The sequence below is a fragment of the Gilliamella sp. B3817 genome (assembly GCF_026536705.1).
Taxonomy (GTDB): Bacteria; Pseudomonadota; Gammaproteobacteria; order Enterobacterales; family Orbaceae; genus Gilliamella; species Gilliamella apicola_I.
Genome location: NZ_JAFNNV010000001.1, coordinates 346,029 through 576,714, shown reverse-complemented (window position 1 = coordinate 576,714; position 230,686 = coordinate 346,029). Strand labels below are relative to the sequence as shown.

Annotated in this window: 196 protein-coding genes, 1 tRNA gene, 1 other RNA gene, 1 pseudogene and 1 CRISPR repeat array (2 of these 200 only partly in view); of the genes and pseudogenes, 130 read left to right on the top strand and 69 right to left on the bottom strand. The window is 35.2% G+C overall.

Annotation, left to right across the window (positions count from 1 at the left end; all coding sequences use genetic code 11):
• The 9 genes from J3U36_RS02530 to J3U36_RS02490 all read left to right on the top strand — a co-directional run.
• Positions 1–1,945 carry the 3' portion of a VirB3 family type IV secretion system protein gene (locus tag J3U36_RS02530; protein WP_267378335.1) on the top strand. The gene continues 872 nt to the left of window position 1, outside the view, so 1,945 of the gene's 2,817 nt are visible here — the last part of the coding sequence; its start codon lies off the left edge, out of view; its stop codon occupies positions 1,943–1,945.
• Between the two features lie 14 nt (positions 1,946–1,959).
• Positions 1,960–2,712, top strand: coding sequence for a type IV secretion system protein (locus J3U36_RS02525; protein ID WP_267378332.1), 753 nt, complete (start codon positions 1,960–1,962; stop codon positions 2,710–2,712).
• A gap of 147 nt (positions 2,713–2,859) precedes the next feature.
• Entirely contained in the window at positions 2,860–3,729 is an 870-nt protein-coding gene (locus J3U36_RS02520; protein ID WP_267378329.1) for a type IV secretion system protein, read from the top strand.
• Positions 3,730–3,878: 149 nt separating this feature from the next.
• Complete coding sequence (locus J3U36_RS02515; protein ID WP_267378327.1) at positions 3,879–4,577, top strand: virB8 family protein; 699 nt, start codon at positions 3,879–3,881, stop codon at positions 4,575–4,577.
• 5 nt (positions 4,578–4,582) lie between these two features.
• Positions 4,583–5,455 (top strand): P-type conjugative transfer protein VirB9, encoded by an 873-nt coding sequence (gene virB9 / locus J3U36_RS02510; RefSeq protein ID WP_267378325.1) that lies wholly within the window; start codon positions 4,583–4,585, stop codon positions 5,453–5,455.
• Positions 5,456–5,464: 9 nt separating this feature from the next.
• Entirely contained in the window at positions 5,465–6,565 is a 1,101-nt protein-coding gene (locus tag J3U36_RS02505; protein WP_267378323.1) for a TrbI/VirB10 family protein, read from the top strand.
• Positions 6,562–7,575: a P-type DNA transfer ATPase VirB11 gene (gene virB11 / locus J3U36_RS02500; RefSeq protein WP_081299148.1), complete on the top strand. Its 1,014-nt coding sequence runs from the start codon at positions 6,562–6,564 to the stop codon at positions 7,573–7,575. The genes J3U36_RS02505 and virB11 overlap by 4 nt, the downstream gene beginning before the upstream one ends.
• Positions 7,556–7,993 carry a hypothetical protein gene (locus J3U36_RS02495; protein WP_267378320.1) on the top strand — a complete coding sequence of 146 codons (438 nt, stop codon included), beginning with the start codon at positions 7,556–7,558 and terminating at the stop codon, positions 7,991–7,993. Before virB11 ends, J3U36_RS02495 begins: the two co-directional genes overlap by 20 nt.
• Positions 7,994–8,199: 206 nt before the next feature.
• A complete protein-coding gene (locus tag J3U36_RS02490; protein ID WP_267378318.1) occupies positions 8,200–9,162 on the top strand; it encodes a TrbM/KikA/MpfK family conjugal transfer protein in 963 nt (320 codons plus the stop codon).
• 186 nt (positions 9,163–9,348) lie between these two features.
• Here the strand turns inward: J3U36_RS02490 and J3U36_RS02485 are convergent, their stop codons facing one another.
• The 10 genes from J3U36_RS02485 to cas3 all read right to left on the bottom strand — a co-directional run bounded on the left by J3U36_RS02485 (position 9,349) and on the right by cas3 (position 24,336).
• Positions 9,349–10,602, bottom strand: a complete 1,254-nt coding sequence (locus tag J3U36_RS02485; protein ID WP_267385832.1) for a hypothetical protein — start codon at positions 10,600–10,602, stop codon at positions 9,349–9,351.
• Between the two features lie 3 nt (positions 10,603–10,605).
• Positions 10,606–10,869 (bottom strand): PAAR domain-containing protein, encoded by a 264-nt coding sequence (locus J3U36_RS02480; protein ID WP_267378314.1) that lies wholly within the window; start codon positions 10,867–10,869, stop codon positions 10,606–10,608.
• Between the two features lie 59 nt (positions 10,870–10,928).
• A complete protein-coding gene (locus tag J3U36_RS02475; RefSeq protein WP_267378311.1) occupies positions 10,929–11,843 on the bottom strand; it encodes a hypothetical protein in 915 nt (304 codons plus the stop codon).
• An 86-nt stretch (positions 11,844–11,929) separates the two neighbouring features.
• Entirely contained in the window at positions 11,930–12,874 is a 945-nt protein-coding gene (locus J3U36_RS02470) for a hypothetical protein (RefSeq protein WP_267378309.1), read from the bottom strand.
• Positions 12,875–12,993: 119 nt separating this feature from the next.
• Positions 12,994–14,760, bottom strand: a complete 1,767-nt coding sequence (locus J3U36_RS02465) for a hypothetical protein (RefSeq protein WP_267378307.1) — start codon at positions 14,758–14,760, stop codon at positions 12,994–12,996.
• Positions 14,761–14,863: 103 nt separating this feature from the next.
• On the bottom strand, positions 14,864–15,793 hold the full coding sequence (locus tag J3U36_RS02460) for a hypothetical protein (protein ID WP_267378304.1): 930 nt from the start codon (positions 15,791–15,793) through the stop codon (positions 14,864–14,866).
• A gap of 45 nt (positions 15,794–15,838) precedes the next feature.
• Positions 15,839–17,629: a hypothetical protein gene (locus J3U36_RS02455; protein ID WP_267381803.1), complete on the bottom strand. Its 1,791-nt coding sequence runs from the start codon at positions 17,627–17,629 to the stop codon at positions 15,839–15,841.
• A 121-nt stretch (positions 17,630–17,750) separates the two neighbouring features.
• Positions 17,751–18,728 (bottom strand): hypothetical protein, encoded by a 978-nt coding sequence (locus J3U36_RS02450; protein ID WP_267378298.1) that lies wholly within the window; start codon positions 18,726–18,728, stop codon positions 17,751–17,753.
• A gap of 28 nt (positions 18,729–18,756) precedes the next feature.
• Positions 18,757–21,318, bottom strand: coding sequence for a type VI secretion system Vgr family protein (locus tag J3U36_RS02445; protein ID WP_267385830.1), 2,562 nt, complete (start codon positions 21,316–21,318; stop codon positions 18,757–18,759).
• Positions 21,319–21,642: 324 nt separating this feature from the next.
• Entirely contained in the window at positions 21,643–24,336 is a 2,694-nt protein-coding gene (gene cas3, locus J3U36_RS02440; protein WP_267380360.1) for a CRISPR-associated helicase Cas3', read from the bottom strand.
• A 545-nt stretch (positions 24,337–24,881) separates the two neighbouring features.
• Between cas3 and J3U36_RS02435 the strand changes: the two genes are divergently transcribed.
• The 5 genes from J3U36_RS02435 to J3U36_RS02415 all read left to right on the top strand — a co-directional run bounded on the left by J3U36_RS02435 (position 24,882) and on the right by J3U36_RS02415 (position 31,428).
• Positions 24,882–26,666, top strand: a complete 1,785-nt coding sequence (locus J3U36_RS02435) for an extracellular solute-binding protein (protein WP_416379849.1) — start codon at positions 24,882–24,884, stop codon at positions 26,664–26,666.
• Position 26,667: 1 nt separating this feature from the next.
• Positions 26,668–27,756, top strand: a complete 1,089-nt coding sequence (locus tag J3U36_RS02430; RefSeq protein WP_267380364.1) for a microcin C ABC transporter permease YejB — start codon at positions 26,668–26,670, stop codon at positions 27,754–27,756.
• Positions 27,756–28,787 (top strand): ABC transporter permease, encoded by a 1,032-nt coding sequence (locus J3U36_RS02425; RefSeq protein ID WP_267380365.1) that lies wholly within the window; start codon positions 27,756–27,758, stop codon positions 28,785–28,787. Before J3U36_RS02430 ends, J3U36_RS02425 begins: the two co-directional genes overlap by 1 nt.
• Positions 28,784–30,502 carry a microcin C ABC transporter ATP-binding protein YejF gene (gene yejF / locus J3U36_RS02420; RefSeq protein ID WP_267380366.1) on the top strand — a complete coding sequence of 573 codons (1,719 nt, stop codon included), beginning with the start codon at positions 28,784–28,786 and terminating at the stop codon, positions 30,500–30,502. Before J3U36_RS02425 ends, yejF begins: the two co-directional genes overlap by 4 nt.
• Positions 30,503–30,567: 65 nt before the next feature.
• Positions 30,568–31,428: a hypothetical protein gene (locus J3U36_RS02415; RefSeq protein WP_267380367.1), complete on the top strand. Its 861-nt coding sequence runs from the start codon at positions 30,568–30,570 to the stop codon at positions 31,426–31,428.
• 52 nt (positions 31,429–31,480) lie between these two features.
• Here the strand turns inward: J3U36_RS02415 and frdD are convergent, their stop codons facing one another.
• Positions 31,481–31,837 (bottom strand): fumarate reductase subunit FrdD, encoded by a 357-nt coding sequence (gene frdD, locus J3U36_RS02410; protein WP_267380369.1) that lies wholly within the window; start codon positions 31,835–31,837, stop codon positions 31,481–31,483.
• A gap of 14 nt (positions 31,838–31,851) precedes the next feature.
• The gene (locus tag J3U36_RS02405) at positions 31,852–32,289 is read right to left on the bottom strand and encodes a hypothetical protein (protein ID WP_267380371.1); all 438 of its coding nucleotides are present in this window, start codon (positions 32,287–32,289) and stop codon (positions 31,852–31,854) included.
• 456 nt (positions 32,290–32,745) lie between these two features.
• Between J3U36_RS02405 and casA the strand changes: the two genes are divergently transcribed.
• The 14 genes from casA (at position 32,746) to yciH (ending at position 46,449) form a co-directional block, all read left to right on the top strand.
• Positions 32,746–34,296 carry a type I-E CRISPR-associated protein Cse1/CasA gene (gene casA / locus J3U36_RS02400; protein ID WP_267380373.1) on the top strand — a complete coding sequence of 517 codons (1,551 nt, stop codon included), beginning with the start codon at positions 32,746–32,748 and terminating at the stop codon, positions 34,294–34,296.
• Between the two features lie 25 nt (positions 34,297–34,321).
• Complete coding sequence (gene casB, locus J3U36_RS02395; RefSeq protein WP_267380375.1) at positions 34,322–34,942, top strand: type I-E CRISPR-associated protein Cse2/CasB; 621 nt, start codon at positions 34,322–34,324, stop codon at positions 34,940–34,942.
• A 5-nt stretch (positions 34,943–34,947) separates the two neighbouring features.
• On the top strand, positions 34,948–36,012 hold the full coding sequence (gene cas7e, locus J3U36_RS02390; RefSeq protein ID WP_267380377.1) for a type I-E CRISPR-associated protein Cas7/Cse4/CasC: 1,065 nt from the start codon (positions 34,948–34,950) through the stop codon (positions 36,010–36,012).
• 12 nt (positions 36,013–36,024) lie between these two features.
• Positions 36,025–36,768, top strand: a complete 744-nt coding sequence (gene cas5e / locus J3U36_RS02385; RefSeq protein WP_267351530.1) for a type I-E CRISPR-associated protein Cas5/CasD — start codon at positions 36,025–36,027, stop codon at positions 36,766–36,768.
• Positions 36,769–37,440 (top strand): type I-E CRISPR-associated protein Cas6/Cse3/CasE, encoded by a 672-nt coding sequence (gene cas6e / locus J3U36_RS02380; RefSeq protein WP_267380379.1) that lies wholly within the window; start codon positions 36,769–36,771, stop codon positions 37,438–37,440.
• A 10-nt stretch (positions 37,441–37,450) separates the two neighbouring features.
• On the top strand, positions 37,451–38,368 hold the full coding sequence (gene cas1e / locus J3U36_RS02375; RefSeq protein ID WP_267380381.1) for a type I-E CRISPR-associated endonuclease Cas1e: 918 nt from the start codon (positions 37,451–37,453) through the stop codon (positions 38,366–38,368).
• Between the two features lie 2 nt (positions 38,369–38,370).
• The gene (gene cas2e / locus J3U36_RS02370; RefSeq protein WP_220216475.1) at positions 38,371–38,664 is read left to right on the top strand and encodes a type I-E CRISPR-associated endoribonuclease Cas2e; all 294 of its coding nucleotides are present in this window, start codon (positions 38,371–38,373) and stop codon (positions 38,662–38,664) included.
• An 84-nt stretch (positions 38,665–38,748) separates the two neighbouring features.
• Positions 38,749–39,695: direct repeats of the CRISPR family, unit length 29 nt; unit sequence GTGTTCCCTGTACACACAGGGATAAACCG.
• A 158-nt stretch (positions 39,696–39,853) separates the two neighbouring features.
• Positions 39,854–40,498, top strand: coding sequence for a dTMP kinase (tmk, locus tag J3U36_RS02365; protein WP_267380383.1), 645 nt, complete (start codon positions 39,854–39,856; stop codon positions 40,496–40,498).
• Positions 40,495–41,481: a DNA polymerase III subunit delta' C-terminal domain-containing protein gene (locus J3U36_RS02360; RefSeq protein ID WP_267380384.1), complete on the top strand. Its 987-nt coding sequence runs from the start codon at positions 40,495–40,497 to the stop codon at positions 41,479–41,481. Before tmk ends, J3U36_RS02360 begins: the two co-directional genes overlap by 4 nt.
• A 63-nt stretch (positions 41,482–41,544) precedes the next feature.
• Positions 41,545–42,945, top strand: coding sequence for an MBOAT family O-acyltransferase (locus J3U36_RS02355; RefSeq protein ID WP_267380386.1), 1,401 nt, complete (start codon positions 41,545–41,547; stop codon positions 42,943–42,945).
• Between the two features lie 59 nt (positions 42,946–43,004).
• Entirely contained in the window at positions 43,005–44,228 is a 1,224-nt protein-coding gene (locus tag J3U36_RS02350) for a DUF459 domain-containing protein (RefSeq protein WP_267380388.1), read from the top strand.
• The gene (locus J3U36_RS02345; RefSeq protein ID WP_267380389.1) at positions 44,212–45,390 is read left to right on the top strand and encodes a GDSL-type esterase/lipase family protein; all 1,179 of its coding nucleotides are present in this window, start codon (positions 44,212–44,214) and stop codon (positions 45,388–45,390) included. Before J3U36_RS02350 ends, J3U36_RS02345 begins: the two co-directional genes overlap by 17 nt.
• Before the next feature lie 26 nt (positions 45,391–45,416).
• On the top strand, positions 45,417–46,121 hold the full coding sequence (gene pyrF / locus J3U36_RS02340) for an orotidine-5'-phosphate decarboxylase (protein ID WP_267380391.1): 705 nt from the start codon (positions 45,417–45,419) through the stop codon (positions 46,119–46,121).
• Between the two features lie 4 nt (positions 46,122–46,125).
• Positions 46,126–46,449, top strand: coding sequence for a stress response translation initiation inhibitor YciH (yciH, locus tag J3U36_RS02335; RefSeq protein ID WP_411589959.1), 324 nt, complete (start codon positions 46,126–46,128; stop codon positions 46,447–46,449).
• 54 nt (positions 46,450–46,503) lie between these two features.
• Here yciH and tmaR read toward each other — a convergent pair whose 3' ends face one another.
• From tmaR to aspS, 5 genes are all read right to left on the bottom strand, one after another.
• The gene (gene tmaR, locus J3U36_RS02330; protein WP_065558977.1) at positions 46,504–46,824 is read right to left on the bottom strand and encodes a PTS system regulator TmaR; all 321 of its coding nucleotides are present in this window, start codon (positions 46,822–46,824) and stop codon (positions 46,504–46,506) included.
• A gap of 272 nt (positions 46,825–47,096) precedes the next feature.
• Positions 47,097–48,563, bottom strand: a complete 1,467-nt coding sequence (gene ubiD / locus J3U36_RS02325; RefSeq protein ID WP_267380392.1) for a 4-hydroxy-3-polyprenylbenzoate decarboxylase — start codon at positions 48,561–48,563, stop codon at positions 47,097–47,099.
• Positions 48,564–48,652: 89 nt separating this feature from the next.
• Positions 48,653–49,069: a hypothetical protein gene (locus J3U36_RS02320; RefSeq protein ID WP_267352416.1), complete on the bottom strand. Its 417-nt coding sequence runs from the start codon at positions 49,067–49,069 to the stop codon at positions 48,653–48,655.
• 10 nt (positions 49,070–49,079) lie between these two features.
• Positions 49,080–49,532 (bottom strand): dihydroneopterin triphosphate diphosphatase, encoded by a 453-nt coding sequence (gene nudB / locus J3U36_RS02315; protein WP_267380394.1) that lies wholly within the window; start codon positions 49,530–49,532, stop codon positions 49,080–49,082.
• 10 nt (positions 49,533–49,542) lie between these two features.
• Entirely contained in the window at positions 49,543–51,300 is a 1,758-nt protein-coding gene (gene aspS, locus J3U36_RS02310; RefSeq protein ID WP_267352414.1) for an aspartate--tRNA ligase, read from the bottom strand.
• Positions 51,301–51,572: 272 nt separating this feature from the next.
• On the opposite strand from aspS, the gene J3U36_RS02305 reads away from it, so the two are divergent.
• The 18 genes from J3U36_RS02305 (at position 51,573) to J3U36_RS02220 (ending at position 72,373) form a co-directional block, all read left to right on the top strand.
• Positions 51,573–52,364: a DUF3100 domain-containing protein gene (locus J3U36_RS02305; RefSeq protein WP_267361320.1), complete on the top strand. Its 792-nt coding sequence runs from the start codon at positions 51,573–51,575 to the stop codon at positions 52,362–52,364.
• Positions 52,361–52,810: a hypothetical protein gene (locus J3U36_RS02300; RefSeq protein ID WP_267380396.1), complete on the top strand. Its 450-nt coding sequence runs from the start codon at positions 52,361–52,363 to the stop codon at positions 52,808–52,810. Before J3U36_RS02305 ends, J3U36_RS02300 begins: the two co-directional genes overlap by 4 nt.
• A gap of 20 nt (positions 52,811–52,830) precedes the next feature.
• Positions 52,831–54,150 (top strand): amidohydrolase, encoded by a 1,320-nt coding sequence (locus tag J3U36_RS02295; RefSeq protein ID WP_267380398.1) that lies wholly within the window; start codon positions 52,831–52,833, stop codon positions 54,148–54,150.
• A 79-nt stretch (positions 54,151–54,229) separates the two neighbouring features.
• On the top strand, positions 54,230–54,991 hold the full coding sequence (locus J3U36_RS02290; protein ID WP_267380400.1) for a molybdopterin-synthase adenylyltransferase MoeB: 762 nt from the start codon (positions 54,230–54,232) through the stop codon (positions 54,989–54,991).
• 8 nt (positions 54,992–54,999) lie between these two features.
• The gene (gene dusC, locus J3U36_RS02285; protein WP_267380402.1) at positions 55,000–55,962 is read left to right on the top strand and encodes a tRNA dihydrouridine(16) synthase DusC; all 963 of its coding nucleotides are present in this window, start codon (positions 55,000–55,002) and stop codon (positions 55,960–55,962) included.
• Between the two features lie 357 nt (positions 55,963–56,319).
• Positions 56,320–56,952 (top strand): cAMP-activated global transcriptional regulator CRP, encoded by a 633-nt coding sequence (crp, locus tag J3U36_RS02280; protein WP_267352408.1) that lies wholly within the window; start codon positions 56,320–56,322, stop codon positions 56,950–56,952.
• Positions 56,953–57,008: 56 nt separating this feature from the next.
• Positions 57,009–57,740 (top strand): isoprenyl transferase, encoded by a 732-nt coding sequence (locus J3U36_RS02275; protein ID WP_267352407.1) that lies wholly within the window; start codon positions 57,009–57,011, stop codon positions 57,738–57,740.
• A complete protein-coding gene (locus J3U36_RS02270; protein ID WP_267380404.1) occupies positions 57,734–58,576 on the top strand; it encodes a phosphatidate cytidylyltransferase in 843 nt (280 codons plus the stop codon). Before J3U36_RS02275 ends, J3U36_RS02270 begins: the two co-directional genes overlap by 7 nt.
• A 15-nt stretch (positions 58,577–58,591) precedes the next feature.
• Positions 58,592–59,911 (top strand): RIP metalloprotease RseP, encoded by a 1,320-nt coding sequence (gene rseP / locus J3U36_RS02265; RefSeq protein ID WP_267380406.1) that lies wholly within the window; start codon positions 58,592–58,594, stop codon positions 59,909–59,911.
• Positions 59,912–59,936: 25 nt separating this feature from the next.
• Positions 59,937–62,360, top strand: coding sequence for an outer membrane protein assembly factor BamA (bamA, locus tag J3U36_RS02260; protein WP_267380407.1), 2,424 nt, complete (start codon positions 59,937–59,939; stop codon positions 62,358–62,360).
• Between the two features lie 41 nt (positions 62,361–62,401).
• On the top strand, positions 62,402–62,890 hold the full coding sequence (locus J3U36_RS02255; protein WP_267352403.1) for an OmpH family outer membrane protein: 489 nt from the start codon (positions 62,402–62,404) through the stop codon (positions 62,888–62,890).
• On the top strand, positions 62,890–63,918 hold the full coding sequence (gene lpxD / locus J3U36_RS02250) for a UDP-3-O-(3-hydroxymyristoyl)glucosamine N-acyltransferase (RefSeq protein WP_267380408.1): 1,029 nt from the start codon (positions 62,890–62,892) through the stop codon (positions 63,916–63,918). Before J3U36_RS02255 ends, lpxD begins: the two co-directional genes overlap by 1 nt.
• A 109-nt stretch (positions 63,919–64,027) precedes the next feature.
• Positions 64,028–65,329: a trigger factor gene (gene tig, locus J3U36_RS02245; protein WP_267380410.1), complete on the top strand. Its 1,302-nt coding sequence runs from the start codon at positions 64,028–64,030 to the stop codon at positions 65,327–65,329.
• Between the two features lie 89 nt (positions 65,330–65,418).
• Entirely contained in the window at positions 65,419–66,021 is a 603-nt protein-coding gene (clpP, locus tag J3U36_RS02240; protein WP_065558960.1) for an ATP-dependent Clp endopeptidase proteolytic subunit ClpP, read from the top strand.
• 24 nt (positions 66,022–66,045) lie between these two features.
• Complete coding sequence (clpX, locus tag J3U36_RS02235) at positions 66,046–67,311, top strand: ATP-dependent protease ATP-binding subunit ClpX (protein ID WP_267361334.1); 1,266 nt, start codon at positions 66,046–66,048, stop codon at positions 67,309–67,311.
• Positions 67,312–67,507: 196 nt separating this feature from the next.
• Complete coding sequence (gene lon, locus J3U36_RS02230) at positions 67,508–69,943, top strand: endopeptidase La (protein WP_267352399.1); 2,436 nt, start codon at positions 67,508–67,510, stop codon at positions 69,941–69,943.
• Between the two features lie 127 nt (positions 69,944–70,070).
• Positions 70,071–71,915, top strand: coding sequence for a SurA N-terminal domain-containing protein (locus tag J3U36_RS02225; RefSeq protein ID WP_267380412.1), 1,845 nt, complete (start codon positions 70,071–70,073; stop codon positions 71,913–71,915).
• Between the two features lie 152 nt (positions 71,916–72,067).
• Positions 72,068–72,373: a ComEA family DNA-binding protein gene (locus J3U36_RS02220; protein WP_267352397.1), complete on the top strand. Its 306-nt coding sequence runs from the start codon at positions 72,068–72,070 to the stop codon at positions 72,371–72,373.
• 42 nt (positions 72,374–72,415) lie between these two features.
• Here J3U36_RS02220 and priA read toward each other — a convergent pair whose 3' ends face one another.
• Positions 72,416–74,584, bottom strand: a complete 2,169-nt coding sequence (priA, locus tag J3U36_RS02215) for a primosomal protein N' (protein WP_267380414.1) — start codon at positions 74,582–74,584, stop codon at positions 72,416–72,418.
• Positions 74,585–74,773: 189 nt separating this feature from the next.
• Here priA and moaC point away from each other — a divergent pair, with 189 nt between their 5' ends.
• The 5 genes from moaC (at position 74,774) to J3U36_RS02190 (ending at position 78,712) form a co-directional block, all read left to right on the top strand.
• A complete protein-coding gene (gene moaC, locus J3U36_RS02210) occupies positions 74,774–75,256 on the top strand; it encodes a cyclic pyranopterin monophosphate synthase MoaC (RefSeq protein WP_267380416.1) in 483 nt (160 codons plus the stop codon).
• 12 nt (positions 75,257–75,268) lie between these two features.
• Complete coding sequence (gene moaD, locus J3U36_RS02205) at positions 75,269–75,514, top strand: molybdopterin synthase sulfur carrier subunit (protein ID WP_220216512.1); 246 nt, start codon at positions 75,269–75,271, stop codon at positions 75,512–75,514.
• 1 nt (position 75,515) lies between these two features.
• Positions 75,516–75,959: a molybdopterin synthase catalytic subunit MoaE gene (gene moaE, locus J3U36_RS02200; RefSeq protein ID WP_267361348.1), complete on the top strand. Its 444-nt coding sequence runs from the start codon at positions 75,516–75,518 to the stop codon at positions 75,957–75,959.
• A gap of 59 nt (positions 75,960–76,018) precedes the next feature.
• Complete coding sequence (locus J3U36_RS02195) at positions 76,019–76,717, top strand: Bax inhibitor-1/YccA family protein (RefSeq protein ID WP_267352392.1); 699 nt, start codon at positions 76,019–76,021, stop codon at positions 76,715–76,717.
• A gap of 162 nt (positions 76,718–76,879) precedes the next feature.
• Positions 76,880–78,712: a sulfatase-like hydrolase/transferase gene (locus J3U36_RS02190; RefSeq protein WP_267380420.1), complete on the top strand. Its 1,833-nt coding sequence runs from the start codon at positions 76,880–76,882 to the stop codon at positions 78,710–78,712.
• A gap of 37 nt (positions 78,713–78,749) precedes the next feature.
• Here the strand turns inward: J3U36_RS02190 and sppA are convergent, their stop codons facing one another.
• The 6 genes from sppA to pcnB form a co-directional block, all read right to left on the bottom strand.
• Entirely contained in the window at positions 78,750–80,597 is a 1,848-nt protein-coding gene (gene sppA / locus J3U36_RS02185; protein WP_267352390.1) for a signal peptide peptidase SppA, read from the bottom strand.
• Positions 80,598–80,611: 14 nt separating this feature from the next.
• Positions 80,612–81,445 carry a bis(5'-nucleosyl)-tetraphosphatase (symmetrical) ApaH gene (gene apaH / locus J3U36_RS02180; RefSeq protein WP_267380423.1) on the bottom strand — a complete coding sequence of 278 codons (834 nt, stop codon included), beginning with the start codon at positions 81,443–81,445 and terminating at the stop codon, positions 80,612–80,614.
• A 4-nt stretch (positions 81,446–81,449) separates the two neighbouring features.
• Complete coding sequence (gene rsmA / locus J3U36_RS02175) at positions 81,450–82,247, bottom strand: 16S rRNA (adenine(1518)-N(6)/adenine(1519)-N(6))-dimethyltransferase RsmA (protein WP_267361358.1); 798 nt, start codon at positions 82,245–82,247, stop codon at positions 81,450–81,452.
• Complete coding sequence (gene surA, locus J3U36_RS02170) at positions 82,240–83,553, bottom strand: peptidylprolyl isomerase SurA (protein ID WP_267380425.1); 1,314 nt, start codon at positions 83,551–83,553, stop codon at positions 82,240–82,242. The genes rsmA and surA overlap by 8 nt, the downstream gene beginning before the upstream one ends.
• A gap of 74 nt (positions 83,554–83,627) precedes the next feature.
• On the bottom strand, positions 83,628–85,985 hold the full coding sequence (gene lptD / locus J3U36_RS02165) for an LPS assembly protein LptD (protein ID WP_267380427.1): 2,358 nt from the start codon (positions 85,983–85,985) through the stop codon (positions 83,628–83,630).
• 74 nt (positions 85,986–86,059) lie between these two features.
• A complete protein-coding gene (pcnB, locus tag J3U36_RS02160; protein ID WP_416379850.1) occupies positions 86,060–87,394 on the bottom strand; it encodes a polynucleotide adenylyltransferase PcnB in 1,335 nt (444 codons plus the stop codon).
• Between the two features lie 462 nt (positions 87,395–87,856).
• Here pcnB and oxyR point away from each other — a divergent pair, with 462 nt between their 5' ends.
• Entirely contained in the window at positions 87,857–88,783 is a 927-nt protein-coding gene (gene oxyR, locus J3U36_RS02155) for a DNA-binding transcriptional regulator OxyR (protein ID WP_267361364.1), read from the top strand.
• 45 nt (positions 88,784–88,828) lie between these two features.
• Positions 88,829–89,473: an HTH-type transcriptional repressor FabR gene (gene fabR, locus J3U36_RS02150; RefSeq protein WP_267352383.1), complete on the top strand. Its 645-nt coding sequence runs from the start codon at positions 88,829–88,831 to the stop codon at positions 89,471–89,473.
• Between the two features lie 92 nt (positions 89,474–89,565).
• Here the strand turns inward: fabR and pntB are convergent, their stop codons facing one another.
• Together pntB and pntA are read right to left on the bottom strand one after the other, a co-directional pair.
• A complete protein-coding gene (pntB, locus tag J3U36_RS02145) occupies positions 89,566–90,966 on the bottom strand; it encodes a Re/Si-specific NAD(P)(+) transhydrogenase subunit beta (RefSeq protein WP_267380431.1) in 1,401 nt (466 codons plus the stop codon).
• 15 nt (positions 90,967–90,981) lie between these two features.
• Positions 90,982–92,514 (bottom strand): Re/Si-specific NAD(P)(+) transhydrogenase subunit alpha, encoded by a 1,533-nt coding sequence (pntA, locus tag J3U36_RS02140; protein ID WP_267380433.1) that lies wholly within the window; start codon positions 92,512–92,514, stop codon positions 90,982–90,984.
• A 575-nt stretch (positions 92,515–93,089) separates the two neighbouring features.
• On the opposite strand from pntA, the gene J3U36_RS02135 reads away from it, so the two are divergent.
• On the top strand, positions 93,090–94,478 hold the full coding sequence (locus J3U36_RS02135) for an MFS transporter (RefSeq protein ID WP_267380434.1): 1,389 nt from the start codon (positions 93,090–93,092) through the stop codon (positions 94,476–94,478).
• A gap of 47 nt (positions 94,479–94,525) precedes the next feature.
• On the opposite strand, the gene J3U36_RS02130 is transcribed toward J3U36_RS02135, so the two are convergent.
• A complete protein-coding gene (locus tag J3U36_RS02130; protein ID WP_267380436.1) occupies positions 94,526–95,251 on the bottom strand; it encodes a DUF4198 domain-containing protein in 726 nt (241 codons plus the stop codon).
• 379 nt (positions 95,252–95,630) lie between these two features.
• Here J3U36_RS02130 and mukF point away from each other — a divergent pair, with 379 nt between their 5' ends.
• The 3 genes from mukF to mukB are packed head-to-tail and all read left to right on the top strand — an operon-like array spanning position 95,631 to position 102,149.
• Complete coding sequence (gene mukF, locus J3U36_RS02125; protein ID WP_267380438.1) at positions 95,631–96,953, top strand: chromosome partition protein MukF; 1,323 nt, start codon at positions 95,631–95,633, stop codon at positions 96,951–96,953.
• A gap of 43 nt (positions 96,954–96,996) precedes the next feature.
• Positions 96,997–97,728, top strand: a complete 732-nt coding sequence (mukE, locus tag J3U36_RS02120; RefSeq protein ID WP_363317426.1) for a chromosome partition protein MukE — start codon at positions 96,997–96,999, stop codon at positions 97,726–97,728.
• Between the two features lie 2 nt (positions 97,729–97,730).
• Positions 97,731–102,149, top strand: coding sequence for a chromosome partition protein MukB (mukB, locus tag J3U36_RS02115; protein WP_267380440.1), 4,419 nt, complete (start codon positions 97,731–97,733; stop codon positions 102,147–102,149).
• A gap of 288 nt (positions 102,150–102,437) precedes the next feature.
• Here mukB and J3U36_RS02110 read toward each other — a convergent pair whose 3' ends face one another.
• Both J3U36_RS02110 and J3U36_RS02105 read right to left on the bottom strand, forming a co-directional pair.
• A complete protein-coding gene (locus J3U36_RS02110) occupies positions 102,438–103,088 on the bottom strand; it encodes a LemA family protein (RefSeq protein ID WP_267352375.1) in 651 nt (216 codons plus the stop codon).
• 400 nt (positions 103,089–103,488) lie between these two features.
• Entirely contained in the window at positions 103,489–103,977 is a 489-nt protein-coding gene (locus J3U36_RS02105) for a hypothetical protein (protein WP_267380442.1), read from the bottom strand.
• 1,073 nt (positions 103,978–105,050) lie between these two features.
• Between J3U36_RS02105 and J3U36_RS02100 the strand changes: the two genes are divergently transcribed.
• The 5 genes from J3U36_RS02100 to J3U36_RS02080 are packed head-to-tail and all read left to right on the top strand — an operon-like array spanning position 105,051 to position 114,543.
• Positions 105,051–107,486, top strand: a complete 2,436-nt coding sequence (locus J3U36_RS02100; protein WP_267380443.1) for a type VI secretion system Vgr family protein — start codon at positions 105,051–105,053, stop codon at positions 107,484–107,486.
• Positions 107,476–108,408: a hypothetical protein gene (locus tag J3U36_RS02095; protein WP_267380444.1), complete on the top strand. Its 933-nt coding sequence runs from the start codon at positions 107,476–107,478 to the stop codon at positions 108,406–108,408. Before J3U36_RS02100 ends, J3U36_RS02095 begins: the two co-directional genes overlap by 11 nt.
• Before the next feature lie 28 nt (positions 108,409–108,436).
• A complete protein-coding gene (locus J3U36_RS02090; protein WP_267380446.1) occupies positions 108,437–112,396 on the top strand; it encodes a toxin VasX in 3,960 nt (1,319 codons plus the stop codon).
• Positions 112,397–112,413: 17 nt separating this feature from the next.
• Positions 112,414–113,235 carry a DUF6708 domain-containing protein gene (locus J3U36_RS02085; RefSeq protein WP_267380447.1) on the top strand — a complete coding sequence of 274 codons (822 nt, stop codon included), beginning with the start codon at positions 112,414–112,416 and terminating at the stop codon, positions 113,233–113,235.
• A gap of 57 nt (positions 113,236–113,292) precedes the next feature.
• Positions 113,293–114,543 carry a hypothetical protein gene (locus J3U36_RS02080; protein ID WP_267385829.1) on the top strand — a complete coding sequence of 417 codons (1,251 nt, stop codon included), beginning with the start codon at positions 113,293–113,295 and terminating at the stop codon, positions 114,541–114,543.
• A gap of 139 nt (positions 114,544–114,682) precedes the next feature.
• Here the strand turns inward: J3U36_RS02080 and J3U36_RS02075 are convergent, their stop codons facing one another.
• The 6 genes from J3U36_RS02075 to secG all read right to left on the bottom strand — a co-directional run bounded on the left by J3U36_RS02075 (position 114,683) and on the right by secG (position 120,020).
• A complete protein-coding gene (locus J3U36_RS02075; protein ID WP_267380896.1) occupies positions 114,683–116,104 on the bottom strand; it encodes a DNA primase family protein in 1,422 nt (473 codons plus the stop codon).
• 169 nt (positions 116,105–116,273) lie between these two features.
• Positions 116,274–116,450: a helix-turn-helix transcriptional regulator gene (locus J3U36_RS02070; protein WP_267380895.1), complete on the bottom strand. Its 177-nt coding sequence runs from the start codon at positions 116,448–116,450 to the stop codon at positions 116,274–116,276.
• Positions 116,451–116,666: 216 nt separating this feature from the next.
• Positions 116,667–117,524: a hypothetical protein gene (locus J3U36_RS02065; RefSeq protein ID WP_267380894.1), complete on the bottom strand. Its 858-nt coding sequence runs from the start codon at positions 117,522–117,524 to the stop codon at positions 116,667–116,669.
• 617 nt (positions 117,525–118,141) lie between these two features.
• The gene (locus J3U36_RS02060; protein ID WP_267380893.1) at positions 118,142–119,392 is read right to left on the bottom strand and encodes an integrase domain-containing protein; all 1,251 of its coding nucleotides are present in this window, start codon (positions 119,390–119,392) and stop codon (positions 118,142–118,144) included.
• A 187-nt stretch (positions 119,393–119,579) separates the two neighbouring features.
• Positions 119,580–119,665 (bottom strand) — tRNA-Leu (locus J3U36_RS02055).
• Positions 119,666–119,672: 7 nt separating this feature from the next.
• Entirely contained in the window at positions 119,673–120,020 is a 348-nt protein-coding gene (gene secG, locus J3U36_RS02050; protein ID WP_267380892.1) for a preprotein translocase subunit SecG, read from the bottom strand.
• Positions 120,021–120,199: 179 nt separating this feature from the next.
• On the opposite strand from secG, the gene thiI reads away from it, so the two are divergent.
• The 4 genes from thiI to trmL all read left to right on the top strand — a co-directional run bounded on the left by thiI (position 120,200) and on the right by trmL (position 124,417).
• On the top strand, positions 120,200–121,648 hold the full coding sequence (gene thiI / locus J3U36_RS02045) for a tRNA uracil 4-sulfurtransferase ThiI (RefSeq protein WP_267380891.1): 1,449 nt from the start codon (positions 120,200–120,202) through the stop codon (positions 121,646–121,648).
• 140 nt (positions 121,649–121,788) lie between these two features.
• Entirely contained in the window at positions 121,789–122,508 is a 720-nt protein-coding gene (locus J3U36_RS02040) for a response regulator (protein ID WP_065558927.1), read from the top strand.
• A 28-nt stretch (positions 122,509–122,536) separates the two neighbouring features.
• Positions 122,537–123,919: an envelope stress sensor histidine kinase CpxA gene (cpxA, locus tag J3U36_RS02035; protein ID WP_416379858.1), complete on the top strand. Its 1,383-nt coding sequence runs from the start codon at positions 122,537–122,539 to the stop codon at positions 123,917–123,919.
• A gap of 12 nt (positions 123,920–123,931) precedes the next feature.
• A complete protein-coding gene (gene trmL / locus J3U36_RS02030) occupies positions 123,932–124,417 on the top strand; it encodes a tRNA (uridine(34)/cytosine(34)/5-carboxymethylaminomethyluridine(34)-2'-O)-methyltransferase TrmL (protein WP_267352371.1) in 486 nt (161 codons plus the stop codon).
• Between the two features lie 158 nt (positions 124,418–124,575).
• Here the strand turns inward: trmL and efp are convergent, their stop codons facing one another.
• Positions 124,576–125,142, bottom strand: a complete 567-nt coding sequence (gene efp / locus J3U36_RS02025; RefSeq protein ID WP_034882790.1) for an elongation factor P — start codon at positions 125,140–125,142, stop codon at positions 124,576–124,578.
• Between the two features lie 32 nt (positions 125,143–125,174).
• On the opposite strand from efp, the gene epmB reads away from it, so the two are divergent.
• From epmB to nudC, 6 genes are all read left to right on the top strand, one after another.
• On the top strand, positions 125,175–126,200 hold the full coding sequence (gene epmB / locus J3U36_RS02020; RefSeq protein WP_267380890.1) for an EF-P beta-lysylation protein EpmB: 1,026 nt from the start codon (positions 125,175–125,177) through the stop codon (positions 126,198–126,200).
• Positions 126,201–126,400: 200 nt separating this feature from the next.
• Positions 126,401–126,541, top strand: coding sequence for a 50S ribosomal protein L34 (gene rpmH / locus J3U36_RS02015; protein WP_039105005.1), 141 nt, complete (start codon positions 126,401–126,403; stop codon positions 126,539–126,541).
• A gap of 11 nt (positions 126,542–126,552) precedes the next feature.
• On the top strand, positions 126,553–126,909 hold the full coding sequence (rnpA, locus tag J3U36_RS02010) for a ribonuclease P protein component (protein WP_267352369.1): 357 nt from the start codon (positions 126,553–126,555) through the stop codon (positions 126,907–126,909).
• 32 nt (positions 126,910–126,941) lie between these two features.
• Positions 126,942–127,199, top strand: coding sequence for a membrane protein insertion efficiency factor YidD (gene yidD / locus J3U36_RS02005; protein ID WP_267380904.1), 258 nt, complete (start codon positions 126,942–126,944; stop codon positions 127,197–127,199).
• Positions 127,199–128,827 (top strand): membrane protein insertase YidC, encoded by a 1,629-nt coding sequence (gene yidC, locus J3U36_RS02000; protein WP_267380889.1) that lies wholly within the window; start codon positions 127,199–127,201, stop codon positions 128,825–128,827. The genes yidD and yidC overlap by 1 nt, the downstream gene beginning before the upstream one ends.
• 63 nt (positions 128,828–128,890) lie before the next feature.
• The gene (gene nudC / locus J3U36_RS01995) at positions 128,891–129,697 is read left to right on the top strand and encodes an NAD(+) diphosphatase (RefSeq protein ID WP_267380888.1); all 807 of its coding nucleotides are present in this window, start codon (positions 128,891–128,893) and stop codon (positions 129,695–129,697) included.
• A 74-nt stretch (positions 129,698–129,771) separates the two neighbouring features.
• On the opposite strand, the gene J3U36_RS01990 is transcribed toward nudC, so the two are convergent.
• A complete protein-coding gene (locus J3U36_RS01990; protein WP_267361394.1) occupies positions 129,772–130,542 on the bottom strand; it encodes a hypothetical protein in 771 nt (256 codons plus the stop codon).
• Between the two features lie 312 nt (positions 130,543–130,854).
• The gene (gene hemB, locus J3U36_RS01985) at positions 130,855–131,865 is read right to left on the bottom strand and encodes a porphobilinogen synthase (RefSeq protein ID WP_267380887.1); all 1,011 of its coding nucleotides are present in this window, start codon (positions 131,863–131,865) and stop codon (positions 130,855–130,857) included.
• 188 nt (positions 131,866–132,053) lie between these two features.
• Here hemB and rpsU point away from each other — a divergent pair, with 188 nt between their 5' ends.
• From rpsU to ribD, 13 genes are all read left to right on the top strand, one after another.
• A complete protein-coding gene (gene rpsU / locus J3U36_RS01980; RefSeq protein WP_034882800.1) occupies positions 132,054–132,269 on the top strand; it encodes a 30S ribosomal protein S21 in 216 nt (71 codons plus the stop codon).
• Between the two features lie 144 nt (positions 132,270–132,413).
• Complete coding sequence (dnaG, locus tag J3U36_RS01975) at positions 132,414–134,195, top strand: DNA primase (protein WP_267361398.1); 1,782 nt, start codon at positions 132,414–132,416, stop codon at positions 134,193–134,195.
• Between the two features lie 84 nt (positions 134,196–134,279).
• Positions 134,280–136,121 (top strand): RNA polymerase sigma factor RpoD, encoded by a 1,842-nt coding sequence (gene rpoD, locus J3U36_RS01970; protein ID WP_267352364.1) that lies wholly within the window; start codon positions 134,280–134,282, stop codon positions 136,119–136,121.
• 66 nt (positions 136,122–136,187) lie between these two features.
• The gene (locus tag J3U36_RS01965) at positions 136,188–137,159 is read left to right on the top strand and encodes a bile acid:sodium symporter family protein (RefSeq protein WP_267380886.1); all 972 of its coding nucleotides are present in this window, start codon (positions 136,188–136,190) and stop codon (positions 137,157–137,159) included.
• Between the two features lie 68 nt (positions 137,160–137,227).
• Entirely contained in the window at positions 137,228–138,742 is a 1,515-nt protein-coding gene (gene pitA / locus J3U36_RS01960; RefSeq protein ID WP_267380885.1) for an inorganic phosphate transporter PitA, read from the top strand.
• A gap of 66 nt (positions 138,743–138,808) precedes the next feature.
• Entirely contained in the window at positions 138,809–139,285 is a 477-nt protein-coding gene (gene uspA / locus J3U36_RS01955; protein ID WP_065558916.1) for a universal stress protein UspA, read from the top strand.
• A gap of 167 nt (positions 139,286–139,452) precedes the next feature.
• Positions 139,453–140,202 (top strand): SDR family oxidoreductase, encoded by a 750-nt coding sequence (locus tag J3U36_RS01950; RefSeq protein WP_267380884.1) that lies wholly within the window; start codon positions 139,453–139,455, stop codon positions 140,200–140,202.
• A gap of 124 nt (positions 140,203–140,326) precedes the next feature.
• Positions 140,327–140,656 carry a hypothetical protein gene (locus J3U36_RS01945; protein ID WP_065558914.1) on the top strand — a complete coding sequence of 110 codons (330 nt, stop codon included), beginning with the start codon at positions 140,327–140,329 and terminating at the stop codon, positions 140,654–140,656.
• Positions 140,657–141,016: 360 nt separating this feature from the next.
• Entirely contained in the window at positions 141,017–143,473 is a 2,457-nt protein-coding gene (thrA, locus tag J3U36_RS01940; protein WP_267380883.1) for a bifunctional aspartate kinase/homoserine dehydrogenase I, read from the top strand.
• On the top strand, positions 143,474–144,412 hold the full coding sequence (gene thrB / locus J3U36_RS01935) for a homoserine kinase (protein WP_267380882.1): 939 nt from the start codon (positions 143,474–143,476) through the stop codon (positions 144,410–144,412). It abuts the gene before it with no gap.
• Positions 144,413–144,533: 121 nt separating this feature from the next.
• On the top strand, positions 144,534–145,823 hold the full coding sequence (thrC, locus tag J3U36_RS01930; protein ID WP_267380881.1) for a threonine synthase: 1,290 nt from the start codon (positions 144,534–144,536) through the stop codon (positions 145,821–145,823).
• Between the two features lie 158 nt (positions 145,824–145,981).
• Positions 145,982–146,434 (top strand): transcriptional regulator NrdR, encoded by a 453-nt coding sequence (gene nrdR / locus J3U36_RS01925; RefSeq protein ID WP_065558910.1) that lies wholly within the window; start codon positions 145,982–145,984, stop codon positions 146,432–146,434.
• A gap of 8 nt (positions 146,435–146,442) precedes the next feature.
• Entirely contained in the window at positions 146,443–147,558 is a 1,116-nt protein-coding gene (ribD, locus tag J3U36_RS01920; protein WP_267380880.1) for a bifunctional diaminohydroxyphosphoribosylaminopyrimidine deaminase/5-amino-6-(5-phosphoribosylamino)uracil reductase RibD, read from the top strand.
• A gap of 174 nt (positions 147,559–147,732) precedes the next feature.
• Here the strand turns inward: ribD and J3U36_RS01915 are convergent, their stop codons facing one another.
• The 4 genes from J3U36_RS01915 to J3U36_RS01900 form a co-directional block, all read right to left on the bottom strand.
• On the bottom strand, positions 147,733–148,167 hold the full coding sequence (locus J3U36_RS01915) for a PTS sugar transporter subunit IIA (protein ID WP_267361416.1): 435 nt from the start codon (positions 148,165–148,167) through the stop codon (positions 147,733–147,735).
• Positions 148,168–148,230: 63 nt separating this feature from the next.
• Positions 148,231–149,643 (bottom strand): PTS fructose transporter subunit IIC, encoded by a 1,413-nt coding sequence (locus J3U36_RS01910; protein WP_267380879.1) that lies wholly within the window; start codon positions 149,641–149,643, stop codon positions 148,231–148,233.
• A gap of 10 nt (positions 149,644–149,653) precedes the next feature.
• Positions 149,654–150,574 (bottom strand): 1-phosphofructokinase family hexose kinase, encoded by a 921-nt coding sequence (locus J3U36_RS01905; RefSeq protein WP_267352354.1) that lies wholly within the window; start codon positions 150,572–150,574, stop codon positions 149,654–149,656.
• 12 nt (positions 150,575–150,586) lie between these two features.
• The gene (locus J3U36_RS01900; RefSeq protein WP_267380878.1) at positions 150,587–151,441 is read right to left on the bottom strand and encodes a tagatose bisphosphate family class II aldolase; all 855 of its coding nucleotides are present in this window, start codon (positions 151,439–151,441) and stop codon (positions 150,587–150,589) included.
• A 332-nt stretch (positions 151,442–151,773) separates the two neighbouring features.
• Here J3U36_RS01900 and J3U36_RS01895 point away from each other — a divergent pair, with 332 nt between their 5' ends.
• Together J3U36_RS01895 and J3U36_RS01890 are read left to right on the top strand one after the other, a co-directional pair.
• Complete coding sequence (locus J3U36_RS01895) at positions 151,774–152,589, top strand: DeoR/GlpR family DNA-binding transcription regulator (protein ID WP_267380902.1); 816 nt, start codon at positions 151,774–151,776, stop codon at positions 152,587–152,589.
• Position 152,590: 1 nt separating this feature from the next.
• A complete protein-coding gene (locus J3U36_RS01890; protein ID WP_267380877.1) occupies positions 152,591–153,559 on the top strand; it encodes a sugar kinase in 969 nt (322 codons plus the stop codon).
• Positions 153,560–153,791: 232 nt separating this feature from the next.
• Here the strand turns inward: J3U36_RS01890 and hemW are convergent, their stop codons facing one another.
• Entirely contained in the window at positions 153,792–154,925 is a 1,134-nt protein-coding gene (gene hemW, locus J3U36_RS01885; RefSeq protein WP_267380876.1) for a radical SAM family heme chaperone HemW, read from the bottom strand.
• Positions 154,926–155,111: 186 nt separating this feature from the next.
• Here hemW and J3U36_RS01880 point away from each other — a divergent pair, with 186 nt between their 5' ends.
• From J3U36_RS01880 to yfbR, 21 genes are all read left to right on the top strand, one after another.
• Entirely contained in the window at positions 155,112–155,984 is an 873-nt protein-coding gene (locus J3U36_RS01880) for a D-hexose-6-phosphate mutarotase (RefSeq protein WP_267380875.1), read from the top strand.
• Between the two features lie 176 nt (positions 155,985–156,160).
• Positions 156,161–156,445 carry a 50S ribosomal protein L25 gene (rplY, locus tag J3U36_RS01875; protein ID WP_065558900.1) on the top strand — a complete coding sequence of 95 codons (285 nt, stop codon included), beginning with the start codon at positions 156,161–156,163 and terminating at the stop codon, positions 156,443–156,445.
• A gap of 191 nt (positions 156,446–156,636) precedes the next feature.
• The gene (gene zwf / locus J3U36_RS01870) at positions 156,637–158,097 is read left to right on the top strand and encodes a glucose-6-phosphate dehydrogenase (protein WP_267352349.1); all 1,461 of its coding nucleotides are present in this window, start codon (positions 156,637–156,639) and stop codon (positions 158,095–158,097) included.
• Positions 158,098–158,109: 12 nt separating this feature from the next.
• On the top strand, positions 158,110–158,808 hold the full coding sequence (gene pgl / locus J3U36_RS01865) for a 6-phosphogluconolactonase (protein ID WP_267380874.1): 699 nt from the start codon (positions 158,110–158,112) through the stop codon (positions 158,806–158,808).
• A 478-nt stretch (positions 158,809–159,286) separates the two neighbouring features.
• A complete protein-coding gene (gene mraZ, locus J3U36_RS01860) occupies positions 159,287–159,733 on the top strand; it encodes a division/cell wall cluster transcriptional repressor MraZ (RefSeq protein WP_065558897.1) in 447 nt (148 codons plus the stop codon).
• Positions 159,734–159,748: 15 nt separating this feature from the next.
• On the top strand, positions 159,749–160,687 hold the full coding sequence (gene rsmH / locus J3U36_RS01855; RefSeq protein ID WP_267361431.1) for a 16S rRNA (cytosine(1402)-N(4))-methyltransferase RsmH: 939 nt from the start codon (positions 159,749–159,751) through the stop codon (positions 160,685–160,687).
• The gene (gene ftsL / locus J3U36_RS01850) at positions 160,677–161,060 is read left to right on the top strand and encodes a cell division protein FtsL (RefSeq protein WP_267352346.1); all 384 of its coding nucleotides are present in this window, start codon (positions 160,677–160,679) and stop codon (positions 161,058–161,060) included. Before rsmH ends, ftsL begins: the two co-directional genes overlap by 11 nt.
• Entirely contained in the window at positions 161,060–162,814 is a 1,755-nt protein-coding gene (gene ftsI, locus J3U36_RS01845; RefSeq protein WP_267380873.1) for a peptidoglycan glycosyltransferase FtsI, read from the top strand. Before ftsL ends, ftsI begins: the two co-directional genes overlap by 1 nt.
• Positions 162,815–162,826: 12 nt before the next feature.
• Positions 162,827–164,374 carry a UDP-N-acetylmuramoyl-L-alanyl-D-glutamate--2,6-diaminopimelate ligase gene (gene murE / locus J3U36_RS01840; protein ID WP_267380872.1) on the top strand — a complete coding sequence of 516 codons (1,548 nt, stop codon included), beginning with the start codon at positions 162,827–162,829 and terminating at the stop codon, positions 164,372–164,374.
• Entirely contained in the window at positions 164,371–165,735 is a 1,365-nt protein-coding gene (murF, locus tag J3U36_RS01835; protein WP_267380871.1) for a UDP-N-acetylmuramoyl-tripeptide--D-alanyl-D-alanine ligase, read from the top strand. The genes murE and murF overlap by 4 nt, the downstream gene beginning before the upstream one ends.
• Positions 165,736–165,745: 10 nt before the next feature.
• Positions 165,746–166,828, top strand: coding sequence for a phospho-N-acetylmuramoyl-pentapeptide-transferase (mraY, locus tag J3U36_RS01830; RefSeq protein ID WP_267380870.1), 1,083 nt, complete (start codon positions 165,746–165,748; stop codon positions 166,826–166,828).
• 23 nt (positions 166,829–166,851) lie between these two features.
• Positions 166,852–168,186: a UDP-N-acetylmuramoyl-L-alanine--D-glutamate ligase gene (gene murD / locus J3U36_RS01825; protein ID WP_267380869.1), complete on the top strand. Its 1,335-nt coding sequence runs from the start codon at positions 166,852–166,854 to the stop codon at positions 168,184–168,186.
• Complete coding sequence (gene ftsW / locus J3U36_RS01820; protein ID WP_267352340.1) at positions 168,183–169,334, top strand: cell division protein FtsW; 1,152 nt, start codon at positions 168,183–168,185, stop codon at positions 169,332–169,334. Before murD ends, ftsW begins: the two co-directional genes overlap by 4 nt.
• Positions 169,334–170,386: an undecaprenyldiphospho-muramoylpentapeptide beta-N-acetylglucosaminyltransferase gene (murG, locus tag J3U36_RS01815; protein WP_267352339.1), complete on the top strand. Its 1,053-nt coding sequence runs from the start codon at positions 169,334–169,336 to the stop codon at positions 170,384–170,386. Before ftsW ends, murG begins: the two co-directional genes overlap by 1 nt.
• A gap of 167 nt (positions 170,387–170,553) precedes the next feature.
• On the top strand, positions 170,554–172,002 hold the full coding sequence (gene murC / locus J3U36_RS01810; RefSeq protein ID WP_411589921.1) for a UDP-N-acetylmuramate--L-alanine ligase: 1,449 nt from the start codon (positions 170,554–170,556) through the stop codon (positions 172,000–172,002).
• A complete protein-coding gene (locus tag J3U36_RS01805) occupies positions 172,002–172,910 on the top strand; it encodes a D-alanine--D-alanine ligase (RefSeq protein ID WP_267352338.1) in 909 nt (302 codons plus the stop codon). The genes murC and J3U36_RS01805 overlap by 1 nt, the downstream gene beginning before the upstream one ends.
• 13 nt (positions 172,911–172,923) lie before the next feature.
• Positions 172,924–173,757, top strand: a complete 834-nt coding sequence (locus J3U36_RS01800) for an FtsQ-type POTRA domain-containing protein (protein ID WP_065558887.1) — start codon at positions 172,924–172,926, stop codon at positions 173,755–173,757.
• Between the two features lie 21 nt (positions 173,758–173,778).
• A complete protein-coding gene (gene ftsA, locus J3U36_RS01795) occupies positions 173,779–175,032 on the top strand; it encodes a cell division protein FtsA (RefSeq protein ID WP_065558886.1) in 1,254 nt (417 codons plus the stop codon).
• A gap of 81 nt (positions 175,033–175,113) precedes the next feature.
• The gene (ftsZ, locus tag J3U36_RS01790) at positions 175,114–176,253 is read left to right on the top strand and encodes a cell division protein FtsZ (RefSeq protein ID WP_065558885.1); all 1,140 of its coding nucleotides are present in this window, start codon (positions 175,114–175,116) and stop codon (positions 176,251–176,253) included.
• A 67-nt stretch (positions 176,254–176,320) separates the two neighbouring features.
• Complete coding sequence (lpxC, locus tag J3U36_RS01785) at positions 176,321–177,235, top strand: UDP-3-O-acyl-N-acetylglucosamine deacetylase (protein ID WP_267352337.1); 915 nt, start codon at positions 176,321–176,323, stop codon at positions 177,233–177,235.
• 81 nt (positions 177,236–177,316) lie between these two features.
• Positions 177,317–177,910: a 5'-deoxynucleotidase gene (gene yfbR, locus J3U36_RS01780; RefSeq protein ID WP_267380868.1), complete on the top strand. Its 594-nt coding sequence runs from the start codon at positions 177,317–177,319 to the stop codon at positions 177,908–177,910.
• A gap of 102 nt (positions 177,911–178,012) precedes the next feature.
• On the opposite strand, the gene J3U36_RS01775 is transcribed toward yfbR, so the two are convergent.
• The 19 genes from J3U36_RS01775 to J3U36_RS01680 all read right to left on the bottom strand — a co-directional run bounded on the left by J3U36_RS01775 (position 178,013) and on the right by J3U36_RS01680 (position 198,909).
• Positions 178,013–179,632 carry an ATP-binding protein gene (locus J3U36_RS01775; protein WP_267380867.1) on the bottom strand — a complete coding sequence of 540 codons (1,620 nt, stop codon included), beginning with the start codon at positions 179,630–179,632 and terminating at the stop codon, positions 178,013–178,015.
• A gap of 215 nt (positions 179,633–179,847) precedes the next feature.
• Positions 179,848–179,979 carry a hypothetical protein gene (locus tag J3U36_RS01770; RefSeq protein WP_267380866.1) on the bottom strand — a complete coding sequence of 44 codons (132 nt, stop codon included), beginning with the start codon at positions 179,977–179,979 and terminating at the stop codon, positions 179,848–179,850.
• Between the two features lie 242 nt (positions 179,980–180,221).
• Positions 180,222–182,666: an autotransporter outer membrane beta-barrel domain-containing protein gene (locus J3U36_RS01765; protein WP_267380865.1), complete on the bottom strand. Its 2,445-nt coding sequence runs from the start codon at positions 182,664–182,666 to the stop codon at positions 180,222–180,224.
• 103 nt (positions 182,667–182,769) lie between these two features.
• Positions 182,770–183,654: a triphosphoribosyl-dephospho-CoA synthase CitG gene (gene citG, locus J3U36_RS01760; RefSeq protein ID WP_267380864.1), complete on the bottom strand. Its 885-nt coding sequence runs from the start codon at positions 183,652–183,654 to the stop codon at positions 182,770–182,772.
• Positions 183,655–183,779: 125 nt separating this feature from the next.
• Positions 183,780–186,743: a DNA translocase FtsK 4TM domain-containing protein gene (locus J3U36_RS11375; RefSeq protein WP_416379857.1), complete on the bottom strand. Its 2,964-nt coding sequence runs from the start codon at positions 186,741–186,743 to the stop codon at positions 183,780–183,782.
• Positions 186,744–186,845: 102 nt separating this feature from the next.
• On the bottom strand, positions 186,846–187,367 hold the full coding sequence (locus J3U36_RS01745) for a gamma carbonic anhydrase family protein (RefSeq protein ID WP_267380863.1): 522 nt from the start codon (positions 187,365–187,367) through the stop codon (positions 186,846–186,848).
• Positions 187,364–188,611, bottom strand: coding sequence for a Bcr/CflA family multidrug efflux MFS transporter (locus tag J3U36_RS01740; RefSeq protein WP_267380862.1), 1,248 nt, complete (start codon positions 188,609–188,611; stop codon positions 187,364–187,366). The genes J3U36_RS01745 and J3U36_RS01740 overlap by 4 nt, the downstream gene beginning before the upstream one ends.
• Before the next feature lie 123 nt (positions 188,612–188,734).
• Positions 188,735–189,427, bottom strand: coding sequence for a 16S rRNA pseudouridine(516) synthase RsuA (rsuA, locus tag J3U36_RS01735; RefSeq protein WP_267380861.1), 693 nt, complete (start codon positions 189,425–189,427; stop codon positions 188,735–188,737).
• A gap of 14 nt (positions 189,428–189,441) precedes the next feature.
• A complete protein-coding gene (locus J3U36_RS01730; protein ID WP_267380860.1) occupies positions 189,442–190,179 on the bottom strand; it encodes a class I SAM-dependent methyltransferase in 738 nt (245 codons plus the stop codon).
• Positions 190,166–192,193 (bottom strand): oligopeptidase A, encoded by a 2,028-nt coding sequence (gene prlC, locus J3U36_RS01725; RefSeq protein WP_267380859.1) that lies wholly within the window; start codon positions 192,191–192,193, stop codon positions 190,166–190,168. Before prlC ends, J3U36_RS01730 begins: the two co-directional genes overlap by 14 nt.
• An 89-nt stretch (positions 192,194–192,282) precedes the next feature.
• Entirely contained in the window at positions 192,283–192,540 is a 258-nt protein-coding gene (locus J3U36_RS01720; protein ID WP_220216609.1) for a BolA family protein, read from the bottom strand.
• 86 nt (positions 192,541–192,626) lie between these two features.
• Entirely contained in the window at positions 192,627–192,899 is a 273-nt protein-coding gene (locus J3U36_RS01715; protein ID WP_065558874.1) for an STAS domain-containing protein, read from the bottom strand.
• A 6-nt stretch (positions 192,900–192,905) separates the two neighbouring features.
• Positions 192,906–193,550, bottom strand: a complete 645-nt coding sequence (gene mlaC, locus J3U36_RS01710) for a phospholipid-binding protein MlaC (protein WP_065558873.1) — start codon at positions 193,548–193,550, stop codon at positions 192,906–192,908.
• Between the two features lie 12 nt (positions 193,551–193,562).
• Positions 193,563–194,147, bottom strand: a complete 585-nt coding sequence (gene mlaD, locus J3U36_RS01705; protein ID WP_267352325.1) for an outer membrane lipid asymmetry maintenance protein MlaD — start codon at positions 194,145–194,147, stop codon at positions 193,563–193,565.
• A gap of 11 nt (positions 194,148–194,158) precedes the next feature.
• Positions 194,159–194,938, bottom strand: coding sequence for a lipid asymmetry maintenance ABC transporter permease subunit MlaE (gene mlaE / locus J3U36_RS01700; RefSeq protein ID WP_065558871.1), 780 nt, complete (start codon positions 194,936–194,938; stop codon positions 194,159–194,161).
• A 3-nt stretch (positions 194,939–194,941) separates the two neighbouring features.
• Positions 194,942–195,754, bottom strand: a complete 813-nt coding sequence (gene mlaF / locus J3U36_RS01695; protein ID WP_267352324.1) for a phospholipid ABC transporter ATP-binding protein MlaF — start codon at positions 195,752–195,754, stop codon at positions 194,942–194,944.
• 262 nt (positions 195,755–196,016) lie between these two features.
• On the bottom strand, positions 196,017–196,715 hold the full coding sequence (locus J3U36_RS01690) for a methionine ABC transporter permease (RefSeq protein WP_267380858.1): 699 nt from the start codon (positions 196,713–196,715) through the stop codon (positions 196,017–196,019).
• Positions 196,716–197,759, bottom strand: coding sequence for a methionine ABC transporter ATP-binding protein (locus J3U36_RS01685; protein ID WP_267380857.1), 1,044 nt, complete (start codon positions 197,757–197,759; stop codon positions 196,716–196,718).
• Between the two features lie 13 nt (positions 197,760–197,772).
• Positions 197,773–198,909, bottom strand: coding sequence for an amidohydrolase (locus tag J3U36_RS01680; protein ID WP_267380856.1), 1,137 nt, complete (start codon positions 198,907–198,909; stop codon positions 197,773–197,775).
• 182 nt (positions 198,910–199,091) lie between these two features.
• On the opposite strand from J3U36_RS01680, the gene J3U36_RS01675 reads away from it, so the two are divergent.
• Complete coding sequence (locus J3U36_RS01675; RefSeq protein WP_267380855.1) at positions 199,092–199,940, top strand: MetQ/NlpA family ABC transporter substrate-binding protein; 849 nt, start codon at positions 199,092–199,094, stop codon at positions 199,938–199,940.
• Positions 199,941–199,973: 33 nt separating this feature from the next.
• Here J3U36_RS01675 and J3U36_RS01670 read toward each other — a convergent pair whose 3' ends face one another.
• Both J3U36_RS01670 and pepN read right to left on the bottom strand, forming a co-directional pair.
• The gene (locus J3U36_RS01670) at positions 199,974–200,306 is read right to left on the bottom strand and encodes a rhodanese-like domain-containing protein (RefSeq protein ID WP_267380854.1); all 333 of its coding nucleotides are present in this window, start codon (positions 200,304–200,306) and stop codon (positions 199,974–199,976) included.
• 134 nt (positions 200,307–200,440) lie between these two features.
• On the bottom strand, positions 200,441–203,077 hold the full coding sequence (gene pepN, locus J3U36_RS01665; protein WP_267380853.1) for an aminopeptidase N: 2,637 nt from the start codon (positions 203,075–203,077) through the stop codon (positions 200,441–200,443).
• 251 nt (positions 203,078–203,328) lie between these two features.
• On the opposite strand from pepN, the gene pncB reads away from it, so the two are divergent.
• From pncB to J3U36_RS01640, 5 genes are all read left to right on the top strand, one after another.
• Positions 203,329–204,522: a nicotinate phosphoribosyltransferase gene (gene pncB, locus J3U36_RS01660; protein ID WP_267380852.1), complete on the top strand. Its 1,194-nt coding sequence runs from the start codon at positions 203,329–203,331 to the stop codon at positions 204,520–204,522.
• Positions 204,523–204,685: 163 nt separating this feature from the next.
• Positions 204,686–206,089 carry an asparagine--tRNA ligase gene (asnS, locus tag J3U36_RS01655; protein WP_065558865.1) on the top strand — a complete coding sequence of 468 codons (1,404 nt, stop codon included), beginning with the start codon at positions 204,686–204,688 and terminating at the stop codon, positions 206,087–206,089.
• Positions 206,090–206,376: 287 nt separating this feature from the next.
• Positions 206,377–207,516 carry a porin gene (locus tag J3U36_RS01650; RefSeq protein WP_065558864.1) on the top strand — a complete coding sequence of 380 codons (1,140 nt, stop codon included), beginning with the start codon at positions 206,377–206,379 and terminating at the stop codon, positions 207,514–207,516.
• A gap of 293 nt (positions 207,517–207,809) precedes the next feature.
• Positions 207,810–208,952: a porin gene (locus tag J3U36_RS01645; protein WP_267352315.1), complete on the top strand. Its 1,143-nt coding sequence runs from the start codon at positions 207,810–207,812 to the stop codon at positions 208,950–208,952.
• A 134-nt stretch (positions 208,953–209,086) separates the two neighbouring features.
• Positions 209,087–209,545, top strand: a complete 459-nt coding sequence (locus tag J3U36_RS01640) for a methylglyoxal synthase (RefSeq protein ID WP_267352314.1) — start codon at positions 209,087–209,089, stop codon at positions 209,543–209,545.
• Between the two features lie 428 nt (positions 209,546–209,973).
• On the opposite strand, the gene J3U36_RS01635 is transcribed toward J3U36_RS01640, so the two are convergent.
• Positions 209,974–210,753: a class II glutamine amidotransferase gene (locus J3U36_RS01635; RefSeq protein ID WP_267380851.1), complete on the bottom strand. Its 780-nt coding sequence runs from the start codon at positions 210,751–210,753 to the stop codon at positions 209,974–209,976.
• Positions 210,754–211,332 carry a D-sedoheptulose 7-phosphate isomerase gene (lpcA, locus tag J3U36_RS01630; RefSeq protein WP_267352312.1) on the bottom strand — a complete coding sequence of 193 codons (579 nt, stop codon included), beginning with the start codon at positions 211,330–211,332 and terminating at the stop codon, positions 210,754–210,756.
• Positions 211,333–211,716: 384 nt separating this feature from the next.
• Between lpcA and ribE the strand changes: the two genes are divergently transcribed.
• The 10 genes and pseudogenes from ribE to gorA all read left to right on the top strand — a co-directional run bounded on the left by ribE (position 211,717) and on the right by gorA (position 220,339).
• Positions 211,717–212,187 (top strand): 6,7-dimethyl-8-ribityllumazine synthase, encoded by a 471-nt coding sequence (gene ribE / locus J3U36_RS01625; protein WP_411589901.1) that lies wholly within the window; start codon positions 211,717–211,719, stop codon positions 212,185–212,187.
• Between the two features lie 4 nt (positions 212,188–212,191).
• A complete protein-coding gene (gene nusB, locus J3U36_RS01620; protein ID WP_065558858.1) occupies positions 212,192–212,611 on the top strand; it encodes a transcription antitermination factor NusB in 420 nt (139 codons plus the stop codon).
• A 21-nt stretch (positions 212,612–212,632) separates the two neighbouring features.
• A complete protein-coding gene (locus J3U36_RS01615) occupies positions 212,633–213,691 on the top strand; it encodes a TrmH family RNA methyltransferase (RefSeq protein ID WP_267380850.1) in 1,059 nt (352 codons plus the stop codon).
• Between the two features lie 161 nt (positions 213,692–213,852).
• Positions 213,853–214,788, top strand: coding sequence for a multifunctional transcriptional regulator/nicotinamide-nucleotide adenylyltransferase/ribosylnicotinamide kinase NadR (nadR, locus tag J3U36_RS01610; protein ID WP_267352310.1), 936 nt, complete (start codon positions 213,853–213,855; stop codon positions 214,786–214,788).
• Between the two features lie 61 nt (positions 214,789–214,849).
• Positions 214,850–215,626 carry a bifunctional demethylmenaquinone methyltransferase/2-methoxy-6-polyprenyl-1,4-benzoquinol methylase UbiE gene (gene ubiE, locus J3U36_RS01605; RefSeq protein WP_267380849.1) on the top strand — a complete coding sequence of 259 codons (777 nt, stop codon included), beginning with the start codon at positions 214,850–214,852 and terminating at the stop codon, positions 215,624–215,626.
• Positions 215,627–215,639: 13 nt separating this feature from the next.
• Entirely contained in the window at positions 215,640–217,181 is a 1,542-nt protein-coding gene (gene ubiB / locus J3U36_RS01600; protein ID WP_267380848.1) for a ubiquinone biosynthesis regulatory protein kinase UbiB, read from the top strand.
• A gap of 69 nt (positions 217,182–217,250) precedes the next feature.
• On the top strand, positions 217,251–217,472 hold the full coding sequence (tatA, locus tag J3U36_RS01595) for a twin-arginine translocase TatA/TatE family subunit (protein WP_267352308.1): 222 nt from the start codon (positions 217,251–217,253) through the stop codon (positions 217,470–217,472).
• A gap of 3 nt (positions 217,473–217,475) precedes the next feature.
• Positions 217,476–217,811: pseudogene (gene tatB, locus J3U36_RS01590) on the top strand (Sec-independent protein translocase protein TatB); the annotation flags it as partial.
• On the top strand, positions 217,811–218,557 hold the full coding sequence (tatC, locus tag J3U36_RS01585) for a twin-arginine translocase subunit TatC (protein WP_267352306.1): 747 nt from the start codon (positions 217,811–217,813) through the stop codon (positions 218,555–218,557). The pseudogene tatB and the gene tatC, both read left to right, overlap by 1 nt.
• Positions 218,558–218,986: 429 nt before the next feature.
• Positions 218,987–220,339, top strand: a complete 1,353-nt coding sequence (gene gorA, locus J3U36_RS01580) for a glutathione-disulfide reductase (protein ID WP_267380847.1) — start codon at positions 218,987–218,989, stop codon at positions 220,337–220,339.
• Positions 220,340–220,407: 68 nt separating this feature from the next.
• On the opposite strand, the gene J3U36_RS01575 is transcribed toward gorA, so the two are convergent.
• Positions 220,408–221,760: an MFS transporter gene (locus J3U36_RS01575; RefSeq protein WP_267380846.1), complete on the bottom strand. Its 1,353-nt coding sequence runs from the start codon at positions 221,758–221,760 to the stop codon at positions 220,408–220,410.
• Between the two features lie 237 nt (positions 221,761–221,997).
• Here J3U36_RS01575 and J3U36_RS01570 point away from each other — a divergent pair, with 237 nt between their 5' ends.
• The 3 genes from J3U36_RS01570 to mnmE all read left to right on the top strand — a co-directional run bounded on the left by J3U36_RS01570 (position 221,998) and on the right by mnmE (position 224,644).
• Complete coding sequence (locus J3U36_RS01570) at positions 221,998–222,558, top strand: DNA-3-methyladenine glycosylase I (RefSeq protein WP_416379860.1); 561 nt, start codon at positions 221,998–222,000, stop codon at positions 222,556–222,558.
• 12 nt (positions 222,559–222,570) lie between these two features.
• The gene (locus J3U36_RS01565) at positions 222,571–223,158 is read left to right on the top strand and encodes a YdcF family protein (protein WP_267380845.1); all 588 of its coding nucleotides are present in this window, start codon (positions 222,571–222,573) and stop codon (positions 223,156–223,158) included.
• Between the two features lie 124 nt (positions 223,159–223,282).
• Positions 223,283–224,644: a tRNA uridine-5-carboxymethylaminomethyl(34) synthesis GTPase MnmE gene (gene mnmE, locus J3U36_RS01560; protein WP_267380844.1), complete on the top strand. Its 1,362-nt coding sequence runs from the start codon at positions 223,283–223,285 to the stop codon at positions 224,642–224,644.
• Between the two features lie 2,266 nt (positions 224,645–226,910).
• On the opposite strand, the gene J3U36_RS01555 is transcribed toward mnmE, so the two are convergent.
• On the bottom strand, positions 226,911–227,180 hold the full coding sequence (locus J3U36_RS01555) for a hypothetical protein (RefSeq protein ID WP_267380843.1): 270 nt from the start codon (positions 227,178–227,180) through the stop codon (positions 226,911–226,913).
• A 225-nt stretch (positions 227,181–227,405) separates the two neighbouring features.
• On the opposite strand from J3U36_RS01555, the gene J3U36_RS01550 reads away from it, so the two are divergent.
• Positions 227,406–227,651 (top strand): hypothetical protein, encoded by a 246-nt coding sequence (locus J3U36_RS01550; protein ID WP_267380842.1) that lies wholly within the window; start codon positions 227,406–227,408, stop codon positions 227,649–227,651.
• 695 nt (positions 227,652–228,346) lie between these two features.
• Here the strand turns inward: J3U36_RS01550 and ssrA are convergent.
• Positions 228,347–228,711, bottom strand: a transfer-messenger RNA (tmRNA) gene (ssrA, locus tag J3U36_RS01545).
• Positions 228,712–229,364: 653 nt separating this feature from the next.
• Between ssrA and J3U36_RS01540 the strand changes: the two genes are divergently transcribed.
• Positions 229,365–230,258, top strand: a complete 894-nt coding sequence (locus tag J3U36_RS01540) for a DMT family transporter (RefSeq protein WP_267349843.1) — start codon at positions 229,365–229,367, stop codon at positions 230,256–230,258.
• Positions 230,259–230,433: 175 nt separating this feature from the next.
• Positions 230,434–230,686: the 5' end (the start) of an HD domain-containing protein gene (locus J3U36_RS01535; protein WP_267380841.1), read on the top strand. Its footprint extends 425 nt past the window's final position; only the first 253 of its 678 coding nucleotides appear in the window; it begins with the start codon at positions 230,434–230,436; the stop codon falls past the right edge of the window.

Here is a 230,686-nt window from a genome sequence, read left to right as displayed (position 1 = left end):
ATATAGCAAAAATGACTATGTTTATTCAGAATTGATTGAATTATATAACTTAATATTAAGTGGTATTGATCGACCGATAATAATCGAACCGACAAGGTTATCCAACCTATTAGCCACGTCTGATTATTATTTTGGTGAACAGACAGTTATCGCAAAGTCAAATAATCAAACTAAATATATAAAATGCGTTGAAATAAAAACTTATTCTAACGAAACCAATCAAGGTATCTTTGATTTTCTTCTCGCTTTACCGATAGATATTTGTATAACGCAATCCTTTTCTATTTTATCAGCCAAAAAAGGAGTGGATTTAATAAAAAGGAAGAAAAATCAATTTGAATCATCAAACGATGATGGTGTTTCACAAGTATTGACCCTTGATTTATTTATTGATGATTTAGCAAGTGGCAATATTTCAATTGGAGAATACCATTTCAATGTATTTATCCGTGCCAATACGTTTGAGCAAGTCCAAAACCAATCAAAAGAAATTATACAATCTTTAAATAATAAAGGGTTTATTGCACAAGATAGCACAATATCATTAAAACCTAATTTCTTTGCGCAGTTGCCTTCAAATTTTAAATATCGAACACGCGTTGTTGAAATCACCAGTAAAAATTTTGCAGGAACAACGGGATTACACAATTTTTTAGCTGGTAAACGAATCGGCAATTGTTGGGGAGACGCGCTAACGGTATTACAAACTAGAAGCGGACAACCCTATTATTTCAATATTCATGAAGAAAACGCATTTACTAATGATTTGGGTAAAGATCTAGTCGGTAATTTCATGATCATTGGTGGAACAGGTGCCGGTAAAACGGTTCTTGCATCCTGGATATTGGAACAAAGTTTAAAATTTAATAGTCCAACATCGTTTAAAACCAATGTATTAGAACAAACCAAAAAATTTAGATTTATCTATTTTGATAAAGATAGGGCTGTTCAAATGCATATGTTAGCCTTAGGTGGAAAATACATTAGTCTCAGAAAAGGTTTCAATACCAATCTAAATCCTTTTGCGCTTGAAAGCACGCAAGAAAACATTAATTTTTTAGTTTCATTTATTAAACTACTTTGCTCATTAGACGGTGGTCCTGTATCTGTATTACAAGATAAAGAGATATATAGAGCCGTTAATCAAGTCATGTCCCGAGAAAGAAGCAAAAGAAGTTTTGGTATTTCTTTATTACTTCAAACATTGGACATAGAGCAGGCAGAGGATAAACGAGAAAAATCGATTCATGAAAGACTACAAAAATGGAGCCGAAATGGTTTTTTAGGTTGGGTATTTGATAATGAAATAGATGATCTTGATATCGAAAAATACAATACTTTTGGCATTGATGGCACAGAGTTTTTAGATGATAAGGAAATCTTGGATCCGTTAATGTTTTACATTCTCCACAAAATAAAATTGTTATTAAATGGTCAACGGATTGGTGTTTTTATCGACGAAATACAAAAATATGCAGAATGTCCTACGGTTGACAACATGATCGACGATCTGTTTAGGGTTATCCGTAAACTACAAGGATTTATTGGTGGGGCAACACAAGATCTGACTTCGATTGAACATACCAAAACATACAAAGTACTATTAACACAGACAGAAACTAAAATAGTTATGCCAGAAAAAGTATATCGGGAAGATTATTTTATTGAACGTCTAAAATTTACTGAAAAAGAGTTTCAATTGCTAAAGACTTTGAAAAAAGCAGATAGAGAATTTTTAGTGAAAAAAACCAGTGTCGATACCGGAAAACCTGAAAGTATCGTTTGTCGATTAAATTTAGGTTGCCTAGGTGAGAATTTACGTATATTGAGCATTGGTTCATCAGAACGAGCAGTCGCCGATAAACTAATAGCAGAAACAGATGACGCTCAAATCTGGATTAAAAAATTAGGTCAATTATTACAAGCTGAAAATATGAATCAATAAAGGGAGAGGAAACAATGAAAAAAACAAAATTATTAATGTTAAGTTTATGCTTTATATCTTATAACGCATTATCTGGAGGTGTTCCTGTATTTGATGGCGCAGCCAGTATAAGAGCACTCAATGAGTGGCAAGAAAAACTACAACAATGGCAATCAACAAACAGCTTCCATAATAGTAATCTTACTTTAGGTCAGGCTCAACTAGGTACTTTAAGCGGTGTGAAAGATCAAGTTAAAAATTTCAATGTCAAAACATTGGTCAAGGATATTAGTTCAATTGATAAAATTATGCCTAACTATGACTCAATAGTTAGTGGAAAATTTTCAAAAGAATCTAATGCATTAGCTTCAAAACTGGACCTTAATGGTCGATGTGTAAATAACCATAAAGAATTGGTTAATCTTTGTAAATCAGAGAATTTGAACTTAGCGGCTAACTATATTGCGATGGAAAAAGTCAATGAACAAATAAATGTCATTTCGGAAAAAATAGGAAAACTAGCTGATGAAGTATCACAATCTGATACTGTTAAAAACAGTACAGATATCAATAATGAAATCACAGTATTTAACAATCAATTAGAATTATTAGATCGAAAATTAGAACTTACACAAAAACAATTCCAATCCAATCAAATGTTAATCGATAAACAAAAGGAAAAAATTAGAAAAGAACTCAATTTACGTCCGAGTACTGAAGCATTTCAACGTTTGGAAAATGAGCTGAAAAGAAAAAATAAAAATATCGTTAGTTTTGATGGTTTTTAAAAACTCTAAATAAAGTTAGATTAGGTATTCTTTATCATTTTGCTATTTATTATTGTTAACAATATAGATATCAATGTTATTTTAAAAAATTTAAAGAATGCCTGATTGTTGTTGAAAAAAGTCGAATAAGACGGGAGATATCTTCAGATGGCTGGAGTATTTAGTTCGCTACAAACACTAGTTGATACAACGCTTGAGCAAGTTAAAGCCCCTAATATAACCGAATTACTTGATGCAATTAGTGAAATATTTGGATCAATTATGCTGTTATGGGTTACGTTTAAGTGTATTGATATTGCTATAGGGAACAAGGCCTTTGTAATAGCAGAGAGCTATCAGAAAATATTAATAGTATCTATTGTGACAACCATTGCTTTTGACGCATCAGGTTGGATAAAAACTATTTTAGATATTGTAGACGAAGTTAAAAAGATTTTGATAATAAATGGAGGTGCAATAGCACAGCTAGATGGACTGACAGATCAGTATAATAAGACAATTTCCCCAATTATAGATGATACAAGCATCTTTGTACAACCATTTATATTAGTACTATTTTGGGCTGGCTTTTTTATTATGGCTGGTAGCTGTCTTTTTATGTTATTGACAGCACAAATTATTTTAGCTTTAGCATTGCTCTTTACACCGCTAGCAATTTTATCGTTATCGTTTCAAAGTACGAAAAAAGTATTTGAAGGATGGTTATCTTCTGTAGTAGGTTCAATGGTCAGTATGATGTTAGCAGGGATGATGATGTCGATAATGTCATCATTTGTAAAAACAATATCCGACACTGAAACTTTTAAAAGTTTGTCCGCTTCAATAGCCTCAGGCGCATGTGTACTCTTTGCTATTTTCTTTTATTACATTATGTCAGATGTAAAAAGATTAGCCGAATCAATCACAGGATTTACATGTGGCTCTCTCATGGATGCATCTAATACCTTCAATATGGCAAATGCTCAAAAAGCAGTACAAGCATTAAAAAAATTAAAAGATAAGGTAAGCAAAAAATGAAAAAAATGATAATTTCTCTATTTTTATTAACGTTAGTAGTTGGCTGTGTTAAAAGAAAAAATACTGTTCCTCTAGAAAATAACCAATTACAAGCGGTAAACAGTGACATTATTACTTATCAACTAATAGAAAATATAAAGGCGAAGTAAATGTCAGACAAAAAAAGTATACATGTTATAGATGAACTTACAAAAGAAAGTCTAACTTTTGAAAAAAATATTATTCAGAATCAGGAAAAATCTAAAAAATTAGCATGGATAGTAGCAAGTATTTTTATCTTATATTCGCTAGTGTTAACGGGGTCATTTGCATTTTTATTACCACTGAAGGAGACTCAACCCTATGTTATTCGAGTCGATAACAATACAGGCTATACCGATATTATTCCATCCTTAACGGATCAATCCTTTACGCCGGATGAAGCACTCGATCGATTTTGGATAGCCCATTATATTGAATTACGTGAAAAATATGTTTATGAAACTCTTCAACAAGATTATGAAAGAGTGCAATTATATGGATCAGCAAATGTTAATCGGCAGTACATCGGCTTATTTAACGCAGATAATGCACCCTACAAATTGTATGGGGATGGTTATGCTATCGAAGTAAAAATTTTGTCTATAAATTTGGGGGTAAGTGAAGGAGAGACTAACACGAAGACTGCTATTGCACGGGCAGAATTGACTAGGGTAAACCTAGCTAACAATGAAAGAGTGAGCAAAAGAATCTTTGCTACCATAGCGTATGACTATAAACCAAATTTATCACTAGCGTTAAATCATAGAACATCCAATCCGTTAGGATTTCAAATTTTATCTTACACCGTTGATACAGAAAATAGGTAATTTTAATGAAAAAGCTGATTACATTTCTAATAGTTTTAATCACGTTTAATGCATATTCCGAAACCGATCCCCCAAAATCTAATTTTGATTATCGTGTTCGAGAGCTTGACTATAATAATGATGATGTAACTAAAATCATTGCGGTAGATGGTTATACCACAACTATAAAATTTTCAGATAATGAATACATACAATATGTAACCACAGGTTTTGAAGAGGGTTGGCAACATAAAATACAAAATAATTATTTAATCATTATGCCCAAACCTATCGACAATGGGGAAGGGACTTTTTATAAACCTTCATCACCAGATTGGAATACTAATTTAATTGTGATTACCGATAGAAGGGAATACTCATTCCAATTAATGATAGATGAAAAACAAGATAATAACTCTTTTATTGTACGCTTTAATTATCCGAAGGATAGAGCCTTAGCCATAAAAAATGAAAATATAAGAAAAGCAAAAATATATCAAGAAGAGAAAAACAAACAACTTATAACAAAATCATTAGGCAAGTTAAGTACACCTGTGAACTGGAATTATTACAAATCTGTTAATAAAGGAAGTGAAAGTATTGTACCGGATTTTGTTTATGATGATGGCATACTAACCTTTTTAGGGTTTTCCAATGAAAAAGAGATCCCAAGTGTATTTTTGGTGAATAAAAATAAATCAGAAGAAATGCTCACCTACAATATGCGAGCCGATGTATTAAATAATTACCGAACGTTAGTAGTTCATAAAGTGGCAGAAAAATTAATTTTAAGAAATGGTAACAAGGTTGTCGGGATTTTTAATCAGTCTTATGGAACCTATAAACCAGAATATAAAACAACAATAAGCGATAACGTAATCAGAGTGATCAACCAGTAAGGATAGAAAATGAGTGTCAATCAAAATAATATGGAGTCAAATGAAGAAAATTTGAAATCGAATATCGCTGATGAATTGAAAAATGAGAAAAAATCAAAAGGAATATCATTTAAAACAATCTTCATGTTGATGGTTATCATCGCTATCGTGTTATTTTTGTTAGCGAGGGGAATTTTATCGCTTAAAAGATCAATACAACCTGATAGACAAAACTCCGAGCCCGAAGTTGTTACTGTTGATAATAGACCATTTAATATTACAAGAAATACTAGAAATCCTGATAATCTTTTATCCCCAAATGATCCAGAAAGTGGGATTGATTCAGAAGATTCAGACCCAAATGAAATTGAAATACCATCAAAACCCATAATTATAAAAGGGCGTTTCGGATTAGCTAAAGGTGATGATAACAATGTAAAACAACAAGAAACCCAACCAATAGTTCAACCAATACCTCAACAACAAAGTTCTGGTGATAACGAAAAAAACAAACAAAGTACCAAAATTGTTAAGGCGGAAGTATTAAAACTTAACCCTAATTTATCAATTTATAGGGGAACATTTATTAAATGCTCATTAAGAACAGCATTGATTAGCCAAATTAGTGGTGATGTTGGATGCATTATCAGTGATGATGTTTATTCGGCAAATGGTACAACCTTACTTATAGAAAAGGGTTCAATAGTTAATGGAGCCTTCAGACGAGCCAGTGTTAATCAAGGTGACGATAGAGTGTTTGTTTTATGGGAAGAAATCAGAACACCCAATAATTTAATAATAAGAATTGATTCAGGGGCGAGTGATGTATTAGGTGGTCAAGGTATTAGTGGTTGGGTTGATAATCATTTTTGGACTCGTTTTGGTAATGCTGTGTTAGTTTCTTTGATGAGTGATCTGTCAAGTGCTGCTGCATCACGATTACAAAAAGAACACACTTTTACTGATTTAAATAATACCACTCAAGGTGGAACGGATGTTGCTAAATCGATAATTGAGAAAAATGTTGATATTCCACCAACAATATATCGTAATCATGGTGATAGTGTTGGTATTTACACTAACCAAGATATTGATTTTAGTGATGTTTATAAATTAGAGTACAGAAAATGATGAATACTATTTTTTGGGAAAATACAGAAGTACTATTTGGAAAATACCTATCAGATCCGAAAATAAAAGAAATTTGTGTCAATCCTGATGGTGCATTGTGGGTTGAAACAACTGACGATGAATGGATAAAAAAAGAATCGATTGAAAACGATATAAAAAAACCAGGTTCACTTTTACAATCTTTTGCGACGACCGCGGCAAATTACAATAATACAAAATTAGGTGAAACTAACCCCTTTTTAAGTGGGACATTAATCAGTGGTGAAAGAATACAATTAGTTTATGCACCCGCATCTAAAAACTTAATTGTAGATATCCGAAAAAATCATAAAACCAATGTACCGTATCAAAAGTATGTTGAACAAGGTTTATTTAATGATATCAAAGCATTTGGTGATAAAAGTAGAGATGATGAAGAGTTAAAAGAACTTTATCTTAGCAGAAATTTCGTCGATTTTATAAAAAAAGCCGTAGCTGTAGGTAAAAACATCATTTTTTGTGGTGAAACAGGATCGGGAAAAACGACCTTTATGAAAAGCTTAATGGAGTTTATACCATTAAATGCACGGTTAATATCTATCGAAGATACAGAAGAGTTAGCCTTTTTTAATCATGGTAACTATGCCCAACTTTTCTATGATAGCCAATACAAAGAAGAAGATCCGGTAACGCCATCAAAATTACTAAAAGCATGTTTACGATTAAAACCAACCAGAATTCTACTGGCTGAAATACGAGATCAAGTCGCCTTAGATCTCATCAAAGTAATTGGTAGTGGCCACAATGGAACACTATGTTCTTATCATTCACCTACAGTTGAAATGACTTTTCAAAAAATGGTGACTAATGTAATGGAAAATCCTAAAGCCGTGGGATTAAGTGATAAAACTGTTGCTAAAATGATAGGGTTATCAATTGATGTAGTCATTCAAATGTCAGCTTTTTCTGGTTCAAGAAAAATTACAGAAGTCTATTTTAAGGATGTCGATTATGAAAAGTTATTTAATTAAAGGGTTATTAATTATATTAATAGGATACCTAACAGGTTGTTCAAATCCACCTAAACCACCTAAATTGAATAGTGACAACTATAAATCTGTATATCAAGATCAACTATTTCGATATCCGACAAGTCGACTATCACCTAATGAACAAATTATCAAAGACTTTAAAGATAAATCAGTGATTTATACTGTAGTAGGCGCGCCAATTAAAGAGTCAGACAAAATAACTGTCATTTTTTTAGCAACTCATGCCGATTCAATAAAAATAATTGGCAACAAAAAAAATATTTATCTCTATGAAAATTATTTCAGAAAAATAGGGATTAAATGCCAATTTGTAACAGAAGAAATGGTTGATAAAAATGAATTTGTCACATTTATATTTTCAGGAAAACAGGGGGATAAGATTGTAAAATCAAAATAAAATGTAAAACATATGTTATTAAAAAATAACATGGGAATAGGAAAACAATAAAATAATAAAACTAAATAAAACCAGCGAAAACATCTAAAAATAACGAATAATAAGCGTATTAAAAGATGTTATTCAATGAACAAAACAATGAAACACAAATGTATATCAAAAAACGAAATTGATAACATTCAATTACTATAAAAGCAGGTAATATTATGAAAAAAATAAACTATTTCAAGACAATTATCATATTGACTGCTTTTTTTTCATTAAACAGTTTTGCTGATGAAAAAGAAGACTTAGATAGATACCGGTTTGAATATAAAACAATTATGTCAAAAGAACATATATCACCAACAGATCAGCTCAAAGCTAGCGATCTAAAAGAGAAAATACAACTCATTGAAAAAAACAACCCATCTTTAAAAGAAGATGACAGAAGTATAATCGATAGGCTTGCCGAAACTAAAGAATCAAAAATAGTTACAAGCTCAAGTCCTGCTAACACAAACGATATAGATTATCGTGAAAACGTGGGAATATCAGATAACCTGACTCATTTTACTAATGACAAAAAAAATCGATTTAATATAAACCAAAAAGATCTTTCTAATGACCAAGCACTAGCTTGTGGTGTTATTTTATGTTTATCTTCAGTAACAAGGCCGAGTGAATGTACATCTTATCTTAAAAAATTCTTCTCAATAAAAGTAATTACCAGAGGGATTTTCAATTGGACAAAAACGCTAACAGCAAGAAAATCTTTTTTAGCAATGTGTCCGGTTGATAATGATGACCAAAATTTAAATAACCTAGTCAACGATATTATTCCAAACCAAAAAACAGATTGTACAGCTGACGAATTAAACAACTTGCAAGATAAAAAAGGGGATAGTATAAGAACCATTGCAAAATTACCAGATTACTGTGAAGCATTAGCCAACCATGCCTATTCTGATATCAAACTACCTACCTATCATTGTGATGGAACCTATTACTCAAACAAAGATTGGCGACGAGGTTACAGTGCGATAATAATTAGAGGAAAAAATCCGAAAAAAGAATATGATGCATGGAAAAGTCAAGGAAATAAAGGGCATATGGAAAAAATAAATTTTGGTTATGGTTATTTTAAACATTACCCAATTACCAAAAAATGTTGGAAAGATGAAAATTAAGCTAATTCAGAACTGATTTCTGACATGAAAATATAAACAGCAAACTATCAATTTGAACAACCAATAGTTGATAATGACTGTTAACGAAAACTAAAAAGTTAATCCTTAAAAGTAAGGATTAACTTTATTGGTTATAGCTCTACTCAATTTTTATAAATACGTGTTTCCCAAACTCGATAAAAATTTTCATAACATATTATTTTCTTTTTCAATATCTATTCTTTCAATAATAGTTGCATGAAACCTATTTTGTTTTTCTCCAATAACTAATTGTTTTTCATTAATAAATGAAGCGTGTTCAATAGCAAATGCTAAACCCACCCAATAATCACACTCACCTGGAATGCCAAATGTTGTATTGATATGATAAATGTTATCAATAGAGCAAGCCTTATCAACATATCGAGATAAAACACGCACATTAATATCAGATGTTAATTTGTTTAACCATATGGCACCAATTGGATGTTGATTACCTTCTTCAATATTAAAATCACCCCATAGTTCTGCATATTCAAGAGTATCATCGAGATTATCGCTTTCTTGTGTACGATGCAAAGCAGCAACTGTTAATTTATTTTCACGTATATATTGGATAGTACTATCAGTTTGGAAAATATTTTTTCCTAGGCAAATCATACTTGTCATCGCCTCAGAACTATATGAATGAGGAAAATCATACAAATGTAGACTTATACAACATAATATATGATCGTTATTCTTAGAATTATCTAACCAACTATCTAAAAATATGGAGCTCTCTTTTACATCAACTACGCTCCAAGAGTCAAAAAAAGAGGTTAAACCTACTTTTTTTTCCCAACTTAGTTTGATTAATTCAGAGGAGATAGGCACATCGATAAAAATTCTAATATGCTTCTGTTTTTTTTGGAACACTTTACTATTTAAAATAGAAATAACTTCTTGTAATTCATTAAATAGTTCATCTACTTTAAGACTAAAATCACTATTTTTCAGATTGTTAAATTTGAATCTTGAATGGATAATAGGATTATTATAATCACTGGATGGTAAAGCTGTTTTTGCGTCAATGGATAGCAAACCATTTATCAAGGCTTGTGCATGATCTTCATCACCGAATTCAGAATGTAATTGATTAAAAATGACATAAACCGGTTTTTGACCAAATTCAATTAATTCTTGTTTTCGATCTTCACGTAATTTATTCCAACCTTCAACATAGAACTCTTTATAGCCACGAAATAACAATGATATTAATAATAGTATTATCCAACCTATAAAAGCAAAAATAACCGCAATGATGATATGCTCAATTCCGATCCTATAATTTGGTTGATTTAAGCAAATTAAAATCACGCTAATGATTATAAATACTACTAAGGTAATGCACCAAAATAGACGAGACAACCCTTTTTTCAAAGTCAAAGGTTTAGGTAATAAATTTAAATCGATAGGCATAATTTATTCTTTTCCAAAGTTGTCAAGTGAAGAGATTAAACAGCAACCACATGCTGTTTTATGTCCATGAAAAGCGACAGGCTTACCATTTTCAATAAAAGAGCTATCTCCTTCTATAATTGGATTTACACCATGACCTTTAATCGGACAAGCTACCATATCGCCAAGTCTGGCAACCCCCTTATTCAAAATTAGAAGTGTTGAAGAAGCAGAAATAACTTTACCGCCATGACTTGTTGAGTCACCTAATCGTATAACATTTCTCATTATTTTATTTCCTTTAATTTTTTATAAATAATTCTTTAATTTCAGAAGTTAACCAAAATTTATTTTTCCGATTCTAATCTATCAACAGCTTTGTACTCTTTACTAGTATCAATCGTAAGATTTATATAGTGTTCTTCCTCAGGGAAGTCTGGAATTCCATGATATGGAACACGGCCATAGGTTACGTTAGTAATATTTCCTTGTTTATCAAGATGAACAATTTTACTATCTCCCACACTAGGAGTATAAAAAATAGCAGTTTTATCACCTTGTTCATTAAATAATGTGGTTTCAGAATAATATTTACTTCCCTTTGGATAGGTTTTTCTAATACTGATCAGTTTATTATTTTGGTCTTTTGTTATGGCTATTAAATCATTACCTTCTTCGTCATATTCCACATAACGAGATTGTAATCGTGTTTTTTTATCCATTGAATAGATAAAAAATCTTAAATAACGCATACTAGCGCTATGGGGCCAATAGTCATATTCCCATTTGCTAATGGAAAGCAAAGGTTTTTTTTCAACATCTATAATTTTGCCCATTTCTTTGGTCACTTTAATATAATTAGGTAACATAATTGCTTGTTCAATAGTAATTGGTTGTAGCTGTAACTGCGTATCTAAAATAAAAAAGTGAGAACCATTTTCAAGCTCTTTTAAAGAATTTAACTGTTGGTCATTGAGTAAAATATATTGAGGTTTTCGCCGATAGCTCCAACGTTCTTTGAATTGATAATTATCACCAACTACATTTATTTTAAGTGAAGTACTAAAAGGGGAGTTTACACGATAGGGTGCATTTTCGGCTTGCTCAAGAGAAATAGGAGCAAAATCAGGATAATTGGTAGGTATTCGGTAATGATTAAATATTATTCTGGTCGATCCATAATAAGGCACATGCGGTTTAATGCCCATTGCTCGGATTTTAAGACATTTGGCAACATCTAGTGGATTAATTAAACCAGTCATAAGTGCTCCTAGTATATAGATCAATAATGGCGCTGTTATTAAAAATAATTCAAATTTTTTTTTCATATATGCTATCTTTTTTTAGATTATGGCTTGAGTATTTCGGCTAATTTTTTTGCATTATCATTAACCTTTTTCATTTTGTTATAAACTTCATTGGCTTGCTTTCTAATATCTTCATGGTTTTTTAATTTGTATATATTTCCGTAATGATCAGAAATATATCGATATTTATTTTTGTGATCATCCGCTGAGGCTAAAAACCTCATAAAATGTAAATCTTTTAAAATATATCTATCAGCTAAATTAACTTCATATAATAAATTGAATAGAAAAGTATGACAGTTATACTCTGCATAATGCTCAAATGCATAAGACCATTTTTTTACTGCTTTATTTTTGGATTTATCATCAACATTGTTTTCTTCTTCAGAAATATGACTTATTGCAAAGTTTCTTATTTCTTCAATGACGTCATCTTCAGTTCGTGGATCATTGGCAAAAAGATAAGGGTGATTAACTTTCCCTTTATCACTGTTAGGGAGGGTATATCTTTTATTATGATGGGGATCAAATGGATATAAAGAATAAATTTTATCTTCTTCAGTAATTCTTGCCCTGCCTGCTTCATTAGGTATGTTTTTGTCTTTTTCTTGTTTATCTCTATTACTATCATCCTTTGCACGAAAATATTCACAATCACTATTTAAACAGCCATCAGTAGTAAAAGCATTAAAAAAAGTTGCGGGTTCTTGTGGATACCAACCATAACTTTCAATGAACTTTTCGCTTCCATCCATTTTGCTTAAATCATTAATTATTTCAATCCAATAGTGGCCCGGTGCTGTATCTGTATCCCATTCTATACGTCCACCCAAAACTAGAGTTGGCAGGCGACATATTCTGATTCGGGATAACTCTTTAATACCAGCCCTAACAATCTGTTTGTATGAATTATTTTCCAAATCTGCAATTGTTCTTCCTGCTACATCAACCCAACCAGCAGGTGGAATCCAATTATCATAACCCATTAATGCTCCTTATAAATACATTGCTAAACTTCATTTTTTGGCATTGTTGTGTTAGATAATAGTCAAAAATTATGACTAAAGTTTGCAATAATAAATAGTAGTTCAAATTTTATTGACACTCACTTTTCTAAAAATGAGTTGAAAATCACACCAATAAATTCATCAGAATAAACTGGTAACATATCGTAAAGTTGGGGATTATTTTTATTTTTAATATCGCTTGTTGTAAATTTGATATTGCCTTTTTCATCCAGATATTGATTTTCAACACCATCACTATAATAACCGTAATAGCGAATGATATGATTGGTTTTTATACCATCAGGGGTAAAACGTTCTATTACGCCATAAATACTATCTTTATCAACTATATTAAAAACTGCGATTTTTCTATTTTCATTATCTTTGATTGTTTGCGATACTGTATATAAACCAATATCATCATAGATCGTTTCTATGGTTATTGATGGCATAACAGGGCTTTCTAATACTTTCAATATTTGTTTAACCATTTGATTGCTATCTTTATATTCATACTGCTGTAACGTCTTTTGTATCCTCGTTTTTTGTAGTATTGAATCAATTTTTCCCATTACTTTTTCTACTCGAACGTATCTAGGCAATGCAATAGCTTGTTCAACGCCATCTAATGGGATTAATTGATCTTTATCATCAAAGCTAAAAAAATAGGAACCATTTTCTAACGATTTGAATTGTTCTAAAGGTAGTGATATCGGAACTTGTTGCCATTTTTCCATTGAAATTGTTTGATATTGATAATTATCACCTAATGTTACTTTAACTAAATCTACATACTTTTCTTTAGGATACTGAAATTCAGCTTCTGATAGGCTCATCGCAAATTGATGTGGGTAATTTTTATAACGTTCTTCCGCCCATTTTGGAAATGGAGTTGGGTGGTAATAACTACTGTTCGGTTTTATACCTAAAAATTTGGCTCGAGTGATGGCTTCTTGATCTGCTAGTGTGGTATCTTTATTAAATGCCATTTGTTGAATGAAATTACTTATATGAAAATGATGTGCTCTTTTAAAATCCATAGGGATTGATTGATAAATAGCGGGTTGAGGTAAATTCTGATCTGAGTAAATTTCTGGTTCAGAATTTGTAGTTTTTATAATATTGCCTGATTCATCTAAATATTGGCTTTCAACATTACCTTTTTTATCATAAATTATGGTATGGTTAACCTTAACCCCTTTTTCATTAAAAATATCCATTACTGAATAAACATCGTTTGTATATAAATAAGTCATAACCGCTTTATAATTTGTCACTAGGTTATGTTCTAACATTTTAATTCGTTTGCCAGTTTGATCATTTTCAATTTCGTAGCGAACAAGTGGCTTATTATTTAAATCGAGTTTTTCTCTAATTTTTCTCAGAATATTGCCATTTGGCCAGTATGAAAATATCGATTTACTTATAAAAGTCAAAGGACGTTTTTGCATTTTTACCACTTTACTTTGTTGGATAATTACCTTGAGATAACAGTCTTGTGCTAATGCTTCTTCAGCCGAGCTTAAGTGATGAAGTTGATACTTTTCGTCCAAGGTAAAAAAGTGTTCACCATCTGGATAATCATCAAACATGGCAATGGGAAATAAAATATCAATCAAATCTCTGTCTTTTTCGAGAATACTTTTATATTGATAATTATCATCCAATTCAATAATTTGAATTATATTATCAGGAGAGTTGGGGTTTATTTTTTCTGCTTCAGCCAAAGTGATAAATGGCTGTGTTGGAAAATTTTTATATTTACTATAATTATAGTCAGAGTGAATGTATGTGATATGGGGCTGAATTCCTTGTGCTTTTAATTGGCTAATGATGATATCATCGGATAAATTTTCTTTTTGCATTGTTAGTCCTAAAGTTGAATAAAATACATTTGGCAATAAAATAAAAAAATAAATTAATTTTCGGAAGATTTTTTTCATCTATAAACCCTGCCTTTTTTGATAGTTAACAATTAATACTATATTCATTATTTTCTTTAAGTTTTCCTGAGTTTTCTTTTAGTTTTTTCAGTGATACATAATAATTTGCTTCAACAACATCTAAATTATTTTTCACATTCTTAAAATATTCACGGAAATGTTTATCTTTATCTTCAGCAATAATTGGATCGGCTAGACCAACATGACCTAATAATAAAAATAGAAAAGTGTGACAGTTGACTTCATTATAGCCATCGTTATACCAACTCCATTCTTTTGAATATTCATCGTAAAATGAGTTTGCAAATTCTCTAATTTCTTTAATAATATCTTCTTTCGTTTTGTTATCATTGGGGAGTAAATAAGGGTGTGACATCATTTTTATTTCACCTTTATGAAATCGTGAACATTGATGAGGATCAAAAGCATAAATAGATAAGTTATTATTCATTGTTTTTCTTCCTGCTTCGCGTGGTGTTATATGAATAAGAAATTTAGATTCGTCTTTTTTTCGTCTTACCGTTGAATCACCATTTAAAGTTCCTGCTTCTTTAAATTCAATCAATTTGATAGGAACATAAGCGGCTGTTTTAGGGTCTTCATTAGGAGTTATTGTCACAGGAAAATCAACAGGATACCATCCATAACTTTCTCTAAAACCATTAGCCGATTTAACATTTCCTAAACTAATTATTTCTGCTTCGGTTTTATATTCTTCTCTAGCAACTTTTATATGTTTATCAATAATATCTTCATTATCATGGATAATTTCAATCCAATAATGACCAGGAAAAGCCCCTTTACTCCCAAAAAAAGCTAATGGAATTCTACATATCCGAATCCAATCAAGTTCTCTATAACCTGCTTTTACATATTTATACGAAGTACAAGGATCATTAGGGTTATAAAGGACTGTATTCCCATAAATAGACTCAGCTAAACGTTCCCAGCACATAAGTATTTTCTCGCTTTGTTGTTTGTACTTATATTTAAAAATATTTTATTTATCATTTTTTAACTCTCTTTGATAAAGCTTAAAAAGTTGATATTCCAGCTGATCTATAAAAATAGGATAGAAAGGTTTTTCATAAATTTTATCGTAGACTGAATCTTTTTCGGGATAATCATCCGTTGTTTTAATCAGTTGTCCTTTTTCGTCTAGATATTGGTTTATTATGTCAGGATTATTATTCTTATTTATTTCAATATGATTGGTTTTTATTCCATTTGAGTTAAATTCTTCAAAAATAGCATGAAAATCTGTTGGATTGATAACTGTAATTGTTCTTACCGTTATTCCTTGATTATCTTTAATCGCTTGGTATTTGGGCAAATAATTTTCCCATTTTGTCTCAATGATAAAGTTTGGTAACAGCGTGCTTTCTAGTAAATTGAATTTACTGTTTTTCAAACTATTATCTTGATATTCAAACTCATTTAATACTTTATAAATTCGTGTTTTTTTAACTATCGATATTATCTTACCCATCTCTTTTTCAACACGTATATAGTTTGGTTGCTCTACCGCTTGTTCAACGTTTTCTAATGGAATTAATTTTCCGTTATTGTCCATAACAAAAAAGTAGATGTTGTTTTCTAGTGGTTTAAACTGTTCTAATGGCAAAGTGATTGGGGTTTGTTGCCACTTTTCTTTAATCAAAGTTTTATACTGATAATTATTGCCCACTTCAAATTTGATTAAATCACTGTATTTGGCATTAGGTTGTTGATGTTCCGCTTCAATTAATGTTAACGGTTTTTGGTGGGGAAAATTTTTATAACGATTAGGCCAAAGAAGGGGATAAGTTACCTTTGCGTAATACGGTTGATTAGGAGTAATTTGTAAATACTTAGCGCGGTTTATCGCCTCGTTATCCCATTGTGTTGTATTTTTATCTACAGTATGAAGAAAAAACCTCTCTGTTAAAACTACGTCTGTTTTTTCAATATCCATTAATAAATTATTATAAGGATATTTCTCAGCTAATTCTTCTTTAAGCGGATCGAATATATCATCAGGCACCTTATTACTTTTTTCTACCAGTTTTCCTTCATGATCCAATATTTGATTTTCGATTTTATCTTCAGCATTAGTATTATCATAATAAATCACATGATTGGTTTTATTACCCTGGCTATCAAAATATTCATCAATTCTTGATACGCCATCTTTGTTTATGTAGGTATAGCGTATATTTTGTTGCGTCAACAGATTCTTTTTATTACCTGATACAATTTTTTCATTATCATCATAAAATGTTTCATCATAGTAAATGATTTGATGTTCATTATTATAATACTCCAATTTATCATACTTTAAATTTTGATTAGGCCAATATTCATAATTAAAATGGATAATCATACATGTAGGTCGTTTTTGAATACTGATCACCTTTCCATCTAATTTTTCAACACGTATATAGCCGGGCTCTTTAAACACTGCTTCAAAATTTTCTTTTTTTTGCAATTGGTTGTCTTTATCTAAAATATAAAAATGGATACCATCTTCAAGTGTCTCAAAAGGCTCTGTTGGATAGAGTATTTCTATAATATTTCTACATATGTTAATCACTTTACTATATTGATTATTTTCATTAATTGTTATTTGATAAATATCCAATAATGAATCATCGTCAGGGTCTGTTTCTAACGTTTCAGGCGATAAAAATAATTTTTTTTCTGCAGGATAACTATCATCTTTATGACGAAAACTTTTGAAATCATACTGGTAGTAAATTTTATTAGCCTCTAAAGGTTGTGGTGTTTTCATAATTGTTTTTTGATCTATCATGTTTATATCCGCATAGGTAAAATTAGGATTAATAACCCAACATAAAAAATAGAAAATAGAAATTGTAAAAAAATTTATAATGTAAATTTGCATAATCGAATTTCCCATTTTAGAACTCATTTTATTTAGCTCGTGCAAATTGTGATATGTCATGTAATTTTTCGGTCATACAATGCCTTTGATAAAATTTTTTTTCAGCCTCATTATTGTTCTGATTTTTAAATCTTTTTTTTAAATTATTTTTATACTCTTTGAAATATGGGTCTTTTTGGGCTCCAATGCAGTCTGGATCGGCTAAATTACAACTGGCAAGTAATAAAAATACAAAAGTATGACAACAGGTTTCGTTATAACCATGCCGTTTATAACTCCATTCATCTTCAAATTTGCTCGCAAAATCTCTAATTTCTTCTATGATTTGTATTTCTGTTCGTGAATCATTGGGTAACAAATAAGGATGAGTTGTAAAATCTATTTCATCTTCATGAAAACGACCATTTTGATGTGGATCAAAGGGTCTAATTGAAAGATGATTTTTTCCGTCATGTTTATTTTTTTCTTCAGGTTTTTCATCTTTTACTTGAGGATTTCCACTACCGCCTTCCCATTCTTTTTCAAAAGATAAATCATGTTTCATATCGTTTTTTTGGTGATTTCGTCTACCGGCTTCTCGGTCTTTTTCAGGGGATAAATTATGATTTTTATCTTTATCTCTCCTTAATTGACAATCACCATTCAAAAAACCTTTCCCTTTCATAGTTCCTAACTCAATCCATTGGAATAAACCATCATCAGGATACCATCCATAACTTTCACGAAATCCATTCGCTTTAGTGCATTTTTTGTTCATTGAAATAAATTTTTCTTCAGTTAATTTTTGTTCCCTTGCCTCTTTTATAAAATCATCAGTCTCATCTTCATCATCATGAATGATTTCAATCCAATAATGTCCAGGAGACCAAATGCCACCCATTGTCATGAAAATTCTACGTATTAAAATATTTTCTAATTTCCTTGTCCCAGCGATTACTGTTGTTTCTATTGTGTTATCACCACTTGAAGCTTGACAGGTCAGTGATGTTGCTCCAATGCAATTCATAAAAAACTCCTATGCTTCTTTTTAATGCTCATTTATATTTAAATGTAACGTTATCTTCTTCATATCCCGATGTCACAATTTGAGTTTTACCTTGTGCATCAGTTTTACCTTCAGCTATAACCTGATTGGCTCTATTTAAAATTTGGTACTCTCGGCTAATGATTGGTTTGTTAGTGCCTTCCTCGACTAAAACAAATTGTCTAACATAAGGAGGTTGGGGTTGCTGTTTAGGAAATGAATAGAGTGTTGGTAACATTTTTTGGGGACCAGTATAGGGATAAGATTGTGCACCATGTTTAATAATACCCGGTGCATACAATTCTATATTTCCATCGGCTATACGAATATAGGCTCCACCGCATGCAATAGTTATCTCTTTTTTCGCATTGATATTAATTTTGTCATCATTACTTGTCATGGTTAGCGTTTTATCTGCAATAATTTCAATGTTGTCATTATGAGACTGTAATTGTACTTTTGCTTCACCACTAAAAATTTTAATATCTTGTTTTGCAAAAACAGAAAATTCCCTGCCAGCACTGGTATGAATTGAATTATTTGCTGCAATATTAGTATCATGCTTACTTGTTAATAAAATATTTTGTTCAGCAAATTGATAAATACTGTCAGGTGTTACTGAGGCTATGCCTTTAGGACTTGATAACACTATACTTGGTTGAGTAAAAGCTAAATTTTCATTCATACCAGTTACTGTATAATTAACAAACTCATTTAGGGTATCCGAACCTTCAAGAATACCTGCTCGATGACTATCAGAACGTTTAGATAATCGTTTTGATACGCTCAATCCGGTTTTTAACAAAATTGAAGTTTCATCTCCATCTAAGCTTGCTTTTTTGACCCCTTGATTTCCTTCCCGCTTATAGGTTGTGATATAAACCCCTTTACCTGCTCGTATAGCCCCCCATTCATCAGTGCGTAACTCAAAGCCTTCACCACGTTTATGTTTTTCGCTATCCACTAAATGACCAATGTTGAGCTGGGTTTTACCGTACTCAGTGGCAAGCTTGATATGCTCTTGCCCACGTTTGTCATCCATGCGCAGTTTGTTGTTCGCCGGTGTACGAATTACATTGCGGTGTTTGTTGATTGTGGTGACATGGTCGGGGTGCGTGCTGTCATGCATAGCATGGGCAATATAAGGTCTGTCCGGGTTACCATTAGTAAATGCAACCGCCACTTCTGTACCGTCTATTAACGGAAAATGAAAGCCGTACGTATTACCCGAATAAGGTTTTGCCAGTCTTACCCATAAACTTTCTTCGCCTTTTTTCCAATTTTTTAAATCAAAATTGAATTTAATACGATAGCGCCCTTTTGTATCGATATAACCATAAGTATCATCATCTGGACTGGTTACCCGTGCCGGTAAAGTACCGCTAACTTGTGGCCAAGGAAGTGGCAAAGGACGATAAGGTTTTAATACATCATATGGAATGGCAGTAAAATGGGTTTCGTAAGAGTCTGTTCGATTACCATGACTTTCGGAAGCAATAATAATAATACCTTCTTTTATGTCATAAATCGGACATTCTTCAATAATAAGACGTTGACCCGGCACCAGTTGATAATCATTACATTTACCATAGATAATGAATTGTTCTGATATATAGTGTTGGTGACGTATGTGCGCATACCATTGCCCGCTTTCAACTGTTTGTTTATCACCCAATACTTTATAATGCTCTTCATAACGGTAGTCATCGCCATGGGTTGTGATATCTTTAGGCTGGCTATTGGCTGAGCCATGTAGTTGACTGTTTGCCATGCGATAGTTGTAGTCGTTAACACTAACTTGCTTAGGTTTGGTTTTACTACTGAATTGTAAGTCCCATATGCTGTGACGTTGATTATCCGTCAGTCCACTCGGCTGTTTGATTATAATACTTCCGGCATCTTCCAGTCCTTGTTCATAATCACTCATCACGATAACATCACAATGGTGCTTAGGATGCGTTTCGAAATAGAACCAAATCCCAACATCGGCAAGTAATCTTTGTATAAACGCTAGATCTGATTCTTGCCATTGGGTGATAAATTCACGAGCCGGATAAGTTTCGTTTAATTCAAAACGAAAATCAATTCCTGTAAAACCATGATTTCGTAATACTTCTTCAACCACATCAACAACGCTTGTGTTTTGATAAATTGCACTTTGGTGATGGTTGGCTAATAAGGCTATCCTTGGCACTAATGTAACGCAATAATGCGCTTCGTCTTTACTCATTGAAACAAGGCTGAACTCTGTGATAACACCGTAAATTGTTCTTGATTTATCAAGCTTATCAAGGGAACTGATTTGAGTTAACTTTAAAGGTAATTGACGAGGATGAAAAGTAAGCGATGCGGTTTGATTAAGTATCGAATCAATGGATATATGCTTATTTGGACTGGTAAAATGAATTGCATATTGCCATGGTTGATTTAATTCTTCTTTACCTTCAAGTGATAATATTGATATTGTTGTCAGTAAATCTACACCATCAATTGAAAGGGAATAATTATTTTGCGCTGAGTTTTCAATTAACGATGAAGCACTCTCGGTCAATAGCTCCTGTAAATTCATCATATTATCCTTATTTTGCATTTAAAATACTACTTTCCAACCTAACTTTATTTAAAAAAGTAAACTTGTGTTTATAAATGTAATTATATGTAAATGGTTAACTAACCTATATAAACAAAATACGTGTTATTTTTGGACAGTCAATGGTTTTTTTGTGTTTTTTTGAAGTTGATCATAGAATTGTATGAATAAATTTTTGTAAGTTTTATTTTGATTTTAGCTTGAATAAGGATTGATAAAAAAGATTTAATATACAGCAGAGATGTATAAAAATTTATTTTTTATAACTAATTATAATTTTCATTGTTAGATTGTTTTAAATTTAATTTATATAAACCCCAATTCTTTAGAATAAAAGTCTGATTTTTCATTGAGTAAGACAATTATCGCTGTTGGTCTATGTATTTGTTGTCTGAGTTTTTCTAAACTCGTTTGATCAAGTTGAGGGATCTGATTTTTGATTTTTTCCCATTTTGCACGTCTTAGCGAAATTCGACTTTGCTCCCAGGCATATTCACTATGACTACAGTAAGGAATAATTTTTTCATGTTGTTGATAAGCTAAATAGATATCAACGCTATCTTCTGATAAACGAGTCGCCACTTCGACTTCGTTATCCCATCCCATTTTTGGATCACGCTTATAACCTTCATTCAAATTTAATACGTTTTGATTGGCGATAGACGATTTACTTAAATTAGCCCCTTGAGCACCATGATAACCTTTTTGTAATCCTGCTGGTGGTTCAAGATCTTGTTCATAAACGGATTCAATTAATTGCCTTGCATCATCCGGCATTTTAATGCAACCTTGCTCGGATAGTGTCTTTTGGGTATACCATAAATGAGCCGGATTAGCGTAAACATAACTGGTATTTCGAAAGACTGGTTCGTCAAGCCAATTCGAGTTAGGTTCAGCTTGCCAATCTGGGGCAAGCACGGTTAGGGTAGGGGGATGGCGTTCATCAAACGATTGATTCTTTGCATCATATGGCTTGATATTACCCTGTTTGTCGCGAATATGGCGTTGTAAACGTCCAGCTCGTTGTATTAATAAATCTATCGGGGCAATATCGCTGATCATTTCATCAAAATCAAGATCCAAGGATTGTTCAATCACTTGTGTTGCTATAATGACTTTTCCTGCACGAATTTGATGATTCGATGTTTTTCCAGCCCATTGTAATGTTTTTTCTTCAATTTCCAAACGGTCACAATACGCAAAACGGCTATGAAAAAGTAGGATTTGTGTATGATCCAGTTGTAAATTGAGTTGAATTTGTTGATATAGACTAATTGCATCTTGTACACTGTTTTTGATCCAACAAATAATTTTACCTTGTTGCATAGCTTTGCTGATTTTGTCTATACCTGCTTCAATATGGTTAATCCATTCGATATTTACTTGGCGTTTAACTTCTTGTCGGGTTTCAATCGCTTGTTTAACTAAGCCGTTATGATTAAGCTGTGTCATAAGTGGAAAAGGTAATGACTGTTCTAATTCTAAAACTTGTTTGTTGCCAGTTAAGCCTTTATAAAAGGCATCGAGTAGTTTTTGACGCAGAAATAAAGGTAATGTTGCTGTCAAAATAATAACACTGCCACCTTGTAACGCATGGTAATGTAATAGGTTTTCGAGTAGTTTTACCATGTAACTGTCATAAGCATGAACTTCGTCTAATATCAGTAATTTATGGCGTAATCCTAATAAACGTAACGATTGATGTTTGAAAGGCATAATTGCCATTAACGCTTGATCTAACGTGCCAACCCCAACTTCAGCTAATAACGATTTTTTTCGAGTATCAACAAACCATTCATTACATTCTCCACTCACCGATTGTTCACCTTTAGGGTATTTTTGCTGGCTAATTTCATCGTGATTTAAAATTGTTTGAGTAAAATGCGGATTCATATAGCTAGACCCATGAGCCAGTACTAGCGAAGGATGGCTATCAGCTTGATATAATTGTTCGTAGACTTGAGCGGTACGCTGATAAATAGCATTAGCTGTTGCTTGAGTTGGTAAGCCAATATAGATACCCTGTGCTTTTTTAGCTGTCATAAGCCGATGTGCTAAAATCATTGACGCTTCCGTTTTTCCTGCACCAGTCACATCCTCCATAATAAAAAGCTCTGCACCATTATCAGAAAGTTGACAGGTTAACGCTTGTTGCTGTAGTGGTGTTGGTTTTTCAATGAAAGGAAACAAATTTTTAATATCACTAAAAGGGGTGATTGGCGATGCTGTTGGTAAAGTGGCAATGGCTTTTTCTGCTTTCAACATCGCATGATTGTGCCAATATTCATCAAGAGGCATGGGCTGTGAACAAAACGGAAAAAATTGTTCATTTGAACCAAGCCAATCACTGATTACAGTTAAACCCGCAATTAACCAACTTATTTGTTTTAATTTTTTATGATAATTTATATCAAAAAAATGACAAGCATGGTGTGCTAGATTGTTATCGACAATAAACAATTGATTCAGTGCGATAATATAGTCTAAAGCCGATTGTTTATCTTGTTCATTAAATGATAAATTACCATAAGCTTCTCGTTCTGGTGGTTTGCCATGATGTCCCGTCATAATAAGTAGCCATGTGTCATATAATTCATCAATATCTTCACTATGTTGTTCAAGCTTAACGTTTGGTTGGTGTTTAAGTGAATTATTCCATAACCAAAAACCAAGCGAATCATGTCTAGAATTATAGCTTTTAGATGGATCGACGCTGACAAGCTGCGGATGATTGTGTTTAAATAATGCTTGGAATCCATTCGCAAATTTACCAATATCATGCCAAGCCAAAAAATAAGCAAACCAAAGCGCTGCTTGATCGACATCTTTTGCAGAAAAACCAATTTGTTCAAATAATTGCGAAGAGTTAAATAAATTTTGTTTAACTATTTGATAACCACATGCAGCGACATCTAAATTATGGTAAGCAAGTAAGTGATAACTACTGTTGTCAGAACTTTGATGGCATTTGCCCCAATATTGATAAAATGGCTGAGTCACTAAATGTATTCCTTGATTGTTTTGCTACTGTTTTGTCCGTTTTATTATTTATGCTTATTTAACTTAATAATTTTCATTAAATTTCGAAAAATTTAGTTTGTTAATATAATACTGTTTAGTATAAAAATGAAACAAAATCTTTTATACTGAAACATAAAGTAAATGTTAAACTTTTTTGATGATTAATTAATTAGTCAGATTATAATGGTGGTTGTACTGGGTGAATTTAGTGCTAATATTTAGATTTTGCTCACTTAATTGAAGTTTGGCAAAATAGAATATTTTAACTAATGAGGGTAAATAATTTTAGTCATTATCGATGACAATAAAATTTTGCGCTAACAAATAAATTTAAAATTGATTAAAACAGGAATTAAATTAGGATGATTCGTCAAATCAAACCCAAAATAAAATCAGTACTCATTGCTTGTTGTATGAGTGGATTTGTCATTATTCCTCAATCTGTTAATGCCAATCAAACAGAAGACAAAACAACGCAACAAGCGTCACAAGCTGTTGAGCAGTCTTCGGATAGTCGTCAGCAAATGGCAGTGCGTAACGTCATTCAAACGAGCGAACAGATTTATCATAAAACTATTTTTTCGTTATTAGGCGAACCTAAATATCCTGACAATTTTGAACATTTAGAATATGTGAATCCAAATGCGCCGAAAGGTGGAATTATTAAACTAGCTGAGATTGGTTCGTTTGATAATTTCAATCGCTATGCCAGTCGTGGTGCGCCGGAAAAAAATTCAGGTGCACTATATGATACCCTTTTTACGAATACCGCAGATGATATCACCAGCTTTTATCCTTTGATAGCAACGTCGATTACTTATTCTGATAGTTATCGTTGGGCTGAAGTTTTAATTAATCCTAATGCACGTTTTCAAGATGATCAGCCAATAACTGCTGAAGATGTGGAATTCACCTTTAATAAATTTATGACTGAAGGTGTGCCTCAATATAAAGTCTATAATCAAGGCGTGACGGTTAAAGCCTTAGATACTTATCGAGTTCGTATTGAATTGCCAAAATCCGATCGTGAAAAATTACTTTCATTTGTCGGCAATATGCGCGTTATTCCAAAACATTTTTGGCAACATCATAATTTTTCAGAACCCTTAACGACCCCACCGGTTGGGAGTGGGCCTTATTTTATTAGTGATTATAAAATGGGGCAATACGTGATTTATCGCCGTAATCCTCATTATTGGGCGAAAGATTTACCCGTTAATCGAGGTTTAGATAATTTTGATGAAAAACGCATAGAATATTATATGGATAGCAGTATTGCATTAGAAGCCTTTAAGGCCGGTGAATATGATTTTCGGGGTGAGTCCCAACCTAAAAATTGGTTTACGCAATATCAAGGTCATTATTTTGACACAAACGATATCATCAAGCAGGAAAAGCCGATAAAAACTGCAACCGACACCAGATGGTTAGCCTTTAATTTACAAAAAGATCTGTTTAAAGATATTAAAGTTCGTGAAGCGATTACGTTAGCATTCGATTTTGAATGGTTAAATCGTGCTTATTACTATAACAGTTATAAAAGACCGACCAGTTTTTTTGAAAATACAATTTATGCTGCAAAAGGAACCCCTACCGAACAGGAGCTAAAATGGCTGAATATCTATAAAGATATTATCCCTGAACGTGCTTTTGGTGATGCTTATTCATTGCCTAAAAGTGATGGTCAGGGTTTTAATCGTGAAAATTTATTAAAAGCCGCCCAATTACTCAATCAAGCTGGCTGGAAAATTGAAAATGGCGTGCTTGTCAATGCAAAAACTAAGCAACCTTTTGAATTTGAACTTATTGCTTACCTTGGTGAAGATATTAAATATGCTATTCCATTTCAGCAAAGCTTAGCAAAATTAGGTATTAATATGAAAATTACGTTGTTAGATTCGGCTCAACACTTACGTCGTATGCGTGAACGTGATTATGATATGATGGCTCGTAATTATGGGGCAGTGAATTATCCAACGTCAGATCTGATGATTCTTTGGGGGAGTGAATATCTTAATTCGTCATGGAATGGTTCAGGTTTACATAATCAAGCCATTGACGGTATCATCGCCGAAATCACCAAGAATGTCGATAATCAAGAAGCATTAATCCCACTAGGACGAGCGCTTGATCGTATTCTTACTCAAGAATACCCCATGATCCCCATGTGGTATAATAGCCAAACATTTTATGCTTACTGGAATAAATTTGGGCAACCAGACATCCAACCCACTTATGCAATAGGCGTGGATAGTTGGTGGTATGATGCTGATAAAGCAGCTAATTTATCTAAGAATAAGGAACATTGATATGCTCAATTATCTAGTTCGTCGATTGGTATTCATTATTCCAACACTGTTTGTTATTTTAACGATCAATTTTTTTATTGTACAAGTAGCTCCAGGAGGCCCAGTTGATCAAGCCTTAGCGATGATAGAAAATGATGCCAATGGTGGACAAAGTTTGTTACCCGGTGGTGAAAGCACTGCATCATCTTCGCTGCATCAAAAAAATGAGTCAAATTATCGAGGTGCTCGAGGACTTGATCCCCAAGTTGTGGCTATGATTGAAAAACAATTTGGCTTTGATAAACCCCTTTTTGAACGTTACATTGATACGCTCAAAAATTATCTTTCCTTTGACTTTGGTAATAGTTTTTTTAAAAGTGAATCGGTTTTAGGATTGATTGCTAAAAGCTTGCCTGTTTCGATTTCTTTAGGGCTATGGAGTACGTTAATCGTTTATATGATTTCTATCCCTTTAGGTATTCGTAAAGCGGTTAAAGATGGTTCTGCATTCGATTTTTGGTCAAGTATGTTAATTATCATTGGTTATGCAATACCTGCTTTTTTACTGGCTGTTTTATTAATTGTATTGTTCGCCGGTGGCAGTTATTGGGATATTTTTCCGCTACGAGGATTGATTTCAAATAATTTTGACCAACTCGATTTTTGGGGAAAAGTAAAGGATTATGCTTGGCATATCTGTTTGCCAACCATTGCTATGGTGATCAGCGGTTTTGCTTCGTTGACGATGTTAACTAAAAATCTATTTTTAGATGAAATTCGAAAACAGTATGTTATTACTGCGCGTGCTAAAGGCTTAAGCGAAAGACAAATTTTATATAAGCATGTTTTTCGTAATGCGACATTATTGATTGTTTCAGGCTTTCCTGCTGCATTTGTTGGCATTTTATTTACCGGTTCGTTGTTAATAGAGATTATCTTTTCGCTTAATGGTCTAGGATTATTAGGCTACGAAGCGATTATACAACGTGACTATCCGGTAATTTTTGGTTCACTTTATATATTTACCTTAATTGGACTCATCACTAAATTGTTATGTGATTTATCTTATATGGTGATTGATCCACGTATTGACTTTGAGGCTCGTAATTAATGACCACTCACTATTCTATTAATCAACAACGTTGGCAACGATTTAAACATAATCGTCGTGGTTATTATTCGCTTTGGCTATTTTTGATTTTTTTTGTTATTAGTTTATTTTCAGATTTTATCGTTAATGACAGACCAATTTTTATCAAATACCAGAATAACTATTATTCACCTATTTTTCATTTTTATCCGGAAACTGAATTTGGTGGACAGTTTGAAACGCAAACTAACTTTTTAGATCCTCAAATACAAGAAAAAATAGAACAAAACGGTTGGATGTTATGGCCACCTTTTCGTTATACCTATAATACATTAATTTACGATACTAACAGTACCTTTCCGACGCCACCTTCTGCATTGCATTGGCTAGGGACAACAGATGCAGGTTTTGATGTTCTAGCCAATATTTTATATGGTTTTCGAATATCGATGTTTTTTGCTATTCTTTTAACACTTTTTACCACGATTATCGGCATCATCATTGGGGCTATACAGGGGTATTATGGTGGTAAAGTCGATATGATTGGGCAACGTTTCATCGAAATTTGGAGCGGATTACCTGTCCTATTTGTCATTATTCTTCTTGCAAGCATTTTACCACTTAATTTTTGGTGGTTACTAGGTATTACTGTTTTGTTCGGTTGGATGGCATTAGCTGGCATAGTAAGAACAGAATTTTTACGTACACGTAATTTTGATTATATCCGTGCAGCAAAAGCAATGGGCGTTAGAAATTATAAAATTATGTTTCGTCATATTTTACCTAATGCCATGGTGGCAACTTTAACCTATTTACCGTTTATTCTTTGTGGCTCAATTACCACATTAACATCGCTTGATTTTTTAGGCTTTGGTTTACCGATTGATTCACCATCGTTAGGCCGTTTATTACTACAAGGCAAAAATAATTTGCAAGCACCATGGCTTGGCATTAGCGCTTTTCTAATTATTGCAACGTTGCTTTCCCTTCTGATTTTTATTGGTGAAGCCGTAAGGGATGCATTCGATCCAAACAAAGGAGTGTATCAATGAGTTTACCTTTATTATCTGTACAAGATTTAAGTATTGCATTCAAAAGACAAGCTCATCTCACTTCGCAAGTGGTCAGTCATATCAGTTTTGATATTCATGAACAAGAGACACTTGCATTAGTTGGGGAATCAGGATCGGGTAAAAGTGTGACGGCACTGTCAATTCTACGCTTATTGCGTAACGAACAAGTGATTTACCCAACTGGGGACATTTTGTTTGAAGGATACTCATTACTGCATGCCAGCGAAAAATCACTTCGTAAAGTACGAGGTAATCAAATCAGTATGATCTTTCAAGAACCAATGGTATCACTTAACCCATTGCATACTGTTGAAAAGCAGCTTTATGAAGTTTTATCATTGCATCGAGGCATGCGACGTAACGAGGCCAGAAGCGAAATATTGCAATATCTCGATCGGGTTGGAATCAAAGAGCCTAAAAATAAATTGTCAGCTTATCCTCATCAATTATCAGGGGGAGAAAGGCAACGAGTTATGATTGCTATGGCAATATTAACACATCCTAAACTATTAATTGCTGACGAGCCAACTACGGCTTTAGACGTTTCTGTACAGGCGCAAATTATTCAGTTACTGAAAGAGTTAAAAACAGAACTGAATATGAGTATGCTATTTATTTCGCATAATCTAAGTATTGTAAAAAAATTAGCGGATAAAGTGGCGGTAATGCAACAAGGTCAAATCGTTGAATATAATAATAAACAACGTATCTTTTTACGTCCGCAACATCCATATACTCAAACATTATTAAACTCTGAACCAAGTGGTGAACCTATCGTTTTACCTGAAACACCGGGGATACTGCTTAGTGTTAATCATTTAAATGTTGAGGTGACAACGCAAAAACGCTTATTTAGCAGTAAAAAGAAAAAAATTGTTGATAATGTCGGTTTTGTCATTCATCAAGGTGAAACCGTGGGGCTGGTTGGTGAATCAGGCTCAGGTAAAAGCACAACGGCAATGGCGATACTTCGGTTAATAAAATCTGACGGCGATATTTTATTTGATGGTCATCATATTGATCATTTAACCGCTAAAAAATTACTCCCGTTCCGTAGTCGTATTCAAGTGGTGTTTCAAGATCCTTTTTCATCGCTAAATCCTCGTTTTAATGTTGAGCAGATTATTAGTGAAGGATTGTTAACCCATAAAAAACTAAGTAAATCTGAACGAGAACAAGCTGTGATTGATATCATGCTTGAAGTTGGTCTTGATCCAGCTATGCGTTTTCGCTATCCAACAGAGTTTTCAGGAGGGCAACGTCAGCGCATTGCTATTGCCAGAGCCTTGATTTTACGACCAGAATTACTCATCTTAGATGAGCCAACCTCATCTTTAGATCATACAATTCAGCAACAAATTATCCATTTACTTAAATCATTGCAACAAAAGTATCAACTGAGTTATCTTTTTATCAGCCATGATTTAAGCGTAATTTATACTATGTGTCATCATGTTGTTGTTATGAAAGAAGGAAAAATTGTCGAACAAGGATTGTGTGAAAAAGTCTTTTCTGAACCCGAAAATGAATATACAAAAACCTTGTTATCATTTTTCGATAAACCGATGAAGCTAAAAGCAAAAAATAAAACACTGATTTATTCAGATAAAATCAATGAGCAAGAAGAAAAAGAAAATAAAAAACTAAAAAATCAAATCAATTGGGCAGACGCGTTGTTGATGCGAAAAGAGTAATGATAAAAATTAACGCATTAACACGCATTTTACAAATTATCTAAAATTAACTTTATCAATAAATTATGCAAAAACGAAGACTACCTTTTTTTATCGCACCATTATCCATATTGTTTTCAACTAATGTCATAGCGCTGAATTGTCGTGATGATATTACTCAAAATCAAGTTGAAGCCAATAATTATATTTTCCAACTTTATGATTATCTTGATACACCTGCAAAGGGAATAAAGCAAGAAATCAGAACGACAACGACCCAAAAAATAGGTATGCAGGAGAATGAAACGAATGCAAATCATTCATTAGAATATGATCCAAACGGACTAATTACGTTAAGTCATTATGAGCTGTATTCTGCTCAAAATAAACGATTATATTCTGAACATCTCCAAAAAATAAATACTGGTTGGGAAAATATTATCGAAGATTTTGAAGATAAAACTAACAGTATTACCCAGTTTACGACTGATAAAGACGGTAAAATTATTCAGTCTCATCAAGTTAAAAAAGCGGTTGATTTTATTTTTATTCAAAATGATAGTTATCAATATGATACCAATCATTGTTTGGTTAATAAAAATGTGCACTGGCAACTTAAAGAAACGGATGAGCAGGGTAACTATACCGGTAATGATTTGAATGGTGTTTCATTATTTACGTATGAATATCAAGATCAAAAACTCGCAAAAGTAGTGACTCAATTTAGTAATGGTTTAAGCAATGAAAGTGATTTTTCTTATCAATATGAAAATAATCGCTTAACGTCAATTCAATCTACTAATTTTACAGACGGTAAGGAGTCAGCTAACTATATAACTCAATTACTCACCGTCAATGATAAAAAAGATTGGCTTTCAGCAAATAGAGTAAATAAACTTCAACCAGATAAGCAAGTGAACGTCGTTAGACAAATCACTTATTATTAATCTTGAAACCATTAGCGTTATCATCTAATAACGCTAATCGCAATTTCAATTATTATGTTCTGACAAACAAAATAAAAATAGCGTGAATCGTCCATGCCAGCGCCAAACCAAAAGTTAACAGTTTTTCACGTTTAGGATGAATATTAAACTGGTGCAAAATCGTTAAAATTTGTTGTAATGCGCACCAAATGGGTAAGCATATCATCAACAGCAAAAAGATTTTACCCGGTTCGCTACTAACTAATTTTAAAATATAGGAACGAGTTTGAGCATCGCCAAAAGGAATAATCAATCCAATGATAATCATCACAACCGGAACAAAAACAGCTGCCCACGTACCGCCTAAGGCATATAATCCTTTGATAACAGTATTATTCGAACGTTTAGTTTCTGATTCTTGAATTTTCATGATTTAAACACCACTCATCTTAATATCAATTTAATTAATAACACTGATACGGCAATTGTGATTATCCATAAACAAGCGATAAGTAACCAAGCTTGAGTTTGCTTATTATCAGTCGTTAATGATAATGCTTTAGGGACTTTTATAAACCAAATTATGCTATGTAATAGTGCCGACAAGAGTGCTACACAATTAAGTGCAACCACAACGGGTTTTTGTAAAAAGAAGATAAAGCGGTAAAACTCATCTTGTCCAACCGCATTCGTGTACATACAAACTACCCCATAAGTTAAAACAAAACTGATCCATAACATTGAAAACGGCGTTATTTTGCTAATGATCGATAATATCAAGGATACCTTGGTTTTTACCTGCCCATTATCAAGCTGATGAGAATTGTCTAGGGGAATTTGATGATTATTTAGTGGAAATTTAGTGTTATTTTTAGGATTCATAACTCTCTCAACATTAGATTTATCTACCAGCTTTTACATTTTATATCAGTTTCACAATAGCTTTTAACAAGCAATTATAGTGGCAAACCGACTTAATGTCGCTAGTTTAATATAAGTAATGTTAAAGATTTTACCGTTCTAAGGTTGCACATAATGTGCGTGATTTTAATTGTTAGAAAGCTATGTGAAAAAATTAAAATAAGCAATAATACAAGCTGTTATATGTAAATTTTTAAAAAATTTGTAGTGGATCACATTTTTATTATTTGTTTATCGTAAAAAATGTAATTTTTTGGTTAAATAAGATTTAAAATTGTTAAATAGATTGATAGCAAATATACATAATCAATTTATATTAATGAATCAAACTTGTGATGAATTAATGGTTTATTAATAAATAGATAATCGGTGTCGGATCATAACATCGATTTTATATGAAATTAAGGAGTAAAAAATTTGTCTACTTTATCTTTATTAGACGAAAAATGGATACCGGTTGTTCATTTCGATGGTCACCTTAGTAAAATTCAACCCAGCCAACTGGTTGATGAAACCATTTCAGATTTAGCTTATTTAAGACCCGATTTTCAAGGTGCGGCTTACCAGTTTTTGATTGGTTTATTACAAACCACACTATCGCCCGAAGATAATTCAGAGTGGCGAAAATATTGGAATAATGGTTTTTCATCACAGCAACTAACCGAAGCGTTTGAACAAGTCAGAACTGCTATGCAATTTGGCGCAACAAAACCTTCTTTTATGCAAGATTTTGCACCGTTAAATGGGAATAAAGTTCCTATATCGGGTTTATTGGTTGAAGCCCCGGGCGAGAATGCATTAAAACGAAATACCGATCACTTTATTAAACGAGATTTCGTCAAGGCAATATGCCCACACTGTGCTGCTATGGCGCTGTTTACGTTGCAAACTAATGCCCCATCGGGTGGTCAAGGACATCGAGTGAGTTTGCGTGGTGGAGGGCCTATCACGACTTTAATCATGCCTGAACTGAATAAACCGACTCCATTATGGAAAAAATTGTGGTTAAATGTGATCCCTTTAGATGATGAAGAAAAACCGCAGCAGTTTGATGCATCAGTCTTTCCTTGGTTAGCCGCAACAAAGACTAGTGAACCACCTAAAAATTTAAGTCTATTTCCTGATCAAGCTAATTACTGCCAAGCTTTTTGGGGAATGCCTCGGCGAATTGAGTTAGATTTTCACCAAACTGAGCAAGGGCAATGTGACATTTGTGGTGAATTCTTAACACAACTAATTACCCAATATCAAACCAAAAATTATGGCATTCAATATCAACATTGGCTACATCCACTAACACCCTATCGAATAGATAAAAAGACAGGTGAACAACTTGCGATTAAAGGGCAACCGGGCGGCTTAGTATATCGAGATTGGTTAGGTATGGTGAGTGCCAATGATGATACGCATTCAGCTAGCGTTGTTACCACCCATCTTGATCGAAACTTTAAAGATAAACAACACTATCATTTATGGTGTTTTGGTTACGATTTCGACAATATGAAAGCACGTTGTTGGTATGAACACACATTCCCAGTCTACCCCGATTTGGCGGATCCTGACAGTGATTTAAGTGAGATAATAGCACAAGCTTTAGCACTCAGTAAAGATTCATTACCGATTTTGCGTAAAGCAATGACGGCAATTAATAAGCACTCAACTTCAATTGATATTGCCTTTTGGAAAGAGACAGAATTGCCATTTTATCAGTTTGTAAAACAACTCATTACACAAAAAGATAATTCCAGTGGTCGGCAACCATTGTTAGCACAGTGGGCTAAAACATTAATACATTACATTATCCAAGTTTATGATAAAGCTGCTTTTAGCGATCCTAATCAGTCGCTAAAAGACATAAAGGATAGTAAAACGAATCAAGAAGTTTGTATTCAAATCAGTGCCAGAGAAAAGTTGCTTTCTGATTTTAATAAACTTACGTATTTTAAGAAAATAAAAAATAGCAAATAATCTTGCTTGAATAAGGGAGAAAAAGATGTCAGAAAGTCTGATAAAAAAGTCGATAATTCTTAAAGAAAACCACAAAAAAATTATTGATGATTGGTTTTCGATGTTGCAAGAAAGGCGATATGGATTTAATGGTGGTACCTACAATGGACGACAATTACGTGCAGAGCTACGCCGTGCAACGTTTCTTCAAGAAATCATTTTACAAGAAGGTTATACTATTTTAAAGGATGCTCTATTTGATAAAGATAGTACATTATTCAGTAATAAGCCGTTTCATGAACAAGCATTAGTTTATTTTACTTGGGTCGCTCCATTTGCTGATTCTAATAATGATAATGCTTCTTTTGCATCACAATTAAGTGATAAAGTTCGAGGCGGTGAACGTAATTTTTTATCTCGTTTACGATTTCAACAACTTTTAGCCAGCGAAACACCCGAAGAGTTTTGTCGTCGCTTAATTCGAGCGATAAAAATACGGGGTAAAAATGGTGTCAATCTCTTTTCATTGGCTGATGGCATCTTTTTATGGGTACAAGAATGGCATGAACGTCAACAAAATCTACCTTCCAATTCTGATCCATTTAAACGTCTTTCTGTTCGTTGGGCAATGGATTACAACTCAACTAAAAAAACATCAAAGGAATAATTAATATGAGTACATTTATTCAATTACATTTACTAACGGCTTATGCACCATCTAATTTAAATCGTGATGAAATGGGACGACCTAAAACCGCTGTAATGGGTAATAGCGATCGTCTACGGATTTCTTCTCAAAGTTTAAAAAGAGCATGGCGTACATCAGATTGTTTTTATCAATCTTTAAGTGATCATATTGGTGTGCGTTCGCGTCGATTTGCAAGAGATTGGATTTATAAACCGATGGTTGAACAAGGAGTGTCTGAAAAAATAGCCAAAGAAAGTGCCATTAAAATTGCAGGACAATTTGGTAAAGTTAAAAATGAAAAAGCACCAAAAGATCCACTGACTAATATCGATATTGAACAGTTAGTCCATATCAGTAATGATGAGCAATACGCAATTGCTTCGTTAGTTAAACAATTAATTAGCGAAAAAAGGCTTCCAACAGATGACGAAGTTAAACTATTACGCAAACAAAATAGCAGTGTTGATATAGCCCTATTTGGTCGAATGTTAGCGGATAGTCCTGCATTTAATGTGGATGCTGCCTGTCAGGTTTCTCATGCTCTAGGGGTTAGTTCAGTCACAATCGAAGATGATTTTTTCACTGCTGTTGATGATTTAAATAATAAAGAACAAGATGCTGGCTCTGCCCACTTAGGCGAACGTGGATTTGCCTCTGCACTGTTTTATACTTATATCTGTATTAGTCGTGATTTACTCCTTGATAACCTAAATGGTGATGAAGCATTGGTTGAAAAGACGCTAAAAGCATTAACTGAATCTGCTGCCAAAGTAGCACCATCAGGTATGCAAAATAGCTTTGCATCACGTGCTTATACCTCTTATTTATTGATTGAAAAAGGTACTCAGCAACCACGTTCACTTGCTGTCGCTTACTTCAATCCTATCCGCAGCCAAGATATGGTGAATGATGCTATTACAAGGTTAGAGCAACAGTTAGATAAGTTTGATCAAGTTTATGGTCAATGTGCAGATGATCGCTACAAACTCAATATTGAAAGTGGAGAAGGGACACTTGCTGCTGCATTAACGTTTGTTGCGCAAAAATAAGGAGCGGTCAAGATGATAAAACATCTTATTTTTCAGATTTATGCACCGCTTACATCGTGGGGTGAACCGGCTGTTGGCGAAGTTCGCCACAGCAATATTATTCCTTCCCGCTCGGCTGTATTAGGTTTTTTGGCGGCAGCATTAGGTATTCGGCGTAATGATGAGTGTATTGATGCTTTCAATCAGCATTATCATGTTGCAGTTCGCCCTTTTGTTGATAAGAGTCATTGGTTTAGTGATTTTCATACTGTTCAGATGCCAAAAGCGAATAAAAAAGACGTATTTTACACACGTTATGATGAAATACGTCGTAATCCTCAAGATCTTGAAACTCTACTTACCAAGCGTGAATATTACAACGATGTCTATTATCAAATTATTATTACCGAAACAAAAAGCGCCCCTTATTCTGTAGAGCAGATAAAGCAGGCATTATTAACGCCTGTCTTTCCACTTTATGTGGGCAGGAAAAACTCGCCATTGTCATTGCCATTAGCGCCGGTGATTTATGAAGGTGAGCTTAGTGATGCTTTTGTCTTCGCTGATGACCATTATCGTCAATATCACCAATGTGATTCAATCCTTAAAGATTTAATTGATAGTGATGCTAACGAATATTATTGGGATCATCCTGATCAAGAAGCGCATTTTGACGTAATTAAAATACAACTTCGACAAGATCAGCCCATTAATCGGAAGCGTTGGCAATTTATCAATCGTCAGCAATATACAGGACACTTAAAAAGGAGCGAATAGATGTATTTTTCGAAAGTCGAGCTAAAACTTGAGCGGCTTCCTTATGTGATGCAACAAAAATGGTGGTCTGCTGGTGAATATGCTATGCATCAATGGTTATGGCAACTGTTTCCTGATGAAAATAAACGTTCTTTTTTATTTCATAAAGATCAGAAGATTAAAAAACCTCTGTTTTATCTTTTATCTGAAGTTACACCGCTTGCCAATCATGAGTTATTTAAAGTTGATACAAAACCTTATGCACCACAATTAACAACAGGCATGAAGTTAAGTTTTTTATTACGTGCCAATCCTGTTGTCATGAAACAAGGAAAACGATGTGATGTGATGATGAACGCTAAGTATCAGGCTAAACAACAGGGATTATCATCGAATGAGATCAAAGCTCAGCAATATCAAGCGGCCATAGATTGGTTGATTAAGCAAAGTGAAAAGCGTGGATTTTCATTACAACAAAATGATCATTCAGCAGTCTGCTGTAATGTTATCAGTTACAACCAACATCTGCTTAATAAAAAGTCAGAACTTAAACCGATTAGTTATAGTAGTGTTGATTTTGAGGGGGTTTTAACTGTTACTGATCCTAAACTATTTTTAGCTACACTTTATCAAGGTATTGGTAAAAGCAAAGGATTTGGCTGTGGGCTATTTTTAATCAAACACTGTCAATAGGATATTTAATATGGTGTATGTTCCACTGAATCCTATTCCTTTAAAAAATAGAACATCAATGATCTTCCTACAATATGGACAAATTGATGTTTTAGATGGTGCTTTTGTATTAATAGATAAAACAGGCGTTAGAACCCACATTCCCGTTGGATCTATTGCTTGTATCATGCTTGAGCCCGGAACACGAGTATCACATGCAGCGGTTAGATTAGCCGCAACTGTGGGGACACTGTTAGTCTGGGTAGGTGAGGCTGGCGTCAGAATGTATTCGACAGGTCAGCCTGGGGGAGCCCGTTCAGACAAATTACTTTATCAAGCAAAATTAGCTTTGGATGATGAGCTTCGTCTAAAAGTTGTCAAAAAAATGTTTGAACTGCGATTTGGCGAACCGGCTCCTAGCCGACGTTCTATTGAACAATTACGAGGTGTTGAAGGTGCTCGTGTACGTGCAACTTATGCATTACTAGCCAAAAAGTATCGTGTTAAGTGGCATGGACGTAAATATGATCCCAAAGATTGGCAAAAAGGCGATACGGTCAATCAATGTATCAGTGCTGCTACTTCTTGTCTTTATGGTATTACCGAAGCAGCGGTTTTGGCAGCTGGTTATGCCCCAGCTATCGGTTTTGTGCATAGCGGAAAACCGCTCTCGTTTGTTTATGATATTGCCGATATTATAAAATTTGATACAGTGGTACCCAAAGCGTTTGAAATTGCTGCTAAAAATAGAGCTGACCCTGATCGTGAAGTGCGCATTGCTTGTCGCGATATTTTTAGAAGTCAAAAAACATTGACGACATTAATTCCACTGATTGAAGAGGTATTATCCGCTGGAGGTATTGAACCTCCACCGCCTCCTGATGATGTCCCCCCGCCTGCAATACCAGAACCTCAATCACTTGCCGATAGTGGCTTTAGGAGCCATTAATCATGAGTATGTGTGTTGTGGTGACTGAAAATGTCCCACCTAGATTAAGAGGACGCTTAGCTATTTGGTTATTAGAAATCAGAGCTGGTGTTTACATAGGTGATATTTCCAGACCGGTAAGGGAGATGATTTGGCAACAAATCATCGAGCTTGCTGAAGAAGGTAATGTTGTACTTGCTTGGGCAACCAATACTGAATCTGGATTTGACTTCCAAACTTATGGTACTAACAGAAGAGTGCCGGTAGAACTCGATGGACTCAGGTTGGTATCTTTTTTACCTATTGAAAATCAATAAGTTAAAGTTCTTTAAAAATTAAAAAAATCTGGTAGAATTTTATGGTCTCTATAAGTTTAAATAAAACAAATAGCTACGTTTAGAGTGTTCCCTGTACACACAGGGATAAACCGCGAATTAGAGGTACCTCGACTGCGAACACTAAAGTGTTCCCTGTACACACAGGGATAAACCGAATAATAACTGGGAGATGATCATGACGACTGAGTGTTCCCTGTACACACAGGGATAAACCGCCCGTCAGGGCTTTATTGGTTTTGTTCTATCTGTGTTCCCTGTACACACAGGGATAAACCGCTTCTGATTAATACGACAGAGGAGGATTTGCAGTGTTCCCTGTACACACAGGGATAAACCGGCCATTCATTTTTAAAAACTATTCAGTCAGAGGTGTTCCCTGTACACACAGGGATAAACCGTATTGCCCTTGTAGCGCGCCCGCCACAACGAAGTGTTCCCTGTACACACAGGGATAAACCGATGAACCCTGCGTGCGAGCCGTTTTTATAATAGTGTTCCCTGTACACACAGGGATAAACCGTCACTAAGTGAACTACTTGGGACTACTGTCAGCGTGTTCCCTGTACACACAGGGATAAACCGCTAGAGGTGGTTAATGGATGAGTTTCCGTGGCGTGTTCCCTGTACACACAGGGATAAACCGATTTTGTCCAATCCGGAGGCGAGAGCCGCCTAGTGTTCCCTGTACACACAGGGATAAACCGATTTAATCCGTGATTCAGTGAACAACGATCAGGTGTTCCCTGTACACACAGGGATAAACCGAGATAAACCCAAAATATGCAGCTTTAATTAATGTGTTCCCTGTACACACAGGGATAAACCGAAGTAAAATGGGAAAATGAAGTATATTTGATAGTGTTCCCTGTACACACAGGGATAAACCGTCCTCCGGACAATTATTCCTCATCCACAGCCACGTGTTCCCTGTACACACAGGGATAAACCGGATTTTTTTGTTTTTTTTTGTGTGTTGCTCATGTGTTCCCTGTACACACAGGGATAAACCGTAAACAAAATGTTCTACTCTGTCGGTCTATTAAAAAGTTTTCATATTTGATAAGTATTAACATGGTATTTACGATACGAACTAAAATAATCGGTAAAAATAGCGTACAATAGCGCAATGTTTACTTGTACATCAGCTTAATTAATTTAGGAAATAAGTATGACCGGCAAATTTATTGTCATTGAAGGACTTGAAGGTGCAGGAAAAACCACAGCAATTAATACTGTTGCGCGTATTTTAAAGCAATCTAATATTGAAGATTTACAATTTACTCGTGAGCCGGGTGGAACACCGATTGCTGAAACGTTACGTAATATTATTAAAAATGGTTTAGAACATGAGCCATTAACGGATAAAGCTGAATTATTGATGTTATATGCGGCTCGAATTCAGCTTATTGATAATGTTATAAAACCCGCTCTTAAAATAGGAAAATGGGTAATAGGTGATCGTCATGATTTATCCACGCAGGCATATCAAGGTGGGGGACGCCAACTTGATAGCGTATTGATTAAAACGTTACAAAAGCAAGTGTTAGGTGATTTTAAACCCGATTTAACTTTGTATTTGGATGTTGATCCAAAAATAGGATTAATGCGAGCAAAATCTCGTGGTCAGCTAGATAGGATTGAGCAGCAATCTATCCTATTTTTTGAACGTACTCGTCAACGCTATTTAGAGCTTGCTATGCAAGATGATACTATTGTGACTATTGATGCCAGTCAATCAATGGATGTGGTAACACAGCAAATTGAAGACGTGTTAACTGCATGGTTATCATTAATACAGGTTAATAATGCATGATCAAAAATAGATATAGTTGGCTCACGCAGCCATATCAGCAATTAGCGACAAGTATTTTACATGATCGAGCCCATCATGCTTTATTAATTAATTATATTCAAGGTAGTGGTGAAAATGAGCTAATTGAGCAATTAGCAAATCGTTTATTATGCCAAGCATCAAGCGATCTAGCCCCTTGTTTAAAATGTCATAGCTGCCAGTTATTTTTGTCTCATCATCATCCTGATTATTATCAGATAACTAACGAACAGGGTAAGCAATCGATCGGTATCGATCAGATTCGAAGTATTACCGCTAAAATTTACGAAAAATCACAGCAAGGCGGTAATAAAGTGATTTGGATTAAACATGCTGCCTTAATGACCGAAGCCGCCGCAAATGCATTATTGAAAACGTTAGAAGAGCCACCTGCAAATACTTATTTTATTTTAAGTGACGATCATAATAGTCATTTATTACCAACTATTTATAGTCGTTGTTTTTCTTATTTTTTACCGATACCTAAGCTTGAACAGTCTATGGATTGGTTGAAAAATATACAGGGTTTACATTATAGTGATAATGAACTTGCGTCAGCTTTGTTATTAAGCGAAAATGCGCCATTAACAGCAAAAACTTTGTTGGATCCTACAAAATGGCAACAACGTAAAGTATTTTGTGAAAATTTATTGAGTGTTATTCCTAATAATGATTTTTGGACGCTTGGCGTAACATTTGAGCATGACCATTTTATTGATCGCATTAGTTGGTTTTGTGCTTTATTAAGTGATGCTTTAAAAGCAAAACAAAAAGCTGGACGGTATATTATTAATCGTGATCAAGTGCCATTGGTAAGATTATTGGCAACATTAAGTTATGAAAAAATTACTGCTCTTTATGAACTATGGTTGAATGCCAGACGTCAGTTATTGTCAATAACTGGGTTGAATAAAGAATTATTGGTTTATTATGTTCTTTCTCAATCAGAGTTGATTTGCGATTAAATATTTTCATGGAAGTGTTGAGGGATATTATTTTATATGTAAATGTTTTAACGAAGGATTATAGTGAGTTATTTATCTATTGAATTTGGTCTGTTGTTTATCGTTTTTTTTGCTATATATTGGGCATTTAACTTATTACCTAAATTCCAAAATGCCTTGTTACTCGTTTCAAATTATTTAATTGTAAGCAGTTATAGTTGGCAATTTGCGTTAATTCTTGGTGTTTATACCAGTGTAACTTATCTTATTTCCATTATGATATCGGTTTCAAAAGATCATGCTAAAAGTTGGTTGATTTTTGGCTTAATAATATCGATTAGTAATTTAGCATTATTCAAATATTTTGATTTTTTTCGACAAGAACTACAAGCTTTACTTAACGTCTTTCATATTCCTATTTTATTACCATTATTTTCTGTGCTAATCCCTATTGGGATTTCCTTTTATACTTTCCATTCTGTCAGTTATTTAGTTTCAGTTAAAAGAAAAGAGATTGAAGTAGCTAAATTTTGGGATTTTGCACTTTTTTTATCTTTTTTCCCCAGTATTGTCGCAGGGCCGATCAATCGAGCTAAAGATTTTTTGCCGCAAATTTCAGTTTGCCAACCCCGCCAAATTTTAGAGCCATATCGAGCTTTTATATTAATCATGATGTCAATCATTAAAGTTTATTGTTTAGGTGGTTGGATAAATGATGCATGGGTTAACCCCATTTTTGCCAATCCATTAGAATTTAGTGTGATTGATTTATTAGTGGGTGTATATGCTTATGCAATTCAAATTTATCTCAATTTTTCAGGCTATACGGATTTGGTGACAGGTATTGCTTTATTGTTAGGGTTTCGTCTACCAATTAATTTTAACCAACCTTATTTATCTTTAAATTTAAGGCATTTTTGGGCGCGTTGGCACATAAGTTTATCTCAATGGATTCGGGATTATATTTATATTCCGCTTGGCGGTAATCGTAAGGGATTTACCCGAACACAAATCAATGTTTTGTTGGCAATGTTTTTATCGGGATTATGGCATGGTGCAGGTATCAATTTTATTATTTGGGGTATTTGCCATGGTATTGGTATTGTGGCTCTGAATATTGGTGATCGCTTTTTTGGTCGTGATGTGATTAGTCAACGCTCACCTTTTATTGCGCGTTTATTAACTTGGCATTATGTCTGTTTTACTTGGTTGTTTTTTTATTGTGAAAATTTATCCGATGCTTTGGATTATTTAATGGCATTAACGCATAATGTGATGATAAAACCACAATATTGGCAGGCTTTTTTGATTATCATGGTTGCTTATTTAGTTTATCCAATGTGTAAAAATCTTCCAAATTTGGCAACGGTACTGTTATCTAAAGTTAATAAATTATGTTTACCTGTGATAATGATATTAATTTTGTGGTGTGTCATTTATTTTGCGCCGTCAGGTATGCCCGATTTTATTTATGCCAGTTTTTAATTGTGTTTTAAAATTTTTTAAGATCAGTTTTGACAAGGAACAGTAATTTGAAGGATTTTATGAAGTTAAGTAATATGCTAACAATGCCAACTAACAAAACCTTATCCGCATTTTATATTGTTATAGTGTTAGTTGTTACAGCTATTGCTTTAATGGTTTTGTTTCATAAATCAATATTGGTTTATTGCCAGCAATCTTACCATTTTGAGTTTTTTGATATGGCATTAATGGTGGATGATGCTAATGTCACTGAGGATGATCAGACAAAATGGACTAATGAATCGTATGAATCAGAGGAGTTAGAAAACACGAATATTGAAAAGGATAATCAAAAACATCCTAATGTCGTGACTGCAAACGCAATTGCAGATAAACAGTTACAACAAAATAACCGGCAAAACAAAACAATAAAATCCAATCACACAACTGAAAATAATAAACAAAAATTACCGTTAATTAAGGGTGATAGCCTGCAAGCTACTAATAAACGTCAAACTCATTCTGATAGTCAACTAAACAGTACTCGGACTAATACAGCGTTAGGTAATACGGTAACATTGGATGAATCAAGTAACCCTAGACTTAGCAATGATACCGATTTTACTGAACTTTCACCGATTGTTTTAACTAAAAATGACAAAGTCCTTTTTGCGGGGGATTCATTAATGCAAGGGGTTGCACCATATGTTAAAAAAATGTTATTTAAACAATATAAGATAGAAAGCATTAACTTGAGTAAACAAAGTACTGGGCTTGCTTATCCAAAAGCTTTTGATTGGCCAAAAACAATTAATGATGCAATCAGTGCTGATGCCTCCATTAAATTAATCGTCATTTTTTTAGGCCCTAATGATCCGTGGGATTTTCCTGTTAAGGGATATGCTAAATATGCTAAGTTTAAATCGCAATTGTGGGAAGAACAGTACCGTTTACGTGTTGCATCAATATTAGATATCGCAAATCAACATAATGTAAAAGTACTTTGGCTTTCACCACCTTGTATGCGTAAACCAAAGTTGAATGACGGAATGAATTATTTAAGCCATTTATATGAATCCGAAGTTGAAAAAGCGCATCAACATTTTATGGAAACCAATACATTATTAGGTTGTTCTTACGATCAATTTAACAGCTATATTGAGACTAATAAGCAAAAAATTAAAGTGAGAATAGACGATGGTATTCATTTTACAATAACTGGACAAAAGCTTTTAGCTCAAGCAATTTTGAACCAAATCACATCCACTTTATCAGAGGATTCCCACATTGAATCAATGCATTAAAACTATGGTTGCTGTTTTTTTGGTGGTGTTTACTGTCAGTTTTAGTACTATGGCTGAAAGTATTCCAACGTCTAAGTCTGTGATTGTTGATTTTGGCGATCCAAATGCTAAACAATTTGTTTTACGCTTAAATTCATTAGTCAATAATCAAGACCACACCCATAAAGTTGTCAATATCACCCAATTTGGTGATTCTCATACCGCTGCAGATTTTTTTACAGGCGAATTTAGAGCGTTGATGCAAGATAAATATGGTGATGCAGGTATAGGTTGGGTTCCTCCTGTTTGGGTTAAAGGGCAAAACCATACTCGAGTTAGTTTGAAAGATTCTAATTGGGAATTGTTAAGTAGTCGAGTATTAAGTAATCTCGATTTTCCTATGGGCGGTTTTATCGCTAAACCTATTAATTCTCAAGCTTCTATTGAGTTGGCACTTAAAGCAGACGATAGAGATATATGGAAAGTTAGCCTTATTTTTAAAACTAAGAAAATAACTAAAAATCCATTAGGTATCTATAATAAAGATAAAATTACCTTTAGTTTCAAGAATAAATTTGGCGGTTGGCAAACGACAACGTTTACTTCAACGCTTCCTATTACCATTAAAAGTAAAGATAGCACTGAAATTGGTGGATTTTGGTTAACTCGAGCCAACAAGTCGGGTGTTATTGTATCTGCGATTGGTTCGAATGGGGCTAAGCAAACAATTTGGCAAAAATGGCGTCCTCAATGGTTTCAGGAATTATTATTATCCAAAAGCGATTTGGTTATTTTGGAGTATGGAACAAACGAGAGTTTCGATGAGACTTTAGATGCAGATGAATATCGGAAAAATTTAGTCTACAACATTCGTAAAATTCGAAAATTATTGCCGAATGCTGCAATTTTATTGATTTCACCTCCTGATACAATGATTAATCAAACTGAAATTCCAAAGTCTTATAATTTAGTAAAAAGGATTCAAAAACAAGTGGCTAAATCAGAAAAAACACTGTTTTGGGATTGGCAGGCCGCTATGGGGGGAAGTCATTCGGTTAAGCTTTGGTCTAAGTATGGATTGGCTCGGTCAGATTTAGTACATCAAACCTTGCAAGGCTATAAAGAAAGTGCCAAAATCTTTTATAATGATTTAAATGAATTTGTTAAAAAAAATAGCGATTAGTTATTAATAAAAGGAATAAATCTGTTATGTCTTCACCTATTATCGTTGCTGTTGATTTTGCTGATGTTAAATCAGCTTGGAATTTTATTGATCGTGTTGAGCCAAACGATTGTCGTTTGAAAATTGGCAAAGAGCTTTTTACGCATGCTGGCCCCGATTTTATTAAGCAGATTATGAATAAAGGCTTTGATGTTTTTTTGGATCTTAAATTTCATGATATTCCAAATACGGTTGCTAAAGCTATCGTAGCTGCTGCTGATTTAGGTGTTTGGATGACAAATGTTCATGCTAGTGGTGGGTCTCGGATGATGCAGGCGGCGAAAGACGCACTCTATCCATATGGTAAAGATGCGCCTCTTTTAATTGCGGTAACTGTTTTAACAAGCATGGAGTCGGTTGATCTTCAAGAAATCGGTATCCCTGTTTCGCCTTTGGAACAAGCCACTAAATTAGCTTTGTTAGCCAAAAATTGTGGGCTTGATGGCGTAGTATGCTCCGCTAAAGAAGTGCAAAGTTTTAGAACTCGCTTAGGGAGTGATTTCAAGTTAGTGACGCCAGGTATCAGACCCGCCGGTTCAAATGCTGATGATCAGCGTCGAATTATGACGCCACAACGTGCGCAAGCCGCAGGATCGGATTATCTGGTTATTGGTCGTCCGATTACGCAAGCAGAAGATCCTTCTTTAGCATTGCAAACTATTTTATCAACCCTTGATTTGAGCAAGAGTTAATTTCATGATGTCTGATAATCCACTTGTTTATTCTACCGATCAAGGTCGTATTAAATCGGTTGAAGTAAAAGAATCTCGACCAAAAGGGGATGGGGTTATTCGAATTCAACGCCAAACATCCGGACGTAAAGGCAAAGGTGTGTGCGTCATTTCAGGATTTGATTTTGATGATGCCCAACTTCAAAAAATAGCTGCGGAACTCAAAAAACGTTGTGGTTGTGGTGGAGCAGTTAAAAATGGTAGCATTGAAATTCAAGGCGATAAACGTGATTTACTCAAATCCTTGCTGGAAGAAAAAGGCTTTAAAGTAAAGTTAGCCGGTGGTTGAGTTGTGGTAATTGTCTTTACTCCCATTATTGAATGGGAGTAAATCTGCTATATGTTAGTGAGAACGATAGCTACGCATTTTGTTGCTGATTTCACGGCGTTCTTTTGAAATTTCAGCATTTTTGATAATATAATCATCAACACGATCATCATAATCACTTTTCATGTTAGCAATAATCGCTTGAAGTTCGTCATAAGTCATATCTGGTTTTATATAATCACTCAAATTTTCAAGTAATAATACTCGTTTTTGGTTATCTCGGATTTTTTTCTCATTATCGGATATTTCACGTTTTAATTTGTTTAAACGACGTGATAAACGAATATATTCTAATACATCTTGAAATGATGGTGCGGCGTTTTTTTCCTTGTCCATCTATAACCCCTTATTTCTAAAATTGGAAAAAATAAATTATGACTAATTATATACTAATAAATTTATAGATGATAATTAAATCTGTTTTGAGTGTTTATCAATTTTAAGTTATATTCAATGCAAAATCATTGATATTACAATAAGTTACTACCGTTCAATGTGAGCTTGCTTATGATTTTAACGGCTATTTATTTATTCCTATTTGTCATCAACGATAAATATCGATGCTATTGACCCAATGTAGAGTGTTTAATTGAACTTATCATGTCAGTTTACTCTAAGCCAAGTTTATCCCAAATTTCATCGATATAAGCCACAACTTTTGGATCTTTTTTGATGATTTTTCCCCATTCTCGCTGAGTTTCGCCTTGCCATTTATTGGTCGCATCTAATCCCATTTTTGAGCCTAACCCAGAAATAGGCGAAGCAAAATCTAAATAATCAATCGGCGTATTGTCAATAAATGTGGTATCACGATGAGGATCCATGCGCGTTGAAATAGCCCACATGACATCTTTCCAATCTCGGGCATTGATATCATCATCACATACAATAACAAATTTGGTATACATAAATTGGCGTAAGTAAGACCAAACGCCCATCATGACACGTTTAGCATGGCCTGGATACTGTTTTTTGATGGTCACAATTGCAATCCGGTAGGAACATCCTTCGGGTGGTAAATAAAAATCGACAATTTCAGGAAATTGTTTTTGTAAAATAGGGATAAATACCTCATTTAAAGCGAGTCCCATTACGGCTGGTTCATCGGGTGGACGACCCGTATAGGTAGAGTGATAAATCGCATCTTTTCGACGAGTTAAATGCGTTACCGTAAAAACAGCAAATTTTTCAACTTCGTTGTAGTAACCAGTATGATCACCATATGGGCCTTCAGGCGCTAATTCATTCGGATCAATATAGCCTTCTAAGATAATTTCGGCGGTAGCGGGGACATCTAAATCATTGGACAGCGATTTTACTACTTCAGTTCGACTATTGCGTAACAGACCTGCAAAGGCGTATTCTGGTAAGGTATCTGGTACGGGAGTGACTGCACTTAATATGGTTGCTGGATCTGCACCAATGGCAACGCTAACAGGAAACTTTTCATTAGGATGGGCTTGTTGCCATTCTGCAAAATCGAGCGCTCCTCCTCGATGAGATAGCCAGCGCATAATTAACTTATTTTTACCCAATAATTGTAAGCGATAAACGCCGACATTTTGCCTTTCTTTATAAGGTCCTTTCGTTATCGTTAGTCCCCAAGTTAAAAGTGGTGCTACATCATCGGGCCAACAATGCATGATTGGCAGACGAGTTAAATCAACTTCTTCATTTTTAAAAATCAATTCCTGACAAGGCGCAGACGATCGTCGCTTAACAGGCATATTTAATATTTGCTTATATTTGGGTAACACATTAAAAAATTGTTTAATGCCTTTTGGTGGTTCAGGCTCACGTAAAAAAGCTAATAATTCACCAATTTCACGTAATTGCGATGTATCTTCTAACCCCATTCCCATCGCAACACGTTTGGGTGTTCCAAATAGGTTACAAAGTACGGCCATGTCATAACCAATAGGATTTTCGAATAATAAGGCTGGGCCTTTAGAACGTAAAACACGATCTGCAATTTCGGTCATTTCCAAATAAGGATTAACAGGATAGGGAATTCGTTTTAATTCACCTTGTTCTTCAAGATAATTTAAAAAATCACGAAAATTGGTCAAGTTCATAAAAATAATTACTCCCTATTAATCTGCCTTTGTTTACACTAATTTAAGGTAGTCTAACATCCTAAATGTTAACGTTATTTTGTCATCAACTAGTCAGCGTCAAAATTTTCACTATAAATAGGCACTTGTTGATTTAGATTGCATTTCACAATTTTAGGTAATAATGTTTTAAATTGCTGTTGGTCGATATCAATAAATTTATTTTCATCTACTTGATAAAAAAGATATTGGGTCGTTTGATCTTCAAACTCAAAAGAAGCAATCCAATAGTTTCTATCATCATTGTTTTCATTAGCAAACACTTTGATGATGGTATTTTCTCGTATTTCAGGTTGATTATGTAATTTGTGTTCGATAATATTTTCAGCGATTTGCGAATCGATTTCATCGAAAATTATATAATCAGTTTTGTTGGTTTGGCATGTTTTAATGTTAATTTCAGCATAACTGTTAGGTATAAAATACAATAAGCTTGATAACACAATGGCATACTGACTTAATTTCATTTCCTACTCCTTAGTTAATCTTGTTTAATTGAATAATTTCATTAATTGCTTCTTGATTATTTGGCGATGCTGTTATTTTAGCTGCATCGCTAATTGTCAACCATTGATAGGCTAAATGTTCAGTAAGCGTTGGTGTTATTTCATTTTCGAGCGGTAAATAAAACCAATGTTCTTTATTTATTTCAACTTCAGGTGCATATCGATGCCTAAATTGTGGAAAAATCTTGAATTCAACCGTATGGTTAGTATCGATTAAATTAAGATTTTTACCCAAAATATCAATGCCTGTTTCTTCAAAAACCTCACGAATGGCAGTTTCAACCGGCAATTCGTTATCTTCCATGCTACCTGTTACTGACTGCCAAAAATTGGGATCATCTTTGCGTTGTAGCATAAGGCAACGCAAAGTTTTTTGACAGTAAATAACAACTAAAACAGATTCAGGCTTTTTGAACTTTTGCATTAAGACATCACTATTTTTTGCTAACTTCAATACCAAGCTCAGCTAATGCATTAGGATTTGCCGGGCTTGGTGCATCTGTCATTAAACAAGTTGCCGCTGTTGTTTTAGGAAATGCGATAACATCCCGGATATTATCGGTACCTGTTAATAGCATACTTAATCTATCTAAACCAAATGCAAGTCCTGCATGTGGCGGTGTACCATATTTTAGCGCATCAAGTAAAAAGCCAAATTTTTCGCGTTGATCGTGTTCATTTATACCTAAAATAGAAAACACAGCTTGTTGCATTTCACTACGGTGAATACGTACTGACCCTCCACCTACTTCATATCCATTGATAACCATGTCATAAGCGTTAGCTATCGCGTTTTCAGGATTTTGTTTAAGCTGTTCTGGCGTCAAGTCTTTTGGTGATGTAAATGGATGGTGCATCGCACTAAGACCTTCTTCCGTTTCTTCAAACATTGGGAAATCCACTACCCAAAGCACAGCCCACCTATTTTCATCAGTCAGATTTAAATCTTTACCTACTTTTAATCGTAGTGCACCTAATGCATCACTGACAACTTTATAACTATCTGCCCCAAATAATAAAATATCACCATCTTTGGCATTAGCACGATTCAACAGTGCTTCCATTTGCGTTTCATTAAAGAATTTAGCAACCGGACTTTGTACCCCTTCAAGACCTTTATTACGGTCATTGACTTTAATCCATGCCATACCTTTAGCGCCATAGACCGAAATAAATTGTGTGTAATCATCTAACTGTTTACGGGTTAACTGGGCTCCGTTTGGTACGCAAAGTAGTGCAACTCGACCTTTTGGATCATTGGCTGGGGTTGAGAATACGTTAAAATTGACATCTTTTACTAAATCGGCAACATCTATTATTTCTAACGGATTTCGTAAATCAGGTTTATCGCTACCATAACGGCGCATTGCTTCGGCAAACGTCATGATAGGGAATTGACCTAAATCCACATTTTTAACATGTAACCAAAGTTCACGGATCATTTGCTCCATAACTTCACGGACTTGTTCTGCGGTCATAAACGAAGTTTCAACATCAATTTGTGTAAATTCTGGTTGGCGATCTGCACGTAAATCTTCATCACGAAAACATTTTACAATTTGATAATAGCGGTCAAAGCCAGACATCATTAATAGTTGTTTAAATAATTGCGGTGATTGTGGCAGTGCATAAAACTCACCATTGTGAATTCGACTTGGTACAAGGTAATCACGCGCACCTTCTGGCGTTGCTTTGGTTAACATAGGGGTTTCAATATCAAGAAAACCATGCTCATTCATAAAGTTACGTACAAATGCAGTAATTTGAGCACGAGTTTTGAAGATGTTTGTCATTTCAGGACGACGTAAATCAATATAGCGATATTTTAAACGCTGTTCTTCACTGTTGTTTTGGTTAAAATCAAGTGGCAGCACATCACTGCGATTGAAAATTGTTAGCTCAGTGGCTAAGATTTCAACTTCACCCGTAGCCATGTCTTTATTTGCTTGTCCTTCTGGTCTTGCTCTTACTTTTCCTTTAATTTGAATGCAAAATTCATTACGTAGTTCACTGGCAAGTTGATAAGCTTGTTGATATTCAGGATCAAAAAACACTTGTACAATCCCTTCGCGATCACGCATATCAATAAATATCATACCGCCAAAATCTCGACGCTTATTGACCCAACCGCATAATGTGACTTCTTGATTAATATGAGATGCTGTTAAATGACCACAATAAATTGAACGCATAAAATATCCTGTTTAAATACCAATCTTATAAAAAAATATGAGGTATTATAAATCAAATAGTGTCCTTATAAAGGCATTTGTTGAGATTTATTCTTTAATTATTTTTGCGTCATTGAAATATATTGTTTGGTTATGTGTATTTAATGGTAGATGCGTGTTGACGCAAGTAATCTGGGTTATGTATATTAGCTGTGCAAAATAATAATTATTATGATAATAGCTGTCATGGATAGTTTTATTGACCGGAAATTTATGTAAAGAGGCGTGAAAGGATGGAAATTTTAAAAGACTATAGAGTGCACTTGCTTGCGCTGATAGTTGTTTTAGTATGTGAGTTTGTTGGTAGGCAGTCTATCTGGATTATCATGTTGTATCCTATGCTATTTGCCATGATTATTGGTGGTCTTATCAGTCTTCCTAAATTAAAAATCTTAAAACATAAAAATATGCTTCATGCTAGTTCAGTGATGATTGTGACGTTAATGTTACTGATTGCCAAATTAGGCGTTGCGGTAGGGCCTAAAATTGATATGATTTTGCATGATGCCAAGTTGGCTTTGATTTTCCAAGAATTAGGGCATTTTGCGGGTACTATTTTACTCGGTTTACCGTTGGCAATGATGTTAGGTATGAAGCGTGAAGCGGTCGGGGCAACCTATTCTGTTGCACGTGAACCTAATATTGCCATTGTGGCAGATAAATATGGATTGGATTCGCCCGAAGGTCGTGGTGTCATGGCAATGTATGTTTGTGGTACGCTCTATGGGGCGATTTGGATGAGTATTCTTGCTAGTGTAATGGCAAAATTAGACGTTCTTCATCCTTATGCATTAGCCATGGGGGCAGGGGTTGGTAGTGGTAGTATGATGGCGGCATCACTTGCGCCGATAAGTGACCTTTATCCGAATATGGCGAGTGACATCAAAGCTTATGCAACAACGGCTAATTTAATGTCTAGTATAGTTGGTATTTATATTTATACATTATTCTCACTACCGTTTGCTTCTTTTCTCTATAATGTTTTTGCTCGTTTCCAAAGCAGTAAAAGGAGCTCACTATCATGAAGATTTTCGAAACGGTTTTTTTATTGATTTTAGTCGCAATTATCATGGCTGCTGGCAATTCAGTCGGTTATCATGTAGATTTTATGCTGTCATTACAAGCTTTAGCTGTGCTTGTCGCAATATCGGTTGTTGGTTTTTTTATAAGCAAAGTGCCATTGTTCAATAAACTTCCTGTTATTTTGTGGGTGTCAGTTGTGGCGGCTGTGGCTTCTTCACCAATATTTCCATTTCATGAGCAAGTTGTTGCGATAACTGAACATGTCTCTTTACTTGCTGTTTGTACACCAGTGCTTGCTTACGCTGGATTAGCCATTGGTAAAGATCTTGCTTTATTCAAAAGTATCTCTTGGCGAATTATCCCCGTTTCATTAGCGGTGTTTTCCGGTACTTTCCTTTTTGCCGCTATCATTGCCCAAATTACCTTAAAGTGGGAAGGTGTGATTTAATATTAGGTAGGATTTAATGTATGACAAAAGAAGAACTAAAACGACAAGTTTGCAGTGCCATTGCTAATCGTAAAGCAGATATAAAAGCGATTGCTGAGGCAATTTGGGCTGAACCTGAACTGGGCTATAAAGAACACAAAACCGCAAAAAAAGTTGAAGAAACTTTTGAAAAACTTGGTGTACCCTATAAAAATAAATTGGCGTTAACAGGGGTCAAAGGGCGCTTAAAAGGTGGAAAAGGAAGCCATTGCAGTGTCGCAATTATTGGTGAGCTTGATGCCATTATCTGTGCTGACCATCCTGCAGCCGATGAAACCTCTGGCGCTGCCCATTGCTGTGGTCATAATGCTCAAATAGCGAATATGATGGCTGTCACCATGGGATTAATCGATTCTGGAGCGATGCAATTTTTAGCCGGTGATGTCGTTCCTTTTGCAGTACCGGCCGAAGAATACGTTGAAATTACTTATCGTAATCGTCTGATTGAAGAAGGTAAAATTAAGTATATTGGTGGTAAACCCGAACTTATTTCACGGGGTGAATTTGATGATGTGGATATGGCACTTCAAATTCATTTAACCAGTGTACCAGACGATCGCCAAGACGGATTTATTGAGATTTCAACCACAAGTAATGGATTTATCGGTAAATTAATCAAGTATAAAGGTGAAGCAGCACATGCGGCGGCGGCTCCTCATGCTGGTGTTAATGCGTTAAATGCAGCAATGATGGGGATGATGGGCGTTCATGCTATACGTGAAACGTTTCAGGAAAAAGATTATATTCGTTTTCATCCAATCATTACCCAAGGCGGTGATTTGGTAAATGTTGTACCAAGTGATGTCAGAATGGAAAGCTATGTTCGAGCGGGTAATGTTCCGGCAATGATTGATGCTAATGAACGAATTAATCAGGCATTAAAAGCTGGGGCAATGGCTGTAGGGGCAACTTGTGAAATTAAGGATTTACCGGGTTATCTCCCATTGCAAAATAATCCAACCTTAAATGCATTTTTGAAAGCAAATGCTGAAGCGTTAATTGGCGAGGAAAATGTGTCGGTTGCACCGCATATGACCGGTAGCACAGATACGGGCGATTTATCGCATATCATGCCTGTTAGTCATCCGTGGATAGGATCCGTTAGAGGTGTGTTACATGGCAAAGATTATACGGTATTTGATGAAGAGATGGCTTATATTCGTCCAGCCCAGATGATGGCATGTACCATTATCGATTTACTATATGATGATGCAAAACCAGCTCAAACATTATTATCAAACTATAAACCTCTTATGACCAAAGACGAGTATTTAAACTTCTTAGCGAGTTTTGATAAATAATGTTTATGACTTGGCACAATGCTGTGCCAAGTTTCTGCTATAATAGATTCTTTATGATTAATCACGATGATGATTCCCTATGCTAGCACTAACCGATCAAGAATTACTTCGTTATGACAGGCAAATTTCCTTACTAGGTTTTGATATCGATAAACAGCAAATGTTAAAAAATAGTGCGGTATTGATCATCGGGCTAGGCGGTTTGGGGTGCGCAGCTTCGCTTTATTTGAGCCGTGCAGGTATAGGTAAATTGACGTTAGTTGATTTTGATACTGTATCAGAATCCAATTTGAATCGTCAAATTTTATATACTAATCAAGAGATTAATCAATTTAAAGTAGATGTAGCGAAACAAACATTAATTAAAATGAATTCTGACATTAAAATCGAGACTATTAATCAGAAACTTGATGATGTTTCGTTAACTTCTCTTATAAAACAACATAATCTTGTCATTGATTGTACCGATAATTTATCCTCCAGAGAGCAGATTAACCGCTGCTGTTACCAAGTAAAAATACCGTTAGTGTCTGGTGCTGCAATTCGAATGGAAGGCATATTAACGACTTTTACGTATCAAGCAAATGAGCCTTGTTATCACTGCTTAAGTCGATTGTTTGGGCAGGATCAACTGACATGTGTTGAAGCGGGTGTAATGGCGCCTTTAGTAGGTATGTTTGGTTCCATGCAGGCATTAGAGGCAATTAAAGTTTTGACTGATTATGGTCAACCTTTGGTTGGTCGTGTACTGCTGATTGATGCAAAAAGTATGCATTTTAATCACGTATCTTTGTCGAAACAGCCAGATTGTCAGGTTTGTGGTAACAGTCATAAAATATAGGTAACACAATGAACATCGATCGTATTATTTTAGCGCCAATGGAAGGGGTACTTGATTATCATGTCCGGCAAATTTTGACTGAAATAAACGCATTGGATTACTGTGTGACCGAGTTTGTGCGCATTACTCATCATAAATTATCTAATCGAACTTTTTATCGACTTTGTCCCGAGCTGCATCATGGCGGCAAAACGGCATCCGGTACTCCAGTTCGTGTGCAGATTCTTGGACAATCACCCGAGTGGATGGCAGAAAATGCCGTTAAAGCAATTGAATTAGGCTCGCATGGGGTAGATATTAATTTTGGCTGTCCTGCTAAAACCGTCGTTGGTAGTCATGGTGGCGCATATCTATTGCAATATCCAGATCAAATCTTCAATATTGTTAAGCAAGTCAGACAAGCAATAGGAACATCCGAAATATTATCCGTTAAGATTCGTTTAGGTTGGGCAGATAAATCTTATTGTTATGAAATTGCTGACGCCATTGCACTTGCTGGTGCAAATGAGTTGGTTATTCATGGTCGAACAAAAGCGGATGGTTATCAAGCCGATAAAATTGATTGGCAAACAATTGGAAATATAAAGCAACGGGTCGATATTCCGATCATAGCCAATGGCGAGATTTTTTCTATACAACATGCGCAAGATTGTGTAAGGCAAAGCCAAACAAGCGATATTATGCTAGGACGCGGAATATTAACGATACCAAATTTAGCGAATATGCTACGTTTTAATGAAGCGCCTTTAAGCTGGCAAAACGTATTAAATATATTAATGCGTTACGCAACCACAACGATAGAAGATGTAAAACCGTTATATCACTCAGCACGCATTAAACAGTGGCTTGCTTATTTTCGGCAATACTATGCACCTGCATCAGACTTACTTAGTCAGATTAGGACACTAAAAACCCAAAAAGAGATTTCAGAACATTTAAAGCGAATCACAGATCAATCACAGCATTTTTGACGGTGAAGTTGTTCCATTGGTCATTGATATTGTTTACGATGACGTACTTGGTCATCATGTTTGTTAGAGTATAATTAGAATTAAATCAATATACTTTTTGCCTAATTGAATTCTTTATAAATATTTAATTGTTATATAAATTAGATTCACGAATTCATTTTTCATCGTTATCTTCCAGAAATTGTGTAAAAATCAAACTTAAATATTTAGTCCTGATATTATAGCTATAATAAGTGATATAACAACGATTTATCTAGAATAAAAAACGGATTATCTTAATTGTGAGTATATAATTTATTATGTAATTTTGTTATAGTGTATAAGTTGTAAATTGTAAAATAGTATAGAGAGGACTGAATGATTATCGGTAAGCAACAATCGGATACAACGTTGGAATGGTTTTTGTCTCATTGCCATATTCATAAATATCCAGCTAAAAGTACCCTGATTCACCAAGGAGAAAAAGCCGAAACTCTCTATTACATCGTTAAAGGTTCTGTTGCAGTTTTAATCAAGGATGATGAAGGCAATGAAATGATTTTGTCTTACTTAAATCAAGGTCAGTTTTTGGGCGAATTAGGACTTTTTGAAGAAGGCACAGAACGAAGTGCTTGGGTTAAAGCGAAAACAAGTTGCGAAGTGGCTGAAATATCGTACAAAAAATTTAAACAACTTGTACAAGTTAATCCTGATATTTTGATGCGATTGGCAAGCCAAATGGCAAGTCGTTTACAAGTGACTTCAGAAAAAGTCAGTAATTTAGCTTTTCTTGATGTTGCCGGTCGTATTGCACAAACTTTGTTAAATTTAGCAAAACAGCCCGATGCGATGACGCATCCGGATGGCATGCAAATCAAAATTACTCGTCAAGAAATAGGTCAGATAGTTGGTTGTTCACGAGAAACAGTAGGGCGAATTTTAAAAATGCTTGAAGATCAGCATCTCATCTCTGCACACGGTAAAACGATTGTCGTTTATGGTACACGATAATTGAAAAATATTACGAAATTTAGTCATAACATGATTGATATAACGCGAGATATTACATGACACAAGAAAGATGTATTCCAAGTCATGTGGCTATAATTATGGATGGAAATGGTCGCTGGGCAAAAAAACAAAATCAATTACGAGCATTTGGTCATCGTGCCGGTTTGAAAGCTGTGCGTAAAATTGTGAGTTATGCTGCAACCATTGGTATCAAAGTACTAACTTTATATGCGTTTAGTAGTGAAAATTGGAAACGCTCATCCAATGAAGTGTCATCTTTACTTTCGCTATTTATTTATGCATTAAACCGAGAAACAAAAAGTTTACATAAAAATAATATACGTTTGAATATCATTGGGGATATTTCGCGTTTTAATGAGCAACTTCAAACTATGATAGTTAATGCAGAGGCATTAACTAAAAATAATTCAGGACTGGTGTTAAATATTGCCGCTAACTATGGCGGACGCTGGGATATATTACAATCAGCCCGCAATATAGCAATACAAGTAAAACATGGTGAGTTGATGATAGATGATATTACTGAGGAACGTTTAGGGTTAGAAATGTCAATGGGTGATTTTCCGGATGTTGATTTAGTTATTCGTACTGGTGGTGAATACAGAATAAGTAATTTTTTATTATGGCAAATTGCTTATGCTGAACTTTATTTTACTGATACCTTATGGCCGGATTTCGATCAGGCGTTATTTGATCAAGCAATCAGTGATTTTAATACCCGGGATCGTCGTTTTGGCGGTATTCTAGTGGAGGAGCAATCATGTTAATTCACCGTATTTTAGCTGCTATTATTCTAATACCTGTTGTTATACTAACGCTTTTTTTAGCGCCATTATCACTCTTCACCTATATTATGATTTTTGTTTGTGGTCTTGCAGCGTTTGAGTGGTCGCAGTTTTTAGCAATAACCCAAAAACAGCAAAGAGTTATATTTGCTTTAGTCGTTATTATTTTATTAAGTTTACTCTGTCTATTACCCATTCCGGTTGTGGTAAAATTGAAGTTGTATTCAGGGTTATTGTTACTTTCGTTATGTTGGTGGTTGATTGCACTATTTTTAGTTCTTACCTATCCAAATACGGCTAAATATTGGCGTGGTTCTATCACTGCTAAATTAATATTTGCTTTTTTTACTCTCGTTCCTTTTTTTATCGGGATGATCGAACTTAGAATGATTAATTATAGTGCGAATACTTATACCGGCGCTTATTGTCTGTTATATGTCTTTATTTTAGTCTGGGCAACAGATACTGGCGCTTATTTTGTTGGGCGCAGTATGGGGAAACGTAAATTAGCACCAAAAGTTTCACCCGGTAAAACTTTAGAGGGATTTATTGGCGGTGTGATTGTTGCCGTTGTTATTAGTTTTATTGCCTACTTTACCGGATTTATTTCAATTAATTTGACCAGTTTTATTATGAGTTCTTTATTCGCTATTTTTGCATCAGCATTAGGTGATTTAACTGAAAGCATGTTCAAACGTGAAGCAGGCATCAAAGATAGTGGAAATTTAATCCCTGGACATGGCGGTATTTTAGATCGTATTGATAGTTTGACTGCTGCAGTGCCGATTTTTGCAGCATTATCTTTCAATTTATTTTAAATAAGGTAATTAACTTTGCTTTGGTCTCTGTTGTTATTTATTATTACCATTAGTATATTAGTTACAGTACACGAATTTGGGCATTTTTTCGTGGCAAGGCTATGTGGCGTTCGGGTTGAGTGTTTTTCCATAGGATTTGGGAAAAAAATATGGTCACATAAGTTTTCAGGTGGAACAGAATTTGTCATTGCTATGATTCCACTAGGTGGTTATGTTAGAATGCTGGACGGAAATGCGAAAAACTTATCAACCGACGAAGAAAAACAGGTTTTTGATAAAAAAAAGATATGGCAACGAGCAGCAATTATATTTGCAGGTCCATTTGCTAACTTTATTTTAGCTTTCATTCTTTATTGGATAATTTTTATGCTTGGTGTTGTTACCTATCCGGTTAAAATAGGCAGTACAATACCCGATACACCTGTTGCTGCTGTGAATATTCCTTCAGGGGCAGAGTTAAAAAAGATTAATAATATACAGATTGAAAGTTGGAATGATGTAAATTTTGCATTAATGTCTATTTTAGGACAAGATGATGTGACGATTACCTATGTGATTAATGCTGGTAATAACCATCAAAAAGAAGTTAGTCAACGTGTTGATATTCGTCATTGGCATTTTGATATTGAAAAAGAATCAGCAATAAAGACCTTTGGGTTGGTACCTAAAACATTGGAAATTTATCCAATTGTGAGTAAAATTATACCAAATTCAGCTGCCGAAAAAGCGGGTTTACAAATTGGTGATAAGATTCTAAGTTATGATGAACACCCTTATGTAGATTGGAATGATTTTTCAGCTATAATAAAGAAAGGTAATCAAATAAGATTAAAAATTGAGCGTGAAAATAAAAATCTTTACCTTGATTTAACGCCGTCAATACAGGCAAATGGTGAAGGTATTGCGGGGCTATATCCTACCTCGGAAGCAGTCATTAAGCAGTATGGATGTTTAGAAGGGTTTGGCAAAGGATTAGAACAAACAGTGTTAACTACTCAGTTAACAATTCGTTCTTTTTATCAGTTAGTAACAGGTGTTATTGGACTTAATCATTTATCAGGACCAATAACAATAGCAAAAAGCGCAGGGCAAACAGCAAGTTATGGTTTCACACCTTACTTATATTTTCTGGCATTTATTAGTATAAGTTTGGGGGTAATCAATCTTGTTCCATTACCAATGCTAGATGGTGGGCACCTAATTTTTTTATTATTTGAAAAAATAAAAGGTAAAAGCTTATCAATTAAAGCAAAAGAACGTTTTTATCGTTTCGGATTTGCTTTTTTACTGGTAATAATGGGGATTGCACTATTTAATGATGTTTTACGATTGTGATGGAATGAGGTTATAAACATTTACAATGAAAAAAATAAATAAATTACTTATAGCATCTTTGCTGTTTAGCACAACAGCAGTATATAGTTCCAATGCATTTTGTGTTGATGATTTTGTAGTAAAAGAAATCAAATTTGAAGGATTACAACGGGTAACTCAAGGGGCAGCATTGCTTGATATGCCAATCCAAGTTGGTGATTATGTTAGTGAGTCTGATTTGGGGCATATTGTTAAATCACTTTACTCGAGTGGAAACTTCGATAATATTACTATTTCTAGAGATGGTAATAGCTTAATCATTCATGTTGAAGAGCGTCCAACCATTGCGAGTATTACTTTTTCTGGTAATAAATCAATTAAAGATGATATGCTGAAAAAGAATTTAGATAGCTCAGGTATTCGGGAAGGCGACGCACTTGATAGAACCATGCTTTCTGCCATGGAAAAAGGGCTAGAAGATTTTTATTATAGCGTCGGTAAATATAATGCTCGAATTAAAGCTGTTGTCACACCATTATCTCGTAATCGCGTTGATTTAAAATTAGTTGTAGCGGAAGGTAAATCAGCGTTAATCGATCAAATCAACATTGTTGGGGCTAAGGCATTTTCGTCCGAAGAGCTAATTTCACGCTTTTCACTGCGTGATGAAGTGCCGTGGTGGAACATGCTTGGCGATCGCAAATATCAAAAACAAAAATTAGCTTCTGATTTAGATGAATTACAAAGCTTCTACTTAAATCGAGGTTATGCACGTTTTAATATTGAATCCACGCAAGTCAGTTTAACGCCAGATAAGAAAGGTATTTATGTCACTATCAATATTCATGAAGGTGAACAATATAAATTATCTGATTTTGACTTCAAAGGGGATTTTGCCGGACATAAGGATGCGATTACTAAAATAGCAAAAGAGCGTGTTTCAACGGGTGATTTGTATAATGGTAAAAAAATTACTGATATTGAAGATAATGTAAAACAGCTACTTGCAAATTTTGGTTATGCTTATCCAAAAGTCAGTATTCAACCTGAAATGGATGATTCAACGCATACCGTAAAATTAATTATGTTTGTTGATGTAGGGCCGCGTTATTATGTTCGTAATATCAACATAGAAGGTAATACCATAACAAGTGAAGGTGTTATCCGCCGTGAACTTCGTCAAATGGAAGGTTCTTGGCTGAGTAATGGACTTGTAGAATTAGGTAAAGATCGCTTAAGTCGACTAGGATTTTTTGAATCAGTAGATGTTGAAACTGAGCGTGTTCCGGGGGCCGAAGATCAAGTTGATATTACTTACAAAGTCGCGGAGCGTAACACAGGTAGCATCAAACTTGGTGTCGGTATTGGTTCTGATAGTGGTATTAGTTTTAATGCTGGTATTTCGCAAGATAACTGGTTAGGTACGGGTAATAGTGTTTCATTCGATGTAAATACGACAAATACCGATAAAACTGCATCGATATCAGTTGTAAACCCTTACTTTACTATTGATGGGGTGAGCTTAGGTGGAAGCATTTATTACAATACTTATAAAGCAGATGATGATGATGATGAATCTGTTTATTCAAGTAAGTTGTGGGGTGCATCAGCTAATTTAGGTTTCCCAATTAGTGAAAATAATTTTATCCGTTTTGGTAGCGAGTATGCTAATCGGAAATTATCCGATATGAAACCACAATATGGTATGTGGCGTTACTTCCATTCAATGGGTGAAAACACTAAAAATAAACACTCCATGACCTATGATACTAATGATTTATTATTAAATGCGAATTGGACATATAATTCATTAAATCGTGGTTATTTCCCGACAGAAGGTTTAAAAGTATCGGCTAACGCAAAAATTACGGCTCCAATATTTGATAACCGCTTCTATAAAGTGGTTGCAGATGCATCTTATTATTATCCTCTTGATAGCGATCATAATTGGGTATTCTTAACGCGTGGTCGATTAGGTTATGGAAATGGTTTTGGTGGAAAACAGCTACCATTTTATGAAAACTTTTATGCAGGTGGTTCGACCGTGCTTCGAGGATTTAAATCCAATACTGTTGGGCCTAAAGCAGTCTATTTTAATAGAGCAAACTGTAGTAATTTAAATAATACTTCAGGATGTGTAGAGTCTAAAGATGCGGTAGGTGGTAATGCATTAGCGTTTGCAAGTGCTGAATTAATTGTTCCAACGCCTTTTATTAGTGAAAAGTATTCCGATAGTATTCGAACATCATTCTTTGTTGATGCAGGTACGGTTTGGGATACCGAATGGAACTTAAAAGGTAATCATTTGCATGATTACAGTTCTCCTTCAAATATACGAGTTTCGCTAGGTGTTGCAGTACAGTGGATGTCACCACTTGGACCATTAGTATTTTCTTACGCAATACCGCTTAAGAAATATGACGGCGATTCGTCTCAACAATTCCAGTTTAACATAGGTTCAACATGGTAAAACCATGTTGTAATTAAATGAAATACACATAGGTGAAAAAAGTGAAAAAAATTATATCTATTATTAGTCTTAGTGCAGCGCTTCTTTATACAGGTATAGCTAATGCAGAAATAAAAATTGGTGTTATAGATGTGATGTCTGTATTACAACAAATGCCTCAACGGGAAGCCGTTGGTAAAGCATTAGATAAGGAATTTGAATCACAAATCAAATCGTTACAAGATCAAGAAGAAAAAGCGAAGAATGCAAGTGCTCGTTTGAAAAAAGATGGTCCAACACTATCTGCATCGGAAAAAAGCAAATTAAATAAAACAATTGCTGATTTTGAAAGTAAAGCAAAAGATTTTTCAATAAAATATCGTAAACGTGAAAATGAAGAAGCAGAAAAATTATTGAAACAAATTCAAAGTGCAGTTAAAGAGATTGTTGCTACTGAAAAATATGATCTTATTTTGAAAGCCGAAGCAGCACTTTCTGCCTCTGATGCCGTTGATATCACTGAAAAAGTATTGGAAAAGGTCAAAAAATAATGTTGGCTTGTCGTTTAGAGCAACTAGCAAACTATCTTGACGCACAATTACACGGTAATGCAGATATACTCATTACCGGTATAGCTTCAATGAAAAGCGCTGTATCTGGGCAAATCACTTTTTTGGCGGATCAAAAATTGCAAAGCAAATTAGCAGAATGTAAAGCTTCTGCTATTGTGATGACTGAAGATAGCCTTAAGTATTGGCACGGTGCTGCATTGATTGTTAAAAATCCTTATCTTGCCTATGCAAAATTAGCACAATATCTTGATACAACCCCCGAGCCTGCCAAAGATATCGCGCCTTCTGCTGTGATCGACCCTACCGCTCAATTAGGCGCTAATGTTTCGGTCGGTGCTAATGCCGTTATCGAAAGCGGTGTACATTTAGGGGATGGCTGTATTATCGGAGCGGGTTGTTTTGTAGGAAAAAATACGACTATTGGTGCCGACACTAAATTGTGGGCTAATGTAACTGTTTATCATAATTGTGTTATTGGTAAAAACTGCCTGATTCAATCTGGAACCGTTATTGGCTCTGATGGATTTGGTTATGCGAACGACAAAGGTAAATGGATTAAAATCCCTCAACTTGGACGTGTTATTATCGGTGATAATGTCGAAATTGGGGCATCAACTACGATAGATCGTGGTGCACTTGATGATACCGTGATTGGTAATGGGGTGATTATTGATAATCAATGCCAAATTGCCCATAATGATATTATAGGTGACCATACTGCCGTTGCTGGTGGTGTAATAATGGCAGGAAGTCTGACTATAGGACGTCATTGTTTAATTGGTGGCGCAAGTGTAATCAATGGACATATGGAAATTTGTGATCAAGTCACAGTGACTGGAATGGGCATGGTTATGCGCCCGATCACTAAGCCAGGCGTTTATTCATCAGGTATTCCATTGCAAGAGAATAAAATATGGCGAAAAACCGCTTCATTAGTTTTACATATTGATGAAATGAATAAACGCTTGAAATCACTTGAGAAGAAACTATTAAATAGCTCGACGTAGCCAGTTTCGGTCGGTATAATGCCAACCTATTTTATAATTTTTTTAAGCCCAAATATCATTGATGATTTATTTATGGGCTGAATATATTCAATAATTCCGAGGTATAAAGATGCAAGTTTCGGTAGAAACAACACAAGGTTTAGGTCGACGTTTGTCAATTACTATTAAAGCTGAAAATATTAAAAAAGCTATTGATAAAGAATTAGTTAATACGGCTAAAAAAGTTCGTATTGATGGTTTCCGTAAAGGAAAAGTGCCTTTAAAACTTGTTGAACAGCGTTATGGTGCTTCAATTTTACAAGAAGCATTAAGTGATTTAATGCAAAAAAGTTTTATTGATGCGATTATTCAAGAAAAATTAAATCCAGCTGGTGCTCCAACTTATACTCCTAAAGAATATAAAAATGGAGAAGATTACACATTTAACGTTGAATTCGAAGTGTGTCCTGACGTTAAAGTTAAAGATTTAGATAAAATTGAAGTTGAAAAACCTGTTGCAGAAGTTGTCGATGCAGATGTTGAAACTATGATTGAAACACTACGTAAACAACAAGGTACTTGGAAAGTAACAGAACAAGCTGCAGGCGAACAAAATCGAGTGACTTTAGATTTTGTGGGTAAAGTAGATGGAGAAGAGTTTGAAGGTGGAAAAGCTAATGATTTTGCATTAGTTTTAGGACAAGGTCGAATGATCCCAGGTTTTGAAGATGCGATTATTGGGCATAAAGCAGGTGATTCGTTTGATATTAATGTAACCTTCCCGGAAGATTATCACGCTGAAAACTTGAAAGGTAAACCAGCTGTATTTGCTGCAACATTGACAAAAGTTGAAGAGCTTGAACTTCCTGAGCTGACTGAAGATGTTATTAAACGTTTTGGTATTGCTGATGGAACAATCGAAAGTTTACGCGCTGAAGTTCGTAAAAATATGACACGTGAACTTAATGCGACAATTCGTAACAAAATCAAATCACAAGTTATCGATGGATTGGTTAAAAATAATGAAATTGACGTTCCAACTGCGTTAATCGATCGTGAAGTTGATGTATTACGTCAACAGGCTTTATCACGTTTTGGTGGCAACATGAAACAACCAATGGAACTACCAAAAGAGTTATTTGAAGCTGAAGCAAAACGACGTGTCAGTATTGGATTATTATTCAGTGAAATCATTGAAAGTAATAAACTCAAAGCTGATGAGGCTCGTGTGCAAACATTGATTGATGAAATAGCAACGGCTTATGAAGATCCTAAAGAAGTGATAGAATATTACCGCAAAGATAAAAAAGCGATGGACAATATCCGTTCTGTAGCGCTAGAAGATCAAGTTGTTGATCTGTTATTAGCTAGTGCAAAAGTAACTGATAAAAATTCTTCATTTTCTGAATTAATGAATCAGCAAATGGCTTAATTAGCAGTTTTATTCAGTTTAAAAAAATTACTTTAAAGCCCAAATAAGGATTATCTGTTTGGGCTATTTTGTTTAATTAGGAGATAAAAATGCCGTTAGAACCATTTATGAGTGTTATACCAATGGTGGTTGAGCAAAGTTCTCGTGGAGAGAGGGCTTATGATATATATTCACGTTTATTGAAAGAGCGGATTATATTTTTAACAGGTCAAGTTGAAGATAACATGGCTAATTTAATTATTGCTCAAATGCTATTTTTAGAAGCCGAAAATCCTGAAAAAGATATTCATCTCTATATCAATTCACCTGGTGGTGTAGTAACAGCAGGAATGGCAATCTATGATACGATGCAATTTATCAAACCTGATGTTAGCACTATTTGTTTAGGCCAAGCTTGTTCAATGGGGTCTTTACTTCTAACTGCCGGTACAAAAGGAAAACGTTACTGCTTGCCTAATGCTCGAGTGATGATCCATCAACCATTAGGCGGTTTTCAAGGTCAAGCTTCTGATATACAAATTCATGCTCAAGAAATTTTACAGGTTAAAAGTCGATTAAATAAAATTATGGCGATGCATACAGGTCAAGATATTAGCGTGATTGAAAGAGATACAGATCGTGATAACTTTATGTCTGCTGAAAAAGCGGTTGAATATGGTTTAGTGGATGCCATATACAGTAAACGATCTTAATAACAGACTAGGTAGGTGGTTAAAGTGAATAAAACAAATTCCGAAAAATTACTTTATTGTACTTTTTGTGGTAAGAGTCAGCATGAAGTTCGTAAACTCATTGCAGGGCCATCATCTATTTATATTTGCAACGAATGTATTGGTTTGTGTAATGATATCTTGAAAGAGGAAACTAAAAACTTTCTTTCCCATGAAGAGTTTATCAGTAAACCTTTACCAACCCCTCATGAAATTCGTGCACATCTTGATGAGTACGTTATTGGTCAAGATCGCGCCAAAAAAGTATTATCTGTAGCGGTTTACAATCATTATAAAAGGTTACGCAACTATTCTAATCCGAGAGATGTTGAATTAGGTAAAAGTAATATTTTATTAATTGGACCAACAGGTAGTGGAAAGACATTATTAGCTGAAACATTGGCTCGATATCTGGATGTTCCTTTTGCAATGACCGATGCCACAACGCTAACGGAAGCGGGTTATGTGGGCGAAGATGTTGAGAATATTATTCAAAAATTACTACAAAATTGCGATTACGACGTTGAAAAAGCGCAACGTGGTATTATTTATGTAGATGAAATTGATAAAATTTCACGAAAATCAGATAATCCATCAATCACACGGGATGTGTCGGGCGAAGGTGTTCAACAAGCATTGTTAAAAATTATTGAAGGTACGGTTGCATCCGTTCCACCTAAAGGGGGACGTAAGCATCCTCAACAAGAATTTTTACAAGTTGATACATCAAAAATCCTATTTATTTGTGGTGGCGCATTTAGTGGCTTGGATAAAGTCATTGAAAATCGTGTTTCAACTAATACAGGAATCGGTTTTGGCGCTGATGTTAAAAGTACCAAGCAAAAAGCTTCTGAATCTGAACTGTTAGCCCAAATCGAAGCTGAAGATTTAGTGAAATTTGGCTTAATTCCAGAATTTATTGGACGGTTACCTGTGATTGGTACACTATCTGAACTGGATAAAGATGCGCTAATCAGTATATTGACTGAACCTAAAAATGCATTAACTAAACAATATCAAGCATTGTTTGATTTAGATGGTGTAGATCTTGAGTTTTCTAAAGAAGCTTTAGACGCCATAGCCGTCAAAGCGATGCAACGTAAAACAGGGGCGCGTGGTTTACGCTCGATTGTTGAAAATATTTTATTAGATACGATGTATGATTTACCATCAGAAAAAAATATTAAACAAGTGATTGTTGAACAAGACACGGTTGAAAAATCTCAACCACCTAAGCTAGTGTATCGAGATAACACGAAACTTTTAGCTTAATGATAGAAATAAACTGCCATGAAAGTGGCAGTATACTGATGAAAAAATTGTATAAGTAAAACTAAACATTATGAGTGATTGAATTCGTCAAGGCTTTTAAGGAATAATATGTTTTAAACAATAATAAAATAGGCTTGAATATCTCAAAACAATCCCAATATCTACCTAATAAGTTTGTATTACCAGAGAGAACAATATGAAAACAAAACAAACTAAATCAATGATTATGCCTATTTTACCATTACGTGATGTTGTTGTGTTCCCACACATGGTGATCCCTCTCTTTGTAGGACGAAATAAATCTATACGTTGCCTTGAAAGTGCAATGGAAATGGATAAGCAAGTTTTTCTTGTTACCCAAAAAAATCCATCGCAAGATGATCCAGATATTGAAGATTTATATGAAATTGGCACGATAGCAAATATTCTACAATTACTCCAATTGCCAGATGGCACAGTGAAAGTTTTAGTCGAAGGCGTAGAGCGAGCTAAAATAGTTGATATTGTTGATCAAAATGATGATGACTTTTTAATTGCTAATATTAAACCACTTAGTGAGAAAAAACGCGCTCAAGATCTCAATGAAGCGCTTGTCCGCGTTGTATTATCTAATTTTGAAGAATATTCAAAACTCAACAAAAAAATCACACAAGAAGTGGTTGATTCAATTCGTTTAATAAAAGAACCTTCACAATTATCAGATTCTATTGCGGCAACGCTATTTTTGAAAGTGGATCAGAAACAACAAATTCTAGTCACAGCTGATTTAGAAAAACGTTTCGAATTGCTTATTGCAATGATGGAAGCTGAAATCGATTTGTTGCAAGTTGAAAAAAATATTCGTCAGCGTGTTAAACAACAAATGGAAAAAGCGCAGAAAGAATATTACTTAAATGAACAAATCAAAGCTATTCATAAAGAATTAGGTGATATTGATAATAAACCTGATGAGTTTGAAGAGTTAAAAACCAAAATCACTAAAGCAAAAATGCCAAAAGAAGCCACAGAAAAAGCTATGGCTGAACTTAATAAACTTAAGATGATGCCAGCAATGTCAGCGGAGGCGACCGTGGTACGTGGTTATATTGATTGGATGTTACAAGTTCCTTGGCATAAACGAAGTAAAGTGAAAAAAGATATTGAAGCCGCTCAAAAGATTCTAGATAAGGATCATTATGGACTTGAGAGAGTCAAAGACCGAATTTTAGAGTATTTAGCTGTGCAAGGACGAGTCAATAAAGTAAAAGGTCCTATTTTATGTTTAGTTGGACCACCAGGTGTTGGTAAAACTTCGCTTGGTCAGTCAATAGCTAAAGCAACAGGGCGAGAGTATGTCCGAATGGCTTTAGGTGGTGTACGTGATGAAGCAGAAATACGTGGACATCGACGTACTTATATCGGTTCTATGCCGGGTAAATTAATTCAACGTATGGTTAAAGTTGGGGTGAAAAATCCATTATTCTTATTAGATGAGATTGATAAAATGGCATCTGATATGCGTGGAGATCCTGCTTCTGCCTTATTAGAAGTTCTTGACCCAGAGCAAAATAATGCATTTAGTGATCACTATTTGGAAGTTGACTATGATTTATCCGATGTGATGTTTGTTGCAACGGCAAATTCAATGAATATTCCTGCTCCATTACTTGATAGAATGGAAGTGATTCGACTTTCTGGTTACACAGAAGACGAAAAATTGAATATTGCTAAACAACATCTAATTGCTAAACAGATTGAAAATAATGGCTTAAAATCAAAAGAAATTGACATTGAAGATTCTGCCATTATCGGTATTATTCGTTATTATACTCGTGAAGCAGGTGTGCGAAGTTTAGAGCGTGAAATAGCCAAAATTTGTCGCAAAGTTGTTAAACAATTAGCGCTAGATAGTAAATTGAAAAAAGTGAAAGTCACGCAAGCTAATTTAGCAGAGTTCTTAGGCGTGCAACGTTTCGATTATGGAAAAACGGATAATGAAAACCGAATAGGACAAGTTATTGGACTTGCCTGGACAGAGGTCGGTGGTGATTTGTTAACTATTGAATCTGTCAGTGTTCCAGGTAAAGGAAAACTTACCTATACTGGATCATTAGGTGATGTTATGCAAGAGTCCATTCAAACTGCATTAACAGTTGTTCGTTCTCGAGCGGAGAAATTGGGTATCAATAGTGATTTTTATGAAAAACGTGATATTCATGTGCACGTGCCAGATGGTGCGACACCAAAAGATGGTCCAAGTGCAGGCATTGCTATGTGTACTTCATTAATATCAACATTAACGGGTAATCCTGTTCGTTCTGATGTTGCAATGACAGGCGAGATCACATTGCGTGGAGAAGTGTTACCAATTGGTGGTTTGAAAGAAAAGCTTCTTGCAGCACATCGTGGTGGCATTAAAACTGTGTTAATTCCAATGGATAATGTCAAAGATCTGGAAGACATCCCAGACAATGTTAAATCTGAAGTTGAAATTATACCTGTAAAATGGATTGATGATGTTATAACCGTAGCACTTCAAAATAACCCATTTGGAATGGAACCTGTTACCAATAAAGTTACTTTAAAACAACCGACTAAAAAGGCGATTAAAAAAGTAAAAGGGAATGTTGAAGTGCCAGCTCGATTAAATTAATTATCAAAATTTCAAAAAGATCAACGCATGTTGATCTTTTTTTTGCTTAACATTCTGACAATAGCCTATTTTAGTAAATATGCTATACTTGCCAAATTAATTATTGTTTTATGGAGAATCTTTAGAAATGATGGAAACAATCCGAGCAGCTGCAAACCATGTAGCTGTTAAAATTATATTCGCTATAATTATTATAAGTTTTATTTTTACCGGCGTGTTCAGTGGCGGTAATAGTGCACGTGATGAACAAATATATATAGCGAAAGTGGATGGTGAAGGGATTAGTCGAGCGCAATTTGAGGCTCAGGCTAGTGCAGAATCATCAAGAGCGATGGGTGATAGCACTTTTATTAAACAAATTCGTCGAGATGTTCTTGCTGATCAAATTAATAACTATCTCGCTTATCAATTATCTAAAGAGCTCAACCTTAATATTAGTGACGATCGTTTAAAAGAAATGATTAGCAAGCAAAAGGAATTTTTTGAAAACGGAAAGTTTAGTAATCAAAAATATTTAAATCTTCTTGCGGCAAATAACTTTACACCAGAGGCTTATGCGGAGTCTATTAGAGCAGCTGCACAGCGACAACAGCTTATCAGTTCATTAATCTATAGTGATTTTGTTGTACCAAATGATTCTGATTTTTCACAATTACTTGATCAAACAAGAACTATTTATGCCGCGCCAATCAGTTCTTCTATTGTCAAAATGGATGATGTCAATATTACGACTGAAGATGAGCAAAAATACTATGATGAGCATAAAAATTCTTTTTTTAGAAAGGAAAGAGTTAAATTTAAATACATAGCAAATTCTAAGCAAGATTATCTAAACACTATCAGTATTGATGATAAAGACATTAAAAAAGAATTTAATGATAACCTAAAGGAATATACCTATCCTGCCAAAAAATCGTTTAGTGTGATTTTTGTAAAAGACTATAATCAAGCTGAAGATATAGTCAAAGACCTATCATCGGGAACCGAATTTTCAACAGTATTGAAGAATATTAATCAGAATGAAGATGTTTCTCCTTATGGCAAAAATGGTTCACTAGGTTGGTTTGCTGATAATGATGACTTACCACAACCTTTTAAAGAGGCAAATTTACACAATATTGGTGAAGTTTCTAAACCAATACAAGTCGAAGGTGGTTATGTCATTGTCAAACTAGATGATTTACAAAAAGCTAAATCTATGGATTATGATTATGCAAAATACCAAATTAAGACCAAGCTTCAAGAAAATAAAATTCAACAACATTTTGAAAATGCTGAAGATAAAATGAAGTCAGCGCTAGTTAACCATTCTAACGATTTCGATGCGATAGCTAAAGAGGCTGGTTTAGACGTTAAAGAAACAGATTGGACTTATTATAATGATGCAAGTTCAATTGCTCGTTATCCAGAAGTACGAGATGTCATATTTAGTAGCGACATGATTGCTGATGATAAAGTGACGGGTAAAATTTCAGAAATAATACCTGTAGGACGAGATTTAGACATGTCAGATTTTATCATTCAAGTTGTCGATTATAAACCTGAAGGAATTGCTTCATTTGAAGAGGTAAAAAACGAAATACATCAAAAACTTTATGATGATATTGTTGATAGTCGTTTTAAATCAACAGTGGATGATATTGTGAAAGAGTTAAATGAAAAAGGCACATCAAAACAAGTACAATTTTCTACCAATTATACCTTGAAAAGAGATTCTAATGAACCTGATAGGAAAGTGGTTGATATGGTGTTTAATTTAGTTCCTTCTGCAACCGATAAACGTGTCTATGGGGTTGAATACATCAATAAACATGATGCTTATATCACGGTATTAACACAAGTTAAAGATGGTGAGTGGCAAGATGTTTCATCTTATTTACTGCGTTATTATTTGCAAAATACCTATAATTCTTTAGCTACGGATATGCGTTCTAAAGCAAAAATTGAAATTATGCCAAACTCAAATTTGTGATATACATCGAAAATTTGATATAGACACTGTTAAAACTAAAAGCCACTTGTGTGGCTTTTCTCATTTTTATAACAAGTTAAATCGTTTCATTAAATTAAATGAGATAGTGCTAACGCAAATTTAATTGCGTAACTATTTTAGAGGTTAATTATATGAAACGAATTTCATTATTTGGTATTTTACTATCGTCTTTTATCTTTTCATCAATCAGTTTAGCGGAACCAACGCCAATATCACCCGTTAAGCAAGAACAAAAGCAGACCATTCAAGTTAATATTAATACTGCGTCAGCGCAAGAACTGACAAAAATATTAACAGGAATTGGATTAAGTAAAGCTCAAAAAATTGTTGAATATCGTGAAAAATTTGGACCATTTGTATCGGTTGAACAACTTAAAGAAGTCTCTGGTATCGGGCAAGCCACTCTTGATAAAAACATCGGGAAAATAGCATTGTGATATTATTTTCCACCAATTCATATTGGTGGAAAATGCCTAACCCTAATAATCTACCGGATCGACATCTATATTCCAACGTACTCGTGAACTTTCTCCCCACTTTTCAATGTTGAGGATAAGTTTATCCAATATTTCTTGTAACAATTTGCGATTAGTATGTTGTAAAAGTAATTGCGACCGATGGTAGTCTGCCTTTTTGGCTTGATTTGCTGGCATCGGGCCAAGTTGCCATAAACCTAAATCACAGTTTGCTCTTAACCAGTCATGAATTTTTTGTAAAAAAATGGGAGCATAATGATTATTACGATCTGCTGCACGGATCAATACTTGATAGCTAAAAGGGGGTAACTGTGTTAATTGACGTTCGTGTAGTGTTACGCTTGCAAATTTTTGATATCCCTCATTTAATAAAATATTAAGAAGTGGGTGATCTGGATGATAGGTTTGCAAAATAACTTCGCCAGCTTTAGTTGCCCGACCTGCCCGACCAGAAACTTGAGTATAAATTTGTGCAAATCGTTCTGTTGCTCTAAAATCACTTGAAAATAGCGCTCCGTCTACATCGATAATTCCAACTAAAGTAACATCTGGAAAATGATGGCCTTTCGCTAAAATTTGAGTGCCAACTAAGATATGAGCTCCGCCTTGTTGAATATCATGTAAATAATTATTCAATGCGCCTTTTTTACTGACTGTATCGCGATCAATGCGACTAATTTTAATATCGGGGAATAAAACTTCGAGTCTTTTTTCAAGCTGTTCAGTTCCAAATCCAATTGGCACGAGGTGAGTCGATCCACATTTAGGGCATTGTTGAGGAACAGCTCGTGGTGTATCACAATGGTGACAACTCAATTTGTGCTGTTTGTGATGATAAGTATAGGGTCTGTCACAACGAGGACATTCTGCAATCCAACCACAGTCATGGCAGATCAGTAATGGTGAAAAACCCCGTCGGTTTAAAAAGAGCATGACTTGATTATTATCAGATAAGTGTTTCTGGATTTGCTCAATTAATGGCTGTGATAATCCTGCATCGAGGGTTAAACCTCGAATATCTAAAATAGACTGTTTAGCCAGCGTTGCATTACCCGCTCTTTCAGTAAGCTGGAGCAACTGATATTTATGATAGATAGCATTTTTGAGTGTTTCAAGTGAAGGCGTTGCAGAACCCAACAAAATCGGAACATTTTCAATTTTGGCTCGGATTATTGCTAAATCTCGAGCATGATAGCGCCAACCTTCTTGTTGTTTATAAGAGCTATCATGTTCTTCATCGATAATAATGATACCTAACTCTTTAAATGGTGTAAAAAGTGAAGAGCGTGTTCCAACGACAATAGCTGTTTCGCCATTACGACTTCTTAACCATACCCCCAGTCTTTCTTTGACCGTTAATCCTGAGTGTAAAATGTCAATCGGTGCATTAAAACGTTGTTTAAATCGGGTAATGGTTTGTGGTGTAAGACTGATTTCAGGTACTAATACCAATGCTTGTTTTCCCATTGATAACACGTGAGATAAAATATTTAAATAGACTTCAGTTTTGCCTGAACCGGTCACTCCCTCTAAAAGAAACACATTAAAATTATCAATCTGTTTATTGACGCTTTGTATGGCATTTGATTGCTGTGCATTGAGCTCAATTGACGTTGTATTTGTTGTATAGCAAGTTTGCCATTCATTACTTTCTGGTAAACAACGGACTTGTTCTATTAACTGTTTTTTCTGTAATGCAAGATAGACAGCTGAATTGAAGTCGGTTTCTTGTAGCGTATTATTTTTTAAGGCTAATAATAGTTGTTTTTGTTTGGTTGCACGAGGCATTGAGTCAATATTGAACTCATTACCAAGCTCAGTTAATTGCCATCTCTTAATTTCATCTTTACTTGCTGCTCGCCCTTGTCTTAATAAAATGGGTAAAGCATGGAATAACACCTCACCTATTGGGTAATGATAATAACTTGCAGCCCAATTTAATAATTGCCATATTGAATCATTAAATACGGGTGTTTCATCAACAATTGATTTTATGGATTTCAAATGATTAATATCAACATCGGTATGTTTATCGATACTAACAATAATACCAATAGCATCACGATACCCAAAAGGAACCTTGACCCGCATACCAATTTGAGCAGGCATAGTTAATTGATAATCATAAAGCTGGTGTAATGGTACAGGTAAAGCTACATGAGCGATAAGCATGAAAAATCACATCAATGGTTAAATTAAATTCGTATTGTACGTAAAATTGAATAAACTCGCAAAAGCTACGCCATGAAATCTAATTTTGATATATAAAGAATATTTATCAAAATTGAAAAGTGGTTTCAAGTTGTAAAATTTGTTATCTTGATCTTATCGGATTTTTTATGACTATAAAAGGAATAAAATATGTCAGAGATATTTTCACATATTAATCAGCGTGGTGATGCGCACATGGTTGATGTCTCAGCAAAAAAAATAACAACGCGAGAAGCAAAAGCAGAGTCAATAATTTTAATGAATGAAAAAACATTAAATATGATCTTTCAAGGAAAACATCATAAAGGTGATGTTTTCGCAACAGCCCGAATTGCCGGGATTCAAGCTGCAAAAAAGACTTGGGAACTCATTCCTTTATGTCATCCATTATTATTAACTAAAATTGAGATCAATATTCAAGCAGATATCGATAATAGTTGTATAAGAATTGAATCTTTTTGCCGATTAAATGGGCAAACCGGCGTTGAAATGGAAGCGTTAGTTGCTGCCTCGGTTGCCGCATTAACCATTTATGATATGTGTAAAGCTGTACAGAAAGATATGGTAATAACACAAGTAAGGTTGCTATCAAAAACCGGTGGAAAATCCGATGATTTTGTTGCAGAAACATAGAAATAGAAAATCATGAATAAAATTATTTTTTTTGCTCAAACCAGAGAGTTAGTTGGAACAGATACTATTGAAGTAAATGCCGAACAATGGTCTATTTCCGAACTTATTGAACAACTAAGTCAACGAGGGGATAAGTGGGCATTGGCTTTAAAAGAAAAAACAGTATTATGTGCAGTGAATCAAACATTCGCTGATGTTAACTATATTATTCAATCAGGCGATGAAATTGCATTTTTCCCGCCCGTAACGGGAGGATAAAATGGATATAATTAAAATTGACGATGAATCGATTAATACTAATGACATTATTAGCTGGCTTTCTGAATTACCACAAGATGGTGCGGTGGTAACATTTATTGGTAAAGTTCGTTGTACAGAAAAAAAAACCATTGGACTTTATTTGGAGCATTATGCGGGAATGACAGAAAAGGTATTGAGCAATATTATTGTACAAGCTCGACAACGTTGGCAATTGAGTCGAATCGCTGTCATTCATCGAGTGGGTAATATTAAAACCAATGAAAAAATTGTATTTGTGGGCGTGAGTAGTGCACATCGTTCAGATGCATTTGCGGCAGCTGAGTTTATTATGGATATATTAAAAAATGAAGCGCCATTTTGGAAAAAAGAAAATACTATTGATGGTAATAATTGGGTTGAAGCAAAAAAATCTGATGTTGATGCATTGAAAAAATGGTATTAATTACTATTTACTATATAATAGCTATGTTATGTCAATTTATTTTTAATGAGAGGTAAGGAATGGCAGGATATACTCCTAATGGTTCAATTATTGAACAATCCGGTAGCCGTGTGCAAACATATATGAGTCATGTTTATGGTTGGATGACGGTAGGTTTGCTTTTAACGGCAATGATCGCGTGGTTTGCATCAACGAATGTGCAACTTATGCGAGTATTATATAACATAATGTGGGTTCTATTGATTGCTGAGCTTGGATTAGTATTTGTTATCTCTGGTTTAATTAACCGATTATCAGGTGCAGCGGCGACAACATTATTTATGTTATATTCAGTCTTAAATGGTTGTACTTTTTCTATTTATTTCCTTGTTTATACCTCATCTTCAATAGCAAGCGTCTTCTTTATCACTGCGGGTATGTTTGGTGCACTTGCATTTTATGGGTATACGACAAAACGTGATTTATCCGGTTTTGGGCGTTTCCTATTTATGGGATTAGTTGGTATTATTATCGCTTCGATCGTAAATATATTTTTACAAAGTGAACCATTAATGTGGGCAGTAACCTATATTGGTGTTTTTGTTTTTGCAGGGTTAACAGCGTATGACACTCAAAAATTAAAAGAATTAGGCGAAAACATATCACAAGATGACCCAAATATGTTTAGACGTTATGTTATTCTTGGAGCATTAACGCTTTATCTTGATTTTATCAACTTGTTTATTTTGTTGTTAAGAATTTTTGCTGATCGTCGATAGTTTCAAATTTATTCATATAGTAAGGGCTCTTTTGAGCCCTTATTGCTCTCGTTGTAATCCAACTTTTAAGCATCAACTTTTCTGTAAATGGAATTTTAATTATATCTTACTGTATTATCTAATTGATATATGGCTGAATATTTTTAAAAGTAATCAATTATTATGAAAAAATTATATACATTTATTTTAATCAATACCTTTATCTCATCCATAATTGCAATCAGATACTTTTTGATACCAGGAATCACGTTTTCATGGCAAAGTGGTTTTTTTTCATTTTTTGCCGTGCTAGGGCATTTTTTTTCATTATATCTTCTGATTTTTTTGATTCTCGTTTCTTTAATTTGGTTAAAAAAATGTTATTTTAATACTATTGCTGCTTTGTTGGTTAGTTTAACGCAGATAGTATTATTTTGTGATACGATTGTTTTTCAACAATATCGCTTTCATATTAATCAATCAGTTCTTTCATTAGTCTTTTCTGGACAAGTGGTAGACTTTTCAACTATTACTTATATTGTAATGTTAGCACTTGCCACTTTAGTATTTTGTATCGAATTACTTATTCTGTGTTTTTTAGATAAAAAGATGACTAAATCAAAAGATCATCGAAAGAAGACACGAATGATTGTTATAGCCACAATTATGTTATTGGGTGCTGCGTTAATTAGTCATGTAATCCATATGGTGGCTTTTTATTATGCTTATTCACCCATTATGGTAGTTAAAGAGTATCTTCCTCTTTATCGTCCCTTTACTTCAAAAAAAATCATGGGTTTTTTTGATAAAGCAGGGGAGCGTAAAGTGATTAATCAGTACACCAAATCAAGTGCAAATATCTATTATCCTAAAAATAGTTTAGTGATTGATCCTGAAAATAAAGAAAAAATGAATATTATGTTTATTGTCTTAGATTCATGGCGTTACGATACTTTCAATGAAGATAATTCACCCAATACCTATCGATTTGTTAAACAAAATAATGGTGTCATTTTTGATAATCATTATTCAACAGGTAATGCAACCCGTACTGGAATTTTCGGATTATTTTATGGTATCCCTGGTACTTATTGGGATGCATTTTTGCGTAATAGTATTCCTTCACTTTTTATTACTACTTTACAGCAACAAAATTATAATATTGGTATTTTTACCTCTGCTAAAGTTTCGTCTCCTGAATTTGACCGCACAGCATTTGTAACCATTAAAAATTTGAGAATTAGCAGTCCAAATGGTACGCCTTCATATCGTGATAAACAGATGACCAATGATTGGCTAGCTTGGTATCAAAATCGGGATACCTCTAAACCGACTTTTTCGTTTTTATTTTATGATGCTCCTCATGGTTATGATTTTCCGAATGACTTTGAAGTAAAGTATAAACCCGTAGGCGATATAAATTATATCACCTTGAATAATAATACTAACCCACTGCCAATTCTTAATCGTTATAAACAGAGTGTCTATTATGATGATTATTTGATGCAAAATATTTATGATGAACTAAAAAAATCGGGAACACTCAATAATACGTTAATAATTATTACGGGTGATCATTCTCAAGAAATCAATGATAATGGACTAGGGTTCTGGGGGCATAATGGGAATTATACCGATGCACAAACTAAGGTGCCTTTTATTATCATTGGAGCGAAAGATCTAAAAATTCTTCAGGAAAATAGTCAACGTTTGACAAGTCATGAAGATGTTGTACCTTCGTTAATGAAACATTATTTACATGTTCAAAATGACATATCTGATTATTCAACCGGGTATGATTTATTTAGTCCAATCACAGATAGAAATTGGTTGTTAATGTCAAATTACAGTTCTTATGCGGTACGAACGTTGGATAATATCTATTTTGTTAATCGAATGGGTATTAGCCATTATATGGATTCACGAAATCATGAAGTTGATCAAACGCCAAACTATCAATACATTCAAGATGCGATGAATAACATGCGATACTTTTATCAGGAAGGTAATAAATAAAATTATGCCACCAAAATTTTGGTGGCATAAGACGATGTTATTTAACATCAGCACAATTCAGACAATAAATATAGCGATTTTGTTTATCGGTAAATTTATCCCATAAAGAGACTTGTTCACGAATTTGTTTTACTTCAGGAAGTTTTTCAAATAAAACTTCCGCCGTTGATTTTGGTAACATAGCAATCATATCTGAATAAAAGGCGCTAAACCAGTTGACTTCCGGTTTTTGCCAATCAATTCGATAGTCAGTTAAATTAGCTAACGTTGCGGCGATTTCAATGGCATCATCAAAATCACCTAGTTTATCTACTAACCCATTTTTAAAGGCTTCTTCACCTAGCCAAACTTGGCCTTGACCAATTTTATCCACTGCTTCTGTGGTCATTTTACGTGATTTTGCCACCAAAGAAATGAATGTACTATAACCATTATCAATATTCATCTGTATGAGTTGATTCATCTCTTCAGGCAAGTTTTTAGCAAAGTTATTATTTGCCAATGGAGAAGTTGACACGCCATCACTATAAACCCCTATATGAGAAAGCGAGTTTTCGAAAGTTGGAATCATTCCAAAAATACCAATAGATCCAGTTATCGTATTAGGGCTAGCAACAATATAATCCGATGCCGTTGAAATCCAGTATCCTCCTGACGCAGCCATACCACCCATTGAAACCACAATAGGAATTTGATATTCATGTAATGCTTCAAGTTCGCTACGAATGGCTTCTGATGCTTCTACACCGCCACCAGGACTATTGACTCTTAACACAACAGCTTGAATGTTATTGTCGGTTAAATTTTCACGAATTGTTCTGAGTTGATCAACAATTTCTTGACTGCCGGCGATATTGCTATCATTTTCACCATCTGAAATCGTACCATTTACAAAAACTATAGAAATAAGCGGTTTAGAAACTGAATTAGTATCCTGTTTTTTATCATCTTTTAATTTGTAGTCATAAATACTGACTTCAGGTAAATCTTTACCTTTTAGAACAAATTCATAAAAATCTTGTTCAAAAAGGTAATCCGATTTTACGAAATCCACTAAACCATTTGATAACGCATACTGACTCATGCTGCCATTAGCCTCGTGCAATCTAGATAGCATGATTTCCGGACTAGGAACCAGTTGTGATGGTGCTTGTTTTCGTTGGGAAGCAATATCATTTAAATAATTATTCCACATCAATGTTAACCATCTTGTGGTATTCGCTTTTGCTTCAGCAGACATATCATTACGGATAAAAGGCTCGATAGCTGATTTGTAAGTACCAACACGGAAAACATGCGTGTTCACTTTTAAATTATCCAGTAAAGTCTTGTAGTATAGGTTATTAGCAGCAAGCCCATAGACATTAATGGCACCTTGCGGGGTAAGAGAAATTTTATCAGCATAACTTGCTAAATAATATTGGCTTTGATTAAAGTTTGTGCCTGAGGCATAAATGGGTTTATTCGCCTTTTTAAATTTAGTGAGATATTTACCTATATATTGTAGTGAACTCAAATCTGCCCCAACAAAATTATCTAATCTTAATACCATATTTTCTATATTTGGATCTGCGGCAGCTTGATCTATCTTTTGTGTTAATTCAAATAAACTGTTTTCTCGAGCAAGATTTACTCGTTTTCCATATATCTTGTTTTGTAAATGATAAATATCATCATTATAAAGTGTGCTATCAACAATAACACCTTCAAGATCTAAAACTAATGTGCCATTTTGTGGAACGTCGTCTAAACTTTGTGATTCTTTAAATAATGCAATAAAACTTGAAATGAGTAATATGGCAATCAAGAATATAATGTTAAAAAAAAGCTCTCTTAGGAAATTGATAACTTTCCATATGGATTTAATGACGGATAAAACAGACATAGTAAATGACCCTTTCATAATGATTTATCTAATTTTTTAGCTTCAATATTTCTTTTCTTAAAATACTTCTTATCTTCAAATCTTAAACAAGTTAATTTTCCACCCCAACAACATCCCGTATCAAGTGCAAAAATATTTTCCGGCGTACCTTTACCATTCAGTGCCGCCCAATGTCCAAAAACGATACTATATTCAGGCGGTATTTGGCTAGGAATTAAAAACCAGGGTTTAAGTTTGGTTGGCGCTTGCTCAGGTGGTTTTTTATAATAAAAATCAAGTCGACCATCATCATAACAAAATCGCATACGTGTTAACGCATTGGTAGCATAACGTAGACGATCAAAACCTTGTAATTCAGATGACCATTCATCCGGAAAGTTTCCATACATTTTGTCAAGAAAGAGGGGATAAGAATCACTAGATAATATTTTATTGAGATCATCAGCACATTTTTTTAATGTTTCCATATCCCACTGCGGTGAGACACCTGCATGGGTCATAATGATTTTTAACTTTTCATCAATTTGAACTAAAGGCTGTTTACGTAACCAATTCATCAATTCATCATAGTCTGGTGCATTGATCACCTCTTCAAGATTATCTTTCTTTTTAGGCGGCGTAACATTAGCATAAACTGATAACAAATGAAGATCATGATTACCTAATACCAGCCGAATTTGGCTGGTATTCGTTTTGACAAATCTTAAAACTTCTAATGATTTAGGGCCTCTTGCTACAAGATCACCTGTTAGCCATAACGTATCGGTTGAGGAAAATCCAGCTTTTTCAAGCAATCGCATAAACTCATCATAACAACCATGAATATCACCGATAAGTAAGTTTGCCATCACATCATTTCCATGCGTTGGCAAGCTGGCAATATTGCTGCACAGTTAAATTTTCAGCTCGTAGCGTTGGATCAATATCTAATTCAATGAGTTGTTCTACAGAGAACATATTGGATAAGCTATTACGAATCGTTTTACGCCTTTGATTAAAGGCTTCAGTAGTTAATCGGGAAAGTATCTTAACATCATTAACTAAGTAAGGTTTTTGCTTATAAGGGATTAATTTAACTACCGCCGAATCAACTTTAGGCGCAGGTTTAAAAGCACTCGGAGGAACTTCTAAAACGGGAATGATTTGGCAATAGTATTGTGCCATAACACTCAATCTACCATAATCTTTGCTATTCGGCGCTGCGACCAAGCGTGTAACCACCTCTTTTTGTAGCATAAAATGCATATCAGTGATGATATTTGCAAATTCAAAAAGGTGAAACATTAAAGGTGTGGAAATATTATAAGGTAAATTACCAAACACGCGTAATGGTTTACCTAATTCAGTTGCAAGTATATTAAAGTCATAATTAAGTGCATCTTGTTCGATTACGGTCAACTTGTCAGTTAATAAAGGATTTTGTTTTAGTCTTTCCGCCAAATCACGGTCAATTTCTATGACAGTAAGGTGATCGACAAGTTTACTCACGGGTATAGTTAGTGCTGCAAGACCAGGCCCAATTTCAACAAGTGCCTGATCTTTATTAGGTTGAATTGCGGCAACAATACTTTCAATAATATAATCATCATGTAAAAAGTTTTGCCCAAAACGTTTACGGGCAAAATGTCCTTGGTGAACTCGATTATTCATTATCATCTACACCTTTGATTTTGATATATGCGTCACCTTTTAACTCTTGAATCCAGATTTGAGATTCTTCAGCAAATTTACGATTAAATATAAGTCGATAAGCATGATCTTGTTTTGCTGATTCGGTTTTGTCTGCCTTTCTGGTATCTAGTAGCTGAATTAAATGCCAACCATAAGCAGATTGAACAGGCTGACTGATTTCACCTTTTTTAAGTTTAAGTAATCCATTTTTAAAGCCGGTATCATAACGTTCTGGCATACTCCAACCTAAATTACCGCCGTTATCGGCTGAACCGGGATCTTCAGAATACGCTTTCGCTGCTGCTTCAAAAGTGGTAGCACCACTCACGATTGCTTTTCGAATGTCTGTTAATTTCTGTTTAGCTATTTGGTCTGTAACAAGGACATTTGTTTTAATCAAAATATGACGAGCATCCACTTCTTGAACAGTAATTGCTTTTGGTTTTTCAGTGCGAGTATCATCAACTTTTAAAATATGTAATCCTACCCCAGAACGAATTGGTCCTATGATGCTGTCCTTAGGTGCACGAATTAAACGTTCTTCAAATATCGTTGGTAGCTCGTTGAGTTTACGCCACCCCATGTTACCGCCTTTTAAGGCAAGATCATCGTTTGAATATGAGGCAGCCAGTTTAGCAAAATTTTCGCCTTTTTTAGCTCGATTGATTACATCCCGTGCTTTTTCGGTTGCAACATCAACTTGTTGTTTAGACGCTTTCTCAGGAATAGCAATTAAAATGTGACTAATCTTTACGCTTAAATTATTCGTGAGTTGTTTGGTCAAACTTTTTGATAGATTTTCCACTTCTTTGTCAGAAATATTGATACGATGTCTAACTTCATTCATACGGGTTTGATCAATTAGCATATCGTTATGAATACGTTCACGATAAGCTGAATAACTAATTCCCATCGTTGATAACTTACTGCGTAATTGATTGACGGTCATGCCATTTTCACTTGCAATTTGAGCTATTGCTTTGGTTACTTCATCATCACTAACTGTAATTTTAGCTTTAGCTGCTTTTTGTAATATTAAGTTTTCAACAATTAAACGATCAATGATTTGTTGACGAAGTATTTTGTCATTCGGTAAATTGTTAGGATTTGTGCTTGCTTTAATGGTTTTAAGCATTTCTTGAACATCACTTTCTAAAATGACGTTATTATTTACAACAGCAGCAACCTGCTCAATAACGCGTGGCGCAGCATTTGCTGCTAAAGGATTAAGCAAACCAATACTTAAACTTAAATTTAACGCAATAATTAGTTTTAATAATTTCATATTTTTAACTCATTTTTTTGCTATAGTGTCATTGCTATAGTAATAAATTAATTGATTATGTTTTTTTGAACAATTTATTCAAACGCTGAGACATAAGGAAGTTTGCCGTAATTTAACATTTTTGCTTTTGCGTCACTTCGGCGTCCAAATCCTTGTAATTCAAAGTTTAAAGACAATTTATTTTCATATTTACTTTTATGCGTATCGATATTCCAATCAGTTAGTTTTCGTCCATATTGCACTGTCATCCCCCAACAACAGTCGCTGTAATGTAATCCAACGAACCCATCGACCATTTGTCCTTTTTTGACATCATGATAATACGATCCAACTGCTGAAACTGTTTCAGATAGTGGCCAAGTAGTCATAATACCAGTTTGAGAAATATTTTGCTTATAGTTATTATAAATCGAGTTTAAATCAACCGTATCGATGTATTTATGATTTGCATAACGGTATGATAATTGAATTAATTTATTATTCGAAGGACGATATTCAAAAATACTGTTGGCTAATGATATTGCATCAAGGCGAGTATCATATTGCACCCCACCTCTAAATACAATTTCATCTGAAATTTGCCAAAAGTTGTCTGCTGCCCAAGTTATACTACCCGTATCAGAATTTCTATCCAATTTGGTATTGTTTTCACTGGTTCTTGATTTAGTAAAATACGTGGTTTGCCCAATCGAAAAATTGAATCGTTCAACTTTATTTATATCATAGAAACGTGTTGTTATACCGGTTGAAATTTTATTAGTAGATGGAATTCGGTCTAGACCACTATAAGGTTGATCCCTAAATAATCCGATATAGTCTGATTGGAGTAAGGTCGAATCATAATTTAATATATTCGATTGTTTCTTATAAGGTATATAAATGTATTTTACACGTGGCTCTAATGTTTGGGTATAGCCTTCAATGAGGGTTGTATCTCGTTCAAAAATAATTTTACCATCAACCGATATTTTGGGTATAAATCGACTGACATTTTTATCAAGATTTTTGAAACGGTTACTATTACTTGGTAAATCTTGATTGTAATAAGTGGCCATAAAACCAGCTTCAGTTGATATCGAAGACCAAGAATTAGTTAACGTATAGTTTAATGTTGGTTCGATGTGAGTACGCCAAGTTTTAGGTTCATTTTTTCCTTTACTTACAAAATGACTGATTTGCGCATAGTTTTTAAATTTAAATGGCCCGAAATCATAATTGTAATAGGTAATATCTAACTGAGGTTGAGTTTGATAAAGATTATCTTTTAAATTAGTACGGAAAGTCTGAAAGTTTAATTGGCTTAATGTAATGTCCCAATTTTCGTCGTTATAACCCAACTGATAAAGCTGAGAAAGGTAACCCGCCGTTGATGAAACATAATCGGAATCTAAATCCGAAAGATATTGGTTATCACTGACACGTGTAGCATTAATTTTTAGTCGCCAATTGTAATTAATCAGTTCATCGTTTTTCCAATAGAATAACCAGCGTTGACGATTATCATCATAATTAATACCATTGGCTTTATTATCACGGTCTTTATTATATTGACTATCATGTTGTAGCCAATCAAAGGCAAGCGTACCAGCACCAAGTTCGTTAAGATAACGGAACTCAGTTTTTAATTGAAATCCTCTTTTTACTAGGATTCTTGGTTGAAAAGTTGCATCATAGTTAGGTGCAATATTCCAATAAATAGGTAGCGAAAAATCAACGCCATCTTTGTTATTAAAGCTAAGATTCGGCATTAATAACCCTGAACGTCGTTTATTTCCGGTAGGTAATTGTAAATAAGGTGAATATAAAACAGGTACTTTTCCCACTCGAAAAACCGCATTCCAAACTTCAAGCAATTCTTCTTTGTTGTCATGAATTACGGTTGTACCCTTGATACTCCAAGTATTGTTATCAACAGGACAAGACGTAAAACTACCATTTTTCAAGATCACATAACGATTATTCTCAAGTTTGATTTCATCGGCTTGACCACGACCAAGGCGATTTACCAAATGGTATTTACTTGATGTTATTGCAGTATCGTTATTATTAAGATTCATCGATGCATGATCGCCTTTCATTTGAATTAAATTATCTTGATAATTGATACTGCCATCGAGGGTGACGGTTTGGGTATTATTTTGTGAGTTTATTGTCACTTTATCGGCTTTTATAACCCGATTGCCTTGTTCAATTGATACATTACCCTTGTAAGTGGCTGTATTTGGATAGTTAGCTTCAAATTCGTTTGATTCAGCATTAACCGGTAATGTATTGATATTACCATTGACTAATGGTCGATCAAATCTAGGCACATTATTTAGACATTGAGCGTTATTGCTATCAGATTTTGGCAAAGCAATAGCATAACAAACATTGTTATATAAGGAAAAAACTATGGTTAATGTGATTAGTGATGGCGTTAATTTTTTCATCAATGATTAAAATTAATTATGTTTTTTATAATTAACACATTATAACGGTTATTTATAAAAGTGCGAATGAAAAATTAACGTTTTCCTTTGCGTTTAAATGTTTTATTGAGTTGTTTGACCATGATTACTCGTTTTTCAGGCGATGTAAATTGAAATTCATCCCACCATTTAGCCAGTTCAAGTAATTCGCCTTTTTCAATTGATGCTCGCATTTCAAGAAGATCATAAGCAGCACGAAACTTAGGATTTTCTAAAATTGCAAATGCTCGTTTGCCTTCTCTTTTCTTCATGCGTAGCTGTAAACGCCATATATCGCCCATAATAGAGGTTAACCGTCGAGGGATGGCAAGCACTTTACATTGTTCAGCAAGAACATCGTTGATAGCAACAGAAAAAGCGTCGTGAAATTGCAAACCACCTTCAATACAAGTTAATTGTGTTTGCTCAATAATTGGGTACCAAAAAAATGCAGCAAACAAAAATGCCGGATTAACCCTTTTATTATTAGCAATGCGATAATCGGTATTTTTAAGAACTTGCTCAATGATTTTTTCTAAAAAGCTATTTTGATTATTTGTGAACAATCGGTTAATAGCTGGAAAAAGTTGTTCAAAAAGATGATATTCTTTTAATAATTTATAAGTTGCGTAACCATTTCCCGTTTGTAAAAGTTTGAGCGACTCATCAAAAAGTCGAGCAGCTGGAATATTTTTCAATAATGGTGCTAGGTGCTTAATGGGTTTTGCTGTTTGTGCTTCAATTTCCATATCCAATTTAGCGGCAAAGCGTACCGTTCTTAACATCCTGACCGGATCTTCTCGGTAGCGTACTTGAGGATCGCCGATTAAGCGAATTAGACCTTTTTGTAAATCTGTAATACCGCCACAATAATCACGTAAGCTAAAGTCTTTTAAACTGTAATACAGTGCATTTATGGTGAAATCCCGACGGATAGCATCTTGCTCTATGGTTCCGTACACATTATCGCGTAATAACATTCCGGATTGCGAACGTCTAGACATATTGGTTTGATCCAATTGATTATCATGTTCACCACGGAAAGTTGCCACTTCAATAATTTCTTTACCAAACATAATATGGGCAAGTCTAAAACGTCTTCCAACTAAACGGCAATTACGGAAAATCTTTTGTATTTGTTCTGGTGTCGCATTGGTTGTAATATCGAAGTCTTTTGGCTTTTTGCCTAAAAGAAGATCCCGAATACACCCTCCAACTAAATAAGCCTCATACCCTTGTTTATTTAATCGATGAAGTACTTTAAGCGCATTTTCACTTATCTCTTTGCGAGAGATATTATGTTCATTACGAGGAATGGACACATAATGTGATTCAGGGTGTTTATCATGGCAAAACATTTTACGATAAAAGCGGGAAACTTGTTTAAAAATAGCGCACCTCAAAATTTGTTATAAATTGTAAACCAAATATAATGCCGAATTATAGCCTAATTGAATTTAACTTTCCACGGCTCAAACCAATAACTATTAAGTAATCATTAAACTCCTTGAATAAGTCGTCGTAAAACAGTCAATGATTTTTCTATCTGATTTTTTTAAATACAATTATCAAAAATAACATTTATTTATATAGTACAATATAGTAATATCGTTCAATCAAAACGACTTATTTAATTTCGTTTGTATCTATGTAATATCATGGAACTGATTATAATTATTTAAACTTATACTTGAATTTTTTTGAGTTAATTGTAGGGAAACAATAATTTCCAGCAACAGACACAACGTTAAAACATGATTACAAGACATTTTTACCGTTAATTTTTATACTGCAATTAAGTTCCCAAAATCACTTGAGTATATACTATTAACTGATAACTTATCGGGGGCATTATGAATATTCGTGATTTAGAATATTTTGTTTCTTTAGCTGAATTCCGGCATTTTCGTAAAGCAGCTGATGCTTGTAATGTAAGTCAACCAACCTTAAGTGGACAGATCAGAAAATTGGAAGATGAACTTGGCGTAATGTTGTTAGAACGCACTAGTCGCAAGGTTTTATTTACTCAAACTGGCATGATGCTTGTAGAACAAGCCAAAGAGATATTACGTAATATCCAAATTTTGAAAGAGATGGCAAGCCGCCAAGGTGAAGAGATGTCAGGGCCAATGCATATTGGATTAATTCCCACCATTGCACCTTATTTATTGCCTCATGTCATCACGGTTTTACATGAATCTTTCCCTCAATTAGAACTTTATTTGCACGAAGCTCAAACGGCCAATATTGTTGCACAACTTGAAAGTGGTAAACTTGATTGTGCGATTGTTGCTCAAGTTAAAGAGACAGCACAATTTATTGAATTACCTTTATTTGATGAACCAATGTTCTTAGCTGTACCTACAAATAGCGATTTAGCTAATCAAAAAACCATCAAGCTTTCAGATTTGAAAGGGCAAAAATTCCTCATGTTAGAAGACGGACACTGTCTACGTGAACACGCTATGGGTTATTGTTTCCAAGTTGGAATCGACGAAGACAAGCAATTTAAAGCAACAAGTCTTGAGACTTTACGCAGTATGATTTCAGCCGGTCGTGGAATTACTTTATTTCCTGAGTTAGCCGCGCCAAACGAGCGAACTCGTGATAATATTTGTTATATCCCTTGTACTGATCCTGTTCCTTCACGAAGTATTGAGCTGATTTATCGACCAGGTTCACCATTACGGTCTCGTTATGAAACCATTGCTAAAACAATTCGTGATCATATGCCAAAAGTATTTGCTGAAAAAGAAAAATTACTTAACGTGGCGAAATAATTATTTTAGAACGAATCAATTTATTTAAAGTTATTAAAAATAAAAATGAAAAATAGCAAATCAGGTGGCGTGCGTGCAAAACAAAAAGAAAAAACACGCCGTAGCTTAATCGATGCAGCATTTAATCAACTTAACGCAGAGCAAGGTTTTGCAAGTTTAAGTTTGCGTGAAGTTGCACGTGAAGCAGGTATTGCAGCGACCTCTTTTTACCGTCATTTTCGAGATATGGATGAGTTAGGTTTAGCAATGGTTGACGAAAGTGGTCTAACACTTCGTCAATTATTACGTCAAGCTCGAAAACGTATTGAGAAAGGAGGCAGTGTCTTACGCACCTCTGTTACAACCTTCATTGAGTTTATTGATAAAAATCCGAAAGTTTTTTTATTACTATTACGTGAAAAAGCCGGAACCTCATCAGCTTTTCGCTCCGCTATCGCTCGCGAAATACAACATTTTATTGTTGAACTGGTTGATTATCTTGATAATGCCAATAACATGCCCCATTACTATAATGAAGCTCAAGCAGAGGCAATGGTAACCATTGCATTTAATGCGGGTGCGGAAGCAATTGATTTTGATATCGTTCAACGTCAGGAACTCATCGAAGATCTGATATTTCAACTTCGTATGGTTTCACGTGGCGCCTATTATCTTTATCATAAAGAACAAATTAAACTCGAAAATCGCTAATTTAATTTTTTTATTTAATAAAACCTATAATTTGGTTATAAAAAAACTGCGGTTTAAACCGCAGTTAAATAAAATGATTTAATCAATAACCATTACAGATTCTGTAATACTTTTTCAACACTATCTTTCGCATCGCCAAATAACATATAGCTATTTTCTTTAAAAAATAGTGGGTTTTGTACGCCTGCATAACCCGTATTCATTGAACGTTTAGAAATAATCACCGTTTTCGCTTTCCAAACTTCAAGTACAGGCATGCCTGCGATAGGGCTATTTGGATCTTCTTCTGCCGCAGGGTTAACCGTATCATTTGCACCAATGACCCAAACAACATCTGTATCAGGAAAATCATCATTGATTTCGTCCATTTCTAGTACGATATCATAAGGGACTTTAGCTTCTGCTAATAATACATTCATGTGACCTGGTAAACGTCCTGCAACGGGGTGAATCCCGAATCTTACTTCAATTCCCATACCACGTAGTTTTTCTGTAATATTACTGACAGCGCCTTGTGCTTGCGCAACTGCCATACCATAACCCGGTACAATAATGACAGAACGCGCTTCTTTTAACGTTTGTGCAACTTCAGCAGGTTGCATTTCACGATATTCACCTTGTTCTTCATCAGTAGTGTTAGCTGAGCTACCGTCAGTACCAAAACCGCCTGCAATAACGCTAATGAAAGAGCGATTCATTGCTTTACACATAATATAAGAAAGAATGGCGCCTGAAGAACCGACTAATGCACCAGTAACAATTAATAAATCATTACTTAGCATAAATCCGGCAGCGGCGGCAGCCCAACCTGAATACGAGTTTAACATCGAAATAACCACAGGCATATCTGCACCACCAATAGATGCAACAAGGTGGAAGCCAAATACAAATGCAATAATGGTCATGGCAAGTAAGCAGAGCAGTGCGCCAGCGCCTGTTTTTAGCTCAATGAACGTAAACATTAAAATGATTGAAACAACTATCGCAGCTAAATTCCAATAATGTTTATTTGGAATAGATAATGGTTTTGAGCTAATGCGTCCATTAAGTTTGCCAAATGCGACAATAGAACCTGAGAATGTTACTGCACCAATAAAGACACCGACAAAAATCTCGACTAAATGAACGGTCATTTCACTACTATGGTATATCAGTATTGCACTATTTAAATCTAAAAAGCTATTTAAACCAACAAGTACTGCTGCCATCCCAACAAAGCTATGAAGTAATGCCACCAGTTCAGGCATTTGCGTCATTTCGACTTTTTTGGCTAGGTATAAACCAATAGCAGCGCCCAGAATCATGGCAATAATGATCCAATGCAATCCACCTTTAATACTTGCAACGGCAGCAATAAGTGCAATAGCCATGCCGATCATACCGTAAATATTGCCAGATTTAGCTGTCTCTTGATTTGAAAGTCCACGTAGACTAAATATAAAAAGTAATGCAGCAATCACATAGGCTGCTTGAATAATTCCATTACTGAACATTATTGATACTCCCCTCTATTTGCCACGTTGGAACATTTTTAGCATTCTTTGAGTAACAAAGAATCCACCAAAAATATTGATGCTAGCAATCAAAATAGCTACAAAGGCAATGGCAGTCGTTAAACCATTATCATCACCAATTTGCAATATGGCACCGACTAAAATAATGCCTGAAATCGCATTTGTTACAGACATAAGTGGTGTATGTAAAGAGTGGGTGACATTCCAAACAACGTAATAACCCACAACACAGGATAAGGCAAAAACAGTAAAATGCCCTAAAAAGCTTTCTGGAACTGAATTAGCAATCCAAAAATAGGCGATGATTAACAGAGCCAGAATTCCAAATTTTTTTTGTGGTGCCATTTGTTTCGGTTCGGGTTTTACAACAGGCGTTGTCGCTTTTTGTTGCGGTTGAGCCGACACTTGTATTGGTGGTGCAGGCCAAGTGATTTCTTTATCTTTAACCACTGTCACACCACGAATAACAACATCATTAAAGTTGATATCAATATTGCCGTCTTTCTCTTTAGCGAGCAGTTTTAGCAAATTAACAATATTCGTACCATAAAGCTGTGAGGCTTGTGCAGGCATACGATTAGCTAAATCAGTATAACCAACGATTTTAACGTTATTATTGGTTTCAAAAACTTTACCTGGTTTGGTTAATTCGCAGTTACCACCTGTTAGTGCCGCTAAATCTACAATCACACTACCTGGTTTCATTGACTCTACCATTTCTTTAGAAATCAACTTCGGCGCAGGTTTACCGGGGATAAGAGCGGTTGTGATGATGATATCCACATCTTTGGCTTGTTCAGCAAATAAAGCCATTTCAGCTTCAATAAAAGCTGCTGACATTTGTTTTGCATAGCCGTCGCCTGAACCGGCTTCTTCTTCAAAATCTAATTCTAAAAAATCAGCGCCCATACTATTAATTTGTTCGGCAACTTCAGGGCGAGTATCAAATGCCCGAACAATTGCACCTAAACTCACCGCTGCACCGATTGCAGCAAGACCGGCAACACCGGCACCAATGACTAAAACTTTTGCTGGTGGGACTTTACCTGCAGCGGTAACTTGACCGGTAAAAAAACGACCAAATTGATTTGCCGCTTCAATAACTGAACGATAACCAGCGATGTTAGACATTGAACTTAATGCATCAAGTGATTGTGCTCGTGAAATACGTGGCACACAATCCATTGCCATGACTGTTATATTTTTGGCAGCAAGTTTTTCCAATAACTCTTTATGCTGAGCAGGATAAATATAGCTAATGAGAGTTGATCCTTCTTTCATCAACGCGATTTCTTCATCAGTTGGTGCGTGAAATTTAAGAATTAAGTCATTTTGCCAAATATCTTGAGTATTTTGAATTGTGGCTCCAGCATCAATGAAAGCTTGGTCTTCGAAATGAGCAGCATGTCCAGCACCTTGTTCAACTGAAACTGTAAAACCAAGTTTTAACAGTTGTCCAACAGTTTGTGGTGTAGCAGCAACTCTTGCTTCATTGGCTAACCGTTCTTTAGGTATACCGATATGCATTGCGTTACGTCCTTATGTTAAGTGAGCTTGTAAATGTTTCTCGATTTTAGCATAAATTAGCGACGGTGCGAGTAGGGAATTTATTTTTTATTATCGAAATATTAATATTAAATTTAATAATAATTGGATTTTAAATCTGTGAATTAAAATTAAAATATTTACCCTGCAACCAATGTGATTAAATCTTTTTGATAGTGAACTAATTAAGGAAGAAATAGATGTGTTAGTTTACCTAAAATTGATCATTCCTTCTACTGATAGCTTTGCATTTATTAGAAAGAAAACAGGTTTAGTTGGCTTGTGATTCATCGTATAAAACTTGGAATTTATCAGAACATTCAATCAAAATAGTTCAATTAAAAAGATTTATGGAAAAATCGGTAAATAATGCTGGCGAGATAAAACGTTAACCTATCCCAATTGATATTAAATCGTTGGGATTTTTAGTGTCAGTCTTATAAACACAAAACAGTGTTGTTTTGATTTATACGTAACAATTAATAGCCCTGTAATTTGCTGTTGAGGTTATGGTAAAACCAAGTATTGTCCAATAATAAGTATTAACGAGGTAAAATATGGCCGAATTAAGCCAGAAAAAAAATAGTATGCTAACATTAATGTTTGCATTGCTTGCTGCTTGTGTAGCATTTCAACTCAATGCGAGTATGTTAAGCCCAGTATTAGTCACTATTGCTAAAGAATTAGGTTCTAACGACGCTCAAGTCGGATTATCCCAAACCGCTTTTTTTACCTCTGCTGCACTGTTTTCATTATTTTTACCCCGTTTAAGTGATATAAAAGGTCGTAAAAAAGTCTTAACGATTATGTTGTTTATTATGACATTAGGTACGGTGCTTGCAGCGGTTGCCCCGAATATCGTTGTATTATATATTGCGCGAATTATTCAAGGTGTATCAGGGCCAGTCGTTCCACTTTGTTTACTGATGCTCAGTCATGAAGTTAAAGATGTCAAAAAATATGGCATGTTAATGGGCATTGTGACCGCTGTAAATGGCGGTATTGCTGGCATAGATGCAATTGCCGGCGGTCTGCTTGCAACTTATTGCGGTTTTCGTTCGGTGTTTTGGGTCATTGCGATTGCCGCAGCGCTATCCACCTATTTTGTTCATCGTTATGCACCTGAGTCTAAACCTTCTGAAGGAACCAAAATGGATTGGTTAGGTGTGCTGTTCATTGTGCTTACCGTTGCTGCATTGTTACTAGCGCTAAATGAAGCAGGGAATTTAGCCCTTGCCAACTGGTTTAAAGTCATAGGATTAACTATTTTTGCTGGTATCTGTTTTATTCTATTTTGGAAAACAGAAAAAACCAGTAAACAACCATTAGTAACGATAGTACATTTAAAAACCAGAGCAACTTGGGCAATATTGTTAACCACACTATTAACTATGACAGGGATTTTTGCCGTCGTTAATGGGTTAGTGATGTCATTAGCGCAAAATACTGAAATCGGATTTGGTTTAGAAGCTGATTGGGCTTCACTTATTTTATTAACACCTTATGCCTTAATTGGGTGGTTGATAGGGCCATTTTCTGGACGTTTGGCGCCAAGTTTAGGTTACAATAAGGTACTTAAATTAGGTTTAATAGGATGTGTCATTAGTCAATTAATGATCATGTTCTACGGGATTGATTCACTACCGATATTAATTATTGGTGTTATTGCATTAGGTATTTTTTATGCAGGAATGGCGAATATCATTTTAAATGGTCTTGGTATAGTCTTATCGCCTAAAGAAAACTTAGGTTTTCTGCCAGGCATGAATGCAGGGGCTTTTAATTTAGGTGCAGGATTAAGTTTTGCTTTATTGCCTGCTGTACAAATGATAAGTGGTTATACCGTTAAGGGTTATTTTAATGGAATGTTATTAGGATTAATCATTACAATTTTAGCCTTAGTTTGTAGTTTCTTTATTCCTCGACCTGTCGAAGCTGAAGTATAAAATCAAGATAAAAACGGGATTTTTTAATCCCGTTTTTATTGTTTAAATTAATCTTCTTCTGGCATGAGTGTAAAAACTAATGTTGTAAAAAATTTTTCTTGAGTCGCAAGTTGGCTATCTTTTAGGGGAAAACCTATTTCGACACCTACTACGTTTAAGCCTTGATTAGGAATAGTAATGGTCGCTTGACCTTTATCATCAGTTATAACCGTTTTATCTAAATTATTAACGACATCGATAATAACAGCAGTATTTGTTAATGGCTGATTATCTTTATAGACTGTTACAAGTAAATTATCACCGCGTTTTAATTGGGTTGGATCAACTGCTGGTACTATTTGTAACGGAATATCTTCAACCCGTTTAGGTGTGTTGACGGATGATAAATAATTGACACTGTATTTAATGGCATGGGTTCCTTTACTCGCTCCTTCTACTTTATTCATCGGAAGATTAACATATTTACCCTGTGCATTTTTAGTCCAATAACCATAATCAAAACTAACCGTTACAACAGCGGTATTTTCTGTCGGTTCAACGGTCACATAATTTTGATGTTTTTTTTGATTAATCGGTAAAGAAGTCCAATTACCATTATAAGCATGAATCTTTTTTACATATTCCGTTTGATAACCATTATCTAACGGGCCTTCACCTAAAACGATTTGCTTTTGATCAACCCGATTAGCGATCCAAATACCATGAGCAGAAAGCGATTGTGATATCATACAAGTAACACTTCCTGATAAGATGAGTACAAATAATTTACGCACGATAAAAATCCTTATATTTTATGAAAATGATAATCATTATCATATCGATATAAAAAAAGTCAATGCTATTTGTGTAATTATTGATCATCAAAAAATGTTTAATATGATAATTAAATATAAAATATGTTTTGTTCGTTTTTGATCGCTTTAGTAATAAAATAATTGCATTACAATTCTTGAATATAAATAACCAAATTGTGTTTTTATTTTTTTGATATATAAAAACATATTATGAATAACAAATCTTAAACTTGCTATTTTTAACTATTACAATTTGTTATATAATCAAAAGTATTTTGTCCTTAACGCAATATATTGTCTTACTCATTTATATTTAGGGCGCATTCAACAATTGAGCATCTATTATTAAGGAACCACTATGATGGATTTTTCCCAATCAGTGCCAGAACTGGTCTCTTGGGCAAAAAAAAATGATTTTTCAATTAATTTGCCAGTTGAACGGCTTGCTTTTTTATTGGCGATAGCCGTCTTAAATAGCGAACGCTTTGATGGTGAAATGACTGAATCTGAATTAATTGATGCTTTCAGGCATGTATCACAAATTTTTGAACAGAGTGAAGATACCATTGCTGTTCGAGCAAATAATGCCATTAATGATTTAGTACGCCAGCGATTAATTACGCGTTTTGCTAGCGAAATGACTGATGGTTATTCAATTTATCGTTTGACGCCTTTGGGAATTGGCATTTCGGATTACTATATTCGTCAACGAGAATTTTCTACGTTACGTTTATCAATTCAGCTTTCTATTGTTGCTCAAGAGCTAAAACGTGCGGCTGATGCAGCACTAGAAGGTGGTGATGATCTTCACTGGCATCGTAACGTTTTTGCACCCTTGAAATACTCCGTTGCAGAGATTTTTGATAGTATTGATATTACCCAACGGGTAATGGATGAGCAACAAGCGGATGTAAAACAAAATATTTCGGCATTATTAAGCCAAGATTGGCAAGCAGCAATTAGTAGTTGTGAAGGTCTACTCACTGAAACGTCACAAACATTAAGAGAATTGCAAGATACACTCGCCGCTGCAGGCGATAAACTCCAAGCAAGTCTGCTCTTGATTCAAGATGCAACCTTGGATAATCCTGATCTCGATAAAATCAATAATGTGGTTATGGATTTACAAGGCAAACTTGATCGCATTATTGGCTGGGGACAAAAGGCGATTGATCTTTGGATTGGTTATGATCGCCATGTTCATAAATTTATCCGTACCGCTATTGATTTAGATAAAAATAGAGTCTTTTCACAGCGATTACGTAAATCAATACAAGGCTATTTCGATTTACCTTGGTCACTTATTTTTGCCAATGCTGATCGCCTACTTGATATGCGTGATGAAGAACTTGCACTACACGAAGCAGAAGTAACGGGTGAATTACCGTCAGAACTTGAATTTGAGATGATTGAAGAGATTCAAGAACACATTATTGCCCATATCGAACAAAATTTATTGGTCTTCAAACAAGAAAATAAACCACTGGATATGAGTATTGCTATTCATAGTTATCTAGCACAGTTCCCACGGGAACAACATTTTGATATTGCAAGATTATTTATCGATCAGGCTATTCGTTTAGGGATTGCCGAAAATGATTTACTCGGTATCCCAGCCGAATGGAAACCTATTAACGATTATGGAGCTAAGGTACAAGCACATGTCATCAACAGATACTAAAGATTTAGAATTAGAACAAACAGCTCATCATCTTGATGAAGTTATGGGTCGCATTGCGGCAAGTTCCCAAGCATCTATCGATAAATATATGCCCGTTAAATTAGCACAGGCAATTGCCAATCCCCTTTTTCCTGAGCTTGATAGTTTATTGCGTTCCGGACGCCATATCGGTATAGATGAACTGGATAATCATGCCTTTTTAATGGATTTTCAACTTGAACTGGAACAATTCTATCAACGTTATAACGTCGAATTAATTCGTGCACCAGAAGGCTTTTTCTACCTTCGTCCTCGTTCAACAACATTAATCCCCCGTTCGGTGTTATCTGAACTTGATATGTTAGTCGGGAAAGTCCTTTGTTATTTATATTTAAGTCCTGAACGGCTAGCGCATGAAGGTATTTTTACCTTACAAGAACTTTTTGATGAACTTGTTTCGTTAGCGGATGAAAGTAAATTACTTAAATTAGTTAATCAACGGTCGACTGGATCAGATTTGGATCGGCAAAAGCTATTTGATAAAGTCAAAACGGCACTTAATCGATTACGTCGTTTAGGCATGATATTTTTTATTGTGGGTAATGACAGTAGCCGTTTTCGTATCAACGAATCTATCTTCCGTTTTGGGGCCGATGTGCGCAGTAGTGATGATGCACAAGAAGCACAATTACGTTTAATTCGAGACGGTGAAGCAATCAAAATCGAGTCATCGCTTATCCTAGACGATGATAATAACGAAGAACAAGAAGAAGATGTTAATGAGGAGATTGAATAATTATGATTGGACACGGTAAGTTTCACTCATTAACCCTAATAAACTGGAATGGTTTTTTTGCCAGAACATTTGAATTAGATCAACTTGTCACCACGCTTTCAGGCGGGAATGGGGCAGGTAAATCCACAACCATGGCGGCATTTGTGACCGCATTAATTCCTGATTTAACATTATTACACTTTCGAAATACTACTGAAGCTGGTGCGACATCAGGATCACGTGATAAAGGTTTACATGGTAAATTAAAACCTGGCGTTTGTTATTCCATGCTTGATGTCATTAATTCACGTAATCAGCGAATTATATGCGGTGTTCGATTACAGCAAGTGGCTGGGCGTGATAAAAAAGTCGACATCAAACCTTTTCTATTACAAGGTTTACCTGTTGGCATTAGCCCAACTGAACTGGTAACCGAACGTTTAAATGATAAACAAGCAAGAATTTTATCCTTGCCTGAATTAAAAGATAAAGTCGACACAATAGAAGGCGTTATCTTTAAGCAATTTAATTCAATTACCGATTATCATTCGGTTATGTTTGACTTTGGTGTATTACCTAAGCGCTTACGTTCCTCATCCGATCGTAGTAAATATTACCGATTGATTGAAGCGTCACTATATGGTGGTATTTCAAGTGCGATTACTCGCTCACTTCGTGATTACTTACTTCCTGAAAATAGTGGTGTACGTAAAGCGTTTCAGGATATGGAAGCGGCACTTCGTGAAAACCGAATGACACTAGAAGCTATTCGGGTGACTCAATCTGACCGAGACCTATTTAAACATCTTATCACTGAATCAACCGATTACGTGGCTGCGGATTATATGCGTCATGCTAACGAGCGTCGTGTACATATTGAATCGGTGCTGGGTTTGCGTCGTGATATGTTCAAAACACAAGATTTGCTCATCAGTAACCAGTTCCGCCAAGTTGAAATGGCAAAAGAACTTAAAGAGTTTCAAGATGCACAAAGTGACTTAGAAACCGACTTACAAGCAGCCAATGATCACCTTAATTTAGCGCAAACAGCGCTACGCCAACAAGAAAAAATTGACCGTTATCAAGCCGATTTAGATGATCTCAATTTAAAACTTGAAGAGCAAAATGAAGTTGTACTTGAAGCAAATGAACAGTATCAAACTTATCGAGATCAAGTGGAACACACCGAACACGAAGTGGATGAAATCAAAACGCAATTAGCAGATTATCAACAAGCGCTTGATGTACAACAAACCCGTGCCATTCAATATCAACAAGCTTTGCAAGCACTAAAAAATGCTCAATCTTTATGTCAATTACCCAAATTAGGCATAAGCAATATCGAAAATCATTTTGAGATTTTTGAAGAAAAACAAAAAGAAATAACTGATCAAGTGCTTGAAATGGAGCAAAGACTCAGTGTTTCTGATGCGGCGATAAATCAATTTGATCGGGCATATCAATTAGTGGTGAAATTAGTTGGCGATGTTGTTCGTAGTGATGCTTGGCGTGCAGCGAAAGAAGCATTAAGACAATGGCCGTCACAATGTTATCAAGCTGAACAAGCTGAACATTTACAACTCCAACTTGATGAATTAGAACAACGCTTTTTTGAACAAAAAGAAGCCGAATCACTATTAACCCAATTCTGTAAACGTATTGGTCGCCAAATTGAATATGATCAACTTGACGAGTTAAAACAAGAACTTGAAATACAACTTGATGAAAACGCAATATTGGCCAATGAATCAAGTGAAAAACGAATCGAATTCAGACAAGAACTTGAACAAATTCAATCCAAAATAGCGGATTATCGACAAAAAGCACCAATGTGGATAAAAGCACAAGATGCCTTAATTGCCCTACAAGAGCAAACTGGACAAAGCTTTACCCACAGTCAAGCTGTCACGCAACATATGCAACAGCTACTTGAACAAGAACGTGCATTAGTTACAGAACGCGATCAGATAACGTTCAAACGAAATCAATTAGATATTCAAATTGAACAACTTAATCAACCAAGTGGGGTTGATGATGGTCGTTTATCGGCATTAGCTGAGCGATTTAATGGTGTATTACTTTCTGAAATTTACGAAGATGTCACCATTGATGATGCACCTTACTTCTCAGCGTTATATGGCCCATCACGTCAAGCAATTGTGGTGCCGGATTTGTCGCAAGTTAAAGCGCAACTTGAAAATCTGACCACCAGTGAAGAAGATTATCCAGAAGATATCTATTTTATTGAAGGTGATCCATCCTCATTTGATGATAGTGTTTTTGATTGTGAAGAGATGAATAAGGCTGTATTGGTTAAAACAGGTGAACGCCAATGGCGCTTCTCCAGTTTTCCAAAAGTTCCATTATTTGGGCGAGCAGCACGTGAAATTCATCTTGAAAAACTATCATTAGAGCGAGATGAGCTGCATGAACGTTATGCTAACCTTTCATTTGATTTACAAAAATTACAACGTATTGAGCAAAATGTTGGTCAATTTATTGGTGAATATTTATCGGTTGCCTTTGATATCGATCCCGAAGCTGAAGCGCAAAAATTAGCGACAAGACGCAATGAAATTGAACGTCAATTAACATCACAAGAATCGATTGATAAACAAAATCAACAGCAAGTTGCCAATTGTAAAGAGCAATTAGTGACAGTAAACCGATTAGTTGCTCAAATGCATTTACTGGCTGATGATGATTTAGCGGATAGAGTAGATGAATTGCGTGAACAGGTTGCTGAAGCACAAGATGCGGCGCAATACGTCAGCCGTCATCGCCATACCGTTTCTGAGCTTGAACCGTTAGTTGCTGTATTACAAAGTGATCCTGAACAAAACGAAGCATTACGTGAACAATACAACATCGTTAAAGCACAGCAACACACTATTCGCCAGCAAGTATTTGCACTAACGGAAGTAATGCAACGCCGGGCTCACTTTAGTTATGAAGATTCAGCTGGAATGTTGAATGAAAATACTGATTTAAACGAAAAATTGCGAGCTCGATTAGAAATTGTTGAAGCACAAAGAACTGAAGCACGCAGTCAAATGCAGCAATATCAAGATAAGTATAATCAATATAATCAAACGTTAGCTTCACTAAAAAGCGCCTTTGAAACTAAACGAGATATGCTTAATGAACTGCATAAAGAAATAGATCAAATTGGTGTGAAAGCGGATGCGATCACTGAAGAGCGTGCTCGAGCTCGTCGTGATGAAATTCATCAAAAACTGAATAGTAATCGTCAACATTGTACGTCGCTTGAAAAGCAGCTCATTATGTGTGAAAGCGAAATGACCCAAATGCAAAAACGACTAGCTCAAACACTGCGGGATTATAAACAGCTTAGAGAACAAGTTGTTGAAGCCAAAGCAGGGTGGTGCTTAGTATTACGTTTAGTTAAAGAAAACAGTGTTGAACGACGATTACATCGACGTGAGCTGGCTTATTTAAGTGCAGATGAACTACGTTCAATGTCGGATAAAGCGTTAGGTTCATTACGTTTAGCGGTCAATGACAACGAGCACTTACGTGATGTATTAAGACTATCCGAAGATCCAAAACGACCAGAACGCAAAATTCAATTTTATATTGCCGTTTATAAACATCTTCGCGAGCGAATTCGCCAAGATATCGTCAAAACGGATGACCCAATTGAAGCCATTGAACAAATGGAAATTGAATTATCACGTTTGACCGAAGAATTAACTTCACGTGAGCAACAGTTAGCGATCAGCTCAAAAAGTGTAGCAAATATTATCCGTAAAACTATTCAGCGTGAACAAAACCGTATTCGTATGCTTAACCAAGGTTTACAAGCGGTGGCATTTGGACAGGTGAATGGCGTACGATTAAATGTCACGATTCGTGAAGCTCACTCATCACTGTTAGCGGCATTAGCAGATGACCAGAACGAGCATCAAGATCTCTTCAGCAATAACCGCATAACCTTCTCTGAAGCGTTAGCAAAACTTTATCAACGTTTAAATCCTCATATCGATATGGGACAACGAACCGCACAAAATATTGGTGAAGAATTACTTGATTACCGCAATTATCTAGAAATGGACGTTGAAGTTAATCGGGGTGCAGATGGTTGGTTACGTGCTGAAAGTGGTGCATTATCAACCGGTGAAGCAATCGGTACCGGTATGTCAATACTATTAATGGTTATACAAAGTTGGGAAGAAGAATCCAAACGCTTACGTAATAAAGACATCTCACCATGTCGTTTATTATTCTTGGACGAAGCCGCTCGACTTGATGCCAAGTCTATTGCTACACTCTTTGAACTTTGTGAACGGTTAGAAATGCAGCTTATTATTGCTGCACCTGAAAACATTAGTCCAGAAAAAGGTACAACTTACAAACTGGTACGTAAAGTAATCAACAATCAAGAACATGTTCATGTGGTTGGATTAAAAGGCTTTGCATAACGGAATACTGGATAGATTTATACCACCTCTTTATTGATGAAAGTCGATAAAGAGGTTATTGTCTGATATTAAATTCCTCAATTAGCTTTTAATAAAAAGAATATCGAAATTGACTAGGTACGGGTTAACAATATCCAGAAGAGTGCTTTACCTTCATTTTTGAAACCTATGACTATAGAATGCTGAAAATTTAATTAATTGTGATGAAAAACAAAAAATTATTATAAATGAAGATTACCTTGTTATTCTGATAAAACAACAAGGCTGTCGGTGTAAAAATAGGATTAACTAATTTTGTTGATTGGACTGATTATCTTCTGAGTTATTATTTGTTTTTTCTTTAATTTTTTTTACCCTTCCTGAAGCTACTGAGGCCATTCTACCAATTGTGTCTCTTAATATTTTACCATCGTCGGTTTTAAACGATGCTTGTTGTTCAGTACCATTTTGATCCATTTCAAAATAGGCTGCTTCACCAAATCCTAGTTTACTAGCATAGAATAGATGAGGAACACTACCGCGAGTGGAATTATATACTTGTACTGCGGCATTATAAGCTTCTCTTCGTATCAGAACGGAGTTTTCAATTTCATCTAATTGAACCATTAATTGTTGGTAAGTTGTATTGGCTTTTAAATCAGGATATCGATTAGCTAACATTTGAACATTACCTAAGATCTGAGAAGTCTGTGATGTGCGGGTAGCTGCGTTGCTAATGCTGTCACTTTCAGTAATGGTAAAGTGTGTAAGCTTTTCGTGATTCCCATAGCTCGAAGCAATATCAGAAAGTCGTTGTGCTATATCTTGTCTCTTTTTGACCGTAGCATAAATATTAGCCTGTGTCTGCTTAACATTTTCGGCTAAACCACGTAGTTTATTATAGGCAAAGAATAACCAACCGGTGATAAAAATTAGAATAATAATAATAGTTGATAACATACATATCCTTATTAAATATCCAATAACTCTTATGTCTAACTATAAGATTGTTAAATTGATAATGCAAATTAACATAAAAATACAATTTTAACAACTAGTTGTTAATTATAAAATTTTTTAAACTGCTTAAGTTTTAAGGAAAATTTAGATATTCATATAGGATATTTCTTATTTTTGTTATCGCCATTATTATTGATTTGAAAAGATAATTTTAGAAATGCTTTTTTAGTAAATTAACGTGAGTTTTCAATACAAATTGAGTTAGAAGAATAAAATTCTAATTTGTGGTGACCGATTAAATTTCATTTTTAAAGAAAAATATAAGTTAATATAATTAAAAAGCAAATTATCGATTTGCTAATCCTTATTATATTAACTTATTTGCTGACATTATTTTGAACTAATAATTGCTCAAGTCTGATTGCCAAAGGATATACGGATCATAATCATCATCCCCATCAGGTAATGCTCCTGTTTTTGGCGCCTGTGTAAAATCGGTTTCAGCTAATTGACCATTATCGAGATACTCTATTTTCCATATCAATAAATTCTTTCTGCTTTCGGGTTTATCAAGGTTGTAACTAATATGAGAAAGTGAATTATGATAAATAATTTGTCGCCAGCAAGCATCAGAATTTTTAATACAGTATTTGATACTAATTGGCTGATATTTGTTTCCATCTTTCAATAACACGGGTATGGCTTTTTGTTCTTGGCTATCAACAAAAAATGACAAAGAAAGATTATCGGCTAAATGAGCTTTATATTCAGTATAATCGGTATTTGTTTGTGACTGAGGTTGTTTTTGGAAACTATTTTGACTTTCATCTGCATAACTATTACTACCATACAAACTACATAAGAATAATATAGGAATGAATTTTTTCATGATATATTCCATTGTTTGGTTTAGTAAATTGGATTAAGTAATATAGCCAAATGATTAAAGGCTAATAGAAAAGCTATAACAAAAAAATTAGTTATAGCGTACTTAATAGAATAGCTTAAAAAGAAAATAATATGTAGTCATTTCTTGTTAGTGTAGTGATAAAATAAGAAAAATTAACCAGTATTAACAAATATTAATCGCAATTAAAAAAAAGAGAATAATTTAAGTGATTAAGCCTTATATCAACCTATACCTTAACCTTATTCAAAAGCAAAAGAATAAAAATAATCAAACCAAATTAAACTCAAAACTAAATTGTTGCTGTCTGATAACGAATAATCTTTATCTTATAATTTAATTGTTTTGATTTGAGTAACTGTTAATAGGACAGTTATACAAGCCATCGTTATACGATTTTTAGTTTTATGAGATACGTATACCTAAATAATGTGGTTCTAAATATATCTTATGGACGCTTGAAGAATAGCAAACTAGGCTTTAAGGCTTATTTATGCTGATTTTGATGTGTTTTTAAAGGATTTTGAAGAATGTTGCTGATTATTGAATTGGTGCCGTGGGCGGGACTTGAAAATACCTTGTTAAAGTATTTTTGAAAAAGGATTTTGTTTTTTTCTTACTGGATAAATAGTCCCAAGCATAGTCCCAAAAGAAAAAGTAACCCCCAAAATTAGATATTTTTATCTTGCCAAGTTGAAAGATTAAAAAATTGATTTTGAAATTTTGACGGTGTAAAAATTTGACTGATGAGCGGTGTCCATTCGAAAAGTCGCAGACTTTTACCTTACCCCCATAAAAATAAAATTTTATAAAAAAGCGTTCATACTATTCATTACATCTAAATTATCTGCCAAATACTGAATTACAGTATGGTGACTTAATTTATATTACATATTAACTTTACATTCAAACTTTGCATAACATATCGAATATATTATAGATTTATTTATAAACATATTATTGAAAATTTTTTGAAAAAAATGTAATGTTACGTATAATTTTGTTTATTTTTTGATAATTTTTATCGATTTTTGAAAATGTGGGAGTTTTGAATAATGCAGAATAAATTAACCTCACTGATTAATCAATTTGGTGAAGGTTTACTGAATGAATTAACGGGCGAGGTAAGCCACAACCGCTACACCTTAACGGTTGATAATCTGATTTCGCCGATTTCTGTTTTACACGTACAAGGTGATGAACAGCTCAACCAGCCATGGCATTACACCATTGACTTTACCAGCCCTGATAAAACCTTATCGCCCGATGATATACTCAATCAAAAAGCGTCATTTTCCTTTAATCCTGCGGTTAAAAATGTGCTGGCAACGGCGATTCGTTCCTTAAGTGACCTGCCTGTTGAGAGTGACTTACGCAAAATATATGGCGTTATCACCCGTTTTAGTTTGTTATCGGTCAGTAAAGAGCAGGCACATTATCAGATAGTGTTATCGCCTCGTTTAGCAAGATTAGCCTTGAATCGCAATAATGCGATATACCAAAACCAAAGCGTGATTAGTGTGGTTGAAGAAGTGCTACGCAGTCATGGTTTTACCGGCATCGATTACCGTCTGGAACTAAACAACAGCTACCCTGTGCGTGAATTTATCACCCAATGGCAGGAAAGTGACTTAAGCTTTATCCAGCGTCTGCTGGCAGATATCGGTGTCTGGTTTCGATTTGAAACGCATGCTGAGCACAATTGCGATGTCATGGTGATAAGCGATTATGAACAAGGTTATGAGCAGGTCAGCGATATTGATTACCGGTTACCCAGTGGGACGCTGGATGGCGGAGCGGAAAGTATCTGGGATATTCGGATTCATAGTCGGGTGGTGGAATCATCGGTTAAAGTGCAGGATTACAACTACCGTGATGCGAAAGCAAATTTACACGGTGACGTTAGCAGCCAGCCGAAAGACGACACCACCTACGGAACGGATTACCGTTATGGCGAGCACTATAAAGGGTTGACCAGTAACGGACAAGCAGATAAAAATAACGACGAACCAAGCGACCCGAATACTATCACAGAAAGCGGACAATGGTATGCCCGAATACGGCACGAACAGGCAATCAGTGAAAAAATCGTGATTAGTGGCAAAAGCAACCGCTATCACCTGACACCGGGGCAACGTATACAGATTAAAGGCAGTCCGTTAGTTGATATTGCTGACGGGGTGATAATATTAAGTGTGGAAGGGCAAGGCAACCGCACGGATGCTTACGAGCTGCATTTTACTGCTATCCCGTATCTAGTATTAAAGCCATACCGACCAAAACCGATAGCATGGTCAAAAATCGGGGGCACCTTACCGGCACGGGTGACCAGTCCGGACAATGACACCTACGGCTATATTGATACTCAAGGTCGATATCGGGTGAAATTTAACTATGACCTGAAAACGTGGAAAGCAGGCAGTGAAAGTTTATGGGTGAGGCTGGCAAAACCGTATGCAGGGAACGCTTATGGCTTTCATTTTCCACTGATTGACGGCACAGAAGTTGCTATTGCCTTTGTGGACGGCAATCCTGACCGCCCGTATATTGCCCATGCTATGCACGACAGTGCCCACCCTGACCATGTCACGACAATAAACAAACACCGTAATGTAATTCGCACGCCCACCAATAACAAATTGCGCATGGATGACAAGCGGGGACAAGAGCATATCAAGCTGGCGACCGAATACGGCAAAACACAACTTAATCTGGGTCACTTAGTCAACCAAAAAAAAGAATTACGGGGCGAAGGGTTTGAACTTCGTACCGATGAATGGGGGGCGATTGCAGCAAATCGAGGGTTATATTTAACCAGCCAGACCGAGCCGAAAGCGCAGGGCAAACAACTGGATATGCAAGATGCGATTGCGCAACTAGAAAATGCCTTATCGATAGCCAAATCACTACAAAATGCTGCCAATCAAGCCGAAGCCCACGGCGCAGACACTGACAGCCAAGACCAGCTCAAGGCAAACTTAACCGAACTGGCGCAAAGTGGCATATTAGCTTATGCGCAAGAAGGCATAGCGTTAACCAGTCCTGAAAACATCCAGTTATCAACCGGTAACAGCGTGAGTGTCACCGCTGAAAACCAGACTGACATCACGGCATTAAAAAACATCACACTGACATCGGGCGAAGCGATAGGGTTATTTGCTCACCAATTGGGGATGAAGGTCTTTGCAAATCAAGGGGATATTGACATACAAGCCCAAAATGCCAACCTCAATATGGCAGCCAAGCAAAATATCAACATTGACAGTGTAGACGGCAAAATGACATTAACCGCCAGCAAAAAAATCACCTTAATTTGTGGTGGCTCATACATTGAAATTAGCGAAAAAGGCATTGTACTGGGTACACCGAATAATGTGTACATGAAGTGTAATGTCCTACAAAAAATGGGGGCGTCTAGCATTACAAAACGAATTAATTTGAATTCTAGCGAATTTTCAAACAAACGCTGTGGAGAAAAAAATGATTGCTGAATTAAATAAAATAGCTAGTTTCAATAAATATCGTTATTTACTGGTTGATAATATGATCTCATTAAATCCGTTTCATTCATTATCAAAAGAGCAATTTTTTGCTAATTATGGTGAAAATAAGGATTTTGGCGAAAAAAAACTTACACCAGTTTTACGCACTGATTTGGATTATGATCCAAGTATTTGCCCAACGTTGGTAATGCTCGCAGAACCGTATCAATTTTTAGAACAGGCAATAATTGATAAAATCACGACACAATCCTCTACTGAATGTTTTTGGTCAAAACGTTATATTTGTGCCTATATTGTCACTGAATTAAAACCGTCGTTACTGGCTAAAAAACTTGTTGATATTGGAAATAATATCGCTAAAACTTTGCGACGAAACTATTATTACCCATTCTTTGAACCGTTTCGGATGCAATTTTTGCATGAACTGGGCTCGAATTCAGACAACGCATGGCTAAAATCGCAACTTTTAGAAATTGAAAATTATTATTATCCGTCAATTCATAATGGTGAATTTATTGCCTATTCCAGCACTGACGTATCGATAATAGAGCACGGGTGGAGTAATAAATACTGTCAACGTTTAAAAAATCTACAGGTTATTTGCACGCTAGTCAATGCATGGGGGAATAACCGCAAAAAATTTGATGATCAAAAAAATTTACCACTGTCAAACCACGTAATTATCGACGCAACTAATTATGTTGAACAGGCGTATCAATTAGGGTTAACCGATGTTACTGATATCGTATTTTGGGGACTAAATGGGCTACGTTATCAGCAGCTATTTACTACGCATCCCCAAGTGCTCAAACAAATTCCTAAGGCACAACAGGCACCTAGTACATTTTCAAACCATATCATTAACGCAAATATTGATTTTGACAGCCAAGTCCATTCATTAACTAAATAAAAAAATAAACAATTAAAGAGTTTAAAACATGAAAAGAACACAAAACATTGCCATAGAAAATAAAAATGCAGCCAGTGGTAACTGCCCAGCGTGTGGTCGTACAGGAATACCAGTATTTTTATTGCGTCAATCGGTGATAAAAATGAAACCGCATAAAACGGTTGAGGCGGATCCCGATTATCTAGATTTGGTAAATTATGCAAAAAAATTAAATTTTAAATCACGCATGCCAGATGAAGAATTGCAGGATTACGGGTATATTTTACGAACGTTGCGAAACGGTTATATCTATGTGATGCAACAACAAGGCGCAGATATAAACAGTAGAATACTACATAGTTATGAATGTATTGACGGGGCATTGCGACTGAAAAATTATCACGAATTGATAGGTACTACACCAAGACCGATATCAAAAGCATGTAAAAACTACTGTCACACTATTCCTGCATCCTTTATTCATCTGCAAAAAGGGTGCACCCATGCATGGGTGGCTTACTCTGCGCATACATGGAACGAAGAGACCATTAATAACTATTTACAAGAACAAGATAACCACGCATTATCCCGTTTTACTAAAATTGATGTAAAAAATTTTAAAGATTCCCCTTCTCAAGCAACGGGCAATCGAGCGGTACCGTTTAAAGATATTTTTGGTTGTAGTTTTGATAAGAATGAAAATCACGAAAGTAAAGTATTGGAATTTCGATTCAATAACCTTCCCACTGATTTTGAATCAGCACATGCATTTATCGGTTTAAAAAACGAAAAATTAAAATATGCTATGCATACCAGCAATTTATATATAGCGAGAAAACCTATATCGTGTGGTGTGGTATTAGAGGATCTTTTCGGCATTGCCGAAGAGCTTAACTCTCAACGTCAGAAAAATTTATGTATGTTTGATAACGAAGCTGAATTACCGCCGGACGAAGAGATGAAACTTGATGATGATTTCGATGCCGGTTTCGATATCGACAAACAAAACCAAATTTTTGAAAGCCGTGCTCAAAACATGCTAAAAATGATTAACCCTAAATTAAAAAATCGCTTCAAATATTATCTACCCAACATGTTTAAAAAACGCACGATTTTACAGTTAATGACGCAATACCGAAATTCAATCGTCACATCATATGATCGGGAAATCGAAAAATTAAGAGAGGCGATTGAAAAATACAATAAACCAAAAAAAACTTATGATTATTACAGCACGCCTTCAATCACCACAGAACATATGCAGTTGAGTGATTTAATTATGGATAAAAAAAACGCATTAAATGATTTTGACAGTTGTATTGATCAGGGAAAAATTGATATATTTAACAACGAATTAACAGACGCCTATCAAGAACTGGTAGATTATTGCACAGAATGGTCGCAGGACTATTTTACTTATGTTCGTTGGTTATTTGGTGATAAAGAATATCAATCAAAATACAGTAAAATCACCCCGAAAAGCGTGAATATGGTACGTTTTTGGCGGTCTGAATTTGACTTTTCTAACGAAGAAAGCATACAAAGCCAGATTAAAGACATTACTCAAATACTGATTGATGCCAGCCATTTTGAAGTCAAATTAGATGAAGATAATGCGCTATGGGATGAACTCCTTAGCAATCCGAGCAGTATTTATTACATTATTACTCACCTGAATATTAACGGTATCGATTTGGAACAAAAAGACTTTATCGATATTAATACTGACACCGAAATAAGTTGGAATGATGTCATATCAAGAAGCCTTAATATTGCGCTGATCCCAAACAAGTTACAAGAAGAACAACATAAAAATGAAACTAAGGAAAAGCAAAAAATTTTAACGCAACAGCAAAAAGAACTTGAAGAAAAAATTAAAATCAATCAGCAAGAGCTAGATAAACTAGAAAAAGAAAGAAAAACCATTCCGTTGCAAGACACCGAAAAACATAAGCAGTTACAACGAAAAAAAAGGCAACATACGCAACAAATACAAAAATTAAAAGGTCAACTAAAAAACGTCAATACACAATTATCGGCACGCAATCCAACTAATAGCCCTTACAGCAAAAAACTAGTTCTTGCTCATGGTTATTTGAATGATGTGTCATTAAATAAATATTCAAGGCTGGTGAAAAATCAGAAGCTAACGTTAATTAAACCGCAATATTCCGAAATACATTTTATGTTTCGATTGGCTCAGCTCAATGTTTATCCACTCAGACTTGATGTTAAAATCAGACCAACGCATATCGAACCATTAGTTGCGCTAATCAGTCAAATGAACCGCACATATTACAGTTCAGAAGGGCTCACTTTGCAAGAACAAAAGTTCTTAAGTCAATTTGAAACCAATGACGAAAAACAACCTGCTGGTAAAAAAGCATCATTGAAAAAACTCAGATTAATGATGTTCCTGCCAGATCTGGAAATCAAAAATACCATTGAATCATTTATCAAAAACCTAGAAAATAATGTTTTAAAACCGCAAGAACTTGCCAAAGTAATAAAACCAGCGTTAAAAGGAAAGGTTAAACTTGAACAAACCAAAACTGAATTAGAAACCAAAATTGAACAACACAAAGAACAAAAACAAACCACGATTGAAGAGATAAAACAGGATAACCGAATCGAAAAAAATCGGCAGATCCTTAATCAAGAACGGGAAAAACTTGAACAAATTTTAAACCAAAATCAGCAAGAACAAGTCGATTTAGACAAAACCACGCATCAAGCCAAAATAGAAAAACATCGCACTAGTGTCAACATCGCTAAAACAGGGTTTGCCATTAATATAGCGGTGAGTGGCATTATCGGGGTACTAACGTTAAGCAATATTTGGGACAACTTAAAACAGTGGGGAACACCACAAGCAGGTGAAGGCGAATTACAGCTTCAACAACAGTTATACACCAATTTATTATCATTAGGATTAATGGGGGTTGATTTAACCAGTCAATACCGTGATGTTAAATTGAAGGTGCAACTATTAAAAGCTACCGAAGCCGGCACTAATATTACTAAAATTGAAAGCCGTCTTGCATTAAATAATATAATTATAAGAACAGTATCAGTTGCCTTTGCGACAATAACCGTCATAGATGCTATAGGCGAGTTTATAAGTGCTTTTGATATGATGGATATGGAAAATAAAAAATATTTCATTATGAGAGCTGCTGGTTCATTTGCTTTAGGAGTTGGTGCTATATTATTAGTAATTAGTAATCCTATTACTTTTATCGCAGGTATAGTGCTACTTATAATAGGAACTATAGCAGTGATGTTTAGTAAAAAATATGATAATTATACCCCTATTCAACATTGGTTAAATCGCTGCTGTTTTGGTGTTCAAGGAGAGCTACAATTTCTTGGTTATGATGCCTATCACGAAGAAGACTACAACACCCATTCGGGCTTTGGTAAGGCGGTTAATGACTATATGGTTATTGTTTATGGTATTAACACCTTTATCCGCCTTAAGCCACTTCACAATACGCCAGCGCAGACTTATCCGGCAAATTACAGTGCCAACAAAAATACCCCAAATTCAATGCAACGGCATATCTATTTTTATGTCAATATTGCTGAATTTGCCGAAAACAACTCTAACGAATCGCTATCCGCTCATATTCGCCTGCACTTGAAAGATAATATCTATACCGATTTCAAATACCATGTTAACGCACAGGGTATAAAATTAATTCAAATCAACGAAAGTGCAACACAAGACGATTATCTAAGTACCGATATGGAGGATTATAAAAATAAATATGATCAGCCCAAAAAAAACAGCTATCCAATTGCAAACTCGACTATTGGCAAGCCCAAGTCCAAGTCACAAGATTTTAGTTTGCAAAAATCACTGGAGCATGATTTTCAAGAACTAATGATTAATAAATGGATAGCCGGAACCCTCGGATATTATCGAATAAAAAAATATCAGATAATCATCCAATATAATCACCGTGAAGAAGTACCATTAATAATTATCAAAAACGGAAAAATTTAATCAATAAGGAGAACAGCATGCCATCAAAGTACCGCCCCCAACGCTTTGGTTGGATAGGGGATCTAGAGAAAGGGAAAAATTACTTAACTAGCCCTGAAGATCGGTTAATCTATGCCAATGATAACTATTGTTCATTAATTAGACAGAGGTTGTCAGATAAAATCTTTTATACATTTATTTACTTTATTTTATTCATTCTGTTGATTCCATCAATTATATTATGGGGAGCATTATTATTTATATACAATACTGATAATGAGATCGAAATAACATTATTAAGTACTATTGCTTTAATAACTTGTTGTATTGCCATATATGTAGTTATTCCAGGATTATATCAATCATTATTTTCTCGTCGAGGAAGCCCAATTATTTTTAACCGTAAAACGGGTAAAGTGTATGTGAATGAAAGTTACTTTTTTAGCTTTCGATTTTGGTATAACCCCTTAGTATTTTTACACCCCAATAAACGACGAATAAAAGAGTATGATTGGGCAGATTTACACGGGGTTGCCATTCATAACTATTCGCCTTACTCACTAGTTAGCGATATTTTAATGGTCTGCAAACCCGGCACTAACCAAACCATTGACCATATCATGTTCGATCCAGCCAGAATTGGAGTTGGTAGTCATTTAATCTGGGGTTGGGTCAATAATTATATGATATTTGATAAATTAGCCGACACCAGCCGAAGCATCTATCCAACCGACCAAGAAGACAAATTCAAACAAAAAATTATCAACGGTCAAGGTTGGTCAAAATGGATGATCGAAGCTTTTAATGCCACAACATTAGACGAGCTAGCCGACATTAAACAAAAATATCATGTTGAATAATAAAAAACTCAGCACGAAATAATAAATTTTCGTGCTAAATATATTTGGAAAAATATTATGCCTGTAAATTTAGATTTATTACCTAAACCGTTGACTATGAAAAACGGGTTGTCTCGTTTATTTTGGTGCATTACCTTAATCGTATTTATAGTCATTAGCGTGATTTTAATTTGCTTAAATCAGCCAAATTATAAAATCGGAATTGAGCATATTATCATTGCGGTTATTTTTGCGTTTATAGGCTGGATAATACTATTATTAATATCGTTGTTATTTCGTGGCTACAAGGAGTTCTATGTTGACGGTTGGAATAAATTACGTGAAGATCGAAAACAAGAATTGATTGAATTTGGTCAAAAACCGGTTTACGTCATTTTCAATCAATTACATTCTGAATTCGGTAATCAAAATCATGCACAAGCCTTGATAAGTGGTTTGCTATCCATTGAATCAAAAACAACTTTATCATCCAGTGATGATAATAATCCTATTATCCATTCAAGATTCAAATTTAACAATCTGAAAAATAATGATTTTAGTCCAAAAATAGATGAACTATTTAATGAATTACAAGAAGTTATTTCTATTTTAAATAGTAAAGTGTTCCAAAAAAAACAGAAGCATATTAGAATTTTTATCGATGTGCCTATCTCCTCTGAATTAATCAAACTAAGTTGGGAAAAAAAAGTAGGTTTAACCTCTTTTTTTGACTCTTGGAGCGTTATTGATGCAAAAGAAAGCTCCATATTCTTGGATAGTTGGTTAGATAATTCTCAGAATAACGATCATATATTATGTTGTATCAGTTTACATATGTATGATTTACCCCATTCATATAGTTCTGAGGCGATGACAAGCATGATTTGCCTAGGAAAAAATATTATCCAAACTGATAGTGCTATCCAATATATACAGGAAAATAAATTAACTGTTGTTGCTTTGCATCGTACACAAGAAAGCGATAATCTCGATTATACTCTTGAACATGCAGAACTATGGGGTGATTTTAATATTGAAGAAGGTAATCAACATCCAATTGGTGCCATATGGTTAAACAAATTAACATCTGATATTAATTTGCGTGTTTTATCTCGATATGTTGATAAGGCTTGCTCTATTGATAACATTTATCATATTAATACAACATTTGGGATTTCTGGTGAATGTGATTACTGGGTTGGTCTGGCATTTGCAATTGAATATGCTAATTATATTGATGAAAAACAGATAGTTATTGGTGAAAAACAAAATAGATTTAACGCAACTGTTATTGAATACATTAATTTCGATAGAGAATTCAAACAATGATAATAGTGTCACGATTGTTAAATATTATTTTCCACCAGTTTATCCCCATGAAAATGGGGGACTTTATTTAAAAACCGTGACTACTACATCCTATATTAAATAAAATTATTATTTTATAATATTAATTAATAATCACTAGTTAATCTACGGTAGACAACCAATCACTACTAGCTGCTGTATTAATTTTCAGATTAGTTATAATTCCAGAGGTATAACGTTTTTTTATGTATTTACTCCCGTTTTCGGTTATTGCGTAATTTAGCGATAGCCCAAACTGGGTCAGTGATAACGGGTTATTTAATCCGTTATTTCGAACATATTCTATATATGCGTGATATAAGTATTTTTGGGGATTGAATGGGGAAATACCTAAATTACCTATCGGCATTCCGTTTGGGCTCTCTAACACATCCAGATAACTACAAAAATTTACTAGATGATCAGATTCACGTTTAATCAATTTTGCCTCGTCGGATTTCTGTTGGTGGTGCAATCTGTCTCTGGCGTCTAATGGATTATTAAACTCTTTTAACAATAATCTCACTATAGACGGTAGTTCCTGTTTTATTTTGGTAACTAGGTGAGTATCTCGCTCCTTCACTGGTATCACCTCTCCAAAATGAAGTATGACCCGTCGTCGAGATATACCGCCGTTACGTTCGTTAAATCGCATTGGCTCGTTATTCACTATTAATACCACAGCGGGGATTTTACACGAATACGGATGTTTGTGTTTTGGGTCAATAGCTACCTCATCACCGCCAGTAATGGCTTTTAAACCTGCACCACTGCCAATATAGCGAGGCTGGTCTGGTAATACAATCAATGAATAACCCACGATTAGCGCTCTGTCCCTCGCTGTCTCCAGTGCGTCCATTGTGCCTACTACCGTATTGTTTTCACCTGCTAACATTGTGGCGATCTCAGAAAATACAGTTTTACCGCTACCGCCTGCCCCTGTAATTTCTATGAATAATTGCCAGTCATAGCGATTAGCTAAAATCATATATAGCGCAGCTAAAATATTAGTTTTTTTATCCTGATTATTATTAGACGCTCGTTCTAACCATTTAGTAAAATTAGGGGCATGAATTTCAAGCGTTTCGTTTTCTGTAGCTGGATAGTAATTAATATTATTATTGACTAATAACCAGTCCATAGAATTGTGAGGTCTAAAACTTTGATTTTTAAGTTCATACACTCCATTTTTAAAACAAATTAAATCAGTTTTAGGTTGTCCCATTATAGGTAATGAAAATTTGAGCGATTCAACTGCTGAGCTGATTCGTATGGGATTAAATGGCTCACCTGATTGATTGAACAAATCGACTAACGTCCGCATCAATATTTTATCGCTGATATGTTGCCAAACATTATTGTTATAATAATAAATTTTATCAGTTTTTAAATCAATTGCCAGATTGTTATCATAATACTGATTTAGTAGTTTTGCTCGTTGGCTGGGCGCCATTTGTGATATGTTCATATTTGCTAAATCTGCTAGTTTAAATTTACCGTTTGATACAATCGCCTGTTCCGATAAAATATTGTTGTCATTCATTTTTTTCTCCTAATACGTTCAATATTCCCATTTAGTTAAATTTAGTTGTGAAAATAGCTAAATTCACCAGTTTTATAAACGATTAACTAAATAGTTTTGTTTTTGAGTGGGTGGCTATGAGACAATTTAGTTTTGATTTTAGATTTCGTCATTTTATAAATTATAAGAACTAAACTTTCTCCACTTTACGAGATTCGAGCCAAGCATTAATTTCATCGGCTCGATAGCCAACTCGGCGCAATCCTATTTTTATTTTTTTTGGAAAAGTTTTATCATTTTTTTCTAATGTATAAAGGCTGGTGTTAGATTTGAAATGCAACAGTTCTAATACCTGTTTTCTGTTCATAATAATCGTCATGATATGTTTGCTCCTGTATTTAAAATGTAATAACAGAATAACACTGTATAAATAAACATGCATTACATTAAATAATAAAACATTAGCATTAAATAAAATGAAAAATTTATTAATAAATTATATTAACTTTAATAAAAAATTGTTAATTATGCCTTTTGTAATATTTGTATATAGTCGTTTTACATTTAATAAAATTTGTATTAGTTATTCAGAAAAATATTTCCATTTGTCGGGAATAATTAATTCAAAATCATTTGTTTTTGTTTCTATAGTTCTAGGCGCTAGTTTAATTTCATATAACCAATTTGAGATAGTTCTTTCATTTGGAGGGTTGCGGGATTTAAAATTATTGACAATTACAAATCTGATTTTTCTAGATAATGCAGAAACTCTACTAAATGGGAATTTTTCCCGTGTTAATAGCGCCGTTTGAATAGCAAACGATTTATAAAAATTTTGTGGTTTCCCAATTTTATTAATTTGGGGGGTGAAATTTTCTTCATTGGTAATATTTGCCCATGAAATAAATTGATTGAAATGCCCCTCGTCACTGAATAAATCGGGTAAAAAATTATTGTTTGCTGTTTGTAATAAATTAATATCCTTTGTCGAAATTAGCAATTCATCAATGTTAAACTCATAACTATTTTTATCAGTTAACGTTAAATAGCATCTAAAAATTTCATTAAAATGATCAATGTTGAACACTGGATGCATTGTGTTTAATATTGCTGTATTGCTGCCGAAAGGTGCGTAATTACTATATGTGTATTTATTTTTATTTAGCTCTAACCAATGCGTTAATCGTCCGATCCTCCAAATCCCAGACGCCTCACCGTAGTAAATCGCACAAAAAAAATGAGAACCCGCTCTATTTCTGTTAGGCATTTCAATTGTATACTGATATTGGTATGGTGGGATAGGCTTACCTAAGATATTTGTTTTAAAATGTCCTAGTAACCCGATATTTTTCTCAATCTGCTGAACGTTTTCAAATACTCCGACATAATCTTGGCATTGATCGCTAAAAATTTTTTTTTTGCCTGAAATGATAATGTACAACTCTGATTGTGAACGTAGGCGTATAACGGGATCATGCCTTCACTATTCCAAAACAGGAAGTCATCAACGGCACAATCCAATAATTTAGCTGCCCTTTCTAATGTGATAAATGGGATAGGGGGAAGTTTTGTATTCAATCTAGTGTACCTCTAATAGTGTTAAGCGTCATATAAAAATAATACAAAAATATATTTTCAATACAGTCAATAAAACGATTTTTAAATTTATATTTAATCAATTATATAAAAATAAAATTTATATTTATTGAAATTATCAATTAAATGATAGATAAAAAATCAAAACAAAAACCCTATGGGAGGGGGGGGTAAAATCTCTGGAACCTAACGCCTATAAACCACTCACCCCCATTTATTCGCAGAATCGCGAAATGAAATATTTTTTTTGGAGTTACAGGCAATCACAAATTTTTATTATTGAGCATCAGAAAGCAATTTAAAGAAGTTAAGACCAATGAATACTAATGAAGACCGAAAAATAAATATAATATATTGATATAATTTGATTTATGTATAGTATGTATAGTTTTATTGAATTATTTATAACAATAGTATCGTTGGATGTGATATATACCCCAAAATAGGGGTATAGTTTGGTTATTACATATTGATTACGCTTAAATTACGGTAGCCTGAAAGTGAAACGTTCGCTTGGCTGGACTTTTCGACAAAATTGCCCCACCAATCAAGCATAACTCGCTTTTGAGGTATGTATTCTGCTCTGTTGTAGGCTCGCCGTACTGCGTTTTTATCTAAATGCGATAATGCACTTTCAACGACATCATCATCAAAGCCCTGCTCGTTTAAAGTGGTACTAGCTAGAGATCTTAATCCATGTGCTACTAACTTATCTTTGAACCCCATGCGTTTTATTGCCGTGTTAGGGGTTTGGCTATTCATTGGTCTGTTATAAGGTGGTCTTGCTGTTGGAAAAACAAACTCGCTGTTAGGTTTGATAGATTTCATTATCTCTAGTATTTTTATTGCCTGCGGTGATAAAGGTATGTTGTGTGGTCGATCCATTTTCATTTGCTCGGCTGGAATACTCCATAATTTTTTATCAAGATCGATTTCATCCCACCTAGCCGATACGGCTTCACTTGGTCGTGTTAATGTTAATAATTGCCATTCAATTACGCACCTTGTTTGCAAATTAATATTAGCCATTGATAAAGCTTGCATGAACTGCGGTAACTCAGCAGTGGGAATGGTTGGGTGATTTTTTGCTTTCGGGCTATTAAATACGTTGGTAATTTTAGCAACGGGATTATTATCGATAATTCCCATATTGACAGCGTAATACATTATTTCATTGATACGCCCGCAAATTCTTTTTACTGTCTCGTATTTATTATTGTTATGTAATGGTTGTAACGCATTGATAGTCTTAATGGCGGTTACTTGGTTTATTGGAATATCTTTTATATAAGGGAAAACATGATTTTCTAATGAACGCCAAGCCTTTTTGAGTGTTTTTTCTTCTAAACCTTGTTCAGATTTGAATTTGAACCATTTCTCAGCCATAGTGTAAAAGGTATTATTACAAGATTCTTGCTTGCGTTGTTCTTGTTCCGCTTTGTGATGTTGTGGATCTATCCCTTGTTTAATTAATTCGCGTGCTTCATCTCGTTGTTTTCGTGCCTGCTGTAGCGAAACTTCTGGATAACTTCCGAAACTTACAGTAGTCCTATTATTCGTTATAGGACGATAATATCGGAATTGCCATATTTTTACCCCTGTTGACTTAATAAGTAAAAGTAAACCATTTCCATCATAAATAGGATAATCCTTACTTTGTGCTTTGGCATTCTTTATTTGTGTGTCCGTTATTGGGGTTACTTTTTTAGGCATACTTTTCTCTTATGGGACTATGAAATTATTTTAATATGTTTGCATAGTCCTTATTATAGTCCTAAAAATTTTGGTTGTAAATGTGTCTTACTGATACTTACGAAATAGTAAAACAGGCTTTAAGCCTTATTTATACTGGCTTGGATGTGGTTTAAAGGATTTTAAAGAATGTTACTGATTATTGATTTGGTGCCGTGGGCGGGACTTGAACCCGCATGCCCTTAGAGCACTACCCCCTCAAGATAGCGTGTCTACCAATTTCACCACCACGGCGCCGTAATTAATTTGGAATATCCGATGTCGGATTATCATTTGTTGTTTGTTGTGTTGCTTGTTCGCTTGTATTTTGTTGTGTTGTCACAGGCGTACTATCATTCACATCAATGTGACTGAATTTACTGGTACCGACCATGTTAGATAACACAATGCTTGATGCAAAGAATAGCACACCTAAAACGGTAGTTGTACGTGTTAAAAAGTTACCACTGCCTGATGAACCAAATAAGGTTGCAGATGCACCTGCCCCAAATGAAGAGCCCATTTCAGCACCTTTACCACGCTGTATTAATACTAGTACAATTATTGCCAAAGCAATAACCAAATAACCTGCTATTAAAATTCCGTACATTTTAACCTGTCACTTTTTAAGTGTTATACAACAAAAATTTATAGATGCGAAATATTAGCGAAAGTGTGACAAACAAGCAAGTATATTTTCTTATTTTCTGTATTTATCGTAATCAATTGTATGTTTCCGGGGTAAAAATCAGTATAATGTCGCCATTTTTATTATAGTATCGTTGTTTTATGAAATTTATTGTTAAGCTGTTTCCTGAAATTACCATTAAAAGTGAATCTGTTCGTTTACGTTTTATAAAAATATTGACCAGTAATATTCGTAACATTTTGAAACGTCATATCGAAGACGTTGCGGTTATTCGTCATTGGGATTTTATTGAAGTCCGTCCAAAAGTTGCCAACAGTGAAGCGCAAATTCTTGATTTATTAATCCGGATTCCCGGTATTCATCATATTTTAGCGGTCGATGAGATGCCTTATGTGGATATTCATGACATATTCGAAAAAGCATTGAATTACTATGCGCCGTTAATCGAAAACAAATCATTTTGTGTAAGGGTTAAACGTCGAGGAAAACATGATTTTACCTCGATTGATGTTGAGCGTTATGTCGGTGGGGGGCTTAATCAATATGTTGCTTCATCTAGAGTGAAATTAACTCGCCCTGACATTACCGTTAATTTAGAAATTGATAAAGATAAGTTGTTGCTTGTTAAATGTCGATATGATGGTATTGGTGGGTTTCCAACAGGCACACAAGAAGATGTGATTTCGTTAATTTCAGGCGGTTTTGATTCTGGTGTGTCAAGCTATATGCTCATTAGACGTGGCTGTCGTGTTCATTATTGCTTTTTTAATCTTGGCGGTAAGACACATGAAATTGGTGTTAAACAGATGGCGCATTATTTATGGGAGCGTTTTGGGAGTTCGCATAAAGTCCGTTTTATTGCTATCGATTTTGCCGACGTGGTAGGTGAGATTCTTGAAAAGGTAGATGACGGTCAAATGGGCGTTATTCTTAAACGAATGATGATTCGAGCTGCCTCAAAAATTGCTCAGCGCTATAAGGTCGAAGCGTTAGTGACTGGTGAGGCTTTAGGGCAAGTCTCAAGTCAAACTTTAACCAATTTACGCTTAATCGATAATGTCAGTGATACTTTAGTGTTACGTCCTCTTATTACGCATGATAAAGAAACTATTATTAATCTTGCTCGTCAGATTGGAACGGAAGATATTGCTAAAACGATGCCAGAATTTTGTGGTGTGATTTCGAAAAGTCCAACCGTGAAGGCAGTAAAAGAAAAAATTGAAGCCGAAGAGTTGAATTTTGATTTTTCTATTTTAGATAAGGCGGTTGACGAAGCTGAAAATATCGATATCCGCGAAATTGCTAAACAAGCCGATACAACTATCACGCAAGTAGAAACTGTTAGTAAACTAAATGATGAACATGTGGTTATTGATATTCGTTCCCCAGATGAACAAGAAGATCAGCCTCTTGAATTAAGCGATGTTGAAGTTAAGCTTATTCCATTTTATAAGTTGGCCACTCAATTCGGCGATTTAGATCAATCTAAGCAATATTTACTTTATTGTGCACGAGGTGTAATGAGTAAATTACAGGCTTTATACCTTATTGAACAGGGTTTTTGTAACGTTAAAATATTTAAAGAATAAAATTGCTAAGAATTTTGTATATTGTTAGCACTTTTTGCATATATAATAACGGTAAGGAAAAAATAAAAGCTATATCAATAATAGGATTAATTTTAATTAAAATATAAATATTATGAATCAATAGGATTAAGAGGGTTGTAATGAACAAATTACTTGTAGTTGATGATGATCCAGAGATAGCCTCGTTGTTGTGTGAATTATTAGAATTAGAAGGATTTGAAGTTGTAACAGCTAATAATGGAGTACAGGCTTTAGATAAGTTTGATAATACCATTGATCTTATATTACTTGATATTATGATGCCTGAAATGAATGGATTAAGTGTTTTATCTCAACTTAGAAATAAATACACGGTTCCAGTTATTTTTTTAACAGCTAAAGACAACGAGTTTGACAAAATTATTGGACTTGAACTTGGTGCAGATGATTATATCTTGAAACCATTTAATGATAGGGAGTTAGTTGCGCGGATTAACGCACTATTACGTCGTAAACGTTGGGATAATTTAGTTGGTGGCTTTGGTGAGAAGTCTCTTCAATATACGATTGATAAATTAACCGTTAATCGAAAGCAACAATCTGTTTCTTTTGATGACAAATATATTGAATTAACAGGCACCGAATTTCAAATATTATTAAAACTTCTTGAAAATGCAGGAAAAATAATTTCTCGTGATACCTTGAGTGAAACAGTGCTTGGTAAAGAGTTTATTCCTCTTGCGCGTTCAATTGATGTTCATGTTTCTAATTTACGTAAGAAGCTTCCACCCCGTAGTGATGGCTTACCGTGGATTAAAACATTGCGATCTAAGGGCTATCTATTTGTCGTAGATCAGAATGATGATCTGTTACAAAGTTAGATGTTGTTTATTAAAAAGGTAAGAAGATATGTGGATTTTTGATCGTCTGACTATCCGAATATTCACTATATTCTTACTGACAATAGCTTTTTTTTTGATGCTGATTATCGTTTTGCCGACTCTGGATTCCCGAAATTTAACTTATTTGGCGAATAAAGAAAAAGAAACTGGCAATATACTCGCTAATCAGCTCGAAAAAGAGCTAATCAATGTTCCTAAAAATAGTTTTCGTTGGTGGATGCGTTTTATTGTTGTTATGGATAATCATCAAAAATCCGAACAATTCTTATTTATCTTAACACCCAATGAGCAAATCATAACCGCAGATACTAAAAACATAGATTTAGTAAAAAACTTTAGTGAAAAATCTCATAATGTTGATGATCCTGCTAAAAAGATTTATGGTTCGCAAGAAATCATCGGCCCATTTCTGGTTAATTACGCTAAAGAGCAATATAAATTGTATGTTTTACAACCAGCATCGGATATTCAATCGCAGTTTGTTAGCCTTATCTTCGATCATCCCTTTTTGTTGTTAGCATTAACGATGTTAATTAGCTCGCCATTTTTACTTTGGTTATCTTGGAGTATCGCAAAACCAGCAAGACGTTTAAAAAGTGCAGCTGATCAGGTTGCTAAAGGTAATTTACAAGAGTGGCCAGATCTCGAAACAATTGGTTCTTCTGAGTATAAAGCAACAGGTGCAAGTTTTAACCATATGTTACGGGAACTGAAACGAATGCAAGAATCTCAGCAACGTTTGTTTTCCGATATCTCTCATGAATTACGAACACCATTAACACGTTTACAGCTTGCCGCATCATTATTGCGTCGTAAGCAAGGCGAAGGCACAGAAGTCACTCGTATTAATAATGAAGCCTTAAAACTCGATGCCATGATTGGAGATTTATTATCATTAGCCAGACATCAATATGATAATAATGAGATTCGGGAATTAAATAGTATTAATGTGTTATTTAAGCAAGTGCTTGATAATGCCACATTTGAAGCAGAACAAATTGGAAAAGATTTCTTAATTATGAATCCACCCAGCAATCAGACTATTTTGTGTTATCCTGCGGCGTTATGTAGTGCGCTTGAAAATGTAATACGCAATGCTTTTCGTTATTCAAATCATAAAATTGTGGTGGATTTTGTCGCTCATCATAAACACCTAACTATTACTATTGACGATGATGGGTTAGGGGTGGCAGATAATGAATTAGAACAGATCTTTAGACCCTTTTATCGTACCAGCGAAGCACGAGATCGTGAATCAGGTGGGACAGGTTTAGGTTTAGCTATTGTTTCTAATGCGATTACACGAGACCACGGAACTGTTAAAGCAGAGAAAAGTCCGTTAGGGGGACTAAGAGTTGTGATAGTATTGCCTATCCAAAATAAAAAATAGAAGAGAATTGTTGTGTCTAAAGCGCCATTAAATATTGTTTTGTTCGAACCCGAAATTCCTGCTAATACTGGTAATATTATCCGTCTTTGTGCAAATACGGGCTTTAATTTACATATTATTGAACCAATGGGATTCTTTTGGGATGATAAAAAACTTAGGCGTGCAGGATTGGATTATCAAGAGTTTGTCGATGTAAAACGTTATAAAAATATTCATCATTTTTTAGAATCAAACCAACTTGATTTAGCCACCCAAGTTTATGCATTAACCACAAAAGGGCAAAAGTCACATAGTGAAGTCAGTTATAAACACAATGACTTTTTGATGTTTGGCCCAGAAACACGGGGATTACCAGCTTCTATACTTGATGTGCTTCCACAAGATCATAAAATTCGCATTCCTATGTTAGCCAATAGCCGTAGCATGAATTTATCTAACTCCGTTGCGGTGGTAGTTTATGAATCATGGCGACAATTAGGTTATATCGGTGCTAAATAACTATTTAGTCGTTGTTTGAAAAACTGGAAATGAAGGATAAAAAAGAGTTTAGTTATTTTATCAATGTTGACAAGTAACTTTGTGAGCGTTGTTTGGAATATAGCTAGACTATTTAAGCCTCGCTATATTCTTTCAATCGTTAAGATACTTAACCGATTTTATTTAACACGTGAAACGTATTCGCCTGAACGTGTATCAACTTTAAGTACTTCACCAATTTGTACAAACAGTGGTACACGGACAACAGCACCAGTTGATAATGTTGCCGGTTTACCGCCAGTTCCTGCTGTATCACCTTTTAAACCTGGATCTGTTTCGATAACTTCAAGTTCAACAAAGTTAGGTGGGGTAACGGCGATAGGTTGTCCGTTCCATAATGTTAAGATACATTCTGCTTGATCAACTAACCATTTAGCGTTGTCTCCAACCGCTTTCGCATCAGCAGATAATTGTTCAAATGTGTCGTTATTCATGAAGTGCCAAAATTCACCGTCGGTATATAAATAAGTTAGATTCATATCGACAACATCGGCAGCTTCAACTGATTCACCTGATTTGAACGTTTTATCAACGGTTTTACCAGAAAGTAATTTTTTAATTTTAACGCGGTTAATTGCTTGCCCTTTTCCGGGTTTATAAAATTCGTTTTCAACAATTACGCACGGCTCACCATCTTGCATTATTTTAAGACCGGCTTTAAACTCATTAGTACTATAAGATGCCATAAAAGCTCCAACTATCATTCTGAATTACAAAAATGAGCCATATTATACAGCAAAAAGTTGAACTACCAAATAAAGATGACTGGATTTTTGATCTTGCTAATGTTGTGACCGATATCAAGCAACTTTATTGTTATTTAGATTTGGATCCAGATACGATTTCTATATCAATGAAACAAGCGAAAAAACAGTTTCCGCTTCGAGTTCCTATGGCTTTTATTCATCGAATGAAGAAGGGTGACTATACGGATCCGCTATTGTTACAAGTGCTTTGTAATGATAATGAAATGATTGAAGTTAGTGGTTTTAGTGCCGATCCGTTGCTAGAACAAGATAACGCCATTCCGGGATTATTGCATAAATATCACAATCGAGCCTTGTTGATGACTAAAACGGCGTGTGCAATTAATTGTCGTTACTGTTTTAGGCGACATTTTCCGTATCATGAAAATCAGGGTAATAAAAAAAATCTTACTGTTGCATTAGATTATATTGCGAATCATCCAGAACTTGATGAAATCATATTATCTGGTGGTGATCCATTAATGGCTAAAGATCATGAGTTGGATTATTTAATCAGTGAATTAGAAAAAATTAAGCATGTTAAGCGGCTACGCATTCATACCCGTTTAGCGGTAGTGATTCCTTCTCGTATTACCGCTACACTTTGTCGACTTTTTGCTAAAAGTCGTTTACAAATTGTTGTTGTCACGCATATTAATCACCCTAATGAAATTGATGATGATGTGTCACAAGCGGTTAATCAATTAAAGCAACATAATGTGACCGTTCTTAATCAAAGTGTGTTATTGAAAAATATTAATGATAATGTGACGACGTTAGCACAATTGAGTAATAAGCTGTTTGATAATGGTATTTTGCCTTATTACATACATTTATTAGATAAAGTACAAGGTGCCGCTCATTTTTTAGTAGAAGACAAGCACGCTAAACAATTAATGAAGCAGTTATCTGAACAGGTATCGGGTTATTTAGTTCCTAAATTAGCACGTGAAGTCGGCGGTGAAAAAAGTAAGCGAGTCCTAACTTTTAATGATTAATTTATTCGAAATTAAAGGGTGACATGATATCTGATACTTACGGCAGTGATGACTATTTTAGGTTATTTTTATATCATTTATCTTTTAAAATCTCATTGACGAAAAATAAAATAGCCTCTATAATTCCGACCTCTTTAATTAATGCTGTGGAGTTTTTACTCTACAACTTGTTGATAAATTAGATTTGGATATAAATCGTCATGAAACGCACATTTCAACCATCAGTATTAAAACGCAACAGAACTCACGGTTTCCGTGCACGTATGGCTACTAAAAACGGTCGTCAAGTTCTTGCTCGCCGTCGTGCTAAAGGCCGTGCTCGTTTAACTGTTTCTAGCTAATTTAAAGTTGAGTGACTAAACTCACTTTTCCTCGGGAGTTGCGCTTGTTAACTCCCTTTGATTTCAATTATGTTTTTCAAGAATCCACACGAGCGGGATCGCCTTTCCTTACGCTAATTACTCGTAAAAACCAGTTATCGCATCCACGTTTGGGATTTGCTATAGCTAAAAAGCAGGTTAAGCGAGCACATGAGCGTAATCGGATCAAACGACTTGCTAAAGAGTATTTCCGTCATCATCAACATCAATTACCTAACATTGATTTTATTTTAATGGCGAAGCAACCTGTTATAGAATTAGATAATCAACAACTTTTCGCTACATTAGATAAACTATGCCAAAAAATTGTCGGCAAACACCAGATGTGAACAAAATTTTATTGATTATCAAACAGCATGTAATGGCTTGTAAATTATTGATAATAAATATTTTTGTTTTAATAATTCGTGTTTATCAAAAAGTCATTAGCCCTTTATTTGGTCCAAAATGTCGCTTTACCCCAACGTGTTCTCAGTATGCAATAATTGCGCTAAGACGCTTTGGATTATTAAAAGGAGGTTGGCTAACAGTGAAACGTGTATTAAAATGTCACCCTTTACATGAGGGAGGAGAAGATCTTGTTCCTCCTAATATTAAAAACAATAGAGAAAAACACTAATGGGATCTCAACGTAATATTTTAGTTATTGCTTTACTTTTTGTATCGTTTTTTATTTGGAAGGCTTGGGAAGAGGATCATGCCCCTAAACCACCTATTACCAATCAAATGACACAACATGTTAGTGATAATGATTCGAATGATGCTTCACTGCTTGGTAAGAGCATTATTGTCAAATCTGATGTTCTTTCACTTACCATTAATACTTATGGCGGTGATGTGCAAGCGGCTCAATTATTAAAATATGAGCAGACTCTCCATTCAGGTACACCTTTTCAATTGTTAACCTCACGTCCTGATTATGTTTATATTGCCGAAAGTGGTTTAACCGGTAAAGATGGCCCTGATAATGCGACGCAAAACTCTCAACGTCCTGTTTATCAAACAGCGCAGACCGAATATACGTTAGCTGACGGGCAAGATGAACTGCGCGTACCGCTCAGTTATCAAATCAATGGCGTGAAATACACTAAATATTATGTGTTACATCGTGGTAGTTATGCAATTGATGTTGAGTACGCAATTGATAACCAAAGTTCAACGTCTGTTGAAGTTGCGATGTATGGGCAGTTAAAACAGACTATTGAGTTACCTCATGATGCCGTGACTGAAGGTGGTGGTGGATTAGGGCTAAGTGCTTTCCGTGGTACGGCTTACTCTAGCGCTGATACAAATTATAGCAAATACAGTTTTGATGATATTAAAAATAAAGCGTTATCTATCGAAACAACAACAGGCTGGGTTGCGATGTTGCAACACTATTTTGCATCGGCTTGGGTTCCAACACAGGATCAGAAGAATTTATTCTATTCTCGAGCTGCAGCGAAGAATTCGCAAGCGACCATTGGTTTTAAAGGTGAATCCACGACAGTGCAAGCAGGCAGTACGCAAACGATTAGTGCAAAATTGTGGTTAGGGCCTGAAATTCAAAGCGAATTAAAGCAAACAGCAAAACATCTTGATTTAATTGTGGATTATGGTTGGTTATGGTTCTTATCTCAACCTCTATTTTATTTATTGAAATTTATCCAAAGTTTTGTTGGTAATTGGGGAATTGCAATCATTGCTATCACGTTTATCGTTCGTGGTATTTTATTCCCATTAACACGTGCGCAATATCGCTCAATGGCTAGAATGAAGTTATTACAACCTCGTTTACAAGCGTTAAAAGAGCGTTATGGTGATGACCGACAAAAAATGGGCATGGAAACCATGGCGCTTTATAAGCAAGAAAAAGTGAATCCGTTAGGGGGGTGTTTACCACTGTTGATTCAAATGCCAATTTTCTTGTCATTATTCTATATGTTAGGTAATAGTGTCGAACTCCGTCATGCGCCATTTGCCCTTTGGATTCATGACTTATCAGCACAAGATCCATATTATATTTTACCGTTATTAATGGGTGGGACAATGTTCTTAATTCAGAAGATGTCACCAACACCTGTCACAGACCCATTACAACAAAAATTGATGACCTATATGCCATTAATCTTTACGGTATTCTTCTTATGGTTCCCATCTGGCTTAGTTTTATACTATATTGTCAGTAATTTATTTACGATTGCGCAGCAACGTATTATCTATTGGGAATTAGAGAAAAAAGGTCTTCACGAAAAGAAAAAGAAATAATGAGAATTTGAAGGAGGAGTAAAATCCTCCTTTTTCGTATCTGTTTTTGAGTATTAATTGATTATGAATATACAGCAACAATTACATTTAACCGGAGATGAAAAGGGATATTGGTTTGTTAGTCAAAATGGGCGTCTATGGTTACCGAATGGTAAAGTGCCGTTTGGACAAGCAAACGAACTGGGTTTTACTCAAGAGCTTGCACAACCAATCGGTGAATGGAATGGACAAATGGCTTGGCTTATTTGCAAGCAAATGAAAAACTCTATGAGTTCTATTCGATCTTTGCTTACCTATGAAGCCGATCAATCATTATTCCATATGGCAGGGCGAGCAGTTCAATTATCTGAATTTTATCGTTCTCACAAGTATTGTGGCTATTGTGGAAGCAAGATGTATATCAGTAAGACGGAATGGTGTTGTATGTGTGATAACTGTAAAGAGCGTTATTATCCACAAATCTCACCTTCTATCATTGTTGCTATTCGAGACAAAAATAAAATTTTACTTGCAAAGCATGTTCGTCATAATCAGGATGATTTATATACTGTCTTGGCGGGATTTACTGAAATTGGTGAAACAATGGAAATGGCCGTTAAGCGGGAAGTTTTCGAAGAATCCAAGATACAAATAAAAAATATCCGTTATGTGGCATCACAACCGTGGCCATTCCCTAATTCGCTAATGATGGCGTATTTAGCTGATTATGACGGCGGAGAGATACAAATAGATAAAAACGAATTAGTTGATGCTGGTTGGTATCATTATTCCAATCTGCCTAAAATCCCAGAATATGGCACAATAGCAAGACGGTTAATCGAAGATACGATTGCGCTATGTCGTGATTATGATAAATTTGGTGAAGATTAAAGGTGTTTTATCGGTTTAATGAATATTTTTAAGTTTAAACGTTTTCATTTTGTTTTCTTAAAAATATTCATATTTTAGTGACGGCTACACCATACCGCTAATGCATTACAATCCCAGTTTTTCATCATGTCACACCATGCAGAACGCCAACGTCTGACAGTGTTACTGCTAAAATTCATCTTTTTTTCGATTTGTAAATTATTTTCACCTGACACCAGTAAATCGATAAATTGTAACCATAAGTCCGCTCTAGGTAATTTATTTAATTGGGTATCACCTAAAATATTAAAACTTTGTCGGCAACGTTTACATCGATAGCATGTTCGTGTTCCGACTTTGGTTGTTTCTGATGATCCACAATGGAGACAAGTAGGCGTTTTTTCATTGAGTAATGCCATTATTTTGGAGTTCATGACTTGATGTTGTTCTTCTAAGGTTGTGGTGATTTTGGCTTGTTTATTATCGGTATACCACCTGTATAAACAAGTATAATTTATTTTTAAATATTGAATGATTGCATGATCGCGTCGTATAACTTTTTCAAGTGAACATGCTAATTTTTTGGCAATATATTGATAGCTTTTATTTTTTATACGGTAAGTGAATATTATTTCTAACCAATTAAATGGTGTCAAACGATTGAAAGGAGTATTCGTCGCCGCGGTAGAATACTTATTGCATGCTTTACAACGATAAGTGTTGGTCGGGTTTGTCCGAATCAAATAAAAATCGCTTTTACCGCAAAATGGACATGCTTCAAAACGTTGCAGAGTTATTCTTCTTAAGTTATGAAGAAAATTATTAAGATCATTGTGTAATTCAGATGGAACTAATTCATAAATCATTTATTACTCCCTAATCACTTGCTATCACAAATATTATCAGATATTTAGCTTAACAAGTAGGTGAGCTAACACTTTTTTACATTATTCTGATTTGTAAATTTTGAAGTTTTTTTAAGAAATTTTTTCGCGATATTGAAATTTTAAGAAAACTAAATTAATGGACGATTAACAATTAAGATGATTTGAAAATATAGATATTTTATAATAGGTTAACTAATTTTATGTTCACCAAAATCTTAAATAAAGAGGCGGGTAAAAATCGACATGCAAATCTATGCATGTCAATTTTATAAATGGTTAAAATTAATTTTGTTAAGTGTTATTTAACCATTCGGCAACTTGTTTAGAGAAATAGCTTAATATGCCATCTGCACCAGCGCGTTTAAAGCAGAGTAATGATTCCATAATTGCTGATTTTTCATCTAACCAATTATTTTCAATTGCTGCTTTTAACATCGCATATTCCCCAGATACTTGATAGGCAAAAGTCGGAACGGCAAAGGTGTCTTTCACTCGGCGAATAATATCAAGATAAGGCATGCCGGGTTTTACCATGACCATATCAGCACCTTCATTTAAATCTTGATAAATTTCTTGCAAGGCTTCATTGCTATTCGATGGGTCAAGTTGATAAGTTTTTTTATTTCCACCTTTTATATTTTTAGCTGAGCCGACTGCATCTCGGAAAGGGCCATAAAAACTCGATGCATATTTGGCGGAATAAGCCATTATTTGCGTATTATGAAAACCTTGGGCTTCGAGTTCGTCACGAATTGCGCCAATGCGTCCATCCATCATATCGCTTGGTGCGATAACATCAACACCAGCATGAGCTTGCATCAAGGCTTGTTTAACAAGTGTTTCGACAGAAACATCATTTAGAACATAACCATGTTCATTAATAATACCGTCTTGTCCATGAGTAGTATAAGGATCAAGTGCTACATCGGTTAATATGCCAAGGTCAGGAAATTCTTTTTTTAATGCACGTACGGCTTTTGGGACTAAACCATTTTCATTGTAGGCTTCTTGTGCCAGAAGCGATTTTTTTTCAGGTTCAATAGCAGGAAATAAAGATAAAACCGGAATGCCTAATCGAACAATTTGTTCGGCTTCTTTCAATAACACATCAATGCTCATTCTGTTTACACCTGGCATAGATGCAACTGGTTGAGTAATCTGATTTCCTTCAACAATAAAAACCGGATAAATCAGGTCATTAACACTTAAATTATTTTCGGCAATTAGACGTCGGCTAAAATCTTGTGCCCTATTACGTCTGAGTCGGCGCTTAGGATATTGACCTGTAATAAATGGTGACATAAAAGCTCCTGCTTATTTTTCTTATTAAAATTAGGGTAATTATCTGATGCCAAAAGCTGTTTAGCAAATTAATTTGCTGTATTAGAATAAATCAAATTTTTACTTTACAACATACGTTGATTAGAGGTAAAATTGCGCACTAATTTTTAGTCCTTTGTGATATTAACCAATTTTGAGGTGAGAGGCACATGCCAGTAATTAAAGTACGTGAAAATGAACCTTTCGATGTAGCATTACGTCGTTTTAAACGTTCTTGCGAAAAAGCAGGAGTTTTAGCTGAAGTTCGTAACCGTGAATTTTACGAAAAACCAACGACAATTCGTAAACGCGCTAAAGCAGCGGCTGTTAAACGTCATGCTAAGAAATTAGAAAGAGAAAACGCTCGTCGCACTCGTTTATATTAATATTTTTGCGATTATTTATACTTAAAATTTAAATTGATATAAAAATCAATTTGTTATATTTTTAATATAAAGAATTCTTACAAGCCGTACACAAGGTACGGCTTGTTGTCTTTCTAAAATGCCAATATTGGTTGAACGTTCATTATGAAAGGTCAAATTCCTCGCGATTTTATTTTAGAACTGATAGCTCGATCTAGCATTCTAGATGTGATCAGTAAACGTGTTAAAATGAAAAAACAGGGAAATAACTATTTTGGTTGTTGTCCTTTTCATGATGAAAAAACGGCTTCTTTTTCGCTTAACGAAAAAAAACAGATCTATTATTGCTTTGGCTGTGGCGCGACGGGTTCTGTCGTCACTTTCTTGATGCAATATGAACGTTTATCATTTCCAGAAGCTATTGAAGAGCTAGCCAATATGCAAGGGATTCGTGTCCCTTATGTCGATAGTGAAAACAAGCAAATCGACCAATCCAAACATATTGAATCTCGAAATATTCGCCGAGATTTATATACGTTAATGGCTAAAATTACCCATTTTTATCAGCAACAATTAGCCCAACCAACATCAACAGATGCCAATCAATACCTTGAACAACGCGGATTGAATGCCGAAATTATCAATCGGTATAAAATTGGTTTTGCGCCAAATGAGTGGCGATTAACCTTACAAAACGTGGTTAAAAGCAAAGCAGAAGCCGAGCTTTATAATCAAGCTGGTATGTTAGTCACGAATGATAATGGTAACCAATATGACCGCTTTCGTGGTCGAATTATGTTCCCGATTCGTGACAGACAAGGTAATGTGATTGCCTTTGGTGGGCGAACGATTATCAATGATAATGCGAAATATATCAATTCACCCGAAACGCCTATTTTTCATAAGGGGTTTCAGTTGTATGGTCTTTATGAAGCACAAGAAGTGAATCGTAATCCTAAACAACTGATGGTGGTTGAAGGATATATGGATGTTGTCTCGCTTGCCCAATTTGGGATAGATTATGCTGTTGCGGCACTTGGTACAGCGACATCTGAAGAGCATATCAAGCTGTTATTTAGAGCAACAGATTCAGTCCTATTTTGTTACGACGGCGATAATGCCGGGCGTAGTGCAGCTTGGCGAGCACTCAATGTTTTATTACCTTGCTTAATTGACGGTAAAGAGATAACTTTTGCTTTTTTACCACAAGATGAAGATCCGGATAGTTTGGTTCGAAAAATAGGTAAAGATGGATTTGAGTCCTATTTACAAACGGCACCAAATTTATCTAAGTTTTTATTTGATGAACTTTTGAAACAAGTTGATTTAAAAACGCCTGAAGGAAAATCTAAATTAAGTTCACTCGCTTTACCTTTAATTGATCAAGTAAAAGCAAAAGCATTCCGTTTAAACTTGTTGCAACAATTAGGTAAATATTTGGGTTTACTTGATGTGTCTCAGCTTGAGCAATTATTGCGTGCAAGTCGCACTAAAAACGATACAAACACGGTGGTTAATACGCCTGTGTCTCAGGTAAAACTTACTACTATGCGTATTTTAATCGGCTTATTAATTCAGTACCCTTATCTTGCTAAGCTAGTCACCGATATTAAAGCTATCAGTCAAGTGAAAATGGCGGGGATTGAAATTTTTATTGAACTACTTGAATTATGCCAACATTACCCAAATATAACTACTGCACAGATCTTAACTGAATATATTGATAAACCGTTTTATAAGCAACTAAATCGGTTAGCAATATGGGAGCACCATTATCAAGACAATCAAATAGAGTCAATTTTTTCGCATACGTTAAAAGAGTTATATGATAATATACTCGCCCAACGGCAAGATGAACTGATCGCAAAAGAGAGAGTCTCCGGCTTAAGTACCGCAGAGAAAAAAGAATTAGCGACACTTATACTTGTTTTATCGAAAAAAGACTAAATATTGGGTATATGTAGAACCAAATTTTACCGCGTTTTACATATATAATATACATGACCGAACAACTTTAATGTGGATACCTTTATGGAGCAAAATTCTCAATCACAGCTTAAACTCCTAATCATTCGAGGTAAGGAGTTAGGATATTTAACCTATGCTGATGTCAACGATCACTTGCCTGAAGAGATTATTGATTCAGATCAGATTGAAGATATAATCCAAATGATTAATGACATGGGGATTCAAGTGCTTGAAGAAGCCCCAGATTCTGATGACTTATTACTTTCAGACAATGTCCCTGATGAAGAAGCCGTTGAAGCAGCAACGGCATTGGTATTATCAAATGTTGAGTCAGAAATTGGTAGAACAACCGATCCCGTCCGTATGTATATGCGTGAAATGGGGGCAGTGGAACTACTAACTCGTGAAGGCGAAATTGATATAGCCAAACGTATTGAAGATGGGATTAACCAAGTTCAAACGTCGGTATCAGAATATCCAGAAGCAATTACATATCTTTTAGAACAATATAATTTAACCGAAAGTGGTGAGGTACGATTATCCGACCTAATCACTGGTTTTGTTGATCCTAATGCTGAAGGATCAGGTGATGCACTTCCTGAAGATTTGGAAGATAGTGAAGCTGACATCGAACTTGATGACAGTGATGATGAAAGCGAAGATGAAGATAGCGATTCTTCGGCAGACGATGATGTCTCTATCGATCCTGAAGTTGCACGTGCTAAATTTGCTGAATTAAAAGAGCAACACGATAAAACATCAGAAGCGATCAAAAAATACGGACGAGCTCACAAAAAAGCACAAAAAGAGATCGAAAATTTATCTGAAATATTTAAGCAATTTCGTTTAGTTGGTAAACAGTTCGACATTCTAGTCAACAATATGCGAAGCATGATGGATCGTGTAAGAGCACATGAACGTGTCATTATGAAGATTTGTGTCGAACAAAGTAAAATGCCGAAAAAACAGTTTATGACCTATTTTACGGGTAATGAAAATAACATGAACTGGTTTACTAAAGCATCAAGCTCAAAAGGGGCTTTTGCCGCTAATTTAAAAGAGTTTGAAGAGCAAGTTGCTGCACAAATTGAATCGCTTCAAAAAATTGAAACGGAAACTAATCTTTCTATCGAACAGATTAAAGATATTAATCGTCGTATGTCTATTGGTGAGGCAAAAGCTCGTCGTGCCAAGAAAGAAATGGTTGAAGCAAACTTACGTTTAGTGATTTCTATTGCTAAAAAATATACAAACCGTGGTTTACAGTTCTTAGATCTTATCCAAGAAGGTAATATTGGTTTGATGAAAGCAGTTGATAAGTTTGAATATCGTCGTGGTTATAAATTTTCAACCTATGCAACTTGGTGGATCAGACAAGCGATTACTCGTTCGATTGCGGATCAGGCAAGAACTATCCGTATTCCAGTACATATGATTGAAACGATTAATAAATTGAATCGTATTTCACGTCAAATGTTACAAGAAATCGGTCGTGAACCTACGCCAGAAGAGTTGTCAGAGCGCATGCAAATGCCTGAAGACAAAATACGTAAAGTACTTAAGATTGCCAAAGAACCAATCTCAATGGAAACCCCAGTCGGTGATGATGAAGATTCACATTTAGGGGACTTTATCGAGGATACGGCTCTTGAGCAACCATTAGATGCGGCAACATCTGAAAGTTTACGTAGCGCAACACGTGATATTCTTTCTGGATTAACCCCACGTGAAGCAAAAGTATTACGTATGCGGTTTGGTATTGATATGAATACCGATCATACGCTTGAAGAAGTTGGTAAACAGTTTGATGTAACACGTGAACGTATTCGTCAAATTGAAGCCAAAGCACTGCGTAAATTGCGTCATCCTAGCCGTTCAGACGTGTTACGTAGCTTTTTAGAATAGTATTTTTTTATTTGTAACTATATCGCCACAATTGTGGCGATTTTTTTAACGTGTAAACTGTTAATTATGAATATATTACAACGTTTTAAGATAGATCCATTTTTATTAATTCTGATTTGCGTTGTGCTGACTGCTAGCTTGTTTCCTTGTAAAGGTGAAACCAAAACTGCATTCGAACATTTGACCACCTTCGCCATTGGTTTACTGTTTTTTATGCATGGTGCAAAGCTTTCTTTTCAAGCAATCGTTGTTGGCATTAAAAATTGGCGATTACATTTGCTGATTTTTATTACGACTTTTGTGGTTTTTCCTGTTTTTGGCATCATGATGCAACTGTTGGTGCCAACTTTCCTCTCTGAAAATCTTTATTTAGGATTTGTCTACCTTTGCGTTCTACCTGCGACTGTTCAATCCGCTATAGCTTTTACATCAATTGCAAAAGGTAATGTCGCTGCGGCCATTTGTAGTGCTTCAGCATCCACTTTATTAGGTGTCTTTATCACGCCTGTATTAGTTGGTTTATTGATGCATACACAGGCTGTTGCATCCATGAATATCATGGATGCCATTAGCTCAATTATGCTCAAATTAATGTTACCCTTTATTATTGGTCATTTATCCAGACGCTATATTGGCAAATGGGTCGACAAATATAAAAATATCATTTCTAAAACGGATCGTTTATCTATTCTTTTAGTGGTTTATGTGGCATTTAGTGATGCGGTTGTAAATGGAATTTGGTCTCAAGTTGGCGTGTTATCGCTATTTAGCGTCATCTTTTTTTCTATTTTATTATTAATTCTTGTATTATTGTTCACTACTTATAGCGCAAGATTATTGGGCTTTAATAAAGAAGATGAAATCACCATTGTATTTTGTGGGTCAAAAAAGAGTCTTGCTAGTGGTATTCCCATGGCAAGTGTTATTTTTCCTATCTCGATTATGGGAATAATGATTTTACCTTTAATGATTTTTCACCAAATTCAATTGATGATTTGTGCCTTTTTAGCCGCTCGTTATGCGAAGCGAAAAATATAAAAATTATTTTGCTCATTGCCTTATTCTCAAGGATAATAGAGCCGCCATTAACTACAGAAAGATATATTATGTTTCATCTATTTGCTGATTTAGAATTTTCAACAATTATATTATTAGTCTTTGCATTGCTTTTTGTTCTTTTTTACGAAGCAATTAATGGATTTCATGACACAGCTAATGCTGTGGCAACTGTTATTTATACAAGAGCATTGAAAGAACAACTCGCTGTTTTTATGGCTGGCGTGTTTAATTTTTTTGGTGTACTTTTGGGTGGGTTAAGTGTTGCTTACGCAATCGTTCACCTTTTACCAACCGATTTATTACTCAATGTTAGTTCAGCGCATGGACTGGCAATGGTTTTTTCAATTTTATTTGCTGCCATTATTTGGAATTTAGGGACATGGTATGTCGGTATTCCTGCATCAAGTTCGCACACCTTAATTGGTTCAATTATTGGGGTTGCGCTTGCTAACGCATTTATCATGGATACTTCAATTATTGAAGCGCTTAATATTCCTAAAATGATTCAAATTTTCCTGTCATTAATTGTTTCCCCTCTGGTTGGGTTAATCATTGCGGGTTTAATGATATTTTTATTGCGTAAATATTGGACTCGTAAAGGTCAAAGTAAAAAAAGCAGTAAAAAAAGAGAACGTATTTTTATGACGCCAGAACAGCGTGAAAAGCTCTATGGTAAGAAGAAACCTCCTTTTTGGATCCGTATCATGTTAATTATATCAGCAGCAGGTGTTAGCTTTTCACATGGTGCGAATGATGGGCAAAAAGGGATTGGTTTGTTAATGTTAGTTTTAATGGGAATTGCACCAGCAGGCTTTATTGTGAATATGAGTGCATCTACTTATGACATCACTAATACGCGTAATGCAATTCACAATATTGAAGAGTATTTTGTTTCACATCAAAAAGATTTAACCAGCGTAATTGGTCATCAACCAGCTATCGATTCAACAATTCCAACAACCGATATTAATCAATATCACTGCGACTACTCTCGTTCATTTATGACGATCGGTATTGCTAATTCATTATTTAATAAACTTAATGATTATGAAGCATTAACGGTCGATCAACGTTCACAAGCAAGACGTATTTTACTTTGTTTATCCGATACCGTATCGCATGTTGCAAAACAACCTAATGTTTCCACCGAAGATAAACAATATTTAAAATCTTTAAATAATGATTTACTCAAAACCGTTGAGTATGCACCTGTTTGGATTATTATTGCTGTTGCCTCAGCACTGGCATTAGGCACTATGATTGGTTGGCGACGTGTTGCAATCACCATTGGTGAAAAGATTGGTAAAAAAGGGATGACTTATGCACAAGGTGTGTCAGCGCAAATTACAACCGCATTATCAATTGGTATCGCCAGTTATACAGGAATGCCTGTATCAACAACACAGGTTCTTTCTTCATCGGTTGCCGGTACCATGATTGTTGATGGTGGTGGGGTACAAAGCAAAACGATAAAAAATATTGCATTAACTTGGGTTTTAACATTGCCAATTTCAATTTTGCTATCTGGATCACTTTTTTGGCTTGCTCAAAAATTAATTTAGTAGTAAAAAAGAAGATATTAATTTTACTTTTAATCTGAGCGCCAAAAAAGAAAGGAGTAAAGAACAATGGCTTATAAACATATATTAGTCGCAGTGGATTTATCACCTGAAAGTGAAGTGCTTGTTGAAAAAGCGGTATCGATGGCAAGACCTTATAATGCTCAAGTCTCATTGATTCATGTTGGTATTAATTATTCTGATCTTTACACAGGTTTAGTTGATATTAATATGAATGATATGAAGGATAAAATTACCGAGGATGCCCATATTGCTTTAAATAAATTAGCTGATGATGCCGGTTATCCTATTGCTCATACATTATCAGGTAATGGGGAGTTTGGTCAGGTATTGATTGAAGCTATTCATGAATTCAACGTCGATCTTGTTGTATGTGGTCATCATCAAGATTTCTGGAGTAAATTAATGTCTTCCGCTCGTCAACTTATCAATAATACGCATATTGATACTTTGATTGTTCCATTAAAAGATGAAGAACCCGCTGAACAAACCGCCAAAGGAAAAGTTAATGATCAACCCGCTTAAATAGCGGGTTTTTTTATTCTTTACACGTTACTGTAAAGAATACTTCCGATTCTTATTTCTTAAGTTAGATGAGTATAACATGACTACTTTGCCATTTTTTGATAAGGCATGTTGACGTTTTCAGGGCTATACTCAAAGGTATAAATTAATCAATAAGGAGATTTACGATGAATATTGCATTAGTGACAGGGGCATCTTCAGGTTTTGGTCAAGCAACGTGTCGTAAGTTGATTGCTGATGGTTACAAAGTTATCGGAACTGCTAGGCGAGAAGATAAATTAAAAAGTCTTGCCAGCGAACTGGGGTGCAATTTTTTACCATTGGTTTTAGATGTGACCAAAAATGATGCGGTAGAATCCCTATTGTTACAACTTCCTAAAGAATTTCAACCCATTGATATCCTCATTAATAATGCTGGCTTGGCGTTAGGGATGGAACCTGCCTATCAAGCTAATTATGACGATTGGGAAACCATGATTGAAACAAATATTATTGGGTTAGTGCATTTAACTCATCAAATCTTACCGGGAATGGTTGAACGTAATTTTGGTTATATCATTAATCTTGGATCGGTTGCGGGGAGTTATGCCTATAAAGGTGGTAATGTGTACGGTGCATCTAAAGCTTTTGTAAAACAATTTAGTGCCAATTTACGAACAGATCTACTGGGTAAAAAAATTAGAGTGACCAATATTGAACCGGGATTATGTGGCGGAACTGAATTTTCTAATGTGCGATTTCATGGTAATAATGAACAAGCCGCTGCTGTTTATAAAGGTGTGGATTATATTACACCTGACGATATTGCCAATACCATTTCATGGTTAGTCAATACACCACCACATTTTAATGTGACTTCGATTGAAATTATGCCTGTGGCTCAAGCTCAAGCAGGATTATCAGTATTTAAAGAGTAAAAACAAAATAAATTAATTGTTTTTAGAATAGTAAAAAATTAAGTTTAGTAAACAAAATAGACTTGCACTTAAGCTAATGGATTGCTATTCTTTTATCCTATAATTTTGATTAAGGTTTATGGCAATGACTTTCTCTGAAGTAACAAAAACATTTGCGACAAGTTTGCCGGGCACAGATAGTTATGTCAAACTGCGTAAAGCTATGCGCTCATTAATTCAAGACGATCCAAAAAATGCTGCCGTGTATTTTTTGATTTTTGGGTTTGCGCGAACTTATGTCATGTTGTATGAAGATCAGGAAGTATCACCCCAGTTTGCCGAAGATAATCAAAAATTGATGTTATCGTATTTAAATATCCTTGATGAAGCATTGAAAAAACAAGATGCACAAAGCATATATCAAGCATTGAACAAAGTGGTTAATGAATACGAAAATAGCAAAAAAGTATTTTGATATAGCAGCCCGACATGAAAATGTCGGGCTGTTTTATTTTGTATAGCAATAAAAACAGAGTAGGGAATATCATGAACATAATAATGACAATCACAGGCATTATTATCACCTTAGGCACCATTATGCGATCTAGGGCGGGTTGATATTTTTCTAAAAAATATAAGAAAACCCGCCAAAAAAGGCGGGTTTTTATTTTGTATTGAAGATATGAGGTTCAAAATTTCTTATAAAATGAAACGACTTCAGGCAAGATAAGAAAAAAATCTTATTTAACTGCAATGAGTTTTTATCAGACGTTTTGGCTCAATGGTATTTTGGATGGTCAATGACATAACTTAGGATAGTAAGGGTGGGTGTGATATGAAAGTATTAAAATTTGGAGGAACATCTGTCGCTAATGCAGAACGTTTTTTGCGAGTAGCAGAAATTATTGAGAATAATGCTAAACAAGAGCAAACAGCGACAGTATTATCGGCGCCGGCAAAAATCACTAACCATTTAGTAGCGATGGTTGAGAAAACGGTTGATGGGCAAGATATTAGAAATAACCTTTATGAAGCGGAAAAAATCTTTGCGGATTTGTTAGAAGGTCTTTCAAAAGCACAACCAAATTTTGCTTACGAAGCCATGAAACATTTTGCATTAAATGAGTTAAATCATGTCAAACAGCTACTTGAAGGTATTCGTTTATTAGGACAATGCCCCGATAGCATCAATGCTTCTATCATTTGTCGAGGTGAAAAACTCTCTATTGCCATTATGCAAGCACTGCTTAAAGCAAAAGGGCATTTAGTCACGGTTATTGATCCAGTGGCAATGTTAATTGCAGAAGGTGACTACTTGGAATCAACGGTTGATATTGCTCAATCCACACATCGAATTAGTGATATGCACATCCCTGAAGACCATATAATATTGATGCCTGGTTTTACCGCCGGAAATGATAAAGGGGAACTCGTTGTGCTTGGGCGTAATGGCTCTGACTATTCCGCTTCCGTATTAGCGGCTTGTTTGCAAGCTAATTGTTGCGAGATTTGGACGGATGTCGATGGTGTTTATACTTGTGATCCTCGTATTGTACCGGATGCTAAATTACTCAAGACTATGTCTTATCAAGAAGCCATGGAACTATCTTATTTTGGTGCCAAAGTGCTTCATCCTAGAACTATTTTACCTATTGCTCAGTTCCAAATACCTTGTCTTATCAAAAATACCAATAATCCTGATGCGCCGGGAACATTGATCGGTGCCAATGTCGTTGACTCAACAACACCAGTAAAAGGCATAACTAATCTCAATAACATGGCTATGATTAATGTATCTGGCCCTGGTTTGAAAGGAATGGTCGGTATGTCGGCACGGGTCTTTGCTGCCATGTCTTATGCCGGTATTTCGGTAGTACTCATTACGCAATCTTCATCAGAATATAGTATTAGCTTTTGTATTCCTCAAACAGAATTATATCGAGCTCAAGAAGCATTAAATGATGAATTTTATTTAGAATTAAAAGATGGATTACTGGAGCCGATTGAAGTAATTGATAAGCTTGCTATTATCTCGGTGGTTGGTGATGGTATGCGCACGCTACGAGGTCTATCAGCTAATTTCTTTACTGCTTTGGCGCGAGCCAATATTAATATTGTGGCTATTGCTCAAGGTTCATCTGAACGCTCAATTTCGGTTGTTGTGGATAATGATGTCGCCGTAATGGGGGTGCGTGTTACTCATCAAATGCTATTTGGCACCGACAAAATGTTAGATGTCTTTGTCGTTGGTGTAGGTGGTGTAGGGGGAGCACTGGTTGATCAGATAGGACGCCAACAAAAATGGCTTAAAAATAAACAGATTGATCTGCGGGTCTGCGGTCTGTTTAATTCTAAACACAGTTTATTAAATCGTGATGGCATTGATCTAAAAAATTGGCGAGAACAGATTAAACAATCTGACATTCCTTATACCTTAGAAAGCATAATTGAATTTGCTAAAAATAATCGTCTTCTCAATCCAATTTTGGTTGATTGTACTTCTAGTAGTGAAGTGGCTGATAAATATGCAGACTTTTTAGCCAATGGTTTCCATGTGGTTACCCCTAATAAGAAAGCGAATACTAGTTCAATGGCTTATTATTTACGTTTACGACAAGAAGCCGAAAAAAGTAAACGTAAGTTCCAATATGATACCAATGTGGGTGCAGGGTTACCCGTTATTGAAAATCTACAAAATTTACTCAATGCTGGTGATGAACTCATTAAATTTTCGGGTATTTTGTCGGGTTCGCTTTCTTTTATTTTCGGTAAACTCGATGAAGGCATGTCGTTATCAGAGGCGACAAAACTAGCAAAAGAGAAAGGCTTTACTGAACCTGATCCAAGAGATGATTTGTCAGGGACAGATGTTGCTCGCAAACTATTAATCTTAGCCCGTGAAGCAGGATTACAACTTGAGTTAGATCAGATCAAAGTGGAATCGGTCTTACCTAAAGAATATGCGCAAGGAAGTATCGAAGAGTTTATGACAAAATTACCGCAATTGGATGCTGAATTTAAAGCAAAATCTGAAAAAGCGATACAAGAGGGGAAAGTATTGCGTTATGTAGGCAGCATTGAGGGCGGACAATGTAGTGTTAAAATTGAAGCCGTCGATAGTGAAGACCCACTTTATAAAGTTAAAAATGGTGAAAATGCATTAGCATTTTATACTCGCTACTATCAGCCAATCCCATTAGTCTTGCGAGGTTATGGAGCAGGTAATGATGTCACTGCAGCGGGTGTGTTTGCCGATATTTTGCGTACAACTTCAGGAAAAATCGGAGGTTAAATGACACATCAATCCATAACAGTTTATGCTCCTGCATCAATGGCGAATATCAGCGTGGGATTTGATATTTTAGGTGCAGCAATTAGCCCAATAAGTGGAACGATGCTGGGTGATTGTATCACTGTTGAATCATCAACTGAGTTTAAACTGGTTAGTAAAGGGCAGTTTGTTAAAAAATTGCCACGAGATCCTAAATACAACATTGTTTATCAATGTTGGCAGCGTTTTTGTAAAGCAATGGGTAAAACGTTACCGGTTAGTATCACACTTGAAAAAAATATGCCTATTGGTTCTGGTTTAGGTTCAAGTGCGTGTTCAGTCGTGGGGGCGTTTGTCGCCTTAAATGAGTATTTTGGTCAACCTTTTAATCAAATTGAAATGCTTAAAATGATGGGTGAACTGGAAGGACGAATTTCGGGTAGTGTGCATTATGATAACGTTGCGCCTTGCTATTTAGGTGGCATGCAATTGATTCTGGATGAAATGGGCATAATCAGTGAATCTATTCCTCATTTTGAAGATTGGTATTGGGTTATGGCTTATCCGGGAATCAAAGTCTCAACGGCTGAAGCACGGGCTATTTTACCTGCACAATATCAAAAATCAGATTGTGTCGCTCATGGTCGTTATGTAGGCGGCTTTGTGCATGCCTGTTATACCAAGCAATCTAAATTAGCCGCTGCCATGCTGATCGATAATATTGCTGAACCTTATCGCAAACAGTTGTTACCAAACTTTGATGAAACACAGCAACGTGTAAAACAACTTGGTGCGTTAGCTTCAGGCATTTCAGGTTCTGGACCAACCATGTTTGTTATTGCGGATAAATTAGAGACTGCGCAGCAAATCGAACTACTTCTTAAAAGTCGCTATGTACAAAATAGTGATGGGTTTACGCATATTTGTAAAATTGATCAACAAGGGGCAAGAGTAATTTAAGTTTATCCATTTTTGAAACGTGAGTTAAACTTAAACCTATTCTAATTTATGACTGACTAACCGCTAAAAAGGTTGTCAAAAAGTGTAACCAATTAAAGCATAAAGATTATCGGAAAATATCATGAAATTGTATAATTTAAAAGATCACGCTCAGCAAGTTAGCTTTGCTCAGGCCGTTAAGCAAGGATTAGGACGAAACCAAGGGCTTTTTTTTCCAGAAATATTGCCAAAATTTTCTGCAAACGAAATTGAATCATTATTAAAACTCGATTTTGTAACGCGAAGTGCCAAAATCTTATCCGCATTTATTGGCGATGAAATCAGTCATCAAGATATGCAACGTTTAGTTAATAATGCCTTTCAATTTCCTGCGCCAGTCACAGCAGTTGAAAATGATATTGGTACTTTAGAGTTATATCACGGACCAACACTTGCCTTTAAAGATTTTGGTGGGCGCTTTATGGCGCAAGCATTAGTTCAAGTTGCTGCCGATGATAAAATCACTATTTTAACGGCAACGTCGGGTGATACTGGTGCTGCCGTTGCCCATGCTTTCTATCATCTACCTAATATTCGGGTGGTAATTTTATATCCACAAGGAAAAATCAGCCCTCTACAAGAAAAACTCTTTTGTACATTGGGCGATAATATTCATACTATTGCTATTCAAAGTGATTTTGATGCCTGCCAAGCTCTGGTTAAAAAAGCCTTTGATGATGAAGAATTAAAGACAGCAATTGGTTTAAATTCAGCAAATTCAATTAATATTAGCCGGTTACTCGCCCAAATTTGTTACTATTTTGAAGCCTATGCCCAGCTCACGCCAAAGCAACGAGAACAGTTGGTCATTTCGGTGCCAAGTGGTAATTTTGGTGACTTAACTGCCGGATTATTAGCCAAGACGATGGGGTTACCGATCAAACGCTTTATAGCCGCGACTAATGCTAATGATACCGTTCCTCGTTATTTAGAGACGGGCAAATGGGAACCTCATCCTACTATTGCCACGCTATCTAATGCAATGGATGTGAGCCAACCTAATAACTGGCCACGTATAGAAGAAATTTATCACCGTGAAGGTTGGGTTTTAAAAACACTTGGACATGCCGCTATTTCCGATGAAGTTTCTAAACAAGCCGTTCGTGAACTGGATAAAAAAGGTTATTTATCTGAACCGCATGGCGCTATTGCTTATCGTGCGCTTCGTGACCAACTGCAAACCGGTGAATATGGATTATTTTTAGGTACTGCACACCCTGCAAAATTCAAAGAAGTGGTTGAAGATATTTTGGGGCGAACCATTCCATTACCTAAAGCATTAGCTGAGCGTGCAGATATGCCGTTACTTTCGCATAATATGCCTGATGATTTTGTCAAATTACGTGATTTTTTGATTCAGTTAGATTGGTAATTCGCTTTCCGTCGCTTAATTGGCGACGGTCTGTTTGGCTGGATATTTAAGTGTTCAGGCTAATTTTCAAAAACAAATTGACTTTATTAAGGTAAACCTTGTTTAAATTAACATTTTCAGATATTGTAATGTATATTATGTCATTATAGAGATGTTTTATGTACTGTCCGTTTTGTAATGCTGAAGATACTAAAGTCATTGATTCTCGTTTGGTTGGAGAAGGCTACCAAGTCCGTCGCCGTCGTCAATGTGTGGAATGTAATGAACGTTTCACCACATTTGAAGTTGCTGAATTAATCATGCCTAATGTCATCAAAAGCAATAAAGTTCGTGAACCATTTAACGAAGAAAAGCTCCGTAATGGCATTAAGCGTGCACTTGAAAAGCGTCCTGTTAGTTTTGATGCTATTGAAGATGCCATTACACGTATTAAGTCTAAACTGAGAGCAACGGGTGAGCGAGAAGTTCCTGCAAAATTAATTGGTGACTATGTCATAGAGGAGCTTAAAAATTTAGACAAAATTGCTTATATTCGTTTTGCTTCTGTCTATTTTAGTTTTGATGATATTGAACAATTTAGTAATGAAATTGCTAAATTACAACAAAAATAATTAATAATATGACAACAATTTCTGATCAAGATCACGTTTACATGCATCAAGCGATTGAGCTTGCAAAACTGGGTCGTTTCACGACAACGCCTAATCCTAATGTCGGGTGTGTCATCGTTAAAGATAATCAAGTTATTGGGACTGGTTATCATCAAAAAGCGGGTCAACCCCATGCAGAAGTTTATGCCTTACAAATGGCGGGACAACAAGCAAAAGGTGCAACCGCTTATGTTACCTTAGAGCCTTGTAGTCATTTTGGTCGAACGCCACCTTGTGCCGATGCATTAATTCAATCAGGGGTTAAACGTGTCGTTATCGCAATGCAAGATCCCAACCCTAATGTTGCAGGTAAGGGTATTAAACGTTTACAAGATGCTGGTATTGAGGTAACCCAAGGGGTTTTAGCTGACCAAGCGGAAGCGATTAATAAAGGTTTTTTAAAACGCATGCGCACAGGCTTGCCTTTTGTCCAACTTAAACTGGCGGCTTCGTTAGACGGAAAAATCGCCATGGCATCGGGTGAAAGCAAGTGGATAACCTCAAACAAGGCAAGAGAAGATGTACAACAGTTTCGTGCTCAAGCCAGTTGTATTTTAAGTACTCGGGCGACGGTACAAGCAGATAATGCAAGTTTAACGGTTAGATATAATGAATTGCCGGATGACATACAAAAAATATATTCATTAGAAGATGTCAGACAACCAATTCGAGTCATTATCGACAGTCAAGATGAGTTAACAGGAACTGAAAATATTTTTAATCAATCTGGTGAAACATGGGTGATACGAAAAAACGATACTCCCATAGAAAAGCCAAATACCAAAATAATTATTGAACCAACGCATTGCAAGCAAATAGATTTATCTAAATTATTTTCGCTATTGGCTGAAAAACAGATGAATACGGTTTGGGTTGAAGCTGGCGCTCATCTGGCAGGTGCATTAATTGAACAAGATTTAGTGGATGAACTTGTTATCTATTATGCCCCTAAATTATTGGGACATAATGCGTTAAATATGTGTATATTACCCAATCTGCAAAAACTTGCATTCGCACCACAATTTCACTTTGAGTCAGTTGAAATGATTGACGAAGATTTGAGAGTTATTCTTAAACGAAAATAGTCTTCATTTCCAATATTCGTTTAAATGTGTTTAACAAAGATGCAAGTTATAATGACTATTTGCAAGTCTGATAAATGCAAATTTATGGAACTCAATAGTTATCACAATTCCACTTGATTGTGATTATCTCCTATGAGCTAAGGTGATCCACACTCATAGGAGGATAAATATTAATTACCCTTGTAAAATAGCCAATAACTCTTCGGGAGTTTGAACGGCATGTATGCGTGCTAAGGTATTTTCAGCAATCACCGCTCGAGTAAGTTGACGCAGTATATTTAGATGCTCATTAGCTTTTGCTGCAATGCCTACGACAACATAAGCAATATTATCATCTTCATCCCAGTGAATGCCTTTCGGAAAATAGATAATCTTCAAACCTGTTTTTAATACGCTATCACGTTTATCGGTGGTACCATGAGGAATGGCAATACCATTACCTAAAAAAGTCGATATTTGCGCATCTCTATCATACATCGCTTGAGTATAGTCATTGGTGACTAAATTGGATGCTATCATACTTTCAGCGACTAACTTAATGGCTTCTTGTTTGGAATAGTTACCATTTAAAATCGAGATATCATTGATTGATAAGGTTAAATTATTCATATGGTGTTCCTGTTTAAAATTTATCCTGAATAATTGTTTAATGTCTAACTAATTGTTAATTAATTAACGCATTGTTATCGATTTTGATTTTCTTTTCTCATGCATACGCAGTAAACCCAGTAACACAGCGCCAACCAGCGCACCAATAAAAATGCAAGCTACCCATAAAAATGGTTTATTTACCAGTGGCAGTACTAAAAAGCCGCCATGTGGAGCAGGCACTTGAATCTGGCATAGAAATGTCAATACGGATGCAATGGCAGACGATAACATCATGATTGGAATGACGCGCAAAGGATCTTTTGCCGCAAATGGAATTGCGCCTTCGGTAATATGTGTGGAACCGAGAACATAATTGACAATACCCGCAGCACGTTCTTCTTCTGTAAAGGCTTTTTGACGGAAAATGGTCGTCGAAAAGGCGATAACAAAAGGTGGTGCAATGCAAGCAGCTGAAACCCCAGCCATAAAATAGTAATTTCCTTCACCCAATAACATAGTACCTGTTACATAAGCTGCTTTATTAATAGGACCACCAAAATCAAAGGAACACATAGCACCAATAACAATACCGAGTAAAATTGGATTAGTATGTTGTAATGAACCAAGCCATACAGCCATTGTGTTATTCGCTATGGCGATGGGTTTACCCAGATAATACATCCCTGCACCAATAACAAATACACCGATTAATGGCATAATAAAAATTGATTTCAGTCCTTCGAAAAAGCGAGGTAGATGATCTAACCATTTTTTGAGATACAGCATCAGATAACCAGCAGCAAATCCAGCGAGAATACCGCCTAAAAAACCTGCTCCAGTAGCCGTAGCCATTAATCCACCTACAAAACCAGCAACCATCCCTTGCTTACCTGCAATGGAATTGGCTATAAAAGCGGTGAAAATAGGCACCATAATGTCAAATGCTTTTCCACCGATTTGTTTAAGCATTGCTGCAAATTCATTATATTGTTCATTATTAGGATCTGCGGAATAAATACCCCATAAAAATGATAAAGCTATGAGTACACCACCAGCGACAACGAAAGGCAGCATGTTTGACACACCACTCATTAAGTGTTTATAGAGCTGGCGTCCAATCGATTCTTTGACTTCCACTTGCTTTAAGATCGCATTATTAACACTATTCTGTACGCCTTTACGAATAGGAACTGTCCCTGAAGTAATCTGCTCTATTAATGCTACAGCTTTGTGTATACCCTCTTTAACGGGAACTTCAATAACAGGTAAACCATTAAAGCGATCAGGATTAACATCTTTATCTGCCGCAATAATCACCCCAATGGCATTTGCCATATCAGCTTCGGTAATTGCATTATCAACACCACTTGCACCATTGGTTTCTACTTTAATTTCAATTCCTGCTTTTTGCGCAGCTGATTTTAGCGCTTCTTCTGCCATATAGGTATGTGCGATACCGGTTGGGCAGCCTGTTACAGCAAGTATCTTCTTCATAATGCCCCCTTTATTTAATTTGGGTAACTACAAGTTTCTCCATATAGGTACTGATTTTATCGAGTAGACCTAATCCATCTGATTCTGCAACATTAGCCCCTGTTGCAGAGGCTTTTTTCATTGCTTTTTCAACGTGTTCTTGTGTTGGTAGCCATTCACTAAGAAATGCAGCAAGTGACGCATCGCCTGCACAAGCAGAACTGATCAAATTGATTGGTACGGCATTACAAAACCAAACATGCTGACCATCTGAAAAGTAAAGACCTTTTTCCCCCATAGTTAATAAAATATTTTGAGCACCAAGTGAATGTACCGTTGATAACGATGCAATGACTTGTTCCGTTGTTTGGGTTTCTAATCCAAAAATGTCTTTCAGTTCATCATTATTGGGTTTGATTAATAGCGGTTTATAAGTAAGTAATTGAGCGAGTTTAGGATGACTAATATCTAAAATAACTTGAATATTTTTGGTTTGGCATATATCTAAAACAGATTGATAATATTCAGGCTCGATGTTTTTAGGTAGGCTACCACTGATGACTAAATAGCTATTGTGATCAAGAGAATCAATGATGTTTAGCATTTCAGCTTTCTTTTTATCTGGCACAAAAGGCCCTTTCCCCACTAACTTATATTCATTTTGTCCATCATTAATAAAAACGTTAATGCGAGTGATATCATCGATAAAACAAGGTTTGATTTCAATCTGCATTTTGGTGAGTTCATCAATAATATATTTTCCTGAAAATCCACCAAAAAAGCCCAATGCACATGTCGATTTATTAAATTTTTTCAAAACAATTGAAACGTTAACAGCTTTACCATTGGGACTATATTCTGTATGTGAAGTACGATTCACTGCATTGGGATTAAGACCTTGGCAACGGATATTCATATCAATTGCCGTATTAAGTGTTAAAGTATAGATCATAGGATTGACCTCTTAGAGTTTACCGGCACATCCACATGTTGTAATGATTTTTTTAACCACTTCTTTCATTGCTGCTTTTGCTGGTTTCATGTAATGTCGAGGATCATTGGCATTTGGATTTTCGATAAAATAGTGTTTTAGTGCATCAGAAAAGGCGATTTTGAGTTCCGTTGCAACATTGACTTTGCAAATACCACGTTGAATGCATTCACGAACATCTTTGTCTGGAACACCTGAAGCGCCATGTAATACCAGTGGGATATCAACCATAGAACGAATTTCAGAAAGTCGATCAAAATCTAATTTAGGTTCGGATTTATACAGACCGTGAGCAGTCCCAATTGCAATGGCAAGTGAATCAATTCCTGTTCGTTCAATAAATTCAACTGCTTGTTTAGGATTGGTATATAAAGCATCTTTAGCATCCACCACAAGATCATCTTCAACGCCACCAAGCCTACCTAATTCAGCTTCAACACTCACATCATAGCGGTGAGCATAATCAACAACGCGTTTTACTAACGCAATATTTTCTTCAAAAGAGAAATGAGAGCCATCAATCATGACTGAGCGTATCCCTGAATTAATTTTTTCAACGATATCATCATATTCTTCATGATGATCGAGATGGATGGCTAACGGTACTTTGTGTTTTTTAGATAGCGCTTCGGCAATGGCAATAATATTTTCTCTACCGGCATAACAGTATGTACCAGGCGTACCGGCTAATATTACAGGGGACTGTAATTCGGCAACCGTTTCAACAATAACTTGCATGGTTTCTAAATTATGTATGTTAAAAGCTGGAACGGCATAATGTTCATGCTGTGCTTTTTTTAACATATTATGACTTGAAATGATCGACATATGACAACCCCTTAAATTGATTTGCAACCAGAACTAAATTTTAAAATGAAAGTATTTTTATTAAATTATGATTGCAAAACGAAAGTTATGCCAGTGTCATTACCGTGAGTTGGATCACAAAACCGAACATTTATTCAACAGTAAAAGTAATTTAAATTGATAAAGATAAATTTAAATGGTTAACATGTAACCCTGTGATTTTGATAATGTTAAGATGTGGTATCTTCGATAAAACATAACTTATTAATTATTGTTGACCACTTGTATGATAAATTCTATTATCATTAAACTTAATTCGTTTTATGTAATACAGGACATTAAAATTGGCTAAAGTGTCTTCAGCCCTTTTGAAACGTAGATTGGATATTGCGGAAATAGTAAGAAAAAAAGGTGAAATTAAAGTTGAAGAGTTATCATACATGCTTCAAGTTTCAACGGTTACTATTCGTCAAGATTTAACCTATTTAGAACAACAAGGATATTTAAAGCGTTCTTTTGGTGGGGCAATTTATTTGTCACCAGAAGGTACAAATAATAAAACGCATATTGTAGCGGCGAATAATTCATTACCTGTTGATGATATTTATGATATTGATTTAGTGAAGAATTGCTTAAATTATATTAATGATGGCGATACCATTTTTTTAAGTCATGGCAGACTTACAAGAAAGCTTATTCCCTATTTGCATGTTAAAAAATCATTAAAATTAATCATGAATGATATTAATAATGCACAATTAGCGAAAGAGTTCACCGATGCTAATGTTGTGCTTACTGGTGGTGTATTATTAAAAAATAATATTTTGCATAATGATATCTGCGATTCAATTTTAGATGATTATTCGATTTCACATTTTATTGTTGAATTAACCGCCATTAATCATGATAACCAAATAATAATTGAAGATACTGAGCAAATCAGTATATATCAGCAATTAATCAAAAAAGCTCATCACATCATTGGTATTTTACCTCAGCGTGTTGTTTATAATGATGATCATAGCATTGGAAAGCTAAAAAATATGGATGTGATGATCTTATCCCGACCGGCTGTAACCGAATATCATCAGCAATTATTAGATTCTAGTTTCAAACAATTTGCCGCAAATAAATTTAGTGTCATTTACCAAAATGAATTAGGAGCATAATGTGAATTTTAAGATTTGTTCTATCGGGGAGCTACTAGTTGAATTTTTAGCAAAGGAACAAAATCAGCGTTTTGATCAAACGGGCGAATTTATAGGCCCTTTTCCGAGTGGTGCGCCAGCTATATTTGCTGACCAAGTGGCAAAGTTAGGGTTTCCGGTCGTGTTTTTTAGCTGTGTTGGTAAAGATACCTTTGGCAAAATGTGTGTTAATCGGCTTAAACAAGATGGTGTCATGACGGATGGCATCACTTTTCATAATAAAGCTAATACGGGTAGCGCCTTCGTATCATACCGCAATTCTAATGAAAGAGATTTTATTTTCAATATTCCTAATAGTGCCTGCGGTCTTCTTTCATTCAACCATATCAACGAAAACTTGTTGAAAGATTGTACTCATTTACATGTTATGGGCTCATCGTTGTATTCGTTTCGAGCAATTGATGCAGTGCGCAAAGCATTAGATATCATCAAACGAAAAGGAGGGACTATTTCTTTCGACCCAAATTTACGCAAAGAAATGTTTAATATTCAAGAGATGGAGCAATCTTTTGGTTATATCATGGAATATACTGATATCTTTTTACCTAGTGAAAGTGAAGTGAATTATTTTGCCGACCATAATAATGAAAACGAACAAGAAACCATAATAAAATTGCTTCAAAAAGGGATCAAACATATTGTTGTGAAATGTGGAGCGAAGGGGTCAACTTATTATGGTTATGATGAACAAAATACGATTAAAAAGATTCATGTCGATAGTTTTACAACGCAATCAATCGATCCAACAGGCGCAGGAGATTGTTTTGCAGCAACATTTGTCAGTTTAATGCTTGCGGGATTTAGTGTTGAAAAAGCTTTGCAATATGCAAATGCAAGTGGTGCATTAGCCGTTTCACAAAAAGGTCCAATGGAAGGCACCTCTACCTTAACAGAATTAGAAAGATTTATTTTTAATTCCAAAGTTAATTAAATATCGTAAACTTTTTTAATGTGGGTGGCAGATAAAAAAAGTCCCAATAACTAGGTTATTGGGAAAACATAAGGAATAGGAAAACAATGAAATAAATACATTGTCGGATATATTATGCACTATTTTTTAGTAAATGTATGTAACTCGATGTAAATTTTTTTCTAAAATGTTTGTATTTATAATGTTAAATTTGCGTAAAATTAAAAATAATTATTATAAATCAAATAAATAGTTATAAAAAAATCTCAAGTAAAGAATTTAAAAATAATTTTCCTTGTTCAGTTATTTTCCAATATTCTTTATCCTCAGTAAGGTAATTTTTTTCAATTGCTAAATTAATTTGCCTGTCAATTGTTTGTAAAGGTAAAAAAGTCCGTTGCTCAAATTCAATTTTAGGTGTTGCTTCAAATAATCTAAAACGATTCATAAAAAATTCGAATGCAAGATCTTCCTTTGGTACGGTATAAGATTTTTCGATATAACGCCCTTCAAGATACCCTTTGGGATGACGTGTTTTTACGGTACGAATAATGTCCCCATTAGGTTGGGTTATTTTACCATGTGCACCACATCCAATCCCTAAATAGTCACCAAATCGCCAATAATTTAAATTATGCTGGCATTTCAATTCCGGTTTTGCATAAGCCGACGTTTCATATTGCTGATAACCATGTTGAGTTAACAATTGGTGTCCAATTTGATAAATTTCCCAAAGTTTATCATCATCAGGAAGGACAGGTGGTTTAGATCCAAAAAGTGTATTAGGCTCAATGGTTAATTGATACCAAGATAAATGGGGAGGATTAATGGCTATGGCTTGTTTAAGATCAAACAAGGCATCATCTAAACTTTGATTGGGAAGTCCATGCATTAGATCTAAATTAAAACTGTCCAATTTTAGTTTATGTGCTAATTTCCCAGCATTGATTGCTTCTTGGGGATTGTGAACGCGTCCTAATCTGATGAGTTTATCAGTTTGAAAACTTTGAACTCCAATTGAAATACGATTTATTCCTGCTTGTTGATAGCCTGTAAATCTTTCTGCATCAACAGAATTTGGATTAGCTTCGATGGTGATTTCGGCCTGTTTTTCAATTGGAATTAGTTCATTAATTTTTGTTAACAGATGATCAATCAATTCGGCTGAAAATAAACTTGGCGTACCACCACCGATAAAAATCGAATGGATCGAGCGTTCAGGACAAAGTGCTATATCTTGCTGTAAATCTTTAATCAAATGATCAATATAAGCACGATAATCAGGTGTTTTTTTGATGGTATGAGAATTGAAATCACAATAAGGACATTTTTGTACACACCAAGGCATATGTATATATAAGCTAAGTGGAATTTTATATGAAAACATCTGCCTATCCTGAAACTTAATAGCGGTTTATGAATGGTTATATAAATGTTGCACTATTTTACTTCAATTCATGAAAAAAAGCTTTTTTTACTATTTTGGTATTTTTAAATTTCGTGTAAAGAGCGTACAATCACGATTAATTTTCGATATTAATTATCGATTAGACTATTTTTTGTAGGAGAAAGTATGAGTATTGTTAACGATATTTTGGATAATGGTTTGTCAGCAGCGTCAATAAGCCCTTCAGTAAAACAATCGCATTTTGGTGAATTACCCATTTTAACGGTTAACCATAAAACATGCACGGCAGCGATATCACTACAAGGTGCGCATTTATTATTTTGGCAACCTTCAACCGAAACGTCCCCAGTTATTTGGTTAAGTGAAAAAACCTTTTTTAAAAAAGGAACGGCTATTCGTGGCGGTGTACCCATTTGTTGGCCTTGGTTTGGGCAATTAGGTAATCCTTCACACGGTTTTGCTCGTATTGTTGAATGGACGTTAGACTCATGCAAGGAAGATGCTAATGGTGTCGATATCATCTTGTCATTAACGAATAATCCCCAAACTGAATCCTATTTTGCCAAACCTTTTAAAATTTGGTTAACGATTCATGTCGGCAAGAGCTGTGAAGTTACATTAAGTTGTCAAGGTGATTTTGAGGCAACAAGTGCATTACATACTTATTTTGGTATTAGTGATATCGATGATGTGACTGTTAAAGGGTTAGGTAATACTTATCAAGATCGTTTGTCTGTTGAAAATAAACCAACAATTAATGGACAATTAACCTTTAATCAAGAAGTCGATCGTATTTATACCCATGCTGAAAACACCCTAACCATAAATGATACTAGTCGAACAATTAAGCTCACAAACATTAATGCTAGTGATGTTGTTACATGGAATCCATGGACAGATAAAGCTAAAGCGATGGCTGATTTTGATGACCAAGAATATAAAAAGATGGTGTGTGTTGAAAGTGCGTGTATTAATCAAACACTTAAATTATCACCAACACAAAAAACGTCATATGGCTTTAAAATTAAATTGGTCTAATATTGCATAGCGAGTTATGTTTAAACGCAATCAATTCTATTGACCAGTTGATTAATTGTTTGCGTTTACAAGCATAACGCTTTATAATCCTCAAGCTTTTTAAAGCGCCAATTTCATAACCAACTACTGGGTCGCCTGTAATTGGTTTTTTATTTAAATAACATAGAGAAATAAACATGTTTACATTAAAAGCAGAAGTTAGAAAAGAGCATGGTAAGGGTGCGAGCCGCCGCCTGCGTCACGCTGGTCAATTCCCAGCTATTATTTATGGTGGAACTGAACCTGCAATATCTGTTGTGCTTGATCACAACCATATTTTCAATATGCAAGAAAAACCAGAATTTTATTCTGAAGTGCTCACTATTGAAGTTGACGGTAAAGCGGTTAAAGCAAAAGTACAAGCTGTACAACGTCATCCATTCAAGCCTAAATTAGTTCATATGGACTTTGTGCGCGTTTAGATTCACGCATTGGTGTATCATCCAATAATGCTTCTAACAAAAGGTCACCCAGACGGTGACCTTTTTGTTTTTGTGTTAGATTAAATTAGGCAAATGCCTATTGTTATGATTTATAGCATTAACTGGGTGACACTGACAACTCAACATAATAGAATAAAACATATTGATATCATTTTAGTTAGGAGAAAACCATGTCTGATGTCCCAGTTTGCAATTTAGTCATTTTTGGCGCTAAAGGGGATTTGACAAGGCGTAAATTATTACCATCTTTATATCAATTAGAAAAGTATGGAAAACTGCCTGAAGAAACCAAAATATTAGGGGTTGGTCGTGCAGATTGGGATAAATCTGCTTACAGTGAAGTGGCTAAAGAAGCACTTACAACATTTATGTCAGAACCATTAGATGAAGATATTTGGCAACGATTTAGCCAACGTCTTAATTTTCATAAGTTAGATGTTAATGATATCGCTGGTTTCAACGATTTAAAAAATAAACTCGAGCAGAATCGTACAGCAATTTTTTATTTTGCAATGCATCCGGGGACTTTCGGTACAATTTGTAAAGGTTTAGCGCACGCTGGATTAAACCAAAAACACAATCGAATTGTAATGGAAAAACCCCTTGGTACGGATTTGCAATCATCTCGTGATATTAATGATTCTGTTGCACAATTTTTCGATGAATCGCAGGTTTATCGTATCGACCATTATTTAGGAAAAGAATCGGTTTTAAACCTTTTAGCTTTACGTTTTGCTAATCCGGTTTTTGCCTCTTTATGGAACCGTAATTCTATCGATCATGTCGAAATTACCGTTGCTGAACAAGTTGGCATTGAAGGTCGATGGGGTTACTTTGATAAAGCTGGTCAAATGCGTGATATGGTTCAAAATCATTTGTTACAAATTTTGACAATGATTGCGATGTCTCCACCGGCTAATTTGAAAGATGAAAGTTTGCGTAATGAAAAAATAGCGGTGCTCAATGCGCTAAGACCTATTGATAAGACAAACCTTCATGATAAAGTTGTTCGTGGTCAATATACATCAGGATTTGTTAATGGAATAAACGTACCGGGTTATCTAGAAGAAGATGGCGCTAATAAAGAAAGCAGCACAGAAACATTCGTTGCTATTCGAGTTGATATTGACAATTGGCGTTGGGCTGGTGTGCCTTTCTATTTACGTACAGGTAAACGCTTAGCGAGCAAATGTGCGGAAGTCGTGGTTTATTTTAAATCATTGCCTTTGAATATATTTAGTGAATCCTATCCTGCATTACCACAAAATAAATTAACCATTCGCTTGCAACCTGATGAAGGCTTGGACATTGAAATTCTGAACAAAGTACCGGGTTTAGATAGCACACATAATTTACAAACGACTAAACTTGATTTAAGCTTTAATGAGGCTTTTCAACAGCATAGTGCCGATGCTTATGAACGACTATTGCTTGAAGTAATGCGAGGTCGCCAAGCATTGTTTGTTCATCGTGATGAAGTAGAAGCGGCTTGGAAATGGGTAGACTCTATTATTAGTGCTTGGAATTCGGAAAAAGAGCCGCCGAAAACTTACCAAGCTGGTACTTGGGGACCGGTTGCTTCTGTTGCTTTAATTACAAAAGATGGGCATTCTTGGCACGAATTTGAATAAAGGAACATCAATATGTTTACACTTAATAGATATGCAAATAGTCAGGTTTTAAATGAAGAACTTACTGCTCGTATAGTGAATGATCTTAAGCAGGCTATTGAACAAAAAGGTCATGCATCTATTGCGGTTTCGGGTGGTAAAACGCCTATTCCTTTATTTACTTTGCTTAGTCAACAAGACTTAGCATGGAATCGCGTTTATATCACTTTGGTTGATGATAGATGGGTCGATGATACGGATGATGCCAGTAATGAAAAATTAGTCATGACTTATTTATTACAAAATAAAGCAAAACTTGCAAATTTTGTTGGTTTAAAAAATAGTTGTGATAATCCGTTTGATGGTGCTGAAGTTACAGAACAGCTTTTAGATAAAGTACCGATGCCTTTTGATGTTTTGATCTTGGGAATGGGTGAAGATGGTCATACTGCTTCGCTGTTTCCGGGAGCTGATAATTTAAAATTGGGCTTGGATATGCACTCAAATCGAAAAGTGATTGGTATGACTCCTTTAACGGCACCACTTGACCGTATCACTCTAACACTGCCTATCATATTAAGTAGTAAAAATATTTACTTACATTTAGTCGGTGAAAGTAAAATTAATGTGTTAGAACAAGCTGAACAAGGTACCGATTTTAACCAGATGCCAATAAGGGCAGTTATACAGCAAGACAACGTTAATGTGATAGGATTTTGGGCTCCTCGCTAATTAATTTTTGTTTGCCAACCAACAGGTTGGCAAATATCTATCTTTAATATTACTTTGATTTTAATGAAATTAATACACAACTAGTTGCTGTGAATTTAATTTTTTAATCAAAGTTGTTATCTGTTTATTGTCATCAATACTGTTTTACCTTTCTTAATATCTGCAATGTTTACATTTTATACATGTTAATAATCTTGGTTAGCAAAGATAAGTTTAGTTGAACATTCAAATAATCTTAAATTTTACAGAGTGATGACCTTTTTTTAATTAACTTAATATAAAACCGATAGTTAATTCGCAACACGCTAATGAAAAAATCCAACTGCAATTATTAAAAAATTAATTAATTAAATATCTATTATTTTGTAAATTTTTGTGGTAAAAAGTGGGATAAAGTGGTAATAAAGTACAAATTATTTAATATTTTGATTTATAACAAATAAAAATTAGCAAAATTTTCATGAATAAGGGCGCTTGAATGTTTAGTGGTGCAATTTCAGTCAATATCGATAGTAAAGGGCGAATGGCTATCCCCACTCGCTATCGGGAATTATTGTCTGAAGGCATGGTATGCACAATTGGTTTATATCATCCTTGTCTTGCCCTTTATTCGATGACTGAGTGGAAAATGATTGAACAACAACTTTCGACTTTATCCTCTATTGTCGAAGCGGAACGAAGGATCAAACGCCTATTATTAGGTTATGCAACCGAGTGTTCAATGGATAATTCCGGTCGAATATTATTACCACAAACGTTACGTACCTACGCTAAGCTAGAAAAACTGACAATGTTTGTTGGACAATCCAATAAATTTGAAATCTGGGATGAAGGAATATGGTATCAACAAATTGGTGAGGACATTGCCGCTTTGCCAACCGATATGGAAAACTTATCCAGTAATTTGAAAAGTTTAACAATTTAATATGAGTAAAAATTGATGGATTATCAACATACTACAGTTTTATTGAACGAAGCGATAGACGCACTAAATATTAAAAAAGATGGCATCTATGTTGATGGAACCTTTGGACGAGGTGGACATTCACGTCTCATACTTGAACAACTTGGCGAACAAGGTAGATTAATCGCTATTGACCGTGATGAACGAGCTGAATTAGCAGCAAAAAAAATTGTTGACCCTAGATTTACTTTTATTCGAGGAGAATTTTCCAATGTATATCAATACATTGATAATTTAGGTCTATTAGGTCAGATAGATGGTTTTTTATTAGATTTGGGGGTATCTTCGCCACAACTGGATGACCCTGAACGGGGTTTTTCTTTTATGCGTGATGGCCCTCTCGATATGCGTATGAATATTCATCAGGGTTTGACCGCAAGTGAATGGTTACTTAAAAGTGATGAAGATGATATAGCTTGGGTGTTAAAAACTTTTGGCGAAGAAAAATTTGCGAAACGAATCGCAAAAGCAATTGTTGAACAGAATAAAGTTTCGCCTATAACCCGAACATTGGAATTGGCGAATATCATTGAAAAAGCGACACCAAGAAAAGATAAAAATAAACATCCTGCAACACGTAGCTTTCAGGCAATTCGTATCTATATTAATAGCGAATTAGAAGAAGTAGAACATGCGTTAAATAATAGTCTGTCAATTCTTGCGAATGAAGGAAGACTTGCTGTGATTAGCTTTCATTCTTTAGAAGATAGAATTGTGAAACAGTTTATAAATAAACAAAGTAAAGGTCCTGTTTTACCAGCGGGATTGCCACTAACAGAGCAACAAATAAAACAATATGGCAGCGCTAAATTAAAGTCACTTGGAAAAGTTAAACCAAGTCCTAATGAAATTGATCATAATCCACGTGCTCGAAGCGCAATACTGAGGATAGCAGAAAAGAAAAATGAACACTAACCCAAACAGTGAAAGTTATCAAGACAATATCTACGTTGAAGTAGATAGTCAAAGAAAACCGAATAAAAGCTTGTTTGGCTTAATTATTGGTGATTTATTTGGTCATCAAAAAATGTCCTTATTTCTATTGTTACTGATTGTCGTATCAGCTGGTGCAGTACTAATTACAACGCAACAAGTTCGCAAGCAGTTATTTGAACGTGAGCAACTTTTGTTAGAGCAAGATGTATTAGAAAGTGAATGGCGTAATTTAGTTATCGAAGAAAATGTACTTGCCGATCCAAAACGCGTAGAAGCTAAAGCTAAAAATCAACTAGGGATGTCTTACGTGACTCCTGAAAATGAAACCGTGATAGTGATAAAGAGTAAATAATGAAAATTCTCACTAAAAACAAGAAAGCGGTTAAAACTAATAAATTGAATAGTAAAAAGCAGTTTTTTGCACCCGGGCGATTTTATGTTGTCTACAGTTTAATTATTGCTGCCATTATTGCGCTTATTATTCAAATGGCAATTTTACAAATCATTCATCCTGATAAACTGATTGCTGAAGGTAATAAACGTTCTTTACGTCGTCAGGATATGGATGCACCAAGGGCTATGATAACTGATCGTAACGGGCGAGCATTGGCCGTGAGTGTACCGATGTATGATGTTTGGGCTGATCCAAAATTAGTTATTCAAAAAGGTGGCGTGAATACGAATGATGCAAGATGGCAAGGATTAGCAAAAGCATTAAATATACCAATAGCCATACTGGAGCAAAAATTAAGTAATCCATCGATGCGATTTGTTTATTTATCCAGACAAGTTACGCCAACAATATCGGATTATTTGAAAAAGTTAAAGTTACCGGGAGTTGCATTTGCTAAGACCTCGAAGCGTTTTTACCCGGCAGCTGAAAGTATTGCCCAATTAATCGGTTTAACGGATACCGATGAAAACCGTAATGAGAAAGGCTCAGAAGGGATTGAAAAAAGTTATAACAAATGGTTAACCGGTGAATCGGGTCAACGAATAATAAGACGAGATAGATTTGGACGCGTCATTGAGGAATTAGAGCGCACTGAGAGTGAAAAGGCATCGGATTTAGTATTGAGTATTGATGAACGCTTACAGTCTTTGGTTTACAGCGAGCTTAGTCAGGCTGTTGAGTTTAACAAAGCTGATAGTGGTACTGCGGTCTTAGTTGATGTTCATACAGGGGAGATTTTAGCGATGGCAACAAGCCCATCGTATAACCCAAATAATCGATCATCAATTAATTATAATTCATTGCGAAATCGTGCGGTTACTGATGCATTTGAACCGGGTTCGACCGTAAAACCGCTGGTTGTAATGGCCGCTTTAGAAAAAAAGATTGCAGATCTTAATACGATAGTTGATACCAGACCTTTTTATGTCAATCGCTATGAAATCAAAGATGTGTCATATCAAAAATCCCTGAATTTGGCAGGAATTTTAGAAAAATCAAGTAATGTTGGTGTCAGTAAACTCGCATTACAAATGCAACCCGCCGAACTAGTTGAATATTATAGTCGTTTCGGGTTGGGACAACCCACATCACTGGGTTTAGGCGGTGAAGTCAGTGGTTCAATTGCAGCAGATAGAGTACGAAAATGGGCGGATATTGAACGAGCTACCTTTTCTTTTGGTTATGGTTTAAGTGTCACGCCATTACAATTAGCAAGAGCGTATGCAACTATCGGGAATTATGGGATTTATCGACCTGTTTCGATATTAAAAGTCACTGAACCAGTGCAAGGTGAACGAGTTGTACCCGAAAAAATTGCTAAAACGGTTGTCCAATTAATGGAAGCTGTTGCTGTCACTGGTGGTGGTACAAAAGCTTCTGTACCAGGCTATAGTGTTGCTGTTAAAACTGGTACAGCAAAAAAATTATCTGGTGGGCGCTATGTTAATCAATATTTAGCCTATACAGCAGGCATTGCGCCAGCAACAGCACCAAAATATTCTCTGGTTGTTGTGATTGATAATCCTAAAGCGGGTCAGTATTACGGTGGCTCTGTATCAGCACCTGTTTTCAGCCGAATTATGGGGGGAGTTTTAAGAACTATGAATGTCAAACCAGATCGCCAAGTTGATGGCCAAATGATTATTTATTGATAGGTGGTATTAATGGCTACATGCACATTTAAAACTTTATTTAGTTTATTAGGTGGAAACAAAGATCAAGCGATCAAAGATTTTTCGCTCAATCATATATGTATTGATAGCCGTATGGTAAATAAAAATGATGTGTTTGTCGCTATCAAGGGAAATGTCGTTGATGGTAAATCATTCATTCCTCAAGCTTTAGAAGCTGGTGCGGTGACTATATTAATTGAAACAAATAGAAAATCTGATGATTTACGTATCAATTATATCAAGCATGGAAAAAGAAATATTCCTCAGGTTAAAGTTTTTCAACTATCTAAAAAACTTTCTAGCATTGCCGATCATTTTTACCATTCACCTTCTAAAAAATTATCTGTTATTGGTGTGACAGGTACTAATGGTAAAACGACAGTCACTCAGCTTATTGCCCAATGCGTTAATCTGTTAAATCAGAAAGTTGCACTTTTAGGAACGATTGGAAATGGGATCTATAATCATCTTCAACCGTCAAACAATACAACGGCTTCATCCGTTGAAATTCAAACATATTTAGCCGATTTTGTTAAAAAACATGTCAAAGTGGTTTCCATGGAAATTTCTTCGCATGGTTTAGTGATGAATCGTGTCAAAGGTGTTACGTTTGCTGCAACAGTTTTTACTAATTTAAGTCGAGATCATCTTGATTATCACAAAACAATGGGTAAATACGCTAAGTCAAAATGGTCGTTATTTACGCCTAATAATAAAGAAAGACAAGTCGAAAGTGCAGGCAAAGCAATTATTAATTATGATGATAATTATGGGAAACGTTGGATTGAAAAGCTTTCTCAGGTAACAGCCGTATCGTGTCAACCCAAATCGTTAAGTAAATTAAAAAACTTAAATATACCTTATGTTGGTGTGTCGATGATTGAATATCATGATAAGGGTGCCAAAATTCATATGCATTCTAGTTGGGGCGATACCATTATACACAGTCGTTTACTGGGTGAGTTTAATGTCTCAAATTTATTATTATGTGTAGCGACGCTATTAACGCTTGATTTCCCATTTTTCGCTGTTGTGAATATGGCTTCATTTCTCAAACCTATTTGTGGGCGAATGGAGGTTTTACATGCCAATAATAGCCCGACATTTATTGTGGATTATGCTCACACGCCAGATGCTTTACAAAAAGCACTCCAAGCAAGTCGTATTCACTGTAAGGGTGCATTATGGGTTATTTTTGGTTGCGGTGGTGATAGAGATGTAGGCAAAAGACCTTTAATGGGAGAAATCGCTGCGCAATATGCTGACAAAATTATTTTGACGAATGATAACCCACGAACAGAAGATGAAACAAAAATTATTGATGATATTCAGCAAGGTATCATCAATAATTCAAATGTTCAGATTATTACTGACAGAGTACAAGCAATCAAAAAAGCACTTGCAGAAGCAAAAGCAAATGATGTGATATTAATTGCGGGTAAAGGTCATGAAGATTACCAAATCGTGGGTCACACGAAACATCACTATTCAGACCAAGAAACAGTGAAACAGCTTTTAGGGGTAGAGAATCAATCATGATTCCATTAAATATTAAGCAAATCAGAACAATTGTAGACGGTGAATTATTAAATATTCATGACGGTAATTTTACGATTGATGTTATTAGTACTGATACACGTAAAATTACAAAACAATCGCTTTTTATTGCACTTGTTGGTGAGAATTTTGATGGTCATCATTTTGCCGAACAAGCAATTAAAGATGGTGCCGTTGCCGTAATCGTAAATCACCCAATTGAGGATAATTCTATTCCACAAATAGTGGTTAAAGACACACGTCAAGCGTTGGGGCAAATTGCCGGTTTTATTCGGCAACAAAGTTCCGCTAAAATTGTTGCCTTGACCGGCTCATCGGGTAAAACGTCAGTTAAAGAAATGACGGCAGCCATTCTACAAAATTGTGGAACAACGCTTTATACTCAAGGTAATTACAATAATGACATTGGCGTACCATTAACACTATTGAGATTAACAAAAGATGATCAATTTGCTGTGATAGAACTAGGTGCTAATCATATTGGTGAAATTGCTTATACAACTCAGTTAGTTCATCCACAAACAGCATTAATTAATAATATTGCAGAAGCGCATATTGAAGGTTTTGGTTCACTTGAAGGTGTCGCTACCGCAAAAGGTGAAATTTTTGAAGGGTTGACTAAAGATGGTATTGCTATCATCAATTTAGATAGCTGTTCAGATAAATGGTTTGAGCAATTAACAGATAAAACTGTTTGGACTTTTTCATTAGAGAATCCATTAGCCAATTTCTATGCAAGTCATATTAAAATGGCAGATGTGACCACATTTAAATTACATACACCGTTTGGTGAATGCGAAATCCAATTACCATTAATAGGGTTACACAATGTTTCAAATGCAATTGCAGCTTCAGCTTTAGCGATTTCTGTCGGAGCAAGCTTAGATTGCATTCAACAAGGATTATCAACATTAAAACCAGTTAAAGGAAGGCTTTTCCCGATTAAATTAAACCAAAATCAATTAATTTGGGATGACACTTATAACGCCAATGTGGGTTCAATGTCTGCTGCAATTAATGTTCTGGCAAAACAATCGGGCTATAAAGTTTTCGTCGTTGGCGATATGGGTGAATTAGGGCAAGACGCTCAAAAATATCATCAACAAATTGGCACATTAGCTAAACAACAAAAACTTGATTGTGTTGTCAGTGTCGGTAAATTGAGCCAATTCATTAGCCAAGCAAGTGAAGTCGGTCATCATTTTTATAATAAACAAGATGCAGCAGATTACCTTATAACGTTATTGCGTCAGTATCCAACCTTAACCATGCTAGTTAAAGGTTCTCGCAGTGCTAAAATGGAAGACGTTATAGAACTAATTAAACAACAAAAAATAAATTAGGATTAAAATTATGTTGGTTTGGATATCAGAATATTTAGTGAAATATTTTACCTTTTTTAATGTATTTTCTTATTTAACCGTAAGAGCTATTTTGGGTCTATTAACCTCGTTAACGATATCGTTAATAATGGGGCAAAAAGTCATTGATTGGTTACAAAAATTACAAATTGGACAAGTAATACGTAATGATGGACCGGAATCCCATTTAAGCAAAAAGGGAACGCCAACAATGGGCGGGACGCTAATCGTTGCGTCGATTTCGTTATCAGTATTTCTTTGGGCAGATTTACGTAATCCTTATGTTTGGGTGGCGTTATTTGTCCTGATTGGTTATGCCATTATTGGCTTTACTGATGACTACTTAAAAGTTATTCGAAAAAACACGGCAGGTCTTATCGCTAGATGGAAATATTTTTGGCAATCTGTTATTGCATTAATTGTTGCCTTTGGCCTTTATGTATATGGAAAAGATAGCTCAGTAACCGTGTTGGTTGTCCCTTTTTTTAAAGATGTCATGCCTCAGTTGGGATTAGTATTTATTTTACTCACTTATGTTGTGATTGTTGGGTCAGGTAATGCTGTTAATTTAACGGATGGACTTGATGGACTTGCAATTATGCCAACGGTATTTGTGGCAGCGGGCTTAGCGCTGGTATCGTGGGCGACAGGGAATACAATTATTGCAGAATATTTGCATATACCTTATATCAAATTTAGTGGTGAATTAATGATTGTCTGTACTGCTATCATTGGTGCAGGGCTTGGCTTTTTATGGTTTAACACTTATCCCGCAATGGTATTTATGGGTGATGTCGGTTCATTGGCTTTAGGTGGAGTACTTGGAATTATCGCCGTACTTTTACGCCAAGAATTTTTATTACTCATTATGGGGGGAATATTTGTTATTGAAACCCTATCTGTCATTTTACAAGTAGGTTCATTTAAATTGCGTGGCAAACGAATTTTTAGAATGGCTCCAATTCATCATCATTATGAATTAAAAGGGTGGCCAGAGCCTCGAGTTATTGTACGTTTTTGGATTATTTCGTTAATGCTCGTCTTAATTGGTTTATTAACCTTGAAATTACGTTAATTAAATTAAATCAGGATTGAATCATGATTCGCTATCAGGGTAAAAATGTTGTTATCATTGGGTTAGGTGTCACAGGGCTTTCTTGTGTTGACTATTTTCTTGCGCAAAATGTTATTCCTAAAGTAATTGATACTCGTTTATTACCTTCAGGATTAGAACAACTGGATCAACGAGTTGCCTATCATTTAGGCGATTTAAATGTCGATTGGCTATTCGATGCTGATTTAATAATTGTTAGCCCTGGTATCGCTTTATCAACCCCTGAACTCAAACAAGCTGCCGATAAAGGTATCGAAATCATTGGCGATATAGAGCTTTTTTGTCGTGAAGTTAATCAACTACCTAATAAAAAGATTGTGGCAATCACAGGCGCTAATGGCAAAACGACGGTGACGACATTAGTTGGTGAAATTGTTAAGTCTACAGGTATCAAAGTGGGTGTCGGTGGCAATATAGGTCAACCTGCACTATCTTTACTGGCTCAAGATTGCGATGTGTACGTACTTGAGCTGTCTAGCTTTCAGCTTGAAACCACGCACAGTTTGCATGCAACGGTTGCAACGATTTTGAATATCTCAGAAGATCATATGGATAGGTATCCTTTAGGACTCAAACAATATGTAGAGGCTAAACAACGAATTTATGTGAATGCAAAATACTGTGTAGTAAATCATGATGATAAACTAACTTTTCCAAAAGAAAAAGATAGTCATAATGTGTTATTTGGATTACATGCAGGCGATTATCATCTGGATAATGATTATGCACATTTGATTGCGCAGGAAAAGCCCGTTTTATCGACTAAAACAATGAAACTAACGGGAAGCCACAATTATCTCAATACGTTAGCAGCATTAGCTATTGCAGATAAATTATCAATATCACGACAATCTAGTTTAGCAACAATAGCCAACTTTCATGGTTTACCTCATCGTTTTGAATTAGTTTTGGAACAAAATGGGGTCAAATGGATTAATGATTCTAAAGCAACCAATGTAGGTAGTACGGAAGCTGCTTTAAAAAGTGTCGTATGTCATGGAAAATTATTTTTATTGCTTGGTGGTGATGGAAAATCAGCTGATTTTTCTCCATTAATTCCATATCTAAAAAATAGTCATCTTGAAATTTTTTGTTTTGGTCGGGATCGTGAGTTATTAGCAAAATTAGCACCCAAAATCACAACAATGACTGCGACATTAGCTGAGGCTATGCAAATAATCGCTCAAAAAGTAGAGGCTAACGATATTGTTTTACTCTCACCAGCTTGTGCAAGTTTAGACCAATTTAAAAACTATATAGAGCGAGGAAATCAATTTGCACTTCTGGCTAAACAATATGCGCAAAGGAGTGAAAAATGATTTCGTTGGCTATAAAAAAGCAAGTTAATCCTCACGTCCCTTTTGATAATCAATTGCTTTGGACGGTATTTGGATTGATGATATTCGGATTAGTTATGGTGACATCAGCGTCAATGTCATCGAATGATAATAATCCTTTTTTCTATACTCAGCGTGAACTCATACAGCTGGGTATTTCACTTGTTTTAATGTGTATAACCTTATCGATCCCAATGAAACGTTGGCAGCAATTTGGAACAGTATTACTCATTATGACAATTATCATGCTTGTTGCGGTTTTAGGCGTGGGGTCTTCCATTAATGGCGCTGCAAGATGGATTCCGCTAGGCGTTTTTAACTTTCAACCGGCAGAGCTTGCTAAATTGGCTTTATTTGTCTTTTTAGCAAGTTATTTGACTCGAAAGTCAGATGAAGTACAAAATGGATTTTGGGGCTTTTTTAAGCCAATGGTCGTTATGGCTGTGCTTTCCATTTTGCTATTACTTCAACCCGATCTAGGCACAGTGATTGTATTATTTATTGTTACTATCGGAATTCTATTTATCGCTGGTGCAAAGTTGTGGCAATTTATCGCTATTTTATCGACAGGTGTTGCAGCGGTTGTCAGTTTAATATTATTTGAATCATACCGTTTAAAACGGTTATTAACATTTCTTAATCCTTGGGAAGATGCTAATGGTGTAGGTTACCAGTTAGTGAATTCATTAATAGCAATTGGTAATGGAGGATTTGCTGGGCAAGGAATGGGTAACTCGATTCTGAAATTAGGTTATTTACCTGAACGCCATACCGATTTTATTTTCGCTATTATTTCGGAAGAATTTGGTTATCTTGGCGTCATTTTCCTGCTGACATTACTTTTTTCTCTGGCTTTTAAGGGATTAGCGATTGGGTATCGAGCATTAAATGAAGGATTACAATTTTCTGGCTATTTAGCTTGCCAAATCGGTATTTGGTTTGGTTTTCAAACCTTTGTTAATGTGGGGGTAACATCTGGAATGTTACCTACTAAGGGATTAACGTTACCTTTCATTAGCTATGGTGGATCGAGTTTAATTGTAATGAGTGTGGCTGTGGCGATCCTACTTAGAATCGATTTCGAATTTAGACAACAACAAGCCCAAGCAAGAATAAGGTCAATAAAGTAATGAAAAAATTATTAGTTATGGCAGGTGGTACAGGTGGACATGTTTTTCCAGGTATTGCCGTTGCGCATTATTTAATGAAACAAGGCTGGCAAGTCAGATGGCTTGGCACAGCAGATCGAATGGAAGCGCATTTAGTCCCTGAAAATGGCATCGAGATTGATTTTATAGAAATATCAGGTCTACGCGGTAAAGGAATTGCTGCAATGCTAAAAGCACCTTATAAAATCTTAAAAGCGGTTCTACAAGCCAGAAAAATCTTAAAAACTTATCAACCGGATGTTGTACTTGGTATGGGAGGGTATGTGTCTGGGCCGGGTGGCATTGCAGCGAAGACATTAGGAATTCCTGTCGTATTACATGAGCAAAATGGTGTAGCAGGGTTAACTAATAAGTGGCTTGCAAAAATTGCAACTAAAGTTTTACAAGCATTTCCGACAGCTTTTCCAAAAGCTGAAGTAGTAGGAAATCCTGTTCGTGACGATTTATTAACTATTGCTGAACCTAACGAACGTTTTGAAAATCGTCAAGAACCAATTAGAGTTTTAGTAATGGGCGGAAGTCAAGGGGCAAAAGTACTCAATGATGTTGTTCCTCAGGTAATGACAAAATTATCCGATAAATTTGTTGTTTGGCATCAAACAGGAAAAGGCATGCTAGAACCTGTTATGCGAGCCTATCAAGATTGTGATATGACAAAAAATAAAGTGACTGAATTTATTACTGATGTAGCAGAAGCCTATCGTTGGGCGGATATTGTGATTTGTCGCAGTGGGGCATTAACGGTAAGTGAAATCGAAGTTGTCGGCATTGGTGCGATTTTTGTCCCTTTTATGCATAAAGATCGCCAACAATTTTGGAATGCTAAATCGCTTTCAGATATTGATGCTGCAAAGATTATTGAACAACCTGACTTTAATAGCGAATCATTGATGAGTGTGTTAAGAAATTTAAATAGAGATAAATTAATCGAAATGGCGGTTAAGGCGAAAAGTCTATCTATTACAAATTCTACCGAAAGAGTGGCGGATACGATAAAATCAGTGATAAAATAATTAGTTTTTGATATAACTTTATGTAATAATCGTGTCAAGATGTTGCAGGTTAGATCAATGTTTAGATAATAATAGCTTTAAATGCATAATTAGAATTTTACAAAATTAAAAAAGCTCAATAAAAAATAAACAAAATACTCAACTACAGAATATTTAGGAGTTAGATTGTGAATACAAAGGAATTAGCAGAATTAAGAGCAATTATTCCTCAAATGAAACGTGTCAAACATATCCATTTTGTGGGTATTGGTGGCGCAGGTATGGGAGGAATTGCTGAAGTTCTTGCTAATGAAGGTTACGAAATTAGTGGCTCAGATATTGCAGAAAATGCTGTTACTGAGCATCTAAAAAAATTAGGTGCGAAAATTGTGATTGGTCATGCAGCTGAAAATGTGATTAATTCAAGCGTTGTCGTAATCTCTTCCGCAATTTCACAAGATAATATTGAAGTTGTAGCAGCGCGGGAAGCTCGTATTCCTGTTATTCAGCGGGCTGAAATGTTAGCCGAGCTTATGCGTTTCCGATATGGTATCGCTATTGCGGGTACACATGGTAAAACAACGACAACCGCCATGGTCACCGCTATTTATGCCGAAGCGAAACTTGATCCAACGTTTGTTAATGGCGGTTTAGTTAAAGCGGCAGGCACGCATGCTAAATTAGGTAGTAGCCGTTATTTTATTGCTGAAGCAGATGAAAGTGATGCTTCATTTTTACACTTACAACCTATGGTTTCTATTGTTACCAATATTGAACCAGATCATATGGACACCTATCAAGGTAGTGTGGAAAATCTTAAACAAACATTCATCTCTTTTTTGCGTAATTTACCTTTTTATGGTCTAGCGGTGATGTGTTATGACGATCCAATTAATCGTGAATTATTACCGATTGTTGGACGTAAAATTATTACTTACGGTTTTAGTGAAGAAGCGGATGTGGTAATTAAAAATTATCGCCAAGAACGAGGCGTCAGTTACTACACTGTGTGTCGTCCAGATCGTAATGATTTAGAAATCGAATTAAATGCACCCGGTAAACATAATGCTTTAAATTCAGCGGCCGCAATTATTGCAGCGACTGAAGATGGCATAGATGATCAATCGATCATTAATGCATTGGCAAAATTTGCTGGTACAAGTCGGCGTTTTGATTTACTAGGCGTTTTTCCGCATGCTAATGGTAAAGACATTATGATGGTTGATGACTATGGTCATCATCCAAGTGAAGTTAATGCAACGATACAAGCGGCTAAAAATGGTTGGCCGGATCGTCGTTTAGTTATGCTATTCCAACCTCATCGATATACACGTACTCGTGATTTATTTGATGATTTTGCTCAAGTGCTATCTCAGGTTGATGCGCTTGTAATGTTAGACGTTTATTCTGCTGGTGAGCAACCGATTGCCGGAGCAGATAGTCGTTCTTTGTGCCGTTCAATTCGTAATCGGGGCAAAGTGGATCCGATTTATGTTTCAGATTTAGATCTCTTACCTGAAATGATGAAAGAAATTTTAAAAGGTGGAGATCTGTTATTAACTCAAGGCGCGGGTAGTGTAGGTCGTATTGCACGTCAGTTAGCCGATGCTCAAATTTTTTCAGGAGAAGGTCTATAATGATTGATAAAGTTGCGGTATTGTATGGTGGAACATCTGCAGAGCGGGAAGTATCGCTTAAATCAGGTCAAGCTGTACTAGCAGGATTATTGGCTAGTGGAGTTGATGCCCATCTTATAGATACTAAAGATCAACCAATTACCAACTTAAAAGAAGATGGCTTTACTAAAGCATTTGTCATTCTTCATGGTCGTGGTGGTGAAGATGGTATTGTTCAAGCAATTTTGACTTATCAAAATATTCCTTATACCGGTAGTGATGTTTTATCGTCTGCACTAACTATGGACAAGTTAAAAACTAAATTAGTTTGGAAAGCGCTAGGTTTACCAGTTGCTGATTATGTTATGGTAGAAAAGAGCTGCTCAATTGATACTGATGCCATTGTGCAAAAGCTTGGGCTTCCTCTATTTGTAAAACCAAGTCATGAAGGTTCAAGTGTAGGAATGACGCGAGTTAATCATGCTAATGAGCTTAAGACAGCTCTCGAACATGCTTTTAAATATGATAATTCTGTTATGGTTGAATCATTTTTATCTGGCCCAGAATTTACCGTTGCTATTGTTGGAGAAGACGTTTTACCGTCAATTCATATCAAACCGGCGACAAAGTTTTATGATTACGATGCAAAATATTTGTCAGATTCTACGCAGTATTTTTGCCCAAGTGGATTATCTGATGAAAAAGAGCAAGAGATCCGTAAGTTAGCACTTGATGCTTATAAAGCGGTTGGCTGCCGAGGTTGGGGACGAGTTGATATTATGTTTGATGCTAATCAAATCCCTTATTTGTTAGAAGTTAATACCGCACCAGGAATGACAGATCATAGTTTAGTTCCCATGGCTGCAAAACAATATGGCTGGTCATTTAAAGAGCTTGTTAGTCGAATCTTGAATTCAGCAACAATATAACTGGCCTTATTTTATGAAACAAATTCGGCAAGCCGCTCATAGAAGGGAAAACCTAAAAACTAGGCGCTTGCTTATTTTTAGTAGCAAAGAGCAGTTGATTGGCTTTTTGTTTCTACTAACAATTATTGTTATTAGCGTTTGGGTCATTCAAAGTGTTAAAAATTGGATGGATGATCCAGAGCAGATGGTATTGTCACAATTAAATTTTAGTGGCGAATACACTTATACGACCGAAGATGACCTTAGACAAGCGATTCTGGGATTAGGGTTACCTAATACTTATATTGGTCAAGATGTAAATGATATACAACAAGAAATATTAAGATTTCCATGGGTAAAGCAGGTTAGTGTACGTAAGCAATGGCCAGATAAATTAATTGTTTATGTCGAAGAGTACAAACCGGTCTTTTATTGGAATGATTTATTTTTACTAGATAAAAATGGAAATGTATTTAGTGTGCCGCTAGATCGTATTGGCGAGTTAAAATTACCCAGACTTTATGGTCCGGAAGGTAAAGCAAAACCAGTATTAGAAACGTATTATAAATTAGATGATCTTTCAAAAAAATTAGCTAGTAATCAATTAGCTTTGCATATTCAATCTGCGATAGCTGATGAGCGAAATGCTTGGCAGCTAATGGTGAAACAGTGTATAGCCGATTTTTGTGAAGAAAATCATGAAATAAAATTGATGTTAGGTAACGAACATATCGAACAACGTTATCAACGATTTATCAAATTATTTCCTGAAATTCAATCAAGAATACCAGCTGATGAAAGAATAACGGTCGCTGATTTACGTTATGAGAATGGCATTTCAGTACAAAGAGAAAAAATGGCTCAGTAGGGAATAATTTAAGGCTGAAATATGAAAGCAACAGAAAAAAAATTGGTGGTTGGACTAGAAGTAGGTACATCAAAAGTACTCGCTCTTGTTGGCGAAGTTCTTCCCGATGGTATTGTCAATATCATCGGCGTTGGACATTGCCCATCAAAGGGGGTTGATAAAGGTGGTGTAAACGATCTTGAGTCTGTAGTTAAATCAATCCAACGTGCAATTGATCAAGCTGAATTGATGGCTGATTGCCAGATTTCCTCTGTTTATTTAAGTCTTTCTGGCAAACACATACGTTGTCAAAATGAGATAGGCATGGTGCCAATTGCCGATGAAGAAGTGACTGCCGAAGATGTTGAGAATGTTGTTCATACTGCCAAATCAGTAAGAATACTAGATGAACACAGAATATTACATGTAATTGCGCAAGAATATTCCATTGACTTGCAAGAAGGAATTAAAAATCCAATAGGATTATCTGGCGTTCGGATGAAGGCGAAAGTGCATTTAGTCACTTGTCATAATGATATGGCAAGGAATATAGTAAAAGCAGTTGAACGTTGTGGATTGAAAGTTGATCAGCTTATTTTTTCGGGGTTAGCATCAAGCTATGCAGTATTAACTGATGATGAAAAAGAGTTAGGGGTTTGTGTCATTGATATCGGTGGTGGAACGATGGATGTGACAGTTTACACAGGCGGAGCATTACGCCATTCAGTTGTCATCCCTTATGCAGGAAATGTCGTGACGAGTGATATCGCTTATGCATTTGGTGCTCCTCCAATGGATGCAGAAAATATCAAAATTCGTTATGGATGTGCTGTTGGTTCATTAATCGGTAAAGATGAAGTTATTGATGTGCCAAGTGTCGGTGGTCGACCGTCTCGTTCTTTACAACGTCAAACACTGGCTGACGTAATTGAACCTCGCTATTCAGAATTATTATCGTTAGTACAAAAAGAATTATTATCATTACAAGATGAATTGAAAAAACAAAATGTAAAATATCAATTAGCTGCAGGTATAGTATTAACTGGTGGTGCAGCACAAATAAAAGGAATGGTGGAGTGTGCTGAAAAAGTTTTTCAAAATCAAGTTCGTGTAGGACAGCCGTTAAATATTTCAGGATTAACTGATTATGTACAAAAGCCTTATTGTTCAACGACAGTAGGATTATTACATTACGGGAAACAAAGTTTATTAAGTGATGATGGCAAAGATAATCATAAGTCATCATTAAAAGGGATAGCTAAACGATTGACCGGTTGGTTTAAAAAAGAATTTTAGCTAATATATTTCAAGAACTTCGTGGACATTGTTGGCGGTTATATGTACAATGTCCTTAGATCGTATATTTGGAGATAAGTTATGTTTGAGCCTATGGTTGCAGATGATGAACCAGCAGCAGTCATTAAAGTTATTGGTGTCGGTGGTGGCGGTGGTAATGCTGTCGAACATATGATTGCTGAGCATATTGAAGGTGTTGAATTTTTTGCGGCAAATACTGATGCGCAAGCATTGAAAAGAATTAAGGTAGGTCAAACTATCCAAATCGGCACGAATGTGACTAAAGGTCTTGGTGCAGGTGCTAATCCGGAAGTGGGTAGAAACTCTGCCGAGGAAGATCGTGAGGTCATCCGCAGTGCAATTGAAGGTGCTGATATGGTGTTTATTGCCGCTGGTATGGGCGGTGGCACAGGTACGGGCGCTGCTCCAGTTGTTGCCGAAATTGCTAAAGAATTGGGTATTTTGACGGTTGCTGTTGTGACTAAACCATTTGGATTTGAAGGTAAAAAGCGTATGGCTTTTGCTGAACAAGGCATCGCTGAGTTAGCAAAACACGTCGATTCACTTATTACTATACCAAACGATAAATTGTTAAAAGTTTTAGGTCGTGGTGTTAAACTATTAGATGCATTTGCCGCAGCAAATGGCGTATTAAAAGGTGCTGTGCAAGGTATCGCAGAATTAATCACCAAACCAGGACATATCAATGTTGACTTTGCTGACGTTAGAACAGTGATGTCAGAGATGGGATATGCTATGATGGGTTCTGGACGTGCAAGTGGCGATAATCGAGCTGAAGAGGCGGCTGAAATGGCTATTTCAAGTCCACTACTTGAAGACATCGACTTATCTGGTGCGCGTGGTGTATTAGTTAATGTAACCGCTGGTTTAGATCTTGGTTTGGAAGAGTTTGAAACAGTGGGTAGCACGGTAAGAGCTTTTGCTTCTGATAATGCAACAGTAGTTGTTGGTACAACTTTCGATCCAGATATGTCAGATGAAATTCGTGTTACTGTGGTTGCAACGGGTATTGGTATGGATAAACGTCCTGAAGCGAAAATAACCAAACCAATTCAACAAAACTCATTGTTTAGCCAAAATAACAATTTGGGTCAACAAGAAGAGAAATTAGCTAAAGTAGTGAATGAACAAGCAATTTCTCCGCTTGAAGAAAATAAGATTTTAGATATTCCTGCTTTTATTCGTAAACAAGCGAATTAAAAGTGAACTTATTTGATTTTTTATTGTCATAGTTCAATAGAAACAAATAAAAAAACAGTAGGTGCTAATGAAACAAAGAACATTAAAAAAGACAATTCAAGCAACTGGTGTCGGTTTACATACTGGCAAAAAAGTTACTTTGACGTTGCGTCCTGCTCCTGAAAATACGGGTGTTATATATCGTCGAACTGATTTGAATCCTTATGTTGATTTTCCTGTGGATGCTAAATCGGTTCGCGATACAATGCTTTGTACCTGTCTGGTTAATGAAGATAATGTGCGTATTTCGACGGTTGAGCACATCAATTCAGCATTAGCAGGACTGGGTATTGATAATATTATTATTGAGGTTAATGCACCAGAAATTCCTATTATGGATGGTAGCGCAAGCCCGTTTGTCTATTTGCTGCTTGATGCTGGCATTGTTGAACAAAATGCGCTTAAAAAGTTTTTACGCATCAAAGAGACGGTACGTGTTGAAAATGGGGATAAATGGGCTGAAGTGAGACCATATAGTGGATTCAGATTGGATTTTACAATCGATTTCCATCACCCAGCAATTGATAATAGTTCTCAACGTTATCAGTTGGATTTTTCATCTGAATCTTTCATTCGTCAGATTAGCCGTGCAAGAACGTTTGGTTTTATGCGAGATATCGAAGCATTACAATCTAAAGGTTTGTGCTTAGGTGGTAGTTTAGATTGTGCCATTGTGGTGGATGATTATAAAGTTCTCAATGAAGATGGTTTACGATTTGAGGATGAGTTTGTTCGCCATAAAATGCTAGATACTATCGGCGATCTGTATATGAGTGGTCACAACATGATAGGTGAAGTGATTTGTTACAAATCAGGACACGCATTAAATAATCAATTATTACAAGCGTTGTTAGCTAAGCAAAGTGCATGGGAATATGTTACATTTGCTGATGATCAAACTGTTCCGCTCGCATTGGGTACAAAACAGCTTGTTTTAGCTTAACAATTTGTTTTAAAAATGAATTTAAACGCTTCCATTTTTTAATGGAAGCGTTTTTGTTTTTATAACTCATGAGATGATGATATGAATAAAAGCCATTTTTTTGCTCATCTTTCACGATTAAAATTAATTAATCGTTGGCCGTTAATGCGCAATGTCAGAACAGAAAATGTATCTGAGCATAGTCTTCAAGTTGCTTTTGTTGCACATGCGTTAGCAATCATCAAAAACAAACATTTTGATGGAAAAGTTAATCCTGAAAGAATCGCTTTATTAGCTATGTATCATGATGTATCTGAAGTGATTACTGGAGACCTTCCTACACCGACTAAATACTATAATCCTCAAATTACAACAGAATACAAAAAGATTGAAAAAATTGCCCAAAACAAGCTAATTAATATGTTACCGCAAGAGTTACAAGATGATTTTAGAACGCTCATTGATGATGACTTTTATGATGAAAGAGAAAAAAACATTGTCAAACAGGCTGATGCGTTATGTGCTTATCTTAAGACGATTGAAGAGCTTAGTGCTGGTAATAATGAGTTTAGATTGGCTGAGCAGCGTTTGAAAAAGACATTGTCTGAACGTGGAAGTCCTGAAATGAATTATTTTTTAGAAATATTTGTGCCAAGTTTTAGTTTATCGTTGGATGAAATCACGTTAGATAAATAATAAATGTTAAAGCCTAATTGTGGTTAACTACAATTAGGTAACTTATATGTTATTTAATTTCATTTTCATGAGACATATTTATGAATTATCAGGTCATTACAATTATGATACTTCTCGATAAAGGACTGCTAATGGCAGTGATATTTTAAAGCATGTTCCTTTTTTCTTACCAAGATTGAATAACTGAATATTACCGCCAAGTTCATTAACACAAGATAAAACCAAATATAATCCCATACCACGATTATCTCCTTTGGTTGAATAGCCTTTTTGGAAGATATGCTGTACCTCTTTTTCAGAAATACCTATCCCGTTATCAATGATTTCGATGTAAAAATAGCCGTTTTGGACAGTAAAATTTATCTCTATTTTTTTATCAGCTAAACTATGAACGGCATCTAAACTATTATCGATTAGATTGCCAAGAATAGTGATTAAACTATGAATGACTAAGTGATTAGAAATAGGGGCGAGCATTCCATTAATGTTAAAAGTTAACGATACCCCTAATTCTTTTATTCGACTCAATTTACTATTGAGAAAGCCAGCAATAATGGGGTCTTTAATGTACTGACTAATCTCATCTAATTCTGGTTGTTTATTGCCTATAATACCTTCTAGATAATTGACTAATTCCTTTTTATTATTTTGATATGCTAGCCCATAAATTACATGCAATTTATTACTAAATTCATGTGATTGAGAACGTAATGTGTCGGCATCACGATTAATGCCTTTTAATTTCTCTGCTAACTGGCGTATTTCAGTTATATCACGAAAAGAAGCAATGGCTCCAACTAATTTATTTTTTACATATAATGGAATACGATTAATCAAAATTACCACACCATCAATATTTTGCTCACAATCATATTCAGCAATCCCCTTGTTCATAACTTTATTTAAACGTATATTAGGAATCAGGGTGCTAATAGATTTGCCAATAATGTTTTCCTTACTCTTATCCATATGTAATATTCTAATGGCTTCATCATTAATTTGTGAAATTAATCCATTTCGGTTAATCACCACTATGCCTTCTTTGACGGTTCTAATAATGGCATTATGTTCTTCAAAAAGTTGAGCCATTTGGGTAGGTTTAAATCCATACAATCGTTTCGAAATATGACGCGATAACAAACAAGCTAAAATAACAGCTAACGTAAAGGATACAAATAATGATAACCCGATTGGTTGGCTTGACTTTGAAGCCAGATAATTAATTTTTTGTCGTGTTTGTCCAACTAAAACCATACCAATTTGTTGACGTTTATCATTGAATATCGGACTCATTGCGCTAATTGAATCGTCAAATGTTCTTGTTGATGAGGATTGATGGGGCGCTTCTTGTAACGTTTTTTGTTCATTGCCACCTACTCTAGGTTCTCTTATTTTATTTATATCGGGATGCGAATACCGTACACCTTGCATATTAAAAATGACAATAAAATCGACTAAAGAAAGTTGGCGAACTTGTTCGGTATAATGTTGGATTGCTTGTAAATTATCTGACGTGGGATTACTGACTTGATCAATGAGATTATGATTAGTTGATACTAATTCGGCAATATCTTTAAATCGTTGAGAAGACAGATAAAAATACTCTTTGTTTATCACATAGATAATATAAATATATTGAACAACAACTGAAAATATAAATACAGCGCAAATCAAACTGATAAGCTTAGTTTTAAGCGTTAATTGATTAATCATAGATTTCATATTTTATTCTTCAGCAATAAAGTTGATGGTTCAAGAATATGAATGCAGATGAGATAAAAATTATTAATTAAATACGCTATTTACAGATTTCATACTCTATCGATTTAACTAATGATTTTTTGGCTATGGATTGTATTGTTGACTTATTCATCAATACGTTAGCAAACTTGGATTCAAATGCATTCGGTAAAATAGATTCAGAAGCAAGGTTATCATCAGTATTGGATCTTAAATAAAACCTTATCCGTGGCTAAAGTGGTATATTGAGGCTGATTATCTAAAGCATGATGAAATTTAAACTGCAGTTTTGTACTTAATGCTAATGCTTTTTCTTCAAAGATTGTCATAACGCATTCCTTATGTTTGATAATAGTGTTAAGTGCTAAAATCAGAAGAGTAAATAAGTAAATAGCTAATTTTTATTAAAGACATCAGTGATAAATGTACGTTTTTATCATTAAAAGGCAGTTTACGAATGATACTGAATATCAAGAACGATTGAAAGATATTATTTAATATAAAACTAAGGTGATACATTTTACCACCATAGTTTTATGTTGCGAACTTTAATACAATCAAGTTTGAAATTTTAGAAATCTATCTTAGCACTTGCTGTAAAATAATGACTATTCTTTTTACTTTGACCAAAGTATTGATAATCAAGATTTAAATTTATCAACTGATATTGATAAACGATTCCAGCTCCTAAATTATATTGATTTTTCGTTCTGTTTGATGAATAGCTACGCATTTTAGATAATCCATTAATGCCATTAAGGGTAATATCACTATCAAATTTATTGCGACTAAAATTAAAAGTATAGCCGGTTTGACCCGTTAAAGTTAATTGACTATCCTTATTTTTGAAGAAAGAATAAGTTGCAGTCAAATCAAGCGGCATCAATAGAGCAGAATTTGTCGCTTGACCATATTTGACTAAGTTGATCTTATCATAGCTAACATTGTGAGCACTGTTTTCGGTATAAATATAAGTTAAGCCAATACTTGGAATCATTGCAAATTCTTCGGTATTTTGCCAATGATAGCCAATAGCACCACCAAAACTCCATGTTTTGTTATTGAATTTTTCCTTGATAGTATTAAAACTATCGTGAGTTTTTAAATCATTTTTTCCGAAAGAATAGCCTGCGAACGTAGACCCAAGCATATTATTAGGAAATTTATAACTGCTGTATAACTGAATTTGATATTGATGGATATCAGAATCATTTGATGAAGCCGCTTTATCCTTATATTTTCCAGTGGAATAACCAATGGCACTACCCACTAAAAGATTATCGATAACTTCTTTATCAAACCCGAGCATAAAGCCATTAGAGGTGTATTTATATCCAGAAATGCCCTGATTATTATCGGTATTTTCATAATGGTGAGTCAGGTTAACCCATAAATTATTTTCTTCACCTTGGTTTAGATGAAATTGGTGACCTCGTTTATCTAAAATGGCTTTGGTATCATTCAGTGAATTCATTGCGATTTCAGTTAAGTGTAAACCATGATTATTATTATAAAGCCCAGCGATATTTTGATTAAAAAATAGTGTCGTTCCTTTTGATTCAATGGCTAAATTACCATGTGCCATATTGCTGAGTATTTGCCAATTTAATTCCCCAGCTTTGGTATTAGTTTTACTTATCATTTCATTATTGTTTGTGTTATACATTGATTCATAAGCGACTTTCACTAAATTATCAGTAAAGCGTTTAGCGACATTTTTTGATGAAGTACCTGATTGTTGATAATAACGTGAGATTTGGCGTTTAGCTGCATTTTGTGCATTTTTTACATCATCGAAATTGGTGACATTGCTCGCATTGACAAATACAAGTTCATTTCCCGATTGCTTAAAGTTCAAGTCCCCATAAATATTTTGAACAAGTGGTTTTAGTTGACCGTCTTGAATAGAGTGTATAGTTAATTTATTATTTGCGGCTAAAACTGTCGCATTTACATCGGTTGTCGTATATTTCAATCCATTTTTGATAAAGTCATCTGTTGCTGAAAATTTGGCATTAGATGAAAGATTGATGTTATCACCGCGTATTACATTGACCTGTTTGGTATCAGAAATACCAAAGCTAACGATACCATCAATATTGAGTTGAGATGTTTTATTGGTTTGATCGCTAATTGACAGTGAACCCTTAGAGGATTCGATTGTCGCATTTTTACCAACATTTACTTGTCCATTTGGTGCGAGTTTTATAAAACCATTACCTCGGCTTGCACTCAAGATTCCTTGATCTACAACATCGAAATTACCACCACGGCTGACATCAACCGTTCCCTCTCGCATGACAATCATTTTGCCTGTTTTACCTATTAAAACAGAAGAACGATTAAAATCCTTGTTTGTCGTTTCTAATACTGTTTTTGCACCAATGATTTCAATGTCTCCGCCCGTTAAATTAAAGGTACGGGTGGTCAGTCTTGCAGGGGCAGAGGCAGTGCCAGCTAGATGATTATCGCCACTACGAATATTCGTATCACCGTCAACAATAACCGTTGTTTTTCCTGTAGAATTTGGGCCGGTGCGCATTACGTTACCGGCTAAAATCATCAAACCACCTCGTTGTTTATCTGCACCTAACTCAACATTAATATCACCCGAAACATGAACGTTAATATCGTGCTCTATAGGATCAAAAGGAAAATCACTGTGTAATCCTAAATATTGGGTAAAGAATTTGGTATCAAATTTACCAATCCACGTGTCATTATAGATTTGAAAATTGCCTTTGATGAACATGTTAATGTCACCTTGTGCATTTGAGGCGGATTCGGTAGCTGTTTTGCCACTAAAACCCAAATGGAAAGATGCATCATCTTTAATCGTTAAACCATTTTCTGCAATAATATTCACTGGTGTAGTGCTGCTATTTGTTAAAAAATAACGTTCATCGATTTGGTTGAAAGGTAAAATGATGTCTGTAGTCACATCATGATTGTAAGCTTGTACACAATTGGCGCTAAAAGCACTGATTAGTAATAAAGATATTGATTTCAATTTCATTGTTTTTTTAAGTTAATTTAATACTTTGGGGGGTGAAATAATATATTATTAGTAATGATAATCAATATTATTTTAAATTTTTTTTGATCAATATCATTTTTTGCTAGTAATGAGATAAAAACCAGGTTATTGCAATAAGATCAGCAGAACCACCAGGGCTTAAATTGCGTTCAATCAACTTATCATCAAGTTGAGTTAATAGCTGAATGCCATCTGGGTGTGTAATGCCACCTTGCAAAATAATCTGCTTAGCCTGTTGTTTGACAAAGTTTAAACCCTCAAGACCACCTCTTGATACCAAATTGGTATCCTGATTATAGGCAAGCAAGTATAGCAATGCTTGTAATAAGGAATCTTCTTCATTATAACCATTATGTTGCATCTGTTTGTAAATAGGGAGCGAGATATTTATTGCTGTAGCATAACCTGATTCTGCTTCTCCTCGTGCGCCAGATAGGTTGTGTAGTTTAAATAGCTTTTCACCCACGGATTTTATTTGATGATTTTGTTTAAGCTCATGATCAACAATGCCTTGGCAAATTGTCGACACTTCGTGGCTGATACTTTGAATATTGATTTGTCGTTGTTGTTTCGTTAATCTACCGATAGCGCCAAGTAGCAAACCAAAAGCAAAAATCCCACCTTTATGAGTATTAATTTGATGTGTAGCATGGTACATCGCTTGTTCACACTGTATCCCAATAGGTCTTATATCAGTTAAAAAAAGATGAGGATCTTTATTAGCTGAATCTATTCCATACTGATAGAAGGGTTCAAACCAACACGATATTGCCTCAATACTGGCAATAAAAGTTTGAAAATTCATATCACGGTGAGCACCGTTATTATTCATATCAACCAGCCCAGGTTTGGGTGATAAGCATATCTCTCTGATTAAAGCTTTAATGGCAAATTGTACTGGTAAAGATTGCTGATCTTTAATCAGTTTTGATTCTATGAATGCCACTTGCTTTGAATAATCGTTCATTATTGATTAATACCTATATGAAATGTCAAACTTGCTTGTCTTTTTGAAATTGTTAGAAAAGGTAACTGAATGAATTAAACCGGTACATTACCAATCTATTTAAAAATAGATTGGTAATTAAAGAACTAGTAATCATTATGCGATGATGTAGCAAGTACTTCACGATTTCCATTGTGGCTTGGCGCACTGATAATGCCTTCGACTTCCATTTGCTCCACAATTCTTGCTGCTCGGTTGTAACCAATTCTAAATTTTCGCTGAACGCTTGAAATTGAAGCTCGGCGAGTTTCAACAACAAATTCTACAACCTGATCGAATAGGGGATCCAGTTCTTCGTCAAGACTATCTGAACTACCGCTTTCGCCGTCATCGGTGGCTACGGTGACATTTTCAATGTATTTTGGCGTACCACGCGCTTTCCAATCTTGAACGACCGCATGGACTTCTTCATCACGGACAAATGCACCATGAACACGTATCGGAATTGAACTATTAGGCGCAAGATATAGCATATCTCCCATACCAAGTAACGATTCTGCCCCCATTTGATCCAAAATAGTGCGTGAGTCTATTTTACTCGAAACTGTAAAAGCAATACGCGTAGGGATGTTGGCTTTGATTAAACCTGTAATTACATCTACGGATGGACGCTGCGTGGCTAATACAAGGTGAATACCCGCAGCCCGTGCTTTTTGAGCAAGCCTTGCAATTAATTCTTCGACTTTTTTACCTACTGCCATGATAAGATCGGCAAATTCATCAACCATGACAACAATATAAGGTAATTTTTCCAATGTCGGCATATTGAGATCCATACTGTCGGTTGGTTTCCAAAGTGGATCGGGAATCGGTCTACCCATTTCTTCTGCTTGTTTAATTTTTTCATTATAACCAGCAATATTGCGTACACCTAAAACTGACATAAGTCGGTAACGCTTTTCCATCTCATTAACACACCAATTAAGGGCGTTAGCGGCGTCTTTCATATCGGTCACGACTTGTGTTAATAGATGCGGGATCCCTTCGTAAATTGACAGTTCAAGCATTTTAGGGTCAATCATAATAAACCGGACATCTTCTGGCGATGATTTATATAAAATGCTTAAAATCATGGCATTGACACCAACGGATTTACCTGACCCCGTGGTACCGGCAACCAATAAATGTGGCATCTTTGCTAAATCGGCAACTACAGATTGCCCTGAGATATCTTTACCTAACACAACCGTAAGTGGCGATTGGGCATTTCTAAATTGTGGGCTGTCTAAGACTTCTCTAAAATAGACTGTTTGTCGATTTTTATTCGGTAACTCTATGCCAACATAAGGTTTGCCTGGAATGACTTCTACCACACGTACAGATGGCATTGAAAGCGAACGAGCCAAATCCCTATCTAGCGTAGAAATACGAGCAGCTTTGATACCCGGTGCAAGCTCAATTTCAAAGCGAGTAATAACTGGGCCAGGCATGTAATCGACAACTTTCGCTTTGACTCGATAGTCAGAAAGGCTTTTTTCAATCAATTCTGACATCGCATTTAAGGCTGCATGATCCACTTTAATGCGTGTTGTTGGTGGTGCAGTAAGCAAGTTTAATGACGGCAGTGGTGTGGTTGGTTTTGGTAATGGTTTATCATCACGTCTTAATAATGGGTGAATCAAACTTTCACCCTCATCATTCTCTTCCTCTTCGCTGTCATTTTCACGTAAAGCAAAAGTTTGCACTTGAGTCTCCTCAAGCCTTACCTCTTCTGGATATATATCATCGATGATTGGGTTTTCTTGTTTAAGTACATCAATGTCGACATCTTCGGGTTGTGGTGTTATTTGGTTTTCAACTTCAAATTGATTCTGATTTTCAACTTTTGTGGTAAAAGGTGTAACTACTTCTTTAAAAGATGATATTTCTCTGGTTGCTTCATCGTGGGGTACAATAATTTGACTATCGGGTTTTGTTTCGTTCGCATTATGCGTTAAGGTAAATAACGGTTTGCTCGGCGCATCGGTGATAGTGTATTTATCTTCTTCAAAAGGCTCTGTTATTTCAAGCTTTTTAGCTTGAAAGTCTTGACCATCAGTTTGAATTATCTGGTCTTGATTTTGTTGTTCATTGATGTTTTTCAAAATCAACTCCATACGAGCTAAGATATCACTTTGATTAAGTTCAGTGTTATTCTTTTTGCTCGATGTTTTTTTGGATGATTGCGTTTGTTTTGATGTTTCTAATGTTTGTAGTAGCTCTGCTGCTGTTTTTATGAGTTGTTCATTCTCGTTAGCCGCTAAAGAGGTTGTTGAACTATCAGATGTTTTATTAATGCTTGTTTCTAATGACGTCTCACTATTTTCACTGCTTATATTTGTTTGAAAATCATCCATAGTATCTAATTGACTACTATTTGAATTGATTGACAGTGTTATTTGAGGTTCTTGGTCTTGAGATAATTTTTGATTTTTGGGTTCAGTATCGATTTGATTAACGTGATTGACACGACGGGATAGCAATAACCATTTTACTGGTGTAAGCAAAACCATAACAAAAGCACCAAGTTTTTCAATTATGTAAAGCCAAGATAGCCCCGTTAATAAAGTTACACAAGCAAAACAAACAGCAAGAAGAATCAAAGAAAGAACAAAGTTATTCATCATAGGTAAAAGATTTTCTATGACGATTGAACCAAGATAACCACCAGCTTCAAATTCGCTTGGATCACTAATATTTAATGCAAAAAAACCCGTACTACTAAAAACAAAGGCTAAAATACCAATTATCCGAAAAGAGACACTGAAATAATTAATCGGTTCGTTAGCATGTCGATAAAAATAACCAACTAACTGTACACAAATTAATGCAATAATGACAGGTAAACTAAATGCAATATAGCCTAGAAATTGGAACAAAATATCGGAAGCATAGGCACCAATTAAACCACCAAAATTACTGACAGGATAATGCCAAGCCGTACGTGACCAACCCGGATCCGATGAGTTATAAGTCGATAGTGATAAAAACAAGCAAACGGATAATCCTATTAACGCTAATAGAATAAGTTCAATTATTATCTGTTTTCCTGTGATTTTTTGCTTTTTCAAACATGTACCTTAAAAATATCGCAGTAAATGGTTGGTATTTTACCATAAATTGCAATCTCTCACAGAGTGAATATGTTTAAATCACAATTTATTGGGCTACGATTAATCGACAAGATTGAGCGTTTTATTGAATCTTTCGCCATTTTGAACATAATGTTGTGCATTTTCAATATTGGCTGCGATTTCTGCTTGCGTTAATTTACGTACGATTTTAGCTGGGGAGCCAAGAATTAAGCAACCTTCTTCAAAGGGTAAGCTATGCGTAACAAGGGAATTGGCACCGACTAAACAGTTTTTGGCAATTTTAGCACCATTTAATATGGTACTGCCCATGCCAATTAAAACGTTATTGTCAATGGTACAGCTATGAAGAATAACATTATGGCCAACGGTGACATTTTCACCTACGATACACGGAATATTCGTTTCAATATGTATCGTTGAATTATCTTGTATATTGCTATTTTTGCCAATGTGAATAGGTGCGATATCACCTCGTAAAACGGCATTAAACCAAATTGAAACACCTTCTTCTAAAACTACATTACCAATGATATCCGCCGAATTAGCTATAAAACAGCGTTGATGAATTTGTGGTTTTAAATCACCCAATTGATAGATCATTGTTCATTCCTTCTGAAAGATTTTATACGCAAAAATAAACTGACCGCAATAAAGTTACAGATTACCATTGAACCAACCATGAGCCATTCGCTCATGTTATGATTAACGGTTGTCTGGGGATGAGCAGCGACTAACGTAGAAAGTATTACACCAATAGCCCCCGCTACCGCAAATCGAAGCGTGCCTGCCAGCGAAGATGCCGTGCCTGCAATATGAGAATAGAAATCCAACACCACCGCCATGCTATTTCCGCCAATGGTTGATATACAACCAATATAACCCGCTACACAGATAACTAAATAGATAAACCCTAAATTGGTTATAGTTACCACTGTAAGTGCGATAGCCATGATAAATTGAATTAAAAGCCCAAATTGCATCATTTTGATTGAACCGACACGGCGAACAAAACGGCTATTAATCGTATTCATTATAATCATTACGGTAATATTGAGTGCAAAATAATAACCAAAATGGATTGATTCGACACCATGCAAGTTCATATAGACAAATGGCCCTAAACTAAGAAATGAGAATAATCCAGCCCCTGAAAATGCCCCGATCATCATATAAGACAATACTTGTCTATGCCGAAATAACGTTATGAAATTACTGAGAATGCGCGTTAAACTAAATTTATCTCGTTTAGATTGACTTAATGTTTCTGGAATAGCCGTAAAAACGAATACCAAACACAACAATGCAATTAATCCAAGGGCAAAAAAATTGGCTTGCCAATTAAACCAATATAATACAAATCCGCCAATAATCGGTGCAAGTAGCGGAGCGACATTTGAGATTAACATAACAAAAGACATCATTTTAGAAAACTCATCACGATCACGATAAATGTCTTTCATTAATGCGTTCACAACGATAGCTGTTGCAGCAGCTGCTATACCATGAAAAAATCGAGCCGTAATCAATTGATGAATGTTGGCCGCAATTCCACAACTTATAGAAGCTAATATGAAAATAATTAACCCAAAAATTAAGACATAACGGCGCCCATAGCTATCAGTTAAAGGACCAAAAATGAGTTGACCAAATGAAAATCCCAATAAATAACAACTAATGGTGAGTTGTACTGTTGCATCAGAAACATGAAAATTTTCGGCGATGGTTGGCATACTTGGTAAGTACATATCTATGGATAGTGGCATTAACATAGATAATAATCCAAGAATAAAAATAAGTGCTTTTTTCGAGATGTTAATCTCTATTGATTTGTCATAGGGCTGCACGTAGCGATTCCTTCATGGATTGTTGGCTTTCATTAATTATTAACTTTTCATTTTTTGATAATAATGGCTCGATTAAATTAGTTTGATCATTAAATTCACTTATTAATGACGGCTTTATATTGGCTATTTACAAAATGATTTAATCTCATCTTCCGTAAGCGGACGATATTCGCCTTCAGGAACATCGAGAATAATATTGCCAATTTGTTTGCGATGCAATGCAATAACATGATTGTTTACCGCTGCAAACATCCGTTTAACTTGATGATAACGTCCTTCGCTAATAGTTAATTCCGCATGATATTCATCGATGATTGTGAGTTTAGCGGGTTTTGTCAGTGTTTTTTCACTTTTTAACTGAATGCCATTGTGAAATATTTCAATTAAATTATCGGTTAATGGGTGTTCAACCGTCACTTGATAAACTTTTTCGCAATGGTGTTTAGGTGACGTAATGCGATGTGACCACTGACCGTCATCGGTTAATAACACAAGTCCAGTCGTATTAAGATCCAATCGTCCCGCTGCATGAAGTTTTTCAGACATGGGTTCATCAATAAAATAGAGAATTGTTGGATGATCAGGATCATCCGTCGAGCAGACATAGCCTTGAGGTTTATTCAACATAAAGTAGCGGTTTTGTGTGATGGGTATGATTTCATAACCATCGTATTCGACAAGTTGTTCTGGACTAAGTTGATAAGCTCCTGATTTTATGATTTCACCATCCACGGTAACTTTTTTCGCTTTTAATTCCTTATTGACGATTGTACGGCTAATGCCTAAATGGTGAGCGAGAAATTTATCTAATCGCATAATATTTATCATTCCTATAGTGCACTGACAGGGGTATATATATCAAATCGGTGATTTTTGGTTTTAATTTCTGCGGTTGGTTTTTCATTGGCGAGAAAAGGTGCAGAATCCGGTCTTTTTACGACAACCCGTTTTTTAGCTAAGCGCCTTGCCGGTTCAAGTAGACTATCAGCATCACTATCACTCCCCACCAATTGTTGAAAAATACGCATTTCTTTTTTGACTAGCGCACTTTTTTGACGATGTGGAAACATCGGGTCAAGATAGACAACATCTGGCTTATCTGGATAGGAATCAAGTCCAGTAATACTCGAATGATAGATAAGATGTAAATGCTGCTGAAGCCAACTACCAATATTGGGATCTTGATAGGCACGTTGTAGACCATCGTCTAACAAAGCCGCAACGACAGGATGTCTTTCAAACATGGTGACATGACAACCTACAGCCGCTAATACGAATGCATCACGTCCAAGCCCAGCCGTTGCATCCACGACGGTAGGTAAGTAATCACCTTTTACCCCAACAGCTTTTGCTATCGCTTCACCGCGTCCTCCACCAAATTGACGGCGATGCGCCATGACGCCAGAAGTAAAATCAACAGCGATGGCACCTAATTTAGGTTCGTCTGTTTTTTGTAGCGCTAGCTGATCATTTTGATTAAGTAGGACAAACGGAAGATCTTTATGTGTGGACAACCACTGCTCAGCTAATTGGCTTAGCTGAGCGCAATGAGAACTAGTGGATACCATAATGACGTAGTAAAGCCTCTAGTTGGGGTTCGCGACCTCGGAAGTTTTTGAACAGTGTCATAGGTTCATCGCTTCCACCTTGCGATAAAATATTGTCGAGGAAAGCATTTCCCGTTTTTGTATTAAAAATGCCTTCTTCTTCAAAGCGAGAAAAGGCGTCTGCTGATAATACTTCAGCCCAGAGATAGCTGTAATAACCTGCGGCATAGCCCCCTGCAAAAATATGGCTAAAGGCGTGAGGGAATCGTCCCCATTCAACAGTTGGAACCACAGCGACTAATTCTCGAACTTGCTTTAATGTTTCTAAAATATCAGGATCTTTTTGACTGTGAAGTTTAAAATCAAACAGTCCAAACTCTAACTGACGTAAAATAAATAGCGCTGCTTGATAATTTTTAGCATCTAACATTTTTTCAAGCATTTCAGCAGGTAAAGGTTCACCTGTTTCATAATGTCCAGAAATAAACGCTAATGCTTCGGGTTCCCAGCACCAGTTTTCTAGAAATTGGCTTGGTAATTCAACTGCATCCCATGGCACACCATTGATTCCTGCAACTGAAGAGACATCAATTTCAGTCAGCATATGATGAAGTCCATGTCCAAACTCATGAAATAGCGTTGTGACTTCATTATGTGTAAATAGTGCAGGTTTATCGCCAATAGGGCGGTTAAAATTGCAGGTTAAATAAGCAACTGGTTTTTGCACGTGACCATCAGCAAAACGCATACGACCAATACAATCATCCATCCATGCGCCTCCTCGTTTATGTTCACGAGCATATAAATCAAGGTAAAAGCTACCTTTTAATTCACCATCTGTATTATAAAGGTCATAAAATTTAACTTCAGGATCCCAAACTTCGACGCCTTGTCGTTGTTTTGCCGTAATGCCAAATACACGATGAACAACTTCAAATAGACCATTTATAACAGTTTGCTCTGGGAAATAAGGGCGCAACTCTTCATCATTGATGGTATAAAGATATTGTTTTTGTTTTTCACTGTAATAAGCTATGTCCCAAGGTTTAATATCACTAGCGCCAAAAAATTCGTAAGCATAACGTTTTAAATCGGCTAGTTCTTTTTCGCCTTGCGGTTTTGCCTTACTTGCTAAATCAGTTAAAAATTCGATGACTTGCTGTGTAGATTCAGCCATTTTAGTTGCCAAGGATTTATCGGCATAAGTCTCAAAGCCTAATAAATGTGCTAGCTCATCACGCAATGATAAAATTTGTTTTATTATTTCAGTATTATCCCATTTACCCGCGTTGGGTCCTTGGTCTGATGCTCTTGTATTATAAGCTTGATAAAGCTCAAAACGCAGATCACGATTATCACAGTAAGTCATAACAGGTAAATAACTTGGGATATCAAGGGTGAGTAACCAGCCTTCTTGACCTTTGGCTTTGGCTTGCTCTTTAGCTGCTGCTAATGCACTTTCTGGCATGCCTGTAAGGTCATCTAAATTTGTGATTAATTTTGTCCACCCCATGGTCGCATCTAAAACATTGTTACTATATTTAGAGGAGAGTTCCGAAAGTTTAGCAACGATTTCACCATAGCGCTTTTGTTCATCTTCAGGTAATCCGATTCCGGATAACTCAAAGTCACGTAATGCATTATCGATCACCTTTTTTTGCGCTTTAGTCAGTTTGGTATACTCTTCACTTTCTTTAATCTGTTTATAGGCTTGATAAAGCGGTTTATGCTGTCCAACCCATGTGCTGTATTCTGATAATAATGGCAAACAAGCTTCATAAGCCTCTCTAAGTTCAGGGCTATTTTTTACAGAATTAAGATGGCTCACAGGAGACCATGCTCGACTAAATTTTTCCTCCATTTCATCAATGGGTTGGATTAAATTATCCCAAGTGTATTGACTATTTTTAGTTAATACGGTTTCAATCGTATGACGACAATTTTTCAAAGCCTCTTGAATTGCAGGTAAAACATGTTCAGGCTTGATTTGAGAAAATAAAGGAAGTGGTGTAGTTTTTAGTAATGGGTTTGTCATGTTGCGATACCTTTGTACAATGATATTGTTGTTTTATAGAACATCAGGTTATGGAAATAGCCATTCATTTAGTTTTGATGAAGAGGGCACTATAATCCCATTAATTTCCGCTCACGTTGCCATTCTGTTGGAGTATAAGTTTTAATTGATAAGGCATGAATACGGTTATCATTAATAAATTCTGCGAGAGGAGCATAAATAGCTTGTTGCTTTTTTACTCTGCTTAGATCTGCAAATAATTCACCAATAGCAATGACCTGAAAATGACTACCATCATTAGTCATGACATGCACTTCCTCAAGATCAAGTGAACTTTTTAATTTATCTATTATTTGCTGTTTGTCCATTATTAAAACTCATTATTTTTTGTGATTTTATGTTGAATATTATTCATATTATCTTAATTTGTCTTTTGATTAAAGATGAGCGTAACTTATTTTAGTATCACTGGTTGTAAATCATAAAGTGCAATTAAAGTAAGTAACTGAGGATTCACACTGTCTAAAGTAACATTATATTTATTACAAAAATAGACAAGTGTGGCAAGTCCCGAAGAGTCAACACGAATCAGCTGTGCCACATCAATTTTTTTCACCTCTTTTAATAGTGTATTTTGTATTGACCATATATCACTTAAGGAGTGAGCATCAAGCTCACCCTTTAGATATAATATATCTTGTTGCTTTTCGGTTGTGATTCGAGACATGTTAAGTTAACCTTTAGGTTTTTGATTCGGGTCTATTTTACGATTGGAAAGGTCATTTAATTGCTTCGTTAATGCATCAATACCATTTTGTCTTAAAATAGTTGACCATTCATTTTGCTTGGTAGTAATCATACTTACCCCTTCGGCAATTAAATCGTAAGCTTTCCATTCACCCGTCACCGAGTTCTTTCGCCATTGAAAATCAATACGTAATGGTTGTTGACCTTTGTCTGGTTGATTTAATAATACTCGAATAGAAATTAATGTTTTTCCAGTTAAATCTTTCGCTTTTTCAACTTGGTAAGATTGCCCATTATACATAGATAATGCTTGCGCAAAAGCTTGAACGAGATAGTTTTCAAAAGCATTAAAATAGGCTGTACGTTGCGCATCGGTCGCATCTTTATAGGCGTTGCCTAGAATTAGCGCACCCGCATATTTGACTTGTACATAAGGCAATAGGTCAGATCTCACAATATCTTTGAGCAAATTAGGATTTGATTTGATTGCTGATTGTTGTGCTTTCATGGTACTAAAAATTTTGTCAGCGGCCACTTGCATTTCATCATAAGGATTATTTTCAGCAAAAGCTGACATACTAACTGCTAAAGCGAAAATTAAAAAAATAGTTTGCTTAAATTTGGTTAACATAATGACAACTCCTTACTGTTCATTTGTATCTTGCGTATTTTGTTTCTTTTCTTTATTTGATGAATCACCCATACTATAAAGAAACTGACCAATTAAATCTTCTAACACCATTGCTGGTTTAGTATTGCTAACAACAAATCCTTCTTGAAAATAAGGTGGTTTGTCATTTTTTTGAGCCGTTGTATTAGTGGCATCAGGGGCATCTAATGCGTCAATGGCGAATTCGGTCGATTGATCTAACCCCAAATTGATATCAATAAATTGTTCACCTAAAATTCCTGAGGTTTTGATTGATAGTGAGCTGGAGCTTGGAATTTTATTGTACTGACTATCGATATCCATTGTTACATACGGTTTATAAATATCACTTCCTGATGATGTTAAGCTAATATTGGTTATTCGACCAATTACCACCCCACCAATTTTGATTGGTGATCTAACTTTTAATCCGCCAATATTGTCAAATACGGCGTATACTCGATATGAATTATGGCTAGTAAAAGATGTAGGATCGGTAACGCGAAAACATAAAAATAGTACTGAGCAAATGACTAGTACCATGAATAATCCAACTGTAATTTCGACTTTACGACTCATGTTTAATGACCTCAATGACTAAACATTAATGCGGTTAAAATAAAATCTAACCCCAAAATAACTAATGATGAATAAACAACTGTATTGGTAGTTGCTCGACTAATTCCTTCAGATGTTGGTACGCAATCGTAACCATTAAAAAGTGCAATCCAAGTACTGGCAATTGCAAAGGCAAAACTTTTTACAAAACAGTTGCCTAAATCATGCCACCAGTCAACATTACTTTGAATGGAAGACCAAAAAAATCCTGCATCAATACCTTTCCAATCAACGCCAACTAATACACCACCTAAAATACCAACTGCGACAAAAATAGCCGTTAAAAACGGCATAGAGAAAAATCCAGCCCAGAAACGGGGTGCAATAATACGCCGTAATGGATCGACTGCCATCATTTCCATGCTTGATAGTTGTTCGGTAGCTTTCATGAGACCAATTTCAGCTGTTAACGCCGAGCCGGCACGTCCAGCAAATAATAATCCAGCAACAACAGGGCCTAGTTCACGCAATAAAGCCAGCGCAACCATCATACCTAAACTTGCCTCAGCACCAAATGTGGTTAAGATAAAATAACCTTGTAGTGCAAGCACCATACCAATAAAAAGTCCAGATACAATAATAATCGTTAAAGATTGTACACCAACAAAATAAAATTGTTTGACCAGTAATGGGAACTGTTTCGCAAATTGTGGACGTCCAATGAGTGCTCCAAAAAGCATCATCCCTGAACGCCCCATTAAAGCGATAAGATTAATTAACCATTTTCCCAATCTTTCAAGTAAATTAAACATATGTTATATACCTCGGCTTAGGTCTAATTTATAGTCATCAGCGGGATAATGAAAAGGGACTGGTCCATCAGCTAAGCCTTCAAGAAATTGTTTTACACGCAAGTCGTCATTTTCGCGTAATTGCTGTGATGTTCCGCCTGCAATAATGTGTTGTTCAGCAACGATGTAAGCATAGTCCGCAATACTAAGGACTTCATTCACATCATGACTGACAACAATACAGGTTAATCCAAGCGATTGATTGATTTCTGAGATTAATTTAACAATGACGCCCATTGAGATTGGGTCTTGACCGGCAAAAGGTTCATCAAACATAATTAAATCAGGGTCAAGGGCAATGGCTCTGGCTAGCGCGGCTCGCCTTGCCATACCTCCGGATAATTCTGACGGCATCATACGGGCGGCGCCTCGAAGACCAACAGACTGGAGTTTCATCAATACTAAATTGTGTAATACAGGCTCAGGTAAATCAAGGTGTTCACGAATCGGGTAGGCAACATTATCGAAAACAGAAAGATCGGTAAATAGTGCGCCAGATTGGAATAGCATGCTCATGCGTTTTCTAACTTCATAGAGTCGGGCGCGAGACATACTTGGAATATCTTCACCATCGAATAATATTTTTCCTGATTGAGGTTTTAATTGACCACCGATTAGACGTAGTAGCGTGGTTTTACCAATACCTGAAGGCCCCATAATCGCTGTCACTTTGCCTTTTGGGACATTCAAGCTCATATTTTTATAAATTGGTCTTGTTCCTCGATAAAATGACATATCATGAATTTCAACCAAATTTTGCTGTAATGAGTCAGTCACTATGATTCCTACACTACCTTAATTAATTAAAATTAACGTTATTTTACTTGATAATGGCAAATAAAGAAATCGATAAAACATATTGTCAATCCTTATATTATGGTAATGCTTAAGGTAAAAAGCATTTTTAATTAAAAATCACTGAATCTTGATTTGTAATAGTCAAAAAAACTAAATGAGGTTTTTAGCGTGTTAAATCATTTTTTAGTCTGGCATTAAGCTGCGTTTCTAATAGGTTCAAATAATAATCACATATTCTGATTTATTCATGCCTTGCTTTGCGAGCTAAAAAATTACCTGTGCTTTGCACCAATTGAATCACAATAACTAAAATGACCACGCAAATATAGGTAACTGTGGTATCAAAACGTTGATAACCATATGAAATGGCTAAGTCACCAATGCCGCCTGCGCCAACTGCACCTGCCATTGCTGTCGCTCCAATTAAGCCGATAGTGGCAGTGGTTAGGGTTAAAATCAATGAACTAAATGCTTCAGGTAATATAAAGTACCAAATGATCTGGATTGGTGTTGCCCCCATTGATTCAGCGGCTTCAATAATGCCACTGTTTACTTCAAGTAAAGAATTTTCAACTAAGCGAGCAATGTAAGGGGCGACATAAAATGTTAAAGGCACGATAGCTGCTGTTGTACCAATCGAACTACCCACAATAAATTTAGTAAAAGGGACAATTGCCACTAGTAAAATAATAAAAGGTAGCGAACGAACTAAATTAATAATAGGATTCATAATCCGATATATTCGATTATTTTCAAGCAATCCTCCTGGGCGAGTTGTCACTAAACAAACACCGAGTGAAATACCAATTAATGAACCCAGTATTAAAGCGAAAAACACCATATAAAATGTTTCATAACTCGCTTGGATAAATTGCTCAACTGTCACGGTGGTTGAAATATTAGCTTTGAAATATTCAAGGATATTAGTGAAAATTTGCATTTAGTTTTCCTCCCAGTGGTTTATTTCAGTAACTTGTACGCCATGTTCTCGAAGGAATTGTACGGCTTCTTGGATATTGCTATCGTTACCTTTTAACTGAATAAACATACTGCCTAAAACCGTTTTTTCAATTTCAGACATATGAGCAAATAAAATGTTAACCACAACAATTTGTTTTAAAATAAGCGAATTGATAACGGGTTCTGAGGCTGAACGTCCTAAAAATTCAAGTTTAAATAGTTTAATATTGTCTTTTTTACCTTCTACTTCTAACAAATTTTCAACGACACCCTTTGGAATTTGATTGCTAATGACTGAATTGACAAAATTTCGAGTTGTTTGGTGTTGTGGGTGTCCAAATACATCCAGCACGTTGCCTTGTTCAATAATTTTACCTTTTTCCATTACGGCTACCTTATGACAAATTTGTTCAATAACATGCATTTCGTGCGTGATTAATACTACCGTTATTTTATATTTTTCATTGATTTTTTTGATTAAATCTAAGATTGCTCGTGTAGTTTGAGGATCAAGCGCTGAAGTTGCTTCATCACAAAGTAAAATATCCGGATCGTTAGCTAACGCTCTTGCTATGCCGATTCGCTGTTTTTGTCCGCCAGACAGCTCTTTAGGATAACTATCTGCTTTGTCATTTAATCCAACAAATTCTAATAATTCATTTACTTTTTGTTTAATTGTATGTTTATCTTTTTTGATTAGAATTAAAGGAATAGCAATATTTTCATAAACGGTTTTTGATTCAAGTAAATTAAAGTGCTGAAATATCATGCCGATCTTTCGCCTAACTTGGCGTAACTCAGAACCGGATAGTTGATTCAAAATTTGATTTTGTATAATGATTTGACCTTGTGTCGGTTTTTCAAGGTAATTGATTAAACGAACTAAGGTGCTTTTGCCTGCACCACTATAACCAATGATGCCAAAAATATCCCCTTTATCAATGGTTAAGTTGATCTTGTCTAAGGCTTGAGTGGTGATGCCGTTTCGCTCATATTGCTTGGATACATTTTCAAATCTAATCATTCTTGCGTCCCTATTAACTTTGGTCTATTTGGATAAGCGCTTGTTTGGCAAGTTTAGCTAAATAGTTTGCTGCAGGTATTATCATGTCAGGATTAATTTGAAATTTAGGGTGATGAAGTGCATAAGGGCTTTGAGAACCAAGGTTAATAAATGCGCCCGGTACATGATGTAAATAATGGGCAAAATCTTCACCGCCTAATTGAGGTTGAAAATCAATGATTTCATAACCCTCTTGTCTCGCAATATTTTTTGCAAGCTCGACCCATTTTTCTACATTTATGATTGATGGAGGGCCTTCGAACCATTTTAATTCAGCTTTTGCGCCCATTGCAATAGCAATATGTTCAATAATAGACCTTAACTGTTGTTTGACTTTAGCTCTGATTTGCGGTGTAAGGGTCCTTACCGTGCCTTCCATTTCAACCTTTTCAGGTATCACATTCCAAGTATTTCCACCTTCAAATTTAGTAATGCTGACAATTACAGCATCAAGACCACTTACAGAACGACTTGAAATAGTTTGTATGGCGTTTACAATTTGTGCACCAATAACAATAGGATCAATACCCGATTCAGGTCTTGCTGCATGTGCTCCAACACCGGTTATGGTAATTTCAATGCGATCAACATTAGCTGAAAAAGGGCCAGATCGTGATGCCATTTGATTAATGGTTAAATTAGGGTTGTTGTGTAAACCGAGTATGGCATCGACCCCTTTTAATGCCCCAATTTTGATAAATTGTAGGGCTCCACTAAAGTTTTCTTCCGCAGGTTGGAATAGTAAACGAATGGTCCCTGTTAAATCTTTTTCGTGTTCTTTTAAAAGATAAGCCGCTGCCATTAAGATTGATGCATGTACATCATGCCCACAAGCGTGCATAACATTTTTATTTTGGGAACGATAATCACAATTTGTTTGTTCATGGATGGGTAACGCATCAATATCAGCTCGTAAAGCCAGAATAGGGGAGCCTGTTCCAATTTCGGCAATGACCCCCGTTTTAGCACCTAATTCTATTATTTTAATGTTTGCTTTTTCTAAATACGTTTTCAATATTTTAGTCGTTTCGAATTCTTGATTTGAAAGCTCAGGATTTTGATGTAATGTAACAAAAAGCTGATGAATAGTTTGTGCAATAGGCTGATGCATAATATATCCAAAAAATGATTATGTGATGTTTTTAACGTTAGCACAGCTTAATTTTTCAACCTAATAATCGTTTTTTATATCTTATTCCAAAAAGTTATAAGATAGAATAACTTGGAATAAATAAACCATTATTTCTGTGCTAGAGTAAAACAAATGTCGATAGCCGATAAAGGGTAACTCAAATGAAAAATGGTTTTATCAAACATAAATTTTTACAACATATTGCTATTGTGGTTTTATTTAGTTCTGCATGTTTAATGAGCGCTTGCGATAATTCCTCTCAATTAGCCAATAATCAAACCAAAAAAGAGATTAGTATGGGGGTATCACCCGGTCCATATAATGATCTTTTTAGAGATGCGGTAAAACCTATTCTTGAATCAGAAGGATATAAAGTTAAATTGGTTAATTTTCCACATTTATTAGAATCGGATGTGGCATTGAGTGAAGGAAGCATTGATTTAACCGTTGCACAACATACTGCTTATATGAATGTATTTAATGCCCAACGCAAAGCTAATTTAAAGCCAGTTGTGCATGTGCCATCCGTACCCGCGGCGATTTTCTCTAGTAAGTATCAATCATTAGATAAGGTTTTTTCAGGGGCTGAAGTGGCTATTCCTCAAGATGCTTCAAATGCTGCACGGTCTTATAATTTACTTGAAAAAGCAGGATGGATTAAATTGAAAGAAAATACGAATCCTATTTTAGCGAGTAAAAATGATATCGCTGAAAACTTAGAGGGCATCGATATTATTGAAATGGATTCGGCAAATATTCCTAGAGTTCTTAATGAGCTTGATTTTGCTGTCATTCCGGGGAGTATTGTTTATTCGGCCAACATTGATTCAAGCAAAGCATTGCTTTTGGAAACCATTGTCCCCGATTTAGAAATTATGGTTGTGGTGAATGAAGGTAATGAAAACAGTCAATGGGCGCAGGATGTCAAACGTATTTATCAATCACAACAATTTAAAGATTATATGCAAGCTCACAATCAAAATGGTTATTGGGTGATGCCACAAGAATAAAATCCAAAATGTGCCCGTTGTGAAGGCGGGCATTTAATATCTTGACATTTGCGTGTCAACGGTTAATGCCCAAGCATCAATCCCACCACTAAGATTATAAAGATAATCAGTATCAAAACCATTTTCAGCTAAATAATTGGCAACATTAAGGCTCCGAACTCCGTGGTGACAGTAAAGTACAATGTCGATTTCATCGGGTATTTTATCTAAATAAAGTGGGATAAGATTCATTGGAATATGGACGGAATTTTCAAGGCGGCATATGGCTACTTCGTTAGATTCACGTACATCAAGTAAAAATAGAGGATGTTTCTGATTTAATTTTTCTGCAACTTCTGTCGGTGTAATAGATTTTATGTTGGTCATGATTTTTAATATTGTTAAGTAATGGTAAAAAATTGGATGTTTTATTTGTGTCTGAATATAAAGCAAAAACTTATCAAGTTTCAAATGATTTTAACATCATCCTGTTCGAGGAAAACAGGATGATGTGTTGAGTGTTATGCAGCTAAAGCTTTGCTAATTTTTTCATATAAGTCTTTTGATAAATGATCCTGTTTTAATAAGGTTTCAAGTGCTTGACGCATTTGTTGCTGACGTTGTTGATCATAACGTTTCAATCTGATTAATGGATCGATCAATCTTGCCGCAACCTGCGGATTTTTTTGATTTAATTCCATTAATATTTCGACTAAAAATTGATATCCACTCCCATCAGTTGCATGGAAAGCTACAGGATTATTATTAACAAAAGCACCGATTAAAGCGCGAATCCGATTGGGATTACTGAGCGAAAAGGATCGATGAGTTAAAAGTTTTTTCACCGTTGAAAGTGCATTTTTTTCTGGACTCGATGCATTCAAAGCTAACCACTTATCCATCACTAATCCGTCTTGATGCCATTTATTATCAAAATCGGCTAAAAGTTCTTGATGACAATCAAGCTGAGCTTTAACAGCAACTGTTAATGCAGCGATGGTATCTGTCATATTGTCTGCTTGATAATATTGTTGATGAACCAGATGATTTGCTTGTGATTTCTCATCGGCATGGGCTAAAAGCATCAAACAGGCATTTTTTAATGAGCGTTTAGCAATATCTTCATGTTCAATCCGATAATTTTCGATTTTATTGTGACGGTAAACTGCGGTTAATTCATCATAAAGTGCATTACCAAAACACGTTAATAAAAACAGGCGGACTTGATAGATGGCTATTGGGTCAACGACACTAAATAAATTGGCTAGTTCATTTTCCGAAGGTAAAGTGATGATTTGGGCAATAAGAGAGGGATCTGTTGATTCGGATAATAATATTGCTCTAAATGCATCGATAACTGAATCAGGAAGGCTTAGTTGTCGATTATCTTGATAATTTTTAACATTTTCCCGAATATATTTAATTAATAGCATTTGCGCAGCATCATAACGACTAAAAGCATTGGTTGCATGTTGCATCAAAAAAATCAAATCACTATCTTGATAATCATAGGTCATTTTTACCGGTGCAGAAAAATCACGTAATAATGAAATAATCGGTTTTTCATTCACGTTATCGAAAACAAATTGTTGTTTTGCTTGTGTTAAATTTAAAACGTGATGAATTGGCAGTTGGTTATGCTCAAGTTTAATGATTTCGCCGTTATGTTGATATAATTCAATATCAACAGGTATATGCAAAGCTTTCTTTTCAGCTTGATCTAAGGTTGCAGGCGTGTTTTGTTCGATAGTTAAATAATAGTGTTTGCTTTTTTCATCATAGCTATCTGTAATGGTTAATTCTGGTGTACCTGATTGGCTGTACCATAATTTGAATTGTGTTAAATCAATGCCTGAAGCATCTTGCATAGCAGCGACAAAGTCATCGCAAGTTGCTGCACTTCCGTCATGACGTTCAAAATAGCGTTTCATGCCAGCTTGAAACTTATCTTCGCCTAACAAGGTATGCATCATTCGTATCACTTCAGCCCCTTTTTCGTACACAGTCACCGTATAGAAATTATTCATTTCTATGACTTGATCAGGACGAATAGGATGAGACATCGGACTTGCATCTTCAGCAAATTGGACACTACGTAAGATTTTAACATCATCAATTCGCTTAACGGCTCTAGAGCCCATATCCGCGCTAAACTCTTGATCACGAAAAACCGTCAAACCTTCTTTTAGGCTAAGTTGAAACCAATCACGACAAGTAACACGATTACCTGTCCAATTATGAAAGTATTCATGACCAATTACACCTTCAATACCCAAATAATCATCATCAGTAGCCGTTTCTGGTTTGGCAAGGACATATTTTGAGTTGAAAATATTCAGACCTTTATTTTCCATTGCGCCCATATTAAAAAAGTCAACGGCAACAATCATAAAAATATCTAAGTCATATTCTAATCCAAAACGAGTTTCATCCCAGCGCATAGCATTTTTTAAACTGGTCATTGCCCAATGTGAACGATCTAAATTGCCTTTATCAACATAAATCTCCAGATCAACTTTACGGTTTGAACGAGTTATAAACTGATCTTTAAGAATATCAAAATCTCCGGCAACCAATGCAAACAAGTAGGCGGGTTTAGGAAATGGATCTTGCCATTGTACCCAATGACGACCGTCTGAAAGTTCTCCTTGTGCAATGCGGTTACCATTAGAAAGCAGATATGGGTATTGTTGTTTATTGGCGGTAATACGAGTTGAAAAACGCGCTAAAACATCGGGTCTATCTAAATAGTATGTGATATGACGAAATCCTTCAGCTTCACATTGTGTACAAAGTGCTTCTCCAGAAACATACAATCCTTCTAGTGCAGTGTTATCAATTGGTTTTATTTCATTGACGATGGTTAGTGTAAATTCATCTGATGGAACATTGTGGATAATAATGCCTGAGTCGGTAATGTGATAATCCTGCCAAGGCTGTTCATCGATATTGATAGCGATTAATGTTAAGTCTTCTCCATCTAAAACTAAGTCTGAGGCTTTAGCATTTTTTTGTATAATATGACTACGAGCCGTGACTGTTGTGATTTGTGCAGATAAGTTAAAATCAAGATCGATATCCGTAATGGTAAAATCGGGTGCTTTATAGTCCAGTCGATACTTTGCAATTGGTTGTGTTTTAGTATTATTCGTTGTCATAGTTATTGTGCCTTTTATTTTTATAAATAATTAAAATTCGATAAATATTGCATGATTTTCACAACTGAACTTATCGATATTGATGATGTTTAATTAATTCTTTTGAGTATAGTTAGGTTATATTATTTAATCTGGTTTGTTATTAATATTATAGCTTAATGAAGATAGGTTATTATATATTTAATCTATATCTTCAATATTATTCTGCTATAATCTCTAGAATTTTTTTAGAGTATTAACAACAAAAAGACATGTTACCAGCTATAATTACATCAATCTTAGATACTGATGCTTATAAGTTGCATATGCAGCAAGCCGTTTTTCATCATTACCCAGATACCACTGTCGTTGCGGAGTTTCGTTGTAGAAGTGATGATTTATTAGGTCAATATGCTGATGAAATAAAACATCAAGTCAAATTAATGGAATCATTAACGCTTTCCGATGATGAATTTCATTATCTATCTGGCATCTCCTTTTTTAAATCTGATTATTTAAACTGGCTCAAGAATTGGCGTTTTAATAGTCAATTATTGACGATAACTAATCGAGAAGGAAGACTTGATATAAGAATTGAAGGAAAGTGGCTAGATGTAATTTTATGGGAAGTCCCATTACTGGCAGTTATTAGCGAAATAGCACATAGAGATCGTTCTCCTAATATTGGCGTGTCGGAAGCTATAGCCCAACTCAAAAATAAATTAACAAGATTTAACGAGCAAACTGCAAATATGGATATGTCGGGCTTTAATTTAATGGATTTTGGAACCCGAAGGCGTTACTCATTTGCCGTACAATCTGCTGTTGTCGATTACCTAAAAAACCATTTTGACAATTTTCATAGTACCAGTAACTATTTACTGGCTTATCGACTAGGGCTTACCCCTGTTGGTACTCAAGCACATGAATGGTTTCAAGCTCATCAGCGATTAACCCCAACTTTGCAAGATTGCCAAAAAACAGCGCTTAAGGTTTGGTTAGAGGAATATCCTCAAGATTTGGGGGTAGCCCTAACAGACTGTATTACCATGGACGCATTTTTGCGTGATTTTGATACTTACTTTGCTAATCACTATCAAGGATTACGCCATGATTCGGGTGATTCGATTGAATGGGGTGAAAAGGCGATTGCCCATTACCAACAATTAGGGATTGATCCTAAAACAAAAATGTTAGTATTTTCCGATAGTTTAACTTTTGACAAAGCGATAAAGATTTATCAACATTTTCATCATCGAGTAAAATTGTCTTTTGGTATAGGGGGCTTTTTGGCGTGTGATATACCGTCTACTGAAGCAAATACCAAAGCCTTAAATATCGTATTGAAATTGACGCAATGCAATAATCAGTCTGTTGCAAAATTGTCAGACAGTCCAGGTAAAACAATATCGCAAGATTTAGCTTTTATTAATGAATTAAAAAGAACGTTTAACGTTAATCATTAAACTTATTTTTATAAAAAACGTGAATCAAATTATAAATGTTTTATTTAAAAATTTAATTTAATGCCAACTGAGACTAAAGTTAGGTAACTAAGTGGCATTTAGAATATACTTGTATTATTTTTAATACTATTTAACTTAATTAATATAGAGATGGATAATTAAAATGAATTCAGTTGCTCCTATTGTTGATGTGTTACAAGGCAAAATTGCTGTTGGTAGCACTATTTCTGTTCAAGGCTGGGTAAGAACGCGCCGTGATTCGAAAGCCGGTATTTCATTTCTAGCTGTTTATGATGGCTCATGCTTTGATCCTATTCAAGCTGTTATAGAAAAAGATCTGCCAAATTATGAACAAGATATTTTACGGTTAACGGCAGGTTGTTCAGTTAAAGTAACAGGTAAAGTTGTTGAATCTCCGGGACAAGGACAAAAATACGAGCTACAAGCAACACAAGTTGAGGTTTATGGATTTGTTGATGATCCTGAAACTTACCCAATGGCTGCTAAACGTCATTCAATTGAATATTTACGAGAAGTTGCTCATTTAAGAGCAAGAACCAACATTGTTGGCGCGATTACTCGTGTACGTCATACATTAGCGCAAGCTATTCACCAATTTTTTGATGAACGAGGCTTTTTTTGGCTTTCTACGCCAATTATTACCGCATCAGATACTGAAGGTGCAGGTGAAATGTTCCGAGTCTCCACTCTTGATATGTTAAATCTACCTAAAACAGACAAGGGGAAAGTCGATTTTGATAAAGATTTTTTCGGAAAAGAAGCTTTTTTAACGGTGTCAGGGCAATTAAATGCAGAAACGTACGCTTGTGCATTGTCTAAAGTTTATACTTTTGGGCCAACTTTTAGAGCTGAAAATTCCAATACAACACGCCATTTAGCTGAATTTTGGATGATGGAACCTGAAGTTGCGTTTGCTGATTTAAATGATAATGCAAAACTTGCAGAAGATATGTTGAAGTATGTCTTTAAAACCGTGCTTGAAAAACGTGCTGATGATATGCAATTTTTTGCTCAGCATATTGATAAAGAAGCAATCAATCGTTTAGAAAACTTTATTAATGCAGATTTTGCTCAAGTTGATTACACCGACGCCATTACTATTTTACAAAACTGTGATGCCAAATTTGAAAATCCAGTGAGTTGGGGAATCGATTTAGCGTCAGAGCATGAACGTTATTTAGCTGAACAGCATTTTAAAGCGCCTGTCGTTGTTAAAAATTATCCAAAAGATATTAAAGCATTTTATATGCGTATGAATGACGATGGTAAAACGGTTGCTGCAATGGATGTGTTAGCGCCAGGCATTGGCGAAATCATTGGCGGATCGCAACGTGAAGAGCGTTTAGATATGTTAGATAAGCGCATGGACGAAATGGGGCTTAAAAAAGAAGATTATTGGTGGTACCGTGATTTACGTCGATATGGTACTGTTCCTCATTCTGGATTCGGTCTTGGATTTGAGCGCTTAATTGTTTATGTCACTGGCGTACAAAACGTAAGGGATGTGATTCCTTTCCCAAGAACGCCACGAAATGCAAATTTTTAACTGGTATAAATAAACAAACATTTTTGGATGTTTATGATAAAACGCAAATTAGTGATAATTAGCAAATATGTATAAATTATAATCAAACGGTTTCGTTTTTGGGGTTAGACATCAAAATTAACGAAAAGTTCACTTGCTTTTAAAAAATTTTTATACATAATTTACACTACTGTAAAAAGTGGAAGAAAATAATAGTAATATTATTTTTGGATGAATAATCATTGTACATAAATAGGCACTAAACTTTTTAGTTAGTGTCTTTTAATAAATAACCATGAGGGTAAGAAATGAAACGTAATCTATTAGCAATCGCTATTCCTGCACTTTTAGTTGCAGCTAGCGCAAATGCATCTATTGAAGTTTGGAACAAAGATGGTAATAAAGTAGACTTTTACGGTCGTGTAAAAGCAGCTAACCACATCACTGATCGTGGTCAAGCAGGTGAAGGCGATGATACTTCTGCTCGTTTAGGTATGTCAGGTCAAACCCAAATCACAGATTGGTTATCTGGTTATGGTCGTTGGGAATATGAAGCTAAATCTGGAAAAGATGATCAAAAACCTGGTCATAGTGAAGTTCGTTATGCATTTGCTGGATTAAATTTTGGTGACTTCGGTTCATTTGATTATGGTCGTAATGATGGCGTATTAAAAGCAATTACTGCATATACTGACGTATTACCAGAATTTGGTGGTGACGCTGCAAACAACAATTGGAACGTGCTTTCTGCTCGTACTAAAGCTGTAGCAACTTACCGTAACAATAACTTCTTTGGTTTAAATGATGATATCAGCTTTGCAGTACAATATGCTGATAATGGTGATAACTCACTTACTAAAGATAATATTCGTGGTGAATCAAGAGAAGCTTGGGGTACAAACGTTCAATGGAACATTTTTGACACAGGCTTAACTGCAGGTATTGGTTATGCTCAATCAACTTCAAGTGATCAACGTCACAATACTTGGGCTACTGGTATTAAATACGATAACTATAATTTATATTTAGCTGCTAACTATTTCCAAAGCAAGTTAAAAAATCGTTATATCGATCATAAAGGTCATATTGCAGATGAAAAAGTTAAAGGTATCGAATTAGTTGCTCAATATGGCATTGAATTAGATGTTGGTCGTTTAACTCCTTCTTTAGCTTATGTTCAACATAAACTAACAAGTGGTTATGATGGTGATAATAAAGCGCATTACCGTTCAGGATCTCATAGCTCACCTATGGCTAAATACGTATCTTTAGGTGCAACTTATGATCTTAACAAAAATTTCAGCGCTATCGTAGAATATAAATTTAATCTACTTGACCATAAAGACATTGGTGCAGCGATGAATACGACTAATAATCGTGGTCATAAGAAAGCGAATACTCCAGGTACAAAAGATGTGTTAGGTGTTGGTTTAATCTACCAATTCTAATTCTTCTTAAATTATAAAAAAGACACTTAGGTGTCTTTTTTATCGCCTTTTGAATTTATTCCCGCCCAAAAAAACATTTTATGCTTAAAAAAATTTATTGTAGGTACTAAAATAAACTAAATTTCGTAGAAATTTACTTATTTGCATTGTTTATCTGCAATGTAAGCAGAAATCTTATATCTAATACAAGATATCACAGTAATAATATAATTGCTTAATTTTGCAGTTATTTATTAACCGAGAGCAAAGTAATTTGCATCTTTAAAAATATAAATACCTATGAGGGTAACAAAATGAAACGTAATCTATTAGCAATCGCTATTCCTGCTCTTTTAATTGCAGGTACTGCAAACGCTTCTATTGAAGTGTGGAATAAAGACGGCAATAAAGTCGATTTTTATGGTCGAGTTTATGCATTAAACTATATTACTGACAGAAACAACCAAACAGGCGAAGGTGATAAAACGACTGCACGTTTAGGTATGTCAGGTCAAACTCAAGTTACTGACTGGTTATCTGGTTACGGACGTTGGGAATATGAAGCTAAAACTGGTAAAAATGCTGACAACGAAACTCGTTATGCATTTGCTGGTTTGAATTTTGGTGATTTTGGTTCATTCGATTATGGTCGTAATGACGGTGTGCTAAAAACTTTAACTTCTTATACAGACGTTTTACCAGAATTTGGTGGTGATGCTTCAAATAATGATCTTTATGCATTATCTGCACGTACTAAAGCTGTAGCAACTTATCGTAATACTGATCTATTCGGTTTAGTTGATGGTTTACGCTTTGCTGTTCAATATGCTGATAACGGTGATAACAGCTCAACTAGCCATTTCAATGCAGTGAATCGTAACAACGGTCATGATAGTGCGGAAGCATGGGGTTCTGTTATCGATTGGGATGTGCTTGATACTGGTTTATCTGTTGGTGCTGGTTACACTCAAACTAGTGGTCACAAAAATGCTAAAGCATGGTCAGCAGGTATCAAATACGACAATGACAATGTTTATTTAGCTGCGCTATATATTCAAGGCAAACAAAAATATGGTTGGGATAATGCATCATCTAACCACAATGCAGATGACTTAAAAACCAAAGGTATTGAAATTGTTGCTCAATACGGAATCGACTTTGATATTGGTCGTTTAACTCCATCTGTTGCTTATATCCAACACAAAGTTAAAGATGCTTCTAGCTATTCTAGCGATGCAGGGCTTAAAGGTAATGACCTTGTTAAATATGTTGATGTTGGTTTAACTTATGCATTCAACAAAAACTTACAAGCTATTGTAGATTATAAAATCAACTTGTTAGATAAAGATGATATCGGTGCACGTCGTGCATTATATGATAGCAGCACATTTAGCAAATCAGAAATTAAAGCGACAACAAAAGATACTGTTGCACTTGGTTTAATCTATCAATTCTAATTAATTGCAATTTGATATTTTTTAAAGGCACTTTGGTGCCTTTTTTATTGTCCCGAATTTAATCAAATAAAACTTGAATTTTAATTGATACTCTGTTAAAAACATCAGCAATAATAATAGATTAGGACAACATTATGCGTTATACCACTCGTCAGTTAGCTGCTAAAAAAAATATTGCTTTAGTCGCACATGATCACTTAAAAGAGTCATTATTAAATTGGTGTAAAAAAAATCGAGAAGAGCTTTCTCATCATCATTTATGTGGTACAGGAACTACGGGAACATTAATTAAACAAGAAACAGGTCTAAATATTACACCTATGCTTAGTGGCCCTATGGGTGGCGATCAACAAATAGGTGCATTAATTGCCGAAGGAAAAATTGATATTCTTATCTTTTTTTGGGATCCGCTCAATGCGGTACCACACGATCCTGATGTCAAAGCTTTACTTCGTTTATCAACGGTCTGGAATATTCCGGTTGCGACTAATCAAGCAACCGCTAATGCACTGATTCAATCCTCCATTTTTACGCAAGAAATAGAAATTGAAATTCCTGACTATCAAGGTTATTTAGCTGAAAGGTTAAAATAATTGCCAATATAATCCCAAATACTACATAACAGAAAGGGCAAATATTGCCACAGAAAAGAGGGTCTAACATGTCGGCTTTATTGTTAATGTCTTTTGGGATTCTGATTATTGGTATTACAAAAACATTATCGGTAGTACCACTTTTAATTGCATTGTTTAAATGAGGTATTTTTATTGCCAAGCCTGTAAGAGAATGTTGAACAACAAATCAGAGTAATTTAAAAGTAAAACTATTGCGTGGGATTGAATTAATTCGAATTGGCTATGGCGAAGTTTGTTGGCTTATACCTATCGCCGTTTATTTATATTAGTTGCTCGATATAAAAATCGGATTTTGATATGCAACTTTAATAATTTTAATACTAATCGAATTGACAGTTGTCGGCTTTCTACAGTATTAATTTAAAATGAAGTTTCAATATTGTGAGTTAAAATGAAGAAAACGGATTAATTTCCCCTTTATTAAATAAAATCGCTTCTCCAGTATTCAGCTTGTACCATGTTTCATTAGAAGTTAATGGCAACGTTGAAATGATTGTGACGATATCATTAGGCGTAGTGTGTTTTTGAAAATCAATTTCAACATCTTCGTCAAGAAGTTTTGCTTTTCCGAAAGGTGCTTTACGTGTTATCCAATGTAAGTCAGTTGAACAATAAGCAAAAACATATTGACCGTCAGAGAGTAACATATTAAATACCCCAAGTTGGCTTAGTTTGTCAGCGCATTGCTTAATATAGCTGAATACTTCCAGATCATTACTGGGTTTTTGCGGATATTTCTTGTGAAGTTGATTAATGAGATAACAAAATGCATATTCACTATCAGTCAGACCTACAGGTTCAAATATCCCCATATCAAGATCTTCATAAGCTGTTAGCTGCCCGTTATGGGCAAAAGTCCAATTTTTTCCCCATAACTCACGCGTAAAAGGATGCGTATTTTCAAGTGCTACGCCTCCTCGATTTGCTTGGCGAATGTGGGCTATGACTGCTTTTGACTTTATTGGATACTGTTGAACAAGTTTGGCAATAGGCGAATAACTGCAAGGTTCAGGATCTTTAAATGTACGGCACCCCTTATCTTCATAAAAAGTAATACCCCACCCATCTTTATGCGGGCCCTTATCACCACCACGTTTGACTAAACTGGTGAAACTAAAACAGATATCTGTTGGCACATTCGCACTCATGCCCAATAATTCGCACATTTACTTGCTCATCTCTTTTTCGATTAGCATGATTAAAATATGAATCACTTTAATATGAATTTCTTGAACACGATCAGCATAACCAAAATGAGGAACTCGAATATCCACATCAGCAAGACCATGCATTTTACCGCCATCTTTACCGGTTAACGTAATCACTTTCATCCCTTTTTGTTTTGCTGCTTCAATTGCTTTTAGCACATTAGCAGAGTTACCTGAGGTAGAAATACCTAGTAGTACATCACCTTTTTGACCTACACCCTCGATATACCGAGAAAAAATCGAATCAAACCCAAAATCATTACCTACACACGAAATATGACTAACATCAGATATCGCTATTGCAGGATAAGCAGGGCGATTGTTGCGATAACGTCCAGTTAACTCTTCTGCAAAATGCATAGCATCACAGTGAGAACCGCCATTCCCACATGATAGCACTTTACCACCATGTTTGAACGAATCAGCCAATAATATAGCGGCTTGCTGAATATGTTCTAAATTTTTATCATCTGAAATAAATTTATTTAACACATCAGCTGCTTCATTTAACTCATTTCGAATATTATCAATATACATTAATCTTACCCTCATAAAAAATTTAGCCACCATTGTAATTCTTTCAAAATAGCTTGCAAGTACTAAAAAATAAATTTAATTCTCATTCATTTTTTTATTTTTCATGACTGGTCAATTAAAACATCGTCTTGAAAATAAAAACTAAAATGAGTGATCAGTCTTAAAACATCAATTATTCTAAATTGATTATCTACAATATGAGCTTAATTAAATTATTTTTAAAAATAGTACAGTCTTATTTTTAGATATTTGATGTAAAGATCTTGCTCGTAGCGCTATTTGCTAATAGGAGAAGTCTGCAGTTTGTGATACAATTTGGCAGTTATTTTTTCACGAATAAAGATAGTGAAATTGCATTTAAAAATCAATTGATAAGGAATTAGTATGCAAACTATTGAAGCTAAAGTTATCGCACCAAAAGCAAAAGTTGCCATTATTGTGGCACGTTTTAATCATTTTATAAATGATAGTCTTGTTAATGGCGCTACCGATGCATTAAAACGTATTGGGCAAGTCGATGATAAAAACATTACAGTCATTTGGGTACCTGGTGCTTATGAGATCCCACTAGCGGCAAAAGTTGCAGCACAATCCAAAAAATATGATGCAATAGTTGCATTAGGAACCGTGATTCGAGGTAGTACGGCGCATTTTGATTTTGTTGCTGGCGAATCAAGTTCTGGTTTATTAAGTGCAAGCCTAGATTATTCGATCCCAGTTGGATTTGGTATTTTAACAACTGAATCTATAGAACAAGCTATTGAACGTGCAGGCACAAAAGCGGGTAACAAAGGTGCTGAAGCAGCATTAACTGCGCTTGAAATGCTAAACGTTATTAAAGCAATTAAGGAGTAAGTTAGTGGCATCAGTCAATCCTCGTCGTCGAGCAAGAGAGTGTGCGGTACAAGCAATATACTCTTGGCAAGTTTCCCGAAATGATCTTGCCGATGTTGAGACCAGTTTTATTGCAGAACAAGATATGAAAGGCGTTGACTCCAAGTATTTTCGAGAACTCTTAAATGGGGTGGGTAAAAATACAGCAGAGTTAGATGATAAAATGGCGCCATACCTCACTGAACGTACAGTTGAAGAGCTAGGTCTAATTGAATTAGCAATATTGCGAATTGCGCTATATGAATTAACCAAACGCCAAGATGTACCGTACAAAGTCGTGATTAATGAAGCAATCGATCTAACAAAAACGTTTGGTGCTGCTGATAGCCACAAATTTGTTAACGGTGTATTAGATAAAATAGCTCCAACCATTCGTACACGATAACTGACCAAAAGTGAGATTGAAATGAACAACAATTCTGAAAAAAATAAACCAACCATTTTTTTTGCGAAGAACAGTGAACCTCAGAAACGTTCTCGCTCAACTCAGCAGAAAATGACGGGTCGTAAAGACAATTTTAAAAAAGATTCATTTCAGTCTAAAACCAAAATTAGACAATCAGTAAATGACCGTATTGAAGTATTTAAACCTAAAACCAATAAACCCGGGACAGAAAAACTGACTCGTAATTTAGAATCAAATTTTAAGTATGGTCAATTTGTCGAGCATGATTCCCCATGGCAGAAAAAAGTTCGTGATAATGAGCAAACGCCTACTTATGGTTATGATGAATATCGTCAACGTAAAGAAGAAACCCTCGTTTATAGTGAAAACAGTTGTAAAGCTGTTTTCAAACATCGACGCTCAGCAATCGTCAAATTATTTATTACTCAAGATATGACCTATCAGTTTAAAGATTTAATTAGCTGGTTAGTCAATCAACGTTTAGGCTACGATGTCGTATCGGTTGAACAAATTGCGAAAATAACCCAAACGGAGCATCATGGTGGGATCTGTTTAATTGTTAAAAAACGTATACCACTTACATTAGTCGATTACCTCGAAAAAAATAGTGGCAAAAACCAAGATTGTGTTTTAGCAATTGATGATGTGAATAATCCCCATAACTTAGGTGGAATTATTCGAAGTGCCGCATTTTATGGTGTAAACGGGGTCATATTACGTCAGACTAATTTACTCAATAGTGGCGCAGCAATGCGTATTGCCGAAGGGGGAATCGAAGCGATTGAGTCGATAAAGAGTGATGACTTTGTTGCTTCGCTTGAACGATTAAAACAACATGATTATCAGATTGTTGCCTTATTACCATGCCCGGTTAAGTCAATTAAATCGAGTGAATTACACCAAATTAAATTCAATAAAAAAGTCGCTATCGTTATTTTTCAACAAATTAATCGAAAACTGGTAGAATGTGCAGATGTAGTTGTACATTTACACGGTAATGATAATATGGCGGCACTAAATATTTCTGTTGCTACAGGTATCTTATTATCAACATTATAATTAAAAAATATGATTACTTTATTTTTGCTCAAAACATTAATACCTATAAAGGTTAATGGGATTTGATAAAATAGAGTATATGTTAAATAGCATCAATTGGTTAGAAAATGAATATTTTTTCTGTAGATTGTTAACAAGTTTTAAATGCATTGGTAAGTGGTATGGAGTCTAAACATAAAGTTGGTTTAATTTTTGGTAAGTTTTATCCTCTACATAGTGGACATATATATTTAATTGAAAAAGCGATGAGTCAGGTCAATGAATTACATATTTTTCTTGGCTGTGAACCATCACGTGATCAACAACTGTTTGACAAAAGCCATTTATCAAAACAACCCAAAGTCAGTGATCGATTCACATGGCTGAAAGAAACCTTCAAAGACCGTCATAATATTCATATTCATGTTTTAGATGAAGCTGGAATCCAGTCTTATCCAAATGGCTGGAAAGACTGGAGTGATCGTGTCAAACTTATTTTGAATGAATATAAAATCAAACCAACGGTTATATTTACCAGTGAACCTCAAGATATAAAAAATCATGAGCTTTATTTCGGTTGCCCAGCAATTATTATTGATGCTGATCGCAACTTTATAAATATTAGTGCTACTCAAATACGCGAAAACCCCTACCAAAATTGGTCTTTTATTGCACAAGCTGCCAAGCCTTTTTTTGTCAGAAAAGTGGCGATTATAGGACAAGGAATATTTAAAGAACTTCCAATACAGCTCGCTAATATTTATAACACGCAATACGTATCAAATGGCTATATTAATTATATCGAGCGGGAATTAACAAACTCACATAATAAGCGTTATTTGAGTGAGGCTGATTACCTTAAAATTGCAATGTTACATGTTGAACGGATATCGAGTGCTGAAGTACAGGCTAATAAATTACTGTTTGCTTCAATCGATTTTGATACGTTAGCACATTATTATCAGCAAGTGTTTGATAAAGAACATCAAGTTTTAAACGCATTAAAAGAAAATTATCATTTTGATTTGGTCATCCATGAAAAAGATTTTGACCCAAATCTTTCATCATTAGAATATTTTGAAACCGTATCCAATATGGTCGAAAGGTTGTTGATTTAGTTCATCACTTTTATTCTGGCTTATGCTAAAATAGCCTAAATCTTTTTGATGGGTAAATTTTATGTCTCAATCTTCTGACAAACAAAATAACGATAATCAAGAAAAAATAGATTTTGGTTTTACGCAAGTTTTAAAACAAGATAAAGTAAAACGTGTTGCGGATGTCTTTCATTCCGTTGCCGACAAATATGATGTAATGAATGATTTAATGTCATTTGGTATTCATCGTATTTGGAAAAAAATTACCATTGAATATAGCAGTGTGCGTAAAGGTCAAAAAGTATTAGATCTTGCTGGTGGCACTGGAGATTTAACTGCAAAATTCTCACAATTAGTCGGCGATAACGGATTAGTGGTGCTCGCTGATATCAATGAATCCATGTTAAAAGTTGGACGCGAAAAGCTTCGAGACAAAGGATTATTCAAAAATATTGAATATGTGCAAGCTAACGCTGAAGAGTTACCTTTTGCGGACAATTTTTTTGACTGTATTACCATTTCTTTTGGTCTACGTAATGTGACTGACAAAAATAAAGCGTTACAATCCATGTGGCGAGTATTAAAACCTGGTGGTCGTTTATTAATTCTTGAATTTTCCAAACCGCAATACCCAATTTTAAATAAAGCTTATGATCTTTATTCATTTACTATGTTACCGTTAATGGGCAAAGTTATTGCGAATGATGCTGACAGTTACCGTTATTTAGCCGAATCAATTCGGATGCATCCTGATCAAAAAACATTGAAAAAAATGATGGAAGATGCAGGATTTGTAGATGTCAAATATCACAACATGACAGGTGGTATTGTGGCGTTACATACTGGTTTTAAATTTTAAGCGATGAAATCTAATGACATTTTTCAGACTCTATAAAATATTAACCGTTTTTCGTGCATATCAATTAAATGAATTATTGCCAACTAATCGATTTTCAAAGTGGTTACCAATTTTAATATCATGTTTATTTTGGATAAGGCCGAAAGCAAAACATGAAGAAATTGGCGAGCGATTACGTCAAGCATTGCAAGAGCTTGGGCCAGTATGGATAAAATTTGGTCAAATGATATCAACTCGTCGAGATGTGCTTTCTAAAGATATTGCAGACAGTTTAGCTAAATTACAAGACCAAGTTGATCCTTTTGACGGGAAGGTGGCAAAACAATTAATCGAAAAAGCACTAGGTCAGCCAATTGATCATTATTTTTCAGATTTTGATGAACAACCATTGGCATCGGCATCGATTGCACAAGTTCATACAGCCATATTAAAACGCAGCCAAGCTGAAATTGTCATTAAAGTATTGCGTCCTAACATTATACCAGTCATCAAAGCGGATATTGGCTTAATGTATTGGCTTGCCAAACAGTTTACTAAACGCATTAAGTTCGGTGCAAAGTTACGAGCAATTGAAATCGTACGTGATTATGAACTTACCTTAATGAAAGAGTTAGACTTAAAACAAGAAGCTTATAATACCATACGCTTACGTGACAATTTTATTAATAGCAACATATTATATATACCTTACATTTATCAAGAACTCTGTCGAGAAAACATCTTAGTTGAGGAACGCATTAAAGGTGTGCCAATTGGTGATAGCCAAACACTTAAACAACACAACATTGATATGAAGCTACTTGCTGAACGAGGTGTTCAAGCTTTTTTCACGCAGGTTTTCAAAGATAATTTTTTCCATGCTGATATGCATCCGGGCAATATTTTTGTTGACATTACCGAGCCACAAAACCCCCGTTACATTGGAATTGATTGCGCTATTATTGGAATTTTAACAGAAGATGATCAGTACTATCTTGCTGAAAATTTCCTTGCCTTTTTTAATCAAGATTATCGCAAAATAGCCGAAACCTATATTGCATCGGGTTGGGTTCCTGAATCTACTGATCCGATTGCTTTTGAAATGGCTATGCGCAACGTATGTGAACCTGCATTTGCAAAACCGTTGGCTGAAATCTCATTCTCACAAATTTTACTAAAATTATTTGATGTTGCCAGACGATTTGAAATGGAAATTCAACCACAATTAATCTTATTGCAAAAAACGCTATTTTATATTGAAGGTTTGGGGCGTCAACTATATCCAGAACTCGATTTATGGCAAACCGCTAAACCATTCTTAGAAAAATGGTATGAAGACAAATATAGTGCTAAAACAATTATTCAGCAAGCATGGGCTTCATTACCACAATGGCGAACGTTCTTGCCCGAACTGCCTGCAAAACTTAATGATTACGCACGCATGACAAAACAGATGAATCATCAAATTAGACAGATTAATCACGAACTAACGTGTCGAAAAAAACGAGAACGAATTTTATACAGTGCAATAGGAATACTCATTATATTATTTATCTCTATGCTAATTATTCATTAGATGAGTTATTTGGGAATCTGATAATTTAAGTGTATAATCAAATCACAAATGACGTCGGAGATAATTATCATGATGCCAAGTTGGCCTCAATTACTCATATTAATTGCAGTTATTGTATTACTGTTTGGAACCAAAAAATTACGCTCATTAGGTTCGGATCTTGGTGCATCAATTAAAGGCTTTAAAAAAGCAATGAATGAGGATGATGATAAAAAAACATCAACAGAACAACCAAATAAAGTTGAAACTGTAGACTCCTCTAACGATGAACAAACGACAAAAAAAGAGTAGGTTGTGTTCGATATCAGCTTTGGTCAATTATTATTAGTTTTAATTATTGGACTGGTTGTATTAGGGCCAGAGCGTTTGCCTATCGCAATTAAAACCGTTGCAGGTTGGATTAAAGTATTACGACGAATGTCGGCAACGGTTCAACTTGAACTCAACAAAGAGCTAAAACTGCAAGAGTTACAAGATAGTTTAAAAAAAGCAGAACAAAGTGGTTTAACCAACTTAACACCTGAAATTCAAGAATCAATTGATGATTTAAAACGTGTGACAGAATCGTTACAAAAAGAGATTGATTCAGCAACCCAAACCGATATTGAAAACCCAAATAAAGACAAACCATGACAGACGACGCATCTCAACCTTTAATTGGACACCTTGTTGAACTTAGAACACGACTTTTACGTTGTATTATCTGCATTTTATTGGTTTTAATTTGTCTACTTTACTTTTCTAATGATATTTATCACATCGTTGCTAATCCGTTAATTAGTCAATTACCTACAGGTAGTAGCATGATTGCAACTGATATCGCAGCTCCTTTTTTTACACCCATTAAATTAACGGCAGTGGTGGCGATATTTATTTCTATTCCCTATGTACTTTATCAAGTGTGGGGATTTGTTGCACCCGCGTTATATCAAAATGAAAAACGTTTAGTCGTGCCACTGATTATATCAAGCACAGTGTTATTTTATATAGGTATTGCTTTTGCTTATTTTGTGGTATTCCCACTTGCATTTTACTTTTTTATCCACACAGCACCGATTGATGTTGCAATCAATACCGATATCACCAAATATCTTGATTTTGTTATGACGTTATTTGTGGTATTCGGATTTGCTTTTGAAGTCCCTGTCGCCATTATACTACTCTGTTGGACTGGCGTGACCACACCAAAAAGTTTACGGAAAAAAAGACCTTACATCATTGTGGCTGTGTTCGCCGTTGCTATGTTTGTTACCCCACCTGATGTATTTTCACAAATATTATTAGCGATACCAATTTGTTTACTTTTCGAAATTGGGACTTTTTTCGCCCGTTTTTATCAACCCCGTAAACATGATGAAGACGAAAATAATGAATAACAAACACAATAAATACGGACTTTGATGCAAGCAAAGAAAGCACAAAAATACAAATATTGAGACTGGCATAAAATTACGGCAACAATGGGAACACTTGTCCCTTCTACAAACCGATCCTAAGGGTGGCATCGACCAATACCGACAAAAAACGAACGCTTTAACATAGTCCCTAAGTTTTGATATTTTTATGTATTACTAAAAAACCTATCACAATAACTGGGAAACAACGCTGTTAAAAAATCATTTAAAACCAATAAATTATTATTAAAAATTAACCCATTAAAAAAATGATTTATTAAATAAAAATCTACTAATTGTAATTATTAATCGTTAATAACTATTATTAAATTTTAAAATAAATACTTTTTTTATTTTTCACTTTATGCAAAGCTAATAGCTAATTTTAGTAATCAGCACGAAGGAAATTTAATGACTAAACATTATGATTATATTGCAATCGGTGGTGGTAGTGGTGGCATTGCATCGGTAAACCGAGCGGCTTCATATGGCAAAAAATGCGCAATCATCGAAGCAAAATCTTTAGGTGGAACTTGCGTCAACGTGGGTTGTGTGCCCAAAAAAATCATGTGGTATGGCGCTCAAATTGCTGAAGCAATCAATCATTATGGCCCTGATTATGGATTTGATACGACTATCAATCAATTTAGTTGGAATAAACTGCTGGCAAGCCGAAACGCCTACATCGACCGAATACATCAATCTTATGACCGTGTACTAACTAATAATAAAGTTGATGTCATTTATGGTTATGCCAAATTTGTTGATTCTCACACTATTGACGTTAATGGCGAACAATATACCGCCGATCACATATTAATAGCGGTTGGTGGAAAACCGAGTATACCAAATATTCCTGGTGCGGAACATGGTATTACATCGGATGGTTTTTTTGCGCTCAAAGCTTTACCTAAACGTGTAGCTGTCGTGGGGGCAGGGTATATTGCTTGTGAAATAGCCAGCGTATTACATTCATTAGGTTCTCAAACTCATCAATTTATACGCCAAGCGACACCATTACGCAGTTTTGATCCACTCATCATTGAAACCTTAATGGAAGTCATAGCCAGCGAAGGTCAACAACTCCACACGTTTGCGATACCAAAATCAGTGACTAAAAATAGTGATAACTCGTTAACATTACACCTTGAAAATGGAGAAAGTTATACTGTTGATTGTCTAATTTGGGCAATTGGTCGTGAACCCGCAACACAAAATATGAATTTAGCAGCGGCAGGTATTAAGGTTAACGATAATGGATTTATTGTTGTAGACAAGTACCAAAACACTAATGTTGCCGGTGTTTACTCGGTTGGCGATGATACAGGCGCAACAGCCCTAACCCCTGTTGCTGTGGCTGCAGGACGTCGTTTATCTGAACGGTTATTTAATAATAAACCTGATGAACATCTAGATTATAACAATATTCCAACTGTTGTCTTTACGCATCCTGCAATTGGTACTGTTGGATTAACAGAACCTGAAGCGATTTTGCAATATGGACAAGAAAACGTTAAAGTCTATAAATCAACATTTACCGCGATGTATACAGCTGTAACACAGCATCGCCAACCTTGTCGAATGAAATTAGTCTGTGTTGGTGATGAAGAAAAAATTATCGGTATTCATGGTATCGGTTATGGTATGGATGAAATATTACAAGGTTTTGCGGTAGCACTCAAAATGGGCGCAACCAAAAAAGATTTTGATAACACCATAGCCATTCATCCAACCGCTGCAGAAGAATTTGTCACCATGCGGTAATAGTCGAGCTGTCTGGATTCAAAATAGAATAAAAAAGCAGGAAACATCCTGCTTTTTTATTGATAGAATTATTTATTATTGGCTTTATTTGACCAACCTTTTTTTGCTAACGGATAGAAACCCACCGCAACTGCAATTAACGCGACAAACGAGATATAAATACCTGCACCAAGATAACTATATTGACCCAGTAAATGGTCGGGGCTTAAAAGATAAATTGTTAAAGTAGGTGTAATGGCACTAAATAAAGCGTAGGCTAAATTATAAGAAAACGATAAACCCGAATAACGAATCGCAGGTGGAAAAGTTCTTGTACCAATGATTGGTGTCATGGCGACAGCGCCAATAAATAAACCAAATATTGCCCAAGTTAAATATAATTCAGTAAGTGAAATTGTTGGTGACAAAGTACTATAAAAATAGATACTCATCACAGCCAAACCACCCCATGTTATGATCACTGTTTTTGTTGTCCCCAGTTTGTCTTCTAACCAACCAGAAATAACACAACCGATAGTTAAGGTTAATGCTGCAATACAACCACCAATTCGCCAATCCAGATTAGCAAAATGATACATCCCACCAACAATACGACCAGGCGTTATTAAGATACCCACCATAATCGCAGTGGATAATGACCAAGTTAAAAGTGCTACAATCAAACACGCCGTTTTATGATTTTTTAAAACAGAGATGACAGGAATATTTTTTTCAATTGCCTTACGGGCAGCTAATTCTTTGAAAATAGGGGTTTCGGATAAAAACCGACGCAAATAAACCGAAATGACACCAAAAATACCACCAACAATAAAAGGGATCCGCCAAGCATAATCTAAAATATTTTGTTGGCTAAAACAAAGATCAATAATAATGGTCACAATAAAACCAAGTAAAATACCCCCAGTAATACCCGAAGTTAAGGTTCCGACACCAAAGCCATAACGTTGTTTTGGCACGTGTTCAGCAATAAAAACCCAAGCGCCCGGCATTTCACCGCCAATGGCTGCTCCTTGCAACATACGCATCACTAATAATAACAACGGTGCAAAAATTCCAATGGTTTCGTAGGTGGGTAAAATACCAATAATAAATGTGGGTAAAGCCATCATTGCCACGCTAAGTGTGAACATTTTTTTGCGACCGACTTTATCGCCAAAATGAGCCATAATGATACCGCCAACAGGGCGAACCAAGTAGCCAGCAGCAAAAATTCCCCATGCAAAAAGATCTAATGTTAAAGGTGATAACGTATGAGGTAAAAAAAGAGGTTTGACAATCGTATCGATATACAGGGCATAGATGACAAAATCATAAAATTCTAACGTTCCCCCCAAAGAAGACAAAACTAATGTTTTTAAATCTTTACTGTTTAATGGCCTTGCAGCAGGCTGCCATTCTGCGTTAATTTCAGATTGACTCATGAAAAAACCTTAATTGTATGGTTAATATAAAATAGAAAATAAAGAAAATGACTCTTTTATAACTAAAACTTGTTATAAAAATAACATTCTGCCATAAAAAATTGTATTTAATTTCATCATAAAAAAATTTAATGAATGCGGTAAAACTGAACATTTGATTTATAATAATTAAAACATTTAATTATTTTATGTTGTACTATCAATAAACTATTTTAACTAAGGATGAATTTGGGGATGATGACTAAAACAATAATACGCTGTGACTGGGTTTCAAACGATCCTTTATATATAAATTATCACGATAATGAATGGGGAATTGCCCAGTATGATAGTCTTAAATTATTTGAAAAAATCTGTTTAGAAGGACAACAAGCGGGATTATCTTGGATCACGGTATTGAAAAAACGTGAAGAATATCGGCGCTGTTTTTTTGATTTTAACCCTGAAAAAATTATTACGTTAACCCAAAAAGATGTTGAACGTTTACTCGAAAACAAAGGACTGATTCGAAATCGATTAAAACTAAATAGTATTATAAAAAATGCACAAGCTTATCTAACAATGAAAAGTAATAATGAAGATTTTTCGACATTTATTTGGTCTTTTGTCGACGGTAAACCAATTATCAATCACTACAAAGACCTTAGTGAAGTGCCTGTCAGTACCGATATATCTGATAAACTATCAAAGGCATTAAAAAAACGAGGCTTTTCTTTTGTTGGGTCAACAATTTGTTACGCTTTTATGCAATCAATGGGATTAGTCAATGACCATTTTGAACATTGTTATAAAAAATAGGAGTTAAAAGAAATGATCGCCAAATTATTTAAGTATGGCTTAGCGTTAATATTGACTTATTTTGTTATCACTAACATCGTTATTTATCTTTATTCTAAACAAAAGCCAGCGCCAGATGCCGACACCTTAGTTGTATTAGGCGCACTTGTTGTAGGTAATCCTGCTGTTCCTCATTACACCTTAGCCCAACGATTAGATGTTGCCTACGATTATTTACAACGTAATCCACGAACGAAAGTTGTTGTGTGTGGGGGACAAGGTAATAATGAGTCGGCGACCGAAGCAAGTGTGATGGCACAATATCTAATTAATAAAGGTATTGATCCAAAACGGGTATACCAAGAAGATAAATCGACGCGAACAGCTCAGCAATTTGTGTATGCCAATCGTGTATTGCCGTTAGGCAAGACAGTTGTGGTAACTAATGATTTTCATATGCTGCGTTCGCTAATGCTGGCTAAACGTTCAGGCTTTAACGAAATATCAGGTTTATCGGCACCATTAGGGTGGGGAAATGAAGAAAAATATGTCGCATTAATCCGAGAACCCCTAGCATTGGCAAATTCTTGGTTATTCGATCATCCAAAGAAAGATGAATAATCAGCCGACTGATTCTATCACTCAAATAATCAATGAATAACGGCAAAACCCATAGTCACTACTGTTTTTGCCGTGCGTCCATGCTATTATTAGGCATTCAAATTTAAATCAGCTACAAACATATATGAAAACAGATACCATTGTTGCACAAGCAACGCCACCCGGTCGAGGTGGTGTGGGCATTTTGCGAATTTCGGGGCCACAGGCGCAAACCGTTGCGCAAGCGATACTCGGTAAAATACCTAAACCTCGCTATGCGGAGTATCTTCCTTTTTTATCTTCTGACGGCACAACCTTAGACGAAGGAATAGCGCTATTTTTTCCTAATCCTCACTCTTTTACGGGCGAGGATGTACTAGAGTTACAAGGGCATGGTGGGCCTGTCATTTTAGATTTGCTTTTAAAACGGGTATTAGAGATTGCTAACGTCCGTATTGCAAAGCCGGGTGAATTTTCAGAGCGTGCTTTTTTGAATGATAAATTAGATTTAGCCCAAGCCGAAGCCATAGCCGATTTAATTGATGCAAGTTCTGAGCAAGCTGCAAAATCAGCGATTTCATCTTTGCAAGGCGTGTTTTCGAAAAAAATTAATGAATTGGTTGAATCATTAATTCATTTACGCATTTTTACCGAAGCCGCAATAGACTTTCCTGAAGAAGAGATCGACTTTTTATCAGATGGCAAAATTGAAGCACAACTTAATGAAGTGATTACTCGCTTAAACGAAGTTCGCCAAGAAGCAAAACAAGGCTCACTGTTACGAGAAGGGATGAAAGTGGTGATAGCTGGTCGTCCAAATGCCGGTAAATCAAGCTTACTGAATGCGCTGGCGGGTCGTGATGCGGCGATTGTTACCGATATTGCAGGCACAACGCGTGACGTATTACGTGAACATATTCATATCGATGGTATGCCCCTACATATTATTGATACTGCGGGTTTACGTGATGCCAGTGACGAAGTTGAACGCATTGGTATTGAACGAGCTTGGCAAGAAATTGAACAAGCAGATAGGGTACTATTTATGGTCGATAGCACCACCACAACCGAAACCAATCCCGAAAAGTTATGGCCAGAATTTATAGAACGGCTACCCAAAAATATGCCTGTTACAGTCATACGCAACAAAGCAGATTTAACTGGTGAAGCATTAGGTTACAATCAAGTCAATGGTTACTCACTTATCCAACTTTCTGCACGAACAGGGGAAGGGGTAACGTTACTTCGTGATCACTTAAAACAAGCCATGGGTTTTACCAGTAGTACTGAAGGCGGCTTTTTAGCACGTCGACGACACCTGCAAGCACTCGAAAAAGCGTCAGAACACCTCAACAATGGTAAGTACCAACTTACGGCTTTCCATGCTGGTGAACTTCTTGCCGAAGAACTCAGACTTGCCCAAGAAGCGCTAAGCGAAATCACTGGTGAATTCACGTCAGATGATTTATTAGGTTGTATCTTCAGTTCGTTTTGTATTGGAAAATAAGACTTAACTAGGTTACTGCATTTAAATTTAATGAATTTTCATAGTGTTACTCTTTAAAATTAACTATTGCAAAATGTTCAAAAAAAGGGTAATTTTACGTTTAGATATTGTTAACAATTTTTAAAGAATATTTAAAATATAAAATTGTATAAATTTGAAAGCAGTAACTGAAAAACTAGAAAAATTTTTAGATTATTGATTTTTTAACTAATATTAAATCAATTAAGCTTAATTTGTGAATACAAAATAAATCATAATATCTTGCCTTAAGGTCAGATATATTAATAGGTAAAAACCTGCCACATTGTAAACTTCACACTCATCGCTTCAATTTAAATAATTATCTTAAATTTAACTCTTATCTAAACTTTCATAAAAGTTAATACATAATTTTATCCAAAGCTCTTGAAAACCCTGACAAGAATAACTGATTTGATGTCTAAATCCTACACTGATTTTCTTATCAATGATCCTCGTTAAAAAAGTGATCAAGGACCATTCGATATTGATGATATAGAAATAGTTATTAAAATTACTCCTTTCTTTTAGCTCGAATATTTGAACTCGAAATTATAATGGAACAAAATTGAATAACATCACTAACTGAGCGTAGCGAATACACAGCCCTTCCATATCGACCATCATCATTTTCATCAATAGATTCCCATGGATGTACCTGTAAGTATCCTGTGCTATTTTCTCTAATTTCAAATGCAACGGTATGCCATCCATCTAAGTATATTTGGATTTTTGTATTTTCCTCCTTAACATTATAATTTTGCTCTTTAGCAACCATCTTTATAATTTTTTTAATGTTGAATTATTAACCATCATTATCTCCTTAATTGTATAATCTTAACATTATAATTGGTTAATCTTTATTAATAAATATCAAAATTTACAAAAAATTAAATTTGTTAATAATTTCTTTTGATTTTCCAACAAAGCTATCTCTCCCTTAAAATCCATAACTTCTTTTCTTTATTTTAAATAAATTGCTCGATATGTTTGTTGCAAATTTAAACTCATCCATATATATGGATCGGTTTTTTATATCAGTACCTGATTGTCAATTTGTTTCGCACTGATCTCCTACGTCAATTATTTCCAATGCTCGATACCGAATTGAATGTTATCTTCGGGGATGACGCTACTTTTTTCGTCTACTAACGAAATGTACCATGAGGTTTTTGATAGTGCCTATGATGATAAATCTTGCATTTGCCACTGCGGCACTAAATAGCTAACGTGCTTAGGTTTGAGTAGATTCGCATTAATTTGTTAATGAACTGTAGCTGCTTGATGAATTAGCGGATCTTCCTGAATTATTTCGTTCTATTTGAGGTTGCTGTTTTCAAAACATTATACATTCTAAAGGAATCTCAATAAGTTGCTGTATTGTTTACTCCTTTTCTTGTTGTTCATTGATAGATAATAGTTTATTCAGAACTTGCTTATTAATCACTAAGTCGTTTATATCAAGATCTATCCCACCCTTTTACCTAAAATCAATACCACGAGTTTAGCTTTTCCATCTGTTAACAAAAGGTATTCATGAAGTTAAGATGAGCTTTAGATATTCACCTATGTGCAAAAGATGAACAACTGGACGACATTATCTTAAAGTATCAAAAGAATGAATTAGTAATTCTTTTTTATAGAAGCAGCTCACTATGGTTTACTTTAATATCTTTTATTTTTATATTTCTAGATTTTATTTAAGTTTTCTTAGATCAGATTTTATTTGTTCGTTTAATTGATCTTTAAACTTTATTACTACTTAACTACCTTGACCAACACGTTCAGCTAAACTACCAAGACCTTTTGCATGTTTAGTACTCCATTTATTAGCAACTGCCCAACTTACTATTTCATTACTAATCAATGCAACACTTTCTTTAAAAACTTAAAAAGCTCTTTCTCAAAGTACTTATCAGAAGGATGTAATAATCCAGTTGAAAGATTGATTCTATTTGATAGTTTTTCCAGTGCTTCGGCTAAGATTTTATCCATTATATTTTTCTTAAAATTAGAAATACCGTTTTATATTAATAAGGAACTAAATAGTTCAGATAGGCTAGCACCTATAATTCTAGAAACGGTGTTATTTTCTGATAATTTAAATAATAAATTTTTTTGCTTCAGTATGATTGCTTTTTGCAACTCTTAAATATTAATATTCGTGATCTGTGTATTTTTGTTACCAACTTGTATTTGATTATCGGAGATAGCAAAAATATTTACAACAGAACTTGATTGATTACTCTTAAGAGCATTTTCTGTCATATTTTATTCCTTGAGAGTAAGTATATTGGGATAATTGATTCCAACTATTAAAGTATCCATGGTAAAAAAGATGCATTAACAACTTCAAGAGTAGTTTGTCTTTTCCCACTCTTTGATAAATTAAATCTCTAGCTCCAACATTAGGTTCTTCTGTATAGGGAATTAAAACTTTATTTTCATTTCTATGTGCTTTGTATTCATCCTCTGCAATTGTAATTAAGTGAAGGTAAGCCAAGACATTAAAATCCATAAATAGACCCAAGTATTATTCAATCTACTGCTCTTTTCATAACAAATTTATGAAAGATTATTAAATTCCAAAATACGTTTTTTGATAAAAGATCTTAAAGTTCATTTAATGAGTTTTTTAATTTGACCATAATACTGTATGAATATATAGTATACAATATATAGTATATTTATTTGATATAATGTACAATATATGGTGTTTTTTTATATTTAAGGAGGAAATAAAATGTCAAACAATAAAAAAACTTCTTCAGGTGTAGCATCCATGGCAGCTAAGGTTCTTAGTAATCCAAATACTTCTACTATTAAAAAAAGTTTAGCGGCTTCACCACTTTCTCAAATGGGAACAAAAAACCAAACAGGGAAAGTAATGGAAACCGTTGCATCAAATGTTTTAAATAGCAATAAGTATAGTAAAGAAACAAAAACTTTTGCAGCATCTATTTTATCTCAATCAAATAAGAAACGTTAAATAGTATTATTTATAAGTCTCTTTTGGGGCTTTCATCTGCTCGGCAGAGATATGGCATAGTTTGTTTTTAAAAATCGATTTCTAACCATTTTGTTACAGCTTCTTCTGACGTCTCATTAAGGAGAGCTGTTACCAAAGCTGTAAACACGCATAATAACCTGTAAGTTACACATACTAATATCAAGCATCAGTTGCTGCAATATTTCGGGGCTTACCATAAGGAAATTTTGTTTTGTCTGTTTTACAAATGCCTGACTAATGATGGAAGTAGGATTAGCTTCTAGCAAACCGATATTAATTGAATTGATCACAATCTTATTTATACGCTGACTTAATCACCTTATGGTTTCAAGCTCATACAGGTTTAAATTGGCTCTAATACTTTTATTAAGGTGCTTGTTTTAATTTCGGTAATCGCCATGTTTTTAGCTAAGGTAAGATCTTTTTTTCGAGTGAGTGCCAGATTTATTTTGTGTAATCGTTGGTATCTTAGTTACTTTTCCTATCAATACTCCTTATATAGATCACAAAGAAATTGTTACACGAAATTTTGTAATATAGAATTGTGTCCTAAAAATGTACCAATTTGGGGCGGATTCACTTGCGTTAATCTGGATGGGTTACAAACAGCAAACCTTTAATTATTAATTTTTCAATCAATTAATTGCTTTAATAAACTGCTATGGAACAGTATGTGGTGGAGCTGGCGGGAGTTGAACCCGCGTCCGAAATTTCTACATCCTTGGTACTACATGCGTAGTTTGTCTTTAGATTTCGCCTACCTGCTGCGGACAAACACGCTACCGATAGACTAGCTTGATTAAGTTTAATGCTTCCGCCCCAAGCAAGGCTTCCACACGATCTCGTTTGGGTTTGACTCCTCTTGATCCCCGTCCTACGAGCGGAGGCTAGGGAGAGAAGGCTCTATGCAGGTTATTAAGCTGCTAGTGCGTAGTTTTCGTCGTTTGCGACTATTTTTTTGCGGTTTATTTACGAGGCCTACCGCACCTCGGCATGCACCTTGGGTTTCGCAAATCCCGTCGAATCCAGAATCAGCCCCAATTGTGATAAGTAACGTAATACAATATCGGGACATTATAGGTGAAATCAAGCATGAATACAAGTTAGCTTAGTTTTGGTTAGGCAATCAAATGTTTGTTTTATGATAGTTTTGCTCTTATTAAAAGCGTTAAATAGTTTCATTTGTAAATGTGACTTTATAACTAGCGTTAGAGGGGATGGGTTACAAAGCTGACATGATTAATTAGTGGATGTTGAAAAAGTAAAAAATTTTACTTTTTTTGAAAAAAATTTAATTAAACAAATAAAGATAAATCAAATAATTAAAAATTATTTTAATAAAATTTCAAAAATATCTGAAATTAAATTGAACTTTTTGGGTTTTTGCTTGTCTATAATAACAGATTACGTTTTTTCATTTTTTGCCCTCCACTCGAATTTCGGGTGGATTTTTTTTATCTGTCATCTTTCTTCTTTATATTTACCTATCATTATAACGACTTGAAATTGTTTGCACACAAAAGAGCATAGCGTTAGTATAAGTGCATATTCTTAAATAGCATTATTTTTAACAAAATCAAGTAAGCACTAGACATAATTTTTGTATTATTCCTAATATATTTATCAATGCCTTTAAAAAGTGAGTAAAAATTTACTCAGAAAGGGCTACATTGCTGTAAGATTGAGGTCTTTATGTTATTAACAAAAAGAACACAGGGGCATTTAATTGCATTAATGACTGTGTTTTTTTGGGGAACGACGTTTATTTCCACCAAAACATTATTAATTGAGTTTAAACCGATAGAGATTTTATTTTTTCGTTTTTTACTGGGTTATGTAACGCTCTGGATTCTATGCCCTCGTTTGTTAGTTTGGCAAGGAGTAAAACAAGAGTTCATGTTTTTATGTGCTGGATTATGTGGGATTACCTGTTATTTTTTATGTGAAAATATTGCATTAACCTATACTACTGCTTCAAATGTAGGAATTATCACAACATTAGCCCCCATATTTACTGCGCTATTAGCTATGTTTTTTCTCAAGGCTGAAACACCACCTAAGCGTTTTTACGTTGGTTGTTTATTTGCCTCGATTGGCGTTGGATTAATCTGTTTTAATGGTAAATATGTGCTTGCCATGAATCCGCTTGGTGATCTGCTCGCTATGTTAGCCTGTTTATTTTGGGCATGTTATTCGATTTTAACTAAAAAAAGTAGTCATCGAGGGTATAACACGATTTTATTAACCCGACGATTCTTTTTTTATGGTTTATTGCTCATGCTTCCAGCACTTTATTTATTCGATTTTAAACTAAATTTAGCCCGATTTAGCAATACAACCAATCTATTTAATATCCTGTTTTTAGGCGTAGGGGCATCTGCAATTTGTTTTGTATCTTGGAATTATGCGGTGAAATTAGTGGGGGCTGTAAAGATTAGCATTTATCTCTATCTGGTCCCTGTGTTAACGATTATTGGTGCGGTAATTATTTTGAATGAGCCGTTTACTTGGCTTGCTGCGTTTGGCACATTATTTACGCTCTGTGGTGTGTTATTATCCGAGCGAAAAGTTAAATTAAAAAGATAGTTTGATTTATATCATTCTATCAAATCAAAAAAGTAGAAAAAATCGCCTCTTTTTTGTTAACTAAAATTTTAGGTCATCTTAGTTTATTCGCTTATCAATGGCATCAAGCATAATTTGACCTAAATGTTAATCATATCTCAAAATAGTGTCCCGCATTAAGGAAGTGATAAATCGAATGAGTCAGGAATCAAAGAAAATGGTCGATCAACAAAAAATTATCAATAATGTTCAAACTTTTGTTAAACAAAAACTTGCTGACGATTTTTCTGGTCATGATATGGCGCATATTGAAAGAGTAGTTAAATTGGCAAAACAAATTTTAAAACATGAGCCAACAGCCAATGACTTTATCGTGATTTTAAGTGCCTATCTTCATGATGTTATCGATGAAAAAGTGGTATCAGATGTGAATCACGCCATGAGTGAGT

What these genes read in the sequence shown, in the direction of transcription:
- J3U36_RS02525 (WP_267378332.1), top strand. Translation starts at nt 1,960, where the DNA reads ATGAAAAAAACAAAATTATTAATGTTAAGTTTATGCTTTATATCTTAT.
- J3U36_RS02520 (WP_267378329.1), top strand. Translation starts at nt 2,860, where the DNA reads ATGGCTGGAGTATTTAGTTCGCTACAAACACTAGTTGATACAACGCTT.
- J3U36_RS02515 (WP_267378327.1), top strand. Translation starts at nt 3,879, where the DNA reads ATGTCAGACAAAAAAAGTATACATGTTATAGATGAACTTACAAAAGAA.
- virB9 (WP_267378325.1), top strand. Translation starts at nt 4,583, where the DNA reads ATGAAAAAGCTGATTACATTTCTAATAGTTTTAATCACGTTTAATGCA.
- J3U36_RS02505 (WP_267378323.1), top strand. Translation starts at nt 5,465, where the DNA reads ATGAGTGTCAATCAAAATAATATGGAGTCAAATGAAGAAAATTTGAAA.
- virB11 (WP_081299148.1), top strand. Translation starts at nt 6,562, where the DNA reads ATGATGAATACTATTTTTTGGGAAAATACAGAAGTACTATTTGGAAAA.
- J3U36_RS02495 (WP_267378320.1), top strand. Translation starts at nt 7,556, where the DNA reads ATGAAAAGTTATTTAATTAAAGGGTTATTAATTATATTAATAGGATAC.
- J3U36_RS02490 (WP_267378318.1), top strand. Translation starts at nt 8,200, where the DNA reads ATGAAAAAAATAAACTATTTCAAGACAATTATCATATTGACTGCTTTT.
- J3U36_RS02485 (WP_267385832.1), bottom strand. Translation starts at nt 10,602, where the DNA reads ATGCCTATCGATTTAAATTTATTACCTAAACCTTTGACTTTGAAAAAA.
- J3U36_RS02480 (WP_267378314.1), bottom strand. Translation starts at nt 10,869, where the DNA reads ATGAGAAATGTTATACGATTAGGTGACTCAACAAGTCATGGCGGTAAA.
- J3U36_RS02475 (WP_267378311.1), bottom strand. Translation starts at nt 11,843, where the DNA reads ATGACTGGTTTAATTAATCCACTAGATGTTGCCAAATGTCTTAAAATC.
- J3U36_RS02470 (WP_267378309.1), bottom strand. Translation starts at nt 12,874, where the DNA reads ATGGGTTATGATAATTGGATTCCACCTGCTGGTTGGGTTGATGTAGCA.
- J3U36_RS02465 (WP_267378307.1), bottom strand. Translation starts at nt 14,760, where the DNA reads ATGCAAAAAGAAAATTTATCCGATGATATCATCATTAGCCAATTAAAA.
- J3U36_RS02460 (WP_267378304.1), bottom strand. Translation starts at nt 15,793, where the DNA reads ATGTGCTGGGAACGTTTAGCTGAGTCTATTTATGGGAATACAGTCCTT.
- J3U36_RS02455 (WP_267381803.1), bottom strand. Translation starts at nt 17,629, where the DNA reads ATGATAGATCAAAAAACAATTATGAAAACACCACAACCTTTAGAGGCT.
- J3U36_RS02450 (WP_267378298.1), bottom strand. Translation starts at nt 18,728, where the DNA reads ATGAATTGCATTGGAGCAACATCACTGACCTGTCAAGCTTCAAGTGGT.
- J3U36_RS02445 (WP_267385830.1), bottom strand. Translation starts at nt 21,318, where the DNA reads ATGATGAATTTACAGGAGCTATTGACCGAGAGTGCTTCATCGTTAATT.
- J3U36_RS02435 (WP_416379849.1), top strand. Translation starts at nt 24,882, where the DNA reads ATGGCAGTGCGTAACGTCATTCAAACGAGCGAACAGATTTATCATAAA.
- J3U36_RS02430 (WP_267380364.1), top strand. Translation starts at nt 26,668, where the DNA reads ATGCTCAATTATCTAGTTCGTCGATTGGTATTCATTATTCCAACACTG.
- J3U36_RS02425 (WP_267380365.1), top strand. Translation starts at nt 27,756, where the DNA reads ATGACCACTCACTATTCTATTAATCAACAACGTTGGCAACGATTTAAA.
- yejF (WP_267380366.1), top strand. Translation starts at nt 28,784, where the DNA reads ATGAGTTTACCTTTATTATCTGTACAAGATTTAAGTATTGCATTCAAA.
- J3U36_RS02415 (WP_267380367.1), top strand. Translation starts at nt 30,568, where the DNA reads ATGCAAAAACGAAGACTACCTTTTTTTATCGCACCATTATCCATATTG.
- frdD (WP_267380369.1), bottom strand. Translation starts at nt 31,837, where the DNA reads ATGAAAATTCAAGAATCAGAAACTAAACGTTCGAATAATACTGTTATC.
- J3U36_RS02405 (WP_267380371.1), bottom strand. Translation starts at nt 32,289, where the DNA reads ATGAATCCTAAAAATAACACTAAATTTCCACTAAATAATCATCAAATT.
- casB (WP_267380375.1), top strand. Translation starts at nt 34,322, where the DNA reads ATGTCAGAAAGTCTGATAAAAAAGTCGATAATTCTTAAAGAAAACCAC.
- cas7e (WP_267380377.1), top strand. Translation starts at nt 34,948, where the DNA reads ATGAGTACATTTATTCAATTACATTTACTAACGGCTTATGCACCATCT.
- cas5e (WP_267351530.1), top strand. Translation starts at nt 36,025, where the DNA reads ATGATAAAACATCTTATTTTTCAGATTTATGCACCGCTTACATCGTGG.
- cas6e (WP_267380379.1), top strand. Translation starts at nt 36,769, where the DNA reads ATGTATTTTTCGAAAGTCGAGCTAAAACTTGAGCGGCTTCCTTATGTG.
- cas1e (WP_267380381.1), top strand. Translation starts at nt 37,451, where the DNA reads ATGGTGTATGTTCCACTGAATCCTATTCCTTTAAAAAATAGAACATCA.
- cas2e (WP_220216475.1), top strand. Translation starts at nt 38,371, where the DNA reads ATGAGTATGTGTGTTGTGGTGACTGAAAATGTCCCACCTAGATTAAGA.
- tmk (WP_267380383.1), top strand. Translation starts at nt 39,854, where the DNA reads ATGACCGGCAAATTTATTGTCATTGAAGGACTTGAAGGTGCAGGAAAA.
- J3U36_RS02360 (WP_267380384.1), top strand. Translation starts at nt 40,495, where the DNA reads ATGATCAAAAATAGATATAGTTGGCTCACGCAGCCATATCAGCAATTA.
- J3U36_RS02350 (WP_267380388.1), top strand. Translation starts at nt 43,005, where the DNA reads ATGAAGTTAAGTAATATGCTAACAATGCCAACTAACAAAACCTTATCC.
- pyrF (WP_267380391.1), top strand. Translation starts at nt 45,417, where the DNA reads ATGTCTTCACCTATTATCGTTGCTGTTGATTTTGCTGATGTTAAATCA.
- yciH (WP_411589959.1), top strand. Translation starts at nt 46,126, where the DNA reads ATGATGTCTGATAATCCACTTGTTTATTCTACCGATCAAGGTCGTATT.
- tmaR (WP_065558977.1), bottom strand. Translation starts at nt 46,824, where the DNA reads ATGGACAAGGAAAAAAACGCCGCACCATCATTTCAAGATGTATTAGAA.
- ubiD (WP_267380392.1), bottom strand. Translation starts at nt 48,563, where the DNA reads ATGAACTTGACCAATTTTCGTGATTTTTTAAATTATCTTGAAGAACAA.
- J3U36_RS02320 (WP_267352416.1), bottom strand. Translation starts at nt 49,069, where the DNA reads ATGAAATTAAGTCAGTATGCCATTGTGTTATCAAGCTTATTGTATTTT.
- nudB (WP_267380394.1), bottom strand. Translation starts at nt 49,532, where the DNA reads ATGCAAAAGTTCAAAAAGCCTGAATCTGTTTTAGTTGTTATTTACTGT.
- aspS (WP_267352414.1), bottom strand. Translation starts at nt 51,300, where the DNA reads ATGCGTTCAATTTATTGTGGTCATTTAACAGCATCTCATATTAATCAA.
- J3U36_RS02305 (WP_267361320.1), top strand. Translation starts at nt 51,573, where the DNA reads ATGGAAATTTTAAAAGACTATAGAGTGCACTTGCTTGCGCTGATAGTT.
- J3U36_RS02300 (WP_267380396.1), top strand. Translation starts at nt 52,361, where the DNA reads ATGAAGATTTTCGAAACGGTTTTTTTATTGATTTTAGTCGCAATTATC.
- J3U36_RS02295 (WP_267380398.1), top strand. Translation starts at nt 52,831, where the DNA reads ATGACAAAAGAAGAACTAAAACGACAAGTTTGCAGTGCCATTGCTAAT.
- J3U36_RS02290 (WP_267380400.1), top strand. Translation starts at nt 54,230, where the DNA reads ATGCTAGCACTAACCGATCAAGAATTACTTCGTTATGACAGGCAAATT.
- dusC (WP_267380402.1), top strand. Translation starts at nt 55,000, where the DNA reads ATGAACATCGATCGTATTATTTTAGCGCCAATGGAAGGGGTACTTGAT.
- crp (WP_267352408.1), top strand. Translation starts at nt 56,320, where the DNA reads ATGATTATCGGTAAGCAACAATCGGATACAACGTTGGAATGGTTTTTG.
- J3U36_RS02275 (WP_267352407.1), top strand. Translation starts at nt 57,009, where the DNA reads ATGACACAAGAAAGATGTATTCCAAGTCATGTGGCTATAATTATGGAT.
- J3U36_RS02270 (WP_267380404.1), top strand. Translation starts at nt 57,734, where the DNA reads ATGTTAATTCACCGTATTTTAGCTGCTATTATTCTAATACCTGTTGTT.
- bamA (WP_267380407.1), top strand. Translation starts at nt 59,937, where the DNA reads ATGAAAAAAATAAATAAATTACTTATAGCATCTTTGCTGTTTAGCACA.
- lpxD (WP_267380408.1), top strand. Translation starts at nt 62,890, where the DNA reads ATGTTGGCTTGTCGTTTAGAGCAACTAGCAAACTATCTTGACGCACAA.
- tig (WP_267380410.1), top strand. Translation starts at nt 64,028, where the DNA reads ATGCAAGTTTCGGTAGAAACAACACAAGGTTTAGGTCGACGTTTGTCA.
- clpP (WP_065558960.1), top strand. Translation starts at nt 65,419, where the DNA reads ATGCCGTTAGAACCATTTATGAGTGTTATACCAATGGTGGTTGAGCAA.
- lon (WP_267352399.1), top strand. Translation starts at nt 67,508, where the DNA reads ATGAAAACAAAACAAACTAAATCAATGATTATGCCTATTTTACCATTA.
- J3U36_RS02225 (WP_267380412.1), top strand. Translation starts at nt 70,071, where the DNA reads ATGATGGAAACAATCCGAGCAGCTGCAAACCATGTAGCTGTTAAAATT.
- J3U36_RS02220 (WP_267352397.1), top strand. Translation starts at nt 72,068, where the DNA reads ATGAAACGAATTTCATTATTTGGTATTTTACTATCGTCTTTTATCTTT.
- priA (WP_267380414.1), bottom strand. Translation starts at nt 74,584, where the DNA reads ATGCTTATCGCTCATGTAGCTTTACCTGTACCATTACACCAGCTTTAT.
- moaC (WP_267380416.1), top strand. Translation starts at nt 74,774, where the DNA reads ATGTCAGAGATATTTTCACATATTAATCAGCGTGGTGATGCGCACATG.
- moaD (WP_220216512.1), top strand. Translation starts at nt 75,269, where the DNA reads ATGAATAAAATTATTTTTTTTGCTCAAACCAGAGAGTTAGTTGGAACA.
- moaE (WP_267361348.1), top strand. Translation starts at nt 75,516, where the DNA reads ATGGATATAATTAAAATTGACGATGAATCGATTAATACTAATGACATT.
- J3U36_RS02195 (WP_267352392.1), top strand. Translation starts at nt 76,019, where the DNA reads ATGGCAGGATATACTCCTAATGGTTCAATTATTGAACAATCCGGTAGC.
- J3U36_RS02190 (WP_267380420.1), top strand. Translation starts at nt 76,880, where the DNA reads ATGAAAAAATTATATACATTTATTTTAATCAATACCTTTATCTCATCC.
- sppA (WP_267352390.1), bottom strand. Translation starts at nt 80,597, where the DNA reads ATGTCTGTTTTATCCGTCATTAAATCCATATGGAAAGTTATCAATTTC.
- apaH (WP_267380423.1), bottom strand. Translation starts at nt 81,445, where the DNA reads ATGGCAAACTTACTTATCGGTGATATTCATGGTTGTTATGATGAGTTT.
- rsmA (WP_267361358.1), bottom strand. Translation starts at nt 82,247, where the DNA reads ATGAATAATCGAGTTCACCAAGGACATTTTGCCCGTAAACGTTTTGGG.
- surA (WP_267380425.1), bottom strand. Translation starts at nt 83,553, where the DNA reads ATGAAATTATTAAAACTAATTATTGCGTTAAATTTAAGTTTAAGTATT.
- lptD (WP_267380427.1), bottom strand. Translation starts at nt 85,985, where the DNA reads ATGAAAAAATTAACGCCATCACTAATCACATTAACCATAGTTTTTTCC.
- oxyR (WP_267361364.1), top strand. Translation starts at nt 87,857, where the DNA reads ATGAATATTCGTGATTTAGAATATTTTGTTTCTTTAGCTGAATTCCGG.
- fabR (WP_267352383.1), top strand. Translation starts at nt 88,829, where the DNA reads ATGAAAAATAGCAAATCAGGTGGCGTGCGTGCAAAACAAAAAGAAAAA.
- pntB (WP_267380431.1), bottom strand. Translation starts at nt 90,966, where the DNA reads ATGTTCAGTAATGGAATTATTCAAGCAGCCTATGTGATTGCTGCATTA.
- pntA (WP_267380433.1), bottom strand. Translation starts at nt 92,514, where the DNA reads ATGCATATCGGTATACCTAAAGAACGGTTAGCCAATGAAGCAAGAGTT.
- J3U36_RS02135 (WP_267380434.1), top strand. Translation starts at nt 93,090, where the DNA reads ATGGCCGAATTAAGCCAGAAAAAAAATAGTATGCTAACATTAATGTTT.
- mukF (WP_267380438.1), top strand. Translation starts at nt 95,631, where the DNA reads ATGATGGATTTTTCCCAATCAGTGCCAGAACTGGTCTCTTGGGCAAAA.
- mukE (WP_363317426.1), top strand. Translation starts at nt 96,997, where the DNA reads ATGGGTCGCATTGCGGCAAGTTCCCAAGCATCTATCGATAAATATATG.
- mukB (WP_267380440.1), top strand. Translation starts at nt 97,731, where the DNA reads ATGATTGGACACGGTAAGTTTCACTCATTAACCCTAATAAACTGGAAT.
- J3U36_RS02110 (WP_267352375.1), bottom strand. Translation starts at nt 103,088, where the DNA reads ATGTTATCAACTATTATTATTATTCTAATTTTTATCACCGGTTGGTTA.
- J3U36_RS02105 (WP_267380442.1), bottom strand. Translation starts at nt 103,977, where the DNA reads ATGAAAAAATTCATTCCTATATTATTCTTATGTAGTTTGTATGGTAGT.
- J3U36_RS02100 (WP_267380443.1), top strand. Translation starts at nt 105,051, where the DNA reads ATGCAGAATAAATTAACCTCACTGATTAATCAATTTGGTGAAGGTTTA.
- J3U36_RS02095 (WP_267380444.1), top strand. Translation starts at nt 107,476, where the DNA reads ATGATTGCTGAATTAAATAAAATAGCTAGTTTCAATAAATATCGTTAT.
- J3U36_RS02090 (WP_267380446.1), top strand. Translation starts at nt 108,437, where the DNA reads ATGAAAAGAACACAAAACATTGCCATAGAAAATAAAAATGCAGCCAGT.
- J3U36_RS02085 (WP_267380447.1), top strand. Translation starts at nt 112,414, where the DNA reads ATGCCATCAAAGTACCGCCCCCAACGCTTTGGTTGGATAGGGGATCTA.
- J3U36_RS02080 (WP_267385829.1), top strand. Translation starts at nt 113,293, where the DNA reads ATGCCTGTAAATTTAGATTTATTACCTAAACCGTTGACTATGAAAAAC.
- J3U36_RS02075 (WP_267380896.1), bottom strand. Translation starts at nt 116,104, where the DNA reads ATGAATGACAACAATATTTTATCGGAACAGGCGATTGTATCAAACGGT.
- J3U36_RS02070 (WP_267380895.1), bottom strand. Translation starts at nt 116,450, where the DNA reads ATGAACAGAAAACAGGTATTAGAACTGTTGCATTTCAAATCTAACACC.
- J3U36_RS02060 (WP_267380893.1), bottom strand. Translation starts at nt 119,392, where the DNA reads ATGCCTAAAAAAGTAACCCCAATAACGGACACACAAATAAAGAATGCC.
- secG (WP_267380892.1), bottom strand. Translation starts at nt 120,020, where the DNA reads ATGTACGGAATTTTAATAGCAGGTTATTTGGTTATTGCTTTGGCAATA.
- thiI (WP_267380891.1), top strand. Translation starts at nt 120,200, where the DNA reads ATGAAATTTATTGTTAAGCTGTTTCCTGAAATTACCATTAAAAGTGAA.
- J3U36_RS02040 (WP_065558927.1), top strand. Translation starts at nt 121,789, where the DNA reads ATGAACAAATTACTTGTAGTTGATGATGATCCAGAGATAGCCTCGTTG.
- cpxA (WP_416379858.1), top strand. Translation starts at nt 122,537, where the DNA reads ATGTGGATTTTTGATCGTCTGACTATCCGAATATTCACTATATTCTTA.
- efp (WP_034882790.1), bottom strand. Translation starts at nt 125,142, where the DNA reads ATGGCATCTTATAGTACTAATGAGTTTAAAGCCGGTCTTAAAATAATG.
- epmB (WP_267380890.1), top strand. Translation starts at nt 125,175, where the DNA reads ATGAGCCATATTATACAGCAAAAAGTTGAACTACCAAATAAAGATGAC.
- rpmH (WP_039105005.1), top strand. Translation starts at nt 126,401, where the DNA reads ATGAAACGCACATTTCAACCATCAGTATTAAAACGCAACAGAACTCAC.
- yidD (WP_267380904.1), top strand. Translation starts at nt 126,942, where the DNA reads ATGGCTTGTAAATTATTGATAATAAATATTTTTGTTTTAATAATTCGT.
- yidC (WP_267380889.1), top strand. Translation starts at nt 127,199, where the DNA reads ATGGGATCTCAACGTAATATTTTAGTTATTGCTTTACTTTTTGTATCG.
- nudC (WP_267380888.1), top strand. Translation starts at nt 128,891, where the DNA reads ATGAATATACAGCAACAATTACATTTAACCGGAGATGAAAAGGGATAT.
- J3U36_RS01990 (WP_267361394.1), bottom strand. Translation starts at nt 130,542, where the DNA reads ATGATTTATGAATTAGTTCCATCTGAATTACACAATGATCTTAATAAT.
- hemB (WP_267380887.1), bottom strand. Translation starts at nt 131,865, where the DNA reads ATGTCACCATTTATTACAGGTCAATATCCTAAGCGCCGACTCAGACGT.
- rpsU (WP_034882800.1), top strand. Translation starts at nt 132,054, where the DNA reads ATGCCAGTAATTAAAGTACGTGAAAATGAACCTTTCGATGTAGCATTA.
- dnaG (WP_267361398.1), top strand. Translation starts at nt 132,414, where the DNA reads ATGAAAGGTCAAATTCCTCGCGATTTTATTTTAGAACTGATAGCTCGA.
- rpoD (WP_267352364.1), top strand. Translation starts at nt 134,280, where the DNA reads ATGGAGCAAAATTCTCAATCACAGCTTAAACTCCTAATCATTCGAGGT.
- J3U36_RS01965 (WP_267380886.1), top strand. Translation starts at nt 136,188, where the DNA reads ATGAATATATTACAACGTTTTAAGATAGATCCATTTTTATTAATTCTG.
- pitA (WP_267380885.1), top strand. Translation starts at nt 137,228, where the DNA reads ATGTTTCATCTATTTGCTGATTTAGAATTTTCAACAATTATATTATTA.
- uspA (WP_065558916.1), top strand. Translation starts at nt 138,809, where the DNA reads ATGGCTTATAAACATATATTAGTCGCAGTGGATTTATCACCTGAAAGT.
- J3U36_RS01950 (WP_267380884.1), top strand. Translation starts at nt 139,453, where the DNA reads ATGAATATTGCATTAGTGACAGGGGCATCTTCAGGTTTTGGTCAAGCA.
- J3U36_RS01945 (WP_065558914.1), top strand. Translation starts at nt 140,327, where the DNA reads ATGACTTTCTCTGAAGTAACAAAAACATTTGCGACAAGTTTGCCGGGC.
- thrA (WP_267380883.1), top strand. Translation starts at nt 141,017, where the DNA reads ATGAAAGTATTAAAATTTGGAGGAACATCTGTCGCTAATGCAGAACGT.
- thrB (WP_267380882.1), top strand. Translation starts at nt 143,474, where the DNA reads ATGACACATCAATCCATAACAGTTTATGCTCCTGCATCAATGGCGAAT.
- thrC (WP_267380881.1), top strand. Translation starts at nt 144,534, where the DNA reads ATGAAATTGTATAATTTAAAAGATCACGCTCAGCAAGTTAGCTTTGCT.
- nrdR (WP_065558910.1), top strand. Translation starts at nt 145,982, where the DNA reads ATGTACTGTCCGTTTTGTAATGCTGAAGATACTAAAGTCATTGATTCT.
- ribD (WP_267380880.1), top strand. Translation starts at nt 146,443, where the DNA reads ATGACAACAATTTCTGATCAAGATCACGTTTACATGCATCAAGCGATT.
- J3U36_RS01915 (WP_267361416.1), bottom strand. Translation starts at nt 148,167, where the DNA reads ATGAATAATTTAACCTTATCAATCAATGATATCTCGATTTTAAATGGT.
- J3U36_RS01910 (WP_267380879.1), bottom strand. Translation starts at nt 149,643, where the DNA reads ATGAAGAAGATACTTGCTGTAACAGGCTGCCCAACCGGTATCGCACAT.
- J3U36_RS01905 (WP_267352354.1), bottom strand. Translation starts at nt 150,574, where the DNA reads ATGATCTATACTTTAACACTTAATACGGCAATTGATATGAATATCCGT.
- J3U36_RS01900 (WP_267380878.1), bottom strand. Translation starts at nt 151,441, where the DNA reads ATGTCGATCATTTCAAGTCATAATATGTTAAAAAAAGCACAGCATGAA.
- hemW (WP_267380876.1), bottom strand. Translation starts at nt 154,925, where the DNA reads ATGTTTTCATATAAAATTCCACTTAGCTTATATATACATATGCCTTGG.
- J3U36_RS01880 (WP_267380875.1), top strand. Translation starts at nt 155,112, where the DNA reads ATGAGTATTGTTAACGATATTTTGGATAATGGTTTGTCAGCAGCGTCA.
- rplY (WP_065558900.1), top strand. Translation starts at nt 156,161, where the DNA reads ATGTTTACATTAAAAGCAGAAGTTAGAAAAGAGCATGGTAAGGGTGCG.
- zwf (WP_267352349.1), top strand. Translation starts at nt 156,637, where the DNA reads ATGTCTGATGTCCCAGTTTGCAATTTAGTCATTTTTGGCGCTAAAGGG.
- pgl (WP_267380874.1), top strand. Translation starts at nt 158,110, where the DNA reads ATGTTTACACTTAATAGATATGCAAATAGTCAGGTTTTAAATGAAGAA.
- mraZ (WP_065558897.1), top strand. Translation starts at nt 159,287, where the DNA reads ATGTTTAGTGGTGCAATTTCAGTCAATATCGATAGTAAAGGGCGAATG.
- rsmH (WP_267361431.1), top strand. Translation starts at nt 159,749, where the DNA reads ATGGATTATCAACATACTACAGTTTTATTGAACGAAGCGATAGACGCA.
- ftsL (WP_267352346.1), top strand. Translation starts at nt 160,677, where the DNA reads ATGAACACTAACCCAAACAGTGAAAGTTATCAAGACAATATCTACGTT.
- ftsI (WP_267380873.1), top strand. Translation starts at nt 161,060, where the DNA reads ATGAAAATTCTCACTAAAAACAAGAAAGCGGTTAAAACTAATAAATTG.
- murE (WP_267380872.1), top strand. Translation starts at nt 162,827, where the DNA reads ATGGCTACATGCACATTTAAAACTTTATTTAGTTTATTAGGTGGAAAC.
- murF (WP_267380871.1), top strand. Translation starts at nt 164,371, where the DNA reads ATGATTCCATTAAATATTAAGCAAATCAGAACAATTGTAGACGGTGAA.
- mraY (WP_267380870.1), top strand. Translation starts at nt 165,746, where the DNA reads ATGTTGGTTTGGATATCAGAATATTTAGTGAAATATTTTACCTTTTTT.
- murD (WP_267380869.1), top strand. Translation starts at nt 166,852, where the DNA reads ATGATTCGCTATCAGGGTAAAAATGTTGTTATCATTGGGTTAGGTGTC.
- ftsW (WP_267352340.1), top strand. Translation starts at nt 168,183, where the DNA reads ATGATTTCGTTGGCTATAAAAAAGCAAGTTAATCCTCACGTCCCTTTT.
- murG (WP_267352339.1), top strand. Translation starts at nt 169,334, where the DNA reads ATGAAAAAATTATTAGTTATGGCAGGTGGTACAGGTGGACATGTTTTT.
- J3U36_RS01805 (WP_267352338.1), top strand. Translation starts at nt 172,002, where the DNA reads ATGATTGATAAAGTTGCGGTATTGTATGGTGGAACATCTGCAGAGCGG.
- J3U36_RS01800 (WP_065558887.1), top strand. Translation starts at nt 172,924, where the DNA reads ATGAAACAAATTCGGCAAGCCGCTCATAGAAGGGAAAACCTAAAAACT.
- ftsA (WP_065558886.1), top strand. Translation starts at nt 173,779, where the DNA reads ATGAAAGCAACAGAAAAAAAATTGGTGGTTGGACTAGAAGTAGGTACA.
- ftsZ (WP_065558885.1), top strand. Translation starts at nt 175,114, where the DNA reads ATGTTTGAGCCTATGGTTGCAGATGATGAACCAGCAGCAGTCATTAAA.
- lpxC (WP_267352337.1), top strand. Translation starts at nt 176,321, where the DNA reads ATGAAACAAAGAACATTAAAAAAGACAATTCAAGCAACTGGTGTCGGT.
- yfbR (WP_267380868.1), top strand. Translation starts at nt 177,317, where the DNA reads ATGAATAAAAGCCATTTTTTTGCTCATCTTTCACGATTAAAATTAATT.
- J3U36_RS01775 (WP_267380867.1), bottom strand. Translation starts at nt 179,632, where the DNA reads ATGAAATCTATGATTAATCAATTAACGCTTAAAACTAAGCTTATCAGT.
- J3U36_RS01770 (WP_267380866.1), bottom strand. Translation starts at nt 179,979, where the DNA reads ATGACAATCTTTGAAGAAAAAGCATTAGCATTAAGTACAAAACTGCAG.
- J3U36_RS01765 (WP_267380865.1), bottom strand. Translation starts at nt 182,666, where the DNA reads ATGAAATTGAAATCAATATCTTTATTACTAATCAGTGCTTTTAGCGCC.
- citG (WP_267380864.1), bottom strand. Translation starts at nt 183,654, where the DNA reads ATGAACGATTATTCAAAGCAAGTGGCATTCATAGAATCAAAACTGATT.
- J3U36_RS01745 (WP_267380863.1), bottom strand. Translation starts at nt 187,367, where the DNA reads ATGATCTATCAATTGGGTGATTTAAAACCACAAATTCATCAACGCTGT.
- rsuA (WP_267380861.1), bottom strand. Translation starts at nt 189,427, where the DNA reads ATGCGATTAGATAAATTTCTCGCTCACCATTTAGGCATTAGCCGTACA.
- J3U36_RS01730 (WP_267380860.1), bottom strand. Translation starts at nt 190,179, where the DNA reads ATGGTATCCACTAGTTCTCATTGCGCTCAGCTAAGCCAATTAGCTGAG.
- prlC (WP_267380859.1), bottom strand. Translation starts at nt 192,193, where the DNA reads ATGACAAACCCATTACTAAAAACTACACCACTTCCTTTATTTTCTCAA.
- J3U36_RS01720 (WP_220216609.1), bottom strand. Translation starts at nt 192,540, where the DNA reads ATGGACAAACAGCAAATAATAGATAAATTAAAAAGTTCACTTGATCTT.
- J3U36_RS01715 (WP_065558874.1), bottom strand. Translation starts at nt 192,899, where the DNA reads ATGTCTCGAATCACAACCGAAAAGCAACAAGATATATTATATCTAAAG.
- mlaC (WP_065558873.1), bottom strand. Translation starts at nt 193,550, where the DNA reads ATGTTAACCAAATTTAAGCAAACTATTTTTTTAATTTTCGCTTTAGCA.
- mlaD (WP_267352325.1), bottom strand. Translation starts at nt 194,147, where the DNA reads ATGAGTCGTAAAGTCGAAATTACAGTTGGATTATTCATGGTACTAGTC.
- mlaE (WP_065558871.1), bottom strand. Translation starts at nt 194,938, where the DNA reads ATGTTTAATTTACTTGAAAGATTGGGAAAATGGTTAATTAATCTTATC.
- J3U36_RS01690 (WP_267380858.1), bottom strand. Translation starts at nt 196,715, where the DNA reads ATGCAAATTTTCACTAATATCCTTGAATATTTCAAAGCTAATATTTCA.
- J3U36_RS01685 (WP_267380857.1), bottom strand. Translation starts at nt 197,759, where the DNA reads ATGATTAGATTTGAAAATGTATCCAAGCAATATGAGCGAAACGGCATC.
- J3U36_RS01680 (WP_267380856.1), bottom strand. Translation starts at nt 198,909, where the DNA reads ATGCATCAGCCTATTGCACAAACTATTCATCAGCTTTTTGTTACATTA.
- J3U36_RS01675 (WP_267380855.1), top strand. Translation starts at nt 199,092, where the DNA reads ATGAAAAATGGTTTTATCAAACATAAATTTTTACAACATATTGCTATT.
- J3U36_RS01670 (WP_267380854.1), bottom strand. Translation starts at nt 200,306, where the DNA reads ATGACCAACATAAAATCTATTACACCGACAGAAGTTGCAGAAAAATTA.
- pepN (WP_267380853.1), bottom strand. Translation starts at nt 203,077, where the DNA reads ATGACAACGAATAATACTAAAACACAACCAATTGCAAAGTATCGACTG.
- pncB (WP_267380852.1), top strand. Translation starts at nt 203,329, where the DNA reads ATGTTACCAGCTATAATTACATCAATCTTAGATACTGATGCTTATAAG.
- asnS (WP_065558865.1), top strand. Translation starts at nt 204,686, where the DNA reads ATGAATTCAGTTGCTCCTATTGTTGATGTGTTACAAGGCAAAATTGCT.
- J3U36_RS01650 (WP_065558864.1), top strand. Translation starts at nt 206,377, where the DNA reads ATGAAACGTAATCTATTAGCAATCGCTATTCCTGCACTTTTAGTTGCA.
- J3U36_RS01645 (WP_267352315.1), top strand. Translation starts at nt 207,810, where the DNA reads ATGAAACGTAATCTATTAGCAATCGCTATTCCTGCTCTTTTAATTGCA.
- J3U36_RS01640 (WP_267352314.1), top strand. Translation starts at nt 209,087, where the DNA reads ATGCGTTATACCACTCGTCAGTTAGCTGCTAAAAAAAATATTGCTTTA.
- J3U36_RS01635 (WP_267380851.1), bottom strand. Translation starts at nt 210,753, where the DNA reads ATGTGCGAATTATTGGGCATGAGTGCGAATGTGCCAACAGATATCTGT.
- lpcA (WP_267352312.1), bottom strand. Translation starts at nt 211,332, where the DNA reads ATGTATATTGATAATATTCGAAATGAGTTAAATGAAGCAGCTGATGTG.
- ribE (WP_411589901.1), top strand. Translation starts at nt 211,717, where the DNA reads ATGCAAACTATTGAAGCTAAAGTTATCGCACCAAAAGCAAAAGTTGCC.
- J3U36_RS01615 (WP_267380850.1), top strand. Translation starts at nt 212,633, where the DNA reads ATGAACAACAATTCTGAAAAAAATAAACCAACCATTTTTTTTGCGAAG.
- nadR (WP_267352310.1), top strand. Translation starts at nt 213,853, where the DNA reads ATGGAGTCTAAACATAAAGTTGGTTTAATTTTTGGTAAGTTTTATCCT.
- ubiE (WP_267380849.1), top strand. Translation starts at nt 214,850, where the DNA reads ATGTCTCAATCTTCTGACAAACAAAATAACGATAATCAAGAAAAAATA.
- ubiB (WP_267380848.1), top strand. Translation starts at nt 215,640, where the DNA reads ATGACATTTTTCAGACTCTATAAAATATTAACCGTTTTTCGTGCATAT.
- tatA (WP_267352308.1), top strand. Translation starts at nt 217,251, where the DNA reads ATGATGCCAAGTTGGCCTCAATTACTCATATTAATTGCAGTTATTGTA.
- tatC (WP_267352306.1), top strand. Translation starts at nt 217,811, where the DNA reads ATGACAGACGACGCATCTCAACCTTTAATTGGACACCTTGTTGAACTT.
- gorA (WP_267380847.1), top strand. Translation starts at nt 218,987, where the DNA reads ATGACTAAACATTATGATTATATTGCAATCGGTGGTGGTAGTGGTGGC.
- J3U36_RS01575 (WP_267380846.1), bottom strand. Translation starts at nt 221,760, where the DNA reads ATGAGTCAATCTGAAATTAACGCAGAATGGCAGCCTGCTGCAAGGCCA.
- J3U36_RS01570 (WP_416379860.1), top strand. Translation starts at nt 221,998, where the DNA reads ATGACTAAAACAATAATACGCTGTGACTGGGTTTCAAACGATCCTTTA.
- J3U36_RS01565 (WP_267380845.1), top strand. Translation starts at nt 222,571, where the DNA reads ATGATCGCCAAATTATTTAAGTATGGCTTAGCGTTAATATTGACTTAT.
- mnmE (WP_267380844.1), top strand. Translation starts at nt 223,283, where the DNA reads ATGAAAACAGATACCATTGTTGCACAAGCAACGCCACCCGGTCGAGGT.
- J3U36_RS01555 (WP_267380843.1), bottom strand. Translation starts at nt 227,180, where the DNA reads ATGGATTTTAATGTCTTGGCTTACCTTCACTTAATTACAATTGCAGAG.
- J3U36_RS01550 (WP_267380842.1), top strand. Translation starts at nt 227,406, where the DNA reads ATGTCAAACAATAAAAAAACTTCTTCAGGTGTAGCATCCATGGCAGCT.
- J3U36_RS01540 (WP_267349843.1), top strand. Translation starts at nt 229,365, where the DNA reads ATGTTATTAACAAAAAGAACACAGGGGCATTTAATTGCATTAATGACT.